The sequence below is a fragment of the Caulobacter sp. DWR2-3-1b2 genome, from assembly GCF_049896345.1.
In the GTDB taxonomy this organism is placed as follows: Bacteria; Pseudomonadota; Alphaproteobacteria; order Caulobacterales; family Caulobacteraceae; genus Caulobacter.
Genome location: NZ_JAFCUC010000001.1, coordinates 110,909 through 335,382, shown reverse-complemented (window position 1 = coordinate 335,382; position 224,474 = coordinate 110,909). Strand labels below are relative to the sequence as shown.

212 protein-coding genes, 1 tRNA gene, 5 pseudogenes and 1 riboswitch (1 of these 219 cut by a window edge) are annotated in these 224,474 nt (G+C 67.2%); of the genes and pseudogenes, 112 read left to right on the top strand and 106 right to left on the bottom strand.

The features are described from left to right. Positions 1-26 precede the first annotated feature (26 nt). Positions 27-2,135 (top strand): AmpG family muropeptide MFS transporter, encoded by a 2,109-nt coding sequence (locus ACP694_RS01620; protein WP_426009907.1) that lies wholly within the window; start codon positions 27-29, stop codon positions 2,133-2,135. On the opposite strand, the gene ACP694_RS01615 is transcribed toward ACP694_RS01620, so the two are convergent. The 4 genes from ACP694_RS01615 to rlmN all read right to left on the bottom strand — a co-directional run bounded on the left by ACP694_RS01615 (position 2,132) and on the right by rlmN (position 5,065). Further along, entirely contained in the window at positions 2,132-2,971 is an 840-nt protein-coding gene (locus ACP694_RS01615) for a S1 family peptidase (RefSeq protein ID WP_426009906.1), read from the bottom strand. The genes ACP694_RS01620 and ACP694_RS01615 overlap by 4 nt on opposite strands. Positions 2,972-2,996: 25 nt before the next feature. Then, positions 2,997-3,425: a DUF350 domain-containing protein gene (locus tag ACP694_RS01610; RefSeq protein WP_426009904.1), complete on the bottom strand. Its 429-nt coding sequence runs from the start codon at positions 3,423-3,425 to the stop codon at positions 2,997-2,999. 75 nt (positions 3,426-3,500) lie between these two features. After that, positions 3,501-3,836, bottom strand: coding sequence for a hypothetical protein (locus ACP694_RS01605; RefSeq protein WP_426009903.1), 336 nt, complete (start codon positions 3,834-3,836; stop codon positions 3,501-3,503). A gap of 29 nt (positions 3,837-3,865) precedes the next feature. Next, complete coding sequence (gene rlmN, locus ACP694_RS01600) at positions 3,866-5,065, bottom strand: 23S rRNA (adenine(2503)-C(2))-methyltransferase RlmN (RefSeq protein WP_426009901.1); 1,200 nt, start codon at positions 5,063-5,065, stop codon at positions 3,866-3,868. A 326-nt stretch (positions 5,066-5,391) separates the two neighbouring features. Here rlmN and ACP694_RS01595 point away from each other — a divergent pair, with 326 nt between their 5' ends. After that, positions 5,392-7,047, top strand: a complete 1,656-nt coding sequence (locus tag ACP694_RS01595) for a pilus assembly protein TadG-related protein (protein ID WP_426009900.1) — start codon at positions 5,392-5,394, stop codon at positions 7,045-7,047. 103 nt (positions 7,048-7,150) lie between these two features. On the opposite strand, the gene ACP694_RS01590 is transcribed toward ACP694_RS01595, so the two are convergent. Then, a complete protein-coding gene (locus ACP694_RS01590; RefSeq protein ID WP_426009899.1) occupies positions 7,151-8,086 on the bottom strand; it encodes an isopenicillin N synthase family dioxygenase in 936 nt (311 codons plus the stop codon). 219 nt (positions 8,087-8,305) lie between these two features. Here ACP694_RS01590 and ACP694_RS01585 point away from each other — a divergent pair, with 219 nt between their 5' ends. After that, the gene (locus ACP694_RS01585; RefSeq protein ID WP_426009898.1) at positions 8,306-8,983 is read left to right on the top strand and encodes an OmpA family protein; all 678 of its coding nucleotides are present in this window, start codon (positions 8,306-8,308) and stop codon (positions 8,981-8,983) included. 1 nt (position 8,984) lies between these two features. Here the strand turns inward: ACP694_RS01585 and ACP694_RS01580 are convergent, their stop codons facing one another. Continuing rightward, positions 8,985-10,883, bottom strand: a complete 1,899-nt coding sequence (locus ACP694_RS01580; RefSeq protein WP_426009896.1) for a monovalent cation:proton antiporter-2 (CPA2) family protein — start codon at positions 10,881-10,883, stop codon at positions 8,985-8,987. Positions 10,884-10,886: 3 nt separating this feature from the next. Continuing rightward, entirely contained in the window at positions 10,887-11,486 is a 600-nt protein-coding gene (locus ACP694_RS01575; protein WP_426011265.1) for an NAD(P)H-dependent oxidoreductase, read from the bottom strand. Between the two features lie 108 nt (positions 11,487-11,594). Between ACP694_RS01575 and ACP694_RS01570 the strand changes: the two genes are divergently transcribed. Both ACP694_RS01570 and ACP694_RS01565 read left to right on the top strand, forming a co-directional pair. Beyond that, positions 11,595-12,305, top strand: coding sequence for a CoA transferase subunit A (locus ACP694_RS01570; RefSeq protein WP_426009894.1), 711 nt, complete (start codon positions 11,595-11,597; stop codon positions 12,303-12,305). Then, positions 12,305-12,946, top strand: a complete 642-nt coding sequence (locus ACP694_RS01565) for a 3-oxoacid CoA-transferase subunit B (RefSeq protein ID WP_426009892.1) — start codon at positions 12,305-12,307, stop codon at positions 12,944-12,946. Before ACP694_RS01570 ends, ACP694_RS01565 begins: the two co-directional genes overlap by 1 nt. Before the next feature lie 106 nt (positions 12,947-13,052). Here ACP694_RS01565 and ACP694_RS01560 read toward each other — a convergent pair whose 3' ends face one another. Further along, entirely contained in the window at positions 13,053-14,633 is a 1,581-nt protein-coding gene (locus ACP694_RS01560; protein ID WP_426009891.1) for an ArnT family glycosyltransferase, read from the bottom strand. A gap of 195 nt (positions 14,634-14,828) precedes the next feature. On the opposite strand from ACP694_RS01560, the gene ACP694_RS01555 reads away from it, so the two are divergent. From ACP694_RS01555 to aguB, 3 genes are all read left to right on the top strand, one after another. Then, positions 14,829-17,306 (top strand): TonB-dependent receptor, encoded by a 2,478-nt coding sequence (locus ACP694_RS01555; protein WP_426011264.1) that lies wholly within the window; start codon positions 14,829-14,831, stop codon positions 17,304-17,306. A gap of 148 nt (positions 17,307-17,454) precedes the next feature. After that, positions 17,455-18,459 carry an agmatine deiminase family protein gene (locus tag ACP694_RS01550; RefSeq protein ID WP_426009890.1) on the top strand — a complete coding sequence of 335 codons (1,005 nt, stop codon included), beginning with the start codon at positions 17,455-17,457 and terminating at the stop codon, positions 18,457-18,459. Further along, complete coding sequence (aguB, locus tag ACP694_RS01545) at positions 18,459-19,337, top strand: N-carbamoylputrescine amidase (protein WP_426009889.1); 879 nt, start codon at positions 18,459-18,461, stop codon at positions 19,335-19,337. Before ACP694_RS01550 ends, aguB begins: the two co-directional genes overlap by 1 nt. A gap of 137 nt (positions 19,338-19,474) precedes the next feature. On the opposite strand, the gene ACP694_RS01540 is transcribed toward aguB, so the two are convergent. After that, positions 19,475-20,284 carry an acid phosphatase gene (locus tag ACP694_RS01540; protein WP_426009887.1) on the bottom strand — a complete coding sequence of 270 codons (810 nt, stop codon included), beginning with the start codon at positions 20,282-20,284 and terminating at the stop codon, positions 19,475-19,477. 139 nt (positions 20,285-20,423) lie between these two features. Between ACP694_RS01540 and ACP694_RS01535 the strand changes: the two genes are divergently transcribed. Both ACP694_RS01535 and ACP694_RS01530 read left to right on the top strand, forming a co-directional pair. Then, entirely contained in the window at positions 20,424-22,469 is a 2,046-nt protein-coding gene (locus ACP694_RS01535) for a TonB-dependent receptor (protein ID WP_426009885.1), read from the top strand. 160 nt (positions 22,470-22,629) lie between these two features. Further along, positions 22,630-23,418 carry a SapC family protein gene (locus tag ACP694_RS01530; protein ID WP_426009884.1) on the top strand — a complete coding sequence of 263 codons (789 nt, stop codon included), beginning with the start codon at positions 22,630-22,632 and terminating at the stop codon, positions 23,416-23,418. 61 nt (positions 23,419-23,479) lie between these two features. On the opposite strand, the gene ACP694_RS01525 is transcribed toward ACP694_RS01530, so the two are convergent. Next, positions 23,480-23,872: a MaoC family dehydratase gene (locus ACP694_RS01525; RefSeq protein WP_426009882.1), complete on the bottom strand. Its 393-nt coding sequence runs from the start codon at positions 23,870-23,872 to the stop codon at positions 23,480-23,482. A 133-nt stretch (positions 23,873-24,005) separates the two neighbouring features. On the opposite strand from ACP694_RS01525, the gene ACP694_RS01520 reads away from it, so the two are divergent. Further along, positions 24,006-26,174, top strand: a complete 2,169-nt coding sequence (locus ACP694_RS01520; RefSeq protein ID WP_426009881.1) for a protein-disulfide reductase DsbD family protein — start codon at positions 24,006-24,008, stop codon at positions 26,172-26,174. Positions 26,175-26,274: 100 nt separating this feature from the next. Here the strand turns inward: ACP694_RS01520 and ACP694_RS01515 are convergent, their stop codons facing one another. After that, positions 26,275-26,778, bottom strand: coding sequence for a hypothetical protein (locus tag ACP694_RS01515; RefSeq protein ID WP_426009879.1), 504 nt, complete (start codon positions 26,776-26,778; stop codon positions 26,275-26,277). 111 nt (positions 26,779-26,889) lie between these two features. Here ACP694_RS01515 and pgi point away from each other — a divergent pair, with 111 nt between their 5' ends. After that, on the top strand, positions 26,890-28,509 hold the full coding sequence (gene pgi / locus ACP694_RS01510; RefSeq protein WP_426009878.1) for a glucose-6-phosphate isomerase: 1,620 nt from the start codon (positions 26,890-26,892) through the stop codon (positions 28,507-28,509). Between the two features lie 146 nt (positions 28,510-28,655). Here the strand turns inward: pgi and ACP694_RS01505 are convergent, their stop codons facing one another. The 4 genes from ACP694_RS01505 to ACP694_RS01490 form a co-directional block, all read right to left on the bottom strand. Next, positions 28,656-28,868: a hypothetical protein gene (locus ACP694_RS01505; protein WP_426009876.1), complete on the bottom strand. Its 213-nt coding sequence runs from the start codon at positions 28,866-28,868 to the stop codon at positions 28,656-28,658. Positions 28,869-29,563: 695 nt separating this feature from the next. Beyond that, complete coding sequence (locus ACP694_RS01500; RefSeq protein ID WP_426009875.1) at positions 29,564-30,076, bottom strand: DUF4411 family protein; 513 nt, start codon at positions 30,074-30,076, stop codon at positions 29,564-29,566. Between the two features lies 1 nt (position 30,077). Then, a complete protein-coding gene (locus ACP694_RS01495; RefSeq protein ID WP_426009873.1) occupies positions 30,078-31,253 on the bottom strand; it encodes an ImmA/IrrE family metallo-endopeptidase in 1,176 nt (391 codons plus the stop codon). Between the two features lie 317 nt (positions 31,254-31,570). After that, entirely contained in the window at positions 31,571-33,622 is a 2,052-nt protein-coding gene (locus tag ACP694_RS01490) for a TonB-dependent receptor plug domain-containing protein (RefSeq protein WP_426009872.1), read from the bottom strand. 505 nt (positions 33,623-34,127) lie between these two features. Here ACP694_RS01490 and hisS point away from each other — a divergent pair. From hisS to hisG, 3 genes are read left to right on the top strand one after another with little or no spacing between them, the layout of a single operon-like run. Further along, positions 34,128-35,642 (top strand): histidine--tRNA ligase, encoded by a 1,515-nt coding sequence (gene hisS, locus ACP694_RS01485; RefSeq protein ID WP_426009870.1) that lies wholly within the window; start codon positions 34,128-34,130, stop codon positions 35,640-35,642. A 1-nt stretch (position 35,643) separates the two neighbouring features. Beyond that, a complete protein-coding gene (locus tag ACP694_RS01480; RefSeq protein ID WP_426009868.1) occupies positions 35,644-36,786 on the top strand; it encodes an ATP phosphoribosyltransferase regulatory subunit in 1,143 nt (380 codons plus the stop codon). Then, positions 36,783-37,742: an ATP phosphoribosyltransferase gene (hisG, locus tag ACP694_RS01475; RefSeq protein WP_426009867.1), complete on the top strand. Its 960-nt coding sequence runs from the start codon at positions 36,783-36,785 to the stop codon at positions 37,740-37,742. The genes ACP694_RS01480 and hisG overlap by 4 nt, the downstream gene beginning before the upstream one ends. A gap of 434 nt (positions 37,743-38,176) precedes the next feature. Here the strand turns inward: hisG and ACP694_RS01470 are convergent, their stop codons facing one another. From ACP694_RS01470 to ACP694_RS01455, 4 genes are all read right to left on the bottom strand, one after another. Continuing rightward, positions 38,177-38,683 carry a copper chaperone PCu(A)C gene (locus ACP694_RS01470; RefSeq protein WP_426009866.1) on the bottom strand — a complete coding sequence of 169 codons (507 nt, stop codon included), beginning with the start codon at positions 38,681-38,683 and terminating at the stop codon, positions 38,177-38,179. Between the two features lie 14 nt (positions 38,684-38,697). Continuing rightward, the gene (locus ACP694_RS01465) at positions 38,698-39,213 is read right to left on the bottom strand and encodes a YcnI family protein (protein ID WP_426009865.1); all 516 of its coding nucleotides are present in this window, start codon (positions 39,211-39,213) and stop codon (positions 38,698-38,700) included. A gap of 10 nt (positions 39,214-39,223) precedes the next feature. After that, the gene (locus ACP694_RS01460) at positions 39,224-41,317 is read right to left on the bottom strand and encodes a TonB-dependent receptor family protein (protein WP_426009864.1); all 2,094 of its coding nucleotides are present in this window, start codon (positions 41,315-41,317) and stop codon (positions 39,224-39,226) included. 71 nt (positions 41,318-41,388) lie between these two features. Then, a complete protein-coding gene (locus tag ACP694_RS01455) occupies positions 41,389-41,781 on the bottom strand; it encodes a DUF2946 family protein (RefSeq protein ID WP_426009863.1) in 393 nt (130 codons plus the stop codon). Between the two features lie 104 nt (positions 41,782-41,885). On the opposite strand from ACP694_RS01455, the gene ACP694_RS01450 reads away from it, so the two are divergent. From ACP694_RS01450 to ACP694_RS01420, 7 genes are all read left to right on the top strand, one after another. Continuing rightward, positions 41,886-42,308, top strand: a complete 423-nt coding sequence (locus tag ACP694_RS01450) for a hypothetical protein (protein WP_426009862.1) — start codon at positions 41,886-41,888, stop codon at positions 42,306-42,308. Beyond that, the gene (locus tag ACP694_RS01445; RefSeq protein ID WP_426009860.1) at positions 42,305-42,598 is read left to right on the top strand and encodes a hypothetical protein; all 294 of its coding nucleotides are present in this window, start codon (positions 42,305-42,307) and stop codon (positions 42,596-42,598) included. The genes ACP694_RS01450 and ACP694_RS01445 overlap by 4 nt, the downstream gene beginning before the upstream one ends. Positions 42,599-42,712: 114 nt before the next feature. Beyond that, entirely contained in the window at positions 42,713-44,488 is a 1,776-nt protein-coding gene (locus ACP694_RS01440) for a cation:proton antiporter (RefSeq protein WP_426011263.1), read from the top strand. Positions 44,489-45,435: 947 nt separating this feature from the next. Further along, positions 45,436-46,638 (top strand): OmpA family protein, encoded by a 1,203-nt coding sequence (locus ACP694_RS01435; protein WP_426009859.1) that lies wholly within the window; start codon positions 45,436-45,438, stop codon positions 46,636-46,638. A 424-nt stretch (positions 46,639-47,062) separates the two neighbouring features. Beyond that, a complete protein-coding gene (locus tag ACP694_RS01430; protein ID WP_426009858.1) occupies positions 47,063-48,943 on the top strand; it encodes a ribonucleoside-diphosphate reductase subunit alpha in 1,881 nt (626 codons plus the stop codon). A gap of 171 nt (positions 48,944-49,114) precedes the next feature. After that, on the top strand, positions 49,115-50,110 hold the full coding sequence (locus ACP694_RS01425; RefSeq protein ID WP_426009856.1) for a lipid A-modifier LpxR family protein: 996 nt from the start codon (positions 49,115-49,117) through the stop codon (positions 50,108-50,110). A 69-nt stretch (positions 50,111-50,179) separates the two neighbouring features. After that, positions 50,180-50,515: a hypothetical protein gene (locus ACP694_RS01420; RefSeq protein WP_426009854.1), complete on the top strand. Its 336-nt coding sequence runs from the start codon at positions 50,180-50,182 to the stop codon at positions 50,513-50,515. 64 nt (positions 50,516-50,579) lie between these two features. Here ACP694_RS01420 and ACP694_RS01415 read toward each other — a convergent pair whose 3' ends face one another. The 3 genes from ACP694_RS01415 to ACP694_RS01405 all read right to left on the bottom strand — a co-directional run bounded on the left by ACP694_RS01415 (position 50,580) and on the right by ACP694_RS01405 (position 53,469). Then, entirely contained in the window at positions 50,580-51,854 is a 1,275-nt protein-coding gene (locus ACP694_RS01415; protein ID WP_426009853.1) for a patatin-like phospholipase family protein, read from the bottom strand. A gap of 36 nt (positions 51,855-51,890) precedes the next feature. After that, entirely contained in the window at positions 51,891-52,616 is a 726-nt protein-coding gene (gene trhA, locus ACP694_RS01410; RefSeq protein ID WP_426009851.1) for a PAQR family membrane homeostasis protein TrhA, read from the bottom strand. Between the two features lie 82 nt (positions 52,617-52,698). Further along, complete coding sequence (locus ACP694_RS01405; RefSeq protein ID WP_426009850.1) at positions 52,699-53,469, bottom strand: sulfite exporter TauE/SafE family protein; 771 nt, start codon at positions 53,467-53,469, stop codon at positions 52,699-52,701. 463 nt (positions 53,470-53,932) lie between these two features. On the opposite strand from ACP694_RS01405, the gene ACP694_RS01400 reads away from it, so the two are divergent. Then, entirely contained in the window at positions 53,933-54,421 is a 489-nt protein-coding gene (locus ACP694_RS01400) for a hypothetical protein (protein ID WP_426009849.1), read from the top strand. Positions 54,422-54,425: 4 nt separating this feature from the next. Here ACP694_RS01400 and ACP694_RS01395 read toward each other — a convergent pair whose 3' ends face one another. Next, the gene (locus tag ACP694_RS01395) at positions 54,426-55,097 is read right to left on the bottom strand and encodes a glutathione S-transferase family protein (protein ID WP_426009847.1); all 672 of its coding nucleotides are present in this window, start codon (positions 55,095-55,097) and stop codon (positions 54,426-54,428) included. A gap of 138 nt (positions 55,098-55,235) precedes the next feature. On the opposite strand from ACP694_RS01395, the gene ACP694_RS01390 reads away from it, so the two are divergent. Then, positions 55,236-56,297, top strand: coding sequence for a ribonucleotide-diphosphate reductase subunit beta (locus tag ACP694_RS01390; protein ID WP_426009845.1), 1,062 nt, complete (start codon positions 55,236-55,238; stop codon positions 56,295-56,297). Positions 56,298-56,371: 74 nt separating this feature from the next. Next, positions 56,372-57,241 (top strand): 2-dehydropantoate 2-reductase, encoded by an 870-nt coding sequence (locus ACP694_RS01385; protein WP_426009843.1) that lies wholly within the window; start codon positions 56,372-56,374, stop codon positions 57,239-57,241. 82 nt (positions 57,242-57,323) lie between these two features. On the opposite strand, the gene ACP694_RS01380 is transcribed toward ACP694_RS01385, so the two are convergent. Both ACP694_RS01380 and ACP694_RS01375 read right to left on the bottom strand, forming a co-directional pair. Further along, a complete protein-coding gene (locus ACP694_RS01380; protein ID WP_426009842.1) occupies positions 57,324-57,740 on the bottom strand; it encodes a DUF6491 family protein in 417 nt (138 codons plus the stop codon). Between the two features lie 172 nt (positions 57,741-57,912). Then, positions 57,913-59,172, bottom strand: a complete 1,260-nt coding sequence (locus ACP694_RS01375; RefSeq protein WP_426009841.1) for a dicarboxylate/amino acid:cation symporter — start codon at positions 59,170-59,172, stop codon at positions 57,913-57,915. 213 nt (positions 59,173-59,385) lie between these two features. On the opposite strand from ACP694_RS01375, the gene ACP694_RS01370 reads away from it, so the two are divergent. Further along, positions 59,386-60,840, top strand: a complete 1,455-nt coding sequence (locus ACP694_RS01370; RefSeq protein WP_426009839.1) for an AMP nucleosidase — start codon at positions 59,386-59,388, stop codon at positions 60,838-60,840. Positions 60,841-60,967: 127 nt separating this feature from the next. Here the strand turns inward: ACP694_RS01370 and ACP694_RS01365 are convergent, their stop codons facing one another. Further along, entirely contained in the window at positions 60,968-61,717 is a 750-nt protein-coding gene (locus ACP694_RS01365; protein WP_426009838.1) for an alpha/beta fold hydrolase, read from the bottom strand. 74 nt (positions 61,718-61,791) lie between these two features. On the opposite strand from ACP694_RS01365, the gene ACP694_RS01360 reads away from it, so the two are divergent. From ACP694_RS01360 to ACP694_RS01345, 4 genes are all read left to right on the top strand, one after another. Further along, entirely contained in the window at positions 61,792-62,565 is a 774-nt protein-coding gene (locus ACP694_RS01360) for a tyrosine-protein phosphatase (protein WP_426009837.1), read from the top strand. Positions 62,566-62,659: 94 nt separating this feature from the next. Then, positions 62,660-64,099, top strand: a complete 1,440-nt coding sequence (locus ACP694_RS01355) for an MFS transporter (RefSeq protein ID WP_426009836.1) — start codon at positions 62,660-62,662, stop codon at positions 64,097-64,099. A gap of 220 nt (positions 64,100-64,319) precedes the next feature. Then, a complete protein-coding gene (gene pabB, locus ACP694_RS01350; RefSeq protein WP_426011262.1) occupies positions 64,320-65,687 on the top strand; it encodes an aminodeoxychorismate synthase, component I in 1,368 nt (455 codons plus the stop codon). Continuing rightward, positions 65,684-66,463: an aminotransferase class IV gene (locus ACP694_RS01345; protein WP_426009834.1), complete on the top strand. Its 780-nt coding sequence runs from the start codon at positions 65,684-65,686 to the stop codon at positions 66,461-66,463. Before pabB ends, ACP694_RS01345 begins: the two co-directional genes overlap by 4 nt. A gap of 100 nt (positions 66,464-66,563) precedes the next feature. Here the strand turns inward: ACP694_RS01345 and ACP694_RS01340 are convergent, their stop codons facing one another. From ACP694_RS01340 to ACP694_RS01330, 3 genes are all read right to left on the bottom strand, one after another. After that, the gene (locus tag ACP694_RS01340; protein WP_426009833.1) at positions 66,564-67,142 is read right to left on the bottom strand and encodes a TadE/TadG family type IV pilus assembly protein; all 579 of its coding nucleotides are present in this window, start codon (positions 67,140-67,142) and stop codon (positions 66,564-66,566) included. Continuing rightward, complete coding sequence (locus tag ACP694_RS01335; RefSeq protein ID WP_426009832.1) at positions 67,133-67,708, bottom strand: TadE/TadG family type IV pilus assembly protein; 576 nt, start codon at positions 67,706-67,708, stop codon at positions 67,133-67,135. Before ACP694_RS01335 ends, ACP694_RS01340 begins: the two co-directional genes overlap by 10 nt. A 116-nt stretch (positions 67,709-67,824) precedes the next feature. Beyond that, positions 67,825-68,229: a pilus assembly protein N-terminal domain-containing protein gene (locus ACP694_RS01330; protein ID WP_426009830.1), complete on the bottom strand. Its 405-nt coding sequence runs from the start codon at positions 68,227-68,229 to the stop codon at positions 67,825-67,827. A gap of 310 nt (positions 68,230-68,539) precedes the next feature. Between ACP694_RS01330 and ACP694_RS01325 the strand changes: the two genes are divergently transcribed. The 10 genes from ACP694_RS01325 to ACP694_RS01280 all read left to right on the top strand — a co-directional run bounded on the left by ACP694_RS01325 (position 68,540) and on the right by ACP694_RS01280 (position 78,635). Further along, positions 68,540-68,722 (top strand): Flp family type IVb pilin, encoded by a 183-nt coding sequence (locus ACP694_RS01325; RefSeq protein WP_426009828.1) that lies wholly within the window; start codon positions 68,540-68,542, stop codon positions 68,720-68,722. A gap of 185 nt (positions 68,723-68,907) precedes the next feature. After that, a complete protein-coding gene (locus tag ACP694_RS01320; RefSeq protein ID WP_426011261.1) occupies positions 68,908-69,423 on the top strand; it encodes an A24 family peptidase in 516 nt (171 codons plus the stop codon). 193 nt (positions 69,424-69,616) lie between these two features. Beyond that, positions 69,617-70,504, top strand: a complete 888-nt coding sequence (cpaB, locus tag ACP694_RS01315; RefSeq protein ID WP_426009827.1) for a Flp pilus assembly protein CpaB — start codon at positions 69,617-69,619, stop codon at positions 70,502-70,504. After that, positions 70,501-72,144 carry a type II and III secretion system protein family protein gene (locus ACP694_RS01310; protein WP_426009826.1) on the top strand — a complete coding sequence of 548 codons (1,644 nt, stop codon included), beginning with the start codon at positions 70,501-70,503 and terminating at the stop codon, positions 72,142-72,144. Before cpaB ends, ACP694_RS01310 begins: the two co-directional genes overlap by 4 nt. A gap of 10 nt (positions 72,145-72,154) precedes the next feature. Then, entirely contained in the window at positions 72,155-72,874 is a 720-nt protein-coding gene (locus tag ACP694_RS01305; protein WP_426009824.1) for a CpaD family pilus assembly protein, read from the top strand. Continuing rightward, entirely contained in the window at positions 72,874-74,445 is a 1,572-nt protein-coding gene (locus tag ACP694_RS01300; protein WP_426009822.1) for an AAA family ATPase, read from the top strand. The genes ACP694_RS01305 and ACP694_RS01300 overlap by 1 nt, the downstream gene beginning before the upstream one ends. Positions 74,446-74,448: 3 nt before the next feature. Then, positions 74,449-75,963: a CpaF family protein gene (locus ACP694_RS01295; RefSeq protein WP_426009821.1), complete on the top strand. Its 1,515-nt coding sequence runs from the start codon at positions 74,449-74,451 to the stop codon at positions 75,961-75,963. 5 nt (positions 75,964-75,968) lie between these two features. Further along, positions 75,969-76,946 carry a type II secretion system F family protein gene (locus ACP694_RS01290; protein WP_426009819.1) on the top strand — a complete coding sequence of 326 codons (978 nt, stop codon included), beginning with the start codon at positions 75,969-75,971 and terminating at the stop codon, positions 76,944-76,946. A gap of 11 nt (positions 76,947-76,957) precedes the next feature. Beyond that, positions 76,958-77,941, top strand: coding sequence for a type II secretion system F family protein (locus ACP694_RS01285; protein ID WP_426009818.1), 984 nt, complete (start codon positions 76,958-76,960; stop codon positions 77,939-77,941). Between the two features lie 139 nt (positions 77,942-78,080). Then, positions 78,081-78,635 (top strand): hypothetical protein, encoded by a 555-nt coding sequence (locus tag ACP694_RS01280; RefSeq protein ID WP_426009816.1) that lies wholly within the window; start codon positions 78,081-78,083, stop codon positions 78,633-78,635. Between the two features lie 55 nt (positions 78,636-78,690). On the opposite strand, the gene ACP694_RS01275 is transcribed toward ACP694_RS01280, so the two are convergent. From ACP694_RS01275 to ACP694_RS01250, 6 genes are all read right to left on the bottom strand, one after another. Next, complete coding sequence (locus ACP694_RS01275) at positions 78,691-79,452, bottom strand: ABC transporter permease (RefSeq protein WP_426009814.1); 762 nt, start codon at positions 79,450-79,452, stop codon at positions 78,691-78,693. Continuing rightward, complete coding sequence (locus ACP694_RS01270) at positions 79,449-80,372, bottom strand: ABC transporter ATP-binding protein (protein WP_426009813.1); 924 nt, start codon at positions 80,370-80,372, stop codon at positions 79,449-79,451. The genes ACP694_RS01275 and ACP694_RS01270 overlap by 4 nt, the downstream gene beginning before the upstream one ends. A 137-nt stretch (positions 80,373-80,509) precedes the next feature. Then, positions 80,510-80,941, bottom strand: coding sequence for a hypothetical protein (locus ACP694_RS01265; protein WP_426009812.1), 432 nt, complete (start codon positions 80,939-80,941; stop codon positions 80,510-80,512). Further along, positions 80,941-81,960, bottom strand: coding sequence for a phosphotransferase family protein (locus ACP694_RS01260; protein ID WP_426009811.1), 1,020 nt, complete (start codon positions 81,958-81,960; stop codon positions 80,941-80,943). Before ACP694_RS01260 ends, ACP694_RS01265 begins: the two co-directional genes overlap by 1 nt. Continuing rightward, positions 81,957-83,072, bottom strand: coding sequence for a hypothetical protein (locus ACP694_RS01255; protein ID WP_426009809.1), 1,116 nt, complete (start codon positions 83,070-83,072; stop codon positions 81,957-81,959). The genes ACP694_RS01260 and ACP694_RS01255 overlap by 4 nt, the downstream gene beginning before the upstream one ends. A 4-nt stretch (positions 83,073-83,076) precedes the next feature. Continuing rightward, a complete protein-coding gene (locus tag ACP694_RS01250) occupies positions 83,077-84,414 on the bottom strand; it encodes a cytochrome P450 (protein WP_426009808.1) in 1,338 nt (445 codons plus the stop codon). Positions 84,415-84,559: 145 nt separating this feature from the next. On the opposite strand from ACP694_RS01250, the gene ACP694_RS01245 reads away from it, so the two are divergent. Further along, entirely contained in the window at positions 84,560-85,177 is a 618-nt protein-coding gene (locus ACP694_RS01245; protein WP_426009806.1) for a TetR/AcrR family transcriptional regulator, read from the top strand. On the opposite strand, the gene ACP694_RS01240 is transcribed toward ACP694_RS01245, so the two are convergent. The 3 genes from ACP694_RS01240 to ftrA form a co-directional block, all read right to left on the bottom strand. Beyond that, on the bottom strand, positions 85,174-86,352 hold the full coding sequence (locus ACP694_RS01240) for a Gfo/Idh/MocA family protein (protein WP_426009804.1): 1,179 nt from the start codon (positions 86,350-86,352) through the stop codon (positions 85,174-85,176). The two genes, ACP694_RS01245 and ACP694_RS01240, sit on opposite strands and share 4 nt — an antisense overlap. A 32-nt stretch (positions 86,353-86,384) precedes the next feature. Continuing rightward, on the bottom strand, positions 86,385-87,299 hold the full coding sequence (locus ACP694_RS01235; RefSeq protein ID WP_426009802.1) for a VOC family protein: 915 nt from the start codon (positions 87,297-87,299) through the stop codon (positions 86,385-86,387). A gap of 313 nt (positions 87,300-87,612) precedes the next feature. Continuing rightward, the gene (gene ftrA, locus ACP694_RS01230; RefSeq protein ID WP_426009801.1) at positions 87,613-88,590 is read right to left on the bottom strand and encodes a transcriptional regulator FtrA; all 978 of its coding nucleotides are present in this window, start codon (positions 88,588-88,590) and stop codon (positions 87,613-87,615) included. Positions 88,591-88,676: 86 nt separating this feature from the next. On the opposite strand from ftrA, the gene ACP694_RS01225 reads away from it, so the two are divergent. Then, positions 88,677-89,099 (top strand): rhodanese-like domain-containing protein, encoded by a 423-nt coding sequence (locus ACP694_RS01225; protein ID WP_426009799.1) that lies wholly within the window; start codon positions 88,677-88,679, stop codon positions 89,097-89,099. Between the two features lie 128 nt (positions 89,100-89,227). Here ACP694_RS01225 and rnhA read toward each other — a convergent pair whose 3' ends face one another. After that, positions 89,228-89,683 (bottom strand): ribonuclease HI, encoded by a 456-nt coding sequence (rnhA, locus tag ACP694_RS01220; protein WP_426009797.1) that lies wholly within the window; start codon positions 89,681-89,683, stop codon positions 89,228-89,230. Next, the gene (thrB, locus tag ACP694_RS01215; protein ID WP_426009796.1) at positions 89,680-90,642 is read right to left on the bottom strand and encodes a homoserine kinase; all 963 of its coding nucleotides are present in this window, start codon (positions 90,640-90,642) and stop codon (positions 89,680-89,682) included. The genes rnhA and thrB overlap by 4 nt, the downstream gene beginning before the upstream one ends. A gap of 82 nt (positions 90,643-90,724) precedes the next feature. Between thrB and ACP694_RS01210 the strand changes: the two genes are divergently transcribed. Further along, positions 90,725-90,988: a hypothetical protein gene (locus ACP694_RS01210; RefSeq protein WP_426009795.1), complete on the top strand. Its 264-nt coding sequence runs from the start codon at positions 90,725-90,727 to the stop codon at positions 90,986-90,988. A gap of 392 nt (positions 90,989-91,380) precedes the next feature. On the opposite strand, the gene ispH is transcribed toward ACP694_RS01210, so the two are convergent. Further along, entirely contained in the window at positions 91,381-92,352 is a 972-nt protein-coding gene (gene ispH, locus ACP694_RS01205; protein WP_426009793.1) for a 4-hydroxy-3-methylbut-2-enyl diphosphate reductase, read from the bottom strand. Between the two features lie 138 nt (positions 92,353-92,490). Here ispH and ACP694_RS01200 point away from each other — a divergent pair, with 138 nt between their 5' ends. Both ACP694_RS01200 and ACP694_RS01195 read left to right on the top strand, forming a co-directional pair. Further along, on the top strand, positions 92,491-93,204 hold the full coding sequence (locus ACP694_RS01200) for a Tat pathway signal sequence domain protein (protein ID WP_426009791.1): 714 nt from the start codon (positions 92,491-92,493) through the stop codon (positions 93,202-93,204). Beyond that, positions 93,201-95,033, top strand: coding sequence for an arginine--tRNA ligase (locus tag ACP694_RS01195; RefSeq protein ID WP_426009790.1), 1,833 nt, complete (start codon positions 93,201-93,203; stop codon positions 95,031-95,033). Before ACP694_RS01200 ends, ACP694_RS01195 begins: the two co-directional genes overlap by 4 nt. 3 nt (positions 95,034-95,036) lie before the next feature. Here the strand turns inward: ACP694_RS01195 and ACP694_RS01190 are convergent. Further along, positions 95,037-95,186, bottom strand: a pseudogene (locus ACP694_RS01190) (ORF6N domain-containing protein); the annotation flags it as partial. Between the two features lie 102 nt (positions 95,187-95,288). After that, a riboswitch (glycine riboswitch) is annotated at positions 95,289-95,380 on the top strand. 169 nt (positions 95,381-95,549) lie between these two features. Between ACP694_RS01190 and gcvT the strand changes: the two are divergent. From gcvT to ACP694_RS01160, 6 genes are all read left to right on the top strand, one after another. Continuing rightward, on the top strand, positions 95,550-96,662 hold the full coding sequence (gcvT, locus tag ACP694_RS01185) for a glycine cleavage system aminomethyltransferase GcvT (RefSeq protein WP_426009789.1): 1,113 nt from the start codon (positions 95,550-95,552) through the stop codon (positions 96,660-96,662). Positions 96,663-96,677: 15 nt separating this feature from the next. Beyond that, positions 96,678-97,043, top strand: coding sequence for a glycine cleavage system protein GcvH (gene gcvH, locus ACP694_RS01180; protein WP_426009788.1), 366 nt, complete (start codon positions 96,678-96,680; stop codon positions 97,041-97,043). A gap of 83 nt (positions 97,044-97,126) precedes the next feature. Continuing rightward, a complete protein-coding gene (gene gcvPA, locus ACP694_RS01175) occupies positions 97,127-98,473 on the top strand; it encodes an aminomethyl-transferring glycine dehydrogenase subunit GcvPA (RefSeq protein WP_426009786.1) in 1,347 nt (448 codons plus the stop codon). Then, a complete protein-coding gene (gene gcvPB / locus ACP694_RS01170) occupies positions 98,470-100,047 on the top strand; it encodes an aminomethyl-transferring glycine dehydrogenase subunit GcvPB (RefSeq protein ID WP_426009784.1) in 1,578 nt (525 codons plus the stop codon). The genes gcvPA and gcvPB overlap by 4 nt, the downstream gene beginning before the upstream one ends. A gap of 133 nt (positions 100,048-100,180) precedes the next feature. Next, entirely contained in the window at positions 100,181-100,612 is a 432-nt protein-coding gene (locus tag ACP694_RS01165; RefSeq protein WP_426009783.1) for a hypothetical protein, read from the top strand. After that, on the top strand, positions 100,609-101,052 hold the full coding sequence (locus tag ACP694_RS01160; RefSeq protein ID WP_426009782.1) for a hypothetical protein: 444 nt from the start codon (positions 100,609-100,611) through the stop codon (positions 101,050-101,052). The genes ACP694_RS01165 and ACP694_RS01160 overlap by 4 nt, the downstream gene beginning before the upstream one ends. A 214-nt stretch (positions 101,053-101,266) precedes the next feature. Here the strand turns inward: ACP694_RS01160 and ACP694_RS01155 are convergent, their stop codons facing one another. From ACP694_RS01155 to ACP694_RS01135, 5 genes are all read right to left on the bottom strand, one after another. Next, entirely contained in the window at positions 101,267-101,782 is a 516-nt protein-coding gene (locus ACP694_RS01155) for a F0F1 ATP synthase subunit B (protein WP_426009780.1), read from the bottom strand. After that, positions 101,782-102,381 carry a hypothetical protein gene (locus ACP694_RS01150; protein ID WP_426009778.1) on the bottom strand — a complete coding sequence of 200 codons (600 nt, stop codon included), beginning with the start codon at positions 102,379-102,381 and terminating at the stop codon, positions 101,782-101,784. Before ACP694_RS01150 ends, ACP694_RS01155 begins: the two co-directional genes overlap by 1 nt. 70 nt (positions 102,382-102,451) lie before the next feature. After that, complete coding sequence (locus ACP694_RS01145) at positions 102,452-102,676, bottom strand: F0F1 ATP synthase subunit C (protein ID WP_012288375.1); 225 nt, start codon at positions 102,674-102,676, stop codon at positions 102,452-102,454. A gap of 58 nt (positions 102,677-102,734) precedes the next feature. Next, positions 102,735-103,508: a F0F1 ATP synthase subunit A gene (locus ACP694_RS01140; protein WP_426009776.1), complete on the bottom strand. Its 774-nt coding sequence runs from the start codon at positions 103,506-103,508 to the stop codon at positions 102,735-102,737. A 14-nt stretch (positions 103,509-103,522) separates the two neighbouring features. Beyond that, on the bottom strand, positions 103,523-103,873 hold the full coding sequence (locus ACP694_RS01135; RefSeq protein WP_426009774.1) for an AtpZ/AtpI family protein: 351 nt from the start codon (positions 103,871-103,873) through the stop codon (positions 103,523-103,525). 463 nt (positions 103,874-104,336) lie between these two features. Here ACP694_RS01135 and ACP694_RS01130 point away from each other — a divergent pair, with 463 nt between their 5' ends. The 3 genes from ACP694_RS01130 to ACP694_RS01120 all read left to right on the top strand — a co-directional run bounded on the left by ACP694_RS01130 (position 104,337) and on the right by ACP694_RS01120 (position 107,589). Next, positions 104,337-106,298, top strand: a complete 1,962-nt coding sequence (locus tag ACP694_RS01130; RefSeq protein ID WP_426009772.1) for a hypothetical protein — start codon at positions 104,337-104,339, stop codon at positions 106,296-106,298. 102 nt (positions 106,299-106,400) lie between these two features. Continuing rightward, positions 106,401-106,730, top strand: a complete 330-nt coding sequence (locus ACP694_RS01125; RefSeq protein ID WP_426009770.1) for a DUF6481 family protein — start codon at positions 106,401-106,403, stop codon at positions 106,728-106,730. Positions 106,731-106,797: 67 nt separating this feature from the next. Beyond that, positions 106,798-107,589 carry a TSUP family transporter gene (locus ACP694_RS01120; protein ID WP_426009769.1) on the top strand — a complete coding sequence of 264 codons (792 nt, stop codon included), beginning with the start codon at positions 106,798-106,800 and terminating at the stop codon, positions 107,587-107,589. A 35-nt stretch (positions 107,590-107,624) separates the two neighbouring features. Here ACP694_RS01120 and smc read toward each other — a convergent pair whose 3' ends face one another. The 5 genes from smc to ACP694_RS01095 form a co-directional block, all read right to left on the bottom strand. Continuing rightward, positions 107,625-111,071 carry a chromosome segregation protein SMC gene (smc, locus tag ACP694_RS01115; RefSeq protein WP_426009767.1) on the bottom strand — a complete coding sequence of 1,149 codons (3,447 nt, stop codon included), beginning with the start codon at positions 111,069-111,071 and terminating at the stop codon, positions 107,625-107,627. A 16-nt stretch (positions 111,072-111,087) separates the two neighbouring features. Then, positions 111,088-111,741 carry a DsbA family protein gene (locus tag ACP694_RS01110; protein WP_426009766.1) on the bottom strand — a complete coding sequence of 218 codons (654 nt, stop codon included), beginning with the start codon at positions 111,739-111,741 and terminating at the stop codon, positions 111,088-111,090. Next, positions 111,738-112,370: a DsbA family protein gene (locus tag ACP694_RS01105; protein WP_426009765.1), complete on the bottom strand. Its 633-nt coding sequence runs from the start codon at positions 112,368-112,370 to the stop codon at positions 111,738-111,740. The genes ACP694_RS01110 and ACP694_RS01105 overlap by 4 nt, the downstream gene beginning before the upstream one ends. Before the next feature lie 136 nt (positions 112,371-112,506). Then, entirely contained in the window at positions 112,507-112,911 is a 405-nt protein-coding gene (locus ACP694_RS01100; protein WP_426009763.1) for a hypothetical protein, read from the bottom strand. Positions 112,912-112,997: 86 nt separating this feature from the next. Beyond that, positions 112,998-113,543 carry a DUF721 domain-containing protein gene (locus ACP694_RS01095; protein WP_426009761.1) on the bottom strand — a complete coding sequence of 182 codons (546 nt, stop codon included), beginning with the start codon at positions 113,541-113,543 and terminating at the stop codon, positions 112,998-113,000. A gap of 53 nt (positions 113,544-113,596) precedes the next feature. Between ACP694_RS01095 and mutY the strand changes: the two genes are divergently transcribed. After that, positions 113,597-114,649: an A/G-specific adenine glycosylase gene (mutY, locus tag ACP694_RS01090; protein ID WP_426009760.1), complete on the top strand. Its 1,053-nt coding sequence runs from the start codon at positions 113,597-113,599 to the stop codon at positions 114,647-114,649. A gap of 32 nt (positions 114,650-114,681) precedes the next feature. On the opposite strand, the gene ACP694_RS01085 is transcribed toward mutY, so the two are convergent. Then, complete coding sequence (locus ACP694_RS01085; RefSeq protein ID WP_426009758.1) at positions 114,682-115,758, bottom strand: site-specific DNA-methyltransferase; 1,077 nt, start codon at positions 115,756-115,758, stop codon at positions 114,682-114,684. A 202-nt stretch (positions 115,759-115,960) separates the two neighbouring features. Here ACP694_RS01085 and ACP694_RS01080 point away from each other — a divergent pair, with 202 nt between their 5' ends. Further along, entirely contained in the window at positions 115,961-116,566 is a 606-nt protein-coding gene (locus ACP694_RS01080) for a dihydrofolate reductase family protein (protein WP_426009756.1), read from the top strand. Here the strand turns inward: ACP694_RS01080 and ACP694_RS01075 are convergent. The 4 genes from ACP694_RS01075 to ACP694_RS01060 form a co-directional block, all read right to left on the bottom strand. Then, on the bottom strand, positions 116,563-117,210 hold the full coding sequence (locus tag ACP694_RS01075) for a ribonuclease HII (protein WP_426011260.1): 648 nt from the start codon (positions 117,208-117,210) through the stop codon (positions 116,563-116,565). The two genes, ACP694_RS01080 and ACP694_RS01075, sit on opposite strands and share 4 nt — an antisense overlap. A 107-nt stretch (positions 117,211-117,317) precedes the next feature. Beyond that, complete coding sequence (locus ACP694_RS01070) at positions 117,318-117,827, bottom strand: hypothetical protein (RefSeq protein ID WP_426009754.1); 510 nt, start codon at positions 117,825-117,827, stop codon at positions 117,318-117,320. A gap of 34 nt (positions 117,828-117,861) precedes the next feature. Further along, complete coding sequence (locus tag ACP694_RS01065) at positions 117,862-118,449, bottom strand: DNA-3-methyladenine glycosylase I (protein WP_426009752.1); 588 nt, start codon at positions 118,447-118,449, stop codon at positions 117,862-117,864. A gap of 134 nt (positions 118,450-118,583) precedes the next feature. After that, positions 118,584-119,471, bottom strand: a complete 888-nt coding sequence (locus tag ACP694_RS01060; RefSeq protein ID WP_426009750.1) for a YgfZ/GcvT domain-containing protein — start codon at positions 119,469-119,471, stop codon at positions 118,584-118,586. 109 nt (positions 119,472-119,580) lie between these two features. Between ACP694_RS01060 and ACP694_RS01055 the strand changes: the two genes are divergently transcribed. From ACP694_RS01055 to ACP694_RS01040, 4 genes and pseudogenes are all read left to right on the top strand, one after another. Then, on the top strand, positions 119,581-120,753 hold the full coding sequence (locus tag ACP694_RS01055) for a glycosyltransferase family 9 protein (protein ID WP_426009749.1): 1,173 nt from the start codon (positions 119,581-119,583) through the stop codon (positions 120,751-120,753). A gap of 167 nt (positions 120,754-120,920) precedes the next feature. After that, positions 120,921-121,888 (top strand): annotated as a pseudogene (locus ACP694_RS01050) (amidohydrolase family protein); the annotation flags it as partial. Positions 121,889-121,961: 73 nt separating this feature from the next. After that, a complete protein-coding gene (locus ACP694_RS01045; RefSeq protein WP_426009747.1) occupies positions 121,962-123,758 on the top strand; it encodes a feruloyl-CoA synthase in 1,797 nt (598 codons plus the stop codon). A 134-nt stretch (positions 123,759-123,892) separates the two neighbouring features. After that, a complete protein-coding gene (locus ACP694_RS01040; RefSeq protein ID WP_426009745.1) occupies positions 123,893-125,434 on the top strand; it encodes an acetolactate synthase large subunit in 1,542 nt (513 codons plus the stop codon). 123 nt (positions 125,435-125,557) lie between these two features. Here the strand turns inward: ACP694_RS01040 and ACP694_RS01035 are convergent, their stop codons facing one another. The 3 genes from ACP694_RS01035 to ACP694_RS01025 all read right to left on the bottom strand — a co-directional run bounded on the left by ACP694_RS01035 (position 125,558) and on the right by ACP694_RS01025 (position 128,290). After that, on the bottom strand, positions 125,558-126,901 hold the full coding sequence (locus ACP694_RS01035) for an ATP-binding protein (protein WP_426009744.1): 1,344 nt from the start codon (positions 126,899-126,901) through the stop codon (positions 125,558-125,560). Between the two features lie 160 nt (positions 126,902-127,061). After that, positions 127,062-127,763, bottom strand: a complete 702-nt coding sequence (locus ACP694_RS01030) for a response regulator (protein ID WP_426009742.1) — start codon at positions 127,761-127,763, stop codon at positions 127,062-127,064. Beyond that, entirely contained in the window at positions 127,760-128,290 is a 531-nt protein-coding gene (locus ACP694_RS01025; RefSeq protein WP_426009740.1) for a MarR family winged helix-turn-helix transcriptional regulator, read from the bottom strand. Before ACP694_RS01025 ends, ACP694_RS01030 begins: the two co-directional genes overlap by 4 nt. An 80-nt stretch (positions 128,291-128,370) precedes the next feature. On the opposite strand from ACP694_RS01025, the gene ACP694_RS01020 reads away from it, so the two are divergent. After that, positions 128,371-129,258 carry a branched-chain amino acid aminotransferase gene (locus ACP694_RS01020; RefSeq protein WP_426009738.1) on the top strand — a complete coding sequence of 296 codons (888 nt, stop codon included), beginning with the start codon at positions 128,371-128,373 and terminating at the stop codon, positions 129,256-129,258. Between the two features lie 35 nt (positions 129,259-129,293). On the opposite strand, the gene ACP694_RS01015 is transcribed toward ACP694_RS01020, so the two are convergent. From ACP694_RS01015 to ACP694_RS00990, 6 genes are all read right to left on the bottom strand, one after another. Further along, positions 129,294-130,361, bottom strand: a complete 1,068-nt coding sequence (locus ACP694_RS01015) for a tetratricopeptide repeat protein (protein WP_426009736.1) — start codon at positions 130,359-130,361, stop codon at positions 129,294-129,296. A gap of 137 nt (positions 130,362-130,498) precedes the next feature. After that, positions 130,499-130,900, bottom strand: a complete 402-nt coding sequence (locus ACP694_RS01010) for a DUF4870 family protein (RefSeq protein WP_426009733.1) — start codon at positions 130,898-130,900, stop codon at positions 130,499-130,501. Positions 130,901-130,902: 2 nt separating this feature from the next. After that, entirely contained in the window at positions 130,903-131,268 is a 366-nt protein-coding gene (locus tag ACP694_RS01005) for a DUF4870 family protein (protein ID WP_426009731.1), read from the bottom strand. Between the two features lie 94 nt (positions 131,269-131,362). Further along, complete coding sequence (locus tag ACP694_RS01000) at positions 131,363-131,926, bottom strand: hypothetical protein (RefSeq protein WP_426009728.1); 564 nt, start codon at positions 131,924-131,926, stop codon at positions 131,363-131,365. Next, positions 131,923-132,321 carry a dihydroneopterin aldolase gene (gene folB, locus ACP694_RS00995; protein WP_426011259.1) on the bottom strand — a complete coding sequence of 133 codons (399 nt, stop codon included), beginning with the start codon at positions 132,319-132,321 and terminating at the stop codon, positions 131,923-131,925. Before folB ends, ACP694_RS01000 begins: the two co-directional genes overlap by 4 nt. Positions 132,322-132,346: 25 nt before the next feature. Then, positions 132,347-133,114: an SDR family oxidoreductase gene (locus ACP694_RS00990; protein ID WP_426009726.1), complete on the bottom strand. Its 768-nt coding sequence runs from the start codon at positions 133,112-133,114 to the stop codon at positions 132,347-132,349. Between the two features lie 343 nt (positions 133,115-133,457). Here ACP694_RS00990 and ACP694_RS00985 point away from each other — a divergent pair, with 343 nt between their 5' ends. From ACP694_RS00985 to ACP694_RS00975, 3 genes are all read left to right on the top strand, one after another. Beyond that, complete coding sequence (locus ACP694_RS00985; protein ID WP_426009723.1) at positions 133,458-133,928, top strand: NUDIX domain-containing protein; 471 nt, start codon at positions 133,458-133,460, stop codon at positions 133,926-133,928. Positions 133,929-134,037: 109 nt separating this feature from the next. Next, positions 134,038-135,477: an aldehyde dehydrogenase family protein gene (locus ACP694_RS00980; protein WP_426009721.1), complete on the top strand. Its 1,440-nt coding sequence runs from the start codon at positions 134,038-134,040 to the stop codon at positions 135,475-135,477. Positions 135,478-135,651: 174 nt separating this feature from the next. Then, positions 135,652-137,514: an AMP-binding protein gene (locus tag ACP694_RS00975; protein ID WP_426009719.1), complete on the top strand. Its 1,863-nt coding sequence runs from the start codon at positions 135,652-135,654 to the stop codon at positions 137,512-137,514. Positions 137,515-137,572: 58 nt separating this feature from the next. On the opposite strand, the gene ACP694_RS00970 is transcribed toward ACP694_RS00975, so the two are convergent. Together ACP694_RS00970 and ACP694_RS00965 are read right to left on the bottom strand one after the other, a co-directional pair. Next, positions 137,573-140,020, bottom strand: a complete 2,448-nt coding sequence (locus ACP694_RS00970; protein ID WP_426009717.1) for a M20/M25/M40 family metallo-hydrolase — start codon at positions 140,018-140,020, stop codon at positions 137,573-137,575. Between the two features lie 162 nt (positions 140,021-140,182). Continuing rightward, positions 140,183-142,699 carry a TonB-dependent receptor gene (locus tag ACP694_RS00965; RefSeq protein WP_426009714.1) on the bottom strand — a complete coding sequence of 839 codons (2,517 nt, stop codon included), beginning with the start codon at positions 142,697-142,699 and terminating at the stop codon, positions 140,183-140,185. Positions 142,700-142,965: 266 nt separating this feature from the next. Between ACP694_RS00965 and ACP694_RS00960 the strand changes: the two genes are divergently transcribed. Further along, positions 142,966-144,390 (top strand): protein adenylyltransferase SelO, encoded by a 1,425-nt coding sequence (locus tag ACP694_RS00960; RefSeq protein WP_426009712.1) that lies wholly within the window; start codon positions 142,966-142,968, stop codon positions 144,388-144,390. Between the two features lie 125 nt (positions 144,391-144,515). Continuing rightward, positions 144,516-144,641 carry a hypothetical protein gene (locus ACP694_RS00955; RefSeq protein ID WP_426009709.1) on the top strand — a complete coding sequence of 42 codons (126 nt, stop codon included), beginning with the start codon at positions 144,516-144,518 and terminating at the stop codon, positions 144,639-144,641. A gap of 159 nt (positions 144,642-144,800) precedes the next feature. Here the strand turns inward: ACP694_RS00955 and ACP694_RS00950 are convergent, their stop codons facing one another. Then, a complete protein-coding gene (locus ACP694_RS00950; protein WP_426009706.1) occupies positions 144,801-145,709 on the bottom strand; it encodes a LysR family transcriptional regulator in 909 nt (302 codons plus the stop codon). Between the two features lie 259 nt (positions 145,710-145,968). On the opposite strand from ACP694_RS00950, the gene ACP694_RS00945 reads away from it, so the two are divergent. Next, positions 145,969-146,667 (top strand): pirin family protein, encoded by a 699-nt coding sequence (locus tag ACP694_RS00945; protein WP_426009703.1) that lies wholly within the window; start codon positions 145,969-145,971, stop codon positions 146,665-146,667. Between the two features lie 63 nt (positions 146,668-146,730). Then, positions 146,731-147,330: an NAD(P)H:quinone oxidoreductase gene (wrbA, locus tag ACP694_RS00940; protein WP_426009701.1), complete on the top strand. Its 600-nt coding sequence runs from the start codon at positions 146,731-146,733 to the stop codon at positions 147,328-147,330. 378 nt (positions 147,331-147,708) lie between these two features. Here wrbA and ACP694_RS00935 read toward each other — a convergent pair. Beyond that, a pseudogene (locus ACP694_RS00935) lies at positions 147,709-147,867 on the bottom strand (aldehyde dehydrogenase family protein); the annotation flags it as partial. Positions 147,868-148,320: 453 nt separating this feature from the next. Here ACP694_RS00935 and ACP694_RS00930 point away from each other — a divergent pair. Next, a complete protein-coding gene (locus ACP694_RS00930; protein WP_426009699.1) occupies positions 148,321-149,454 on the top strand; it encodes a cell wall hydrolase in 1,134 nt (377 codons plus the stop codon). On the opposite strand, the gene ACP694_RS00925 is transcribed toward ACP694_RS00930, so the two are convergent. Both ACP694_RS00925 and ACP694_RS00920 read right to left on the bottom strand, forming a co-directional pair. Then, complete coding sequence (locus ACP694_RS00925) at positions 149,414-150,223, bottom strand: SDR family oxidoreductase (RefSeq protein ID WP_426009696.1); 810 nt, start codon at positions 150,221-150,223, stop codon at positions 149,414-149,416. The genes ACP694_RS00930 and ACP694_RS00925 overlap by 41 nt on opposite strands. A gap of 107 nt (positions 150,224-150,330) precedes the next feature. Next, positions 150,331-150,519 carry a YegP family protein gene (locus tag ACP694_RS00920; RefSeq protein WP_426009693.1) on the bottom strand — a complete coding sequence of 63 codons (189 nt, stop codon included), beginning with the start codon at positions 150,517-150,519 and terminating at the stop codon, positions 150,331-150,333. 141 nt (positions 150,520-150,660) lie between these two features. Between ACP694_RS00920 and ACP694_RS00915 the strand changes: the two genes are divergently transcribed. Next, positions 150,661-151,224, top strand: coding sequence for a DUF1003 domain-containing protein (locus tag ACP694_RS00915; protein WP_426009691.1), 564 nt, complete (start codon positions 150,661-150,663; stop codon positions 151,222-151,224). A 116-nt stretch (positions 151,225-151,340) separates the two neighbouring features. Here ACP694_RS00915 and ACP694_RS00910 read toward each other — a convergent pair whose 3' ends face one another. Together ACP694_RS00910 and ACP694_RS00905 are read right to left on the bottom strand one after the other, a co-directional pair. Next, complete coding sequence (locus tag ACP694_RS00910) at positions 151,341-151,988, bottom strand: outer membrane protein (RefSeq protein ID WP_426009688.1); 648 nt, start codon at positions 151,986-151,988, stop codon at positions 151,341-151,343. Between the two features lie 113 nt (positions 151,989-152,101). Further along, complete coding sequence (locus tag ACP694_RS00905; RefSeq protein ID WP_426009685.1) at positions 152,102-153,067, bottom strand: GlxA family transcriptional regulator; 966 nt, start codon at positions 153,065-153,067, stop codon at positions 152,102-152,104. A 79-nt stretch (positions 153,068-153,146) separates the two neighbouring features. Between ACP694_RS00905 and ACP694_RS00900 the strand changes: the two genes are divergently transcribed. Then, positions 153,147-153,860: a DJ-1/PfpI family protein gene (locus tag ACP694_RS00900; protein ID WP_426009682.1), complete on the top strand. Its 714-nt coding sequence runs from the start codon at positions 153,147-153,149 to the stop codon at positions 153,858-153,860. 41 nt (positions 153,861-153,901) lie between these two features. On the opposite strand, the gene ACP694_RS00895 is transcribed toward ACP694_RS00900, so the two are convergent. Beyond that, positions 153,902-155,272 carry a S41 family peptidase gene (locus ACP694_RS00895; RefSeq protein WP_426009679.1) on the bottom strand — a complete coding sequence of 457 codons (1,371 nt, stop codon included), beginning with the start codon at positions 155,270-155,272 and terminating at the stop codon, positions 153,902-153,904. A gap of 185 nt (positions 155,273-155,457) precedes the next feature. After that, complete coding sequence (gene ygiD, locus ACP694_RS00890) at positions 155,458-156,231, bottom strand: 4,5-DOPA dioxygenase extradiol (RefSeq protein WP_426009676.1); 774 nt, start codon at positions 156,229-156,231, stop codon at positions 155,458-155,460. 176 nt (positions 156,232-156,407) lie between these two features. Here ygiD and ACP694_RS00885 point away from each other — a divergent pair, with 176 nt between their 5' ends. Continuing rightward, on the top strand, positions 156,408-157,583 hold the full coding sequence (locus ACP694_RS00885; RefSeq protein WP_426009673.1) for an acyltransferase family protein: 1,176 nt from the start codon (positions 156,408-156,410) through the stop codon (positions 157,581-157,583). 6 nt (positions 157,584-157,589) lie between these two features. Here the strand turns inward: ACP694_RS00885 and ACP694_RS00880 are convergent, their stop codons facing one another. The 6 genes from ACP694_RS00880 to nadA form a co-directional block, all read right to left on the bottom strand. Then, positions 157,590-158,072, bottom strand: a complete 483-nt coding sequence (locus ACP694_RS00880; protein ID WP_426009670.1) for a hypothetical protein — start codon at positions 158,070-158,072, stop codon at positions 157,590-157,592. Further along, the gene (locus ACP694_RS00875) at positions 158,069-158,662 is read right to left on the bottom strand and encodes a response regulator (RefSeq protein ID WP_426009667.1); all 594 of its coding nucleotides are present in this window, start codon (positions 158,660-158,662) and stop codon (positions 158,069-158,071) included. The genes ACP694_RS00880 and ACP694_RS00875 overlap by 4 nt, the downstream gene beginning before the upstream one ends. Positions 158,663-158,846: 184 nt before the next feature. Beyond that, positions 158,847-159,698 (bottom strand): carboxylating nicotinate-nucleotide diphosphorylase, encoded by an 852-nt coding sequence (nadC, locus tag ACP694_RS00870; RefSeq protein ID WP_426009664.1) that lies wholly within the window; start codon positions 159,696-159,698, stop codon positions 158,847-158,849. After that, positions 159,695-160,291, bottom strand: coding sequence for a Uma2 family endonuclease (locus tag ACP694_RS00865; protein ID WP_426009661.1), 597 nt, complete (start codon positions 160,289-160,291; stop codon positions 159,695-159,697). Before ACP694_RS00865 ends, nadC begins: the two co-directional genes overlap by 4 nt. Positions 160,292-160,320: 29 nt before the next feature. After that, entirely contained in the window at positions 160,321-161,841 is a 1,521-nt protein-coding gene (locus tag ACP694_RS00860) for an L-aspartate oxidase (protein ID WP_426009658.1), read from the bottom strand. Between the two features lie 144 nt (positions 161,842-161,985). Continuing rightward, positions 161,986-163,071 (bottom strand): quinolinate synthase NadA, encoded by a 1,086-nt coding sequence (nadA, locus tag ACP694_RS00855; RefSeq protein ID WP_426009655.1) that lies wholly within the window; start codon positions 163,069-163,071, stop codon positions 161,986-161,988. A 567-nt stretch (positions 163,072-163,638) separates the two neighbouring features. On the opposite strand from nadA, the gene ACP694_RS00850 reads away from it, so the two are divergent. After that, positions 163,639-163,854 (top strand): hypothetical protein, encoded by a 216-nt coding sequence (locus tag ACP694_RS00850; RefSeq protein WP_426009653.1) that lies wholly within the window; start codon positions 163,639-163,641, stop codon positions 163,852-163,854. Between the two features lie 43 nt (positions 163,855-163,897). Here the strand turns inward: ACP694_RS00850 and ACP694_RS00845 are convergent, their stop codons facing one another. Next, the gene (locus ACP694_RS00845; protein ID WP_426009650.1) at positions 163,898-166,228 is read right to left on the bottom strand and encodes a PAS domain-containing protein; all 2,331 of its coding nucleotides are present in this window, start codon (positions 166,226-166,228) and stop codon (positions 163,898-163,900) included. A gap of 150 nt (positions 166,229-166,378) precedes the next feature. On the opposite strand from ACP694_RS00845, the gene ACP694_RS00840 reads away from it, so the two are divergent. Both ACP694_RS00840 and ACP694_RS00835 read left to right on the top strand, forming a co-directional pair. Beyond that, positions 166,379-166,858, top strand: a complete 480-nt coding sequence (locus ACP694_RS00840; protein WP_426009647.1) for a Dps family protein — start codon at positions 166,379-166,381, stop codon at positions 166,856-166,858. Positions 166,859-167,048: 190 nt separating this feature from the next. Next, complete coding sequence (locus ACP694_RS00835; RefSeq protein ID WP_426009644.1) at positions 167,049-168,110, top strand: cell wall hydrolase; 1,062 nt, start codon at positions 167,049-167,051, stop codon at positions 168,108-168,110. A gap of 424 nt (positions 168,111-168,534) precedes the next feature. On the opposite strand, the gene ACP694_RS00830 is transcribed toward ACP694_RS00835, so the two are convergent. From ACP694_RS00830 to ACP694_RS00820, 3 genes are all read right to left on the bottom strand, one after another. Then, positions 168,535-169,593: an efflux transporter outer membrane subunit gene (locus tag ACP694_RS00830; RefSeq protein WP_426009641.1), complete on the bottom strand. Its 1,059-nt coding sequence runs from the start codon at positions 169,591-169,593 to the stop codon at positions 168,535-168,537. A 491-nt stretch (positions 169,594-170,084) separates the two neighbouring features. Then, positions 170,085-170,525: a DUF4345 family protein gene (locus ACP694_RS00825; RefSeq protein WP_426011258.1), complete on the bottom strand. Its 441-nt coding sequence runs from the start codon at positions 170,523-170,525 to the stop codon at positions 170,085-170,087. A 103-nt stretch (positions 170,526-170,628) separates the two neighbouring features. Then, positions 170,629-171,015 (bottom strand): protease inhibitor I42 family protein, encoded by a 387-nt coding sequence (locus tag ACP694_RS00820; protein WP_426009638.1) that lies wholly within the window; start codon positions 171,013-171,015, stop codon positions 170,629-170,631. 208 nt (positions 171,016-171,223) lie between these two features. Here ACP694_RS00820 and groES point away from each other — a divergent pair, with 208 nt between their 5' ends. Together groES and groL are read left to right on the top strand one after the other, a co-directional pair. Further along, complete coding sequence (groES, locus tag ACP694_RS00815) at positions 171,224-171,514, top strand: co-chaperone GroES (RefSeq protein ID WP_007665932.1); 291 nt, start codon at positions 171,224-171,226, stop codon at positions 171,512-171,514. 60 nt (positions 171,515-171,574) lie between these two features. Next, positions 171,575-173,218 carry a chaperonin GroEL gene (gene groL / locus ACP694_RS00810; protein WP_426009635.1) on the top strand — a complete coding sequence of 548 codons (1,644 nt, stop codon included), beginning with the start codon at positions 171,575-171,577 and terminating at the stop codon, positions 173,216-173,218. 178 nt (positions 173,219-173,396) lie between these two features. Here the strand turns inward: groL and ACP694_RS00805 are convergent, their stop codons facing one another. Next, positions 173,397-173,762 carry a hypothetical protein gene (locus tag ACP694_RS00805; protein ID WP_426009632.1) on the bottom strand — a complete coding sequence of 122 codons (366 nt, stop codon included), beginning with the start codon at positions 173,760-173,762 and terminating at the stop codon, positions 173,397-173,399. A 528-nt stretch (positions 173,763-174,290) separates the two neighbouring features. Here ACP694_RS00805 and ACP694_RS00800 point away from each other — a divergent pair. The 3 genes from ACP694_RS00800 to ACP694_RS00790 all read left to right on the top strand — a co-directional run bounded on the left by ACP694_RS00800 (position 174,291) and on the right by ACP694_RS00790 (position 176,026). Next, positions 174,291-174,419 (top strand): hypothetical protein, encoded by a 129-nt coding sequence (locus tag ACP694_RS00800; RefSeq protein ID WP_426009630.1) that lies wholly within the window; start codon positions 174,291-174,293, stop codon positions 174,417-174,419. A 51-nt stretch (positions 174,420-174,470) separates the two neighbouring features. After that, on the top strand, positions 174,471-174,785 hold the full coding sequence (locus tag ACP694_RS00795; RefSeq protein ID WP_426009627.1) for a hypothetical protein: 315 nt from the start codon (positions 174,471-174,473) through the stop codon (positions 174,783-174,785). 74 nt (positions 174,786-174,859) lie between these two features. Further along, positions 174,860-176,026, top strand: coding sequence for a DUF3089 domain-containing protein (locus tag ACP694_RS00790; protein WP_426009625.1), 1,167 nt, complete (start codon positions 174,860-174,862; stop codon positions 176,024-176,026). A 57-nt stretch (positions 176,027-176,083) separates the two neighbouring features. Here the strand turns inward: ACP694_RS00790 and ACP694_RS00785 are convergent, their stop codons facing one another. Next, complete coding sequence (locus ACP694_RS00785; RefSeq protein WP_426009623.1) at positions 176,084-176,260, bottom strand: DUF1328 domain-containing protein; 177 nt, start codon at positions 176,258-176,260, stop codon at positions 176,084-176,086. Between the two features lie 121 nt (positions 176,261-176,381). Here ACP694_RS00785 and cobT point away from each other — a divergent pair, with 121 nt between their 5' ends. The 4 genes from cobT (at position 176,382) to ACP694_RS00765 (ending at position 180,594) form a co-directional block, all read left to right on the top strand. Further along, positions 176,382-178,310, top strand: coding sequence for a cobaltochelatase subunit CobT (gene cobT / locus ACP694_RS00780; protein ID WP_426009621.1), 1,929 nt, complete (start codon positions 176,382-176,384; stop codon positions 178,308-178,310). Continuing rightward, entirely contained in the window at positions 178,307-179,365 is a 1,059-nt protein-coding gene (locus ACP694_RS00775; RefSeq protein WP_426009618.1) for an esterase-like activity of phytase family protein, read from the top strand. Before cobT ends, ACP694_RS00775 begins: the two co-directional genes overlap by 4 nt. Before the next feature lie 303 nt (positions 179,366-179,668). Then, positions 179,669-179,965: a hypothetical protein gene (locus ACP694_RS00770; protein WP_426009616.1), complete on the top strand. Its 297-nt coding sequence runs from the start codon at positions 179,669-179,671 to the stop codon at positions 179,963-179,965. Between the two features lie 338 nt (positions 179,966-180,303). Then, on the top strand, positions 180,304-180,594 hold the full coding sequence (locus tag ACP694_RS00765; protein WP_426009614.1) for a hypothetical protein: 291 nt from the start codon (positions 180,304-180,306) through the stop codon (positions 180,592-180,594). A 507-nt stretch (positions 180,595-181,101) separates the two neighbouring features. Here ACP694_RS00765 and rpmB read toward each other — a convergent pair. After that, the gene (gene rpmB, locus ACP694_RS00760) at positions 181,102-181,410 is read right to left on the bottom strand and encodes a 50S ribosomal protein L28 (RefSeq protein WP_426009612.1); all 309 of its coding nucleotides are present in this window, start codon (positions 181,408-181,410) and stop codon (positions 181,102-181,104) included. A 221-nt stretch (positions 181,411-181,631) separates the two neighbouring features. Between rpmB and ACP694_RS00755 the strand changes: the two genes are divergently transcribed. Both ACP694_RS00755 and ACP694_RS00750 read left to right on the top strand, forming a co-directional pair. Beyond that, positions 181,632-182,090, top strand: coding sequence for a DUF3617 domain-containing protein (locus ACP694_RS00755; RefSeq protein WP_426009609.1), 459 nt, complete (start codon positions 181,632-181,634; stop codon positions 182,088-182,090). A gap of 78 nt (positions 182,091-182,168) precedes the next feature. Then, a complete protein-coding gene (locus ACP694_RS00750; protein ID WP_426009607.1) occupies positions 182,169-183,230 on the top strand; it encodes an SDR family oxidoreductase in 1,062 nt (353 codons plus the stop codon). A gap of 133 nt (positions 183,231-183,363) precedes the next feature. Here ACP694_RS00750 and ACP694_RS00745 read toward each other — a convergent pair whose 3' ends face one another. After that, positions 183,364-183,621 carry a hypothetical protein gene (locus ACP694_RS00745; RefSeq protein WP_426009605.1) on the bottom strand — a complete coding sequence of 86 codons (258 nt, stop codon included), beginning with the start codon at positions 183,619-183,621 and terminating at the stop codon, positions 183,364-183,366. Positions 183,622-183,699: 78 nt separating this feature from the next. Between ACP694_RS00745 and ACP694_RS00740 the strand changes: the two genes are divergently transcribed. Continuing rightward, positions 183,700-185,334, top strand: coding sequence for an amidohydrolase (locus tag ACP694_RS00740; RefSeq protein WP_426009603.1), 1,635 nt, complete (start codon positions 183,700-183,702; stop codon positions 185,332-185,334). 82 nt (positions 185,335-185,416) lie between these two features. Continuing rightward, positions 185,417-185,740 carry a hypothetical protein gene (locus tag ACP694_RS00735; protein ID WP_426009600.1) on the top strand — a complete coding sequence of 108 codons (324 nt, stop codon included), beginning with the start codon at positions 185,417-185,419 and terminating at the stop codon, positions 185,738-185,740. A gap of 82 nt (positions 185,741-185,822) precedes the next feature. Here the strand turns inward: ACP694_RS00735 and ACP694_RS00730 are convergent, their stop codons facing one another. Beyond that, a complete protein-coding gene (locus ACP694_RS00730) occupies positions 185,823-186,452 on the bottom strand; it encodes a glutathione S-transferase family protein (protein WP_426009598.1) in 630 nt (209 codons plus the stop codon). A gap of 98 nt (positions 186,453-186,550) precedes the next feature. On the opposite strand from ACP694_RS00730, the gene ACP694_RS00725 reads away from it, so the two are divergent. The 4 genes from ACP694_RS00725 (at position 186,551) to ACP694_RS00710 (ending at position 190,059) form a co-directional block, all read left to right on the top strand. Next, entirely contained in the window at positions 186,551-186,877 is a 327-nt protein-coding gene (locus ACP694_RS00725; RefSeq protein ID WP_426011257.1) for an Lrp/AsnC family transcriptional regulator, read from the top strand. Next, positions 186,781-187,011 (top strand): Lrp/AsnC ligand binding domain-containing protein, encoded by a 231-nt coding sequence (locus ACP694_RS00720; RefSeq protein WP_426011256.1) that lies wholly within the window; start codon positions 186,781-186,783, stop codon positions 187,009-187,011. The genes ACP694_RS00725 and ACP694_RS00720 overlap by 97 nt, the downstream gene beginning before the upstream one ends. A gap of 217 nt (positions 187,012-187,228) precedes the next feature. Then, positions 187,229-189,775, top strand: coding sequence for a helicase-related protein (locus tag ACP694_RS00715; RefSeq protein ID WP_426009596.1), 2,547 nt, complete (start codon positions 187,229-187,231; stop codon positions 189,773-189,775). Next, positions 189,772-190,059, top strand: coding sequence for an RNA-binding S4 domain-containing protein (locus ACP694_RS00710; RefSeq protein WP_426009594.1), 288 nt, complete (start codon positions 189,772-189,774; stop codon positions 190,057-190,059). The genes ACP694_RS00715 and ACP694_RS00710 overlap by 4 nt, the downstream gene beginning before the upstream one ends. A 221-nt stretch (positions 190,060-190,280) precedes the next feature. Here ACP694_RS00710 and ACP694_RS00705 read toward each other — a convergent pair whose 3' ends face one another. Next, on the bottom strand, positions 190,281-192,359 hold the full coding sequence (locus ACP694_RS00705) for a putative bifunctional diguanylate cyclase/phosphodiesterase (protein WP_426009591.1): 2,079 nt from the start codon (positions 192,357-192,359) through the stop codon (positions 190,281-190,283). Between the two features lie 243 nt (positions 192,360-192,602). On the opposite strand from ACP694_RS00705, the gene fdxA reads away from it, so the two are divergent. Together fdxA and ACP694_RS00695 are read left to right on the top strand one after the other, a co-directional pair. Beyond that, positions 192,603-192,944 (top strand): ferredoxin FdxA, encoded by a 342-nt coding sequence (gene fdxA, locus ACP694_RS00700; protein WP_426009589.1) that lies wholly within the window; start codon positions 192,603-192,605, stop codon positions 192,942-192,944. 378 nt (positions 192,945-193,322) lie between these two features. After that, a complete protein-coding gene (locus ACP694_RS00695; protein ID WP_426009586.1) occupies positions 193,323-193,844 on the top strand; it encodes a CarD family transcriptional regulator in 522 nt (173 codons plus the stop codon). A gap of 139 nt (positions 193,845-193,983) precedes the next feature. Here ACP694_RS00695 and ACP694_RS00690 read toward each other — a convergent pair whose 3' ends face one another. Further along, complete coding sequence (locus ACP694_RS00690) at positions 193,984-195,270, bottom strand: dicarboxylate/amino acid:cation symporter (RefSeq protein ID WP_426011255.1); 1,287 nt, start codon at positions 195,268-195,270, stop codon at positions 193,984-193,986. Positions 195,271-195,370: 100 nt separating this feature from the next. Between ACP694_RS00690 and ACP694_RS00685 the strand changes: the two genes are divergently transcribed. Beyond that, positions 195,371-195,447: transfer RNA gene (locus tag ACP694_RS00685), tRNA-Arg, on the top strand. Between the two features lie 363 nt (positions 195,448-195,810). Here ACP694_RS00685 and ACP694_RS00680 read toward each other — a convergent pair. Further along, complete coding sequence (locus ACP694_RS00680) at positions 195,811-196,893, bottom strand: recombinase family protein (RefSeq protein ID WP_426011254.1); 1,083 nt, start codon at positions 196,891-196,893, stop codon at positions 195,811-195,813. A 34-nt stretch (positions 196,894-196,927) separates the two neighbouring features. On the opposite strand from ACP694_RS00680, the gene ACP694_RS00675 reads away from it, so the two are divergent. The 3 genes and pseudogenes from ACP694_RS00675 (at position 196,928) to ACP694_RS00665 (ending at position 199,082) form a co-directional block, all read left to right on the top strand. Beyond that, positions 196,928-197,626: an IS6 family transposase gene (locus ACP694_RS00675; RefSeq protein ID WP_426009584.1), complete on the top strand. Its 699-nt coding sequence runs from the start codon at positions 196,928-196,930 to the stop codon at positions 197,624-197,626. A 64-nt stretch (positions 197,627-197,690) separates the two neighbouring features. Then, positions 197,691-198,132, top strand: a pseudogene (locus ACP694_RS00670) (transposase); the annotation flags it as partial. An 818-nt stretch (positions 198,133-198,950) separates the two neighbouring features. Further along, the gene (locus ACP694_RS00665) at positions 198,951-199,082 is read left to right on the top strand and encodes a hypothetical protein (RefSeq protein ID WP_426009581.1); all 132 of its coding nucleotides are present in this window, start codon (positions 198,951-198,953) and stop codon (positions 199,080-199,082) included. Between the two features lie 2 nt (positions 199,083-199,084). Here ACP694_RS00665 and ACP694_RS00660 read toward each other — a convergent pair whose 3' ends face one another. Continuing rightward, a complete protein-coding gene (locus ACP694_RS00660; protein WP_426009578.1) occupies positions 199,085-199,411 on the bottom strand; it encodes a hypothetical protein in 327 nt (108 codons plus the stop codon). 613 nt (positions 199,412-200,024) lie between these two features. Here ACP694_RS00660 and ACP694_RS00655 point away from each other — a divergent pair. The 3 genes from ACP694_RS00655 (at position 200,025) to ACP694_RS00645 (ending at position 202,630) form a co-directional block, all read left to right on the top strand. Next, entirely contained in the window at positions 200,025-200,681 is a 657-nt protein-coding gene (locus ACP694_RS00655; protein WP_426009576.1) for a PAS domain-containing protein, read from the top strand. Positions 200,682-200,934: 253 nt separating this feature from the next. Further along, positions 200,935-201,702 carry a bacteriorhodopsin-like gene (locus tag ACP694_RS00650; protein WP_426009573.1) on the top strand — a complete coding sequence of 256 codons (768 nt, stop codon included), beginning with the start codon at positions 200,935-200,937 and terminating at the stop codon, positions 201,700-201,702. Next, entirely contained in the window at positions 201,677-202,630 is a 954-nt protein-coding gene (locus ACP694_RS00645; RefSeq protein ID WP_426009570.1) for a Brp/Blh family beta-carotene 15,15'-dioxygenase, read from the top strand. Before ACP694_RS00650 ends, ACP694_RS00645 begins: the two co-directional genes overlap by 26 nt. A gap of 60 nt (positions 202,631-202,690) precedes the next feature. Here the strand turns inward: ACP694_RS00645 and ACP694_RS00640 are convergent, their stop codons facing one another. Further along, entirely contained in the window at positions 202,691-203,206 is a 516-nt protein-coding gene (locus tag ACP694_RS00640; RefSeq protein WP_426009567.1) for a CBS domain-containing protein, read from the bottom strand. 331 nt (positions 203,207-203,537) lie between these two features. Between ACP694_RS00640 and ACP694_RS00635 the strand changes: the two genes are divergently transcribed. After that, entirely contained in the window at positions 203,538-203,963 is a 426-nt protein-coding gene (locus ACP694_RS00635; RefSeq protein WP_426009564.1) for a fasciclin domain-containing protein, read from the top strand. Between the two features lie 619 nt (positions 203,964-204,582). Here the strand turns inward: ACP694_RS00635 and ACP694_RS00630 are convergent. Beyond that, positions 204,583-205,276 (bottom strand): annotated as a pseudogene (locus ACP694_RS00630) (IS6 family transposase). A 293-nt stretch (positions 205,277-205,569) separates the two neighbouring features. Between ACP694_RS00630 and ACP694_RS00625 the strand changes: the two are divergent. From ACP694_RS00625 to ACP694_RS00590, 8 genes are all read left to right on the top strand, one after another. Beyond that, positions 205,570-206,640, top strand: a complete 1,071-nt coding sequence (locus ACP694_RS00625) for a hypothetical protein (RefSeq protein ID WP_426009562.1) — start codon at positions 205,570-205,572, stop codon at positions 206,638-206,640. Between the two features lie 455 nt (positions 206,641-207,095). Beyond that, positions 207,096-207,188 (top strand): potassium-transporting ATPase subunit F, encoded by a 93-nt coding sequence (locus tag ACP694_RS00620; RefSeq protein ID WP_007667944.1) that lies wholly within the window; start codon positions 207,096-207,098, stop codon positions 207,186-207,188. Between the two features lie 13 nt (positions 207,189-207,201). Next, positions 207,202-208,914, top strand: coding sequence for a potassium-transporting ATPase subunit KdpA (kdpA, locus tag ACP694_RS00615; protein ID WP_426009558.1), 1,713 nt, complete (start codon positions 207,202-207,204; stop codon positions 208,912-208,914). Between the two features lie 30 nt (positions 208,915-208,944). Then, positions 208,945-211,026 (top strand): potassium-transporting ATPase subunit KdpB, encoded by a 2,082-nt coding sequence (gene kdpB, locus ACP694_RS00610; protein ID WP_426009555.1) that lies wholly within the window; start codon positions 208,945-208,947, stop codon positions 211,024-211,026. 120 nt (positions 211,027-211,146) lie between these two features. Next, positions 211,147-211,851 carry a TorF family putative porin gene (locus ACP694_RS00605; protein ID WP_426009551.1) on the top strand — a complete coding sequence of 235 codons (705 nt, stop codon included), beginning with the start codon at positions 211,147-211,149 and terminating at the stop codon, positions 211,849-211,851. Between the two features lie 14 nt (positions 211,852-211,865). Then, complete coding sequence (kdpC, locus tag ACP694_RS00600; RefSeq protein ID WP_426009548.1) at positions 211,866-212,429, top strand: potassium-transporting ATPase subunit KdpC; 564 nt, start codon at positions 211,866-211,868, stop codon at positions 212,427-212,429. A gap of 3 nt (positions 212,430-212,432) precedes the next feature. Continuing rightward, positions 212,433-215,132 carry a DUF4118 domain-containing protein gene (locus ACP694_RS00595; RefSeq protein ID WP_426009545.1) on the top strand — a complete coding sequence of 900 codons (2,700 nt, stop codon included), beginning with the start codon at positions 212,433-212,435 and terminating at the stop codon, positions 215,130-215,132. Between the two features lie 3 nt (positions 215,133-215,135). Beyond that, on the top strand, positions 215,136-215,816 hold the full coding sequence (locus ACP694_RS00590; RefSeq protein WP_426009543.1) for a winged helix-turn-helix domain-containing protein: 681 nt from the start codon (positions 215,136-215,138) through the stop codon (positions 215,814-215,816). 138 nt (positions 215,817-215,954) lie between these two features. Here ACP694_RS00590 and ACP694_RS00585 read toward each other — a convergent pair whose 3' ends face one another. Continuing rightward, complete coding sequence (locus tag ACP694_RS00585; RefSeq protein WP_426009540.1) at positions 215,955-216,338, bottom strand: helix-turn-helix domain-containing protein; 384 nt, start codon at positions 216,336-216,338, stop codon at positions 215,955-215,957. 254 nt (positions 216,339-216,592) lie between these two features. Further along, positions 216,593-217,189: a secretin and TonB N-terminal domain-containing protein gene (locus ACP694_RS00580; RefSeq protein ID WP_426009537.1), complete on the bottom strand. Its 597-nt coding sequence runs from the start codon at positions 217,187-217,189 to the stop codon at positions 216,593-216,595. A 152-nt stretch (positions 217,190-217,341) separates the two neighbouring features. Between ACP694_RS00580 and ACP694_RS00575 the strand changes: the two genes are divergently transcribed. Continuing rightward, a complete protein-coding gene (locus ACP694_RS00575) occupies positions 217,342-218,862 on the top strand; it encodes a sensor histidine kinase (RefSeq protein ID WP_426009535.1) in 1,521 nt (506 codons plus the stop codon). A gap of 63 nt (positions 218,863-218,925) precedes the next feature. Then, on the top strand, positions 218,926-219,300 hold the full coding sequence (locus ACP694_RS00570) for a PilZ domain-containing protein (RefSeq protein WP_426009532.1): 375 nt from the start codon (positions 218,926-218,928) through the stop codon (positions 219,298-219,300). Positions 219,301-219,400: 100 nt separating this feature from the next. On the opposite strand, the gene ACP694_RS00565 is transcribed toward ACP694_RS00570, so the two are convergent. The 7 genes from ACP694_RS00565 to ACP694_RS00535 all read right to left on the bottom strand — a co-directional run. After that, the gene (locus tag ACP694_RS00565; RefSeq protein ID WP_426009529.1) at positions 219,401-220,012 is read right to left on the bottom strand and encodes a flavin reductase family protein; all 612 of its coding nucleotides are present in this window, start codon (positions 220,010-220,012) and stop codon (positions 219,401-219,403) included. Positions 220,013-220,016: 4 nt separating this feature from the next. Beyond that, positions 220,017-220,895, bottom strand: a complete 879-nt coding sequence (locus ACP694_RS00560) for an LLM class flavin-dependent oxidoreductase (protein WP_426009526.1) — start codon at positions 220,893-220,895, stop codon at positions 220,017-220,019. Beyond that, positions 220,892-221,110, bottom strand: a complete 219-nt coding sequence (locus ACP694_RS00555; protein WP_426009523.1) for a hypothetical protein — start codon at positions 221,108-221,110, stop codon at positions 220,892-220,894. The genes ACP694_RS00560 and ACP694_RS00555 overlap by 4 nt, the downstream gene beginning before the upstream one ends. A gap of 91 nt (positions 221,111-221,201) precedes the next feature. Further along, positions 221,202-221,855 carry a glutathione S-transferase family protein gene (locus ACP694_RS00550; RefSeq protein ID WP_426009520.1) on the bottom strand — a complete coding sequence of 218 codons (654 nt, stop codon included), beginning with the start codon at positions 221,853-221,855 and terminating at the stop codon, positions 221,202-221,204. Positions 221,856-221,867: 12 nt separating this feature from the next. Next, positions 221,868-223,445 carry a rhodanese-like domain-containing protein gene (locus tag ACP694_RS00545; protein ID WP_426009518.1) on the bottom strand — a complete coding sequence of 526 codons (1,578 nt, stop codon included), beginning with the start codon at positions 223,443-223,445 and terminating at the stop codon, positions 221,868-221,870. Next, on the bottom strand, positions 223,442-224,050 hold the full coding sequence (locus ACP694_RS00540; protein ID WP_426009516.1) for a cysteine dioxygenase: 609 nt from the start codon (positions 224,048-224,050) through the stop codon (positions 223,442-223,444). Before ACP694_RS00540 ends, ACP694_RS00545 begins: the two co-directional genes overlap by 4 nt. A gap of 4 nt (positions 224,051-224,054) precedes the next feature. Continuing rightward, on the bottom strand, positions 224,055-224,474 hold the end of the coding sequence (locus tag ACP694_RS00535; RefSeq protein ID WP_426009513.1) for a TonB-dependent receptor. It continues 1,788 nt past the right edge of the window; 420 of the gene's 2,208 nt are visible here — the last part of the coding sequence; its start codon lies off the right edge, out of view — the gene reads right to left on this strand; the stop codon is at positions 224,055-224,057.

Here is a 224,474-nt window from a genome sequence, read left to right as displayed (position 1 = left end):
CTCCCGGCGGTTCAAAGGGGGCTTGGATGGCGACGCAGAAGGCTGAAACCCAGGGCGAGACGCCGCAAGCCCAGACCGCCCAGGCCCTTCTGACCTCGTTCCACGGCCGTGTCGGCCGCCTGCAGCTCTGGCTGGTTCAGGTGGCGGCCGGCGCCATCTTCGGCCTGTTCTGGGCGCTGGTGAACCTCAAGCCGCCTGTCGATCCGACGGCCCCGCCGCCGCCCCGTCCGCCGGGTTCGGAAATCCTCGACGCCCTGCCCTGGCTGATCGCGCTCGGCTTGATCTGGCCGCTTCTGGCCATCGGTGTGAAGCGCTGCCACGATCGCGGCAAGAGCGGGTGGTGGATGCTGGCCGCCCTCGTGCCCGTGCTGGGCTGGCTGTGGCTGCTCTATGATCTGGGCATCGTGAAAGGCCAGGACGACGCCAACCGCTTCGGCCCCCCGGCTTCGGCTCAGGGCGAAGGCACGCGGGACATTCGTAGCACCACGGTGATGTTCTTCCTCGGTTTCGCCGCCGGCCTGCCCGCCCTACTGGTGTTCGATACCCTGTCGATCTGGCTGCGCGACATCGGGCTAAAGCTGGAGGTCATCGCCTTCTTCAGCTTAGCCACTCTGTTCACCGCCCTGAAGTTCCTCTGGGCTCCGATCGTCGACCGCACCGCCGTGCCGTTCCTGACGAAGTGGCTGGGCCACCGTCGGTCATGGATGCTGGTTTCGCAGGCCGTGATCATCGTCGGCTTAACCCTGGTCTCGGGCACCAATCCCGCCACCCACCTGGGCCTGATGGCTCTGTTCGCGGTAATGGTCGGCTTCGCCTCGGCCAACCAGGACATCGTCATCGACGCTTGGCGGATCGAGGTGGCCGAGGACGCCAAGCAAGGCGCCATGGCCGCCGCCTATCAGTGGGGCTATCGCATCGCCATCATCGTGGCCGGCGCCGTGCCGCTGATTCTGGCCGAGGCCTTCACCTGGAGCGTCTCTTACGCGGCAATGGCGGCGCTGATGGGCGTGGGCATGCTGGCCGTGCTGGCCGCGCCGCGCGAAGCCCAGCACGCCGTGCGCGCCATCGACACCGGCGACCTGCCGCCTCGTCCCTTTCTGGAAGCGATCGAGACCGTGGTTCGCGTCTTAGTCCTGCTGCTCGGCGCGCTGATGCTCGGCGTCGGCCTGATCGGCGATCCGGCCCTGGCCTCGACCCTGCTGGGCGTCTTCGGCGCCGACAGCGCGGGCGCCAGCCTGATCGAGGCGTTCAAGTCCGACGCCAAGCCCTGGCTGCAACTGGCCGGCGTGATCGGCGGCTTCGCGGTGATCGCCTTGGCCGCCTGGCCGATCCCGCGCCGACCGACCCGTCCGGGCGTCTATCTGTCTTCGGCCCTCGGTCAGCCGCTGGTCGATTTCTTCAACCGCTACGCCAAGCTGGGCGGACTGATCCTGGCCCTGATCTGCCTCTATCGGGTCTCCGACTTCGTCATCAACATCAACGGGGCCTTCTATGTCGACCTGGGCTTCTCCAAGCTGGAGATCGCCGAGGTCCGCAAGGTGTTCGGGGCGGTGATGTCGATCCTCGGCGTGACGCTGGGCGGCTGGTCGGTGCTGCGCTTTGGCCTGATGCGCTCGCTGATCGCCGGCGCGTTCCTGGGCTCGCTGAGCAACCTGGCCTTCGCCTGGCTGGCCATGGCCGGTCACGACATCTCGGCCCTGATGCTGGCCATCGCCGCCGACAACATCGGCGGCGGCTTCGCCGGCACCTGCCTGATCGCCTACATGTCCAGCCTGACCAGCGCCGGCTTCACCGCCACGCAGTACGCGCTGTTCTCATCGCTGTACGCTCTGCTGGGCAAGCTGCTGGCCAGCCAGTCGGGCCGCATCGTCGAAAGCGTGGCCAAGGCGGCCGATGGCTCGGGCTTCATCGCCGGCCTTAAGACGCTGATGAGCCGCCTGCCGGCCGAGAGCTACGCCAAGGCCATGGCCAAGTCCGGGGTGAGTCCGGCGGCGCTAGGGACCGGCTATTTCGTGTTCTACGTCTACACGACCGTGATCGGCTTCGTGGCCATCGTGCTGGTGTTCTTCGTCGCGGCTCGCCAAGTCGATCCGACCACCGGCGACGCTCAAGCCAATGCCAAGGCTGAAGTCTAGGTCTCGCTCTTCAAACACACCACTTGGGCGACCCGCAGGTCGCGGCGCAGGCCGTCGGCGACGCGGCCGTAGTTTTCGGTGGTGATCTGTTCGCCGAGGGCGAAGCCGGCGGCGCGGCGGCGGCCTTGCAGCATGAGGTCGCGGACGGTCTCCGGGGCCGTCGTATAGATGCGGCCCCGGCGCGGCGACTCGGCCACGGTGACTCCGATCACCCGCCCGGCGCCGTCTAGGGCGGGAGCGCCCGACAGGCCCGACAGGGTGCCCTTCAGATTGTCGGTGCGGCCGACCTCGGCCCAGACCAGCACCGGCTCGGTGCGCGCTCCGCGTCCCCGCACGACCAGGTTTTCACGCCCCAGCAGGCGGGAGGTCACCTCGCCTGGATGCCCTTGAGGGAACCCCGGGTGATAGGCCCGCTCGCCCCGACGCGGCGGCTCGCCCATCCCGCGCATCGGCACGGCGGGGGCGCCGCCCTCGGTGGTCAGGATGGCGGCGTCGCCGGTGGGATCGAGCGTGATCCTGGCGGCCACGCCCCGGCCGTCGGCAACGACGATGGCGGCCTGTTTGCAACCATCCACGACATGGCGGGCGGTGAGCCAGGCGCCGCTGTCATCCACGGAAAAGGCCGTGCCGCTGCCGGGCTGGCCCTTTTCGGGCACCTGGACGACGATCGAGGGATCGAAAGGCGAGGCCGGTCCCAGCGGCAAGCCCTCGCCGCCAGGAACGGGCGGTGGCGGCGAGGGGGCGTCGGAGCGCTCCTGCCGACCGACGGCCACGACCAGCAGGGCGGCGACCACCGCCCCGTAGATCAGCCAGTCCGGAAGCCTTGGGAAATGCAACTGTGAGCCCCCGCGTCTCGGCGCGTCAGCCGGCCACGGCGGCGGCGAGGACCAGGGCGGTGGCCAGCTTGGCGCCGACCAGCAAGGCGGCGGCGGCGACCTCGCCCTCGTTGATCCGCTCCGGCAAGCCCTTGAGCAGCATGTCGGTGATCCGGAAGACCAGCAGTTGGACGAAGATCGTCGTCACGCCCCACAGCACGATCTCCAGCGGCGAGACCGAGGCCCGAAGCGAGGTGGCCAGCGGAATGGCCAGACCGACCATTACCCCGCCCAGCGACAGGGCGGCTGCGGCGTTGCCCTCGCGGATCAGCTTGATCTCCTTGTGCGGGGTCAACAGGGCATAGAGCGCCGTGCCCACCACCAGCATCACCAAAGTGATGGCGGCGTGCATCAGGGTCAGCGGCAGACCGCTGGCGAAGGCCTGGATCTCGGGCGACTGGAGCTGTGGCGGCATGAAGGCGATAAACCCCGAACTTGAGGGACGCATTGCTAGCACGGGTTCGAGGGCCGTGCGTAGGGGGCTCGCTCATCAGGCTTCCGCGCCGGTTTCACCCTCGGTTTCCGCCACGGCTTCGGTCCATTTCATCGGACCCTTGAAGGTCGCCCAGCAGTCCAAGCAGATCCACCAATACTCGGCCCCGTATTCGAAATCCTCGCAGGTCGTGAAGCCGTCATGCAGTACAGGCTCGTCAATCTGTTCGGAGACATCGCGCTCGGCGAAGGTGGCCCAGCAGCCTACGCAATGATCGTGATCCCAACCCTCGCGATAGGTGCGATGCCGCTTCCGCTGGAAGCGGACGCCGACGAGGTATTCCTTGTCGAGTAACTGTTCGGCGCGCCAGTCAGGCTCGGCGGTGGCGTCCAAGGCGATCAGCTCCACGGTGTTTTGAGAGATTAGGCCGCCGCCTCGTCCTCGTCGTCCAGCCGGCCCACCATGGCCTCGACCGACAACTTGCGGAGGGCCGATGCTCGCACCTTTTCGCTCTCGCTCTTCAACTGGCCACAGGCGGCGAGGATGTCGCGGCCCCGGGGCGTGCGGATCGGCGAGGAATAGCCGGCCTTGTTGAGGATCGACCCGAAGGCCTCGATCGCCGCCCAGTCGGAGCAGACATAGTCGGTGCCAGGCCAGGGATTGAACGGGATCAGATTGACCTTGGCCGGAATGCCCTTGATCAGCTTGACCAGGGCACGGGCCTCATCGGGGCTGTCATTGACGCCCTTCAACATCACATATTCGAAGGTCACGCGGCGGGCGTTGCTGATGCCCGGATAGGCGCGGACGCCGGCCATCAGCTGGTCCAGCGGATACTTCTTGTTCAGCGGCACCAGCTCGTCGCGCAGGGCGTCGTTGGTGGCGTGCAGGCTGATGGCCAGCATGGCCTGGGTCTTGTCGCCCAGGGCGTCGAGCTGGGGGACCACGCCCGAGGTCGAGACCGTGATCCGCCGACGCGAGATGGCGATGCCCTCGTTGTCGCTGATGATCTCGATGGCGTCGGCCACCTGGCCCAGATTGTACAGCGGCTCACCCATGCCCATGAACACGATGTTGCTGAGCAGGCGATCGTCCTTGTCCGACGGCCATTCTGCCAGGTCGTCCTTGGCGATCTGCACTTGGGCCACGATCTCGGCGGCGGTCAGGTTGCGCACCAAGGCCTGGGTGCCGGTGTGGCAGAAGCTGCAGTTCAGCGTGCAGCCGACCTGGCTGGAGACACACAGCGCGCCGCTGCGGCCGACCGAAGGGATGTAGACCGTCTCGACTTCAATGCCCGGACCCATGCGGATCAGCCACTTGCGGGTGCCGTCCTTGCTGACCTGACGCTCGACCACCTCGGGACGCGCCACAGTGAACTGTTCGGCCAGTCGGGCGCGGGTTTCCTTGGCGACATCGGTCATGGCCGAAAAATCGGTGACACCGCGATGATGCATCCAGCGAAACAGCTGGGTGGCGCGCATCTTGGCCTTGCCATGCTCGACGGCGCCGCTCTCGATCAAGGCGGCGACCAGCTGCGGCCGGGTCAGGCCCGACAGGTTGATCAACGGCTTTGGGGCGTCGGCTTTGAGAGTGATGCGCGACAGGTCGAGGGTGACGCTCAAGGGGCGGGCCAAAAAAAGGGGATGTGGGGGCAAGAGATTTCAGGATCGAGGGCAGTATATAGCAGAGGTCGCCCGTTTTTCCAAAAGTACGCGACGTCGCGGCCTCTCCGACTTGACGGGTGGCGGCGCCAGGCCTCCGGTGCGGCTCCACGATCCGAAGACTGGGGAGGCTTGCGATGAAGACCAACGCCTGGCTGGTCCAGCAGAACAAGGGCCAGTCCTGCGGCAGGTGATTTGCGCGGCCCGCGACGGCGATTCACCATCGTCGTTTGCAGGCTGTTCACCGTCCGGGGCGCATCATGACGCCCTCGAAGGGGAATTTCGCCTTGTTCAAGTCCATCTGGAACCGGCTGGCGTGGCGTTTCGCGGCGGCCCGCGCGGACGAGCGCGGCGCGATCGCCGTGCAGTTCGCCCTGCTGTTGCTGCCGATCGCCATCCTGACCTTCGGCCTTATCGACATCAGCCGGGCCAGCCTGCAGAAGCGCCAACTGCAGGACGCCCTGGACGCCGCCACCCTGATGGCCGCGCGTTCGACGGCCACCACGGACGATGGGCTCGACTCCATTGGCGACTCCGCCCTGGCCACGGAAATGGCCGGTCTTGGCGTCACCCTCACCGCCGCCAGCTCGACCTTTGCTTCGGGCGCCGGCAACACCGTGGTCGGCACGGTCAGCGCCACGATCAAGCCGATCATCTCCAACCTCTGGAGCAGCGGCGATTCCACCGTCGCCGCCACCTCCACCGTCATGCGCTCGGTCAACAAGCTGGAGGTCGCGCTGGTGCTCGACAACACCGGCTCGATGGCCAGCAATCTGGGATCGGGCGGCACCAAGATCAACGCCTTGATCAACGCTTCCAAGTCGCTGGTCGACGTGCTGGGCGCGGCCGCGGCCCGCGCCACCGAGACCGACGCGGTGAAGATCTCGGTCGTTCCCTTCTCGATGACGGTGAATGTCGGCTCCAACTTCGAAGGCCAGGGCTGGCTGCGCGGCGCGCTGCCGTCGCAATATGGCGACGACCTGTTCAATGACGGCGCGCGCCTGGATCGGTTCGCCCTGTTGACCGGCATGGGCCTGACCTGGAGCGGCTGCGTTGAAAGCCGGCCCGACCCTTATGACACCAATGACGAGGCGCCCTACGCGGCCAAGCCCGGGTCTTACTTCGTACCGTTCTTCGCGCCGGACGAGCCGGACACCTCGTACCAAATCTACCAGGACATGGGGAACACCAAGACCAAGAACTACACGGCCGCGCCCGCCAACGACTATGCCAAGGACTACCTGACCAGTCCCAACCCGTTCAAGTCGGAGTCCGACTTTCTGCGCCGCCAGGGGCTGATGACCAAATACACCGCGGCCAACCTGCGGGGCGGCGCCAGCAACGTGAACGGCGGACCCAATGCCGGTTGCGGGATCACCAGCGTCATGCGTCTCACCAATGTGCGCACGGCCTCGGGTGTCTCCACGCTCAAGGCCAAGCTCGACAAGATGATCGCCTCGGGCAACACCAATGTCGCCATGGGCGCGGCGTGGGGCTGGCATTCGGTGTCGCCCAACGCCCCCTTCGCCGACGGGAAGCCCTATGGCACGAAGAACACCACCAAGGTCTTGGTGCTGCTCACCGATGGCGACAACGTCATGAGCGAAAGCAACAACGTCAACAACTCGACCTACAGCGGCTACGGCTATGCCGGGCAGAAGCGGCTGAAGGACAAGAACGGCAACGCGCTCGACCAGAATTCCAGCGCTAGCGATCGCATGAACGCCATCGACAGCCGGCAGATCAAGGTCTGCACAGCGGCCAAGCTCAAGGGCGTCCAGATTTACGCCATCGGAGTGGGCGTATCGAGCCACTCTCGAGGCATCCTGCAGAGCTGCGCGACCAAGACCGACATGTATTACGACGTCACTGACGCGGCCCAGTTGACCTCGGTGTTCAACACCATCGCAGGCTCGATCCAGAACCTGCGGATCACCAAATAGCAAAGCCCCGGAGCGTCGCTCCGGGGCTTTCATTTTGGCTTTTGCGCCGCCTCGCCGTTGGCTCGTCCGGAGACTGATGGACGTCCCGGTTCGCGCCTGCCGGTCAGGCCAGCTTGATTTCTCGCAGACGCTGCTGAAGGAAGGCGTCGGCGGTGATCGGCTCGGGATAACGGTCGGGGTTTTCCGCCGTCACGCAGCTGGGCAGGGTCTGGATCAGATAGTCCGACGCGAAATGCAGGAAAAACGGCGTCGAATAGCGCGCCACGCCGCGACGTTCCGGCGGCGGATTGACCACGCGGTGGATAGTCGAGGGCAGGACGTGGTTGGTCAGGCGTTCCAGCATGTCGCCGATATTGCAGACTACGCAGCCAGGCGGCGGGTTGATCGGCAGCCAGTCGCCGTTGCGGTCCTGAAGCTCCAACCCGCCCTCCTCGGCGCCCATCAGCAGGGTGATGGTGTTGATATCGCCATGCGCCCCCGCCCGCACCCCGGTGGCGTCCTTGGCGATCGGCGGATAGTGCAGCAGGCGCAGCACGCTGTTGCCGTCCTTGACCGTGGGGTCGAAGAAGTCGCGGCCCAGATTCAGATAGGTGGCGATGGCCTTCAGCACCCGCGTGCCCAGGCTGTCGAGCGCGCCGTACATCCAGCCGACATTGTGGTGGAAGCCCGTGATCTCGGCTGGCCAGACATTGTCGGCCATGTTGGCGCGGAACGGGTGGCCCGGCGGCAGGTCGCGGCCGACGTGCCAGAATTCCTTCAGATCATAGTGGGTGGCACCCTTGGCCGTTTCGATGCCGAACGGGATATAGCCGCGCGAGCCGCCCGAGGCGCCAGCATATTGCTTCTTGATGTCCACCGGCAGGGCGAAGAAGGCCTTGGCGTCGGCCAAGGCCGCGTCCAGGCGGGCCTGGGCCATGTCGTGATCTGAGATCACGGCGAAGCCGTAGCGCTGGAACGACGCGCCCAGTTCCTGGGCGAACCTGTCGAAGTCCTTCGAATACAGGGTGAACGAGACGGGTTCGATGGCGGATGCGGACACGGGCTGGAGCCTCGGAAATTAGTAAGACGGGACTTACTACACCGCCGAACGCGGTGCGCGAAGGCCCTGTGCAATCCGCGCTGTTCATCGGAGCGTCATGTGCGTTAGTGGAACTTGACCATGGGACAGGCGTTCTGCCTGCCAGGGGATCACACGCCACCGCGTGAGATCAAGGCTGCTCCAGTGATTTCGGAGCGACCCATTAGGGAAAGACCGACCATGATGAACAAGACCGCGCCGTGGATCGCCCTGCTGGGCGTCGCCGCCCTGACCACCGCCTGCACTACCACAGACCCCTATACGGGTATGCCGACGCGCAACAATACCGGCACGGGCGCCTTGGCCGGCGCTGGCATCGGCGCCGCCCTAGGCTACCTCACCAACACCAACAAGGGCGAACAGGGCCGCAAGAACGCGCTGATCGGCGCGGGCATCGGCGCCCTGGCTGGCGGCGCGACCGGCAATTACATGGATCGCCAGCAGGCCGACTTCCGTCGCAGCCTGGAAGGTTCGGGCGTAATGATCCGCCGCAATGGCGACCAGATCGTGCTGGTCATGCCCAGCGACGTCACCTTCGCGGTCGACAGGTCCGAGGTGCAGCCGCAGTTCCTGCGCGTGCTCGACGATGTGGCCCGTACACTGAACGCCTATCCCCAGACCACGATCGACATCGTCGGCCACGCCGACAGCAGCGGTCCGGACGCCTATAACCAGACCCTGTCGGAGCGCCGCGCCAGTTCGGTGGCCAGTTATCTGGTGGGCAGCGGCCGGGTGATCAGCGACCGGGTCTTCGTAGCCGGCCAGGGCGAGCGCCAGCCGGTCGCCTCCAACGACACCCCCGAAGGCCGCGCTCAGAACCGCCGTGTCGAGATCATCCTGCGCCCGCTGACGCAGTAGGTTACTTGGCCGCCTCGCGCTCCGCTCGCTCTTTCAACTCCTCGTCCAGGCCGGCCGTATCCCAAGCCCCGCTGGCGTCGCCGGGGCGCAGGCGCGCCAGGTCGGCGCTGAGCAGCTTGTCCATGGTCTGGGCCGCGTCGCGCGAGGCGAGGATATAGGCCTCATCCTGGCCCCAGACCGGACGCAGATCCTCGAACGACTTGCGATCGTGACGGCGGAATATCGCGCCCGCCCGGTGGGCCCGGTGGGCGCGATAACCCAGCTTCTGCAGGGCCGTCGTGCCCAGCGCGAGGGCGGATTCGAAGGTCTCGCGTTCAACCGCGTCGGCGCCATTGGCCAGCAGGTCATAGGCGTGGCGGCGATCCCAGGCCCGCGCCAGGATCACCAGCTCCGGATAGGCCTTGCGAGCGGTCTCGACCAGTTCGACCGTCTTCTCCCGATCATCCAAGGCGACGATCAGCATCCGGGCCCGCTCGATGCCGGCGGCGCGCAGCAGATCCATCCGCGTGGCGTCGCCATAGTGCACCCGACGGCCGAAGCGGCGCAGCAGGTCGATCTGCCCGATATCGCTGTCCAGCACCGTCGAGCGGAAGCCATTGGCGGTCAGCAAGCGGCCGGTGATCTGCCCGAAACGTCCGAAGCCGGCGATGATGATGTCGGGCTCACTGTCGTCGAAGTCGCCGGTGTCGGGCACGACCTTGGGGATCGACGCCTGGAGCATGGCCGCGATCCGCTCGTAGAGGATCATCGCCACCGGGGTCAGGGCCATGGAAACGGCGACGGCGGCGGTCAGCAGAGCGGCCAGGGTGGCGCCGATGACGCCGGCCCCGACGGTGAAGGTCAGCAGCACGAAGGCGAACTCGCCGCCCTGGGCCAAGGCGGTGGCCACCGCCGCCGCGCCCCTCGCGGGGGCGCCGAACAGCCGCGCCAGACCAAACACCACCAGGAACTTCATCACCATCAGACCGAACACCAGGCCGATCAGGGTCAGGGGTTGGCGCGCCACCAGGCCCAGGTCGATCCCGGCCCCGACGGTGATGAAGAACAGGCCCAGCAGCAGACCCCGGAAGGGTTCGATGTCGCTCTCCAGCTCGCGGCGGAACTCGCTTTCGGCCAGCACGACCCCAGCGAGGAAGGCCCCGAGGGCGGGGGAGAGGCCGACCATCTGCATGATGTTGGCCACGCCCACCACGATCAGCAGGGCCGCAGCGGTGAAGATCTCGCGCAGCCGGGCCTCGGCGATGAAGCGGAAGATCGGTCGCACAAGGAAGCGGCCGCCACCGATCACCGTCCCCACGGCGACCAGCACGGCCAGGCCCTGGGCCCAGCGCGGCAGGTGCTCGACCAGGCTCTCGCCATGACCGCTAGTCGCCGCATGAGCGCTGGGGGCGATGGTCGCCAGGGTCGGCAGCAAGGCGAACATCGGGATCACGGCCAGGTCCTGCAGCAGCAGGATTCCAAAGGCGGCGCGTCCGACCGGCCCCTGTCTGAGGCCCTTCTCGTCGAGGGTCTGAAGCACGATGGCGGTGGACGACATGGCCAGCACCATGCCGACCGCCAGGGCCGTCTGCCAGGGCAGGCCCAGCAGCATCGAGACGCCGGCGATGGCGAGCGAGGTGCCCACGACCTGGGTCCCGCCGAACCCGAAGATCGCCTTGCGCATGTCCCACAGGGTCGAGGGCTGGACTTCCAGCCCGATCAGGAACAGCAGGATGACCACGCCGAATTCGGCGAATTTCATGATGTCGGTCTGCTCGCCAACCAAGGAGAGGGCGAAGGGGCCGATCACCACCCCGGCGATCAGATAGCCCAGCACCGAGCCCAGCCCCAACCGCTTGGCGATCGGCACGGAGATGACGGCGGCGCCGAGATAGACCAGGGCCTGGAGAAGAAACGACATCTGCTATGCCCCCAGTTCGGCGTCGGCGGGGGTGGTGATCAGCGAGGCGATGCGGGCGCGGTAGTTCGCGGCCTCCGCCTTGAGGTCCTCGTCATTCTTCACCGCCGCCCCATGCACCACGAAGGGCGTTTCCCAGACCATGCCGCACAGATAGGCCGTCTGTTCCAGCGGCCGCAGATACTCGTCCAGGGTGAAGCGGTTGTAGCCGTGGGCGTGATAGGCCTTGGCCGCGCCGCCCGTGGTGCAGGCGACGAACATCCGCTTGCCGGCCAGGGCGTTGCCGTCGATCCCGTAGGCGAAGCCGTGCAGCCATACGAGGTCGAGCCACTCCTTCAGCAGGGCCGGAGTCGAGTACCAGTAGAGCGGGAACTGCAGGGCGATGACGTCGTGGGCCAGCAGCTTTTCCTGCTCGGCCTCGATGTCGATCGCGAAGTCGGGATAGGTCTCGTACAGGTCGTGGAAGGTGACCCCGCCCAGCCCCTTGGCCGCCTTGGCCAGGGCGCGGTTGGCGCGAGAGCGTTCAAGCGCCGGATGAGCCAGAGTCAGCAACACGCCCGAGGTGGCGGCTGGCGCGGTCGAAGTGCTAGATTCCGCTGGGTCAATCCAATCCGTCACGCCGAAACTCCACACATCGAAATTGTATTCATCAAGGGTTGAATTTCTCCGGCCGGCGGCTCAGAGCAGTCGGCGAACGTCGCTCCGGGAGGAACCATGGTCGACAAGGTGAAGTCCACAGCCGCCGACGCGCTGGCGGGTGTTTTGTTCGATGGCATGACCATCATGGCCGGGGGCTTTGGCCTCTGTGGCATTCCCGAGAACCTGATCGCGGCGATCCGCGAGACGGGTGTCAAGGACCTCACGGTGGTCTCCAACAATTGCGGCGTCGATGGCTTTGGCCTGGGCATCCTGCTGGAGAACCGCCAGATCAAGAAGATGGTCTCGTCCTATGTGGGTGAGAACAAGTTGTTCGAACAGCTCTACCTCTCTGGTGAGCTGGAACTGGAGTTCAATCCGCAGGGCACCCTGGCCGAACGCATCCGCGCCGGCGGGGCGGGCATCCCCGCCTTCTTCACGCGCACAGGGGTCGGCACCCTGGTCGCCGAGGGCAAGGAAGTGCGCGACTTTGACGGCGAGCTCTATGTGATGGAGCGCGGCCTGGCGGCCGACCTGTCGATCGTCAAGGCCTGGAAGGCCGACGCCGAGGGTAATCTCGTCTACCGAAAGACCGCCCGCAACTTCAATCCGATGATGGCCACGGCCGGCAAGGTCACGATCGTCGAGGTCGAGGAGATCGTGGAGGTCGGCGCGCTGGACAAGGACAATATCCACACGCCCGGCATCTATGTGGATCGCTTGATCAAGGGCGCCAAGTTCGAGAAGCGCATCGAGCGCGTGACCACCCGCCAGAAGGAAACCGTCTGATGGCGTGGACGCGCGACGAAATGGCCGAACGGGCGGCCAAGGAGCTGAAAGACGGCTTCTACGTGAACCTGGGCATCGGCATCCCGACCCTGGTGGCCAACTATATCCCCGAGGGGATGTCGGTGACGCTGCAGAGCGAGAACGGCATGCTCGGCATGGGCCCCTTCCCCTATGAGGGCGAGGAGGACGCCGACCTGATCAACGCCGGCAAGCAGACGATCACCGAGCTGGACAGCAGCTCCTATTTCTCGTCGGCCGACAGCTTCGCGATGATCCGCGGCGGGCACATCGCCCTGTCGATCCTGGGCGGCATGCAGGTGTCGGAAACGGGTGACTTGGCCAACTGGATGGTGCCGGGCAAGATGGTCAAGGGCATGGGCGGGGCCATGGACCTGGTGGCCGGCGTCAAGCGCGTGGTGGTGGTCATGGACCACTGCGAGAAGTCCGGCGCGCCCAAGCTGCTGCACAGCTGTTCGTTGCCGCTGACAGGCGCGGGGGTGGTCGACTTGCTGATCACTGAGCTGGGCGTCTTCGAGATCAATCGCGGCAAGACGCCGGTGCGGCTGATCGAGCTGGCGCCGGGCGTGACCGTGGATGAGGTCAAGGCCAAGACCGAGGCCGCGTTCGATGTCGGGGTTTAAGCTCCTCTCCCTCTGGGGGCGGTGTCGGCGAAGCCGACGGAGGGGGGTGGCTAGGCGTCTGACGCCCCCCACCGGCCTTCGGCCGCCTCCCCCAGAGGGGGAGGAACTAGTTCGGCGCCGGATTCGAGGGCAGCCCGGTCACCGGATCGCGGGCTACGGGCTGGAAACCCTCGGCGACGAAAAGGTCGGTACGGCGTGAGTGCTTCTTGTCCAGACGCACACTGACGATCTGCAAATCCGAGGTGCGCGCGAAGTCCTGCTGGATCTTGGCGCGATAGACGCCGTCCAGGCTGGCGATCAGCGCCCGTTTGCCGAGCTGTGTGGTCATCGGCGCCTCGGCCTCGGCTTGGTTGCGGGGCGCGATCTCGTGGACCCACATTCTCAAGGGCGGCGCTTGCGGCGTGCCAAAATAGTCGCGGCCGTAATAGGCGGCGACGTTGAACAGGAACCGGTCGTCGACGGCCACGGCGGTCAGGCCGCCATGCAGCGCCTGCTCCTCGCGCGAGCGGTCGATGATCGTTCGCACCGTCTGGTCCCAGCCGCGGGCTCGCTTGAAGCTGTTGGCCATGCCCATGGCCTCGGCGGTGCGCGGGTTGATCACCCAGGTCAGGAACAGCGCGGCCAGCACCGCCTGCAGGGCCAGGCCGCCGATCAGCCAGCGGCGGGCCTCCCAGCGCAGCAGCCAGGCGGCGACCAGCACCGAGCCGGCGACATAGGCCGCGCCGGCCCAGTTGGCGTTGGCGCGCGACACGAAGGCCTGGGCGGCGACGGTGACCAGCGGCGGCAGGGCGAAGCATAGCAGCATCAGGTCGGGCGAGGTCAGGCGCTTGCGCCCGGCCAGCAGGATCGCGCCCCCCGCCAACACGCCGAAGGGCACGGGGCCGAACACCGCGAACTGCGACCCGATGAAGCTCAGCATCTCCATCGGATTGAACAGCTTGCCCGACTTCCAGTTGGCGTTGGCGGCCGTGTGCTCCAGCGTCGAGAAGTGGTGGTTGAGGTTCCACACCATGTTCGGCGCGAAGACCAGGAAGAGAGCGGCGAAGAACGCGACCGCCATGGCAGGGGTCCAGGCCCGCCGCGCCGCGCGCGAGATGAACAGGTGCCCGCCCAAGCTGGCCAAGGCGTAGATCGCCGCATACTTGCTGAGGAACGCCATGCCCAGCGCCGCGCCCATGCCGGCCGCCACCCAGATCCGGGTTCGGGGCGAGGCGGCGGGCAGGGCCACGCAAGCCCAGATCATCAGGGACAGGAAAAACAGCAGCGGGGTGTCGGTGGTGATCAAGACCGACGACAGCTGTATGCCGGGCATCAAGGCGAACACCGCCGCCGCCGCCAGGCCGATCCATCGCCCGCCGGGTTGGTCGCCATAGAGCCTCAGGGCGATGCGAGCGATCACCAAGGCCGTGCCCGCGTTGAGCAGCGGCGAGCCGACCCGTAGCCAGGCCTCGCCGTCGCCACCGACGTGCGTCGTGGCCCAGATCAGCCAGGCGATCATCGGCGGCTTGGAAAAATAGCCGAAATCCAGATGGCGCGACCAAAGCCAGTACTGAGCTTCGTCCGGGTACAACTCCAGGGGCGTGGTGAACAGCGCCACGACCCGCAGGATCGTCAGCACGCCCACCAAAACCAGCGTCAGCCGCCAGGCCCGCGCCTCGGCCGTCCGCGCCATTTCATCAAGGGCCACGCTGATTTCTCCCGCATAAGTAAGAAGACACTGACTAGATCTGTTGCAAGCGAGACACCCCGGCCCGGTTTATCCGCCATCGTGTCGTTTCCGTCACCAAACCTTCTAAATAGGTCGTTAAAGAGCCTCTTAACGATTGGTCAGTCGGGCTCCATGCGCCCCTTCGCGACCGGAATAAGGGGATAAATCAAGATGATGACGAAAAAGCTCGCCTGCCTGGCGTCGACCGCTTTGGTCGGTAGCCTGCTGAGCGCCACCGCCGCCATGGCCCAGTCGACCGGCACCGACGCCGTCGAACAGGTCGTGGTCACCGCCTCGACCTTGAAGAACCAGAACGGCGCAATCGTCGCCCAGACGGTGCCGAAGTCGCGTTCGACCGTTACCCAGGACTTCATCGCCCGCCAGGTTCCCGGCCAGACCATTCTGGACTCGCTGAACCTGCTGCCCGGCGTGAACTTCACCAACAACGACGCCTACGGCTCGGCCGGTGGCGACATCACCATTCGCGGCTTCGACTCGCAACGCGTCGCCCTGCTGCAAGACGGCATTCCGCTGAACGACAGCGGCAACTACGCCATCTATCCGAACCAGCAGATGGACTCGGAACTGATCTCCAAGGTCGACGTCAACCTGGGCACCACCGACGTTGACAGCCCCACGGCCGCGGCCGCCGGCGGCACCATCAACTACGTGACCCGCAAGCCCACTGGCGATTTCGGCGGCGTGTTCGAAGCCCAGGCCGGCGAAGGCAACTTCCGCCGCTTCTTCGGCGTGATCGACACTGGCAAGATCGGCCCCTTCGGCACCAGCGCCTGGTTCAGCGCCGCCGACGCCATCAACGACGTGTTCAACGGCCCCGGCAAGATTCACAAGCAACAGTACAATGCGCGGATTTATCAGCCGCTCGGCGACAATGGCGACTTCATCAGCCTGATCGCCAACTACAACGAAAACCGCAACAACTTCATCAACCGCATGTCGCTGGCCGCCTTCCAAGCCGGCACCGGCGTCGGATATAGCCGCGCCACCTCGGGCACCGCCTTGGCCGGTACCTGCAATCGCGCCACCCCGACGACCGGCGCGACCCCGCTCACTGGCGTGGACGTCGATGTCAACATCGGTACCTGCTACAAGTACAACATCAACCCGTCGAACACCGGCAACCTGCGCGGTCAATCGCTGTTCCACATCGGCGACAACTTCATCCTGACCGTCGATCCGTCGTTCCAATACACCCTGGCTAATGGCGGCGGTCGCGGCCTCTTCCGCGAAGCAGGCGTCCTTGCCGCCAACGGTCTGGTTCGCGGAAGCGCGGCCACGGGCGTTGATCTGAACGGCGACGGCGACCTGAAGGACACTGTCCTCCTCTATGCGCCGAACATAACGAACACCCGCCGCTATGGCGTCACCTCGTCGCTGATCTACAAGTTCGCCGACAACCAGAGCTTCCGCGTCGCCTATACCTATGACGAAGCTCACCACCGCCAGACCGGCCAGTTCACGACCTTCGACCTGGAAATGAACCCGAACGACGTTTTCGGCGGCAAAGACGGCTACGGCCAGGCGATCAAGCTGGCCGACGGCACCATCCTGCGCAAGCGCGACCGTGTCTCGGTCGCGACTCTGAACCAATTCTCGGTCGAGTATCGCGGCCGGATGATGGACGACAAGCTGTTGCTGAACGTTGGCCTGCGCGCCCCGTTCTTCAAGCGCCAGTTGCATAACTTCTGCTACCAGCAAGACACCTTCACCGCCTACTGCACCACCCAGACCCCGATCGCCGTCGCCGGCACGAATGACGGCAACGGTCAGACCCTGGTGACCTTCAACACTAACAATGCGAACGGCACGGTTACGCCCGGCACGACCCAGTACGGCCGTCCGCGCGAATTGACCCGCAAGTACGACAAGGTTCTGCCGAACCTGGGCGTCAGCTACGAAGTCGCCGACAATATGTCGGTCTATTTCAGCTACGCTGAGACCCTGTCGGCCCCGCGTACGGACGACCTCTACGACAAGAAGGCCACCAGCCCGGATCCAGAAATCGCCCACTCCTACGACCTGGGCTACCGCTTCCAGTCGCCGACCGTGCTGCTGGCCGCGTCGGTCTGGTATAACGACTTCACCAACCGCATCGAACGCGCCTTCAACGAACAGGACAACATCGCCTTCTCGGTCAATGTCGGCGACGTCAAGCTGAAGGGCTTTGACGCCCAACTGGGCTTCAAGCCGGTCGAGTATCTGAGCTTCTACAGCTCGTTCTCGTATGTGGACTCCGAGCTCCAGGAAAACATCCCCGGCACCTCGCTGGGAACGGTTCTTCCGACCAAGGGCAAGGAACTGTACGAGATTCCGAAGCTGCAAGGCTCGGTGCGGGTTGGCTGGGATATCACCGACGCGCTCAGCGTCGGTGTCCAGGCCAAGATGGTTGGCGAACGCTGGACCAACCTGACCAACACCGAAAAGGCTCCGCGCTACAGCCTGCTGGACCTGGACGCCCGCTACAAGCTGACCGACTTCGGCGGCATGAAGAACACGTACATCCAGTTAAACGTGAAGAACCTCGCCGACGAAAAGTACCTGGGCGACCTGGCGGTGAACCCGTCGGGCACGGGCGTTGGCCAGCCGGGCTATCCGCGCACGGCCAGCGTGACCCTGCACGCCGCGTTTTGAATCTCTAGAACCTCGTGAAAACAAAGAAGGGCGGTCCGGAAACGGGCCGCCCTTTTTCTTTTGTCGCAAGCCTTTGCTAGAAGCGACGCTTGACCCCGCGTCGGGTAAGGCCCATTTGCGCCTCCCGTTTCGATCCAGGTTTCCGTCCATGACCCCGACCGTTCCCGCCGAGTGGGCTCCGCACCGCGCCATGTGGGTGGGCTTTCCCAGCCATCCCGACGTCTGGCGCGAAGATCTCGACCAGGCCCAGGCCGAGGTCGCCGCCCTCGCGCGGGCGCTGGCCGGTCCGGGCGGCGAGCGTGTGCGCCTGATGGTGGTTGGCGATGAGGCCGAAGCCGCCGCCAAGGCCTTGCTGGGCGACGCCGCCGTCGAGATCGTCCGGGGCCAGTTCGGCGACATCTGGCTGCGCGACACCGGCCCGATCTTCACCGAAACCGCGGGCGGCGCCGTGGCGGCCGGCTTCCTGTTCAACGGCTGGGGCGGCAAGTACGAGATGGAGGGCGACGACATCGTCGCCGAGCAGATCGCCGCCGCCTCTGGCGCGCCCCTGACCCGCAACGCCTTCGTCCTCGAGGGCGGGTCGCTGGACCATGACGGCTCGGGCACGATCCTGACCACCCGCCAGTGCCTGCTGAACGCCAATCGCAACACCGACTGGGACGAGGCCACGGCTTCCGCCGCCCTGGCCGCCGCGCTCGGGGCCAAGAAGCTGTTGTGGCTGGGCGACGGCCTGCTGAACGACCACACCGACGGCCACGTCGACAACCTGGCCCGCTTTGTCGCGCCGGGCGTGGTGGCCTGCCCGATGGCCTTCGGGTCCGATGACCCCAATGCCGAGGTCTATGCCGAGACGGCCCGCACCCTGGCGGCCATGACCGACAGTCGGGGCTCGCCCCTGCAAGTGGTCCGCATCCCCTCGCCGGGCCGGATCCTCAACGCGGACGGCGACATCGTCCCGGCCTCGCACATGAACTTCCTGATCGCCAACGAGGCGGTGATCGTGCCGATCTATGCCGAGCAGTCGGGCGCCTTCGCCGTCGAGGTGATCGGTGGCCTGTTCCCCGAGCGCGAGGTCATCGGCCTGCCGTCCACCGCCATCCTGACCGGCGGCGGGTCGTTCCACTGCATCAGCCAGCAAGAACCGGAAGTCTAATGACCCGCACCCTGAGCGTCGCGGCCATCCAGACCTCGTACGGCATGGACCTGGCGGCCAACATCAAGAAGACCGAAGGCTTCATCCGCGAGGCCGCGGCGGGCGGCGCGCAGGTCATCCTGCCGTCCGAGCTGTTCCAGAGTCCTTATTTCTGCGTCACCCAGGAGGAGCGCTGGTTCGCGGAAGCTCACCCGTGGCGGGAGCATCCGGTGGTCAGGGCCATAGCGCCGCTGGCGGCCGAGCTGGGCGTGGTGATCCCGATCTCGATCTTCGAGCGCGAAGGCCCGCACTATTTCAACAGCCTGGTGATGGCCGACGCCGACGGGTCGATGCTGGGCGTCTATCGCAAGAGCCACATCCCCGATGGCCCCGGCTATCAGGAGAAGTACTATTTCCGTCCCGGCGACACCGGCTTCAAGGTCTGGGACACCCGATTTGGCCGCCTGGGCGTCGGCATCTGCTGGGACCAATGGTACCCCGAGGCCGCCCGCGCCATGGCCCTGCTGGGCGCGGAGGCCCTGTTCTACCCCACCGCCATCGGCAGCGAGCCGCATGATCCAAGCCTCAACACGACCCTGCCCTGGCAACGGGCGATGCAGGGTCACGCGGTGTCAAACGTGATCCCGGTGATCGGCGCCAATCGCATCGGCTTCGAGCCCTGGGAGAACTATCCCAACGGCGGCCAGACCTTCTACGGCTCCAGCTTCATCGCCGACCATCGCGGCGACCTGGTTAGCGAGCTGGGTCATGCCGAGGAGGGCCTGGTGGCCTCGACCTTCGACCTGGACTTCTTGCAGACTCACCGCGCGGCCTGGGGCTTCTTCCGCGACCGCCGGCCGGAGCTTTATGGGGCGTTGGCGGCGGCACGGCCGACCTAGGACAGCGGCTCACTCTCTTGCCCCCACCTGATGGCTTCGCCGTCTGTCCGCCCCCGTAGGGGGCGGAGCCTCGCCTACCTCTGAGCTCTTCCCCCATGGGGGAAGACGGTCGCGAAGCGACCCGCAGGGGGCAAGTGTCAGCCGGCAAGGCACCCCGTCGGCGCACCCATCGCCTGTGACGCCACCACCTCGGCCCGCGCCTCTTCCAGGTCGTTCATGAACTCGGCGTTCTGATGCAGCTTAGACACCATGGCCGAGCCCAAATAGCGCCCAGCCTCGACGTCGCTTTGATAGTGCACGCCGCAGATGATCCGGCTGTCGCCGAACGTCCGGCCGCGCGCCAGAATCGCGCTGGCACTGTCCGGCGCGACTTCGGAGATCACCAGTCCCCAGGACCAACCGATCAAGCCGTGCCCCGAGGGGTATGACCCGTCGGTCTCGATCCATTTCTCGCGCGGCACGCAGATCGGCTTGCTATTGCCCACCGGGGGCCTGGCGCGCTGGAACACCGCCTTGGTCGGCCGATAGATCGTCGCCGCGTCGGCCGTCATCCGCATCAACATTCGGGTCAGGGTCGGGGTCTTCTCTGGGCTGATCGTCACGCCGGCCGCGCAAGAGAAGCTTCGGAAACCGTACTTGCCGGATAGGTCAGCGTCGGCGATCGCCTGGGCCCAGGCGTGGGTGCCGGCGAATTTGCGGGTGTCGTTGAAGGTCATGCGGTCGGCCTTGCCGCGCGGCGAGGCTGGAGAGGGCGGCGGGCCGATGATGGTCGCGCCGTCCAGGCCCGTATCCGCGCCCAGATAGCCCTTGGGCGGCGCCGTCCAACTGGCCGAGGTCGCGGTCTGCGCGATCGGCGCGGCCTGTGGCGGGAACAGGTCTTGGAGCGAGGCGCAACTGGCCGTGAGCAGGCCGGCCAGGGTGACGGCGATCAGGGCGTTGCGGGTCACGGGCGGTATCCGTTCGTTCATCCGCCCACAGAACGGGGCGGATCGACCGCGTCAAGCACGAAGCGGCTTGACGAACAGATATGTTATTTCATAACGCTCCTTTTGACCGCTCCCCCGGTCAAGGTTCAGGATAGGTTTCATGCCCCGTCGGGTTCTTCTCTGCGCCGCGAGCCTTCTGGCGCTCGCTCTCGTCGCGCCTCTGGCCCACGCCGCCGATGTCCCAGCGCCTGTGATCGCCGACGCTCCTCGGCCGGATGTGGTCGATAGGGTCGTGGTCACCGCCGCGCCCTATGCGGTGTCGCTCGACACCATCACCAGCAGCGTCAACGTGGTGACCCGCGACCAGCTCGACGTCGCCGCGCCCGCCGGGATCGGCGACATGCTCAACGGCCTGCCGGGCTTGCGCTCCACATTCTATGGCCCCGGCGCCTCGCGGCCGGTAATCCGCGGCATGTCCGGACCCCGGGTGATGGTGCTGCAGAACGGGGTAGGCCAGGTGGACGCCAGCGCCCTGTCGCCCGACCACGCCGTGGCCAGCGATCCCGGAGAAGCCTCGCGCATCGAGGTGCTGCGCGGTCCCTCGACCCTGGCCTATGGTGGCTCCGGCATCGGCGGCGTGGTCAACATGATCGACGAGCGCGTGCCTTCGGCGCCGGCCACGACGGGTTTCGAGGGCCGGCTGTCGGCCTCGGCCTCGTCGGTGGACGACGGCTATGCCTACAGCACCGCGATCAAGGCGGGGAAGGGCCCGCTGGTGTTCGCCGCCGACCTCTCCAGCCGCCGCACCAAGGACTATGACGTGCCTGTCGCGCCCGTCTCCGACCGCCTGTCGGCCCGCGACGGCCTGACAGTCGATCCCGATCACGTGGTCAAGAACACCGACGTGGAGGTCGACGCCTACGGCGCCGGCGTCTCCTATGTCCATGAGCGGGGCTTCTTCGGCGCCTCGGTAAAGCGCACCGATACGACCTACGGCGTGCCCTACGAGCAGATTCTCGCCCCGATCGATCCCAACGCCGAAGGCCCGGTCTCCATCCACCTGCAGCAGACCCGCTACGACGTGCGCGGCGAACAGGCGCTGGACAACGCCTTGTTCGAGAAGATCCGCGTCTCGGTGGGCTATGCCGACTATCAGCACGCCGAGGTCAGCGTCGATACGGGCGCGGTTGGCACCCGCTTCCTGTCGGACGGCGTCGAGGGCCGCGTCGAACTGGTGCACCGCGAGCATGACGGCCACCAGGGCGCTATTGGCTTTCAGGGCCTGTCGCGCAATTTCGAGGCCATCGGCGACGAGGCCTTCGTGCCTTCGACCAAGATCAAGGAATATGGTGTTTTCACCCTGCAGCGCCTCGATCGCGGAACCTGGGGCGTCGACGCCGGCCTGCGCTTCGATACCCGGTCGCTGCAGACCCCGACCGAAAAGCGCGACTTCGACAATGTTTCCGGCTCGATCGGCCTGTTCCTGAAGCCGACCGACCAGTTGTTCTACGCCCTGACCCTGTCGCGCAACGGTCGGGCGCCGACCGAGTTTGAGCTGTTCGCCAACGGCCCGCACCCCGGCACCGGCGGCTTCGAGGTCGGCGACGACGACCTGAAGTCCGAGACCGTCACCTCGCTGGAAGCCACCGTCCGCTGGAAGGGCGACCGCCTGCGCGCCGAAGGTCACCTGTGGGCGGCCAGGTACGGCAGCTTCATCGAGGAGGCCCCGACCGGCGCGATCGAGGACGATCTGCCCGTCTATCAGTATTTCCAGACCAAGGCCGACTTCCACGGCGCCGAGTTCGAGGCTGGCTATGACGCCTGGCGCGGCGCGGCCCAGTCGATCCGGCTGGAAACCACGTTCGACTGGGTGCATGGGGCGACAGATGCAGGCACGCCCGCTCGGATCCCGCCCTGGTCGCTGGGCGGTTCGGTGATCTGGAGCGCGCCGCGTGTCGAGACCACGCTGGAGGTGCGCCGCGTCGCCGAGCAGGACCGGGTGGCGACCTTCGAGCTACCGACCGACGGCTACACGGTGGTCAATCTGAAGGCCACGTTCAAGCCGATCGCCGACTCGCCCTTGCGGCTGTTCGTTGACGGCCGAAACCTGACCAACGAAGAGATCCGCGAGCACGCCTCGTTCCTCAAGGACATCGCCCCGTCACCCGGGCGGTCGGTGCGGGCGGGGGTGGCCTGGAAGTTCTGAGCGGCGGCTTTTCCCGCTCAGGGTGAAATGAAGCCTGGCCTTGACCGTGAGGCGGAGGGGTCGATTGCGAGGCCTCTCCGGATCGGCTAGAAGCGCCGGACCTTCAAAGGCCGCCTGAGCGCAAGAGGCGTCCGTTCATTAGCCTTTTGTCGAGCTGTACATGGAAACGACCCAACCCGCCGGCGGCATCTCCGGCAACGTTCTGTTCTATTCTACGCCGGAGCCGCTGAACCGCGAGCAGCACGGCAAGCTCGGCCTCGTCCACAAGGACAAGCCCTACAGCTTCGCCGTGAATGGCACCGCCGTGCCGGTCGCCGTGACCGAGTTCGCGCCGTCGGCCCTGTCCTATCCGGTCATCTTCGCGGGCGAAGACCGCGTGCCTCTGGCCGTCATGGGCCTGAACACCGGCGAGAACCTGTTCATCAAGGCCGACGGCGGCTTCGAGGCGGGCGTCTATATCCCGGCCTATATTCGTCGCTATCCCTTCGTGCTGGCCAATGACGAGTCGCAGGACCGCCTGATCGTCTGCATCGACACCGCTTCGGACCTGCTGGCGGCCGGCGGCGACACCCCGCTGTTTGACGCTGCGGGCGAGCCGACCGAATACACCCAGAACTGCATCAAGTTCTGCGACGACTTCGAAATCGAGCGCCGTCGCACCGACTCGTTCGTGCAGTTGCTGAAGGATAACGACCTGTTCGAGCTGAAGAAGGCCTTCTTCACCCCGCAGGACGCCAACGGCGTGGCGGGCGAGCCGCAGGTCGTGGCCGAGTATTTCGGCGTCTCGGAAGAGAAGCTGAACGCCATGCCGGCCGACAAGATCAAGGAACTGCAGACCAGCGGCGCCTTGGCCCAGATCTACGCCCACCTGGTGTCGCTGATCGGCTGGGACCGCCTGGTCGCCCTGGCCATGACCCGCCAGCAGCAAGGCGCCGGCGTGCTGAACTAGGCTTCACGCCTTAAGGCGTCGGAAGGGCGGCGGATCCGGAAGGGTCCGCCGCCTTTTTCGTTCACCGGGCGAAGATGCTGCGGGTCAGGCACGAGAAGACTAGCCGTCCCGCCTCGTCGAGCAAGTCGTGCTGGGCGATGACGATGCCCTTGCCCTCGCCGACCGGGTCCTTGCCCATCACGGTCATCCGGCCGCGCAGCAGCTCGCCGGCCGGCGGGTTGCGCAGCCAGCGCAGGGCGTCGACGCCCACCCGCTTGGTTTGCGGCCACACTGCGGTGGCCTCGGCGTCGAGCTTGGACCAGATGGCGAAGACCATGGTGTCGGGCGCGCCGCTGGCCGCCGGCCAGCCGGGCTGGAAGGCGGCGCAGAACTGCTCCAGCGATTTGGCGTCGACGACGGTGGTCCCCAGCGAGACCACCTGACCGATCTCGATGTCGTCGAAGGCCGCGGGCATGGGCGAGTCACTCCTGGCAAGGCTGATCTTTGACCTGATCACGACGGCTTGACCATTGTCGAGAGCGCGCGGAGGGGTCATGTGTCATCCGCCCCCAATTGCCACCCCGTCTGGCCGCGCCCGGAACCCGTTCATGCGCCTTCAAAAGCTGCTCTCCGCTCTCCCCGTGCTGCTCGTCGCGATGCTCCTTGGCGCGCCCTTCCTGACAGGGCAGGCCGTCGCCCAGCCGGTGCAGTCGGGTCACATCGAGGTCGAGCTGGTTTCCCAGGAGGCCGGCGCCGCGCCGGGCGGGACTTTCTATGTGGCCCTGCGCCAGAAGATCATTCCCGGCTGGCACACCTATTGGCGCAATCCCGGCGACGCTGGAGACGCCACCAAGATCGTCTGGACCCTGCCGCCAGGCTGGACGGCGGGCGACATCGTCTGGCCCACGCCGGAGAAGAGCCGGGTCGGGCCGCTGCTCGACTATGCCTATACCGGCGAGGTGCTGCTGCCCGTGCCGATCACCGTGCCCGCCGACGCCCGCGTCGGCTCGGTCATCACCCTGAAGGCCGCCGTCGCCTTCCTGGTCTGCGAACAGGTCTGCGTGCCCGAGGACGCTGTCGTCACCCTGACCCTGCCGGTCGTGGCCGGCATGCCCGCCACGGATCCGAAATGGGGCGCCAAGGTCGCCGAGACCCTGGCCAAGGCGCCCAAGCCAGCCGGCCTGAAGGCGGTGTTCAGCCTGCAGGGCAAGCTCTTGAAACTGGCCGTGACCGGCGCGTCGCTCAAGGGCGCCGACGTCGCCGGGGCCTATTTCTATCCCTATTCCGGCAAGGTCATCGAGCACCCGCCAGAGCAGGGTATCGAGCGCGGCCCCGAGGGCCTGACCCTGTCGCTGACGCCCGGCTATGATTTCACCCAAGGCACGCCGCCAACCGAACTGGCCGGCGTGCTGGCCGTGGGCGGGGTCTCGTACGAGATCACCGCGACGCCCGGCGCGATCCCAGCCGACGCCGGCGGCCTGGGCGCGCCGGCCGCCGTCGCCAAGACCGGATCGCCGTCGGGCGCTAGCCTGGGCCTGCCTCTGGCCGTGGCCTTCGCCTTCCTGGGCGGGCTGATCCTCAACCTGATGCCGTGCGTCTTCCCGATCCTGTCGATGAAGGCCGCCAGCCTGACCGCCCATGCCCATGACGCCGGCAAGACCCGTGTCCAGGGCCTGGCCTTCCTGGCCGGGGTGGTCGTGACCTTCCTGGTCCTGGCCGGCGCCTTGATCGCGGTGCGGGCCGGCGGGGCGGTGGTGGGCTGGGGCTTCCAGCTGCAGTCGCCGGCCGTGGTCGCGGCCCTGTCGCTGCTGATGCTGCTGGTGGCGCTGAACATGTCGGGGGTGTTCGAGGTGGGCGCGTCCGTGCAAGGCGTGGCCTCGGGTTCCAGCGCCGACGGGATTGGCGGCTCGTTCCTGACCGGCGCCCTGGCCGTGGTCGTGGCCGCCCCCTGCACCGCGCCCTTCATGGCTGGGGCCCTGGGCTACGCCCTGACCCAGCCGCCGCTGCTGTCGCTGGCGGTGTTCCTGGGGCTGGCCCTGGGTTTCGCCGCGCCGTTCGTATTGCTGGCCTTCATCCCCGGCCTGCTGGCCCGCCTGCCGCGTCCGGGCCCCTGGATGGACGTGCTGAAGAAGGGCCTGGCCTTCCCGATGTACGCGACGGCCGCCTGGCTGGCCTGGGTGTTCAGCCAGCAGACGGGGTCGATCCCGCTAGCCTTGATCCTGGCCGCTGCCGTGCTCACCGCCTTCGCCGCCTGGCTGTATGGCCTGGCCCAAGGCCGCCGGATCGAGGGCAAGGGCGCGGTCGTCCCGTTCGGGATCGCGGCCCTGTCGCTGGTCGCGGTGGTTGCGCTGGTGATCGCCGCCGTCCGCGCCACCCCGGCCTCGGCGCCGGTGGCCGATGCGGCGAGCGCGCCGGCCGGTCCCGGCCTGGCCGCCGAGGTGTGGAGCCCCGAAAAGGTCGCCGCCCTACAAGCCGAGGGCAAGGTGGTGATGGTCGATTTCACCGCCGACTGGTGCGTGACCTGCAAGGTCAATGAGGGCACGGCCCTGAAGGGCCAGCGCGTCGTCGACGCCTTCAAGGCGGCGGACGCGGTCTATCTGAAGGCCGACTGGACCAAGCGCGACGCCGTCATCGCCGCCGCCTTGGCCGAGCACGGCCGAGCGGGCGTGCCGCTGTACCTGGTCTATCCCAAGAGCGGCGGGCCGCCGGTGGTGCTGCCGCAACTGCTGACCGAGGGGCTGGTCGTCGAGGCGATCGAGACGGCGGCGAAGGGCTAGAGCATTTTTCGAGCGAAGTGGTTCCGGTTCGCGTGAAGAAAAATGCGTCAAAACAAAAGATTAGAGCTCACGGCCTGGCGCAGTCAGGTCGGGAAATGCTCTAGGCCGCCGGCTGGGGCGGGGCGGTGATGACTTCGACATTGTCGTTGAGCAGATAGACCATGTCGCGCAGGGCTTGGTCCTGATCCTTGACGGTGGTGGCGGCGCCGACCGCCTGCAGCTTGCCGGGCAGGTCCTGGCTGATGCCGCGCAGGATGCATTTGAGGTCATCGACCGCGCCGCGTTCCTTCAGGGTGACGTGGCCCTTCATGTCCTGGGCCGATAGCTCGCCGATCGCGGCGCTGAACACGTCGAAGCCCTTCAGGGTTACAGCCGGCCCGGCGGCCTCGGTCGGCAAGGCCTTGCGGTAGGCCTCGGTCCGCGCCTTCAACCCGCCCGCACGCCGGATGATGTCGGCGAACAGCGGCTCGGCGGCCACCGAGGCCGGGGCGGGCGCCGGCTGGACCAGGGCTGGAACCGCCCCCGGCCCTGTGCTGACTTGGGCGTCGGGACTGAACGATGCCAACCACAACATTGCGGAAAAGGCGACGGCGTCACAGGACATGGCATGCTCCCCGCGAAAAACGTCATGGGTCTTCATGACGCGGCGGTATCGGTTTGATAAGCCCGGCCAGGTAAACGCCGATTTACCACGTTCACGAAAAAGGACCGCCGCATGGCCGATCTCGACGCCGCCTGGACCCGCCTGGAAGACGCAGCCCAGGCCGCCGGCGAAAAGCGTATCGTCCTGATGTTCGACGCCGAGCCCGGAAGGCTCGAGACCCTGACCCTGGACGTTGCCGGCCTGCACATCGACCTCTCCAAGCAAGCCTGGGACGAGGCCGGCCTCGAGGCGGCGCTCGACCTCGCCCATGCGGCCGATGTCGAGGGCGCCCGGGCCCGGATGTTTGGCGGCGAAGCGATCAACGGCTCCGAGGGCCGCGCGGTGCTGCACACCGCCCTGCGGGCCGACAAGGACGCGGCCTTCTCGGTCGCCGGCCAGTCGGTGATGGGCGAGGTCGAGGCCGTCCGCCAACGGATGAAGGCCTTCGCCGACGCCGTGCGGTCGGGCCAGATCAAGGGCGCGACCGGCAAGCCGTTCAAGGCCATACTGCACATCGGCATCGGCGGCAGCGACCTTGGCCCACGGCTGCTGTGGGACGCCCTGCGGCCCATCAAGCCCGCCATCGACCTGCGCTTCGTGGCCAATGTGGACGGCGCCGAGTTCGCCCTGACCACGGCCGACCTCGACCCCAGCGAGACCCTGGTGATCGTGGTCTCCAAGACCTTCACCACCCAGGAGACCCTGTCCAACGCCACCGCAGCGCGGGCCTGGCTGGCCGACGCGCTTGGGGAAAAGGGCGCCAACGCCCACCTGGCGGCGATCTCCACCGCCCTGGACAAGACCGCCGCCTTCGGGATCGCCGATGACCGGGTGTTCGGCTTCTGGGACTGGGTCGGCGGCCGCTATTCGCTGTGGTCGTCGGTCAGCCTGTCGGTGGCCGTGGCCTGCGGCTGGGAGGCCTTCGAGGGCTTTCTGGCCGGCGCCGCCGCCATGGACGCCCATTTCGCCAGCGCCCCCTTGGAGAAGAACGCCCCGGTGCTGATCGCCCTGGCCCAGATCTTCAACCGCAACGGCCTGGACCGCCGGGCCCGCTCGGTCGTGCCCTATTCGCACCGCCTGCGCCGCCTGGCCTCGTTCCTCCAGCAGCTGGAGATGGAGAGCAACGGCAAGTCGGTCGGTCCTGACGGCCTGCTGGTCAAGCGCGGCACGGCCACCGTGGTGTTCGGCGACGAGGGGACCAATGTCCAGCACGCCTATTTCCAGTGCATGCACCAGGGGACCGACATCACGCCGCTGGAATTCATCGGGATCGCCGCCTCCGACGAAGGCCCGGCGGGCATGCACGCCAAGCTGCTGTCCAACCTGCTGGCCCAGGCCGAATCCCTGATGGTGGGCCGCACCGAGGCCGACGTCCGGGCCGAGCTCGTGGCCAAGGGCGTGCCCGAGGCGCAGATCGCCACCCTGGCCCCGCAGCGCACCTTCGCCGGCAATCGCCCGTCCACCATGGTGGTGCTGGAGCGCCTGACGCCCCAGACCTTCGGCGCCCTGATCGCCCTCTATGAGCACAAGACCTTCGTCGAGGGGGTGATCTGGGGGATCAACAGCTTCGACCAGTGGGGCGTCGAGCTGGGCAAGGTGATGGCCGGCCGCATCCTGCCGGAGCTGGAGAGCGGGGCCGTCGGCAGCCACGATCCGTCGACGACGGCGCTGATCGCGCGGCTGAAGGGCTGAGCCCCGCCCCCTAGACCGCTCATCCCGGCGAATGCCGGGACCCAGATCCCAAAGCGGTGTGGCTGACGGGATGGGCGCCGCGCTCGTGGAACCCAGTCTGAGTTCTTCCACCTGGGTCCCGGCATTCGCCGGGATGAGCGGGATTTTTAGGGCTCCCCCTCCGCCTCCAGTTGGGCGTGAATCCGCGCCGCGTTCTGCTCGCTGAACCGCAGCAGCGCCAGCTTGAGGGCGCGGGCATGGGCGCTGTGAGCGGCGTCGAGGCGGGCCTTGAGTTGGGCGTCGGTGAGCTGGTCGTCGTCGACAGCGGCGAAGGCGGCCAGGTGATCATTGGCGGGCTTGGGCGGTTGAGGCTTGCTCATGGGGGATCTCCTTCAAGGGGTTGGGAAACGCGAGCGCGCAAGGGCGCCTTCCGCCGGGATGAGCCGGCGGGGCGGGGAGGCGGCGGAGCGTCCGGGCCATGCCCGGAAAGGATTTGTAGGAACACCGTTTCGGCCTGGGCCGGAGCGCTCCGCGCGGTCGGTGGACGAAAGCCTTCGGGTCGCGGATTTTTAACCCGCTCCGATAGAGGCCCCCGGCGGGCGGAGGGGCGGCAGCCCCGTCCGGACCGCGCGGGCGATTTCAGCCCGCGCCTGTGGCGACCGCCTGTCGGCTCCGAGGGGGTGTTCCCGGCGCCCGGTCCGGCCCGCCCGAAGCCCCATCCGAGGCCCCCACGTTCCGCCGACCAGGCCCTCCAGGCCCCCCGCAACCGGCCGACGGACACGCCCCGCTCGACCACCCCCACCCCCCGTCAGGTCGCCAGCTGGACGGCCTCCCCAGGGATGGGGCGACGGTGATTATGCGGGGGGTTTTGGGGGTGAAGGACGAGATTGTTGAAGCGCCCGTGTGAGCGGGGCGTAAGGGGTTGAAAGGGTTGGGGGCGGGGGTGGTCGATGCTCGTGGTGAAATGGGGATGGAGGGGGGCTTTGGGCTCCAAGCAGCTATCAGAACCACTTAGAAGCCGACATTCAGGACTTGGCCATCGCACCGGTAGGCACGACCTGCTCAAGCGCGCGGGTTAGGCCTTCCAGCCAGTGCGCCAGTCCAGTGCTCTTAGCATCGCGAAGGTATTGCAACAGGCCACGTCGAGGTCACGACAAGCATCGGGGATTTTCCTGCGGCCTCTCCGTTGCGTGTTTTTCGAGACCTCATTCGACACGACCGTCCTTGCCGCCGGCGCGGCCAAGCCATAAGCAATCAGGAACGGGTCGCGTCCAACTGTCTCTAGCTCGACGTCATCGAGATCTGCGGCGTACGCGGTTGCCAGAACCTGCTGAACCAGAGCCATGTCGGCCTCGCCTTCAAGTACCAGCGCGGCTTTGACGCCTTCGCCCTTCAGCCAGGCGAGAAGTTGGTCTTTCCCTTCATCGCCCGACCCTTCCATGACCTCTTCGAACACTTCAATGGGCATCTTGACCAAGCCGGCCTTGGCTTGGTGCAGCAACCACCCCCAGAACTCTGGAACCCGGTCGACTGGGTAGTAGGTGTTGTGGGCCGTGATCAGCACATTCGCGTCGATAAGATAGATCACGTTAGATCGCCGCTCCTGCGAACAGCGGCTCGACGTTTCTAGCCTTCACGCCGAGAATCTTTCCGGCTCGGGTCGGGGTCAGCGCGCCCTCGTCGAGATTTCGGCGAACCAACTGCAGCAGGGCGGTCCCCACCCGATGGCGCCGAACCACATAGTAGCTGGGACCATCTCCTCCACGCTCACGGGCTCGGCGCTCGTCACGGTCGCGAAGATATTCTTGCCGGAATACGCGGCTGATCTCTCGCCATCGCAACAGCCCCAGTCGGCCGATGAGCCGAAGCCGGTAGGCCACCATCTGTCGGCTGACGTTCCGCTGCACGGCGAATTCGCTGATGTCTCGCCGAAGGGCGGCATCGTCGACATCGACGGAGAAGAGTTCCAGTTCGATGCGCGGCAACAGGATCTCGCCGGCGACCTCGTTACAGAACGCCTCGATCACGACTTCGGGCGTACCTCCGCTGATGCCAGTGGCACCGATGGCGATATGGGCCAGCTCGTGCAGCAGTGTGAAAGCCCAGGCCACCTTGGCGTCCTGGTCGTTGATCACGATGAAAGGCGCGATGGGATCGGCCAGCGCAAAGCCGCGAAAAGCTTCGGGGTCGATGGCGCTGTGGTGAGAACCGAGGTTCCCCATAAGCAGGACGAAAGCGCCGGCACGTTCTGCGCTCGCGCGAAGATAGCTGAACGCGGCTTCGACGGTGCGTTCACGCCTGAACGCGGCCATGTCGAACTGCAGCCACTCAGTGAGACGCGCGGCGACCACGGCGGCACCCTCCTCACGACGGCTTGCGGCTACGGCGGCGATCTGTGGGGCCTCTTCTTCTTCAAGGAGCCCCCTCACCTCGCCTTGGCGCGCGCGGATGTCTCGGACGAGCGCATCTATCGCCGCTGCGCTGTCAATGCGTTGCTCCTCAGGCAGCGTGCGGAAGTCCTCGCCCCGCTCGGCCTGAATTGGAGGGTTGGGCAGATAAAAGCTCAGCAGCGGGCGACGATAGACGGTCGCCATCTTCAGAAGCACGGGACGGCTGGGTTCATCCTGCCCCCCCTCGAGTGCGGCCAATCGCTCTTCCGCCGTGCCGTTGCGGCCGTCGCGGAAACCCAGACGTGCGGCGGCGGCGGCGAGGTCCAGCCCCGACGTGGTCCGCGCCCAGCTCATGATTTCCGGATTAACCCGCATGCTTAAGCGTTGCCTGATAACTACGAACAAATCGAGAGCGTCGGTTTCGAGCGCGCCGCCTCCGAGAGCTGTCGATCGGTTTCATTAGATCACGTGGCGTAATGCGGCGCTGAACAAAGTCCCTCGCCTTCGCATTACCCGCTGACAAATTCCGTCGTGGCGCCCCTTCGGACCCGACAGTCCCGGCGCTCGAGCTATCGTAGCGACATCACCCTGCAGAACCCTCAGCGTACTTAGTCAACCATCGACAGTATCGATTTCGACCAAAATCGGGATCTCGACATCGGTTTCGATCCGCGTCTCGTTTCAACAGCCCCCTAAAACGTCTTCCGCGCCTTCAAGCTCACGAACGTCACCGGATCCACATCCCGGTCCTCGACCTCGCTCACCACCCGGGGGCTGCGGCTGCTGTAGCTGACATAGCGCTGGGTGAAGTCGTCCCAGAGGTTCAGTTGGGCGCGCAGCGACAGGGTCGGGGTCGGCTTGTATTCGACGAAGGTTTCGACATAGCCCGCGCCGCGCCAGGTGAAGGCCTGGTCCGGGTCGTAGGTCCCCCGGCCCAGCAGCGGCAGCCAGTTGACGCCCCACTGGGTCTTCCAGCGCACCAGGTCCTGGGTGAAGCCGATATTGGCCTGGGTGGGGCGGACGCCGGAGATCGGGCGGTCCTGGCCCGTGGTGGGGTCGGTGACGTGGGTCTCGTTCCAGTCGTTCTTGACGGTAAAGCGGCCGCCCTTGATCCCGAGCTTGTCGGTGGGGACCACGATATTGAGCGACAGGCGGTCCAGCGTGCCGTTGCCGATATTGCCCGTCGCCGACAGGTTGGCGCCGACCGGCAGGCGGTCGATGACGTCGATGATTTCGTCGTGGCGATAGCCGATGGTGACGATGCCCTCGCCCCAGAAGCGCCGCTCATAGGTCAGTTCCGAGATCCAGAGCTGTTCGGGGACCAGGTAGACATTGCCGCCATAGACGCTGTTGTTGTTGTCGAACGCGGCCGAGGCGGCGAAGTCGCTGAAGTCCAGCTGGCCCAGTTCGCGCTCGAAGCGCAGGCGCAGCTGGTTGTTGGCCACCGGGGTCCAGGTGGCCTGGAAGCGGGGCTTGGCGTAGAAGAAGCTGTTTTCCGACTGGGCGTCGCCCGACTGCTTGATGGTCGAGGTCTCCAGCCGCAGGCCGCCCTCCAGGGTCAGCTTGGCGTTGGCCCGCCAGGTGGCTTTGGCGAAGGCCTCGCCGCGCAGTTCCTCGACCTTGACCGAGGCGCTGGGCAGGGGGACCGCCGCGCCGCCGACCGTCAAGGCCTGGTGGGTGTCGAGCATGTTGTAGGCCATCTCGCCGCCGGCCTCGAGGGTCAGGGCGGTGGTCCGCTCGTTGCGCACCAAGGCGCGGAAGATCGATTCCGACGAGTCGCCCTTGGACGTGAAGCTGTAGCCGGGCTGGGCGAGCCCGCCCTTGGTCTCGTCGCCGGTCGCGACCTGGTCGAAATGCTCGAACTGGTGGATCAGCCGGGTTTCCAGGGTCCATCTGGGCTTGATGGGGCGGATCCAGGTCAGGCCCAGCTCGCCCGACCGGGTATCCTGGGCATAGTCGCTGCGCGCCAGGTCGGGGCCGCCCTCGGTCCCGATCGTCTGCCATTCCTGCCAGTCGTGAATGCCGTACTGGCCGGTGGCCTCCAGCTTGCCGCCGCCGACCGGGCCCGAATAGTTCAGACGCACGGAGTCGCCGCCGCCCCAGCCGTCATTGGCGTAGGGCCGGTCGCTGGTCAGGCCGCCGGCCGCGTCGTGGACGACGGCGCGGCCGGCGCCGTTGGAGTCGCTGCTGCTGGTCCCGTCGCTCAGTAGCACGCCCCAGGTGCGGTCGCCGTTGGTGGCGGTGAACTGGTAGCTGCCGCCAAAGACGTCGTGATTGCCGTCGAACAGCTGGGCGTTCCAGGTGGCGACCTGCTGGCGGCTGGCGCCCTTCTTCAGGATCACGTTCACGACCACGGCATAGCCCTGCATGTCGACGCCGGGCGCGCCGCCGCGGATCAGCTCGATGTGGTCGACCCGATCGGCCGGCGTGCGGGCCAGCACGTCGGTGCCGCCGTCGTTCTTCGAGGCCGGCCGGTTGCCGTTGATCAGGATATTGCCGACCGCGCCCTCGAAGCCGCGCGCGCCGCTGCCGTCGTCCGAGGTGAAGCCGGGCAAGCGGTCGACCATGTCGAGCGCGGTGTTGGGGCGCTGGGCGGCGAAATGGTCGGGCGTGAAGACCAGTACGCCGCGCTGGCCGGCCTCGGCGGTCGGGGGCGCCTGGGGCGCCTGGGGGGTCTGGGCGGCGTGGGCCGCGCTGGCGATGCAGACGGCGGCGGCGGTCGTCAACAGGATGGTCTTGGTCATTGGTGCTGTCCCCTCAAGCGAGGAGACAACTGCCGGTCTGGGACGTTCATCTCAAGTTACAAGACAGACAGGTAGATTACTTATCGGACAGCATTACATGGCGTTCATGTGGCGCTGTGGACAAGGACTGAAAGGTTTCGTTAAGACTCTCGTGAACCCTCAGTAACGCCGGGATTTCGAGAGCGTCGTGGGACTGTTGCTCTCGCCCCCCTAGCCTCCCGCGCCGCCCTGCGCTACAAGCCGCCGCGATGACCCGCCAGCCGCGCCCCCACAGCCGCCACCATCATCCGACCTCGCCTCGCGGGATCGGCCGGGTTCGCGCGCACTAGCGCTGCCTCGCCGCTGCCCCGCCGGAGCGCGTTCCGCGAAAGTGTGGGCGGTTTCGCGACTAGAACGCGCTCCATCTAAAAGATTCAGACGCCCTCCCGTAGGGAGGGCTATGGGCGGATGGGGCTCGCGAGCAGCACCATCCGTCGAGACCTCTTCCCAGGACGCGACGTAGCTCATGACCGACTCCACCAGCAAAGAGGGGCCCTTCCGCCCCGAGGCCCGCAACCCGCGCGGGTTCGCCGACAAGCGGGCCCGCGACCTGCGCGCCGAACGCGCCATCCTGGAAGCCGTCTCGGCCGTCTATGAGCGCTACGGGTTCGAGGCGCTGGACACCGGGGCCTTCGAATATGCCGACGCGCTTGGCAAGTTCCTGCCCGACAGCGACCGTCCCAACGAAGGCGTCTTCGCCTTGCAGGACGACGCGGATCTTGACGGGAAGAATGGGCAGTGGATGGCGCTGCGCTATGACCTGACGGCCCCCCTGGCCCGCTTCGCCGCCCAGAACTGGGAGACCCTGGCCAAGCCGTTCCGCCGCTATGCCTATGGCCCCGTCTGGCGCAACGAGAAGCCGGGTCCGGGACGGTTCCGCGAGTTCATCCAGTGCGACGCCGACACCGTCGGCTCGGCCCGCCCCGAGGCCGACGCCGAGATCATCGCCATGGCGGTCGAGGGCCTGCAGGCCGCCGGTCTGCCGCGCGGCGCGGCGGTGCTGAAGATCAACAATCGCAAGCTGCTCAACGGCCTGCTGACCGCCGCCGGGGTCGAGACCCAAGGCCAGAAGCTCTCCGTGCTGCGCGCGGTCGACAAGCTGGACCGCCTGGGCGTCGAGGGCGTGCGTTTGCTGCTGGGCGAAGGCCGGCTGGACGAGAGCGGCGCCTTCACCAAGGGCGCGGGCCTGGTCGGCAAGTCGATCGACGCGGTGTTGGACTTCGTTCAGGCCGGCTCGGGCGGTCGCACCGGGACGCTCGCGAACATCGCCAATGTCATCGGCGGTTCGGCCGAGGGCGACGAGGGGCTGGAGGAACTGGCCAAGATCGACGCGGCCCTGAAGAGCCTGGGCGTCGACGACGACCAGGCCGTGTTCGAGCCGTCGATCGTGCGCGGGCTTGAATATTACACCGGCGCGGTGTTCGAGGCCGAGCTGCTGCTCTCCACCCTCGACGAGAAGGGCCACAAAGTCAGCTTTGGTTCGATCGGCGGCGGCGGTCGCTATGATGACCTGGTCGCGCGGTTCACCGGGCAACAGACTCCCGCGACAGGCTTCTCGTTCGGCGTCTCTCGCTTGGCCGCCGCCTTGCGGGCGGCGGGGCGCGAAACGGGCGTTACGGCGCGGGGGCCAGTGGTGATCATCAATTTCGACCAGGCCCACATGGGCGAGTATTTCGCCGTGGCGGCCGAGTTGCGCCACGCGGGCATCCCGGCCGAGGTCTATCTCGGATCCTCGGGCATGCGGCCGCAGATGAAATATGCCGACCGCCGGATGGCCCCGGCCGCCATCATGCTGGGCGGCGACGAGATCGCGGCCGGCACGGTGACCATCAAGGACCTCGACCTGGGCCGTGAACTGGCCTCGGGCGTCGCCGACAACGCCGCCTGGAAGGCCGAGCGGCCGGGCCAGCAGACCATCCCGCGCGGGGAGTTGGTCGCGGCTGTTAAAACGATTATTGGCCGCAAGATCATCGGGGAATAGCATGAGGCTCGAGCGTTCCATTCCGACGGAGGCGCTCGACGCCATCCGCGCCCCGCTGCTGACCGCCGGCGCCGCCCCGACCGACGCGCCGGTGCTGCAGCCCCTCGGCCTGCTGCTCGATCTGGCCGGCGAGGCCATGCGCTCGCGATTGTTCGTGGTCTCGGGCGATGCGAGCGAGGAGCTTTGCCTGCGCCCCGACTTCACCGTCGCCATCGCTCGCGCCCACCTCGAACGGGGCTCTCTGGAAAAGAATGGAGGCGAGGGGCGCTACCTCTATGAAGGCAAGGCGTTCCGCGTCGCGCCGCGCGGCAGCGATCGGGCCGAGGAGTTCCTGCAGATCGGCGTCGAGGCCTTCGAGGCCGCCGATCCCTCCCAGGCCGACGCCGAGATCGCCGCCCTTGCCTGGGCCTCGGCCGTCGCCGGCGGTCGCGACGACCTGACCTTGCTGCTGGGCGATGTCGGCCTGTTCGGGGCCTTCGTCGATAGCCTGGGCCTGACCCCACCGCTGGGGGCGCGGCTGAAGCGCGCCTTCACCAAGCCGCGGCGGCTTAGGATCGAACTGGAAGGCGGCGCCGCTGTGACCGGCGACCAGAGCCGCATCGCCGCCCTGTTGGCCGGCCTGCCCGAGGCCGAGGCCTCGGCGGTGCTTCAGGAACTGTGGTCCCTGGCCGGCATCGAGCCGGTGGGCGGCCGCCGGCCCGCCGAGATCGCCCATCGCCTGGTCGAGCGCGCCGAGGCCGCCAGGGCTGGGTCTCTGTCCACGGACGAAGCCGACGCGGTGCGGGCCTTCCTGGCGGTCAGCGATCGTCCGGGCGCGGCGCTTGACGCCATCTCGGCCTTGGGTGGCCCGCAACGCGGGGCGCTGGACGCGGCGCTCGATGGCTGGCGCCAACGCCTGGCCGGCATGGCCGCGCGCGGCGCTCCCGAGGATCGCATGCGCCTGACCGCCGCCTTCGGCCGGGCGTTTGGCTATTATGACGGCTTCCTGTTCGAGGTGCGCAGCGACGCCTTGGGCGACGACCGGCCCGTGGCGGCGGGCGGGCGATATGACGGCCTGCTCGCGCGGCTGGGCGGCGCGACCAACACCGGCGCCGTGGGCTGCATGGTGCGCCCGGCGCGAGCCTATGCGGGAGGCGGCGAATGACTGCTCCGATGATCTTCGCCATCCCTTCCAAGGGTCGGCTAAAGGACCAGGTCGAAGACTGGCTGGCCGATTGCGGCTTCAGGCTGGAGATGTCGGGCGGTTCGCGCGGCTACAGCGCCGAACTTTCCGGCCTGCCGGGGGTTTCGGTGCGGTTGCTGTCGGCCGGCGACATCGCGGCTGGACTTGATAGCGGCGAGCTGCACCTGGGCGTTACCGGCGAGGACCTGCTGCGCGAGCGCGGCGAGGACATGGACAGCCGGGTCATGTTGCTGCGCGCCCTGGGCTTTGGCCGCGCCGACCTGGTGGTCACCGCCCCCAAAAGCTGGCTGGACGTCGATTCGATGGCGGATATCGACGAGGTCGGCCATGCGCATCTCGCAAAGACGGGCCGCCGGCTGCGTGTGGCCACCAAATACGTCACCCAGACCCGCGCCTTCTTCGCCCGCCATGGCGTGGCCGACTATCGCATCGTCGAGAGCAGCGGCGCCACCGAGGGCGCTCCCGCAGCAGGGGCGGCTGAACTGGTCGTCGACATCACCACGACAGGCGCCACCCTGGCGGCCAATGGCCTGAAGATCCTGGCCGACGGGGTAATCCTCAAGAGCCAGGCCCAACTGACCGCCTCGCTGATCACGCCTTGGACCCCCGGGCAGATGGACAGCCTGCGGCGACTGCTATCGGTGGTCGAGGCAAAGGGCCGGGCCCGCACCTTGGCCACCCTGGTCTGGCCCGCCGAGCAGGACGCCGCCGGTCAGGCCGCGGTCGCGCCCTTCGTTGGCCAAGGCGCGCGCCGGGCCAATGCTGCCTTGCTGGCGACCGCCGACCTGTTCGAAGCCGCCGCCGCCCTGGGCGCCGCTGGGGTCGAGCCGGTGACGGTGTCGCGGCCAGACTATGTCTTCGAGTCGCGCTCGGCGGTTCTAGATGCGCTCAAGTCACGACTAGCCGCGCATATTTAACATCGGCGTCAAAAATATCATATGAGAACAGTGGTAAGTTTGACTGGGTGGTCCAATCTATCGGGATTGTGTCAAAAATATTCCAACGCCTTGCGGATTCACGATCGTTACCGTTGACACCATCTCGGTTTTGCCGTTTCTAACCCTTGCAAGGAAGAAACGAGCCCAAAAGAGAGCTCCCTTCCTTCGGCGTTTCGGGGAGGAAACGCCCACCTAGATCGAATGATCAAGAAATAGCCAGACCCGCCGCGATTATCCCCCGCGGCGGGTTTGGTGTATCTGGACCCGCTTTCTATTTTTGACAGACTCGACAAAAAAGGTGGCTTCGCATGGAGCCGCCTTTTTTTCTTTCGGGGACATGCACTTGTGCGTGTCCCCAGATCTCGGGCGCGGATGGGGACACGCACAAGTGCATGTCCCCGACGGTAAGTCCCTCAATGCTCGTGCATCCCCGCCATCCCCGCCATCGGGTCGGCTGCAGCCTTCGGTGGCCCGGCCTCGACCGAAAGGTCGATCCTCATTCGGCGGCCGTCTTCGAACACCAGGGTCACCGGCGTCTTGCCGCCCGGCGCCTGGGCCTTGGTCAGGCCCATCAGCATCACGTGGTAGCCGCCGGGCGCGAACGCGACCTGGGCGCCCGGGACGACCGCAACGCCGCCGGTCACCGCGCGCATCGACGAAACGCCGTTCTTCATCAGGCTCTGGTGCAGGGTGATCGACCGCGCGGCGGAGCTTTCGATCGACACCAGCTTGATCGGCTTGGCGCCGACATTGGCCAGGGTGAAATAGCCGACGCCGTTCATGCCGGCGGCGGCGGAGCGAGTCCACGGGCGCTGCACCGCGATGCCGCCGAGGCGATAGTCGCCGGCGGCGGCCGGAGCGGCCTGGGCCAGGGTGGCAAGGGTCAGGGCGGCGAGGGCGGTCAGGGCAAGGCGACGCATGGGAGGTCTCTCGATCAAGGTTTCATGCCGGGCATGTCGACGGGCGTGGCGGGCGTGGCGGGGGTCAGGTGGACCACCGGCGCCGGACGGGTCAATTTTTCACCGGGGCGTTGCGAGTCGGGGACCTCGGTCCACTGGCTCTCGCCATGCTCGCACGTCTGGACGACGGGGAAGACCAAGTCGCCGGGCGTGGCCGGCAGCTTCATCAGCACGGCGAAGTCGTCGAACTGGTCGTCGGTCAGGCGGCCCGTCCAACTCACCGAGGTCGTGCGCCGCTTGGCGGGGTCGGCGTCTTCGGTCTTCTCGATGACGATCGTCCAGCCCGTCTTGGGTTGCGGTCGAGCCGAGGCCACGGCGTCGGGGATCTCGACCCGCAGGCTCAGTGTGGCGTCGCCTGCCGCGCACGCGTGGCCCACCCGGAAGGCGATGGCCGAATAGGACCCGGACTTGGCCTCGTTCGGCGCAGCGACCACGTGGGCGGCGGCGGGAAGCGGCGCCAGCAGGGCGGCGAGAAGGATGAGGTTGCGCATGTGAATCTCCCTAGAACTTGCCGGTGACGCCGACGAACACCCCGCGCCCGTCGCCGGGCCAGAAGGCGGCGGTGGAATTGTCGGGCGCGCCGGGCAGGGCGGTTGAGACGGTGGTGGCGGTCACCGACGGATTGACGGTCGAGACATAACGTTTGTCGGTCAAGTTCCGGGCGTCGAGGAACAGGGTGACCTTGTCGCGGGCGTAGCCGGCGCTCAGCGAGGCGATGGCGTAGTCGGGCGCGCAGACCTTGTTCTGATAGTCGACCAGCACGCCGCGCGGTGACCATTCCACCGATGGGGCCAAGAACCAGCCGGCCGGGTGGTCGTATTTCAGCTCGGCGCGGTAGAGGTGCACGGGCACGACGGGCAGGCGGCGGTCCTTGAACTGAGCATCGCTGTCGAACCGGAAGTCCGACCACGCATAGGTCTGGCGCAGCCGCAGGCGCGGGGCGATCCGCCAGTCAAGGCCGGCTTCCAGCCCCTGGTGATAGGTCTTGTCGGCGTTGAAGGTCGCGGCCGGGTGGGCCTGATCGACCACGAAGCTCAGCAGTTCGTGCGTCAACTGGGCGCGATACAGGGCCACGTCCCAGGCGAAGGCCCCGCGCCGGCCCCGCGCCCCGACCTCGCCGGTCCAGGCCGTTTGCGGGACCACCGGCGCGAAACCCGCCGCAGCGGTCGGCGAAAAAGCCCCGAAATTGGGCGGCTCCACCGAGCGGGTCAGGTTGGCGAACAACTGCGAGTCCTCATCGGCCTGGAACAGCATACCCAGGCGCGGAGCGAACCAGTCATAGTCGCGGCTTTCGGTCAGGTCGAAGCCGCCGGTCGGCAGCTTGTAGCTCTGATATTCGCGCGAGGCCGTGCCGTAGGTCCCGCCGGCCACCAGGGCCAGGCGCGGGGTCACGAACAGCCGGCCCTCGGCGAAGGCGTCAAGGGCTTTGGCGTTCTGCCGTGAATAGGCGGTGGGCGCGCCGTGCGAGCCGTGCAGATTGACCCACTGGCGGGCGTCCAGGTCGCCGATGCGATACGACAGGCCCGCGAACAGGTCGGCGGCCATGTCGCCGACTTGACCGGTCCAGTCCAAGCGACCGAAGGCCCCGAAATTTCGGCTCTCCTGATCCACGACCTGGAAGATCGGGTGGTCCAGGTCGCGCCAGGCCCCATAGACCCCGCCCTCGAACACCGTGGTCGGCGACAACCGCCATGTGGTCTGCAGGCTGGTCCGGGCGTTGCGCATGTTGCGCCCGTAATTGTTGGAGAGGTTGTTGACCGGGGCATAGTAGTTCGCCCGGGTGGGGTCGTGCAGGGCGTGGTTGAGGGTCAGGGCGCCGGCCAGTTGCTGGCGGAGATCGGCTCCGGACAGATAAAACCGCACCTCGCGATCCTCGCCGAAGCTGTGGCCGAGATTGACCGACAGCCGCGCAGCCGAGGCGTTGCTCTGCTGGCGATACCCGTCACTGTTCATCAAGGTGGCCCCGATGAAAACGTCGTCGTCGCCGAAGGTCCGCGCCACCTCGCCATGGATCCGCGCGGCGCCGAACGCCCCGCCCTCAACCCGCAGCAGGGTGTCGGCGCCGGCTGACTTGCCGGTGGGGGTGACGAAATTGATCGCCCCGCCCAGCAGCGCCCCGCCGAACCGCAGGGCGTTGCCGCCCTTGTAGACCTCGGTATAGCGCGCCAGCAGCGGGTCGATCAGCTGGTAGTCGCCAAAGCCGTCGGCCTCGTTCAGCGGCACGCCGTCCTGGGCCAGCATCGTGCCGCGATTGTGACTGCTGTTGCCGATCCCCGAGCCGCGGATCGACAGGCGGGTGTCCTCGCCGAACTTCTTCTGGGCGAAGACGCCGGGCACGTCGCGCACGACGTCGTTGAGGCCAACGGCGTAGCGGGCGGCATAGGCCTCGGACGAGACCACGGCCACGGCGCCGGGGGTTTCCGACAGGCGCTTGCGGGACTGGGCGACCACGGGCGGGTCCTCCGGATCGGGGCGGGCGGTGACCAGCACGGAATCGACGGTGTGCTGGTCGTCGGCCCAGGCGGCGCTGGTGATGGCGGAGAGCGCCCAGAGCGCGGCGCCGGCCGCGAGGGCCAGGCGTAAGGATTTCGGCATGAAAGACTTGAGCCCCAAGAACGTGACGGCGCGCACGCCGGCCTTCTCGGCCTGGCGCGCAGTGCGAAAAGTCAGGCGTTCTGGAGGTGGGGCGGACCTTGTCCGGGCGGACGCGGCGGGGCGCGGGCCGGGGCCAGGCCGCGACGGGCCAAGGGCGGGGCGATCTCGACGCGAGCGGCGTAGCGCACAGGCAGGGAGATCTGGGCGTTGGGCGTGATCGTGGTCGCCAGGCTAGCGACCACGCACTGGGCGCAGGGCAGGCCGGCGAAGCCTTTGTGCGCTGGCTTGGTGTCGTCGAGGATGACCGTCCGGGCGCCCTGGGCGGTGCAGATCACCACCGATTGGCCAGAACGCGCCTCATAGGCCATGGCCGCAGCCGGGACGAGCGCCTGGACGAGCAGGGCCAGCATCGCCAGCAGGGCGATGGACCAGGTCGACCGGGACTGTCCGCGACGGGGGCTCATGATGGGGCGTGGGTAGTCCTGGACGGGCGGCGGGTCAATGTTCTCCCTCCATCACTGACCTGGCATCCTCGACGCCTGCTGATCGAGGCGCTGGAGGCGGCGGGGTGGCGTTGATCCCGGCGGACGAAACCGGATTGGGCGTGCTTTCAAAATTGGCCAGCTGGCCGTCGCCCCAACACGCTTGCGATATCGCGGGCGACATCCATAATTGTCTCATGCGCTTGGTGCTCGGCACGGCGACAATGGCGACAATGGCGACAATGGTGGCGGCGATCCGCAGTCATGCGGGTGGGTCCAATCGGCTGCTGCTAGCGGGGCTAGAGCAACGTCTAACCTTGTTGGTTTCGACGCCTTTGTTGATCGAGCACGAAGCCGTGATGACGCGCGATGAACATCTCGCGGTGTCCGGCCTTTCTGTCTGCGACATAGGGGCCATCCTCGATGCTGTGGCCTCTATCGCCGAGCCCGCGCGGCTGTCCTTCCTTTGGCTGCCCGGCGAAGTGATGTTGAAATTGGAGACAGGATGATGAGGAAGAGCAATTTCGCGCTGCGGCTTCAGCCTTCTTTGCTCGACGAGGCTCGAAAGCCCGCCGAGGCCGAAGGCGTGGCTCTCGATCAACTGATCAATGTCGCGGTGGCCGAAAAGCTGTCGGCCTTGCGGACCGAAACCTATTTCGCTGAGCGAGCTGGACGCGCGGACCTTCCCAAGGTTATCGCGCTGCTGAAGACGGCGGGTGGCGACAATCCGCCCATGAAGAGCGACGAACGGCCGAGCGGTGAGAGCATTTTTCGAGCGAAGTGGTTCCGGTTCGCGTGAAGAAAAATGCGTCAAAACAGAAGATTAGAGCTCACGGCCTGACGCAGTCAGGTCGGGAAATGCTCTAGTCTGGCGAACGCGGAACAAAGGAGACGACACCCCGTGAGCCACGCGATGTCACCGGCGGACTACAAGGACCTGGTGCTGTTCCTGGCCACGGCGGGGATCGTGGCGCCGCTGTTCAAGCGGCTGAAGATCAATCCTATCCTCGGCTTCCTGCTGGCCGGCGTGATCCTGGGGCCGTTCGGCCTGGGCAGCCTGACCCATGTGCTGCCGTGGCTGGACTATGTCACCGTCGACAATCCCGACGAGATCGCCCAGCTGGCCGAGTTCGGCGTGGTTTTCCTGCTGTTCATGATCGGGCTGGAGCTGTCGTGGGAGCGGCTGCGGCTGATGCGCAAGCTGGTGTTCGGCCTCGGCGCGGCCCAGTTGATCGGCTGCTCCCTGGCCTTGGGCGGCGTGGCCTGGGCCCTGGGCCAGCCGCCGGTCTCGGCCTTGGTAATTGGCGCGGCGCTCACCTTGTCGTCCACCGCCATCGCCGTGCCGGTGCTGGTCGAGCGCAAGCGACTGCATTCCGAGGGCGGACGGGCGACCTTTTCGGTGCTGCTGTTCCAGGACCTGGCCGTGGCTCCGATCCTGATCACCCTGACGGTGCTGGGCCGCGGCGACGGGGTGTTCCGGCTGGCCGACCTGCTGGCCCTGGGGCCGGCGGCGTTGGGCCTGGGGGCCATCGTGCTGCTCGGACGCCTGGCGCTGCGGCCGATGATGCGCTCCGTCGCGAAAGCCAAGAGCGAAGAGATGTTCATGGCCGCCTGCCTGCTGGTGATCATTGGCGCGGGCCTGGTCAGCGCCCTGTCCGGCCTGTCGATGGCGCTGGGAGCCTTCGTGGCCGGCGTGCTGCTGGCCGAGACCGAGTACCGCCACGAGGTCGAGGTCAAGATCGAGCCGTTCAAGGGCCTGCTGCTCAGCCTGTTCTTCGTGTCGCTGGGCATCCGGCTGGACCTGTCGCTGCTGGTGGCTTCGCCGGTGCTGGTGCTGGGCGTCGCCGTGGGCCTGTTGGTCATCAAGGCGGTGATGGTCTTGGGGCTGGGAGGGCTGTTTGGCCTGTCGAGCCGCGGGGCGATCGAAGCGGCCTTGACCCTGGCGGCCGGCGGCGAGTTCGCCTTCGTGATCCTCGACAACGCCATAGGCGCCGACGTGGTCAGTGGGCGGATCGGCCAGGCGGTGCTGGTCGCTGCGACCCTGACCATGTTCCTGGTCCCCACCCTGTCGGCGATCGGCGGCCGGCTTGCCCGCAAGACGACCCTGGCCACGCCCGAGGCGCCGGAGGTTCCCGAGCACCAGGGCGAGGAGCCGGAGGGCCGGGTGCTGGTGGTCGGCTATGGCCGGGTCGGCCGGCTGGTGGGCGACATGCTCGACCGCCACGCGGTGCCGTGGATCGCCATCGATCGCGACACCAGTTTCGTGCAGAAGGGGCGGCGGGCCGGTCACAAGGTCTATTACGGCGACGCCTCGCGGGTGGAATTGCTGGAGCGATGCGGCCTCGACTACGCGCGAGCTGTCGTGGTGACCATGGATTCGCCGGACGCCGCCGAGGCGGTGGTGGCCGCCGCCCGCGGGCATCGGCCTGACTTGACCATCGTGGCGCGCGCGCGAGACGCCCGCCACGCCGCGCGGCTCTACGAACTGGGCGTCACCGACGCGGTGCCAGAGACCATTGAGGCGAGCTTGCAGTTGTCCGAAGCCGTGCTGGTGGATATCGGCGTCCCCATGGGCTTGGTCATCGCCTCGATCCACGAGCGGCGGGACGAGTACCGCCAGGTGCTGAACCGGCCGGATGCGCTGGGCGGCAAGCGGCGGCGGCTGCGCGACGCGGCGAAGCTGACCTAAGTCGCACCACCCTCTCCCAGAGGTGTTGAGATCGGGACATCGTGACGGGTGTTCGAAGATATCCGTGGTGGGCGCGGCGGGGGCTAGAGCATTTTTCGAGCGAAGTGGTTCCGGTTCGCGTCAAGAAAAATGCGTCAAAACAGGAGATTAGAGCTCACGGCCTGACGCAGTCAGGTCGGGAAATGCTCTAGGTCGATCGCGATCCGTTCGAGGGGGTGATTCACCCCCGTGACAATCCCGAGAGCATCACCGCCTACGATATCGCGCCCGGTCTGTCGGGCGTGATCCTGTCCATGACGCTGGTGATGACGACCACGCTGAGAGTCACGCGCGATCGGAGTGCGGCGCGACGGAAAGCCGGCTCGCCGCGCCGGCCAAGCCGATCGAGGTGGTGATCGGCAAGCTGGCGTCCTATGCGGTGGTCGGGCTGGTGCAGACCGTGGTGACCCTCATCCTGGCCAGGCCCTGTTCGCGGTTTGCGTGGGCGTGGCGGTCTTGGGGTTGGGGCGCCCTCATCCTGGGCGTCGTGTTCCCGGAGACTCGCGGGTCAGTTTTCTTGCCTCGGTTGCTTTGGCGATCGCGGGCTGGCGTGTCGCGATATCGGCGCACCCTGGGCTGAGGTAGCGGGCGCCCACCGCCCGACCCGTGGCCATCGCGCATGCATGCTAGGTTTTTACGCATTCGCGGCCGGCAAAACGCGCCCAAGGCCTTGCGCTACGCGGATTCACATGCGAACCGGTACCGTGCTGGCGCTTTTTCCGGGATAGTCAGCCGGTACGCTCGATAGTTGATTTTCGTGGGGCGATCATGTGTTGGCGTCGTCGTACTTCCGTAGGATGACGAAACCTGACGGGTGTTGCCCTGCTGACACTTTCGCGGATCGCGCGCCTTGGTATAACAATGCTCGGTCGGTCTCGGCCGGTGCTGGGCAATAGAGGGCTCTAGATATGAAACTTCAACTCCTGGCGGGAGTGGCTCTAGCCGCGGTGTTCGCCGCTGGCGCCGCTTCGGCCCAAGAGGCCGGCTGGTATGGCGCGGTCGACCTTGGCTACCACTGGCCTGAAGGCGTAAACGCCGAGTCCGATCGCAACGCTCTTGACGGCGCTCACTACCACTATACGTGGTCGGCTGACGATGACTGGGCCGGCTTCGTCCGTCTGGGCTATCAGTTCAACCCGAACTGGCGCGCCGAAGTCGAGGGCGGTTACCGCCCTGGCGACATCGCCAGCATCCGCGGGAACCCGGTCCGTCAGCAGCCTTACGCGCTCTGCACCCCCGGCGTGACGCGTACCGTCGGAGCCCCGAAGTGCGGCAGCCCATCGGGTTCGATGGACTCCTGGTCGCTGATGGTCAACGTCCTGTATGACTTCGCGCCAGACGCTTGGTTTAACCCCTTCGTTGGCGCCGGTATCGGCATCAACCGTCTGGACGTCAGCACGCTGGGCCAATTCAGCGGCACGATCGGTCCGATCACAGCCGCCAACCCCGCCATCCAGAACCTCAGCGTCGACGACGACGACATCGCCGTGGCCTGGCAAGCGATCGCCGGCGCCTCGATCAAGGCGACTGACAAGCTGAAGATCGACTTCACCTATCGCTACTTCGCGACCCAAGACCACGCGTGGCAGTCGACCGGCTCGGCTGCGGCTCTGCAGCCTGGCGCCTGGGAAGGCCAAGTGAAGGATCAATCCGTGACCGTTGGTCTGCGGTATTCCTTCGCGGCTCCGCCGCCCCCGCCGCCCCCGCCGCCTCCCCCGCCCCCGCCCCCGCCGCCTCCGCCCCCGCCGCCTCCCCCGCCGCCTCCGCCGGCGTATGAGGCTCGTGAGTTCATCGTCTACTTCCCGTTCGATCAGTACGTCCTGACGCCGGAAGCCTCGTCGGTGGTTTCGGAAGCCGCGAACTACGCGACCTCGGGTCACGCCACCAAGCTGGTGGTCGTCGGTCACACCGACACCTCGGGTTCGCCGAAGTACAACGCCAAGCTCTCCGAGCGTCGTGCGAAGGCCGTGGCTGACGCCCTGGTCGGCGCTGGTGTCGCCGCTGACGCCCTGGCCGTTGACTGGAAGGGCGAAAGCGCCCCCGCCGTCGCCACTGGCGATGGTGTGAAGGAACCGCTGAACCGCCGTTCCACGATCTCGATCAACTTCTAAAGATCGCGATCACGACTGAAGTTGAGGGCCCGGCGGCGACGCCGGGCCCTTTTCTTTTGGACTTTCCGGCTGACCAGCGGTCGGACCTCACGGCAATGGCCGCCGGCCGGGCGCATCGAAATGGCAAGGGGCTTTTGACGAAATCCGCTCCGCCGCCGGATCACTTATTTGTGGCCCGCGACAGGGGGTCGCAGCCGCGTTTGTTCTGGCCACGCAACCCGTTGATGATGCCCAGTATCTTCTCGCACACCGATGTTCCTCCACACCTTGTTAAGAAAAAACTCAGCCCCCGGGCGCATCTCGCCGTTGACGAGTCATTAGCCACTGTGGCCCCATATGTGGGCTGAGGGGGCTCCTCGGCCACTAGATGTAGCGGCTGGACGGGAAGTTTCCTTTTCCGGAACACGCTGATTGATTATGGATTTTGATCATGACCGGCAGTGAAGCGGCTAAGATGACGGCTCTCCCCCAGGCCCGCACCAGCGGGATGAAGGCCGAGCGTCCGAAACTGGCTTTGGTGCGCAAGGTGCAGGTCAACCGCGCCCGTGACGCCCTGCTGACCGATTTTGGCAAGACCACTCTGGAAGACCGCTACCTGCTGCCGGGCGAGTCGTACCAGGACATGTTCGCCCGCGTGTCGACGGCCTTCGCCGACGACGCCGACCACGCCCAGCGCGTCTACGACTATATGAGCCAGCTGTGGTTCATGCCCTCGACGCCGGTGCTCTCGAATGGCGGCGCCGAGCGCGGCCTGCCGATCTCCTGCTTCCTGAATTCGGTCTCCGACAGCCTGGACGGCATACTGAGCGTCTGGAACGAGAACGTCTGGCTGGCGGCCAATGGCGGCGGCATCGGCACCTATTGGGGCGGCGTCCGGTCGATCGGCGAAAAGGTCAAGGGCCAGGGCCAGACCAGCGGCATCATCCCCTTCATCCGCGTGATGGACAGCCTGACCCTGGCGATCAGCCAGGGCTCGCTGCGTCGCGGATCGGCCGCCGTCTATCTCGACATCTTTCATCCGGAAATCGAGGAGTTTCTGGAGATCCGCAAGGCCTCGGGCGACTTCAACCGCAAGTCGCTGAACCTGCACCACGGCATCTCGATCACCGACGAGTTCATGCACGCGGTGCGCGACGGCCACAAGTTCGGCCTGCGCTCGCCCAAGACCAACGAAGTCCTGCGCGAGGTCGACGCCCGTTCGCTCTGGCAGAAGGTGCTGGAGCTGCGCCTGCAGACCGGCGAACCCTATCTGATCTTCTCCGACACCGTAAACCGCGCCATGCCGCAGCATCAGCGCGAGCTGGGGCTGAAGGTGCGCCAGTCCAACCTGTGCAGCGAGATCATGCTGCACACCGGCGTTGATCATCTCGGCAATGACCGCACCGCCGTCTGCTGTCTGTCGAGCGTCAACGCCGAGACCTTCCTGGAATGGCGCGACCACCCGATGTTCATCGAGGACATCATGCGCTTCCTCGACAACGTGCTGCAGGACTTCATCGATCGCGCCCCGGACGCCGCCAAGACCGCCGCCTACGCCGCCATGCGCGAGCGTTCGGTGGGCCTGGGCCTGATGGGCTTCCACAGCTTCCTGCAGAGCCAGAACGTGCCGTTCGAGAGCGCCCTGGCCAAGAGCTGGAACATGCGGATGTTCAAGCACCTGCGCCGCGAAGCCGACAAGGCGTCGATCACCATCGGCGAAGAGAAGGGCCCGTGCCCCGACGCCGCCGACCGGGGTTCGATGGAGCGTTTCTCGCACAAGCTGGCGATCGCCCCGACGGCCTCGATCTCGATCATCTGCGGCGGCACCAGCGCCGGCATCGAGCCGATCCCGGCCAATATCTACACTCACAAGACGCTGTCGGGCTCGTTCGCGGTCAAGAACCCCTATCTGGAGCGCCTGCTCGAGGACAAGGGCCAGAACACCGACGCCGTCTGGGGCTCGATCCTGGAGAACGAGGGCTCGGTCCAGCATCTGGACTGCCTCAGCCAGGACGAAAAGGACGTCTACAAGACCGCCTTCGAGCTGGATCAGCGCTGGGTGGTCGAACTGGCCGCCGACCGCACGCCGGAGGTCTGCCAGAGCCAGTCGGTCAATATCTTCCTGCCCGGCGACGTCGACAAGTGGGACCTCCACATGCTGCATTGGCAGGCCTGGGAGCGCGGCGTGAAGTCGCTGTACTACCTGCGCTCCAAGTCGGTGCAGCGGGCCGCCTATGCGGGCTCAGACATCGCCCTGGCGGGTCCCGCCAACGGCTTCGACGCCCCCAACAAGACCGATTACGAAGAGTGCCTGGCCTGCCAATAGGTCCGGCGCCCGATCCCTCGAAAACCAACGGCGGCGCGGTCCCTCGCGCCGCCGTTTTGCGTTCGGAACCAAGCCGGTCGCGAAATGTTCATGCGTGTGGGATTTCGTCCCATGGACCTTGTCGCGATTGCGGTTAGGCTCATTGTGAGGACGAGGACTGAGGGGGCCGGCATGCGCGCCGCAACGGTGTTGATCGTGGGGATGGGGCTAGGCGCGCTCATTTGCGCCTCGGCCCAGGCGCGTCCCAATCCTGGCAGGGCGGCCAAGGCCGCCGCCGATACCTCGGATAGGTCGATCGGCGACGTCCGCAAGGGTCGGGCCACAAGCTTCACCGTCGATCTGCGCGCGGCCGAAGCGGCCGGTCTCAGCGTACGTGACGTGCGGCCCAGCACGGTGGGCTTCTCGGCCGCGCCCCAGTCGATGGCCGCCGGGTCCGAAGATCCAAGCTTTGGCCTGTCCCCGGCCGGCGCCTATGGCGACGCCAAGCTGCTGGACGCCAATCGCTATTACGAGGGCCACGGACCGGTGATCTGGCGCTCGAACGTCTTCGTGGTCGGTCAAAGCCATCGCGCCGTTGATTCGATGCGTGTGTCTGTGGCCAGAGTTTCGGAAACCGGCAACAGCCGTCCGCTGTCCCTGGTCCGTCCCGACGGCGAGGACAGCTTCGCGGACCGAGACGTCGACGTCTTGGTGACCCGCGGCTGGCCAGCTGCTGTGAAGCTCGACAATGGCAAGTACGCCCTGGATGTCACGCCGCACGCCGGCCTGGGCTTCGGCGGGGCCGGCGGTTCGGCTGAGGCTGGCGCCACCGTGCGGTTCGGCAAGAGCATGCAGGACAAGGTCAGCAATTCGCTGGGGGTCCGCGACGGCCGGGAAATGGGCAACCGCGGGCGCTGGTACGTGTTCGCCGCCGCCAGCGGCCAGGCCGTGGGCTTGAACGTGCTGCGCAGTTCGGACGGCGACTGGAGCCGGGCCGGGTTTACAACCGACAATTCCAGCAAGCTGCTCAGCGACGGCCAGGCGGGCGTGGCCTGGCGCAAGGGCGACATGCAGGCCTCGTTCGGCTATGTCCACCGCTCGATCAAGGCCCGGGACCAACTGATGGGAATGTCCAGCCAGAAGGACGAGATGGTGGCCCTCTCATTCAGTCTTAAGCCGCACTGGTAGCCGTCGGGCTTGAGTTTCTGGGCCAGATCATGCAGCTAGCGCCCCTACGCCACGAAGCCATCGACCGTCATGAGCGATAGCGAGCCTCCTCGCCGCAAGATTCTGAGCCTGAAGAGCGGTGTCGCGGCGCCGGGCGGCCCCAAGCCGCTGGAGCGCATCGCGCGCCCGGCTCAGCGCATCCGCACCTTCACGCCCGAACCGCCGCCCCCGCCGGCGCCCCCCGCGACCGGCGACTTCAAATGCAAGCCCTGCGGGACGCGCTTCGATCCGCCGACCGACCTTGCCGACGACGATTCCGTGCGTTGCCCGTCGTGCAACGCCCGCCTGGGCCTGGTCTCGGACTTCCGGGCCGACCCGCCCAATGTCGAGAAGCTACGGGCTCGGTATCTGAAGAAGCCGGGGTAGCCCTCAACTTCCACTCATCTCGGCTTTCGTCGGGATGCAGGGAGATTTTAGGGCCGGAACGCCCCTACGGCAGTTCCAGATCCGGCGATGGGTTCGGAACCAGGATCGGGTCCTGGTCGCCATGCCGCGTCGGCGGCTGGCGCTTGAACAGGCCGCGCCATAGCGGTTCGGGCGCGGCGGTCGGCGTCGACCACAGGCGGCCGGCGGTCGCCAGGGCCTCGGCGTCGTCGAAGGTGCGCTTCATCGCGGCGGTGTCGAACTTCATCATGTTGAAGTCCGAGAAGGTCGGCGGGATCGAAGCCACCCAGAGCGGCAGGTTGTGGCGCGCGCAGAACCCCGCCGCCACGCTCAGGGCCTGGCGGTAGGAGAACCTCAGCATGGTCTCGAAGCTGCGGCTCATGATAGAGGTCACCCCGATGGGCGTCGAGCGCGGTGACGGGTCGAGCACGGTGTTGAAGATCACATAGACCCGCCCGCGTCGCAGCCGCTGGCCCAGGTCGCGCCAACGCAGCAGGGCGTCGGGCATCAGGAACAGGGGCGCCGCCACGCCCCCGTCGACATGCATTTCCTGGTAGCGGACCATCCCGCCCTCGCCATCGGGAGCCTCGACATCGATCAGCTTGGGCGGGAACAGGCCGGGCAGGGTGGCCGAGGCCACCAGCACGTCGCGAAACAGCTTTACCGCCGCCTCGCCGCCCCGGGTGGCGATCGCCCCCATGTCCCAGATGGTGGCCTTCTGGCTGTCGAGATTGGTGGTGGCGATCAGCAGGCGCCGGCCCCGGGCGTGTTCGATCGCCACGGCCTCGATCATCGCCGCGTCGACGAACGGCGCGACCAGTCCGTCCAGCGAGTCGCCGCGAAAAAGGCTGGGTCCCAGGGCCGCGCCAAACCGCCTGAGGCTGAGCAGGTCGGCGGCGTGGCCGCCCAGATAGGCGTCGGCCAGGCGCGCGTCCCAGGCCGGGCCGAGGAAGGCGAAGGGCGCGATCAGGGCGCCGGTCGAGACGCCGGTGACGATGGCGAAGGTCGGCCGCCTGCCGGCCTTGCCGAGGCCGACCAGGGCCCCGGCCCCAAAGGCTCCGCCGGCCGCGCCGCCCGACAGGGCCAGGATGTTGAAGTCGTCGCGACCGATCAGCGGCCGCAGCGGGGCCAGGCGGTCGGCGGCGGATTTGAGGGTCTCGTCGGCCTCGTCGACGCTAAGCCGCACGCCGGGAAAGCCCACGGCCTCGGCCAGGGTCTCGTCGGGCGGCGCGGCCAGGCGCTTGCCCTTGTGGGGCGGCTGCGTCCCGCGATCCCGAAAGAAGGTCTGGACGGTCCTTTTGGGGTCTGTCGGCGTGCTCAACGCGAGGCTCGGGTCACAGGGTCAGGGCTTTTCAGTTCAAGGATGGCCGCTCGAGGCCAGGACCACCCCGATCAGGACGGCGGCATAGTGCAGGCCGGCGCCGCCGATCACATGACCGTGCCAGATCGCGCGCCGGAACTTCAGCCGCTTCATCAGGTAGAAGACCGTGCCGGTCGAATAGATCACCCCGCCGATCGCCAGGAGCATCAGGGCGACCCAGCCCATGCCGTCGATCATCGGCTTGATAGCGACCAAAACCAGCCAGCCCAGCGCCAGGTACAGCCCGACCCAGAAGCGTTTGTCCAAGCCCGGCAGCAGCAGCTTGGCCGCTACGCCGACGCCGGCCACGGTCCAAACCGCCGTGGTCATGCCGATCGCCCACCAGCCGTGCAGATTCTGGGTGGTGAAGGGGGTGTAGGAGGCGGCGATCATGATGAAGATGCCGGCATGGTCGAAGCGCCGCAGCAGAGGCCGCCAGCGGGCCTTGGCGAAGTTGTAGGCCGTCGACAGCGACAGCATGGTGATCAGGCCGATGGTATAGACGCTGACCGCCGCCACCTGGCTCAGATCGCCCAGGCCGAACGCCAGGCCCAACAGAATGCCGCCGCCCAGCAGGGCGCAGGCGAGGCCCGTCAGATGCACGATCAGGTCGGCGCACTTGGCGGCGGGCGTGGGATAGTGCGTCGCCGGAACGTCCGCGGGCGCGGTCGCCGGAACGGAGGCCGGCGAGGCAGCCGGCGAAGTGCTGGTGGTGTCTGACATGGCCCGCCCACTGTACGCGCAATCGATGACATATAAACGCAGGTCATCGTGTCCGGGATAGGGCTGATGACAGAGAAAACGCTCAGCCCAGCAGGCCGCTCGCGCCGTCCCAGACCAGCTTGCCGCCGACCGCGATCAGCAGGACATAGATGACCTTGTAGAAGCCCTCGGCCGGCACCCGGCGCACCAGCCAGACCCCGGCCCAGGTCGAGGCCAGGGCCAGGGGCAGCAGCACCGCCGCCGTGGTCAGGGTCTGGCGGGTGAATTGGCCGAGCGCCATATAGGCCGGCACCTTCATCCAGTTGACCGTGGCGAAGAAGATGGCGCTGGTGCCGATGAACACGTCGCGCGGCAGGCGGCGGGGCAGGGCGTAGATCTGGAACGGCGGGCCGCCGGCATGGGCGACCTGGCTGGTGAAGCCGGCGACCATGCCGCACAGGACGCCCAGCCATGGCCGGCCCGGTCCGGCCTCGATCGCCCCCGCGGCTGCGACCGCCCGCTCGGCCCACAGGCGCTGCAGCGAGAAGGCGATGGAGATCAGCCCGATCGCCAGCTCGACCGCCGCCACCGACACCCGCGCCGCCAGGGCCCAGCCCAGAAAGATGCCGACCGCCGCGCCCGGCAGCATCAGGATCAGCAGGCCCCTGTCCCAGGTCTTGCGGAAGCTCCAGACGCTGACGACGTCCTGGGCCAGCAGGATCGGCAAGGTGATCGCCGCCGCCAGCACCGGCGAGATCACCAGCGCCATCATCGGGACCGCCACCACCCCGATCCCCGCGAACCCGCCCTTGGCCAGGCCCAGCAGGATCACGGCGGGAATGGCGACGGCGTAGAAGAGGGGGTCGGTGAGCATGGGGGGGTGTTAGCAGGAAGGTGTGGGGTTGCCCAAGTCTTGGTCCCGTGGCTCACGCCCTTGCCCCCTACGGATCGCTTCGCGATCGTCTTCCCCCATAGGGGGAAGAGTTCAAGTGCGTGGGCTCCGCCCCCTCGCCGCGACAGACGGCGAAGCCGTCAGGTGGGGGCAAGTGGGTGTGATCCTACGCGGGAAGGGTCCAGCCCCTTCGTGATCCGCCCGCGTCGGCGAGACCGCGCCTTGAAACCTTGCTGGCGAGCTTGCTCTGGCGTCCGACCGCGTCAAGGACGGCCCGAAGGGCCGCCGCGGCGCGGCGACGCGAGAGCGTCGTCCTTGACTCGGTCAGACGCCAGAGCTCCCATCCACCAAGGCTTTAAGGCGTGGCGGCATCCGGGGCAGATGGGAACGCTGCAAACAAACACTAGCTTGTGGGCGCTTGCTAGCGCTGGGGTGCAGGTTTCATATGGCTCATCAGACGCGCAGTATCTACGGAGCGGCTATGGTCCGGAAAAGGCTTTTCGTTTTGGCGTCACTGGGAATGGCCTTTTGTGCCCAAGCTGCGGCGGCAGGCATCGTGGCCCAGTGTGGTCCTTCTGTTGGTAAGTCGTTTTACCTCACCGAAGAGAATGGGGGGTGGACCGACGACCGGATTTCGAAAGGCCAGTTCTTGTTTGATGTCGATAGCGACGGAAACTGGGACATCATTAGTCGGGATGCTTTCGGCAAAAACGTTAGTGCCGTCGCTGATGGTGCGGTTGTCGTAAAGGTGCAGGGCGCTGCGCCGTTCAAAACGTTCCTGTTGGTCTCTGCCTATCCCGGGTCCGGAGTTGCCGAGACTTATTCGGTCACTACAGAACTCACCGGGAAGCGCGTACTCCTATGGACCACCAACAAGCAGAACGACTTGCCATCAGGAAAGAAGATGGCTGCGTTTCTGTCTGTATGTGATTGACCGCTCATCCCGTCGCCCCCCGACTCTCCCACCCCTCCACGAACGGGAACCTCGCTTCCCAGAACGCCGCCAATCTCGGGTCGGCGTCCACGCGCCGCACGACCCCGCCCATCCTTGGCGCCACCGCGTAGAACCGCCGCCGCCGAGGGCCCCAGCGGCTAACCACGGCGACGTAGAGGTCGAGCACCGTCAGCGCGTCGCCCAGCAGATATCGCCCCGGCGTCAGCTGGCGCTCCATCACCGCCCAGCACTCGGCGATCCGCTCGGCGGTCGCCGCCTTGACCGCCGCCTGCTGCGCCGCGTCCGGCCCCACGAGCCGAGACGGATCATCCCGCACCCAGAACAGCGAATAGATCGCCGCCGGCACGAACACCATCCAGCGCAGGAACTGCGCCCTGAGTGGTGAATCGACCGCCGGCGCCAGGCCCGCCTCCGGATGGCGGTCGGCCAGCCAGATCAGGATCGCCGCGCTCTCGGTGATGGTGTCGCCGTCCGGGGTGACCAGCGCCGGGATCTGCTTGAGCGGATTGACGTCGACGACCTTGGCCTGCTCCGCCGCGCCCTCCCAGGTGGGCGCCTCGATCACGGTGTAGGGCTGCCCCAGAAGCAGCAAAGTCGCCTCGACCGGCACGGAACCCGAGCCAAGCGCCCCATAGAGGGTGTAAGCTCGATTCATCCTTTGTTACCCAATCTACCCACAACATGTTGTGTGCTGCGACGTTTCGGACACTAGATGCGCGGGTTGGTCCCGCGCTATCCCAGAAGCCTAGCGCGCCGTACGATTCTTGTCCGCTTGCCCCAGGAGCCGCTTTCGATGTCCGCCTCGTTGATCACCCCATCGACCGCCAAGCTGATCACCCCCGGCCTCCTGACCCCCTCCGGCGCCTATAAGCCCTTCCGCTATCCGTGGGCCCACGACTTCTGGAAGAAGCAGCAGCAGGTCCACTGGATGCCCGAAGAGGTGCCGCTGGGCGAGGACCTCAAGGACTGGGCCGTCAAGCTGAACGACAACGAGCGCAATCTGCTGACGCAGATTTTCCGCTTCTTCACCCAGTCGGACATTGAAGTGGCCGACAACTATATGGAGCGCTACGGCCGGGTGTTCAAACCCACCGAAGTGAAGATGATGCTGTCGTCGTTCGCCAATATGGAGACCATCCATATCGCGGCCTACGCCCTGCTGCTTGAAACCATCGGCATGCCGGAGAGCGAATTTGGCGCGTTCATGGAATACCAGGCCATGCGCGACAAGCACGACTTCATGCAGAAGTTCGGCGTCGAGACCAATGCCGATATCGCCCGGACGCTGGCGATGTTCGGCGGCTTCACCGAGGGGCTGCAGTTGTTCGCGTCGTTCGCCATGCTGATGAACTTCCCGCGCTTCAACAAGATGAAGGGCATGGGCCAGATCGTCTCGTGGTCGATCCGCGACGAGAGCCTGCACTGCGAAGGCATCATCAAGCTGTACCACGCCTTCAACGCCGAGACCGGCTGCGTGACCAAGGCCGTGGCCGACGACATCGTCGACTGCTGCAAGACCGTGGTGACGATGGAAGATAGTTTCATCGACCTGGCCTTCGAGGCCGGCGAAATCCAGGGCATGACCCCGGAAGACATCAAGAAGTACATCCGGTTCATCGCCGACTGGCGCCTGCGCCAGCTGCACCTGCCGGAGGTCTACGGTATCAAGGAAAACCCGCTGCCGTGGCTGCAGTCGCTGCTGTCGGGCGTGGAGCACGCCAACTTCTTCGAGGCCCGATCGACGGAATATTCCAAGGCCGCCACCACGGGCCAATGGCACGGCGCGGAGGGCGTGTGGTCGAGCTTCGACAACATGCTCAACAAGCGCTCCGAGAACACCCTGCCGGCTGAATAAGAGCAGGGGTATATTGGGGATACATGCCGCCGCCCTCGCAAGAGGGCGGCGCTTCTTTGTCAGGAGTATGGGTCATGCGGATTGCGGTCATCGGACCGGGCGCGGTGGGCGGCGTGATCGCCGCCTGGCTGGCCCAGAACCCGGCGCTGGACGTCGAGGTCTGCGCCCGCACACCCTTCGACCGGCTGGAGGTCGAGACCCCCGGCGGGTCGCTGGTCGCCACGCCGCGCGTGCTGACGGCGCCAGACCAGGCCGGCCCGGTGGACTGGGCGATCGTCGCCACCAAGACCTATGACGCCGTCGCCACCGGGGCCTGGCTGGCGCCGCTGGTGGGGCCGGAAACCCGCGTGGCGGTGCTGCAGAACGGCGTCGAGCATGTCGAGCGGTTCACGCCCTATGTTCCGGCCCAGCGGATCACCCCGGCTGTGGTCGATATCCCGGCCGAGCGGTCGGCCCCCGGCCGCGTGCGTCAACGCCGCGACGGTACGATCCTGGTTCCGTCCGGGGCGGCCGGAGAGGCCTTCGTCGCCCTGTTCGCCCACACGCCGATCGGGGTTTCGGTGACCGACGACTTCAGGACCGCCGCCTGGAAGAAGCTGGCTTTGAACTGCGCCGGGGCGGTCAACGCCCTGACCCTGATGCCGGCGGGCGTGGCGGCGCGCGAGCCGATCGCCCAGATCATGCGGGCCTTGGTCGGGGAGTGCGTGGCGGTGGGCCGGGCCGAGGGCGCGGTGTTGCCGGGCGACCTTGGCGACACCGTGGTCGCCGGATATCGCTCAGGGCCGGCTGACGGGATCAATTCCCTGCACGCCGACCGGGCGGCCGGTCGACCGATGGAGCTGGACGCCCGCAATGGTGTCATCATGCGGCTCGGCGCGAAGCATGGGATCGCCACGCCGGTCAATGCGATGGTGGTGGCGCTGATCGAGGCGGCTGCGGGGTAGGCGCGGGGATATGCCCTTTGGGCGTGTCCCCAACCGAGGCCGCGAGGTGGGGACACGCACAGGTGCATGTCCCCGTCCAACGCTAAGGCCGGTCCCTTTTCGGCAGGGCCGCGATTTCCTCGGGGGTCAGGCGGGTGATGGCCTTGGCCATGATCGGCATGGCCATGAAGCCGTCCGAGACCCGCAGGTCCAGGTCGATCGGCCGGCACACCTGGTCGCTGCCGCGCACCACCGAGACCAGGTGCACGCCCGGCGAGGTCAACTGGTTGGTGCCGTGCGCCAGGTCCACGCGATAGACGTCGCGGTGGCGCACCTTCATGTAGAGGGTGTCCTTGTTGGGCGCGCTCCAGCCGTCCCAATCAGCCAGGGCGAAGCACGACCGCGCCGGCCTTGGCTTGGCGGTCGGATCGGCCAGGGCGGGCGCCGAGACGGCCAGAAGCGCCATCGTCAGCAGACCGGCCCGGAGCAGGCCAAATCTCGGTTGGGTCGTGGCGTTCATGACCATCTTCCTTGTGAAGCGTCCTTCGGGAGAGAGATTGGGCCTCTCCCCCTCGAAGTCAATCTGACGCCTAGAGCAAGCCGCGCGATGTAGGAATCGCACGGCTTGCTCTAGACTTTTGTTTTCGCATCGCTTTTGCGGAAAACCGGTGGCCACTTTTCCGCGCGATGCTCTAGGCCTTGACGGCGGCTGCCTCGTTTGGCTCCGGATCGTCGAGTTCGCCCTCCCACTTGGCGACCACGGCGGCGGCGACGGAGTTGCCGACCACGTTGGTGGCGCTGCGGCCCATGTCCAGCAAGTGGTCCACCCCGAGGACGAGCGCGATCCAAGACTCGGGCAGGCCGAAATAGGTCAGGGTGGCCATGATCACCACAAGCGAGGCGCGGGGCACGCCGGCTATGCCCTTCGAGGTCACCATCAGCAGCAGCAGCATGAAGATCTGCTGCTGGACCGTCAGGTGCACGCCATGGGCCTGCAGGATGAACACCGTGGCGAAGGTGCAATAGAGCATCGAGCCGTCGAGATTGAACGAATAGCCCAAGGGAAGGACGAACGAGACGATGCGGCGGCGAATGCCGAGCTTGGGCAGGGCGTCGAGAATGCGGGGATAGGCCGCTTCCGACGAGGCGGTCGAGAAGGCCAGCAGGGCCGGCTCGCGGATCGCGCCGAACAGCGGAATCACCCGCTTGCCCAGCACGGCCCAGCCGGCGATGAACAGCAGCACCCACAGCGTGCCCATGGTGGCGTAGAAGCCCAGCACGAACTTGCCATAGACGGCCAACATCGAGATGCCCTGGGCGGCGATGGTCGAGGCCAGGGCGCAGAAGATCGCCAGTGGGGCCAGCTTCATCACAAAGCCGGTGACCTTTAGCATCACCTGGGCGCCCTGCTCGGCGAGCTCCAGAATGTGCGGCGCCTTTTTGTCCAGCGAGGCGACGGCCGTGCCGACGAACAGGCTGAACACCACGATCTGCAGGATCTCGTTCTTGGCCATGGCGTCGAAGATCGAGGCCGGCACCAGGTGGGTCAGGAAGCCCTGCAGGGTGAAGCTCTCGGTCGAGGCGGCCGGCGCGTTGGCGGCGGTGGTGACCTCGGCCAGGTTCAGGCCCGCGCCCGGGTGCAACAGGTGGACCATGCCCAGGCCCAGCAGCAGCGACACGGCCGAGGCGGTGATGAACCAGCCCATGGTCTTGGCGCCGATCCGGCCCACGGCGGCGGCGTCTTCCATGTGGGCGATGCCGGCGACCAGGGTCGTCAGGACCAACGGCGCGATGATCATCTTGATCAGCCGCAGGAACAGGTCGGTCCCCATCTTGAACCACTTGACCGCTTCGGCGGTCTGGGCTGCGTCGAGATATTGATTGCAGGCCCAGCCCACGGCTACGCCGAGAACCATGGAGGCGATAATCAGATAGGCGAAACGTTTGTTCATGGGCTCCCCCGTCGAGCGCGCGACGCCCGAACGTTCAGTCGGCGGCCTGGAGCGAAAGGATGGGGGCAAGCGCTTTCGCCCACGCCGGCCGCACCGGTCATTGCAACCCTTGTGGCCGACGAAAACGCCTTCGTCCATGCCCGCCAAGGGCGTCGTGCGCCCGCCGCCGCCGCTTGGTCTGGAAAATGCCTTGGAACGTTGATATAGGACGTCATGTCAAACCAAGAAAAAGCAATCGCCGTCGTTGAGCAGCTCAACGCAGAATACGAACGCGCCGTCGACGCCCTGCGGACCGCGTTACGCGCCTATCTCGAAACCGGAGCCCGCCCCGATCCGCAGACGCGGTTCGACGGTACGTTCGCCTATCCGGAACTTCGCCTGGTCTATGCCCCCGAGGCTTTGCCGCCCAAGCTGGCGCGCTCCTATGCCCGGGTCAGCCGGCCCGGCGTGTACGCCACCACGGTGACCAAGCCCAACCAGTTCAAGGACTATCTGGTCGAGCAGCTGACCCTGCTGTTGCAGGACTTCGATGTCGAGATCGAGATCGGCCGCTCCGAGCAGGAGATCCCCTATCCCTACGTGCTGGACTCCACGATCGACCTGAACCAGGCCGACGTGCGCAGCGAGGACATCGCCCGGTTTTTCCCGACCACGGATCTCGCCTTCATCGGCGACGAGATCGCCGACGGGGTGTGGAACCCGGCGATGGACGAGACCCGGCCGCTGGCCCTGTTCGACGGCCTGCGGACCGACTTCTCGCTGGCCCGCCTGCGCCACTATACCGGCGCTCCGGCCGAGCATGTGCAGCAGTTCATCCTGTTCACCAACTACCACCGCTATGTCGACGAGTTCGTGCGCTGGGGCATCGAGCAGTTGGGCCAGGAGGGCACGCGTTTCGAGGCGATGTCGTGCTCGGGCGGACTGACGATCACCGCCAACACCGTCAATCCCGAACTGGCGGTGGCAGAGTCGACCTGGCGCAAGCACCAGATGCCGGCCTATCACTTGATGGCGCCGGGCGGGACCGGCATCACCCTGGTCAATATCGGCGTCGGCCCGTCCAACGCCAAGACCATTTGCGACCACCTGGCCGTGCTGCGGCCCCAGGCCTGGCTGATGATCGGCCACTGCGGCGGCCTGCGCGACACCCAGACCATCGGCGACTATGTGCTGGCCCACGCCTATCTGCGCGACGACCACGTGCTGGACGCCGTCCTGCCGCCGGAGATCCCGGTGCCGTCGATCGCCGAGGTCCAGCGCGCCCTCTATGACGCCGCCAAGGCGATCAGCGGCGACTCGGGTGATCAGCTGAAGAAGCGCCTGCGCACCGGCACTGTGGTCACCACCGACGACCGCAACTGGGAACTGCGCCACAGCCTCTCGGCCCTGCGCTTCAACCAGAGCCGGGCCGTGGCCATCGACATGGAGTCGGCCACCATCGCCGCTCAGGGCTACCGTTTCCGGGTGCCATACGGGACGCTGCTGTGCGTGTCGGACAAGCCGCTGCACGGCGAGATCAAGCTGCCCGGCCAGGCCAACGCGTTCTACGAGCGGGCCATCAGCCAGCACCTGCAGATCGGCATCCTAACCTGCAAGCTGTTGTTGGAAGAGGGGCCGAACCTGCATTCGCGCAAGCTCCGGGCGTTCGATGAGCCGCCGTTTCGGTGATGGGGTAGAGGCGAGTGGCTCACCCTCTTGCCCCCACCTGACCGCTTCGCGGTCTGTCCGCCCCATAGGGGGCGGAGCCTCGCGCAAGGCGACGTAGTCGCCTGGAGGGGGCAAGTGCGCCGCCGCGCTATTCCCCCAAAAATCCCACCACGGCCTCCGCCAGCGCCGGCTCAATCACCGCGCTCAGGTGATCGCCCGGAACCCGCACCGCGCGCGCGTCCAGCATCATCGCCGCCAGCCCCTCGGCCGAGCCGTTGTCGTCGTCGCGCGCTCCCGCCACCACCAGGGTCGGAACCTCGATCGCGGCGATCGCCTCGGCCGAGGTTGCGACGAACGACGCCAGCACGCCCAGCATGGCCTCGGGCTTCAGCCCGCCGGCCGCCATCATCGCCTGCACCCGGCGGCCGGCCCGTGGGTCCTGGGCCAACTCACCGTGGCGGATGCTGTCTTCGAACATCGCCGCCCGCGCGCCGGCGGCCACCAGCCCACTGTCGCCCATGCCGCCCAGGACCAGCCTCCTCGGCCGCGCCCCGCGCGCCAGCATCCGCACCGCCGTCCGCGCGCCCAGCGAATAGCCGACCAAGTCGTAGTCGGTCAGGTGCAGGTGGGCGATCAGCGCCTCCTGGTCGCGGGCCAGCACGTCGCCGGGCCAGGCGGCCGGATCGGTGGGGGCGTCCGAGCGGCCGTGGCCGCGCAGGTCCGGGGCGATCACCTTGCGGCCGGCGGCGGCGATGGCGGCGGCGATGCCCGGCAGGAACCAGTTGCTCTCGGCGCTGGCCAGGAAACCGTGCAGCAGCAAGGTCGGCCAGCCTTCCCCGAGCGTGCGATAGCCGATGGAAACGCCGTCGAAACTCTGGAAGCGGTGGAGGTCGGTCATGCGGGCAGCTTAGCCCGCCCCATCCCGCCGTCCAGTGTCTCGCTTTCGGCACCTCCAGGCGCTAACACACCGCCATGACCCGTCACATCCCCCTGCAAGGCATCGAGAACTTCCGCGATTTCGGCGACTACGCCGCAGGCGTGGGCCGGCTGAAAAAGGGCTTGCTGTTCCGCGCCGCCCACCAGGCGGAGGCCACCGACGACGACCTCGCGGCCATGGCCGGCCTGGAGATCACCACCATCGTCGATCTGCGCCGCCCCAACGAGCGCCAGCGCGACCCCTCGCGGCGCTGGGACGGTTTCACCGCCCAGGTGATCGACAACGACCTGGGCGTGACGGGCGAAGATCCGTGGCACACCTTCCTGCGCGGCTCGGACCTGTCGGCCGGCTCGATCCGCGACTATCTGGTCGAATATTATCGTCGCGCGCCGTTCAAGGAACGCCACCTGGACCTGTTCCAGCGCTATTTCCAGGCCTTGGCCGCCGCGCGTGGCCCGGTGCTGATCCACTGCGCGGCCGGCAAGGACCGCACCGGCCTGCTCGCCGCCCTGACCCATCACGTGGCCGGGGTGTCCGACGACGACGTCATCGACGACTATCTGCTGACCAACAACGAGGAGCGCTTCGTCCGCCGAGGTCCGAAGTTCGCCACCATCCTCGAGGAGGCCACCGGCCGGCGTCCGTCCGACGCGGCGATCCGCACCGCCATGGGCGTCGAAGCCGACTATCTGGCCACGGCCATAGCGGAGATGAAGGCGCAATACGGTTCGATCGACGGCTATCTGGAACAGGCGCTCGGGCTCGACGCGGCGGGCCGCGAGGCCGTGCGGGCGCATATTCTGCTGTAGCGACAACGAAGGTGACAAACGCGCGTTTAACCGCCACGCTTCCGTCAAGTCGCCGCGCAAGAGGGTGACCGCTTCGACGAGGGTGTGATACCGCATGAGTGAGTTCTCGGCCGCCGCTGCGGTCCCCTCGGAAGGCGATCCGGTCGCGCCGCCGAACACCAAGCTGTCGCGCGGCGCCCTGGCCTGGATCCTCCAGCAGGGAGCGCGGGATCCCTATGTGATCCTGATCACCATCTACATCTTCTCGCCCTACTTCTCGCGGGTGCTGGTCGGCGATCCTGTCAAGGGCCAGGCCCTGGTGGCCAATATCTCGACGATCTATGGCTTGCTGACCGCCCTGACCTGCCCGTTCCTGGGGGCGATGATCGAGCAATATGGGCCGCGCAAGCCGATGCTGGGTGTCGTGCTGGCGGTGATGGTCCCGATGCTCTGCGCCCTGTGGTGGGCCATGCCGACCGGCGGCCTGCCGCTGATGGTCATCAGCGCCGTCCTGGTGGTGCTGGGGGTGGTCTATAATTGGGGCGATGTGCTGAGCAATTCGCTGCTGGGCCGGGCCGCCGCCGGGATCCCCGGTCGCGCCGCCCTGATCTCGGGCCTCGGTTACGCCATGGCCAACGGCCTGTCGGTGGCGCTGCTGGTGTTCATGCTGTGGGGCATGGTGCTGCCGGGCCAGGTGGACTGGCCGGGCGTGCCGCACGCGCCGCTGTTCGGGCTTGACCCCGCCAAGAACGAGCCCAGCCGGATCTCCGGCCCGATGGCGGCGGCGGTGATGCTGCTGGGCGCCATCCCGTTCTTCCTGTGGACCCCCGACGCCGCCCGCACCGGCCACAGCTGGACGGGCAGCATGAAGGCCGGCGTCGCCCTGCTGCGCGACACCTTCGGCAATCTGAAGGGCCACAAGGACATCGCCACCTATCTGGGCGGGCGGATGCTCTATTGCGACGGCATGACCGCACTGCTGATCTTCGGCGGGCTGTTCGCGGCGGGCCTGATGCGCTGGGGCGCGCTTGAGATGCTGGCCTACGGCATCTCGCTGAGCGTCTTCGCGGTGCTGGGCGGGCTGATCGCGCCGTGGCTGGACCGCACGCTCGGGCCGCGCAAGGCGGTGCAGGTCGAGATCGCCGGGGCCCTGATCATGCTGATCGCCACCCTCGGCATGGGGCGCGAAAAGATCCTGTTCTTCTGGACCTATGACCCGGCCGCCCATGCGCCGATCTGGAACGGACCATTCTTCCGCACCGCGCCGGAGCTAATATATCTGGCCCTGGGCCTGATGATCGCGGTGTTCGTCACCGCCCAATACGCCTCGAGCCGCACCTTGCTGATCCGCCTGTGCCCGCCCGACAAGACCGCCGCCTTTTTCGGCCTCTATGCCCTGTCGGGTACGGCCACGGCCTGGCTGGGCTCGCTGCTGGTCGCCCTGGTCACGGCGATCTTCCACAGCCAGGTGGCCGGCTTCCTGCCGATCGCCGTCCTGCTGCTGCTGGGTTTCCTGGTGCTGTTCCTGGTCAAGGGCGGCGAGCGGGAGGCGTGAGGGACTAGGTCTTGCCCGTCTCCCCGGCGCAGGCCGGGGCCCACATGAAAGGCGCTTGAGGCTGACGCCAAGAGCTCTGAGCGTCTCCAATCCTCCACACCGCCTGGGATCTGGGTCCAGACCGTCGTCGGGAAGACGAAAGCGGTGGCGGGGCTCGACCGAAGCCGTGCTTCCGTGCTGCCCCATGGCGTCGAACGCCGAGCGGCGGTATCACCCGCCGATGCGGCATGTCGTCCTTATCAGCGCTCCCTGGCGCGACCCGGTCTGGGCTGCGGCCCCGTGGCGCGACGAGCCCTTCGCCTGCGCGATGATCTCGGGCGGCCAGGGCGGGCGCTGGTCCTATCTGCTGCGCGACCCGGACGCCACGCTGGTGCTGGCGGGGGATGATCCGCGCGACCCGTTCAAGGCCCTGGCCGAGCTGATCGGTCCGCCCCAGGCGGTGGAGCCCGACGGCCCGCCGTTCCAGGGCGGCGTTGTCGGCCTGGCCAGCTACGAACTGGGCGACCGGGTCGAGCCCCTGGGCCTGAAGCGCACCGGCTGGCCCGACCTGGCCTGCGCCCGCTATCCGGCCCTGCTGGCCTTCGACCACCTGCAGCGGCGGGTGCTGGCGATCGGCCGGGGCGGCTCGCACGGCTTCGCCCGCGCCAAGGCCGAGGCGGCCCTGGGCTGGCTTGAAGCGCCGACGCCGGCTGAGCACGACGGCCCGCTGTGCGAGGCCCTGATCGAGAGCGACGGCGCGGCCTATGAGACGGCGGTGGCCCAGGTGGTCGAGCGCATCCACGGCGGGGAAATCTTCCAGGCCAATATCGCCCGCGCCTGGACCGGGCGGCTGGCGACGGGCGCAAATCCCTATGACCTGTTCACCCAGCTGCGATCAGTCAGCCCCGCGCCGTTCTCGGCCTATCTGCGTTTGCCGGGCCGGGCCATGGTCTCCAACTCGCCGGAGCGTTTCCTGAAGGTGAACGCCAGGGACGGCGGCGGCGACCTGACCATCGAGACTCGGCCGATCAAGGGCACCCGGCCGCGCGGCGCCGACCAGGCCGAGGACGCGCGACTGATCGCCGAGCTGTCGGCCAGCGCCAAGGATCGGGCCGAGAACCTGATGATCGTCGACCTGATGCGCAACGACCTGGCGCGGGTCAGCCCGCCCGGCAGCGTCGCCGTGCCGGAGCTGTTCAAGGTCGAGACCTTCGCCAATGTCCACCACCTGGTCTCGACGGTGACCGGCAAGCTGGCGACCGGATTGACCGCCGCCGACCTGCTGCGCGCGGCCTTTCCGCCGGGTTCGATCACCGGCGCGCCCAAGGTCCAGGCCATGCGCGTCATTTCAGAGCTGGAGGCCCCCCGCGGCCCCTATTGCGGCACGCTGTTCTGGGCGGGTGTCGATGGCGCCTTCGAGTCCAGCGTGCTGATCCGCACCGTCGGGCTGGAGCAGGACGCCCTTGGAGAAGGAGGTGAGGGCTGGAGCTTCGAGGCGCGGGCCGGGGCCGGCATCGTCGCCGACAGCGATCCCCACGCCGAACGCCTGGAGACCGAGGCCAAGTTCGCCGCCCTGCGTCGCGCCTTGCTGGAGGAGCCCCGTCGATGATCCCGCCTCCTCCTGTGCCTGGCGATGACCGTGGCCTGCTGCTGGGCGACGGTCTGTTCGAGACCCTGCTGTGGCTCGACGACGAGCTGCGCTGCCTCGACGCCCACCTCGACCGCTTGGCCACCGGCTGCGAGACCCTGGGCTTGCCGCCGCTGGACCGCGACGAGGCCGCGCGCCTGTGCCGAGCCGCGCCGGGGCAAGCGGGCGTCGAGGCCGGCCGGGCCGCCGTGCGCCTGACCCTGACCGCCGGTTCCGGCGGTCGCGGCCTGGACCGCCCGGACGCGCCGGAGGTCCGCCTGGTCGCCCGTGCCGCCGCGACGCAGCCGGTCTCGACGTCGGCGACGCTGATCCTGGCCAGGACCCGCCGCAACGAGGGCTCGCCCGCCTCGCGGCTGAAGACCCTGTCCTATCTCGACAACGTGCTGGCCCGGGCCGAGGCGCGGGCGGCGGGGGCCGACGAGGCGGTGATGCTCAACAATCGCGGCGACCTGGCCTGCGCCTCGGCCGCCAACCTGTTCTGGATCACCGGCGGCAAGCTGTTCACCCCCGCCCTGAGCTGCGGCGTGCTGAACGGGATCACGCGGGCCCGCGTGCTGAACCAGGCCGCCGCCCTGGGCGTCGAGACGGCGGTGGTCGCCGCCAGCGTCGAGGTCCTGGAAGACGCCGAAGCGGCCTTCCTCACCAACAGCCTGATCGGCGTCCGGCCGGTCAGCCGCTTCGAGGGCCGTCTCTACGCCCCGCACGATCTGGTCACGCGGCTGCGGGCCGGGGTCTAGAGCATTTCCCGACCTGACTGCGTCATGCCGTGGGCTCTAATCTTCTGTTTTGACACATTTTTCTTCACGCGAACCGGAACCACTTCGCTCGGAAAATGCTCTAGCTCTTGACGCGAACGACGCTCGCCGACAGCCTGGGCCGCAAATAGAAGGTCCGGCGGAAGGTGATGGTGTCGGGCGACACCAGCTTGATGGGCGAGTCGTAGTCGTAGCTGGACTTGCTCATGATGACGCTCTGATTGGCCGGCAGCACGCTGTCGGGAATATCGGTGAGCACCGTGCCCTTGGTCGGGCAGTTTACCGGGGCGTTGTAAGGCTCTGACCAGTCCACGGTGTCCTTGCCCTTGGTGTCGGACAGGACGCTGACCAGGCACATGCGCAGCGAGGTTGACGGAAACGGAGCTATCAGCACGCCGCCGACCTTGAAGACGTCGGTGCGCCGCGCGTCGGTCAGCTGGGTGTCGCGCGCCACGATGTCGCCGATCGACGATGCGACGAGGATGAGGCGACGCTGGGCCAGCATCGCCTCGGTCAGTTCGGCCATGCCGCAATAGAACAGCAGCAGCACGGGCGCGATGAAGGCGAACTCCACCGCCGAGGCGCCGCGACGGTCACGCCAGAAGGCGGTGAGGTTGGGGCGAGCGCGGGGCCGGGACGGGGGCTGGTTCACTACGGGCATTTGACGCTCGCGGCTGGGGTGTCCGAATAGGGCTCGTTGGTGAAGACCGCCGAATAGGTCACCATGCGATCGCCAGGATCGCCGGCTACGGCGTCTTGCAGCAGAGGGGTCATGATCGGCCATTTGTAATAGGCGCGCACCAGCACGATCGAGCCGGGGCCGCCCGGATCCCAGCAGGTCTTGGCCAGGTTGGGCGCCGTTGCGGCGCCCGTGGCGCCGAAGGACGGCAGGGCGCGAACATCCACGTGGAGCGCCGAGGCGCAGCCCGATCCGAGCCACGACATCTGCTCGCACACCTGCGCCTTGAAGGTCGCGGCGGTGCCGCCGGTGGACTGAAGTTCCCCGGTCCGGATCGTGCGGTCCATGTTGCTGAGGCCGGCTTCCAGGGTCAGGGACACCATGAAGGTGACGCCCAGTTCCAGGATGGCGAACACCAGCACCAGGAAAGGAATGGACACAAAGGCGAACTCGACCGCTGTCGCGCCGTCATGAGCCCGCGCGAAGCGGCGCAGCAGGCCCTTGGGGGCGCGCGGGGCAGGGCGGCTTTTTCGGTCGTGATCGGCCATGATGGCGTCCGCGTCAGCGCCTTCTCATCAGGAGAGGCGCGACACTCTAGGCTCGGCGTCCCTAATCACTGGTTTAGGGACCTGAAAAGGACTCAAGCGCGCCCGCGCGTGTATCCTTACGGGTGAGCGGGGGCGGCGGCGTCGCCCAACTTGGAGCAGCGGTCGCCGCAGGCATAGATCGACGCCACCACGCCGCGCTGGACGATGACGGCCTCGCTGGAGGCTTCGGTGACCATCACCTGGCGGTCGGCAAGGGTGTGGCCGCCGGCGTCGAAAGCCAGGAGGGTGGTCGCGCCCGGCTTCTTGCCCATCACCACCAGGGTGCGGTCGTTGACCAAGCTGACATCGGCCACCTGGGGATCGCCGACCACGATGTCGCGCACCGGACCCGACAGGGTGATGCGGACGGCCTCGCCGTCGCCGATCGACAAGGTTCGGGATTGTCCGGCCAGGGGCTGGGCGCTGGCGACGCCCGCCAGCAGGCTGAGACAGACGCAAAAGGCGAGGGGTAGGCGGCGCATGGTCATTCTTTCCAGGATGGTGCGATCTCTAAAATGGTCCGGAATGGTCAATAAAGACCTAAGAACAGTACTTCCGTAATCTTCCCGATATTCCAGAAACCGTTGCCAGATAAGGAGTTTTCGCCCTCGCGGATATCGTATAGTTAAGAGTTGATAATGGTAAACCTAAATAAACCATCAGAAATATCTGGGAAACTATCTGATGTTTACTGACTATTAAGCGGGGTGCGGCAAATTGATCGTGTTTTCAGGGGTTAGCAAGTCGACACGGCTTGGAGAGCCCAGATCCTTACTGACCAGGAGAACCACCATGTCGAAGTTTGTCACCCGCTTTGTCGCCGATGAATCCGGCGCGACCGCCATCGAATACGGCCTGATCGTTGCTCTGATCGCCGTCGTCATCGCCAGCGTCGTCACCTCGCTCGGCGGCACCCTGAAGGCCACCTTCACCAAGATGAACACCACGGTGACCTCGGCCAACGCCGCGAAGTAAGACGCGTCTCTCGAAAAAAGAGGGCCTCGGCGGAAACGCCGGGGCCCTTTTTTCATGTCCGCGACCCAGGTCGGCGGCCACCTCGCCCGACGAAAGCGTGGGGCGGAAACCATTGCTTCACGGGATCGGGGCAGATTGTCGTTTGATCGAGCGTTCCAGAACACCGGATGACACAGGCCGCCGCCATGCAAACCTTCCAGTTCGCCCTGTTACTGATCTTTCCCGCCCTGGTCGTCGTGGCCGCGCTGAAGGACGCCACCAGCTTCACCATTCCCAACTGGATTTCGCTGGCCCTGATCGTGGCCTTCGCGCCGGCGGCGTTCGCCAGCGGCGCGTCCCTGGCGACTATCGGCCTGTGCGCGGCGGCGGGAGTCGCGGCGCTGGCGGCCGGCATGGGAATGTTCGCGGCCGGCTGGATCGGCGGCGGCGACGCCAAGCTGTTCGCGGCCGCCACCCTGTGGCTGGGCTGGCCCGCAGCGCTGCCCTTCATGCTGATCACCGGCATGGCCGGCGGGGTGCTGACCCTGGGCCTGCTGAGCCTGCGCTCGGGCTGGTTCGAACCGGTGCTGGCCGGCAGCCCGCCCTGGGTGCGCAAGCTGGGCGCGCAGGGCGGCGACATTCCCTATGGCGTGGCCATAGCGGTGGGCGCCCTGGTGACCTTCCCGCAGGGCGCGCTTGCCCAGGCCGTGGGCGCAGGATGATCCGACGGCCAGATCCGCCCCGCGTCAGCCTGTCGCGCCGCCCGTCGGGCCTTTCGCCCCTCCCCCTTTAGTCGCTGTTAACCATGGCCGCGCGAGCATGGAGCGTGGCCAGAAAGGCCGTTCGACGATTCGTGCGTGATCGCCTGAAGGCGGCTCGCCCCGACCTGTACCCCCGTCGCCAGAGCCGCCTCGCATGAATCCTCTTCGCGTCATGATCGTTCTGATCGCCGCCGTGTCGGCCATCGGCCTGGCTGTGGTCCTGCAGAAGGCGATGGGCGGCAAGAAGGACGTCGCGCCCGTGGCCCAGGCCGCGCCGACGCTGGACCGCGCCATGACCCAGGTGCTGGTGGCCAAGCGCGACCTGGCGATCGGTGACCGCCTGACCGCCGCCGACGTCACCTGGCAGGCCTGGCCGACCGGAGCCATCAACGCCGCCTTCATCACCAACGGCGCGGCCCCGCCGCCCGTGACCAAGGTTTCCGACAAGGCCGCCAAGGCCATGGACACCGTGGCCCAGGGCATGATCGGCGGCGTCACGCCCGAAAAGGCCATCGAGGGCGCGATCGTGCGCGACCCGATCCTGGCCGGCGAACCCATCACCCCCCGCAAGATCGTGCGCGGCGGCGAAGGCGGCTACCTCTCGGTGGTCCTGTCGCCCGGCAAGCGGGCCATGTCGGTGCCGATCACCTCCGAGACCGCGGTCGCCGGCTTTGTCCTGCCGGGCGACCGGGTGGACGTCCTGCAGATCCGCGACGCCCGCAGCACGGGCGAGGGCGGCGCCAGCGGCAAGCAGACGATCGCCGAAACCGTTCTCCAGAACGTCCGCGTGCTCGCCCTCGACCAGAGCACGACGGCCGAGAAGGACGCCAAGACCATCGTGGCCTCCACCGCCACCCTCGAGGTCGGCCCGTTCGACGCCGAGGCCCTGACCAAGGCCAAGGCCGCCGGTCCAGTCACCCTGGTCCTGCGCGCCTATACCGACCTGGGCGGTCCCTCCGGGATCGCCGCCCGCTCCGAAGAGTCGAACGTCGTCCGCATCAATCGCGGCGGCGAGACCTCCAACATCTCGGTCCGCCCATGATCCGCCGGTTCCTCTCCGCCTCCCTCGTCGCCGCCCTGGCCCTGGGGCCGGTGACCGGGGCCTTGGCCGACGGCCCGGTGGGCGGCACCCACACCTACCGGACTCCCGCCCGCGCCGCGCCGTCGGCTCCGATCATGACGCCGCCCGCTGACCGGGTGCTGCGCATCGACCTCACCGCCGGACCAGGCAGCCAGAACCTGACCTTGCCCCGGGGCAAGTCGGCGATCGTCGAACTGCCGGTCGATGTGCGCGACATGCTGGTGACCAATCCGCTGGTGGCCGACGCCGTGCTGCGCAGCCCGCGCCGCATCTATGTGCTGGGCATGACCGAGGGCACGACCGACGCGGTATTCTTCGATGCCGCCGGCCGCCGGATCCTGGCGCTGAACATCACCATCAGCCAGGACGCCGGCGCGCTCGAAGCCACCCTGCGCCGCGTGCTGCCCGCCGCCGACATCCGAGTCGAGCCGATCCGCGACAGCGTGATCCTGACCGGCATGGTCGCCAACGCCAGCGAGGCGAGCATGGCCTCGCAGATCGCGACCCAGTTCGTGGCCAAGCCCGAAAACGTGCTGAACATGCTGACCATCGCCGGCAAGGACCAGGTGATGCTCAAGGTCCGCATCGTCGAGGTTCAGCGCAACATCATCAAGCAGCTGGGCTTTAACGCCAATGCGCTGCTCGGCCAGTTGGGCCAGACCCAGTACAGCATGGGCTTTTCGCCGACCTACGGCGTTAATGGCGGCCTGATGGGCGGTCTGACCGGCGGCTACAGCGCCGACACCACCAAGACGCCGGTGATCAGCCGCGACACCCTGGTGACCACGCCGGTCTTCGACGCGGCGACGGGCCTGTATCACAATGAATATTCCTACAAGCCCTACGACTTTGTGGACAAAAACGACCCACTGTCGTCGATCAAAAACTTGGTCGGCGACACCGGCCTGAACAAGGCCGCGGCCATGATCCAGGCGTTCGAGCGCGTGGGCCTGGTGCGCACCATGGCCGAGCCCAACCTGACCGTCGTGTCGGGCGAGGCCGGCAAGTTCCTGGTCGGCGGCGAGTTTCCCGTGCCAACCGGGCAGGACACCACCGGCAAGGTGACCATCGAGTTCAAACCCTATGGCGTGGGCCTGGGCTATACCCCGATCGTGCTGTCGGGCGGCCGCATCTCGCTGAAGCTGTCCACCGAGGTCTCGGAGCTCAGCAGCCTGGGCGCCTACACCCTGACCTCGACCAACGGCAACGCGGCGCTTGTGGTGCCGGGCCTGACCGTGCGCCGGGCCGAGACCACGGTCGAACTGCCCTCGGGCGGTTCGCTGATGATCGCCGGCCTGCTGCAACAGCAGACCAAGCAGAACATCGACGCCCTGCCGGGCATGACCAACCTGCCGATCCTCGGCTCGTTGTTCCGCTCGCGCGACTATCTGAACGGTGAGACCGAACTGGTGATCATCGTCACCCCCTACATCGTCGATCCAATTAAGCCCCAGAACCTGCAGACCCCGGCCGACGGCCTGCAGACGGCGAGTGACATGAGCACGGTCCTGCTGGGCCGGCTCAACAAGGTGGTCAAGGCGCCGGCCGGCGCCAATGCGGGGCGCGCCTATCAGGGCCCCGTCGGCTATGTGATCGAGTGAGAACGCGGACATGACGCGACCCCATCTTCATCGGCTAACGCCTCCGACGCTCGGCAATCTCGCCGCGACTGGCCTGGTCCTGGCGCTGCTAAGCGCCTGCGCCGCGCCGGGCGACAAGCCTGACCTGGCGCAGGCCCCGCGCACCGACACCGAGCAGTGGGCCAGCCGCGTGCAGGTCGATTCCCGGCCCGACGAGGTGCTGTTGGTCCCTCACGCCGACGGCCTGTCGCCCAACCAGGCCCTGGCCGTCGATGGACTGTTGGCCCGCTGGCGCGAGGCCGAGGGCCGCGAAATCGTGGTCAGCGCCCCGGTGGGCGGTCCAGACTCTGGCGTCGCCGGTAACATGGCCTTCGCCGCTCGCCAGCGGCTGGTAGCGATGGGCGCCCCCGCGACTGCGGTGCGTATCGTCGGCTACGACGCCGGCGCGACGCCAGGCGCGCCGCTGAAGGTCGGGTTCCTGCGCTATCACGCCTCGGTTCCGCAATGCGGCGAATGGAACAACGTCACCGCCACCAAGGACAACAAGCCCTACGAGAACTTCGGCTGCGCCGTGACAGCCAACATGGCGGCCCAGTTGGCCAATCCCGAGGACCTGCTGCGGCCGCGCGACAGCACGCCGGCCAGCGCCCAGCGCCGGGACGACGTGTTCGGCAAGTATCGCAAGGGCGAGGTCACCTCGTCGGCCAAGGACGACCAGGCCACCGGCGTCGTTTCGAAAGCGGTCAACTGATGACCTCGCGCGACGATCCTTTCGACCTGGGCTTCGAGGCCGACGACGAGTTCGCCGCGCCGGGCGCCGACCCCTGGCGCGTCGCGCCGGCCCCGCGTTCGACCAGCGACGACCCGTTCGCCGACTTCCCGCCAGCCCGCCCTGGCACAAGCGCGAGCGCGAGCGAGCCCGCGGCCTCGCCGTTCCTCGACCTGCCGCCGCCCGCCGCGCCCAACACGCCCGCCGCCCCGGCGGCGTCGCCCGTCGCCCTCGCCGAGCCGATCGCGGAGTCCAGCCCACCGCCGATCGCCCCCCCGGCCATGCCCACGCCCGCGCCGTCCCTGACCGCCCGCGATCTGGCCCACGAGGTCGTCGCCGTGACCGAGGCCGACATGGGCGAGGCGGCCGTGCCGCGCATCACCATCCACGCCTTCTGCGCCCGCCCCGAGACCGCCGCCCTGGTGGAGGCCGCCTCGGCCGACCGCCGCATGGCTCGCGCCTCGACCATCGCCCATCCCGGCGGACTGGAAGCGGCCGTCGACTATTATCAGAACCAGTCCACGCCCTCGCTGGTGCTGGTCGAGAGCCTGGACGCCGCGCCACGCATGCTGGCCCTGCTCGATGGCCTGGCCCAGGTTTGCGACCCGGGCACCAAGGTCGTGGTGATCGGCCAGACCAACGACATCGCTCTGTATCGCGAGCTGATGCGCCGCGGGGTCAGCGAATATCTGACCCAGCCGCAGGGGCCGCTGCAGATCATCCGGGCGGTGTCCAACCTGTATGCCGACCCGTCCGCGCCCTTCGTCGGCCGGCAGATCGCCTTCGTCGGCGCCAAGGGCGGCGTCGGGTCCTCGACCCTGGCCCACAACTTCGCCTGGTCGATGGCCGAGCGCATGCAGGCCGCCACGGTGCTGGTCGATCTGGACCTGCCGTTCGGCACCGCCGGGCTGGACTTCAATCAGGACCCGTTGCAGGGCGTCATCGACGCCCTGGGCCAGCCCGACCGCCTGGACGCCGTGCTGATGGACCGGATGATGGTTCGCTGCGGCGACCGTCTGTCGCTGTTCGCCGCGCCGGCCACCCTGGACCAGGACTACGAGATCAGCGCCGACGTCTTCGAGGAGGTCACCCAGAAAATCCGCAGCGCCGCGCCCTTCGTGGCGCTGGACCTGCCGCACAGCTGGTCGGCCTGGACCCGCCGGGTGCTGATCGCCAGCGACGACCTGGTGGTGGTGGCCACGCCTGATCTCGCCAGCCTGCGCAACGCCAAGAACATCATCGACCTGGTCCGCCAGGCCCGCCCTAATGACGCCCCGCCGCGCCTGGTGCTCAACCAGGTCGGCGTGCCAGGCCGTCCCGAAATCCCGGTCAAGGATTTCGGCGAGGCCCTGGGCCTGACGCCGTCGCTGGTTCTGCCCTTCGACCCCAAGTCGTTCGGCCTGGCCGCCAACAATGGTCAGATGGTGGGCGAGGTGGCCCCGAAGTCCAAGGCCGCCGAGGGCATCGATCATCTGGCGCGCCTCATCAGCCGCCGCGAGCCGCCGGTGGCCCAGAAGGCCTCCGTGCTCTCCGGCCTGTTCAAGAAGAAGTAGGGCATGTTCGGCAAGCGCGACCAAGCCGCCGTTCGGGAAGATCACGCGCCGCCGCCGCCCGTCTCGGCGGACGGACCGGCCATCGCCACGCGCCCCCAGCGCGTCGAGCCGATCGTCATCGAGGAACGCGTCCACGCGCCGACGCCCGCGCCGGCCAAGGCCGCTGGCCCCAAGGCGACAAACGGCTTGGAACAGCTTCGCGCCGCCCAGGGCGCGCCGCCCACCACCCAGGTGGTCCGCGAGCAGAGCGACTATTACCACGCCACCAAGACCACGATCTTCAACGCCCTGCTCAACACCATCGACCTGAGCCAGCTGGCGCAGCTGGACCTGAAGGCGGCGGCCGAAGAGATCCGCGACATCGTCGCCGAGCTGGTGGCGATCAAGAATGTCTCGATGTCGGTCTCCGAGCAGGAGCACCTGGTCCAGGACATCATCAACGACGTCCTCGGCTATGGCCCGCTGGAGCCCCTGCTGGCCCGCGACGACATCGCCGACATCATGGTCAATGGCGCCCACCGGGTGTTCATCGAGGTCGGCGGCAAGGTCCAGCTGACCAATGTGCGCTTCCGCGACAACATGCAGCTGATGAACATCTGCCAGCGGATCGTCAGCCAGGTCGGCCGCCGGGTCGACGAGAGCAGCCCGATCTGCGACGCCCGCCTGCCCGACGGCAGCCGCGTCAACGTCATCGCGCCCCCGCTTGCGCTGGATGGTCCCACCCTGACCATCCGGAAGTTCAAGAAGGACAAGCTGACGATGAAGAACCTGGTCGACTACGCGTCGATCAGCCCGGAAGGGGCGCGGGTTCTGGGCGTCATCGGCGCCTGTCGCTGCAACATCGTCATCTCGGGCGGTACGGGCTCGGGCAAGACGACCCTGCTCAACACCCTGACCGCCTTCATCGACCCGACCGAGCGGGTGGTGACCTGCGAGGACGCCGCCGAGCTGCAGCTACAGCAGCCGCACGTGGTGCGCCTGGAAACCCGGCCGCCCAACCTGGAAGGCTCGGGCGCGGTGACCATGCGCGACCTGGTCAAGAACTGTCTGCGGATGCGTCCCGAGCGGATCATCGTCGGCGAAGTCCGCGGACCGGAAGCGTTCGACCTGCTGCAGGCCATGAACACCGGCCACGACGGCTCGATGGGCACGCTGCACGCCAACAGCCCGCGCGAGGCGATCAGCCGGATCGAGAGCATGATCACCATGGGCGGCTACGGCCTGCCGTCGAAGACCATCAAGGAGATGATCGTCGGCTCGATCGACGTCATCGTCCAGGCCGCCCGCCTGCGCGACGGCTCGCGCCGCATCACCCACATCACCGAGGTGGTTGGTCTTGAAGGCGACGTGATCGTCACCCAGGACCTGTTCGTCTACGAGATCAGCGGCGAGGACGCCGACGGCAACGTCATCGGCAAGCACCGCTCCACAGGTATCGGCAGGCCCCGCTTCTGGGACCGCGCCCGCTATTACGGCCTGGAGCGCGAGCTGGCCGAAGCCCTCGACGCGGCGGAGTAGGGCCGATGCTGTTCATCCTGGCCGGCGTTCTGGGCTTCATCACCATCGCGGGCCTTGGCTTCGTGTTCGCCGGCGGCGACAACAGCTCAGCCAAGGCCGTCAAGCGCGCCCAGATCATCGCCGGTGGCGAGCGGCAGACGGCCGCAGCCCGCGCCAAGGTCATGGCCAACACGCCCGAGGCGCGCCGCAGGGCGATCCTCAAGACGCTGAAGGAACAGGACCAGCAAAAGAAGAAGGCGTCGCTGAGCATAGCGGCCCGTCTGCGCGCTGCGGGTCTGGGCGACAATCCGCGCAATTTCTACATCATCAGCGGCGTGGTTGGCCTGTTCGCCGGCCTGACCTTGATCCTGCTTCGCCAGATGCCCCTGATCGCCCTGGGCGCCGCCTTCGCCGCCGGCTTTGGCCTGCCGCGCTGGGTGCTCGGCACGATGGGCAAGATGCGGACCAAGAAGTTCACCGGGGCTTTTCCCGACGCCATCGACATCATCGTGCGCGGCATCAAGTCCGGCTTGCCCGTCCATGACTGCCTGAAGGTCATCGGCAAGGAATGCACCGAGCCCCTGGCCGGCGAGTTCCGCGCCCTGACCGAGAATGTCGGCATGGGCATGAGCATGGATCAGGCGCTGGAGCGCATGCACGAGCGCATGCCGACCAACGAGCTGCGGTTCTTCACCATCGTGCTGGCGATCCAGTCCAAGACCGGCGGCAACCTGGCCGAGGCCCTGGGCAATCTGTCGACCGTGCTGCGGGCGCGAAAGCTGATGGGCGAAAAGATCAAGGCCCTGTCGGCCGAAGCCGTGGCCTCGGCCGTGATCATCGGCTGCCTGCCGCCCGGTGTGGTGGCCCTGATCTCGATTACGGCGCCCAGCTACATGGCCCCGATGTTCACTGACCCGCGCGGGCATCTGATGCTGCTGGTGGCGGGCGTGGTGATGGCCATCGGCATCTTGGTGATGCGCAAGATGATCAATTTCAAGTTCTAGGGGAGGCCACCATGATCGAGATGCTGACCAACCCCTCGAATATCCTGAGCGCGTTCATCGCGATCGTGGTGTTCGCCACCGTCGTCACCCTGACTGCGCCGATGCTCAGCAACAACGGCCTCGAGAGCCGACTGAAGTCGGTGGCCAATCGCCGCGAGGAGCTGCGCCGCCGTTCGCGCGAGGCCCTGTCCCAGAAGGGCGGCGGCTCCACCCTGCGTCACACCGACGAGGGCATGTACAAGAACGTCGTCGACCGCCTGCAGCTGTCGCGGCTGCTGGAAGACCCCAAGGTTGTCGACAAGCTGGCCCAGGCCGGCTTTCGCGGCCCAAAGCCGGTCTCGACCTTCTACTTCTTCCGCTTCGTGATGCCGTTCGCCTTCGCGGTGGTGACGGCCTTCTATCTCTATGTGATCAACGATTTCGACCTGCTGCCGGTCCAGAAGATCGCCGCCTGTTTCGCCGCCCTGACGGCGGGTTACTACGCCCCCAACCTCTACATCCAGAACATCGCCCAGAAGCGCCGCGAATCGATCGTGGGGGCCTTTCCGGACGCGCTCGACCTGATGCTGATCTGCGTCGAAAGCGGGATGTCCATCGAGGCGGCCATCGCCAAGGTCGGCTCGGAGGTCGGCGGCGCCTCGATCGAGCTGGCCGAGGAACTGGGCCTGCTGACTGCCGAGCTCAGCTATCTGCCCGAACGGCGCCTGGCCTATGAGGGCCTGGCGCGGCGGACCAATCACCCGGGCATCCGCTCGGTGGTCACGGCGATGATCCAGGCCGAGCGCTACGGCACCCCGCTGGGCACCGCCCTGCGCGTGATGGCCAAGGAAAACCGCGACCTGCGGCTTTCGGCGGCCGAGAAGAAGGCCTCGGCCTTGCCGGCCAAGCTGACCGTGCCGATGATCCTGTTCTTCCTGCCCGTGCTGTTCATCGTGATCATGGGCCCCGCAGCGATGAACATCATGGACGCCATGGCCAAGAGCAAGGTCAGCTAGAGCATTTTTCGAGCGAAGTGGTTCCGGTTCGCATGAAGAAAAATGTGTTAAAACAGAAGATTAGAGCTCGCGGCATGACGCAGTCAGGTCGGGAAATGCTCTAGCCGAGCGGGCGTCTCTTCTCCCCCTGCAGGAGAAGGTGGCGGCGAAGCCGTCGGATGAGCAACGGTGTTCAGCTGACGTCTTGCGGGTCCCAGGTCTAGCCTGTTCGCAGCAAGGCGATGAGGATGCCGAGCATGCGGCGGGCGACGGCGATGATGGCGACCTTGGGGCTTTTTCCGGCGGCGACGGGTCAGCGGGTGATGGTGGTCGGGATCGACGGGTCGGTGCTGACGGTGCGGTGACGATGCGTGGGTTGCGGACCTGGACACTCGGGGCGCTGATGATGACTGGCCTTTGTATGCCGATGCTGACAAGGGCGGATAACAGTCAGTTAGATCCTCGTCTTCGGATCATCTCCGTCCGCGAGATCGATCCTGAAATGGGGTCGTTTATCACCACGCCTGGCGTCGACTGCACCAAGTCGGCGAACGCCAATATTCTAAACTCGCAGACTTCGTTGAACCGGTCGCGAGCGATGGAGCAGATTGCTGCATACCGCAGGCTGAACCGTTCGATGGTGCTACATCATCCCAAGGAATTTCTAGGGATTTGCGTTGCCACCAATGCATTGCAAGACGGCGCCTTGAAGTAGTCGGGCGCGCCTGGGGACACGCACATGTGCGTGTCCCCATTCGGTTTCCGGCCCCTTACGTCTTCAGCCGGTACCCCGTCTTGAACACCCACCACACCGCCGCCAGGCAGACGCCCATGAAGCACAGGGTCGCGCCGAAGCTGACGCCCACGCCGATGTCCGACACGCCGTAGAAGCTCCAGCGGAAGCCGCTGACCAGATAGACCACCGGGTTGAACAGGGTGATCTTCTGCCAGATCGGGGGCAGCATGCTGATCGAATAGAAGCTGCCGCCCAGGAAGGTCAGGGGGGTGACGACCAGGGCCGGAACGATCTGCAGCTTCTGGAAGTCGTCGGCCCAGACCCCGATCACAAAGCCGAACAGGCTGAAGGTGATGGCGGTCAGGATCAGGAATCCCAGCATCCAGAACGGGTGAAGGATCTCGTAGGGCACGAAGATCCGCGCCGTGGCCAGGATCAGCAAACCGAGGCACACCGACTTGGTCGCCGCCGCCCCGACATAGCCGGTGACGGTCTCGATCCACGACACCGGGGCCGACAGCAGCTCATAGATCGTGCCCGCCCATTTTGGCATGTAGATGCCGAACGAGGCGTTGGAGATGCTTTCGCCCAGCAGCGACAGCATGATCAGGCCGGGCACGATGAAGGCCGCGTAGCTGACCCCGTCGATGGCCTGCATCCGCGAGCCGATCGCCGAGCCGAACACCACGAAATACAGCGAGGTCGAAAGCACCGGCGAGATCACGCTCTGGGCCAGGGTGCGGAACCAGCGGGCCATCTCGAAGCGGTAGATGGACTTGACGGCGTGAATGTTCATTGGCCGTCCCTCACCAGGCTGACGAAGATGTCTTCCAGCGAGCTCTGGCTGGTGTGCAGGTCCTTGAAGTCGACGCCCTCCTCGGAGAGGCGGCGCAGCAGGCCGGCGATGCCGGTCTCCTCGGCCTGGGCGTCGAAGGTGTAGATCAGCTCGTGGCCGTCGGCCGCCAGCTCCAGGGCGTAGTCCGACAGCTTGGCGGGGAGGGCCTCCAGCGGGCTTTGCAACTGAAGCGTCAGCTGCTTCTTGCCCAGCTTGCGCATCAGCACATTCTTGTCCTCGACCAGGATGATCTCGCCCTTGCTGATCACCCCGATCCGGTCGGCCATCTCCTCGGCCTCCTCGATATAATGAGTGGTCAGGATGATGGTGACGCCGCTCTCGCGCAGCTTTCTCACCATCACCCACATGTCGCGCCGCAGTTCGACGTCGACCCCGGCGGTGGGCTCGTCGAGGAACAGGATGGTCGGCTCGTGGCTCAGGGCTTTGGCGATCATCACCCGCCGCTTCATGCCGCCCGACAGCGTCATGATCTTGGCGTCCTTCTTGTCCCACAGAGACAGGTCGCGCAGCACCTTCTCGATATGGGCGTCGTTGGGCGCCTTGCCGAACAGGCCCCGGCTGAACCGGGTGGTGGCCCAGACGGTCTCGAAGGCGTCGGTGTTCAACTCCTGCGGCACCAGGCCGATCTTGGCGCGGGCCGCGCGATAGTCCTTCACCACGTCGTGGCCGTCGGCCAGCACCGTGCCGGTGCTGGGATTGACGATGCCGCAGATGATGCTGATCAGTGTGGTCTTGCCGGCCCCGTTGGGTCCGAGCAGGGCGAAGATCTCGCCCTGGCGAATCTCGAGATCGATGGTCTTCAGGGCCTGATGCCCCGACTTGTAGGTCTTGGTCAGACCGGAAACGGATATGATTGGCATGAGGCCCCTGGGCTGCGGCCGTCCCGCCCTGGAACCTGGACCGCCCGAGCCAGATGGGGCAGGGCGGGCAGCTTGGCTAGAGCTCATGGGGGATATGAGCGGAAGTTTCTTCTCCCCCGCATGGCAAGGCGGTGGCTCTATCGGGCCGGCAAGGGCGGCAGGTCCAGCCTCCGGCGCTCGGCCATCTCGCCGTACAGCGCCACGATCGTCCGATGCCGCGCCAGGTCGCCGGCGTTCTCCACCGCCTCGTGCAGGGCGATCAGGCCCCGGCGCAGCGCGGCGTTGGCGCGGTCGAGGGCTTCCAACGAAGGGTCGACGGGGCCGATCGCCGCGACTTCGGCATATTGGACGCCATAGACCTCACCGGCCTCGGCCAGCACCGCCGCGATGGCGTTATTTTCCCAGACCCTGGCCTGGGTTCCCCGCTCGACCTCCTGGGCGGCCAGCAGCGACAGCAAGGCGATCACCCCGACCCGGCCGGTCATGAACTCGCCCTGGGACTCGGGCGGGGCGGGGATCGCCAGGCACATGAAATTGCCGCGCAGGATGTCGGGCAGGGCGGGGGTCATCAGAAGCCCTCCAATGCGGCCAGCCGCTCGGCCAGGATCAGGTCATGGCGCCGGGCGGTGTACCAGCCGGAAATGGCCAGGATCGGATCGACGAAGCCGCCGTCGCTATACTCCTTGGCCGCCGAGGTCCAGATCGCCTGGCCCTTGACGGCGTTGAACAACGACCACCAGGCCAGGGCGGCGGGATCGACCGTCAGCCCGCTTGCCGCTTCCCACAGGGCGATCGCCTCGGCCTGCGAGATCAGCCCGCTGACCCGCGTCTCGTCGAAGTGGTTCCAAAGCGGGTCGAAGGCCCAGCCCAGATCCTCGATCGGGTCGCCTAGATGGGCCATCTCCCAGTCGAGGATCGCCAGGATCTGACCCGCCCCGTCGTGCATGAAGTTGCCGGTCCGGTAATCGCCATGGACGATGGTGATCCGCTGGGCCGGTGGCGGCGGATTGCGGCGCAGGTGGCGGATTGCGGCGCGGACGATTGGCTGCGGATGCTGCTCGTCGGCCTCGATGACGGTGGACCACTGGTCGAGCGCGATGCGCCAACAATCCTCGGACGCCGGCAGTTCGGCCGCCTCGCGGATCGGCGCGTTTTCGTGATCCAGCGCGGCCAGTTTGCCCAGGGTGGTGAAGAACTGCTCGCCCAGCCCCTTGGCGTGAGCGCCATAGGGATCTCCGGCGAAGGGCGAGGCGACGATGCCCCCGTCGATCCGCTCCATCAGGAAGAACGGCCGCTCCAACACGCCGCCATCCTCTTCCAGGACGATCGCCTCGGGAACGGGCACATGGCCGTGGACGGTGCGGTAGGCCAGGAACTCCAGCCGCCGGTCGGTGTCGATCAGGCTGCCGGTCGGATCGCGGCGCAGGATCAGGCCGCGCGTGGCGCCGCCCGTCTCCCCAGCAATTTGGGCGTCCAGCCGGTAGGTCTCGCGGCTGGCCCCGCCGGGGATGCGCGACAGGTTCGTCACCGTGGTCGGGGCGCCCCACAGGTCGGTGAGGTAGGTTTCCAACTGGTCAGCCAGGCTCATGGAGCCATGTCCAGGATGCTCTTGAACCCCGATGGCGCGTGCGGTCCCAGCGCCAACTGTTCGAACACGCCGCGCCCGACCCGGGTGGCGCCATCGGCGCTGGTGTAGGTCACTTTCGAAAGGGCCTGGACGTGCAGGTGATAGGGCAGGGCGCGGTCCAGATCGGCCAGCACGAAGTCCTCGCGCTCGATCTTCAGCTTGCCGTGGTTCAGGCCGTGGCCCCAGACGGGATGGCCATAGCCCAGGCCCAGCATGAAGAACTCGGCCAGCGGCTCGATCGTGACTTCGCCGCCGCCCTCGAGTTTCAGCGTGCCACGCGCTGCATGTCGCGAGCCGGATCGCCAGTCGACATCGTAACCCACCGCGTGGAAGTCGAGCGCCTCGCCGCGTCCCGACCTCAGGGGCGCCCAGACCGCCCGGCGGTTCCAGGGGCGGCCGAGCTCGTCGTCATTGGTGTGGAAGAACAGGTCGCCGTCGGGAAAGACGCATGGCGTCCACAGCCAGAAGAACTGCGGTGGGACGGCCGGGGCCAGCTCCTGCGGATCGCGGGCGCCGATCGGCCGCACGCCCCACGAGCGATCGCGAGTACCGACGAAGCCGTCCAGGTCATGCCGCTGGCCATCCACCTCGATCCAGCCGCTATAGCGGCCGTTCTGGGTCAGGCGGGTATAGTCCAGCAGGGTGCGCGGCCCGATCCGGCGCGTGAAGCGCGGTTCCTCGATCGGGAACGAGCGACCCTCGAAGGTGAGCTCGGCCCGCACGCCCTGGTCCGGCGCCTCGACGCTGATCCGCAGGCGGCGCAGCGGCTCCAGCACCTGGATGGTGATCGGACCGACGTTGAGGTCCATCCGCTCCATCTCCAGCCAGCGGCTGGCGTGCAGGTTCACCTGCCGGCCGTCCTTCATCCAGCAGAAGGCGGCGTCGGCGATGTTGAGGTGCGGATAGACCCCGAAGGCGGCGGCGAAGAAGCTGTCGCCGTCGCCCCCCTCCCCACTATTGGCCGCCTCATAGCCGTTGAAGAAATACCGGTCGTAGAAATTGCGGTCCGTCCCCGCAAAGGCCACCGGCTCGGCCGTCTGGTGGATCGGGTAGTCGTCGCCCCGGGTCAGCATGACCCTAGGCCCGCCCGCCCGGCGTGAAGGCGACCTCCAGCTTGCTGATGGCGTGGACGAAGTTGTTGGGGGCGATGGTCATCTCGCCGGTGGCGTGGATGTCGGGGAAGCGGGCCAGGATCTGGCGGTAGGCCTCTTCCAGCTGGATCTGCGCCACCCGCTTGCCGATGCAGGTGTGGGGGCCGTAGCCGAAGGCGATGTGCTTGTCGGCGTTGGGCCGGGTGATGTCGAGCCGGTCAGGATCGGGGAACACCGTCTCGTCGCGGTTGGCCGCGCCGTAGTACATCACCACCTTCTCGCCCTCGCGGATGGTTTGGCCGGCGATCTCGGCGTCCCGCGTCGCCGTGCGGCGCATGTAGATCACCGGGCTGACCATGCGGATAAATTCATTCACCGCCCCACCCATCAGCGACGGGTCGGCGATTAGCCGGGCCTTCTGATCCGGAAACTCGGTCAGCAGCTTCATCGCCCCCGACAGGGTGTTGCGGGTGGTGTCGTTGCCGGCGAAGACGATCAGCAGCCACGAGCCGTCCAGATACTCATCGCTCAGCAACTGGCCATCGACCTGAGCGCGGGCGATGGCGCTCATCAGGTCCTGCTGCGGATCCAGCCGGCGCTTGTGAAGCATGGTGCGGCCGTAGTCGAACATCTCCTCGACATTGATGTTGAAGTCCTGGACGAACTGCATCAGCTCCAAGGTCGGGGTGATCGGGGCGGTGGCCTGTTTCAGCGCCAGGTCTTGGGCCATCTCCAGATAGTGCATCCACTTGAGGAACTTGCCGCGGTCCTCAGCCGGCACACCGAGGATCTCGCACAGGGTGAACAGCGGCAGGTGCGACGAGAAGTTTTCAACCAGGTCGCAGCGACCCAAGGGCGCCATCTTGTCCAGCAGCCGGCCGACCTCGGCCCGCACCGCCTCGGTGACGCCTCGCAGATAGGAGGGGGTGAAATAGGGCATGTGCTCGCGGCGCAGCTGCAGGTGCTCTGGCGCGTCGAGATTGATCATGGTGTCCATCGAGGCGCGATAGAGCAGGGCGTGGCGCTTCTGCGGGTCGCCGTGCGCCATCAGTATGCCGCCCTTGCGCGACGAGAAGGTGGTCGGGTCGCCGTTGACCGCCATGACGTCGGCATGGCGGGTGATCGCCCAGAAACCGGGGCCGCCATAGGGCTCGGCGTGCCACATCACCGGGGCCTGGGCCCGCATCCGGGCGTAGTCGCCGTAAGGCTGGCCCTGGGTGAACTGGGCGATGTCCGACAGATCGACGCCGTCCAGAATGGGGAAGATCGTGGGCGCGCCGGGTCCGGCTATGCCGTCGGTCGCGGTCTCGCTGACAAGCTGCATGGCCTGCGTTCCTTCCCATCTGGACCCGCGAACTGCGCCGCGTGGCTAAGCGCGAAGTAGTTCAGACGACAGGTGTCGTGTCAATCGACTGGCGTTGTGAAGGAGGGCGTGGCACATCTGTTGGAGCAAACAGCGGAGAACCGATTTGGCGCGAACGGCGACGGAGCGGATGGGCGGCGGTCTGCGCGAAGCCCAACGCCTGCTGACTCGCGAGCGGCTAGTCGACGCCGCCGTCGCCCTGTTCGGGCAGCGTGGCTTCCGAGCCGTGACCATTGAGCAGATCGCCGTGGCGGCCGGCGCCAATCGCGCCACCTTCTATCTGCATTTCCGCAGCAAGGAGGACGTCGCCAACGCCATCGGCGAGCGTCTGGCGCCCAACATCCAGGTCACCTTCGCGGCCCTCGACGCCCTGGTCGATCCCAGTGTCTCGCAGGTCCGCGCTTGGCTGGCGGCCGGCATGACCGATCAGACCGAGGAGCGCCGCAACCTGCTGGCCGTCGCCACTGAGGCCAATGTCGCCGATCCCGACCTGGCCGATGACTATCTGCGTTTCATCAACCTGTTCATCGACAGCATGCCGAATTATCTGGCGCGGTTCTCCGACCTCGAACGCCCGGCGGCGCGGATGCGACTGCTGATGCAGATGGTCCAGCTGGAACGGTTGTCCTACGTGATGGTCGTGCAGCGCGCCTCGGCCCCGCTCGACCCGCTGCTCGACGTCATGGCCGAGAGCTGGTGGCGGTTGCTGCGCGGCATTTTTTAGGCGCTTCGCGGCAAGTCGACCACCACCGCCGGGTCATAGGCGCGCCGGTAGCCCCAGTCCGTCGCGATCGTCGCCCCGTCCCGGGCGACGGAGTCCAGGATCGCCTTCATCAGCTTCATGTCCTGCAGCCCTTCCTCGCCCGGCGAGACCATGGGCGCCTTGCCGCGCACGACATCGGCCATCCAGTCCATCTCGCGCGCGAACTGGTCGTTCGGCGGCAGGCTCAGCGGCGGCTGGGCCTGGCCGCCCTGGACGACGGTCAGGCGATTGCCGCCGTAGAAGGCGGCCGGATCGGCTACCAGGCGACCGCGTTCGCAGATCACTTCATAGCCCATGGTCGGGGCGTAGTTGAACGAGGTCGAGCCGTTGGCGATCACCCCTGAAGGGAAGCGGAACTGCCAGTCGATCAGGTCCTCGGTCGTCTTGAAGCGCGGATCGGTCCTGTCGGTCTGGGCCCAGGCGCGGACCGACACCGGCTCTTCGTTCAGTAGATAGCGCGCGGCGTTGACGCCATAGATCCCCATGTCGGCCAAGGCCCCGCCGCCGGACATCAGCCCGTCCAGCCGCCACGCGTCGGACGGCTCGGCCAGGTCGGCCTGCCGGCCCATGGTGGTGTTCACCAGCCGGGTCTTGCCCAGCGACCGGTCGCGCAGGCGGCGCATGATGTCCAGGTTCAGCGGCTCATAGTGGCATCGATAGGCGATCATCAGCTGGCGCTTGGCGGCCTTGGCGGCGGCGATCATCGCCTCGGCGTCGGCGACGCTGGTGGCCATCGGCTTTTCGCAGAGCACGTGCTTGCCGGCCTTGAAGGCGCGGATCGTGTGGTCGGCGTGCAGGGCATTGGGCAGAACGATGTAGACGACCTGGATGCGCGGATCCTTGGCCATGCGGTCGTAGTCGTCATAGCCATAGACGGCGTCGGCCGGCAGGCCGTTCTCGGCGGCGACGCGCCGGGCCTTGTCGGGATGACCGCTGACCACGGCCGCGAGCTTGGCGCCCTTCGCGACCTTGAGGCCCGGAATGATCTGGCCCAGGGACAGCTTGCCCAGGCCGACAACGGCGAAGCCGACCTTATCGGCGTCAGGCGTCGCGATCGCGGGGGCTTTCGCGGCCGCCAGCGCCGTCGAGGCGCCGACCACGCCGATCAGGCCGCGCCTGGAAATACGGTTCGACATCGGGGTCTCCTCGGGCTTCAAAACGGGGTCGGCTAATATTGCGGATCGGTCGCCGTGAACGGCGAGCAGCAAGGCTTGCCCACAGCGTGGAATTCCATCAACTCGGCGCGCGTGCCGTCCGGGTCGAGCAGGTTCAGCTGCCACTTGGCGTCGCGGCCAATCTTGGGCAGACCGTCCTGGCCCGCCAGCCGATCGCCGTTCCACAACAGGGTGTAGGCCAGGCGCGTGTCCTCCACGCCCAACGAGAAGTGGTCGAGCACGCCCTGGGTGGCCTGGCTCATGCCGGGCGGAGCGCCCCGGCCCTCGGGCGGGCTGACGATCATGTATTCCAGCCAGTCCGTACCATCCGGGACCTGCAGCGAGACCCAGCTCTGCGCATCGTCCGTCATACCGCCGAACCAGTAGGGCCGGAATCCCATGATCTGGCGGTAGAAGGCGTCCTGGCGCGCGCGGTCGTGGATGATGAAGCCCACATGGATGATCCGGCTGGACAGCGGATTGACCGGTATGGCGGGCGGCGTAGCCGGAGGCTGGGTGAACTGAAGCTTCACGCCTTCGGGGTCGACGATGTCGAACCACCGACCGCCGTCATTGCCTGTTTCGACGCGCGCGGGAACGGCCACGCCGCGTGACGCCAGATAGGTTCGCAAGGCCTCGGCGTCGGGCGTGTTGAAGGCGGCGTGGTCCAACCGGTTGGTCGAGGGCGCGCCCGGTGGCAGGGGCAGCACCTCGATGAATTGCATCGGGCTGAAATAGTAGCGCGCGCCGTTCGGGTTCTCCGGGTTGGGCCCTTTCACGCCGCCAAGGTCGTGGACGTAGAACGCCTCGCTCTTGGCCGGGTCGGCCGCGTAGACCGCCAGGTGCGACACCGAGACGATCGGCGGGCGCGCGGGGGCCGCGGCGTGGGCGTGGCCGCAGCCGGCCAGCATCATCAAGGCGAAAGCCATTGCCCGTTTCATCGCGTCGCTCCCCACTCCGCTCTCGATCGGCGAGTTGTCGGGTCGCAGGATAGCGAGGACTGTTAGCGTTACCAGAACAATGTTCGTCGCGCGGGCAGAGTCCCGGAACGCGAACAGCGTCCGCGCCTGGGGGAGAGGCGCGGACGCTGCTTTACTGGACGCTGGGGCCGGCGGGGGGGGCCGGGTTGTCCGCGTCGGAATATAAATTGGGGGGCGAACGGGGCTTTGCAACGGCGTGACCAAGGTCATTTCGCGGCAAGATCGTTACAGGCGTGCGACCGTGTTTCCCGCGACGGTGGTGTTATCCGGCGAACCGCGCACGATAGGCCTGGGGCGTGGTCGCCAAGGACTTGCGAAAGTGGTGGCGCAAGGCCGCCGCGCCGAAGCCCACGGACTGGGCGATCTGTTCGACGCCTGCCGGGCTGGTCTTAAGCAGGTCGCGGGCCCGAGCCAGGCGCTCGGCCAGCAACCAGCGGGCTGGGGTCGTGCCGGTGGCGGCCTCGAAGCGACGCAGAAAGGTGCGAGGGCTCATGCCGGCCGCGTCGGCCAGGGCCTTGACCGTGTGCTCGCCAGCCAGGTCGGCGCGCATCCGCTCCAGGGCGGGACCCAGGCGCGCGCCCTCGTGGACGATCGGCACCGGTCGCTGGATGAACTGTGCCTGGCCGCCATCACGGTGGGGCGGCACGACCAGCCGCCGCGCCACGGTGTTGGCCGCCTCGGGACCATGGTCTCGGCGGATCAGGTGCAGGCCGAGATCCAGGCCGGCGGCGCTGCCGGCTGAGGTCAACACGTCGCCAGCGTCGACATAGAGCACGTCGGGCTGCACATCGATGTCGGGATAGAGGGTCCGCAGCCGATCCACATAGCGCCAGTGGGTAGTGGCCCGCTTCCCGGCCAGCAATCCCGCCGCCGCCAGCACGAAGACACCCGAGCAGATCGACATCACCCGCGCGCCTCGCCGATGGGCGACCTGCAGCGCATCGATAAGATCCTGAGGGACCGGTGCGTCAGCCCCGCGCCAGCCAGGGGCGATGATCGTACCGGCCTGCTCGACCAACTCCAGTCCGCCATCGGCGACCACCTGCACCCCACCCAGACCTCGCAGGGGACCGCCCTCGATGGCGGCGGTCGCGAACTGGTACCAGTCCGGCCCCATCTCCGGCCGGGGCAGGCCAAACAGCTCGACCGTCACCCCGAACTCGAAGGTGCACAGACCGTCATAGGCCAAGGCGACGACCCGACGATTGGCGGGTCCGAGTCTCTGCAACGATTTTGGCATGATTTTTACGGACTATGGCAATCATGACATCTAACGCCCCGCGCCCTGAAGAGGCAAGTCTGCTGTCGCCAACAGAGGAGGCCGCCATGAGCTTTGTGTCCGACATCCCCGCCGCGCCGTCGCAAGAGGCCGTGACCCACTTTGCCCGCCGCCTAGCCCTGGAAACCGACTGCGCCGATGTCGACGCTTCGATGAAGGCTAGAGAGGTGGACTTCGTCCTGCTGCACGTGGTCGGAACGCCGCAGGCCTATGCCCTTCGTCATGTGCCCGGCGCCCTGCATCTGCGCCACGGCGAGATCAGCGCCGAGCGAATTGCGGCCTGGCCAGCCGACACCCTGTTCGTGGTCTATTGCGCCGGCCCCCATTGCAACGGCGCTGACCGCGCGGCGCTGAAGCTGGCCGCCCTGGGCCGTCCGGTGAAGCTGATGATCGGCGGGGTGGCCGGTTGGGAGGATGAAGGCTTGCCTTTCGCGACAGGCCCTGAGCCGGGCGCGTTCGTCCCGGCCTGATGGCTTTGGGCCGTCCGGTCAGGCGCCGGTCTGGGAGTCGGGAGGCTGGTCAGCGCCACGGCGACCATCAAGGTCGGCTGGGCCAGCAGCTTAGCGATGATGGAAGTTGGGTCGTGAAGCGTTATGGCCTAACGGACGCTTTGCTCGCCCAGGGTCTTCAGCATTCCGAGACGCGCCAGCACGTCAGCGCGCTCGTTGTGGACGTGGCCGGCATGGCCCTTGACCCAACGCCAGTCAACGTCGTGGCGGGCCCGGGCGGCGTCGAGGCGTTGCCACAGATCGACGTTCTTGACCGGGCTCTTGTCGGCGGTCTTCCAGCCCTTGGCCTTCCAGCCGTGGATCCACTGGGTGACGCCCTTCATCACATACTGGCTATCAGTATGCAGCTCGGCCTTGGTGGGCTTGTTGAGCGCCTCCAGGGCCTGGATCGCGCCCATCAGCTCCATGCGGTTGTTGGTGGTCGCCAGGTCGCCGCCGCACAGCTCCTTTTTCTTGTCGCCGTACATGAGCAAGGCGCCCCAGCCGCCCGGGCCGGGATTCCCGCGACAGGCGCCGTCGGTATAGATGATCAGCTTGGGCGTCATGCGCCGGCTCCGAACAGGCTGAGTCCCTCGCGGTGAACCGCCAGCTTGCGCTCGTATTCCAGCGGGTCCTTCGGCTTGACCAGCGCCCCGGCCGGGGTCGCGCCCCAGTCGGCCAGGCGGGTCAGGAAGAAACGCATGGCCGCGCCGCGCGCCAGGATCGGGATCGCCTCGCGCTCGGCCGGGCTCAGCGGACGCCGGCGCTCATAGCCGGCGATCAGGGCGCGGGCGGCGGTGATGTTGAAGCTGCCGTCGGCCTCGAAACACCAGGCGTTGAGCGTCACCGCCACGTCATAGGCGAAAGCGTCGTCGCAGGCGAAATAGAAGTCGATGGCGGCGGCGAACTTGCCGTCGGGTTTGAAGAACACGTTGTCGGGGAAATAGTCGGCATGGATCACCCCTGACGGCAGGCCGCGAGGCCAGGCCAAGGCCAGCTGCGCCAAATCCTGGTCGATGGTCTTGGCCAGGCCCGGCTTCAGGCCCTCGGCGTCCTGGCGGTGTTTGGCGAACAATGGCCCCCAGTGGGGCTGGCCCAGGTCATTGGCGCGGCGGGCTGGATAGCCCTCGCCGGCCAGATGCAGCCAGGCCAGGCCCTCGCCGGCCTCGCGGCAGTGGGCGATGGTCGGGCGGCGGGCCGACAGGCCCGGCAGGAACTCGACCAGGGCGGCGGGCTTGCCGCGGATGGCCTTCAGGGTCGCGCCCGCGCGGTCGGCGATCGGCTTGGCGCTGGGATAGCCATGCTCGGCCAGCCAGGTCAGCAGGTCGAGGAAGTAGGGCAGGTCCTCAGGCTTGGCCCGCCGCTCATAGACCGTGAGAATGAACCGGCCGGTCGTGGTCTCAAGCAGGAAGTTGGAATTTTCCACCCCCTCGGCGATGCCCTTGAACGCCACGGCCTGCCCCAGGTCGTAGTCGCCCAGGAAGACGGCGAGTTCGTCGTCGGTAATGTCGGTGTAGACGGCCATGGCGCGGGGATGGGGGAGCGGGCGCTGGCGGTCAAGAGGGGCATGGGAATTGTGCTAGGATGGCGGTGGAAGGAGACGATCGATGACTGGTGAACCAGACGGCGATGAGCCGGTGGTCTCGAAGGATCAAGATCAGTTCGGGCGGACGCCCGGGGCGCTTGCCGATGAACGGTTCGCGCGCGGAGAAGCCTCTATAAGCCGCTACCAGACGACTTTCGAAGCGCCTGCGAAGCAGGACGGCGCAGCCGATTTGGAAATCACCCGCCAGATCGAGTTGGGCGGCGAGATCATGGATGAGTACGATGAAACGTTCAGCGCTCTGGCTAAGCCATCTTGGCCAGCCTGATGTTGGGCGGCTAACCATGGAACACGTGGATCAGGCCTTAGCTTTACCAGTCCCAGGGTCCTCCTGCGGGCGATGGCGGCCAGAAGATGTTGATCACTACCCAACCCGCTGCAAACAGCCCGGAGGTCATAGCCAATAGATAGAGCTTTCTAGAACCCCGACGTAAAGCCAGCAGGGCAAGAAGCCAGACTGGGAATGAAATAGTCGCCACCCACATAGCGATGGCAAAGGGTCGCTCGGCCCGAAACAGGAGCGAGGCGAACGTCAGGCCTCCTACCACCCGCCACAGGCGATCAAAACCGCTGGCGCCAACAAGACCATCAGGGATTTGCGAGTGAGGGACTCATGGTTCATGGGTCATTCTTTCGCGCAGATCGAACGTCGCCAGCGGCCTAGCTCGTCAGCAGCCTCGGCAGCTTGAAGATCACCGTCTCGCGGGCCTCGATCAGTTCCTCGATCGTCACGTCATAGCGCGTGGCGATGGCGTCGAGAACGCCTTGCACCAGGTCTTCCGGAGCCGAGGCGCCAGCGGTGACGCCGACCCGCTCCACGCCCTCGAACCAGCTCCAGTCGATGCCGCGCGCGTCATCGAGCAGCCGGGCGTCGCGGGCGCCGGCCCGCTTGCCGACCTCCATCAGCCGCACCGAGTTGGAAGAGTTCTTTGAGCCGACGACCAGGATCAGCTCGGAGACCTCGGCCAGCATCTTCACCGCCTCCTGGCGGTTGGTGGTGGCGTAGCAGATGTCTTCCTTGTGCGGCGCGGCGATGCCGGGGAAGCGTTCTTTCAGCAGATTGACCATCTCGGCGGTGTCATCGACCGACAGGGTGGTCTGGGTCAGGAAGGCCACGTTGCCGGCGTTCTTTGGGATCCAACTGCGGGCGCCGTCGATATCCTCGATCAGGGTGACCGTACCCTCCGGAAGTTGGCCCATGGTGCCAACGACCTCGGGGTGACCTGCGTGGCCAATCAGCACGATCTCGCGCCCAGCGTCGAAATGCTTCTGGGCCTCGACATGGACCTTGGAGACCAGCGGGCAGGTGGCGTCCAGATAGACCATCTCGCGCGCCTTGGCCGCGGCCGGCACGGTCTTGGGCACGCCGTGGGCCGAGAACACTACCGGGCGGTCCTCGGGAACCTCGTCCAGCTCCTCGACGAACACCGCGCCCAGGGCTTTCAGCCGGTCGACGACGTGACGGTTGTGGACGATCTCGTGGCGCACATAGACCGGCGCGCCGAACTTCTCGATCGTCCGCTCGACGATCTGGATCGCCCGATCAACCCCCGCGCAGAAGCCGCGCGGACTGGCCAGAACAACGCTGAGCGAGCGGCGGCCGAGGGGCGGAATGGGCGAATGGGCGTTCATGGCCGCGAACCTAAGGGTTCCACGTCGCGCGCGCTAGCGTCGCCGGCGCATTGCGACGTCACGCATATGCCTTTATCAGGCTCCATGACGCCGACGGGGAATTCCCGAACAGGCTCTTCATCTCGAACCGGACGTTTCATGCGCCCCACGCTCTCCGTCGCCCTCAGCGCCTTGATGGCCCTCTCGATCGCCGCCACCGCGACGAGCGTCCACGCGCAGCAACGTGGCGGCGGTCGCAACGCCGACGGCGGGTCCGGTGACGAAGAACAGGCCGGCAAGAAGAAGAAGCGTGACGACGAGTGGAACCAGCCCAAGGCGCCGCTCGCCCAGCTGCGTAACGCCGGCCCGTGCCCCTATGTGAAGGTGCTGTACGACGCCAGCCGCTATGTCGAGTTCAAGGACGCCAAGGAATCGGCGGCCCAGAGCTCCTATACGGGCGAGATCCAGGGCCTGTCCTCGGGCTGCGCCTACAAGAGCAATGACCCCATCAAGATGCAGGTCGAAATCCTGTTCGAGCTGGGGCGCGGCCCGCAGGCGACGGACACCCACAAGACCTATCGCTATTGGGTGGCGGTGACCGAGCGCAACAAGGACGTCCTGGCCAAGGAATATTTCAACCTGCCGGTAACCTTCCCGCAGGGCCAGGATCGCGTCTATGCCAGCGAGACCCTGAAGACCATCACCATTCCGCGCGCCGACGAAAAGGTCAGCGGCGGCAATTTTGAAGTGCTGATCGGCTTCGACGTGACCCCCGAAATGGCCGCCTTCAACCGTGACGGCAAGCGCTTCCGCGTCAATGCCGGCCAGACCCAGCAAGCCCTGACCCAGCCCGGAAACGTCGCCAAGCCATGAGTGATTTGAAGCGGTCCCTGAGCGAGGCGGCCGCGGCCGCCTTCCAGGCCGCCGGGCTGTCCCCCGACTTCGGTCGCGTCACCGCGTCCGATCGCCCCGACCTGGCCGATTTCCAGTGCAATGGCGCTCTCGCGGCGGCGAAAAGCGCTAAGCGCAATCCCCGCGAGATCGCCGTCCAGGTGGTCGATATCCTCAAGACCGACCCGCGGCTGGCCTCCGTCGAGATCGCGGGCGTCGGCTTCATCAACATGCGGGTCAGCGCCGCCGCCCTGGCGACCCGCGCCAACGAGATCGCCGCCGATCCGCGCGCCGGGGCCGAGCCCGTGGCCAGCCCGCGCCGCGTGCTGATCGACTATGCCGGCCCCAATGTCGCCAAGCCGATGCATGTGGGCCACCTGCGCGCCTCGATCATCGGCGAGTCGGTCAAGCGCCTGTACCGCTTCCGCGGCGACGACGTGGTGGGCGACGCCCACTTCGGCGACTGGGGCTTCCAGATGGGCCTGCTGATCAGCGCCCTGAGGGAAGAGGACGCCTTCATCGGCGCCCTGCTCGAACGTCTGGTCGAGGCGCCGCGCGGCTTCTCGCCGGCCGACGAAGCCAAGCTGATGGCCGAGTTCGCCTCGCGCGTTTCGCTGGCCGATCTGGACCGAATTTATCCGGTAGCCGCCAACCGCGCCAAGGCCGAGAAGGACGGCAAGCCAAATCCCGCCTTCGACGCAGACTTCCTCGCCCGGGCCCGCAAGGCCACCGCCGAGCTGCAGGTTGGCCGTTTCGGCTATCGTCTGCTGTGGCAGCATTTCGTCCGCGTCAGCCGCGTGGCCTTGGAGCGCGAGTTCCATGCCCTGGGCGTCGACTTCGACCTTTGGAAGGGCGAGAGCGACGTTCAGGACCTGATCGCCCCGATGGTCAGCCAGCTGGAGGCCAAGGGCCTGCTGGTCGATGACCAAGGAGCCCGCATCATCCGAGTGGCCCAAGAGGGCGACAAACGCGAGCTGCCGCCGCTGCTGGTGGTGTCGTCCGAAGGCTCGGCCATGTACGGCACGACCGACCTGGCCACCATCCTGGACCGCCGCAAATCGTTCGACCCACACCTGATCCTCTACTGCGTCGACCAGCGCCAGGCCGACCACTTCGAGCAGGTGTTTCGCGCCTCGTACCTGGCCGGCTACGCCGAGCCGGGCGGGCTGGAGCACATCGGCTTTGGCACTATGAACGGGGCCGATGGCAAGCCGTTCAAGACCCGGGCAGGTGGCGTTTTGAAGCTGCACGACCTGATCGAGATGGCCCGCGAGAAGGCCCGCGAGCGCCTGCGGGAGGCCGGCCTCGGCGCCGAGCTGTCGGAAGAGGCCTTCGAGGAAACCGCCCACAAGGTGGGAATCGCGGCCCTGAAGTTCGCCGACCTGCAGAACTTCCGCGGCACCTCCTACGTCTTCGACCTCGACCGCTTCACCAGCTTCGAGGGCAAGACGGGGCCGTACCTGCTGTACCAGTCGGTGCGGATCAAGAGCATTTTGCGCAAGGCGGCCGAGCAGAACGTCGCGTCTGGTCCGATCACCGTGGCCGAGCCGGCCGAGCGTGACCTGACCCTTCTGCTGGACGGCTTCGAGGGCGCGCTGGGCGAAGCCTACGACAAGAAGGCTCCCAACTTCGTGGCCGAGCACGCCTACAAGCTGGCCCAGACCTTCTCGAAGTTCTACGCCGCCTGCCCGATCCTCGGCGCCGACGAGCCGGCGATCCGGGCCTCGCGCCTGGCCTTGGCCGAGACCACGCTGAAGCAACTGGAGCTGGCGCTGGACCTGCTGGGCATCGAAGCACCGGAGCGGATGTAGGCGCTAGGGACGCTCAAGATCCTTGAGCGTCGCCAGCAGGCCTTCTACCCCGCCGGTCTCTAGGTATTGCTGGGCGACCAGCACCAACCGAAGCTGCTTGGCCAGCAGGGCCAGCTGACGATGCTGGTTCTCGGTGCGCTTCTGGGCGGTCTCCAAGTTTGAAGACAAGATGGCAAAAATGCAATCTATGAGAGCTTTCTTGCCGGCTCTTTTCTTCGCCCGTTGACTCCGCTCGCCCCCTCGCTCAAACACGGTGCGACCCTCGCGGGAGACGTCGGGATTCTGGTCCCGAGGCCGAAGGCGCAACCGCCCCGGAAACGCTCAGGCAAACGGACCGCGCGGGTTTAGGAACGCTGGAAAGAGGCGGCGCGAAAGCGTTGCCCGCCGAAGGAGCAAGGGTCCCCCTTCCCAACTTGAGGGCTGGATCCGGAATCTCTCAGGTCAAAGGGACAGCGGGGGCGCTTATCGTCTGGTGAAAGCCGGGCTTGCAGCGCTGTCCCCGTTTGGAGCCCCCGCGTGTCCGACCCAGATCTCAAGAAGACCCCGCTCTACGATGCGCACGTCGCCGCCGGCGCCCGCATGGTTCCGTTCGCCGGCTACCACATGCCTGTGCAATACAAGGACGGGGTGCTGAAGGAGCATCTTTGGACCCGCGAGCACGCAGGATTGTTCGACGTCTCGCACATGGGCCAAGCCCGGCTGCGCGGCGACAACCCGGCCAAGAGCTTCGAAAAGCTGGTTTCGGCCGACTACCAGGGCCTCAAGCCCGGCAAGCAGCGCTATGCCGTACTGCTCAATGCCGAGGGCGGGGTGATCGACGATCTGATGACGGCGCGGCCCGACGACGACGGCCTGTTCATCGTCGTCAACGGCGCCTGCAAGGACAATGACTACGCCATCATCGCCAAGGCGCTGGAAGGCGAGGCGACCGTCGAGCGCCTGGAAGACCGCGCCTTGTTGGCCTTGCAAGGCCCAAAGGCCGCCGCGGTGCTGGCCGCCCACGTGCCGCAAGCCGCCGGCATGGTGTTCATGGACACCGCCGCCCTGACCGCCTTCGGGACCGACGCGATCATCTCCCGCTCGGGTTATACCGGCGAGGACGGCTACGAAATCTCGGTCCCCGCGATCGAAGCCGCGCGCATCTGGAACACGCTGTTGGAAGACGAACGCGTCAAGGCCATCGGCCTGGGCGCCCGCGACAGCCTGCGCCTGGAGGCCGGCCTGCCGCTCTATGGCCATGACATGGACGAGACGATCTCGCCGATCGAGGCGGGCATGCCGTTTGCCGTGGGCAAGAGCCGCCGCGAGGCCGGCGACTATCTGGGCGCAGAGCGCATCGCCAAGGAACTGGCGGGTGACCTCAAGCGCGTCCGGGTCAATCTGAAAGTGCTGGAAGGCGCGCCGGCCCGTGAAGGCGCGCAGATCGCCGACGAGACCGGCGCCGTGGTCGGCGTGGTCACCAGCGGCGGCTTTGGTCCCAGCTACGGCGGCGCCATCGCCATTGGCTTCGCGCCCCCCGCCCTGTCAGCGATCGGGACCAAGCTGAAAGTCATCGTTCGCGGTAAGCCGCAGGCGGTCGAGGTTGTGGCCTCGCCGTTCGTCCCGACCCGCTACGTGCGCAAGATTTAGAAAAGGTCCCAGACCATGAAGTTCACCAAGGATCACGAGTGGGTTGAAGTCGAGGGCGACGTCGCCACCGTCGGCATCTCCGGCTACGCCGCTGAGCAACTGGGCGACGTGGTGTTCGTCGAGACGCCCGAAGTCGGCAAAGTCGTCAAACAGGGCGAAGGCCTGGCGGTGGTCGAAAGCGTCAAGGCCGCCTCCGACGTCTACGCCCCGGTGTCGGGCGAGGTGGTCGAGGCCAACGGCCAGCTGTCGGACGCCCCCGAGACCGTCAACGCCGTGCCCGAAGCCGGCGGCTGGTTCGCCAAGATCAAGCTGAGCAATCCGTCCGAGGTCGACGCCCTGATGGACCGCGTGGCCTACGAAGCGTTCCTCTCGACCCTCTAAGATCGGTGGGGGTGACCCCGCCGCCGCAAACACCCCCATCCCCGACCCTTCCTCCGTCAAGGGGAAGGGAGAAGGAACTCTCAATGCGCTACCTCCCCCTGACCCCTCAAGATCGCGCCGACATGCTCGGCGTCATCGGCGCGGAGACCATCGACGAGCTGTTCGTCGATGTGCCCGCCGTCGCCTATCGCAAGACGCCGGTGGACCTGCCATTCCACGCCGGCGAGCTGGAGGTCGAGCGCGAGATGCTGGCCCTGTCGCGCCGCAATCGCTCGGCCTCCGAAGGGCCGTTCTTCGTGGGGGCGGGGGCCTATCGCCACCATGTGCCGGCCACGGTGGACCACATCATCCAACGGTCGGAGTTCCTCACCAGCTACACGCCCTACCAGCCCGAGATCGCTCAGGGCACGCTGCAGGTGCTGTTCGAGTTCCAGACCCAGGTCGCCGCCCTGACGGGCATGGAAGTGGCCAACGCCTCGCTCTATGACGGCTCCACCGCCGCCGCCGAGGCGGTGATGATGGCCACCCGCGTCACCCGCCGGGGCAAGGCCGTGCTGTCGGGCGGCCTGCACCCGCACTATGTCGGCACGGTCGAGACCCTGGCCCACGCCGCCGGCGTCGCCACCGACCGCCTGGCCGCCGCGATCGACGCCGAGGACGCGGTGGTGGCGGCTATCGACGCCGACACCGCCTGCGTCGTCGTCCAGACCCCCAATGTGTTCGGCACCGCCACCGACGTGACCAAGATCGCCGCCGCCGCCCAGGCGGCCGGGGCCCTGCTGATCGTGGTGACCACCGAGGCGGTGTCCTTTGGCCTGCTGAAGTCGCCCGGCGAGATGGGCGCCGACATCGTGGTGGCCGAGGGCCAGTCGATCGGCAACGGCCTGAACTTCGGCGGCCCCTATGTCGGCCTGTTCGCCTGCAAGGAAAAATACGTCCGCCAGGCCCCCGGCCGGCTGTGCGGCGAGACCGTCGACGCCGACGGCCGTCGCGGCTTCGTCCTCACCCTGTCGACCCGCGAGCAGCACATCCGCCGCGACAAGGCCACCTCCAACATCTGCACCAACAGCGGCCTCTGCGCCCTGGCCTTCAGCATCCATATGAGCTTGCTGGGCGAGACGGGCCTGCGCCGGCTGGCCCTGATCAACCACCAGAAGGCCGTGGCTCTGCGCGACGCCCTGGCGGCCGTGCCGGGCGTCGAGATCCTGACCCCCCGGTTCTTCAACGAGTTCGCGGTGAAGCTATCCCGCAACGCCGCCGAAGTGGTCGAGACCCTGGCCGCCAACGGCGTCATCGCCGGCGTGCCCTTCTCGCGCCTCGACCCGGCCGCCGGCCTCGACGACGTCCTGCTGGTCGCCATCACCGAGACCACGCCCGATAGCGATATCCTTCTCTTCTCCAAGGCCCTGACCAAGGTGCTGGCCCAATGAGCATGAACAACGTTGGACGGCCGACCCGTCCCGAAGCCTCGCCTGACGCCGTGAACGATTATCTTCACCCCACCCTGACCGGCGCTCGCGGGCTCCTTCAGGACGAGGCCCTGATCTTCGAACTGAACGCCTGGGACAAGACCGGCGTCGATCTGCCGGATGCTCCCCCGGCCGATGACCTTGGCGACCTGCTCCGCACCGCGCCGATCGGCCTGCCGGGCCTGTCGGAGCCGGAAGCGGTGCGCCACTATGTGCGCCTGTCCCAGAAGAACCACGCCATCGACCTGGCGCTGTATCCGCTGGGCTCGTGCACGATGAAGCACAATCCTCGCCTCAACGAGAAGATGGCCCGCCTGCCGGGCTTCTCCGACATCCATCCGCTGCAGCCGCAGTCGACGGTGCAAGGCGCGCTGGAGCTGATGGACCGCCTGGCGCACTGGCTGAAGACGCTGACGGGGATGCCGGCGGTGGCGCTGAGCCCCAAGGCCGGCGCCCATGGCGAGATGTGCGGCATGCTGGCCATCCGCGCGGCCCACGAGGCCAATGGCCAGGGCCACCGCAAGACCGTGCTAGCCCCGACCAGCGCCCACGGCACCAACCCGGCCACGGCGGCCTTTGTCGGCTACACCGTGGTCGAGATCGCCCAGACCGACGACGGAAGAGTCGACTTGGCCGACCTGGAGTCCAAGCTAGGCGATCATGTGGCCGCCATCATGGTCACCAACCCCAACACCTGCGGCCTGTTCGAGCGCGACGTGGTCGAGATTGCTCGGCTGACCCATGCGGCCGGGGCCTATTTCTACTGTGACGGGGCCAATTTCAACGCCATCGTCGGCCGGGTCCGCCCGGGCGACCTGGGCGTCGACGCCATGCACATCAACCTGCACAAGACCTTCTCCACTCCGCACGGTGGCGGCGGTCCGGGCGCGGGTCCGGTGGTGCTGAGCGCCGCCCTGGCGCCGTTCGCCCCCACCCCGTGGATCGTCAATCACGAACACCGCTTCACGCTTGTCGAGGAGGCGAGGGGCCCCGCCGCCCAGGCCTTTGGGCGGATGAGCGCCTTCCATGGCCAGATGGGCATGTTCGTGCGGGCCTATGCCTACATGCTCAGCCACGGGGCCGACGGCCTACGGCAGGTGGCCGAGGACGCGGTGCTGAACGCCAACTACATCAAGGCCCGCCTCAGCGACCTGATGAGCCCGGCCTTCCCGAATGGCCCCTGCATGCATGAGGCCCTGTTCGACGACACCTGGCTGGACGGAACCGGCGTCACCACCCTCGACTTCGCCAAGGCGATGATCGACGAGGGCTTCCACCCGATGACCATGTACTTCCCGCTGGTAGTTCACGGCGCCATGCTGATCGAGCCGACCGAGACCGAGAGCAAACAGGAGCTCGACCGCTTCATCTACGCCCTCCGCGCGCTCGCGGGGGCTGCGAAGGGGGGCGACGTGGAGCGCTTCAAGGGCGCGCCCTATCACGCGCCGCTCAAGCGCCTGGACGAGACTCTAGCGGCCCGAAAGCCACGCTTGAGGTGGAAACCTGTGGCCGCCGCGCCACTGGCTGCGGAATAGAGGCCACAGTCGGGTTAAGCGACAACGGGACGCCTTTACGGAGAGGCGCCCCAATCTCATATCGGGTCATGTGAGCCGAGAGGCCGGCCTGTCGCCGGGATCAAGCGGACCACGGAACCCGTTTCTTCCCGTCATGAACCTCGTCCTCGCCATGCCTTCCGTGCGTTTCTCCGCCGCCGACGAACTCGCCCGCGAGCTTCTCGGGCGGATTTCGCGCGTGGTCTTGGTGACGCTGGGCTTGATCCTGGTGGTGGCGGGCTTTCTGATCGCGCCTCTGCCCGGTCCGCTGGGCGTGCCGTTGACGGTCGGCGGGCTGATGCTGGTGCTGCGCAACTCGTTCCGGGCGCGCAAGCAGTTCGTGCGCTTCCAGCATGCCCATCCCAAGCTGCTGTTCCCGCTGCGCCGTCTGCTGCGCCGCGAGCCCGAGGTGCTGCCGGTGGCGTGGCAGCAGTTGCTGCGTATGGAGCGCCTGATCGTGCCGCATCGCTGGCGCGTGGCCAAGCGCTGGCGCCGGTCGCTCAAGCGCCGGTCTTCCGCGCACCTCGCGCACAAGCGGCGGCCGTGAGCGGCGCCGCCGAAACGCTCGCCAGGTTGCCTTCGAGGCTCTATCGCCGCCGTCGCCGTCTGGCCCTTGTCCTGCGTGAAACCGCGGGGCGCGTGGCCCGCTGGGCGGCGCTGGCCTTTGGCGTGCTCGTGCTGTTGGCCGGGGTGATCCTGACGCCACTACCGGGCCACCTGGGCCTGCCGCTGCTGGTTGTCGGCCTGATGATCGTGCTGCGTAACTCGTTCCAGGCCAAGCGCCGCTTCCTGCGCTGGCAACGCCGGCATCCGAAGCTCATCTTCCCGATCCGCCGGCTGATGCGCCGCGAGCCGGAGATCATGCTGGTCGCCTGGCAGCAGTTGTTGCGGTCCGAGAAGCTGTTCCTGCGCAAGGCGTCCTGGCGGGTGCTGAAGCGTGGGCGCAAGCACATCAAGCGCCGGTGGCTGAAGAAGCAGCCGGTCTAGCGGCGGGACCCGAACTCCTCCCCCTGTGGGGGAGGTGTCGGCGACGCCGACGGAGAGGGGAGTGAACGGGCAGCCAATCACAGCCCTGATCGACGACCCTAAAACTCCCCCCACCGATCGCTGCGCGATCGCCTCGTCCATAGGGGGAGGACAATACAAAAAGGGCGCGCCCCTTGCGGAGCGCGCCCTCGATGATTTCGCGAACCTGAAACCGCTATTGCAGCTTCGTGCCGATCTGGCCGATGGCCGCGTCGACCAGGTTGTCCGAGGTTCCCGCCGCCAGGCGGGCGACCAGGACCTGTTCGGCGATCTGGGTGGCGAGGTCGACGGCGGCGGCCTTGACCTCGGACTGGGCCTGGGTCTCGGCCTGGGCGATCTTGCGTTCGGCCATTTCGGCCCGGCGCTTGATCTGTTCCTCGAGCTTGGCCTTGGCTTCGATCGCCATCTGCTCGACGTCGGCCTTGGCGGCCGCCAGCATGGCGACGGCCTGGCGCTCGGACTCTTCGCGTTCGGCGCGGATGGTCGCCAGCATCGCTTCGGCTTCGGTGCGGATGCGAGCGGCCTCGTCGAGGTCGGATTGAATCTTGTTGGCGGTTTCGTCCAGCTTGCCGGCGATCATGCCCGGAGCCTTGGCCCAGATGACGATCGCCAGGAACAGGATCAGGCCGACCCCCACCCAGAATTCGGGATTGGCGATCTGCCAGAATTCGCCTTCAAAAAACGCGGGCATCAGGCGGCTCCTCCGCGCGCGGCCGAGGCGGCCTTCAGGTCGGCGTCCGAGGCGGACTTGCCGGTCAGCTTCTGGATGATGGCCATGGCCGTGTCGTTGGCCACGGCGCCGATCTGGGCCATGGCCGAGTCGCGCATGCCGGCGATCCGGGTTTCGGCTTCAGCCAGTTGCGCGGCCAGCTTTGCTTCTTCGATAGCGGAGCGTTCGGCGGCCTCGGCGGCGGCCTTGGCCCGGGCGTCGAAGGCCAGGGCTTGCGAGCGGGCGCGAGCTTCGGCCAGATCGGCGGCTGCGGCTCTGGATTGCTCCAGGGCCTCGGCCTGAACCTGACGCGCGGCCTCGAGCGCTCCGGCGATCGTGCTGGCCCGCTCGTCGATCACGCGCCGCATGCGGGGCGTGAAGACGCGGGCGATCAGCACATAGAGAATGGCGAACAGCACCAGCAGGTAGGCGATCTGCCCGCCCCAATGCTGGAACTCGAACTGCGGCAGACCGCCCGAGCCGTGCTCGGCGCCCGCCGCTTCATGGGTTGCGTCCGGCGCGGGAGAGGCCCCGGCGCCGTGGGTCGAGACCGCCGGAGCGGACTGTGTGGGATCAGCCATTACCTAAAATCGTCCGGTAGAGGGGTCGCGGCGGCGCCGGTAGCGGCGCCGCCGTCAATCAGGTCCGGCGTTAGGCCGAGTAGATCAGGATGCCCAGCACGAAGGCCAGGATGCCCAGGGCTTCGGCCAAGGCGGCGCCCACGAACAGGTTGCCGATCTGGCTGGCGGCGGCCGACGGATTGCGCAGGGCGCCCGTCAGGAAGCTGCCGAAGATGTTGCCCACGCCGATGCCGGCGCCGATCATTCCGAGGGTGGCGAGGCCGGCACCGATGAGCTTGGCGGCTGCTGCGTCCATTGTTGTCTTGTCCTAGTTGGTAAGAGGTTGGGTGGTGATGAAGAGCTTGGTCCGACCCTTAGTGGCCATGACCCAAATTGACCACATCATTGAGATAGATGCAGGTCAGAACGGCGAAGACGAAGGCCTGGAGGAAGGCCACCAGGAATTCCAGAGCGGTCAGGGCCGTGACCATGCCGATCGAGAGGGGGCCGACGAGAAGGCCGAGCAGGCCAATCTTGCCGATCACGGCCGCCGCCACGAAGCCAGCGAACACCTTGAGCGCCACGTGGCCGCCCATCATGTTGCCAAACAGACGCAGGGTGAGGGTGACGGGACGCAGCAGGAACGAGGCGAACTCGATCAGGATGATCACCGGCAGCAGCACCCACGGCACGCCCGACGGCACGAACAGCTTAAAGAAGCCCAGGCCGTGCTTGGCGAAACCGATGATCAGCACCAGGCCGATGGTCAGCACGCCAAAGGTCGCGGTGACCGCGATCTGCGAGGTGGCGGTGAAGGCCAGCATCAGACCCAGGAAGTTCATGCCCAGGATCAGTGTGAAGACCGTGAACACGAACGGGAACAGCTTGCGGCCCTCGTGGCCGATGATCGAGTCCGTCAGGTTGTCGATCAGGCCGAACACGCCCTCGCCGACCGTCTGAAGACGGCCCGGCACGACTTGCGCGTTGGAGGTCACGGCGGTCAGGAACAGGACGATCGCCGCGAAGGCGACGGTCATGGCGACGTGCGAGTTGGTGATCGCGAGATCGACCTGGCCCACCACCGGCAAGGTGATGTCCGGAAGATCGACGATCTTCTCGATCTTGAACTGATGCAACGGATCGGCCATTGGGCCTTTCGCTCCTAGTCTACTCTGGGCTTGGAGGCTTGCGATCGCGCAGCCTCTTCCGCCCTAGCCAGCGCCATCAGCCGATTGGCCGTGCGACGCGCCATGAACAACGACAAGGCAAAGCCCAGAAGGACTCCGCCGATCAAACCCCAGGGTCCGGTCTTGGCGAACCGATCGACGATCGCTCCCAGGGCCAGCCCGATGAGCACACCGCCCAGCAATTCAGCCAGGATCTTATAGGCCTGACTCGAGGCGGCCATCTCGCCGCTATGCGATTCAGGTCGGACCGCGCTGGCCTTAAGCGCTTCTGCCCGCTCGTCGAGGCGGCGTAGCGCCTCTGCGCGCGGATCGTCAACCTTGGACATTGGGGTTGTAGGGTCCTGCGATGGCCGAGAGAGCCGTCCCCCAGACCCAGCTTGATCGCGGCGGAACCTATAGATCGCACCGCAGTGCGTCAAGTTGGAGAGAATATCCTTCAAGTGGCAGTTTTATAACGGCTTTTGGCGATATCCGCGCCGACTGCGGCAAGTCGGTCCTCGAAGTCCGGATCGGCGCCGCAACGTCAACCGCGATTTCCCCGGATTTCAATGCTGGCGCTGGAATTGGCCCTGCCCTAGCGCGGCGGAGCGGTCGATTGCAAGGCTTAGGGCGTGTTTTGGGGCTTGAATTCATTTCCCTTAAGGGCGCGAAACTTGGGAGGCCGGAAGGCGGAAAATGACGGCGCTTCGAAAGTTTCGCTCGCAACGTTCGTCATACCATTCCAATGTTACCGCAACCATGATCGGCATGCGAAGCGCCGGCGCGAGTCCATCGAGGGAAGAACACGCCATGATCCGCCTTACCCGCACTCTGCTCGGCGCCGTGGCGCTGTGCGCGCTTGGCGCGCCCGTCCAGGCCCAGACGGTCAAGCCGCAGCCGCTGCCCGCCTACAAGAACTTCCACGCCGCGATCTACATCGCCGTCAACGACGCCAAGTCGCTGTCAGACCGAGCAACCTTCGACCGCGAGTTCGAGCGGGCCAGTCGCCAGTTGCACTTCGACAAGGTCTATCTGGAGGTCTACCGCAGCAACAACTTCTCCACTGACGAACAGATCGAGCGGGTCAAGGGCTGGTTCGAGGAACGTGGGATCAAGGTCGCCGGCGGGATCACCCTGGCGGCCGGCGGCGAGGGCGGCCAGTTTGGCACCTTCGACTACGAGAAGCCCGCCGACCGCGCCGAGTGCGAAAAGGCCGTGCGCCTGGCGGCCAAGCATTTCGACGAGGTGATCCTCGACGACTTCTTCTTCTACACTTCGAAAAGCCCCGCCGACATCGCCGCCAAGGGCGACCGGTCCTGGACCCAGTACCGGCTGGAGACCATGCGCAAGGTCAGCCAGGACCTGGTGCTCGGCCCCGCCAAGGCGGTCAATCCCAAGGTGCGGATGATCATCAAATACCCCAACTGGTACGAACACTTCCAGGGCACGGGCTACGACCTGGAAAAGCAGTCGCAGATGTTCGACGGCATCTATACCGGCACCGAGACCCGCGATCCGGTGGTCACTGATCAGTTGCTGCAACAGTACGAGAGCTATTCGATCATCCGCTATTTCGACAACATCCGCCCCGCCGGCTCTAACGGTGGCAAGGGCAATGGCGGCGGCTGGGTCGATACGTTCTCCACCCTCTATGTCGACCGCTACGCCGAGCAGTTGTGGGACACCCTGCTGGCCAAGGCCCCTGAGATCACCCTGTTCAACTGGCGGCCGATGAACGAGGCCGAGGCCGTCGCGCCCGGCGCGCGTCCGTGGAAGGACAAGGCCACCAGCTTCGACTGGAAGGCCATGACGGCCAGCTACAAGAGCTCGGGCCAGGCCAATGATCCAGGTCCTGGCTGGGGCCGCGCGGCCGGCTATTCGCTGGAGAAGATCGACAAGGACCTGGGCCTGCTGGGCAAGCCGATTGGCATAGCAAGCTACAAGCCCTACCAATCGTCGGGCGAGGATTTCCTCCACAACTATCTGGGCAATGTCGGCATCCCGATCGAGCTGTCGCCCAACTTCCCGACCAATGCCGATGTCGCCCTGCTGACTCAGGCGGCGGCCAAGGACCCGAAGATCGTCGACAAGATCAAGGGTAACCTGCTGGCCGGCAAGACGGTGTTCATCACCTCGGGCCTGCTGGGCGCCCTGCAGGGCAAGGGGATCGAGGACATTCTCGAGGTGCGCGACACCGGCCGGAAGGTGGCCCTGCACGACTTCCTCAACGGCTATGGCGCGGGCAATGGCGAGAGCCTGAACGATCCCAAGCGCGAGACGCCGCCGGTGCTGTTTCCAGAGCTGGCCTTCTACACCAATGACAGCTGGGGGATCATTCGCGGGGTCGCCAACGCCAAGGGATTCCCGATCCTGCTGATGAACCGCTACGGCGGCGGGGTGCTCTATGTGCTGACCATGCCGGAGAACCCGGGCGACTTCTACAACCTGCCCCAGGGGGTGACGACCGAGATCAAGCGCTACCTTCAGCGTGACTTCCCGGTGCGGCTGGACGCCGCCGACCGTGTCAGCCTGTTCGCCTACGACAACGGGGCCTTCGTGGTGCAGTCGTTCCGCGACGACGATACGGCCGTGAACCTGTCGCTGCTGGGCGAGGGCGTGAAGCTGCGCGACATGACGACCGGCAAGCTGATCGAGGCCAAGCCCGCTGACGGCAGGGCCGACGCTTGGCGTCGTCAGGGCGTTCCGGTTCGCACCGAATTCGCTGCGGCCGTGGCCCCGCACAGCTACAGGGTCTACAAAATCGAGAAGTAGAGCTTCGAATGATCCCGGCGCGTCCATTTGCGCCGGGATCGTCATTGCTTTTCGCGGCGTTTTGGGGTCTTAGAAGCGCACTTTCCACCAACCAGAAGATTCATGTCGCAACTGAAAAACACCGGCTTCGCCGATCGCATCACCGCCGCCGCTGACGCCAAGAAGGCGATGCTGGCCAAGATGAAGCCGAAGCCCACCGTCACCGACCCCAACTTCGAGCAGCGTCACGTCGAGCGTGAAGCCGAGCTGGAAGCGGTCCGCGCCGCCCGCGCCGCCGTCAAGGAAGCCGCCCGCCAGGACGTTCTGGCGCGCGAGGAAGCCGCCTTGGCCGAGAAGCGCGCCGACCGCAAGGAGCGCAAGGCGCTGTCGGCCTCCGAGCAGAAGATCGCTCGCGACGCCAAGTACGCCGCCCGCAAGGCACGCCAGAAATAATTGACTGAACGGGCCTGGTCGCGTGGTCCTGGCCCCGTCGCGGGCGGACCTCGCGAGGGCCTTAGCCATGCATGTCGATCTGGGTCTGCTGGCGACGATGTTCGCCGTGGCGGCGATCGCCGGCGCTTTCGACGCTATCGCTGGCGGCGGCGGCCTTCTGACCGTCCCGGCCTTGCTGCTGACCGGCATGAGCCCAGTCATGGCGCTGGGCACCAACAAGCTGCAGGGCGCCGTCAGCGCCATCTCCTCGACCAGCGCCTTCGCCCGGCGCGGCCTGATCGACTGGAAGACAGCCCTGCCGGTCGCCGCCTGCGCCGCTGTCGCCGGCCTGGCCGGGGCCCTGTGCGTCAGCCTGCTGTCGCCCCGCGCGTTGGCGGCCTTGGTCCCGATCCTGCTGATCGTTATCGCCCTCTATTTCGGCCTGTCGCGTGGCCTGAAGGGCGAGGACGCCCATCCGCGCGTCACCGTGCCGGTCTTCGCCTTCTGCGTGGCGCCGCTGATCGGCTTCTATGACGGGATTTTCGGACCTGGAGCGGGGGCCTTCTACATGGCGGCTATCGTCACCCTGCTGGGCTACGGCGCGCTGAAGGCCACGGCCCACACCAAGCTGGCCAATGCAGCCTCGAACCTGGGCAGCCTGAGCCTGTTCATCTGGAAGGGCGCGGTGGTGTGGCCCATCGGCCTGACCATGGCGGTCGGGGCGTTCATCGGGGCGCAGATCGGCTCGCGGCTCGCCATGAGGTTCGGCGCCAAGCTTATCCGGCCGCTGCTGGTGGTGATGTCGTGCGCCATGGCGGTGAAGCTGCTGAGCGATCCGGGGAACCCGCTGCGGCATGCGGTGCTGGGGCTGCTTCACTAATATAAGGTCCTCCTCCTGTGGGGGAGGAATTGCCCCTACTGCGCCGCCACCAACTGCTCGGCCGTGCTCAAGTCCACGCTCACCAGCTGGCTCACCCCCCGCTCGGCCATGGTCACCCCGAACAGCCGGTCCATGCGGCTCATCGTCACCGGATTGTGCGTAATCGCGATGAACCGGGTCTTCGTCCGCCGCCGCATCTCGTCGAGCATGTTGCAATAGCGGTCGACATTGGCGTCATCCAGCGGCGCGTCGACCTCGTCGAGCACGCAGATCGGCGCCGGGTTGGCCAGGAAGACGCCGAAGATCAGGGCGCTGGCGGTCAGGGCCTGCTCGCCGCCGCTCATCAGGCTCATGCTGGCCATGCGCTTGCCGGGCGGGCAGGCGAAGATTTCCAGGCCGGCCTCCAGCGGATCGTCGTTCTCGACCAGCCGCAGCTCGGCCTGACCACCGCCGAACAGGGCCTGGAAGAGGGTCTGGAAGTGGCCGTTGATCACCTCGAAGGCGGCCAGCAGCCGCTCGCGGCCCTCGGCGTTCAGCTCTTCGATGCCGGCCCGCAGCTTGCTCACCGCGCCCGACAGGTCGGCGCGCTCGGTGCGCATGGTCTCTAAGCGGGCGGCATATTCGTTGGCTTCCTCCTCAGCCCGCAGATTGACGGGCCCGATGGCGTCGCGCTCGCGTTCAAGGGCGAAGAGATGGGCCTCGACCCCGGCGGCGTCCTTGGGCACAGCGATGGCCTCGCCCGACAGTTGACGGCCCAGCTCCTCGGGCTCCATGCGGGCCTGGTCGCGGATGTGGCCAGCGACCTCGGCAAAGCGCTCGCGGGCCCCGTCCAGGCGGGCGACCAGGGCGGCGCGCTTTTCGCGCGCGTCGCTGGCGGCCTGCTCAGCGGCGCGGGCCGCGCGGTCGGCGGTCAGTCGGTCGGTCTCGGCGGTCTCCAAGGCGTCGGAAGCCCTTGCCCGGCGATCCTCGGCGGCGGCGAACTGCTCGACGATCACCACCAGCTTCTCGGCCAGCACGGTCGGCGCCTCGCGGGCGGCCTCCAGCGCGACGACGGCCTTCAGGCGGTCGGCGTCCAGGCTTTGCTCGCGCCGGCTCGAGGCCTCGCGGCGCTTGGTCCAGTCGCCGTGGTCGCGTTCCAGGGTCTCCAGGCGGCGCTGGCGGCCGGCGGTCTCGCGGGTCTCCTGGTCGCGGGCCGAGCGAGCGGCGGCGGCGGCCTCGCGGGCGGCGCTCGCGGCGTGGCGGGCGGCGGCCAACTGCGGGGCCAGGTCGGCGACGGCCTCGGCGGCGGCGCTTTCGGCGCGGACGGCGGCCAGGGCGGTGTCTGCCTCGACGCGCTCGGCCTCGAAGCGGACGATGGTGTCGTCCAGCGACTGGGCCCGGGCTTCGCGCTGGGCGGCCTCGCGTTCGTATCGGGTCACGATCTCGCGAGCGCCCGTCAACAGGCGCTCGGCGTCGGGCGGACCGCGGCGTTTATCGCGTAAAGCCTCTTCCACCGTGCGCAGGGCGTCGGCTGCGGTCTTCAAGACAGCGGTCGTGGCCTCGGCGCGCGGGGCGACCTGGTCGATCTCGGCCTCGACCTCGGCCAGGCGGGTGCGCTGCTCCAGGCGGACGGCGGCGGGCTTGGGCGCGTTGGCGCGGGCCACGAAACCGTCCCAGCGCCACAGGTCGCCGTCCTTGGACACCAGCCGCGCCCCGACCGGCAGGCCCTTGGCCAGGCGGTCGCCATCGGTCCGCGCCACCACCGCCACATATGACAGACGGGCGGCCAGTTCGGGCGGGGCCTTGATCAGTGGGGCCAGGGGCGTGGCGCCTTCGGGCCAGGCGACGGCGGAAGCTTCGCCGCCAGCCCAGAATGACGGCGCGCGGGAATCGAGGGCGGCTTCCAGGTCGTCGCCAAGCGCGGCCGCTAGGGCGGCGCCATAGCCCTTGTCGGGCGTCACGGCGTCCAAGGCTGGCGAGAAGCCGCTCTTGGCGCGGGGCGCGGTCAGTTGGGCCAGGCCTCGGGCCTCGGTGCGCAAGCGGCCCAGTTGGTCCTCGACCTTGCGCGCCAGATCGCGGGCCTGGGCCTCGGCGGCGGCGGTCTTTCCGCGGGCAGTCTCTGCCTCCTCCAGCGCAGCGCGGGCGGCGGCGAGACCCGCCTCTGCGTTGGCGAAGCGCTGACGGGCCTCGGCGGCGGCGGGATCGACCTCGGGACCGACAGCGGCGCGCTCGGCCTTGGCCTGGTCGAGGGCGCGAACCGTGCGGGCCAGCCGGCTCTCGGCCTCGGCCAGGCGCTGGGCGGCGGCGCGCGCGCGGGCGTCTTCGGCGGCGGCGCGGGCCGCTAGCTGCTCGACCTCGGCGTCAGCCTTGGCGCGAGCCTCTTCGGCGGCCTGGGCGGCGGCGGCCAGTTCGGGGCCTCGGGCGGGCGCGGCGGCGATCTCCTCCCGTAGTTGGGTCAGGTCAGCGTCGAGGCGCGCCAACGCCTGGACGGCGTCCTGCAGGCCCTGCGCCTCACGGGTCCGGTCGTCGTCGATGCGCGCCAGGTCGGCCGACAACCGCTCGAATTCGGCGGCGGCGGCTTGCGCCTCGCGCTCGGCCCGGTCCTTCTGGATCGCCAGTTGGCCGAGGATCGCCTGGGCGATCGAGGCTTCCTCGCGCAGCGGCGGCATGGCCGTCTCGGCGTTCAGGATCGCGGTCTGGGCCGTGGCGGCCGCGCGGGCGGTGTCTTCGACGCTGCGCGCGGCGTCGGTGGCGTCGCTCTGGGTGCGGTTGAGGTTGTCGCGCGCCTCGGTCCAGCGGGCATAGAGCACGGCGCCCTGCACGGCGCGAATCTCTGACGACAGGCGCTTGTACTTCTCGGCCTGCCTCGCTTCCCGACGAAGCCGGTTCAGGGCGACCTCCAACTCTCGCGCCACGTCATCGAGGCGCGTCAGATTGGTCTCGGCGGCGCGCAGCCGCAACTCCGCCTCATGCCGGCGGGTGTGCAGGCCCGAAACCCCGGCCGCCTCTTCCAGAATGCGGCGACGGTTCTGCGGCTTGGCGCCGATCAGTTCGCTGATCTGGCCCTGGCGGACCAAGGCCGGCGAATTGGCCCCGGTCGAGGCGTCGGCGAACAGCAGCTGGACGTCCCGCGCCCGCACCTCGCGGCCATTGATGCGGTAGGTCGAGCCCTCGCCGCGGTCGATGCGGCGCACCACTTCCAGGGTCGGATCATCATTGAACTGGGCCGGCGCGGTGCGGTCGCTGTTGTCGATGGTCAGGGTGACGTCGGCGTGGTTACGGGCCGGGCGACCGCCGCTGCCGGCGAAAATCACGTCGTCCATGCCGCCCGCGCGCATGGCCTTGGCCGAATTGGCCCCCATCACCCAGCGCAGGGCTTCCAACAGGTTGGACTTGCCGCAGCCATTGGGTCCGACAACGCCCGTCAGACCCGGTTCGATCCGGAATTCGGTCGGTTCGACGAAGGACTTGAATCCCGAAAGGCGCAGGCGCTGGAACTGCACGGCCCGCGCCCTCCCCTCAGGCCTTGGCTGTCTTGCCGGCCGCCTTGTCGATGGCGGTCGCCAGGTCCTCGATCGATTGGCCGCCTTCGAAGCGCTGGCCATTGACGAAGAAGGTCGGGGTTACCTGCACCTGGTCGCGCTCGGCGGCTTTCTCGACCCGACCATTGATGGCGGCCAGCGCGGCCTTGTCCTGCAAGGCGGCGGTGAACTGGGCCTCGGTGAGGCCAAAGCTCTTGCCGATCTTCAGCAGTCCGCCCCACAGGTCTTCGCTCTTGTAGATGGCGTCCTGCTGGTGGAACACCGCGTCGAGAACCTGGAAATACCGGGCCGGACCCACGCGCCGGGCCAGTAGATAGCCGGCGGCGGCGAACTGGAAGGGCTCGGTCAGGAATTCCCGGAACACATAGCGCACCTTGCCCGTGTCGATGAACCGCGCCTTGAGGACCGGGAACACCTCGTTGTTCCAACGGGCGCAGTGGGTGCAGGACAGCGAGGCATATTCCACCACCTGCACCTTGGCCTTGGCGTCCCCGAGGGCCATGTCGCCGTCGGCCGGCGGCAAGGGCGCGGCGCGCGCGATCGTCGGGATGGCGATCACCGCCACGCCCGAGGCCGACCAGCCCAAGGCAGGCAGGCCCGTACCGATCAGCGCGCGCCGGTCGAGGATCATTTCGCGGCGGCCTCGGCGATGGCCGCGTCCAGTTCGACCAGCGAAGCCTCGCCGCCGTCGTCGCCATGGATCTTCTTGCCATTGACCACGAAGGTCGGGGTGCCGGTGATGTTGGCGTCCTTGCCGTATTTCTCGACGCGGGCGTTCAGGGCCTTCAGCGCCTTCTCGTCGTTGACGCAGGCGTTGAACTGCGCCTCGTTCATGCCCGACGACTGGGCGATGCGCAGCAGGCTGCCGCGATAGTCGCCCGTGGTGAACATCTCTTCCTGCGAGCGGTAGATCGAGTCCAGCACCTGGAAATACTTGTCCTTGCCGGCGCAGCGGGCCAGCAGGAAGCCGGCGGCGGCCAGTTGCGGCGGGTTGGTCAGGAACTCGCGATAGACGTAGTTGATCTTGCCGGTGTCGATATATTTCGACTTGAAGGCCGGGAACACCTCGTTGTTCCAGCGACCGCAGTGGATGCACGAGGCCGAGGCATATTCCACGACCGTCACCTTGGCCTTCGGATTGCCCAGGGTCATGTCGTCGGCGTTGCTCGTCTCGGCCTTGTTGCCACAGCCCGAAAGCGCGACGGCCACGGAGGCGGAGAGGGCGACGACGGTCAGGAGCCGGCGGGTCAGCGGACGCATGGTCGATCTTCCTTGAACAGGCTGGAACAGCAGAGTTAAGCGCGATTCTTTAGGCGCGTGAAAAGGGCGCGGATAAGGCCTTGGCAGAAGCGCAATCAGGGCCGGGTTGTCAATCTCGGGATCGGTTCAGGCCTACTCACCAGGCGCCCATCGGCGTTCCGCGCGCCCGCCAAGCCTCGAGTTCATTGTCGGGCAGGGCAGTCACTGCCTTGATCCCATCATCGGTGTCGCTGAGGAGATAGACATGCTCCCAAGCAATGATCGTCTGGCCTTCCGCGTCCAGGATCTGGTCGGCGGTGCGGACACATGCCGTGCTCGGGGTTAGGGGCGTGAAGTCCAGCACGCGCTTGGTCGCCTTGGCCATCCCCTGATATTTGTAGAAGGCGCACAGGCCCGCAGTGTTGAGTCGGAACTGCTCGGCGTCGAGGGCCGCGCGCTTGCCGCGCCCGACGATGTGGGCCGGATAGGCCCAGAGGTCATTCACGGCATCAACGTCGAAGCGACTGAACGCGGCTGCATATTCCTGAAAAAAGGTATTCACCTGAGCCGCCGTCATCCAAATTCCCCCTGCCTTGGTATCTGCGGGACAGGAGACATCCAGGTCACGGAAAAGGCAAACGACCCAGCTTAAGACGGCTCGTTGCGCAGCACGCCACGCCCCAGCTTCAGCAGGGCGTCCTTCAGCCCGCCTTCGGGCTGGCCGGCCAGGCTGTCGGCCAGGTCGCGCTCTTGGGCGGCGTCGAGCGGCGGCTTGCGGCGCGGACGCTGCGGGGCGGCGCTGGCCTGGACCTTCACCGGCCCCTGGACGATGCGCAGCCTGGTCACCGCGCCCTTGCCCAGCAGCAGGTCCAGCCTCTGGGTGATCTGCGGGGCCTGGTGCTGGATCAACGAGGCCACGGGGCCGTCGACCCGCAACTCCAGCGTGCCGCCTTCTCCCGGCGTGCGGCTCTTGATCACCCGCACGGGCTCGGTGCGCCGGGCCAGGGTCTCGCCGACGATCTCGCGCCAGCGGGTCTGCAGCAGGGCCGGCCCCTGGCCGAACTTGGCGTCGAGTTCCTTGATCAGCGGCGCCAGCGACTTGCCGGCCGGCGGGGGGCTGCGAAACTGCGGCCGCGTGCGACGGCGCTTGAGGATCGCCAGGGCTTCTTCCGCAGTGGGCAGGGGACGGCGCATGGGGGAGGATAGCAGGCCCTCCCATTCCACCCAAGGATTTGCCATAGGAAACGATGCTCGACATCCCCGCCCTCCGCGCCGCCCTGCTGGCCTGGTACGACGCCCAGGCGCGGGACCTGCCTTGGCGCACAGGGCCGGCCGCCGGCAAGGCTGGACAGCGGTCCGACCCCTATCGCGTCTGGCTGTCGGAGGTGATGCTGCAGCAGACCACCGTGCCGCACGCCACGCCCTATTTCCTCGGCTTCATCCAGCGTTGGCCCACCGTGTCGGACTTGGCGGCGGTGGATGACGGCGACCTGATGGCCGCCTGGGCCGGGCTGGGTTACTACGCCCGGGCCCGCAACCTGCTGGCTTGCGCCCGCGCGGTCGCCAACGACCACGGCGGGGTGTTTCCTGATACCGAGGAGGCCCTGCGGGCCCTGCCAGGCGTCGGCGCCTATACCGCCGCAGCGGTGGCGGCGATCGCCTTCGATCGCGAGGCCAATGTGGTCGACGGCAATGTCGAGCGGGTGATGGCGCGGCTGTTGGCGGTCGAGACGCCCGTGCCCGACGCCAAGCCCGAACTCAAGCGCCTGGCCGGCGATCTGGTCACGGGCGAGCGCCCCGGCGACTGGGCCCAGGCCCTGATGGACCTGGGCGCGACGGTCTGCCGGCCCAAGAGCCCGCTCTGCGCGCTTTGCCCGGTATCGGCTTGGTGCGAGGGCTTGAAGACCGGCTTGCCGGAGACCTTCCCCCGCAAGCTGAAAAAGCCCGCGCGGCCGCATCGGCACGGCGTGGCCTATGTGCTGACGCGCGGCGACCAGACGGCCTTGGTCCGCCGGCCGCCCAAGGGCCTGCTCGGCGGTATGCTCGGCCTGCCGACCAGCGACTGGCGCTCGGAGCCCTGGCTGGACGAAGAAGCCGCCGCCGCCGCACCGGCCGCCGGCGCCTGGCTCGAGTTCGGCACGGTGGATCACGTCTTCACCCACTTCTCCCTGACCCTGCGGGTGCTGCGCGCCGAGACCAACGCCGACGGTGATTTCGTCTGGACCGAGCCGGCGGGGCTGAGCGGCTTGCCGAGCGTGTTCCTCAAAGCGGTGAAAGCGGGGCGCGAGCGGCTGGTCTGATTTCCTTCTCCCGCAGGGGGAGAAGGAAAAACTCAGTTCATCCCCGCCCGGACCTGCGAACGCAGCACGTCGATCGGCGCCAGGCCAGCGTCGGTCTTGAAGTGCCAGTAGGTCCAGCCGTTGCAGGCCGGGGCCGATTGCACCAGGGCGCCGACCTTGTGGATCGAGCCCGACAGGTCGCCCACGGTGATCGAGCCGTCGGCGCGGACCTTGGCGGCGTGCGAGCCCTTGGCGCAGTAGAGGGTGTCGCCCGGATTGAGCAGGCCAGCCTCGACAATATTGCCGAACGGCACGCGGGGCTCGGAGCGCTTGCTGCCCATGACGTCCAGGTCGCCGGGGGCGATCGGCACGACCTTGGCGATGCGGGTCCTGGCGTGTTCGATATAGTCGGTCTCGCGCTCGATGCCGATGAAGCGACGACCCAGGCGCTTGGCGGCCGCGCCGGTGGTCCCCATGCCGAAGAACGGATCCAGGATCACGTCGCCCGGCTTGGTGGTCGACAGGATCACCCGGTAGAGCAGGGCCTCGGGCTTCTGGGTCGGATGCGCTTTATGACCATCAGCCCCCTTGATCCGCTCCTCGCCGGTGCACAGCGGAAGGGTCCAGTCCGAGCGCATCTGCACCTCGTCATTGGCCATCTTCAGGGCGTCGTAATTGAAGGTGTAGCGCTTGGCGCCCTGGCTCTTGGAGGCCCAGATCAGGGTCTCGTGGGCGTTGGCGAAGCGGGTGCCCTTGAAGTTGGGCATCGGGTTGGACTTGCGCCAGATCACGTCGTTGAGAATCCAGAAGCCCAGGTCCTGCACGGCCACGCCGACCCGGAAGATGTTGTGATAACTGCCGATCACCCAGATCGCGCCGTCGTCCTTCAGCACCCGGCGGGCGGCCGTCAGCCAGTCGCGGGTGAACTTGTCATAGGCGGCGAAGCTTTCGAACTGGTCCCAGTGGTCGTCGACCGCGTCGACCTTGGAATTGTCGGGCCGCAGCAGGTCGCCTCCCAGCTGCAGATTATAGGGTGGATCGGCGAAGATCAGGTCCACGGACTTCTCGGGCAGGGCGTTCATCGCCTCGATGCAGTCGCCTTGGATGATGGTTTCGGGTCCGAAGGACATGGCCGCTTTCCGTCAAAAACACTGAGCGGAATCATGAGTCTTGATGGTTACGCGTCGGTGAACGGGCATGGTTACCCGCCTGTTAACCCCGACCGAAACCTGTGAACGAGTCCAATTAGACTCAAAATCCATCGGTTCGACGGGCGAGCGCTTGATGTTCTTGTATTGTTCTGAAATGATTTCGGGGCACAGCGAGGATGCGATGGCGCTCATTCGAGGATATGTCGCCGCCAGCCTGGACGGCTTCGTGGCGGACGCGGCGGGCGATGTCGACTGGCTGGCGCCCTACGCGGCGGCGGACGGCGGTCATCGTGATTTCCTGGGACAGGTCGGCACGGTGGTGATGGGTCGGCGCACCCATGACCAGCTTTCGAGCCTCGGCGTCGGCTGGCCCTATCCCGACAAGCGCGGTCTTGTGGTGACGTCCGGGCGCGGGGCCAGCGTCCATCATGGCGTGCGGTTCTGGACCGCAGGGCTGCCAGCCTTGATCGCCTATCTACGGGTCCTCGACGACGGCGACGCCTGGGTGGTGGGCGGCGCCACGCTGTTGGCGGCGATGATCGAGGCGCGGGCTTTGGACCGGTTGGAACTGCTGGTCGCGCCGCTGTTGCTGGGTGAGGGTCTGCGGCTGTTTCCGGCGAAGGCGCCTGGGCTGAAGAACATGACACTGAACCGCGTCGAGGCCTTGGGCCGCGGCATGGTGCGACTGGACTATGGGTTGAACTACAAGCCGGTCCGGAAGCCCTTCGCCCGACCCCAACGTCCGCCCATCCCGGCTTTCGCGGAGAGCAGCGGAGTTCTGGGCTAAGTTTCCAGCCCGTCGTCGAAAGCCTCGTTGAACGGGACACCGCCGAAATCCAGTTCTCGCGCCAGGGCCAACTTGACCGGCGCCCAGGCCATGCGGTGGATCGGCGAGGGGCCCAGCCTGCGCAGGCCCTCGACATGGCAGGCGGCGTGATAGCCCTTGTGGCCGGCGAAGCCGTAGCCGGGGTGCAAGGCGTCCATCTCGATCATGATCTTGTCTCGAGCTTGTTTGGCCAGGATCGAGGCGGCGGCGATCGAGCAGGACAGGCTGTCGCCCTTGACCACGGTCTTGATCGGGCAGGGCAGCTTGAAACGGTAATTGCCGTCGACCAGGGCGATGTCGGGCTTGACCGCCATGCCCTCGATGGCCCGGCACATGGCCAGGCCGGCGGCGTGCAGGATGTTGAGCTCGGCGATCTCCTCGATGCTGGCCAGGCCCACGCACCAGGCGATGGCGACCTGCTTGATCTCGATCTCCAGCGTGGCGCGTTGCTTGGCGCTCAGCTTCTTGGAATCGTTGAGGCCCTTGGGCACCCGCTTGGGATCGAGGATCACCGCCGCCGCGCTGACCGGACCGGCCCACGGACCACGCCCGGCCTCGTCCACACCGCACACCAGGCCGGGGCCGCAGGCGGCCTCCAGCATCATGTCGGGGCCTGTCAGGGCCTTGGCGGCGGACTTGGGCGGCTTGATCACGACGGCGGTCTTAGGGGGTTTCGCCGCGCGAGGGAATCCCGGAGCGACGAGTCTGAGCCCTATTGAACGGCCAGCAGCAAGATTGGCAAGACCGTGCCCAGCACCGCGAGCACCGCAGAAACCTTGCGCAGTCGGCCCTGGGTCAGGCCGATCCACAGTCCCAGCAGCGCCGCGAGCGTCAGCCCCAGCGCCGTGCCCAGGAAGAAGATCTGGACGGCCAGGGTCGAGGGCTCTTTCGCCTCCGCCTTCGGGGCGGCGCTGCTGGCCGCCGCCGCCGGGCCCGCCCCCTCGGGCGGCTTGGCCGCCGGCTCCGCGTTGGGACGGCCCGGCTTGAGCGCGTAGTGCTGATGGATGTGGACCTCGGAGAGTTTCGCGATCACCGACGGCGGCCGGTAGTCGGCGCCGTGCGCCTCGTGCAGGCCAAACAGCTGCAGCGCGCCGGTCAGGGCGAAGAACAGGATCGACGGCGCGAAGAACACCGCCAGATAGAGGTGCAGGTCGCGCAGGGTCCGGGGCGTGGGCCAAGGGCGCGCGGGCGCGCGGTCCGCTGGGGTCTTTGAGTCGCTCAAGGGAGTCTCCACCGCATGGAAGGTCGCGCCATGGCTAACGCGCCAGCTTGCGACATGCCTCATGCCGAAAGCAGGTCGTGAAGTGGTCGTTGACCAGCCCCGTGGCCTGCAGGAAGGCGTAGACGATCACCGGGCCGCAATATTTGTAGCCCTTGGCTTTGAGCATCTTGGCCATGTCGACCGCCAGGGGCGTCTGTGTGGGAAGGCCGGTGGCGGCGGTCCACTGGCCTTGGATCGGGGCGCCGCCGACCATGTCCCAGAGCAGGGTCCCCAGGTCCTCGCCGCGATCGCGCATGTCGCAATAGATCTTGGCGCCGGAGATCGCCGCGTCGATCTTGCCGTTCGAGCGGATGATGCCGGCGTCGCTCATCAGCCGAGCGCGGTCGGAGTCGCCGAACCGGGCCACCGTATCGGGGTCGAAGTTGGCGAAGGCGGCGCGGAAGGCCTCGCGCTTGCGCAGGATGGTGATCCACGACAGCCCAGCCTGGAAGCCGTCCAGCACCAGCTTCTCCCACAGGGCGCGGGAATCGTACTCCGGCACGCCCCATTCCTCGTCGTGATAGGCCTCGTAGAACGGGTCGCCGTTCATGCCGCGCCAAGTGCAGCGTTGGATCTCGCTCATGGGCCGTAGCTTGGCCGAACTCACAGGCGATTTCCAGAACTTTTCAGGAACAGCCCCGCGAGCCGCGCGATCCAAACTGGACCTCATCCTGAACCTGTTGAAGAACGGGGCTTCGCGTTCCGTGCTGAAGTCTTTTAGAGGGCCGGCGTCGATCCCGGAACCCAATCTGGCCGATCCACCGCCACCGCTCGTCCCTCAACCGTCAGCGCGGCGCCCTCGATGCGGTCCAGGCGCAGCAGGGCCATGGCGCGGCCGTCGCGGCCCGACAGCACCTCGCCGGCCCGCAGGGTCCCGGACAGAACCTCAGTCCCGAAGGCGGGCGGCGGGCCGTCGAAGGTTATCGGCAGCATCCGGGTCTTGATCACCCCCCGCCGCTTCATGCGGCTGGTCGTCTCCTGGCCGACGAAACAGCCCTTCTTGAAGTCGATGCCGTTCAGCAGGTCGAAATCGGCCTCGATCGGGTAGGTCTTGTCGGTCGCCCAGTCGGCCGGGCCAGGGACGCCGAGGGCCAGGCGGTGGGCGTCGTAATCGTCCTCGGCGGCGGTGTGTGGAAGGTTGTTCGCATAAGACCTGGCGCCAAGCGACGGCAGGCGCGGGTCCTGGAACCAGCCCCCTGCCGCTCCTCCCGGCGAATGCCGGGACCCAGATTCATCCTGGGTCTCTTGCACCTCATGATCTGGACCCCGGCGTTCACCGGGCTGAGCGGAGAACTGTGCAAAGACCGAAAGCTCGCTCGCCGCCAGATCCACCTTGGCCCGCAGCCTGTACATCGTCAGCCGCGTCAAGATGGCGTCGCGATGCTCGGCGGCGACGTCCAGCAGCACCCCGTCCGCCGTCCCGGCCACGAACAGGTCGTACAGCAGGCGGCCCTGCGGCGTCAGCAGGCCAGTGAAGCGCAGTTCGCCCACGCCCAGGGTCTCGATCTCCTGGCTCAGCAGGCCGTTCAGGAAGCTTTTGGCGTCGATGCCCGAAACGGCGATCACGGCGCGGCTGGGGAGGGGGGCGATGACGGTCTGGCTCATGGCCCACATGTGGCCCGCCGGACGCGGTCGCGCCAGTCCCTGTCGGCGCGGAAAGCTGAGCCGTTATCGAGGGATGCGCCGACTCGCCTGTGGCCCTATACATGCACCGATGACACAGCGGGCCTTCCCGATTCTCTTCATCACCGCCACGCGGATCGGCGACGCCGTGCTTTCGTCTGGCCTGATCCGGATGCTGGCCGACCAGGTTCCCAACGCCCGCTTCACTATCGTCGCCGGACCGCTCGCCGCCCCCCTGTTCGCCCATGTTCCCGGTCTGGACCGGGTGATCGTCATGGAAAAGAGCAAGGGCAAGGGCCACTGGTTCAAGCTGTGGAACCAGGTGCGCCACAAGAAGTGGGGCCTGATCGTCGACCTGCGCGGGTCCGGCACGGCGCTCTTCCTGCGCCGCGACAAGCGGGCGATCTGGAAGAAGTCGCCCGGCGAGCCGGTGCACAAGGTGATCGACGCCGCCCGGGTGCTGAAGCTGGAAGGCGATCCGCCGCCGCCGCACCTCTACATCACCCCCGAGGTCCAGGCCCTGGCCGATCAGATGCTCAGCCCGCGCGCCGGCGACCCGACGGGCCCGCTCCTGGCGGTCGGCCCGGCCGCCAATTGGGTGGGCAAGATCTGGCCGATCGAACGCTTCGCCCAGACCGCCCAGCAACTTCTGGGTCCGCAGGGGCCGCTGGCCGGCGGCCGGCTGCTGATCATGGGCGGCCCCGGCGACAGCCGCATGGTCGAGGAACTGCGCATGGCCTCGGCGCGCGGTCGCTATGTGGACCTGACGGGCAAGGTTGATTTGCTGACCGCCTATGCCGCCCTCAAGCGCGCCGACCTGTTCATCGGCAATGACAGCGGCCTGATGCACATCGCCGCCGCCGCCGGCATCCCCACCATCGGCCTGTTCGGCCCCTCCGACGAGCGCCGCTACGCCCCCTGGGGCGTCAACACCCGGGCGGTGCGCGGACCGCGCTCGCTGGACCAGTTCCTGGCGGTCGACCCAGACCTGTCCCAAGCCATCCGCCACATGAGCGACCTGCCGGTGGCCACGGTGGTGCGGGCCGCCAAGGCGCTGATGGCCCAGGTGAAGGCCGGGGCGCTGGCCGAGGCCCAGGCGGCTTTGAGCGTTGAAGGCGACGCCGAGGAGTTGGCCGTAGAGGACGCGGCGGTGACGCCAGAGCTTTACCCGGTGGTCGAGGATGTCGCGCCGGAACTCGACACGGTTCTCGACGAGGCTTCCGCTCTCTCCGCTCATTCCGACGAAAGTCGGGACCCAAGCTGAGTTTCACGGTGGGCACCGCGCCCGCAACCGCCGACGCCGCTTGGGTCCCGGCTTTCGTCGGAATCAGCGGAATGAATATTGGTCTTGCGAGCCTGGGCCCCCGGACCTAGACCGCCCCAAACCCCCGCAGTAGCGCGCGCCATGACCCAGACCTTCGACCTGATCGCCAGGCCTCGGCGGGAGAGATCTTCGACGCGACCGGCCTGACGCTGCTGCCGGGCGTCATCGACAGCCAGGTCGACTTCCGCGAACCGGACCTGGAGTGGAAGGAAGACCTCGAGAGCGGTTCGCGCGGCGCGGCCCTAGGCGGCGTGGTCGCGGTGTTCGAAATGCCCAACACCGAGCCGACCACCACCGACCACGACGCCCTGGCCGACAAGCTGGCCCGCGCCAAGGGCCGCATGCAAACCGATCACGCCTTCTATGTGGGGGCGACCACGAGAACGCGACCTTCCTAGGCGAGTTGGAGCGCCTGCCCGGCTGCTGCGGGATCAAGGTATTTATGGGCGCCTCGACCGGCTCGCTGCTGGTCCAGGACGACGAGGGCGTCGAGAACGTCGCGGTCACGCCCCAGCACCTGACCCTGGTCGCCCCCGAGGCCTATGGGTGGCTGAAGGGTTTCGCCCAGATGAACCCGCCGATCCGCTCGGCCGAGCACGTGGCCGGCGTTTGGCGCGGCATCGAGACCGGTATGGCCGACGTCCTGGGCAGCGACCACGCGCTCCACACCCGCGAGGAGAAGGCCCGGCCCTATCCGGCCTCGCCCTCCGGCATGCCGGGCGTGCAGACGCTCGTTCCCATCGTGCTGACCCATGTTGTCAATGGCCGGTTGAGCCTGGAGCGCTTCGTCGATCTGACCAGCCATGGCGTCAACCGCATCTTCGGCCTGGCCGACAAGGGCCGCATCGCCGAGGGCTTCGATGCTGACTTCACCATCGTCGACATGAAGGCCCGGCGCACGATCACCTACGACTGGATGGCCACCCGCTCGGGCTGGACGCCGTTCGACGGTTTCGAAGCCAAGGCCTGGCCGGTGGCGACCATCGCGCGCGGCACGGTAGTGATGCGGGACGACGAGATCGTCGCCGAGGGGACTGGGGCGCCGGTTCGGTTCCTGGAGACCCTGGCGGGGTAAAGGTCCTCCCCCTGTGGGCCCCCTGTGGCGGAGGAACGGTTGCGCCGGCCTAGACTTGCGCTAACCTCCCTCCATGGATGGGACATCAGAAACCCAGGCGCGGTTCCGCGACGCCCGCTATGCGCCTCGGGCGCTGGAGGTGGAGCAGCGCGGCGACGTGCTGATCCTGCGCAATCCGACGCCCTATTCCTCGACAATCCAGACCGTGATCGCGCCGCTCGCCCGCTGGGCGGGGCAGGCGCCGCATCGCGTCTGGCTGGCCGAGCGAGACGGCGAAGGCTGGCGGACCGTGACCTATGGCGAGGCGGCGCGGCAAGTCGCCGCCCTGGCCGGCGGACTTTCGACCCTGGGCCTTAAGCGCGGCGACTGCCTGCTGATCCTGGCCCGTAATGGCGTCGACCACGCCCTGATCGGCTACGCAGCCATGAGCCTGGGCGCGGCGATCGCGCCGGTCTCTCCGCAATACGGCCTGAAGGGCGCGGACCTGACCCGTCTGGCCTTCGCCGTTGAACGCCTGAGGCCGGCCATGGTCTATGCCGACGACGCCGAGGCCTTCTCCAACGCCCTGGCGGCGCCGTTCCTGGCGGACCTGCCGGTGATCGCCAGCCGCAACGCCCGGCCTGGCGATGTCGGGTTCGAGAGCCTCTTGAACGCCCAACCCGCCGCGCCGGCTTGCCGCCCCGACGGCGCCGCCAAGCTACTGCTGACCTCCGGCTCGACCGGCCAGCCCAAGGCGGTGATCTGCACCCACGCCAACATCGCCCTGAACGCCGCCCAGATCGCCGCCTGCTACGACGATCCCGAGCCGCCGGTGCTGGTCAATTCCGCGCCCTGGAGCCACAGCCTGGGCGCCAACGCCATCCTGCACATGGTGCTGCACCGGGGTGGGACTCTCTATATCGACGCGGGCCAGCCGGTGGCGGGCAGGTTCGACGAGACCGTCCGCAACCTGCGCGAGGTCGCCACCACCTATCACAACATGGTGCCGGCCGGCTGGGGCCTGCTGGTCGGCGAACTGGAGCGCGATGCGGCCTTGGCGGCCAGGTTCTTCGAGAAGGTCCGGGTGCTGCAATATGGCGGCGCGTCGATGGCCCAGAGCATTCTGGACCGCGTCCAGGCCGTGGCGGTGCGCACCATCGGCGAGCGGGTGACCTTCGCGGCCGGCTATGGCGCCACCGAGACGGGCCCGACGGCCTGCAACATCCATTGGCTCAACGCCCGCTCCGGCATGGTCGGCCTGCCCACGCCGGGCACGGCGGTGAAGCTGGTCCCAGCTCCCGGCGGGCCGGCCGACAAGTTCGAGATCCGGGTCAAGGGCCCGCAGGTCTCGCCCGGCTATCTGGACCAGCCGGAGGCCTCGCGCGACGCCTTTGACGAAGAGGGCTTCTACCGGCTGGGTGACGCCGCGCGGCTGGCTGATCCCTATGACCCTTCGGCCGGCCTGGTGTTCGATGGCCGGCTGGTCGAGAACTTCAAGCTGGCTAGTGGGACCTTCGTGGCGGCCGGAGCGCTGCGAGTGGCGGCGGTGTCAGCGATCGGCGGGGTGGTCTCTGACGCGGTGGTCTGCGGCGAGGGACAGGACGGCGTCGGACTGATGCTGTTCCTGGATCCCAGGGCCTGCGAGCGGCTGGGCGATGCGGCGGCGATGCGCGACGCGGTCCGCATCGGCCTGGAGGGCCTCAACGCCACGGCCAAGGGCGGCGGCAGGGTCGCCCGCGCCCTGATCCTCGACGGCGGGCCGGACGCGGGCTCGGGAGAGCTGACCGACAAGGGCTATATCAACCAGGCCCTGGCGCGCGACCGACGGCCGGCGGAGCTGGCCCGGCTGTTCGCGAGCGAACCGGACGACGGGGTTTTCGTATTCTCTTGAATTGTCATCCCGGACAAGGCCCGAAAGGGCCGCCGATCCGGACCGCCGGAAGCGCGGCGCTCACGCGTCGGTCTCGGAGCTGCGCGCTGGGCGCTTGTCCGGGATCACAGAACTCATGAAGTGAGAACCAAGGCATGAACGGCGCGGACGCCCTGATCACCACCCTGGCCGACAACGGCGTCACCGCCTGTTTCGCCAATCCCGGCACCAGCGAGATGCAGTTCGTCGCGGCCCTGGACCGCGAGCCCCGCATGCGCTCTATCCTGTGCCTGTTCGAGGGGGTGGCGACCGGGGCGGCCGACGGCTATGGGCGGATGACCGGGACGCCGGCCTGCACCCTGCTGCACCTGGGACCGGGCTATGCCAATGGCGCGGCCAATCTGCATAATGCGCGACGGGCGTTCACCCCAATCGTCAATATCATCGGCGACCACGCGACCGGCCATCGCCAGTACGACGCGCCGCTCAATTCCGACATCGCCGCCCTGGCCGCGCCCAACTCGCTGTGGGTCAAGTCGGCCGACAGCGCCGACGCCGTGGGGCCGCTGGCCGCCGAGGCGGTGGCCGCCAGCTTCGGCGCCCCAGGCGGGAACGCCTGCCTGATCCTGCCCGCCGACAGCGCCTGGAACGAGACCAAGGTGGCCGGCCCGGTGACGAAACATCCGAGGCCCAAGACGCCAGACCTGGCGCAGGTAGAACGGGTCGCCGAGGCGCTGAAGGCCGCCGCCAAGCCCGTGCTGCTACTGGGGAGCGTGGCCTGCGGCGAGGGGGGCGTGGCCGCCGCCGGACGGATCGCCGCCACCGGCGTGCGCGTGCTGACCGACACCTTCACCGCCCGCCAGGCGCGCGGCGAAGGACGCTTCCGCCCCGACAAGCTGCCCTATTTCGGCGAGGCGGCGCTGAAGGACCTCGACGGCGTCGATCTGATGATCCTGGTCGGGACCCTCGAGCCGGTAGCCTTTTTCGCCTATCCCGACCGGCCCAGCGTGCTGGTTCCGCAGGGCTGCGCCACCCTGACCCTAAGCGACCGGGGAACCGACGCGGCGGCCGCGCTCGAGGCCCTGGCCGACGCCTTGAACGCCCCGGCCAGGGGGGCGGTCGAGCCCTACGCGCCGCCGACCCCAACGGCCGGAAAGTTCGACGCCTGGGCCATGGGCGCCTCGATCGCCCGCCACATGCCGACCGGCGCGATCATCTCCGACGACGCGGTGACCGCTGGCCTGCCGATCTTCACCCAGACCCGGAACGCGCGCGCTCACGACTGGCTGTCCCTGACCGGCGGCGCGATCGGCCAGGGCGTTCCGCTGGCGATCGGCGCGGCCGTGGCCTGTCCCGACCGCAAGGTCCTGGCGTTGAGCGGCGACGGGGCGGGGATGTACACGGTGCAGGGCTTGTGGACGATCGCCCGCGAGAAGCTGGATGTGACCGTGGTGGTGTTCGCCAATCACGCCTATCGCATCCTCGGCATCGAGATGGGCCGCACGGGCGGCGGGGAGCCTGGTCCGGCCGCGTCACGATTGTTGGACCTTTCCGACCCGCGCATCGACTGGGTGGCCTTGGCCAGCGGTCTGGGCCTGCCGGCTGAGCGGGTGGAGACGGCCGAGGCTTTTGACGAGGCCATGGCCAGGGCCATGCGCGAGCCGGGGCCGCGATTCATCGAGGCGGCGATGCGGTAGGCAAGCGCCGCAGGACGCCCCCTCCGTCGGCTTCGCCGCCACCTCGCCCGTTTCACGGGTGAGGAGAAAGAACCCGCCTCCTCCTCACCCGCATCGCGACGGAGGGGGCGTCTTGGCGCCGCCCTAAGGCAACCGCAACACCGCCCGCAGTCCCCCCATCGGGGAGCGCTCGAGCGTCAGATCCCCGCCCAGTCCCCGCGCCATGTCGCGGGCGATGGCCAGGCCCAGGCCGACGCCCTTTTCGTTCTGGTTGCGCGACTCGTCGAGGCGGTTGAACGGTCGGAAAGCCTCCTCGTGCAGATCGTCGGGAATACCAGGGCCGTCGTCATCGACGAAGACCCACACTCCGCCGCTGGGCCGGGCGGTGGATGACACCCGCACGGTGTCGCCATGGGCGGCGGCGTTGTCGATCAGGTTGGCCAGGGCGCGCTTGAAGGCGTTGGGCCGAAGGATGGCCGACAGGTCGTCGCCCATCTGGGTCTCGATACGGGTTCCGGCCCGGGCCGCGCCGTCGCAGACGCCCTCGATCAGCGGCTTGAGCAGCACCTCCCGCGTCGCCTCGCCGCCCTCGCCGCGGGCGAACGACAGGTACTCGTCGATCATGTGCTCCATCTCGGACAGATCGCCCTGCATGGCCTGGATCTGGCCGCTGGGCTCGGCCAAGGCCAGTTCCAGCTTCAGCCGGGTCAGGGGCGTGCGCAGGTCGTGGCTGACCGAGGCCAGCAGGGCCGTGCGCTGCTCGATATGGCGTTGGATGCGGGCCTTCATGGCCAGGAAGGCCTGGGCCGCCATCCTCACCTCGCGCGCCCCATGCGGCTTGAAGGCCTCCTGGTCGATGCCGCGCCCGAAGGCGTCGGCGGCGTGGGCCAGGCGCTCGATGGCGCGCACCTGGTTGCGGATGAACAGGATCGCCACCGCAGTCAGCAACAGGGTCGCCACCACCATCCACAGGATGAAGATATGGCCCTGGGTGGCGAAGGCGCGATCGCGCGGAGCGATGATCCGCAGCACCCCCTCATGCACCTGCACCCGGATGTCGACATGGCCAGGATAGCGCGTGGTGTCGAACCAGAACGGGTCGTCCAGCCGGTCGTCGAGGGCGGTGCGCAGCGAGCGGTCCAGCGAGGCGAAGATCGACGGGCGCTGGCTGGTCGGCAGCTTGCGGCCCTTTTGCAGGGCGATCGACAGCGACATCGAGTCCTCGGCCCGCGCGGCCATCCTGTCGAGGGCGGCGGGCGAGGGGTCGTCCTTGTAGGTCTCCACCGCCCACGCTACGTCGCCGGCCAGGCCCTCGGACAGGCGGCTGGTCACGGTCTCCCAGTGAGCGTCGAAGAACGCCCAGGTGACGGCGATCTGCATCACCGCCACGGGCAGAACGATGATCAGCAACGACCGCCCGAACAGCGAGGTCGGCAGCCAGCGTTTGATCTGGCGCGGGATGAAGAGCTTGGTGCGCAGACGGGTCATTAAATCCTCCCCCTGTGGGGGAGGTGGCGCGAAGCGCCGGTGGGGGGAGGGTTGGGGTCGTCGATCCTGGATGAGGTGATCCTCCGATCACTCCCCCCTCCGTCGCCTTCGGCGACACCTCCCCCACAGGGGTAGGATTTCTGAATTGCGGTCGCCATCATCAATCCGGCGTCAACCGATACCCAATGCCCCGCACCGTCTGCAGGTACCGCGGGTTCTTTGGATCCGGTTCGATCTTGCGGCGCAGGCGGGTGACCTGGACGTCCACCGCGCGGCCGGTGGCGTCGACGGTGTCGGCGGCCAGTTCTAGGCGATCGACGGGCTCGTGCGCCACCCGGGCCAGGCGGCGCAGCAGGGTGACCTCGGCCTCGGTCAGGCGGATCGGCTCGCCGTCGCGCGTCAGCTCGCCGCGCTCGGGCTCGAAGGCGCAGCGGCCCAGGGAAAGCTCGCGCGGGCCCGACGGCTTGGGGGTGGAGCGGCGCAGTATGGCCTCGATGCGCAGCAGCAGCTCACGCGGCTCGAAGGGCTTGGCCAGGTAGTCGTCGGCGCCGTGGGTAAGGCCCTCGATGCGGTCGCCGGTCTGGTCGCGGGCGGTCAGCATCAGGATCGGCGTCTTGCCGACCTCACCGCCCTTGGCCCGCAGGCGCTTGGTGAAGGAAAAGCCGTCCTCGCCGGGCATCATCACGTCCAGCACCAGCAGGTCGAAGTCCATCGATCCGGTCAGCCGGTCGGCATGGGCGGCGTCGGCGGCGGCGCTGACCCGGAAGCCGGCGCGGGTCAGGAATTCCTTCAGCAGGACGCGGATGCGGTCGTCGTCATCGACCACCAGCAGGTGGCGCTCGGCGCGCTCTTCGGGGCTCAAAGGACGTCCCTCCGGTTCAACCCGACACCTTGGCGCGGACCAGCCAAGGCCGCCAGGATGCGGCGGGTTCCGGCCACCCCGTCCAGGCCGCCGGTGCGGTAGGCCCGCCCCAGCAAGCCGCGTAACCGCTCCGACACCCGTGTTTCGAAGGCCGCGCCCTCGGGGGTCAGCAGGGTAGGCCTGCGCCGGGCGTCCAGGTCCCCGGCCGCCTTCTGGACCAGGCCCAGGCGCTGCAGGTCGGTCAGGGTCTTGCTGGCCGCCTGCTTGGACAGGCTGGTCAGTTTCGACAGGTCCTGTACCCCGATGCCAGGCCGCCGGCGCAGCAGGAAGGCGGCGCGCCAGTGCGAACGGCCCAGGCCGGGACCCTCGGCTTCCAACGCCGCGTCGACTGCCGCCCACAGGGCCGCCTCGGCCAGCAGCAGCAGTTCCAGCCCGCTGTCCAGCTGCTCTTCGCCCAGGATCAGGCGCGGGTCGGTGGACCCCGCCGAGAGGCCCGAGGAGAGGCCCGAGGAGAGGGGCGTGACCACTAGCTTGCGTCCATTTTATTTGACCTGCCGCCCCCCGGGGCGTCTAAGAACCGGATTCCAAATAAGGAGGTCTTGGACCGATGTCTCTCGTTCCCTTCGACGATCGCGATGGTTGGATCTGGCTGGATGGCCAGTTCGTTGCCTGGCGCGAGGCGAAGGTGCACGTATTGACCCATGGCCTCCACTACGCCTCCTCGGTGTTCGAGGGCGAGCGGATGTATGGCGGCGAGATCTTCAAGCTGACCGAGCATACCGAGCGCCTGTTCAAATCGGCCGAAATCCTCGATTTCAAGATCCCCTACACGGTGGAGCAGATCGATGAAGCGTGCAAGGCGACCGCCGCCAAGAACGGCCTGACCGACTGCTATGTCCGCCCGATCGCCTGGCGCGGCAGCGAGATGATCGGTGTTTCGGCCCAGCAGACCAAGATCCACGTGGCCATCGCCGTTTGGGAATGGCCCAGCTATTTCGACCCGGCGACCAAGGCCAAGGGCATCCGCCTGACCTGGGCCAAGTACGACCGTCCCGCGCCCAACACCGCGCCGACCGCCGCCAAGGCCGCCGGCCTCTACATGATCTGCACCGTCTCCAAGCACGCCGCCGAGAAGGAAGGCTATGCCGACGCGATGATGCTCGACTACCGCGGCTATGTGGCCGAAGCGACGGGCGCCAACGTGTTCTTCATCAAGGATGGCGTGATCCACACCCCCACGCCCGACTGTTTCCTCGACGGCATCACCCGCCGCACGGTGATCGACATCGCCAAGCAGCGCGGGATTGAGGTGGTCGAGCGCCATATCGAGAAGCAGGAACTGGCCAGCTTCACCGAGTGCTTCATCGTCGGCACCGCCGCTGAGGTGACGCCCGTGTCGCAGATCGGCGAGTTCACTTTCAAGCCGGCCGCGATCTCGCTGTCGCTGATGGACGAGTACGCCCGGCTGGTGCGGCGCGAGCTGGTGGACGCCTAGGCCTGTAATTCCTCCACCACAGTGGGAGGACTATCTTAACCCGCCACCTTCGCTTCCAGCTCCGCCAACCGCGCCCGCGTCGACGCCAGGTCAGCCCCAAACCGCGCCGGATCGGCCGCCGCCAGCCGCGCGGCGACATCGTAGCTTTCGCGGTAGAGATCCAAGGCCCGCATCCGGTGACCGCGGTCCTCGCGCAGGTCGGCCAGGCGTTCCAGCGACACCGACAAGGCCCGCCGCGCGCCCGGATCGGCCGCCTCGCGGCCGCCGTGCGAGCGGCGCAGGGCCAGGGCTTCCTCGAAGGCCGACAGGGCCTCGTTGAGGCGGCCTTCCATCTCGGCCACGTCGCCGACCCCCGACAGGGCGCCGGCCAGCAGGTCGTCGGCGGTGAAGTCGTCTGGCCGAGCGGCGCGGGCTGAGCGGGCGAAGCTGACGGCTTCCTCATAGGCCTCGGCGGCCTCGTCCAGGCGGCCCTGACCGCGAGCGAAGTCGCCGAGATCGCAGTTGGCCTGGGCCTTTTCACGGTCGTTGCTCGCCACCCGGAGCATGCGGCTGAGCACCCTTGCCGCCTCCGGCCAGGTCTCGGTGCGGCTCAGGGCGATCAGCTTGGCGCGCAGTTCGGCGAAGGTCTCGACGGGGGCGACCTTGGTCGGTGCGTCGGCGGCCGTCATGACCACGGCCGTGACCGTGGGCGCGGGGGCAGTCTCGGATTTTGACAGGGTCAGCTTGGGCTGGCCGGGCGGATCGATCGCGATGATGGACGGCGGTTCGACCCGTTCAACCGGCTCCGGGGTGACCTCGGCCGGGGCATCGACGGCGGCAATCGGCTCGACGGCCAAGATCGGCGCGAGAACAGGCTCTCGGCCGCCCAGATCGACCGGCGCGACCCTGGGCCGCGATTTCGGTTTCGGTCGCGGGGTCAGGGCGGCGACGAGCAGCAAAGCCCCCGTGATCGCCGCCGCCCAGCCCACGAACGGCCGGTGTGGCTCGAACGGCCCGAGATCGAGGTGTTGCGCCCAGTCCCCCAGGACGCCCCAACCGCCGATAACATACCCCGATGTCGCCAGGATCACCCCGAGGATGATCCCTACGAGCCGAGCCATCATGTCGCCCCCTCAATGACCGCGTTCGTAAGGAGCGGCACGTCACAGCAGCCGAGGGGCGCCGTCGAGCGGTCACAACCGCCAGGGGAAGCCCCCGGCGCAAGCGCTGCCTTATCGGGCGCCATGCGGGCGAGGCGCCTTCAAATCAGCCAGGTGCGGGGGCGGGGATAGGCTTCGCCCTTCAGGAGATAGACCAGGCCCATGATGGTCCTGACCACGAACCAGACGCTGATGGCCCCCATGATCGTGCCGCCGACGATCATGATCGGGATGCCGATCAGCAGCACCAGCAGCGCCAACCCCACGAAGATCAAGGCCAGGCCGATCAGGAACCACCAGATCGACAGCCAGAAGGTGCGGATGGCGAAGATGTAGTGGCTGGCGTTGATCGGCCCGGCTGTGTCGCGATTGAGATAGGCGACGATCAGCCCGACCAGGAAGGTCAGGCCGTTGGTGAAACCCAGCAGATACAAGGCGTAGACGACGATCGGCAGGACCTTGTCCTCCTCGACGCGGTCGGGAGCGGGGGCGATGTCGGTCATGGTCAGATCATCCAGTTGCGAGGCGTGGGATAGGCCTGGCCCTTCAACAGCCAGGACAGACCAAGGATGCACCGCACGGCGGCCCAGATGCCGACGGCCGCCAGGATGACCAGGCCGATCCCGGCGATCACCAGCACGCCGCCGATGCACGAGAACAGCAGCCACAGCCAAAAGGTGCGGATCTGGAAGACGTAATGGCTCTGCATCCATTCGGGCGCGGCGGCCTTGCTGACATAGGCCAGGATCGCGCCAATCACCGCCGTGAAGCCGTTGAACGGTCCCAGCGCCAGCAGAATATAGATGATCACCGGCAAGGTCTTGTCGTCCTGCAGGGCGGGCGGCACGGCGGGGTCTTTGATCGGGCTCATGGGACGATGCTCGTCGAAGACGCGGCGGAAGGCAAATGAAGGTCGTGTAAGGCGGCGTCTAGCTTCCTTCTCCCGCAAGTGGAGAGGGATTCCGTCAGACGCTCGGCAGCAGGTCTTCCGGCAGCGCCTGCGGATCGAGCCCCTCGCCGCGGCCCAGCCAGGGTAGCGCCGCCGCCAACAGGATCAGCACGAAGGCCATGCGGGCGGCGATCTCCAGCGCCAGGCCGGTCATGCCGGGGCTGAAGGCCATCAGCAGCATGGCGACCGTGCCGACCGCCAGCAGGCCCATCACCCAGGTCAGCCCCTCGCGCGGGGCCAGCACGCTGGCCATTTCAAAGCGGGCGCGCGGCGCCAGATCGGCGGCCACCCCGGCGACGGCGCGGACCAGCAGCGCGAAGCTGGCCAACCGATCCTCGAACCGGCCGGGGCCGACATAGCTGTGAGCCGCCAGCACAGTCTTGCGACGGCCAAACACCAAGGTCAGCACCCGCCGGCGGCCGCCCTCGCGCGGCCGGGCCAGGCGAAAGATGGTCAGGGTCGATAGGGGAAAGCGCTGCTCGCGCGGGCCGCGACGCTCGACCAGCTCCGCGCCTTCCAGTGTCCAGACCGTTTCCGGCTGGAAGGGGGCGAGGCGGACGCTGTGCGAAAGCGGGCTCACCCCCGGACGGCGGTGATTTCCACCCCGGCCGCGGCGGCGTGGGGGGCCAGGGCCAGGGGCTTTTCGACCCGCACGCGGGCGCGGGTCACGCGGCTGTCGGCGAAACAGGCCTGGGCCAGGCGCTCGGCGAAGGTCTCGACCAGATCGATATGGCCCTCGGCGGCGATGGACAGGGCGGCCTGCAGGATGGTCTCGTAATTGACGGTGTCGCCCAGCTGCTCGCAGTGGCTGGCGGCGACGTCGAGCTCGACATCGATGACCAGGGGCTGTTGGCGGTCGTGCTCATGGTCATAGACGCCGATCCAGGCCTCGACCTTCAGCCCGCGCACGAACACCTTGGTGACGATGATCCGCGCCGGGCTGGGCTGGGTCGCGTCGTTCGGGGCGGTGGGCAGGGGTTGGGCGGCCACGGCGAGACTCTCAGGAACCGATGATGTCCGGCGTGCGCCAGCCCAGATGCTGACCCGCGTCGACCGCGATCATCTGGCCCGTGACCGCCCTTGCGTCAATGAGGTAGCGCAGGGCGGCGGCGATCTCGCCTGGGTTGGCGTGGCGTTGCAACAGGGTTCCGGCCGCCTCGGCCTCGAACTCGCCGGGGGCCTGATGCACCGACCGCAGCACGGGACCGGGGCCTATGGCGTTGACCCGGATGCGCGGCGCCAGGTCCTGGGCCAGGGTCTGGGTCACCCACCACAGTCCGGCCTTCGAGAGGGAATAGCTGAAAAACTGCGGATTGGGACGCAGCACGCGTTGATCGACGATGTTGACGATCTGGCCCTCCAACCCATTGGCGGCGTCGGCGGGCAAGGCGGCCGCGAAGGCCTGGGCCAGCACGACGGGGGCGCGCAGGTTGGCGTCCAGATGGGCGTCCCAGCTGGCGCGGGTGGCGCTGACCAGGCGGTCGTCCTCAAAGGTCGAGGCGCTGTTGATCAGCAGGGTGACGGGGCCGAGCGCGGCCTGGGCGCGGGCGATCAGGCCGGCGGTCTGGTCCTCGTCGGCCAGTTCGGCGTCGAGAATGACGGCGCGCTGGCCCAGGGCCGCGATCTCGTCGGCGACGGCCTGGGCTTCGTCGCGGGCCGTGCGGTAGTGGACGGCGACGTCGAAGCCGGCCCGCGCGGCCTCCAGGGCCAGGGCGCGACCGATCCGGCGGCCGGCGCCGGTGACCAGGGCCGCGCCGCGCGAGGTCATCGGTTTAGTCGAAACGACCGAATTCATACATGTTGAGGCCGAGGAGGACGGCCAGGAAGATGACGATGACGCCGATGGCGAGCATGGTGCGGGTCCGTTGTTCAGACTGAAGATGATGCGGCTTTAGCGGTGCGCGTGGCCGGCCGCAAGCATGGGGCGGGCTTCAAGTCGATGTTTCCCTTCGGAGCTCCAAATCTCCGTCTACCCGGCGAAGGCCGGGGCCCAGGTGAAACCCACGAGCGGCCCGGGATGAATCTGGGTCCCGGCCTTCGCCGGGAAGCCGGAGGTGGGAGGAGATCGGTGTGGACTGACCTGTGCGAGAAGAAAGGCTAAGCTGCCCCCCATGCTCTGGCGCCGCCACGTCGAACCCTTCACCCGCCCAATGGTCTTCGCGTGGTTTCGCCTCAGGCGCGGCCTGACGCTCGGCGTGCGCGGGGTGGTCACCGATGACGAGGGCCGGGTGCTGATGGTGCAGCACACCTATGTCCATGGCTGGCACCTGCCCGGCGGCGGGGTGGAGCGCGGCGAGACGGCCGAGACGGCGGTGATCCGGGAACTGCAGGAGGAGGCCGGCGTCCGGGTGATCGGGCCGGTGACCCTGGTCTCGGTGCATAGCAATGAGCGCCACCATCCCGGCGACCACGTGCTGGTCTATCGCGTCCAGGCCTGGGAGCCCTGCCCTTCCAGCGCCCAGGGCGAGATCAGCGAGGTCGGCTGGTTCGCGCCCGACGCCCTGCCAGGCGACGTCACGCCGGGCAATCGCAAGCGCATCGCCGAGGGCTTCCACGGGGCGGAACCCGACCCAATGTGGTGAGATCGAAAGATCAGCCCTTCCCCAGTGATCAACGATCATTAAAATGAGTGTTTGAACGAGGTCCGCCGTCTCCCCAGATGAGAGCGGCCCCAGCCCGGAGGAGCACAGCATGCGCGACTATCTGAAGTTCTATATCGATGGCCAGTGGGTGCAGCCCAAGGGCTCCCAGACGGTGGACGTGATCAATCCCGCCACCGAGGCCGTCGCTGGCCGGGTGACCCTGGGCACGGCCGAGGACGTCGACTTGGCGGTCCGCGCCGCCCGCAAGGCCTTCGCCACCTTCTCGGTCACTAGCCGCGAAGAGCGCGTCGACCTGCTTGAGCGGATCATCGCCGAATACCAGAAGCGCTTCGAGGACATGGCGAAAGCCATCACCGAGGAGATGGGCGCCCCGTCGTGGTTGGCCCAGCGCGCCCAGGCCGCCATGGGCATCGCCCACGTCCAGACGGCGCTGCAGGTGCTGAAGGACTACAAGTTCGAGGAAGACCGCGGCACGACCCATCTGGTCAAGGAGCCGATCGGCGTCTGCGCCTTCATCACCCCGTGGAATTGGCCGGTCAACCAGATCGCCTGCAAGGTGGCGCCCGCCCTGGCCGTCGGCTGCACCATGGTGCTCAAGCCCTCGGAAGTGGCGCCGTTCTCGGCCCAGATCTGGACCGAGATCCTGGCCGCCGCCGGCGTGCCGGCCGGGGTGTTCAACCTGGTCAATGGCGACGGCCCGGTGGTCGGCGCGGCGCTCAGCTCGCACCCGGAAGTCGACATGGTGTCGTTCACCGGCTCGACCCGCGCGGGCATCGAGGTGGCCAAGAACGCCGCCCCGACCGTCAAGCGCGTGCACCAGGAGCTGGGCGGCAAAAGCCCCAACATCATCCTCGACAACGCCGACTATGAGCGCGCGGTCGGCGGCGGCGTGGCCTCGGTGATGATGAACTCGGGCCAGTCGTGCAACGCGCCGACCCGGATGCTGGTCCCGCAAAAGCGTATGGACGAGGTGATCGCCATCGCCAAGGCCGCCGCCGACGCTCACACGGTGGGTGACCCGAACGGCAATTCCAAGCTGGGCCCGGTGGTCTCTGAGGTGCAGTGGAACAAGATCCAGGGCCTGATCCAGAAGGGCGTCGACGAGGGCGCCACCCTGGTCTCGGGCGGCCCTGGCAAGCCGGAAGGGCTGGAGGTCGGCTACTATGTCAAGCCAACCGTCTTCGCCAATGTCACCCCCGACATGACCATCGCCAAGGAAGAGATCTTCGGCCCGGTGCTGGCCATCCTCGGCTATGATGGGGTCGACCAGGCCGTGGCGATCGGCAACGACACCGAATACGGCCTGGCCGCCTACATCTCCGGCAACGACCCGGCCGAGGTGCGGGCCGTGGCCTCCAAGCTGCGGGCCGGCCAGGTGATCCTCAACGGCGCGGGGACCGACCTGATGGCCCCGTTCGGCGGCTACAAGATGAGCGGCAACGGCCGCGAATGGGGTGACCACGCCTTCGGCGAGTTCCTCGAAACCAAGGCCGTGCTGGGTTACTCGCCGAACGTGGCGGCAGAGTAACGAGATTGGGGACAGGCGCATGCGCCTGTCCCCTTTCAAACTCCGCTCATCCCGGCCTTCGCCGGGATGAGCGGATTGATACAGCAGGTCTTGTTGACGCTTGGGCAGCCTTTACCCTCACGTCAGGCGGCGTTACCTCCCGCCCAACAACGATAATCGACCGGGAGAGAAACGATGGACGGCGGCGATAGCCTCGCGAGCGCGCGCGACCCCAGCACCGCGCCGTTCAAGCCGCTGGCGATGAAGGGCCCGGAGATCACTGTCGATCGGCGGGCTGACGGCAGCATCGTCATCACCTCCAACCATCCGCCCGGCGACAGCCCACGCACCATCAGCCACCTGCTGGCTGAAAAGGCCGCGCTGCATCCCGACCGGCCCTATCTGAGACAGCGCGAGCCTGGCCACGGCCCGTGGCGGCAAATGACCTACGGCCAGGCCCAGCGGGCGGCGGAGGGGGTCGCCCAGTGGCTGCTGGACCAGGGCGTCACCGCCGACGACAGCGTGATGATCCTGTCGGGCAATTCCATCGAGCATGCCCTGATGACGCTCGGGGCCTATGGGGCCGGGGTCCCTGCCGCCCCGATCAGCCCGGCCTACAGCCTGATGTCGGCCGACCACGGCAAGCTCAAGCACTGCTTCGACAAGGTCGCCCCGCGCGTGGTCTTCGCCCAGTCCGGGGTGGTGTTCGACAAGGCCATCGCCGCCTTGCGAGCGATCAATCCCGATCTGCTGCTGGTCACCGCCGACGGGACCGGAGAAGGCGCGATCGCCTTCGACACGGTCGCCGCCACGCAGCCCAGGGATGTGGCCGCCCAACGCGAGACGCTTACCCCCGCCACCGTCGCCAAGTACCTGTTCACCTCTGGCTCGACCGGCATGCCCAAGGGCGTGCCCCAGACCCACGCCATGATGGCGGGCGTCATCGCCGGCCAGGAAGGCCTGCGCACCGACGAGCGCACCGATGAGCTCGCTGACAGCCTGGAATGGATGCCCTGGAGCCATATCTCGGCCGGCAATATCGGCTTCAACGCCGTGATCTGGAACGGCGGCACCTTGTGGATCGACGAGGGCAAGCCGCTGCCGGGGATGTTCGAGACCACGATCAAGAACCTCTACGAGGTCTCGCCCATCGTCTTCGGCTCGGCCCCGATCGCCTTCTCGATGCTGGCCGGGGCCATGGAAGCCGATCCGGTGCTACGCGCCGCGTTCTTCAAGAACCTGCGCTACATGGCCTATGGCGGGGCGACGCTGTCGGACGACGTCTACACGCGGATGCAGGCCCTGGCCGTGGCCGAGACCGGTCATCGCGTGCCGCTGGCCACGATGTATGGGGCGACGGAGACGCAAGGCATCACCCTGACCCACTGGATCACCGAGCGGGTCGGGCTGGTCGGCCTGCCACTGCCGGGCATCGCCCTGAAGCTAGCGCCATCGGGTTCGAAATACGAGGTGCGGGTCAAGGGGCCGACGGTGGCCAGCGGCTATCACAAGGACCCGGAGAAGACGGCGGCGGCCTTCGACGAGGAAGGCTTCTACAAACTTGGGGATGCGGCGCGGTTCGTCGATCCGGACGACCCGTCCAAGGGCCTGGTGTTTGACGGCCGAGTGACCGAGGACTTCAAGCTCGACAGCGGCACCTGGGTCAGCGTCGGCGTGCTGCGCCCCGACTTGGTGGCCGCCTGTAGCCCCTATGTTCATGACGCGGTGATCGTCGGCCAGGACAGGCCGTTCGTCGGGGCCATGGTCTGGCCGTCACCCGCCGGCCTGGCGGCGCTGGTCGCCGATCCGGGGCCGGGCACGCCACTGGACAAGCTGACGGTGATCCTGCGCGCGCGGATCGGGGCGTTCAACGCGGCGGCCGGCGGCTCGTCGCGGCGGGTGAGCCGGGTGGTGATCCTCACCGAACCGCCGTCCATCGACGCCGGTGAGATCACCGATAAGGGCTATGTGAACCAGCGCGCGACCCTGGAGCGCCGGGCGGGGCTGGCGGCGGCGTTGTATGCGAGCGCGCCGGTGGAAGGGGTGATCGTCGTCTGAGGTTCAGGGACGTGCTGGGGGCACGCGCAAGTGCATGTCCCCAGTCCGTTCACCGCCTCTATCGTTCGCCATCTCCCTCCACGGACGCCTCCCAACTCAGCGCCCCGCGATCCAGCACGATCGTCTTGTCGGAATAGCCCGTCGCCATCAGACCCGCCGGCTTGGCGGGGATGGCCGAGGCGCCACGCGGCCAGCCGTCGTGGATCTCGACGACCGCCACCTCGACCTTGCCGGCAGCCTTGGCGGTGAAGCTGAGGGTGACGCCGTTGGGGTCAGGGGCGTGGTAGGACAGGCTGCTCCATTCGCCGGCCGTGGTGGGCAGCACGAGGGGCCGGCCGTTCAGGCGCGGCTCGCTCAAGGCCAGGCTGGGGCGCAGACGCAGGGTCAGCACCTCGGCGCCCGGGCTGGGCAACGCGCGGATCAGCAACCGGTCGCCGGAGCGGTTGATGGTCAACACCGGACGCTCGACCGACAGCACGGCGGTCGGCGCCATCCACACCGGCTCGCGATAGAGCGGCGGATAGGCCTTGAGCGCCGCCGCCGCGCCGCCGTCGGACAGCACCACTTTCGACCACGGGTCCAGGCGCGGCTGAGGCGAGACGCGCCAGGCCGTGCCCATCGACAGGTCGGCCAGGTGGCTGGCCTCGGCCAGGCGCGGGCGGGTGGGTCCGCTGTCGCCGATTCCGGCATGGATCAGCAAGCCGGCGCCCGCCACGGCCGCGACGCCGGCGAAGATCGGCGACCAGCGATAGGCGGCGAAATCGAAGGCCAGCGGGATCAGGGCTGGGGCGGCCAGGATCGCGAATACCGCCAGCACAGCGGGCTCCATCAGGCCCACACCGGCGAAGGTCCAAGCCCCCCACGAGCCCAGCTGGGCCACGACAGCGGTGGCCACCAGGCAGACGACCAGGGTCATCAGCCAGGCCACCCGTCGATCGCGCGTGCCGCCGACGGCGGTGACCAAGGCCGCCACCAGGCTGGCGGCCAGCAACGGCCAGGCCAGCATCACCGAGCCTCCGGGCAGCAGGGCCTGGGTCGTGATCGTCAGGGCCAACAGCACCAGCAGCGCGCCCAGCCAGGCGCCCCAGACCCCGACCGCCCGGCCCAGGCTCAGCCATGCCAGGACGATCACCGCGCCGGCCATGCCCAGGCCGACGGGATCGAACCCGCCGACCAGGCTGCAGGCCCCGCCGAGAAGGGCGGCGATGACGGTGATCCACATCCGGCCCGTGCCGCGCGCCTGCAGGATCAGCACGCTCAGGCACACCCCGATCAGCAGGATCCCCGCTCCAGGGAGCAGGACGTTGAACTGGCCGAGCACGGCGTAATAGCGCTGCTGGTCGGCGATGCCGATCAGGCGTCCAGCCAGGTGGAGGGCCAGGACGGCGCTGGTGGCCAGCAGTAGAAAGCCGGCGATGCCGCGCAGGATCTCCAGCGGCTTGACCCCGAAGGTGGTCAGGGCGCGAAAGCCGGTGAAGACGATCAGCGCCCCCGCCAGGCCCAGGATCACCCAGCCGCCCCAGACGGGATAGGCCACGAGCCCCAGGGCCAGGACGTCGGAATAGATCAGGTCCGGCGCCTTGGCCGGCAAGGCGGCGCCATTGGCTAGGGCGCGGACCACCGGCAGGGCCTGGTCGCCCAGGTTCTGCAGGCTGCCCTGGTTGAGGTGGTCGGGGGTGGCCAGCGGCGTGTGATAGGCCAGCTGGTCGTCGATGAAGGCGAAGTTCAGGCCCGGCAGACCGGCGCGAAGGGCGTGGGTGAAGTCGGTGTCGTTGGGCATGCGCTGATAGACGGCGGCGGCCAGGGAGTTGGCGGTCGGCTGGTGTGCGGTCCCGGCATAGAGACGCAGCAGGTCGCCGCTGTCGGTTCCGGTCTGGAACATGGCCGCGCGGCCGGCGTCGCCCCGGGCCTCCATATTGATCACCACGCCCACATGCTCGCGCAGCGGATCGCGGGCGAAGAAGGCCTCGGCGCCCAGCAGGCCGGGCTCCTCGCCGTCGGTGAACAGGAAGATCACGTCGCGGGCCGGCGGCGGGCCGGCCTTCAGGGCGCGAGCGATCTCCAGGGCGGCGGCGACCCCGGCCGAGTCGTCGGCCGCGCCGGGCGAGTTATGGACGGTGTCATAGTGGCTCATCACCAGCACGGCGGGCGCTTGCGGGTCTGTTCCGGCCAGGGTGGCGACGATGTTCTGCACCGCGCCGACGGCGGTGGCGCGGGGCGACCACTTGGCGGCGTCGCGCACGCCTTCGCCGGCCCGCACGAAAACGTCCAGCCCGAGGCCGCTGGCTCGGCCCATCAGGTGGTCGCGCACCCGGACGATCTCGGCCGAGCCGATGGGGTGAGGTTTGGCGCCAATGGCGCGGACATCGACCATGGCGCGGCCGGCCGAGAACTGGTCGGCGGGGGCGTTGGCGGGGAGGGGAGCGGGCGTGCGCAGCGCCAGGTTGGCGATCGCCAGGCCCAGCAGCAGGCAGATCCAGACGCCAAGCAGCCTGATGGTCTTCATGCGAGCGCCTCCGCAGCGAATACCCCAGGGGCAAGGTGGGACTGTTCGGGATTCGATAAAAGCCGCGCGCAACGAAAAGGGCGACCCGGTTTCCCGGATCGCCCTTCGTTTGTCATGCTGGAAGCGGACGACGGTGAGCCGTCGACCCTTTTCCGGGTCGTCCTAGAACTTCGACCGCAGAGTCACGCCGTAGGTGCGGGGCGCGCCGAGGAAGGCGTCATAGGTGATGGTGTCAACGGCCGGACGGTAGGTGGGATTGGCCGCGTTGACGCCCGACGAGCCTTGCAGGAAGCCGTTGAAGGCCACTTGCTTGTACTCTTCGTCGAACAGATTCTGACCCCACAGCTCGACGGTCCAATGATCGTCAGCTGCGCCTAGGGCGACGCGAGCGTTCACCAGGGTGTAGGCCTCCTGCATCTTCGGTGGGAACAGGTCGGAGCCGGTGTTGTAGTCTGACGAGTACTTGGCGCCGACGTTGAAGCGGGCCTTCATGTTGTCGCCGACCGGATGCTCATAGCTGAGCGAGCCCGACAGCGAATATTTGGGGGCCAGCGACAGCCGGCTGCCCGGCAGTAGGGACAGCGCGCCGCCCGGATCGTTGGGGACCTTCTGGTCGCCATATTCGGTCTTGGCGTAGGTGAAGCCGCTCTGAACAGAGAGGCCGCGCACCGGTGTGAACCACAGGAAGTCGGCGTCGACGCCCCTTGAAGTCACTTCGGGAACCGGCCGCACCACGAACGAGGTGCCCAGGAAGGTGTTCAGCTGGAAGTCGCTGAACTTTTGATAGAAGCCGGTGACGTTCAGCAAGACCGTACGGTTGAAGAGGGTGTTCTTCATGCCGATTTCGTAGCTATCGACGAATTCGGCCGGGAACGAGGTGTTGCTGATCGGCTTGATCGGCAGGCCGGGCGTCAGGCCAGCGACGGTGCCGTCGCTCGACTGCGAGCGGTCGAGATTGAAGCCGCCACCCTTGTAGCCGCGGGCGTACGAGGCATAGGTGAACACTTCCGGCGAGATGCGGTACGCGGCCTTCAGCGTGCCGCTCCACTCCTTGTCCGAACGCTTCTGGGTATAGCCGCGGTTGTTGAACGCGGGGTTGGCCCAAGGCAGGCAGAGATTGGCCAGCACGGGGCCGACATTGGCCGCGCCGACGATCCCGGCGATGGCTCCGGCGCGGCTGAGGGCCGTTCCGCAACCCACACCGCCGTCACTCAAGGTCTGGTAGGTGTCGACGGTCTTTTCGTCGATGCTGTAGCGCAGGCCGGCCGTGAGTTCGAAGGCGTCGGTGACATGCCAGGTGTCGTTGGTGAACAGCGCGATGGTCGTGGCGCGTTGCTTGTAGCTGTCATAGAGGCCTTGGCCCGGCGTGAAGCTGGTATTGGGCGCTCGTCCCGTCAGCAGCGCCACGAAGTTGGGCACGCCGCCCGGCGTCACGGCCGCCGACAGCAGGCGACCCAGATACTGTTCGTAGTTGCGGCCGTAGAGGAAGTTGGCCTTGTTTTCCAACCGCTCGTCGGCCAGGAATGCGCCAACCAGCCAGTCGAACTTGGCGGTCTTGCCGGCCAGTCGCAGTTCCTGGGTGTAGGTCGTGAACTCGGCGTAGTTGGTGCCGTCCTTGTTGCGATAGGCCAGGTCGGCGTCGGTGAAGTCGGAATCCTGACCGTTGTCGGTGCGCCAGTTGCGGATCGCCGAGATCGAGGTCAGATCGCCGAACGGGGTCTCGATATTGCCTTCCAGCGAGACGCCCTTGTCTTCGACCGACGAGGGCGCGCCGCGGTTCTGGTATTCGACGCGGGCATAGGGGTCGGCTGGGTTGGCCAAGGCTGGCCCGCCGTTGACGATAGCCAGGACGCCCGCGGTCGGGCCGGTGCGGATCTGCACGGCGCCGCAGCAGTTCTCGTCGCGCTTGGTATAGTCACCGATCAGCTTGAAGGTGGCGTTGTCGTCCGGCACGAACAGCAGTTGGCCGCGGACGGTGTAGAAGCCTTGGTCGCCGTCCTGCTTGCGGTCGCTCGGGCCCTTGCCGTTGACGACTTCGTTGTAGCCATTGCGCTCGCGGGCCGCGACATAGAGCCGGCCGGCCAGGGTCTCTGTGCCAAACAGCGGACCGGTGACCGAGGCCGAGACGCCATGGGCGTTATAATTGCCGGCGGTCAGTTCGGCGCTGGCGCCAAAGCCGAACTCGGGCTCCTTGGTGATGATGTTGATGACGCCGGCCGAGGTGCTCTTGCCAAACAGCGTGCCTTGCGGGCCCTTCAGGACCTCGATGCGTTCCATCTCGCCCAGGTCGCCGAACGACACGCCGTTACGCGGGCGATAGACGCCGTCGATCACGACGCCGACCGAGCTTTCCAGGCCGGGATTGTCGCCGACGGTGCCGACGCCGCGGATGCGGGCGGTGGTCGAGGCTTCCGAGGTGGTCGAGGTGACGGTCAGGCCGGGGGTCAGGATCGTCAGATCCTTGATGTCCTTGATGCCGGTGTCTTGCAGAAGCTTGGCGCCAATGGCGGTGACCACGACCGGCACGTCCTGCAGGTTCTGTTCACGCTTCTGGGCGGTGACGACAATGCTGTCGACGGTGGGAGTGTCTGTCGTGGACTGGGCCTGAGCCGCCAGCGGGGTCAGACCGGCGAGCACGACGGCTGACGCCGTGCCGCAAAGCACCTTCGTAAAGCGCATTTCCTACCTCGGTTTTGTTTTATGACGTGAGCGCTTGCATCGCCCCCGCCTTTTGATTTGGTCCAGCCCGAACGATTGTTCGAATTGACACGAAACGGTTACGGCCGCGCTGGACGCCGGGCAAGGAGAAACCCTGTGGATTAAAGGTTTCCGGCCCGCTGTTGCGCGGATGCGACAGCGCATGGCGACCATCCTAGACTTTCCGTTGGCCGGAAACGGCGGCTTGCCAGCTTGCGTCGGCGGGCGGGGCGGCTCATCTCCTGGGCATGCCGATCTCCCCCGCCTATCGCCCTGATCCAGTGTTCATGCGTTTGGGACCAGACTTCGCCGATCCAGTCGGACCCGCCGACTTCCCCCAAACCATGCTACGCTTCCGCAACGACCGCGCGGCTGCGAGCGTGGGCCTCGACGTCCTGACCGATTCCGAGTGGCTGGACCATTTCGCGCGGTTCAGTCCCTTGCCTGACAACCAGCCGGGGCCGCTGGCCATGCGCTATCACGGCCACCAATTTCGCAGTTACAACCCCGACCTGGGCGACGGGCGCGGCTTCCTGTTCGCCCAACAGCGCGAGATCGGCGGCGACCGGTTGCTCGACCTGGCCACCAAGGGCTCGGGCCAGACGCCGTGGTCGCGTTCGGGCGATGGGCGGCTGACCCTGAAGGGCGGGCTGCGCGAGATCTTGGCCGCGACGATGCTGGAGGCCTTGGGCGCGCCGACCTCGCGGGCCTTCTCACTGGTCGAGACCGGCGAGGACCTGGTGCGCGGCGACGAGCCCAGCCCGACCCGCTCGGCGGTGCTGACGCGGCTGTCGCACAGCCATGTCCGGTTCGGCAGCTTTCAGCGCCACGCCTTCGCCGAGCGGCCGGACCTGGTCACCGTGCTGGTCGATCACGCGGTCGAGACCTACTACCCGCAGGTCGCCGACCAGCCCGACCGGCCCAAGGTGTTGCTGGAACAGGTGGTCGTGGCCAGCGCCAAACTGCTGGCCCGGTGGATGGCGGCCGGTTTTGTGCACGGGGTGCTCAACACCGATAACATGGTGGTCACGGGCGAAAGCTTCGACTACGGCCCCTGGCGGTTCCTGCCGAAGAACGATCCGAATTTTACGGCGGCCTATTTCGACCATCAGGGCCTGTACAGTTTCGGCCGCCAGCCCGAGGCGGTGTTCTGGAACCTGCAACAGCTGGCCGGCTGCCTGGCCCAGGTCACCGACCAGGCGGGGCTCGTCGCCGCGCTCAACAGGTTTTCCGATCTCTATCGCGACGCGCTCCGCGCGGCGATGCTCGACCGCATGGGCGTAAAGAGCCGCTCGACCCAGGACGATATCGATCTGGTGCAGGCGGCGTTTGGAGCCTTGGCCGCAGGCGGCGACGCGCTGCGCTGGGAGCCGTTCTTCTTCGACTGGTTCGGGGGAGAGGCGTCGCAAGCCCGCGCCTTGGCCGGGCCGCGCGGCGACCTCTACGGCCAGGAGGCGTTCGTGGATTTGCGTCGCCGGCTGTCGAGCTTCGAGGCCGACCGCCCCGAGCGGCTGGACAGCCCCGTCTTCGCGCGCGCCGAGCCGGAGGAAATGCTGATCGACGAGGTCGAGGCCCTCTGGGCGCCGATCGCCGAGGCCGACGACTGGTCGCCTCTGTACGCCAAGCTGGCCAGGCTGGAGGAGAGCCGTGTCGCCTACGCGTTAGGAGACTGACATACGGGTGAGACAAATCTGCCGCATGCTGACTTTTCCGGCATAAGGCGGGAACAAACGTCAAGCTTCAGCCTTACACTGACTGGAGCACGCCCGGCGGGTGATTGGCTGGTGGAGAATTTCGCATGCGTTTCTTCCAACCCGTAATGCTGGTCTGCGCGGTGGCCATGTCGTTCATCGGCGCCCTGGGCCTTCCCGGCTGCGCCCGCGCCATCGGCGAGTGTCTGCAAGACAAGCACAAGCTGGCTTAGCAGCCTTCCTGCTCCCCTTGCGGGAGAAGATGGCGGCCGAAGGCCGACGGCTGAGCGGTCTAGCTGGCCCATCGCCGTTCGCGGTTGATCTCGCCATCGACCCCTCATCCGACCGGCTTCGCAGGCCACCTTCTCCCGCAAGGGCAGAAGGAATTCCAATCACCCCAACCACGGCGCCGATCCCATGGCCTTGGCCAGGAACGCGATCAGCACCTCCACCCGCGCCGGGCGGATCGTGCTGGGCGGGGTGACCAGGTGCAGGGCGATGGGCGGCGGCGCCCAGTCGGCCAGGACTTCTTCCAGCAAGCCGTCCCGCACATCGCGCCACACCAGGAAGTCCGGCTGCATGGCCAGGCCCAGGCCCGCCAACAGCGACGGCCGCAGGATATCGGCGTTGTTGACCCGCAAGGGGCTGTGCAGGCTGACGGCATATTGTCCGTGTTCCGCATGCTCGAACCGCCAGACGTCCTTGGACTTGCTGTTGGTGTAGAACATGCCGCTCATCGCGCTCAGGTCCTTGGGATGGCCGGGCCGGCCGTGCTGGTTGAAATAGGCCGGCGCGCCGACCAGCATCACCCGAACCGGGCACAGACGACGCGCCAGCAGGCTGGAATCCTCCAGGGCCGAGATGCGCAGCGCCAGATCAAAGCCGTCCTCGACGATGTCGACCAGTTGGTCCGATAGGGACAGTTCGATCGACACCTCGGGATACAGGGCGAAGAACGCCGGCAAGGCCGGTCCCAGATGGGCGATGCCGAACGACATCGGCGCGGCCACCCGTACCAGGCCGCGTGGCGTGGCCGACTGGGCCGAGGCCTCGGCCTCCAGCGCCTCGCCCTCATGCAGCATGTGGGTCGCCCGATGCAGCGAAGCCCGCCCGGCCTCGGTCAGCGACAGCCGGCGCGAAGTGCGGTGAAACAGGGTGGCGCCCAGCCGCTGCTCCAGCCGGCCGACGGCCTTTGAGACCGTGGCCTTCGACAGGTTCAATTGCTCGGAAGCGCCGACGAAGGAGCCGGTCTCGGCCACCTTGGCGAACACGGCCCAGGCCTCGAAGTCAGGAAGTTTCATCTCGATCTCCGTTTTCCCGGCGAGGCCGGGACCCAGATGGCAAGGCTAAGATGGGCTCCAGCAGACTCAGAGTTTTTCCAATCATCCCCACCGCTTGGATCGGGGTCCCGGCCTTCGCCGAGAAGCTGCATGGAAGCAAAAATAGAAACGGTTTGTTTCGATCATTTCCATTTCGGATCGCGGTGCAAGAGATCATCTTCTCCGCACCGGAGAGGGCCACACGGTCTTTTCCCCAACAACCTTCTGAGGAGATTTCGAAATGATCGATGTCAGAACATTCGATAGCCTCGGCGGCGCCAACCACGGCTGGCTCGACGCCAAGCATCACTTCTCGTTCGCCGACTATCACGACCCCTCGCGCGCCCATCATGGCGCCCTGCGGGTTTGGAACGACGACACCATCGCTGCGGGCACGGGGTTCCCGCCCCATCCGCACGCCGACATGGAAATCATCACCTATGTTCGGGAGGGCGCGATCACCCACCAGGACAACATGGGCAATTCGGGCCGCACCGAGGCCGGCGACGTTCAGGTGATGAGCGCCGGCACCGGTATCCGGCACTCGGAATATAATCTGGAAGGCGACACGACCAAGATCTTCCAGATCTGGATCATCCCGAACAAGCGCGGCGAAGGTCCCGCCTGGGGCGCCAAGCCTTTCCCCAAGGGCGACCGCTCCGGCAAGTTCGTGGCCCTGGCCAGCGGGTTCGAAGCCGATAATGACGCGCTGCCGATCCGGGCCGACGCCCGGGTGCTCGGCGCGACGCTGAAGGCCGGCGAGACCACCGAGTACGCGCTCGGCGCGGACCGCAAGGGGTATCTGGTGCCTTCGACCGGCAAGGTCGAGGTCAATGGCGTAACCCTCAACACCCGCGACGGCGCGGCCATCCAAGACGTGGCGGTTCTGATCATCAAGGCTGTCGAGGACGCTGAACTCGTGCTCGTCGACGCCGCCTAGATGTCCGGCCGCTTCTTCTAACCGAAATCCAAACGCCAACCCGACGTTTCCAAGGAGGCTTTCATGCCCAAGGTTCTCGTTCTCTACTATTCCGCCTACGGCCACATCGAGACCATGGCCAACGCCGTCGCCGAGGGCGCCCGCGCCGCCGGCGCCACCGTCGACATCAAGCGCGTGCCGGAACTGGTGCCCGAAGAGGTCGCGATCAAGTCCCATTACAAGATGGATCAGGCCGCCCCGATCGCCACGATCGCCGACCTGGAAAACTACGACGCGATCATCGTCGGCACGGGCACCCGCTTTGGCCGCATGGCCTCGCAGATGGCCAGCTTCCTCGATCAGGCCGGCGGCCTCTGGGCGCGCGGCGCGCTGAACGGCAAGGTCGGCGCGGCCTTCACCTCGTCGGCCACCCAGCACGGCGGTAACGAGACTACGCTGTTCTCGATCATCACCAACCTGCTGCACTTCGGGATGACCATCGTCGGCTTGCCCTATAGCCACCAAGGCCAGATGACCCTGGAGGAAATCGCCGGCGGCGCGCCCTACGGCGCCACCACCATCGCCGGCGCCGACGGCTCGCGTCAGCCCAGCCAGATCGAGCTGGACGGCGCCCGCCACCAGGGCGAGCTGGTCGCCAAGACCGCAGCGAAACTGTTCAGCTAAGCCAAGCCAAGCGCGGATCGTTCAAGAAAGGCGATCCGCGCCAGGGTCTGGAGCATTTTTCGAGCGAAGTGGTTGCGGTTCGCGTGAAGAAAAATGCGTTAAAACAGAAGATTAGAGCTCACGGCCTGGCGCAGTCAGGTCGGGAAATGCTCTAGCCCTCCCCCGCAACCGATCGCCAAGGCCGGCTGGCTCTCCCCCAGGAGCCAGCCGGTTTTTCCTTCACCGCCCATCTCCATCCCTCAACCCAAAGGAGTAGGCCCATGCGTCGTCGCCAAGACAGCCTGCTGGAAAACCTCTGGAAGCTGGCGATATTGCTGTTCACCGTTCGTCTGCTGGCCCGCCGCTACCGCCGCGCCTGAGGCGCGCCCCGAACCCGCCCTAGACTTCGAAGGTGACGCCCTGCGCCAGTGGCAGGGTGGTCCCATAGCTCACGGTGTTGGTGGCGCGGCGCATGTAGGCCTTCCAACTGTCGGAGCCAGCCTCGCGGTCGCCGCCGGTCTCCTTTTCGCCGCCGAACGCCCCGCCGACCCGTCCACCCAGGTCCGAAAACCGCCAGAAAAAAAGCGGCCGCCAGAGCGACAGAAAACGGCCAATGAGCAGACCTCATGTCCTCCGGGACATTTTCAGCCTCGCGCTAGAGTAACGACGGTGTACGGCTCGGGTCGCATCGAGAGCGACGCAACGGAAGTCTATCTCGGGCGGTGAATATTCGTCCATTTGCGGAAGCTCGGGACTGTCGCGTTTTTTCGTTAGAATCAAAGAATTAACCACTCCATCTGTCGCATAGGGTCCCTGAATTCAGGGTGCGGCGCCGGCCGCGCTTGCGACTCCGTGACAGATGCGTCATAAGGCGGCTCACAAGTAGGATTTCGGCCACCATCGTGAACCGGCCGAGCCTCCGCTTTTAGAGCCGCCCGACAGTAATTTTCCGGGTTTCTAGGGGCGTTTTTGTCGGGGGGCGGTTCGCCCTCGCCGCGCAGGACACGAGTTTTGTTTACCAAGTCGCAGACGTGCGCGGATACGCGCGCGCTGGTCGGCGCCGTATTGGTCGGATCCGCCACGGGTCTGGCGCTCGGCGGCGTTTACCTCGCGGGGGGCATGGCCCAAGCCGCGAGCCAGCACGCTCAAGTCTCTCGCCTGGCCGACGGCGCCGAGGGGAATTTCTCCGACGCGGCGCTGTACCAGGCTGCGTCTCGGATGGATGCCGGCGCGCTCGCCATCGCCCGCCGTCACGATCCCTACACCGTTTCCGGCGGCGCCCAGCGCGACCGCCAGTCGGCCCTGCTGGTCGAGCGCCTGGAGCAGCGCCGAGCCAGTGACGACGATCGTCAGCCCCTGTTGCTGCGCGCCAGCTTCGGCGGCCCGTTCAACCCGGCCGTCACGCCGTTTCGCCTGACCAACGCCTTGGAAAGCTCGCGTGAACTCGAGTGCCTTTCCGAGGCGGTCTATTACGAGGCCCGCGGCGAGACTCCCAGCGGCCAGGCGGCCGTGGCCCAGGTGGTGCTCAACCGCGTGCGCCACCCCTCGTTCCCCAAGTCGATCTGCGGCGTGGTGTTCCAGGGCGCCTACACCCACACCGGCTGCCAGTTCAGCTTCGCCTGCGACGGCTCGATGCGCCGGGGCCGCGAAGTCGGCGCCTGGAACCGCGCCCAGAAGATCGCCGCGCGGGCCTTGTCGGGCGCCGTGATGAGCGAAGTCGGCGCGGCCACCCACTTCCACACCACCGGCGTCGCGCCGGGCTGGGGTCCGCGCCTGCTGCGCGTCGCCCAGGTGGGCATGCACGTGTTCTACCGCTTCGGCGGTCGGGCCGGCGCGCCGGACGCCTTCAGCCGCACGCCGCGTCCGTCGACGGCCGACGATCTGCCGAGCGTCACCCTGGCCAGTCTGGCCACCACCACGACCGCTGACGGCAAGTCGTCGGCGCCGGCCATCCAGATGGCCAGCGCCCTCGTGCTGCCCTCCGTCCAAGCTCCGGCCACCGCGCCGGGCGGCATGGGCGGACCCCTGGGTCCGGTGTCCGAGCCCGCCTCGGCCCCCGCCATGCACCCGACCAAGACCTCGTCGGCGACGGCGGGCGACGCAGTCAAGGTGTCATCGGCGGCCGCGACCGGAGCTGCTTCCTAAGCGCGCCGGGCATGTGGCTGCTGGCGAAGCGCATCTGCTTGGCCCGCTTGCCGACGAAATAATGCAGGTCCCTGCCGTGAACGGCGCGCCAGATCACCTCGGCGGCGTCCTCCACGGGATAGACCGGCAGGCCGCCGGCCTTCAGCACGTCCGACATGTTGGCGTTGCTGCCAGGCTGGCTGGCGTTGAGGATCGGTGTCTCGACGAACCACGGCATGACGCAGGCCACGCCAACGCCGTGGGCCTTCCATTCGATGTCCAACGCCTCCGACAGGCCTCGAACCGCGAACTTGGTGGCCGAATAGACCGCCAGGCTGGGCGAGCCGTACAGGCCCGCGCAGGACGAGATGTTGATCAGACGCGAGCCCGGCGTGGCTTTCAGGAACGGCAGGGCGGCGCGGGCGCCGTTGACCACGCCCTTGATGTTGATGTCCAACTGCAGGTCGATATCGGCGTCGTCGTGACTCTCGAATGGGCCAAAGCGCGCGACGCCGGCATTGTTGAGCAGAACATCTACCCGGTTTTCGGTCAGGGCGGCGAAGTTCGTGAGGGCGGTGGTCCAGGCGGCGCGGTCGCGGACGTCCAGCTTGAAAATCGCGCCATGGGCCGGGCCGATTGCGACCAGGGCGGCTTTCAACCCGACCGCGTCGATATCCGACAGCCCGACGAACCAGCCCTCGGCGACGAAGCGCTTGGCGCAGGCCAGGCCGATGCCGCTGGCGGCGCCGGTGATAAAGACGGCCTTGCGGCCTTCCGCTATGGCGCTCACGTGTTCCCCTCCCTTTTCTTTGTTATCACTGATCAGACGCCCGGGAGGGCAGTTTGGTCAAGTCGGGGATGGCAGTGGGGACATGCACTTGTGCGTGTCCCCAAACGTCAGCCCGCCAAGGTCTCGTCCACCACCTCGGCTGTAGGGCCGTTCTTGAGAATGGACTCGATCGCGTTCTTGGCCGAGGCCTTAGAGGCGTAGCCCTCGGTCGAGAACATCGTCTCGCCGTTGGAAGCGACGAAATTCACGCGGAACTCGTCCTTCTTGTCCTTCTTGATCACGAACTTGTAAGCCATGGGGGGCGCTCCACTGGTACCGTGCCTTGTCGATGAACCGACGCGGCAACCTCGCCTTGGTGGCGAGAGGCGTCAATCTCCGGCGCTTGCGTCCGGCGCCGGGAGGCGCAACTTTTAGAAATCCTCACCCCGCGAGCGCCCATGACCCCCAACGACCGCCTCGACCAGCTGTCCCGCGACCTGCTGGCCACGCCCTATGTCGATCTGAAGGACGTCCAGAAAAGCGTTATCGACCTGATCGCGGCTGAGGCGCCGACGGGGCTGAACCAGGCCCTGCTGGCCGACGACCGCAGCTTCTGGGACCGTCTGGCCGACAAGGTCGCGGCGATCGGCGGCTCCTGGGCCTTCATCGGCGGCTTCTGCGCCGCCTTGCTGCTGTGGATCGGGCTGAACGTGGGGCTGAGGCCCTTCCACCTGTCATTCGACCCCTATCCCTTCATCTTCCTCAACCTGATCCTGTCGACCGTGGCGGCGATCCAGGCGCCGGTGATCATGATGAGCCAGAACCGCCAGGCCACGAAGGACAGGCTGAACGCCGAGCACGACTATGTGGTCAATCTGCGCGCCGAGCTGGAGATCATGCGTCTGAACGGCAAGCTGGACGCCCTGCGCGAACAGGAGATGGTCGAGATCCTGCGCGGCAACACCGAGGCGCTGGATATCCTAAAGGCCCAGGTGGCCAAGATGACGGAAGACCGTGGCTGATCGGATTGGGGACATGCACATGTGCATGTCCCCACCTTCATCAGGCGCTCTTCGCCGTCCGCCGCAACGCCTGAGGCGGCTGGCGGAAGGCGCGCACGAAGGCGCGCCTTCCCGTCCTAGAAGCCGAAGCGGACGCCGACCAGGGCGCTGGGACCCGACATGTCGATCGACGACTTGGTCTTGGTCGCGCCGGCGGTGACCTCGACCTTCATCGAGCCGACGCGTTCGTAACGGCCTTCGGCGAACAGCGACATGGCCGGCGTGATCGCGACGCTGGCGCCGGCCATGGCGCGCAGGGCCAGGCCGGAGCCCCTGTCATCCAGCAGGCCGTCGTCGAACTTGACCGACGCCGCGCCGAACCCGACGCCCACATAGGGCTTCACCGGACCTTTGACCGGCAAGTCGTAATAGGCGTTCATGTCTAGGGTCAGGGTCTTGACCGAGCCGGTCGATTTCACGTTGATGTTCGGCACGACCACGGCCTCGACGTCCTGGCTGTGATAGCCGAGCGCCAATTCAACGCGCCAGTTGCCCTCAAGCTGGGTTCCCCAGGCCAAGACGCCCTGGGCGGCAGTGTCGGCATCGGCCTTGAGCTTGTAGCCCGGCAGCAGGGTGTAGTCGTAGTCGCTCTTGCCGACAAAGCCGCCGGCCACCGAGATGTACTGACCCTTCGCGGCCGAAGCCTTGGCGGGCTTAGCGTCCTGCGCCGAGGCTGCGCCGGCGATCGCCAGGGCAGCGACGGTGGTGGTGATGAACAAACGCATGGAAAAAATTATCCCCCGATATTGACGCGTCCGATAGCGGACGGGACGTCCGGTAGGCGGTCGCGGCAAGCGAGTAAATCTTCGGTTGCTCAAGCTTGACCTTTTGTTGCGAACTATGGCGTCGATGCAACATTCGGTTGCGTCGCGCGCGTCAGCCGCCTCATCGCCTGAGGCGGGTGGCCGAACGCCCTGACGAAAGCTCGGCGCATGCGTTCGGAGTCGCCAAAGCCGGTTTCGAGGGCCACGTCCTCGATCTGTAGCGGCTGGCTGTCGAGCAGGGCGCGGGCGGCCTCGACGCGCAGGCGTTCGACCGCCTTGGCGGGCGTGGCGCCGGTCTCGCTGGTGAACAGCCGCGCGAAGTTGCGGGGGCTCATGGAGGCTTGGGCGGCCAGCTGATCGACGGTCAGCGGCTGGGCCAGGTTCTCGCGGGCCCAGGCCAACAAGCCGTCGAACCGGCCGCCCTGCATCTCCAGCAGGGCCGAGAACTGCGACTGGCCGCCGGGGCGCCGGTGATAGACCACCAACTGCTGGGCGGTCTTTCGCGCGATGTCCTCGCCGAGATCGGCGCCGATCATCGCCAGGGCCATGTCGATGCCGGCGGTGATGCCGGCCGAGCTCCACAGCGAACCGTCCTGGACGAAGATCCGGTCCGGCTCCAACCGCACGGCGGGATAGCGGCGCTGGAAGTCCTGCGATCTTTGCCAGTGGGTGGTGGCGCGTCGACTGTCCAGCAGGCCGGCGGCGGCCAGGACGTAGGTTCCCGAGCAGACGCTGGCGGTGCGGCGGGCCTTGGCGGCCACGTCGCGCACGAAGGCCAGGGTGGTCTCGCAGATGGCCGGCGTGCGCGTGCCCTCACCGCCGGAGACGATCAGGGTGTCCAGGGCGGGCGCGTCCGCGAAGGCGGATGCGGTCATCGCCAACCCCGAAGAGCTGGCCACCGGGCCAGCGTCTCGGGCCAACAGCGCCAGACGGTAGGCGCCCGGCGCGAGACGTCCGGCGATCTCGAACGCCGCGATCGGCCCAGCAGCGTCCAGCAGTTGGAAGTCTTTGAAGATCAAGAAGCCAATTGTGCGGAGCATGGCTGTTTCCGAGGGAATTATGTCATTTAAGCCAGACGCTAGGCCTGCGATGTTGCGGCGTCAATCGGAGGTCTCACCCATGCCCCAGAACGCGCCAAAGAAGCCCGCGCCGTTTCACATCGTATTCGCCCTGTTTCCGGACGTCACCCACCTGGACTTCACCGGGCCGCACCAGATCCTCAGCCGCCTGCCCGGCGCACAGGTCGTGATCGCCAGCGAGGCGGGCGGCGACGTCGAGGCGGAGGGCTTGGTGTTCGCCCGCGTGGCCAGGCTGGCCGACATCGAGCACTGCGACCTGCTTTGCGTGCCCGGCGGGTTCGGCACGACCCAGGCCATGGCCGACGCGGCTTTCCTGACCCAGTTGCGCCGGCTGGCGGCCGGGGCGCGCTACGTGACCTCGGTCTGCACCGGGTCGCTGTTGCTGGGCGCGGCTGGTCTTCTAGTGGGCAGGCGCGCGGCCTGCCACTGGGCCTGGCGCGACCAGCTGACCCTGTTCGGCGCGATCCCCGACCCGGCTCGGGTGGTTCGCGACGGCAATGTGTTCACCGGCGGCGGGGTGACGGCCGGCATCGACTTCGCCCTGACTATCGCCGCCGAGATCGCCGGAGACGACGTGGCTCAGGCGATCCAGCTGGCCGTCGAATACGCCCCCGCCCCACCGTTCAACGCCGGCCGCCCCGAGACCGCCCCTCCGGCGGTTCTGGAGCGCATCCAGGCGGTCTATGGCAAGGGCATGGACGAGCGGTGGGCGGCGGCGCGGCTGGCGGGCGCGAAGCTGGGGCGGATGGCTTAGGGCGGCAAGAGGCGGCGGAGGTTAGGCGGCGTTGGCCTGCCCTAGCTCCGAGCCACCGGCTGCGGCGCATCGCCCCGCTCGATCTCCTGCATCAAGGCACGGATCATTCGGGCGTGGCCCTCGGCCAGGTCGTCGGCGAACACCGCGCGGGGGGCGTCCGGCGAGATGCCCACGGCCTCATACCGCGCGCCTTGCGGGTCGCGGTAGATTTCGGCTGGCAGGGTCAGCATCCAGCCGTTCGGCAGGGGCTTGTTGAGCTGGTCCGACAGGCCGCCACGGGTGCGCTCGCCCACCTGGACCACGTTGGCCAGGGCGCGCATGGCCAGGGTGAAGGTTTCGCCGGCGCTGACCGTGACATCGCTGGTCACCAGATAGACCGGCCCCAGATAGCGACGCGCCCGCGACGGCTGGACGTGAAAAGCCTGGGGCGTCACATCGCGCGCGCCGACGGCAAACTTGCTCCAGGCCAGGCGCGAGTGGTCGGCGAAGCGTCCGGCGATCCGCAGGCCGATGGCGTCATAGCCGCCGCGATTGTTGCTGACATCGACGATCACCGCCTTGGCGCCGTCAAAGGCTTGCAGCGCGTCGTCCAGCGCGGCGTCGAGCGCGGCGGGGTCGCCCGGCGCGGCCTCCTTGTCGAAGCCGCCCATGGTGACGATGTTCAGATAGCCGACCTCGCCAACCCGGCCCCAGATCACCCGGTTATTGGCGGCCTGGTGGCCACGCCCTTTCAGAACGTCGTCCAGGACGCCGCGCTTGTAGGTCTGGAGCCAAGCCTTCTCGGAGGCGGCGGGATCGGCCTGCCGGGAGTTCGAGCGCACGCGGATCAGGGTGGCGGCCTCGCCGCTCTCGAAGTCGCGGGCCTCGTCGCCCAGGGTGGCCTGCAAGCCGACATGCGGATCGTCAAGACCGACCATCAAGCCGTTCAGCGCGTCGAATAGCGCAGCGCCATTGGTGGCCTTGGCGGCGGCCTTGTCGGCGATGCGGGCCCTCGCGGTCCAATCGACATGGCGCTGGCTGGTCGAGGGATAGAAGGCCGCGAAGGTGTCGGCCGCCAGGGCGGTGATCTTGCGCGGCGTCCAGGCTGTCTTGGCCAGGCAGGCCGCGGGCAGGGCCGGCAAGCGGTCGAACAGATAGCTGGTGTCGGCAGGGCCGGATGACGTCGCCAGGACGTTTGGGCCGGCCAGGTGGCGCACCGCCAGCACACCATCGGGATCGGCCTCAGGGCGCGGATCGGCGTAGCAGGCCGCGCCGACGGCGTGGAACAGCTTGGTCTCGCTGGCGTCGATCCGCACGATGTAGCCATAGCCGCGCGAACGCCAGACGCCCTGGGTCGGGTCAACGGCCTGGGCGTTGGCGGCCGCGCCGGTGACGGCGACCAGGATGGCGAGGACGGCGCTGCGGCGCTTCATGGACAATCCCCTGCGTTGCATGGGCGGACCTTCGACGGTGTCGGGCGGCGATGGCAAGCGGGAGTGTGGGTTTTGACGGTGGCCGACGCCCCCTCCGTCACGATGCGTATTCGCATCGCGCCTCCTCCCGCGCTTCGCGGGTGAGGAGGAGACGGCGAAGCCGACGGAGGGGGCGGTCGGCCCCTTCACCCCACACGAACACTCGTCATCGAGATCGCCGCGAACAGGTCATCGGTGAAGAACGACACCTCATCCCCGGCCTGCTGGGCGCCCAGCACATAGAGCAGGGGCAGGTAGTGCTCGGCGCTGTTGATCGAGGCCTCGGCGTCGGGGCCCAGGCCGCGCCAGTCGATCAGCGGGTCGTGATCGCCGGCCGCGATCAACGCCTTGGCGGTGTCGTTGAAGCGCGGCGCCCAGTCGGGGATCTCGCCGGTGCGAAAGTTCACGGCGCGCAGGTTGTGGACGATGTCGCCGCTGCCGATGATCAGCACGCCCTCGTCGCGCAGGGCGGCCAAGCGTCGGCCGGCCTCATAGTGCCAGCGGTCGGAGCGGCCGCGATCCAGGCTCAGCTGCACCACCGGCACATCGGCGTGCGGATACATCGGACGCAGCACGCCCCAGGCGCCGTGGTCCAGGCCTCGGGTCGGATGCTGCACGACGGGATCGGGCGAAAGTAGCTCCGCTACCCGCGACGCCAGGGCCGGATCGCCCGGCGCGTCGTAGCGCACGTCAAACAGCGCCTGGGGGAAGCCGCCAAAGTCGTGGATGGTCTCGGGGCGCTCGGACGCACCGACCGCGCTGGCCCCCATCGTCTCCCAGTGCGCGCTGATCATCAGCACCGCCTTGGGGCGGGGCAGGGCGGCGCCCAGGGCGGCCCAGGCCTGGCTCCAGGCGTTGTCAGCGATGGCGTTCATCGGCGAGCCGTGGCCGAGGAACAGGACGGGCAGGCGGGCGGTCATGGGCGCGAGGTCCGATCAGCTACTCTATGAGTTACAGATAGGTCGCCGCCGGCGTCTTTCAATACGCACCCGGGAAGGCGCGAGGGCGACCATTTGGCCACATCGTGGCCGTCGCGGGGCCGCTTTTGCGACGCGTGCTTTCCCGGCGCGCCCGGCTTTGTTAAGGCGGAGGCGTTGTGAACGTACCCGTCCTTCCCCCCACGGCTTCCGGCGATGCGACGCCGCCTTCGGACCCGCCGGCCACCCCGGTCGCCGCGCGCCCACTGCGGGCCTCAACCCGGGGCGGCGCGCTGGACCTGCTGCGGCTCGTGGCCTCGTTGCTGATCGTGCTCTATCACTACGGGGCCGAGGGGCCGATGCGCATCGAGCGCTTCTCCCAAATGTTCTCGCGCGGCTTCCTGGCCACCGATTTCTTCCTGATGCTGTCGGGCTATGTGCTGGGCCGGGCCTATGGAGCCTCGACCCTGACGGGGCGCATCAGCCATGGCCGGTTCTGGGTGCGCCGGGTGGGCAGGGTCTGGCCGGGGCACCTGATCGTGCTGGCGACGATGGCGGTCTTGGTGCTGGTGCTCAACAGCCTGGGCACCGACGCCCACAAGCCCTCGCGCTTTGCCTGGGACCAACTGCCGGTCCAGGCCCTGCTGGTCCATGCCTGGGGGTTCAACAGCGACGGCTGGAACCTGCCCAGTTGGTCGCTGTCGGCGCTGGTAGTCTGTTATGCGGTGTTTCCCTGGCTGTGGCGGGCCGCCGACAAGGTGCGCCATCCGTGGCTGCTGCCTTTGGCCGGGGCCCTGGCCTTCGCGCTGTGCGAGGTCGTCGCCCGTCAGGCCTTTCACCACGCCCTGTCGGACCTGCAGTTCCGCTATGGCGTGCTACGGGCCTTGCCGTTGTTCATCCTGGGCGTCTGCCTGGCGCGGGCGGTCGAGATGGACTGGCCGTCGGAAAAGGCCGCCAAGGCCCTGCTGGTCGGCGGTTGCGGGCTGCTGGCGGCGATGCAGCCGCTGGACCGCTACGCCCTCCCCGACGAGCTGATTTTCGACATCCCCTGCCTGATCGCCATCGCCGCGATCGTGCTGGGGGCGGGTCGCCTGCCGGTGCGCCATCCCAAGGCCTGGATTGAGGAAGGCGCCAAGCTGTCCTTCGCCCTGTTCATCACCCACATTCTCGTGGGGGTGATCTATTGGAGCGCGGTGCACGAGTTGATTGAGACCGTGCCGATCGGCATCGCCTGGCAGTGGCTGATGTGGCTGGCCTCGTTCCCGATCGCCCTTGGCGCGGCCTTCCTGTTCCACACCTATCTCGATCAGCCGCTGCAAAATCGCATGGCACCATGGCTACGGGGGCGGCGGTAAGCCCCCTTAAGCCGCGGAGTTCTTCTCGGCGGTTTCGCCGCGCTGCTTTTCCAGCACGCTGGCCAGGCCCTGCAGGATGATGTCTTGCATGGCGGAATTGGCGTCGGCGCGGTGCAGCAGCTTGATCGAGGCGACGTGCACCTTGACGCCGGCCTGCACCGTGGGCGTCAGCGCGCCGGCCTCGTCCAGCAGGTCGCACAGCGAGCGGGCGGCGATCTCGACAGCCTCGTTGCGCTCAGCTCCGCACAAGCTGACGATGTCGGCGGCGCGGGCATAGAGCCCCTCGATCCGCGCGGGCCCGTCGGCGCTGGAGGCCAGCATGGCCTCCAGCGCCGCGATGTGGTGGCCGATGCCGACCAAAGACGGCTCGCGCAGGGTTTCCAAGGTGGCGTCGGCGCGTTTCAGCGCTTCGCCAACGTATATGCCGCCCTTTTGCGCCATCAGCTGGCCGAGACGCGGCCGCATGCGGCTCTTTTTGACTTCGCTCATGCCAAGGATCTTTGTGGTTTGATGAGCAGGTCCAACTCGTCCTGGCTCATGTTCTGGCCTGAGCCGTCGCTCAATTCAGTGGACTGATCGTCGCGGCGCCGGCCGTCGGGGAATTCGACCGGCGGGCCAGCGTTGCGCCAGCGGCGGTCGGGGCCGATGTAGGTGTCGCACTCTATGAACATGCGATCGCCTTTGGCGACCCAGAGGATTCGCTCCAGCATCACGGTCGGTGAAATCGGCTTGGTGACGATGAAGTTGGCGCCGCAGTCGCGGGCCTTCTCGACGTGGGCGCGACGGGTGTGGGCGGTGACGATGATGGCGGGGGTCATGCGGTTGGCTTCGTCGGACTCGCGGCGCAGCCAGCGGATCAGGTCGTAGCCGTCCATCTCCGGCAGCAGGGCGTTGGTCAGGATCAGATCGACCTGATGATATTTCAGCTCGTTCTGGGCTTCCTGGGCGGTGGTTTTGCGCACGACATTGCGCAGGCCAAAGCTCATCAGCACCCCGACCAGGATGTCGAGCGACTGCGGATTGTCATCAACAATCAGCGCCCGAGCCTTGTCCAGATTGATGTGCTGACTTGGTTGCAACCCAGAGCGCCCCGGTCATCCCGACGAACTGCTGGGACCGTTACTCAATGCGCCCATACGGTTAAGAAACCGCTGTCGCCACGCTGATGGGGCGGATTGTCGCGGAGCAGCTTCACCAGGCTCGCCATGCCCTCGTTCCGCTCCTCCAGGCATTCGCCGGGATGAGCGGCAAGAGGAGTGGGTCTCACACGGCGTCCAGGCCAATATCCATCACCAGGGCCGAGTGGGTCAGGGCGCCGACGCTGATCACGTCCACGCCGGCCTCGGCGATGGCCCGGACGGTGGTCAGGTTGACGCCGCCGGAGGCTTCCAGCACTGCACGGCCCTTGGCCAGGGCGACGGCGGTCTTCAGGTCTTCGAGGCTGAAATTGTCGAGCATGACCACGTCGGGGCGGTGCTTCAGCGCGTCTTCCAACTGGTCAAGTCCATCCACCTCGACCTCGACCTTGACCAGGTGGCCGGCGAAGGCGCGGGCCCGGCGGACGGCCTCGCCCACGCCGCCGCAGGCCGCGACGTGGTTGTCCTTGATCAGGATCGCGTCATCCAGGCCAAAGCGGTGGTTGACGCCGCCGCCGCAGCGCACGGCGTATTTCTCCAGGGCCCGCAGGCCGGGCGTGGTCTTGCGGGTGTCGACGATGACGGCGCCCGTGCCCTCGACCAGGCGCACATAGGCCCGCGTCAGGGTGGCGATGCCCGACAGCTTGCCCAGCAAATTCAGCCCTGTGCGCTCGGCGGCCAGCACCGCGCGGGCGTTGCCCTCGGCCCGGGCCAGGACGGCGCCGGGCGCGGCGTCGGCGCCGTCCTGCGTCAAGACCTCGAACGACGCGGTCGAATCCAGGGCGGCCAGGGACAGGCGTGCGCAGGACAGGCCGGCGATCCGGCCCTCCTGCCGCGCGGCCCACACCACCGACAGCCGAGCGTCGGCGTCGATACAGGCCTGGGCGGTGATGTCGCCGGCCCGGCCAAGGTCCTCGGCAAGGGCCAGGTCGATGATGGGGCGGATCAGCAGGTCGGGGAGGGGGGACGGAACGCTCAAAACAACTCCGACAGCGCGATGCTGATCTGCGGGGCGAACAGGGGCGAGACGGTTGCGGCGTTGCCTTCAAAAACGGCAGTCGAAGCCCAGGTCCCGTCGGCTTGCGGTTCGCGGCAGACGCTGACCTTGCGAGCGTTGGGCTCGACCACCCAGTATTCCGGCACGCCGGCCCGCGCGTAGAGGCGGCTCTTGACCGTCAGGTCGTTGCCGCGTGTCGAGATCGAAATCTCCACCACTAAGACGGCTTGCTCGGCCTGGGCGTATTTTTCGCCCTCGGCCCTTCGCATGACAAAGACGTCTGGCAGCGGTGCGCTGCGTTGGCCAATCTGCAAGGTCGCGTTGACGATGACCTTCAAGGCTGGTCGGGGCGAGAGCGCGCGCAAGGCGCTTTCGATCGCGAATACGACGTCGGCGTTGGCGCCGCCATGATCGGTCGAAGCGGGCGCCATCTGGATGATCTTCCCTTCGATCAGTTCGACGCGCCCCTGGACGCCGGAGAACACGCCCGCCTGGTCCATCAGTTCAAACTGATCGAAGTCGAACAGGAACTCGCTGTCGCCGCGCTCTTCGAAACCCGCATCCGTCGCCGTCATGGCAGAGCCTCCGTTCCTGAAACGTACTCCTATTCCGCCGCGTATCGCAAGCCGGCGGCGGCGCTGTCCAGGGTGATGAAAGTGCGCTCGGCCAAGGTTGCGGCGGGGAAATCGCGGCGGAAATGGCCGCCTCGGCTTTCCTCGCGGGCCAGGGCGGCGCGAGCGATCAGGCCGGCGGCGACCAGGGTTGGGGCCAGGCCGTGCGCCGTTTGCGAGGCGTCGATCACGGTCACGAGGCGGGAAAGGCCCTCGGCGTCGCGGATCACGCCGGCGTCGCGGCTCATCGCCCGGCGCAGGATCTGGAGAGCGGCGTCGGGCAGGTCGGGCGTGGGCTCGGCCGGCAGAGGTTCGCCGCCCATCGCCAGGTCGCGCGCCACGCGCCCGGCCCGGGCGCCGAACACGGCCGCCTCCAGCAGGCTGTTGGAGGCCAGGCGGTTGGCGCCGTGCACGCCCGTGCTGGCGCACTCGCCGGCCGCCAGCAGGCCCGGCAGGCTGGCGCGGCCGTCGAGGTCCGTCGCCACGCCGCCCATGTGATAGTGCACCGCCGGGGTCACCGGGATCGGCTGGATGCGCGGGTCGATCCCCGCGCTCATGCAGGCGGCGAACACGGCCGGGAACTCCTGCGGGAAGTGGGCGCCCACCGCCGTGGTGGCGTCCAGGAGAGCGCCGCGTCCGGCCGAGCGCTCGGCGTGGATGGCGCGGGCCACCACGTCGCGCGGCGCCAGCTCGCGAGCCGTGTGATAGTCGGCCATGAAGGCGCGGCCATCCGTATTGCGCAGGATGGCCCCTTCGCCGCGCAGGGCCTCGGTGGCCAGGGGCGCGGGGTCGCGGCCGATGTCGATGGCCGTGGGATGGAACTGCACGAACTCCGGATCGGCGATTTCTGCCCCGGCCAAGGCGGCCAGGCCCAGGCCCTCGCCGCGCACTTCGGCCGGGGTGGTTGTGACCGCGTAGAGGCCGCCGACCCCGCCGGTCGCCAGGATGACGCTGGCGGCGTGGATCTCGACAAGCTCGCCGCCGACTTCGGCCAACACGCCGACCACGCGACCGGTCGCGTCCTGGAGCAACCGGCGGGCGCGAGCGTTCTCACGGACCTCGATGGAGGGCGCGGCGCGGACAGCGGCGATGACGGCCGCCATGATCGCCGCGCCGGCCCCGTCGCCGCCGACCCGGGCAACCCGGGCCTTGGCGTGAGCGGCTTCCAGGCTGAGCACGAAGTCGCCATTGGCTTGCCGGTCGAACGGGGCTCCGAGGGCGGCGAGGGCGCGAACCGCGTCCGGGCCTTCGGTGGTCAATAGCGCGACGGCCGCCGGATCGCATAGACCCGCGCCGGCCGCCATGGTGTCTGCGGCATGCAGGGCGGGAGCGTCCTCGTCCGACAGGGCCGCAGCCATGCCGCCCTGCGCCCAGGCGCTGGAGCAGCCGGTCGCCAGCGGCGTCGGCGACAGCACGAGCGCCCGGCGCGGCGCGGCCGCAAGGGCGGCTGTGAGACCCGCCAGGCCCGCCCCGAGGATCACGGGGCCATCGAAGGTAATGCGGTGCTCAATCATCTCAAGCTCACTCCGAAGCCCCTCCCCCTTGCGGGGAGGGATTGGGGTGGGGGTGTCGGCGCTGATTTGGACGTCTGCGCCGACACCCCCCATCCGACCGCTTCGCGGCCACCTTCCCCCGCAAGGGGCGAAGGGAAGGGTTTTCTAGATCATCTCCACATCCACATGATGCTTGGCCTTCACCAGGTCATACCGCGCCGGAACCAGCGGCGGCGGCAGGTCGATCATCCGCTGCACGGCCAGGCGGGCGCGGACGGCGATGGCCGGATCGACGGTCACTTCGTAGCGGTCGTGGACCAGCGCGTCGTGGATGTTCTGGAGGCTAATCCGCTTCATGTGCGGACACAGGTTGCAGGGGCCGATGAACTGGGTGCCGGGCGACTCCGCCTGGACGTTGGAGGCCATCGAGCACTCGGTGATCAGCACCACCTGCCTGGGCTTGCGCACAGCGACATAGTCGTTCATCGCCGCCGTCGAGCCGGCGAAATCGACGGCTTCCAGGATCTCGGTCGGGCATTCGGGGTGAGCCAGGATCTCGGCCCCCGGATAAGCTGCGCGCATGTCGGCGATGTCCTGGGCGTTGAAGCGCTCGTGCACCTCGCAGCGGCCGGCCCAGGCGATGATCTTCACCGAGGTCTGGCGCGCCACGTTGCGGGCCAGGAACTCGTCGGGGATCAGGATCACCTTGTCGACGCCCCATTCGCGGGCCGCCCACTCCACCACCTGCACGGCGTTGGCGCTGGTGCAGCAGATGTCGGTCTCGGCCTTCACGTCGGCGGTGGTGTTGACATAGGTGACGACTGGGACGCCCGGATGACGCGCCTTGATCAGCCGAACATCGGCGCCCGTGATCGAGGAGGCCAGAGAGCAGCCGGCCCGCAGGTCGGGGATCAGCACGCGCTTGTCGGGCGCCAGCACCTTGCTGGTCTCGGCCATGAAGTGGACGCCGGCCTGGACGATGACGGCCGCGTCGCACTGGGCGGCCTCGCGGGCCAGGGCCAGGCTGTCGCCGACGAAGTCGCCCACGCCGTGGAAGATCTCTGGCGTCATGTAGTTATGGGCCAGGATGACGGCGTTTTTCTCGCGCTTCAACCGGTTGATCTCGCTGATCAAGGGCGCGTGAATCTGCCATTCCAGCGGCGTGACATGGTGCTTGACCTTGTTCCATGCGGCGGCGGTTTCGGCTTCGACATCGGCATTGAAAGCGAGGGGCGCAAAACCGTCGGCCATCTGATCCTCTCTTATGCTCAAACTGAGCATTTCCAGGGTCTCAAAAAACGCCGGAGGACGGAGAGCCCATCGGCGTCACGGCTTTTGCTGAAATTGAGCAAAACCCACGGATCAGATATAGACCTTCCGTCGCCGATTGCAAATCGTCCTGTAAGATTCGCCCGACCGCCCTGCCGGTGATGCGTTGTGACCGTCTCTGACTTTCAGGCGGTTTCGAGCCGAGCAACACCAGGCGACAGTCGTTCGACCGAGGATCCTAGGGCGGCGTCTACAGCGGCCCTATGGGCGGTTCACGGGTGGGCGCGGCGCGCGGCGGTGGCCGACGCCAGCGCAGAGCTGCGGCGAACCCGTTGGAGCCGTGTCGAGGGCATCGCGGGCGCTCGACCGCCCTTTCGAACCCCCAAGGCCCGCGACGGGGTGGCCTGGACGGGCTGGCCAGGATAACACCCGTACATGGCACGAACCAAGCAAAGCCCTGACCTTGAGATCGAAGTTGGCGGACAGCCTTTTGTCTGGCGACTTCACCGCCTGCCCGGATGGTCCAGCGACACCGCGTCACGGCATGGCATGGCGATCGCCGCACGTCACAAGGAAGGGCAGCGCGAAGCCGTGATGGAGTTTCCGCCTGGCCCCGAGCCTCGGTACGGGGCGCCCGTTCTCAAGGCCTCTCAAATCGCTCCGGACCTCGTTGCGAAGGCCATCGCATCCGCCATCGAGGCGGGGTGGGACCCGCTTTCTCGAGGCAAGACGGTGGCTATCGTCGTGGACGCCACCGGCGCCTGATGCGCGCCGGGCAAGCCGGCGAACGGCTGACCTGGGCTGACCCTCACCCCACCGCCTGGTTCGGTGGGCGCCTGTCCCAGGCGTCGGCCATGGCCCGGGCGAGGGCGTCGAGGGCATAGGGCTTGCGTAGCAGGGGCCAGGAAGTCTCGTGGGCGCGGACCAATTCCTGGCCGGCATAGCCCGAACTGAGCAGGATCGGCAGATCCGGACGCTCGTGCGACAGGGCGATGGCCAGATCGACCCCGCTCTTGCCCCCAGGCATCATCACGTCGGTGATCACCAGGGCCAGGGTGGGATCGGCGCGCGTGATGGCCAGGGCCTGATCGGCGCTGGCCGCCCGGCTGACCATGTGGCCCAGCTCGTCGAGCATGGCCTCGATCAGGTCGCCGACCTCGACGTCGTCCTCGACCAGCAGCACATGGGCGGTGGCGCGGGTGGCCGGCGGCGCCACGCTCAGGACCTCAACGCTCGAGAAGGCCTCGCGCACCGGCAGCGTCATGGCCACGGTCGTACCTTCGCCGACAGTGGAGTCGATCGTCACCTCGCCGCCGCTCTGCCGGGCGAAGCCATAGACCTGCGACAGGCCCAGCCCCGTGCCCTTGCCGACCGGCTTGGTAGTGTAGAACGGCTCGAAGGCCCGCTCCATGGTTTTGGCGTCCATGCCGGCTCCGGTGTCGCGCACGGCGACGCGCAGATAGCGGCCGGCCGGCAGCTCACCCCGGGGCTCGGCCAGGTCCACCGCTTCGGACAGGATGGTGATTGCGCCGCCAGGCGGTGTGGCGTCGCGGGCGTTGACCACCATGTTCAGCAGGGCGGCCTCGAACTGGCCGGAATCGGTCAGGGTCGTGCGCTCGCCCGCCTGAAGGTCGAGGCTGAGCGTCAGGCCCTCGCCGATGGCGCGGCGCAGCAGGCTCTCGCTATCGACGATCATCGCGTCGATGCGGCAGATTTCGGGATGTAACGGCTGGCGGCGAGCGAAGGCGAGCAGATGCTGGGTCAGCTTTTCGCCGCGCCGCGCTGCGGCCTGGGCGGCGCTCACCATCCGCTCACGCCGCGTTTCATCTTGCGGATTGCGCTGCAGCACGTCCAGCGCGCCGATGATCACCGTCAGCAGGTTGTTGAAGTCATGAGCCACCCCGCCGGTCAGCTGGCCGATGGCCTCCAGCTTCTGGGATTGGGTCAGGGCGGCCTGGGCGACATCGCGCTCGGACAGGGCTTCCTGCACGCGGTCGGCCAGCAGCTCATTGAGGTTGGTCAGCTTGGCCTCGGCCTCCTTGGTGTCCGTGAAGTCGAAGGCGATGCCGATGAAGCCGTTGAACACCTGGCCTGGCCCGTGGCGCGGCTGGGAGAACGATTTCAGCCAGCGCATCTCGCCGTCGAACCGCCGGTAGCGACCCTCCAGGCTGAAGGGCTTGCGCGACGCCTCGCCGGAAATCTGGGCCTTGAGAATGACCTGCAGGTCGTCGGCGTGCAGCCGCGAGCGCCAGTCCAGGATCAAGGCGTCTTCAAAGGTCACTCCGGCGAAGTCCACATAGGCGGCGTTGACAAAGATCCGCACGCCATCCTCGCCGCTGATCCACATCAAGGCCGGGGCGCTGTCGGCCAGGGAGCGGAAACGCGCTTCGCTCTCGCGCAGGCTCTCCTCGGCCTGGCGGCGCGTGGTGACGTCGAAATTGACGCCGAGAACCTTAGTGGCGCGGCCTTCCGCGTCGCGATACACCTCGCCGCGTCCGTGGATCCAGCGCTCGCCGCCGGGCGCGCCGATCAGCCGATATTCGACCTCATAGAGCGGCCCGGTCTTCACGGCTTCGCGGATACGGGCCGCCATCATGACGCGATCGTCGGGATGGACCAAATCCAGCAGGCCGGCCAGGTCGAGCGGACTCGCCGTGGTGACGCCCAGGTTCTTGCGCGCGGCGGGCGACAGCTGCAGCTCGTTGTTCAGCAAGTCCCATTCCCAGGGACCGACGCCGGCTGCGGTCTGTGTCATCTCTAGGCGAAGCTCGGCCTTGATCTGGAGGCGGCGGGCCAGGGCGAGGCTGACGAGGGCGATGCGCAGCCCCTCGGCCACGACGATGGTGATCGCCCCCGAAACCACGAACAGCATCAGGGTGGCGATCTCGCTCTCGTCAAGGCCCTCGCCTTGCCCTCCGCCCCACAGCCACCAGGCAAAAACCGCCCCGGCGACCAGTGGCGCGACGCCCCAACGCCAGCCGGTATAGAGCGTGACCAGAATCATCGCCGGGAAAAAGGCCTGGGTGACGCCGATACTGCCGCTCAGGCCCAGCAAGGCGATGCGCAGCCCCATCGCGACGGCGATGGCGGCCACCGTGGCCAGGGTCGCCCGCCAAAGGGGCGGCGGCGCCTTGGGCACCAACCACGCGCTCAGCACATCAGGCGAAAAGCGCCCTTGCTGCGTTGCGAGTGGTTCTTGTGACTTCATGGGGCCCTGGCGCACGTACGTCTTGCCAAGAGCATGGACACGCTTACCTAAGACACGCAACACGCAACACGGGAGATGACGATGGCTGCGAACCTGAACACCGGCTTCACGACGAAACAACGCAGCGACATTGTCGCCGGCCTGAACAAGGTCCTGGCTGACAGCTATGCTTTGTATCTCAAGACCCACGGCTATCACTGGAACGTGCGCGGCCCCAATTTCCAGGCGCTGCACGTGCTGCTCGAAGGCCAATACACCGAGGAATGGACGGCGCTTGACGCGATCGCCGAGCGCATTCGCGCGCTGGGCGAACTGGCCCCCATGGGCTACGGCGCGTTCGGAAACCTCTCGAGCATCAAGGATGGCGACGCCGAGAAGGAGTGGGAAGGCATGTTCAAGGAACTCCAGGCCGACAACGAGACCGTGATCGCCACCCTGCGCGACGCTTTCGGAGCGGCCGAGGAAGCTGGCGACGAGGCCACCGCCGATCTCTATACCCAGCGCCTGGCCGCCCACGAAAAGCATGCCTGGATGATCCGCTCCACGCTGGGCGGGAAATAGTCTGCCAAGCTCTAGTCAAACCCATGCCGTCAAGGCCGCCGCGGCGCTCGTCGCCTCCGGCGGCCTTTCCGCGTGCGCGACAACCTATTATCTCCCGGCCGGATCCGGCCGGCCCAAGGCCATCGTCACCATCGCCGGCTCTCTGTCCGACGCCGGCCTGGCCCGCTACACCGCCAATATGGATCTGGCGATGCTGGCCTTGGCCCGGCGGCACGACCCGCAGCCGCACAAGAACTATTGGGGCCGCGTCGCGGGCTGGGAGAAGCTGGATATCCACCTGATCCCCCGCCTGGGCGACCGCGATGCGGATTTCGAGGAAGCCCGGCTGATCAACAGCTTCAAGCAGGCGTCGCCCCTGACGATGGAGGCGGCCAGGCCCTTCAAGATCAGCGGGCCGCCGCTGGAGCGGGACAAGGCCCTGCGTTGCCTGACCCAGGCGGTCTATTTCGAGGCCGGGTTCGAGCCGGTGGACGGTCAGCAGGCCGTGGCCCAGACCGTGCTCAACCGGATGCGCCATCCGGGCTATCCCAAGTCGGTCTGCGGCGTGGTCTACGAGGGCGCGGCGCGGGGCACGGGCTGCCAGTTCAGCTTCACCTGCGACGGCTCGCTGGAGCGGGCGATCAGCCCGACCGTGTGGGACAACGCCCAGATCATCGCCAAGCGGGCCCTGGCGGGCTTCGTGATGAAGGGCGTCGGCACCGCCACCCACTACCACGCCAACTACGTCTATCCGTATTGGGCGCCGACCCTGGTCAAACTGCGCACCGTGGGCGCTCATATCTTCTACCGCTGGACCGGACCGTCGGGCCAGGTGACGGCGTTCCGCAGCAAGTATTCGGCTCATGAGGACGTTTCGGCCGAGATCATGATGGGCGCCGATCCGCGCACCCTGGAGGCCGCGCCGCCTGAGATTCTGGCGCAGGAACAGGCCGAAACCCGGGCGGCGACGTTCGCCGCCGCCCAGGCCTCCGGCGCCGCGCCAATGCCGTCCGGCGACCCGGCCACGATCGTTGGTCATGATGGCGTGGTCGAAACCCTCGCGCCCCTGGCGGGCGATCCGGCCATGGCCATGCGCGGCGGTCGCCGCGTGCCGACCGCCGAAGAGGTGGCCAAGATCAACAAGTCACTCGAAGGCCTGTCGGAGTCCGCCGCCGAACCCGCCAAGCCGGCCGAACCTCCGCCGCCTCCGCCGCCTAAGAAAAAGCCCAGCTATTTTGGCTCGGACAAACCCAGGCCGGACCTGCCGATGTAGTCCCTGTTCCCGTCGTCACCCGCAGGGGGTGTCAGCGAGAGCCAAGGAAAGAATATGACCTCGACGCTAAGCAAGGATCAATCCCAGCTGCCCTGACCTACCCGTCACGCCTGGCCGGCGGATGGTGAAACAAGTTGGCGGGCAGTTCGCTCACCGACTTGAGACCGGCGATCGGCATGAATCGGCGCCAAGGACGGCGACGGGACGCAGGGTCCAGGCGTCTTGCAGGGGGAGCGAGGCGGGCATGGCGGGCCAGCCTAGGCGCGAGGTGTGGACGGGCCATCGGGCAAAACCCACCGTGCGCGAGGGGTTTTCACCGGGTGAGGCGAAGGTTCAAGCTCGACAAGCTCGACAAGCTCGGAGCCGTTCAGCAAGGTTCAGCCTCAGGGCGTGCAGTGGAGAGCGGCTGGGTCCCGCCTCGCCCTTAAGTCGCCGCTTTCCACCCTCCGCCCAGGGCTTGGATCAGGGTCACAGCCGTGGTCTGGCGCTGGACGGCCGCAGTCAGCAGCGCGCGCCGGGCCGAGAGGGCCGAAGCTTTGGCCTGGACGACGTCGGTATAGGCGACCTGGCCGGCCTTGTACTGGTTGAGGATCATCTGCTCGGCCTGGTCGGCGGCGCTGGAGCTGGTCTGCAGCAGAGCGTAGCGGCGCGCGAGTACGCGGGTGTCGGTGAGCTGGTTCTCGACATCCTCGAAGGCGGTCAGCACGGTCTGGCGATAGTCGGCGACCGAGGCGTCGTAAGCGACGCGAGCCTGCTCAACCCGAGCCTTGCGGGCCCCGGCGTCGAACAGGGTCTGGGCGGCGGAGAGGCCCAGCGACCAGGTGTTGGCCGAGGCGCTGAACAGGTTCCCCAGGCTTGAACTGCTGGAATTGCCCGAGCCCGAAAGGTTCAGGGTTGGGAAGAAGGCGGCGCGGGCCACGCCGATGTCGGCGTTGGCGGCGGCCACCCTGCGCTCGGCGCCGGCGATGTCGGGGCGACGTTCCAGTAGCTCGGAGGGCACGCCGGTTGGGACGTCGGTCAGATGCGTGGTCCAGGCGGGATCGGCGGCCAGCTTGAAGGCGCTGGCCGGTTCGCCGACCAGGGTGGCGATGGCGTTTTCGTAGGTGGCGCGGTTCTGAGTTAGGCTTTCCAGATCAGCCTGGGCGTTGGCCAGCTGGGTCTGGGCCTGTAGCACGTCGGACTTGGGCGCGATGCCGGCGGCGTAGCGGTTCTGGGTGATGGTCAGGCCGCGCTGGGAGCCCTCGACCGTGCGATGCACCAAGGCGATCTCGGCGTCGGCCTGGCGCAGGCCCAGATAGTTCACCGCCAGCTCGCCCTGCATCGACAGCCGCGCGCCGGCCAGGTCGGCGGCGCTGGCCTGCTCGCTGGCACGGGCGCCGGTGACGCCGTTGCGGATGCGACCCCAGAGGTCGGGCTCCCAGCCCGCGCCGAGGCCGACTTGGTAGCGCGTACCGCTGGACGAACCATTCGTCGCCGAGCCCAAGCCGCCCCCGCCGCTCCGCCCGACAGGTCGATGGTCGGGAACAGGCTGGCGCGCTGCTCGCGGACGATGGCGCGGGCCTGGCGGTAGCTGGGCTCGGCGGCGGCGATCGTCTGGTTCGAGACATTGACCCGGGCGATCAGCATGCCGAGTTGCGGATCGCCCAGCAGGGTCCACCAGTCGCCGCGATCGGCCAGGTCGCCCGGCGTGGCGACCTTCCAGCCATCCAGCGCCTTGAAACCCCCGGGCAGAGGCGTGGCGGTGGCCAGGCCCGGCGTTTGATAGGCCGGGCCGACCGTGCAGGCCGACAGCAGCGCCAGGGCGGAAACGGCCAGGAGGGTGCGGGGAAACATCAGGCGGGCTCCGGATCGGACGGCCTGTGGGCCAGATGGCGCTCGTCGCGCTTCCGGGACCTACGTCGATCGGGGACATGACCAAGGGCATGTCCCCGCGCCTAAGCCGCCTCGATGTCCGGCAGGGCCGGCCGAACCGCTTTAGACCAGTTTCCCGCCCATGATCACCAGCCGCCCTGGATTGAAGAACGGCAGGCTCAGGGTCACGGCGATCATCACCTCGAAGGCCAGGCTGCCGAAATTGACGCGGGTGCGGGCCCGGTCGACCAGGGCCGAGACGGCCCGGCCGAGCGCGGCGCCGAACCAGGCCATGGCCAGGGCGAAGGCCATGGCCGCGCCGACGCTGGGCTGGTAGCCGAGGAAGAGCGCCGTCGTGGCGTGCGACAGGATCAGCAGGCCGCCGAACGCCCGGCCCTGGGTCAGGGCGTCGACCGACGGAGCCGCGCCCTCGGCCAGGTCGAGACTGGCCCATCCCGCCAAGCCTCGCGCGGCGCCAGGGCGGGTCAGGGTCAGCCCTCCCAGCACGCCGCCGATCACGCAGGCGATCACCGCCAGGACCAGCGAAAGACCGTAACTCGACATCATGACTCCAAGTCCGTCACGCGGGCGCCCGGCAGGCTGCCTCGCGGTTTGAACGCCGTCGAGCGCGCGAAGTCGCTGATCTCTAAGGCGATGTGATCGATCATCAGCGCACCTTGATGTGGAACACGACCTTGCGGTCGCTCGGGCTGTCTGGCCGCCACGGCTGCTTGAGGGTGAAGGCCAGGTCGGCCTTGCCCATGCCCACCGCCTGGTAGCGGTAGATCGTCTGGACCGGCGCGCCGGGCATCTTGGCGTCGGTGATCTGGCTGGAGCCGCCGCCGAGGATCAGGATCGGCGCCTCCTCATCCAGCCGCCAGGCGTAGCCCGTGCCGGAATTCAGCGGCAGGGCGATCTCCAGCCCCTGGCCGCGCGCCAGGGTGATCGCGCCCGCATCGGCGTCGGTGACCGTGCGTACGGGCGGCGGCGGGGCGCTGGCGCAACCGGCGACGAGGAGGGCGGTGGCCAGGGCCAGGGCGGGAAGCGTCTTCATGGCGTCTTTTTCTGTCCCTATGATCTTTCATCGAACCGGCTTTGGCGCGCTTTGCCCACAGCTAATCGGCGGCCCTCGTCCTTGACTTGCGCCACCCCCAGCCTTAACTCCTGCCCGGCGTTGGCACTCGGTGGGAGTGACTGCTAACAGCACCGCTCCCCGCCTGCCTTCGAACCGTAATTCTAACCGTCCCGACGGAGAAGACCCTATGAAGTTTCGTCCTCTTGGCGACCGCGTCCTCGTGAAGCGAGTCGAAGAAGAAACCAAAACCAAGGGCGGGATCATCATCCCCGACACCGCCAAGGAAAAGCCGCAAGAAGGCGAAGTCGTCGCTGTCGGCCCCGGCGCCCGCAATGACAAGGGCGACGTCGTCGCTCTCGACCTGAAGGCCGGCGACAAGATCCTGTTCGGCAAGTGGTCGGGCAGCGAAGTGAAGGTCGACGGTGAAGACCTGCTGATCATGAAGGAAAGCGACGTCCTGGGCGTGATCGAGGCCTAACGGCTTCTCTCGTTCGAACCGCTCTCCACTCCAGTTTCTCATTTAGAAGGGCTCATACACATGGCCGCTAAAGACGTTTATTTCTCCTCGGACGCTCGCGACAAGATGCTGCGCGGCGTCAACATCCTCGCCAATGCGGTGAAGGTGACCCTCGGCCCCAAGGGCCGCAATGTCGTGATCGAAAAGTCCTTCGGCGCCCCGCGCTCGACCAAGGACGGCGTCTCGGTCGCCAAGGAAATCGAACTGGCTGACCGCTTCGAGAACCTCGGCGCGCAGATGATCCGCGAAGTCGCTTCGAAGACCAATGACAAGGCCGGCGACGGCACCACCACCGCGACCGTCCTGGCCCAGGCCATCGTGCAGGAAGGCCTCAAGTCGGTCGCCGCCGGCATGAACCCGATGGACCTGAAGCGCGGCATCGACAAGGCCGTCGCCATCGTCGTCGCCGACATCAAGGCGTCGTCGAAGAAGGTCACGACCAACACCGAAATCGCTCAGGTCGGCACCATCTCGGCCAATGGCGACAAGGACGTCGGCGAGATGATCGCCAAGGCCATGGACAAGGTCGGCAACGAAGGCGTCATCACCGTCGAGGAAGCCAAGACCGCCGAGACCGAACTCGACGTCGTCGAGGGCATGCAGTTCGACCGCGGCTATCTGTCGCCCTACTTCATCACCAACGCCGACAAGATGGAAGTTCAGCTCGAAGAGCCGCTCATCCTGCTGTTCGAAAAGAAGCTCTCGTCGCTGCAGCCGCTGCTGCCGGTGCTGGAAGCCGTCGTCCAGTCGGGCCGTCCCTTGGTGATCATCGCCGAAGACGTCGAGGGCGAAGCCCTGGCCACCCTGGTGGTCAACAAGCTGCGGGGCGGCCTGCGCGTCGCCGCCGTCAAGGCCCCGGGCTTTGGTGATCGTCGCAAGGCGATGCTGGAAGACCTGGCCATCCTGACCGGCGCTCAAGTCGTGTCGGAAGACCTGGGCATCAAGCTCGAGAACGTGTCGCTCGACATGCTCGGCAAGGCCAAGAAGGTCACCATCACCAAGGACGACACCACCATCGTGGACGGCGTCGGCGAGAAGACCGCGATCGAAGCGCGCATCACCCAGATCAAGCGCCAGATCGAAGACACCACGTCGGACTACGACAAGGAAAAGCTGCAAGAACGTCTGGCCAAGCTGGCCGGCGGCGTTGCCGTGATCCGCGTCGGCGGCTCGACCGAAGTCGAGGTGAAGGAAAAGAAGGACCGCGTCGACGACGCCCTCAACGCCACCCGCGCGGCCGTTGAAGAAGGCATCGTCCCCGGCGGCGGCGTCGCCCTGCTGAAGGCCTCCAAGGCCCTGGCCGGCCTGACCGGCGAAAACGCCGACCAGACCGCCGGCATCGCGATCATCCGTCGCGCCCTGCAGGCCCCGATCCGCCAGATCGCCGAAAACGCCGGCGTTGAAGGGTCGATCGTGGTCGGCAAGGTTCTGGAAAGCGACTCGCCGACCTTCGGCTTCAACGCCCAGACCGAAATGTATGTCGACCTGATCGTGGACGGCGTCATCGACCCGGCCAAGGTTGTCCGCACCGCTCTGCAGGACGCCGCCTCGGTGGCCGGCCTGCTGATCACCACGGAAGCCGCGATCGTCGAGTCACCCAAGAAGGGCGGCGCCGGCGGCGCTCCCGGCGGCGGCATGGGCGGCATGGGCGACATGGACTTCTAGTCCACGCGCTCAGCTGCTTGCTGAATGTTAAGGAATGGGGCGGGGCCGAAAGGTCCCGCCCTTTTTCTTTTTGGGGTGATGGAGGGGTGCTGGTCGCGGATAGGCCGCGTGTCCTTCGGGTAATCCGACCCTCGCTTTCTAGCTTCTGACTCATTGCGGCCGCTAGGAACGGAGCCAATTATCTTGGGAGAAGCGTACCCTTACGGACCTGTTTCTCACAGTCCCAAGCAAGCATTCCGTTGTCGGTAGACCATTGCGCACTGAGCACTTGGCCATTGGCAACGACCGCCGACACCCAAACATCTCGCCGCTCAACCTTTTTGTTAAGCGTATCGACCAAACCACAAGTGTAATAGCCGTCACGCCCAGCAACCAGTTGATATGGCCATTTGAACGTCACAGAGTTCGGGTCTTTCATTTTGCTCGCGAGCGCCGCATCGGCCATCGCGCTAAATTCCTCCAAATTCGGCTGAGGGCCAATGCTGCCCGACGCGGGTGAAGTAGCGACCAATAAAATAATCGCTGCGGACGCAATCATCGACACGGTCCCTCCTTTTTGTCGGGTTGTAAATATCAGACTCGGACACAGCTTAAGCTGCATCGCGCGTGGCGTAACTAGCATCTACGACCGCAAACCACGCTTCTCCGTGGTTCCAAACGTCCGCTCCCCGGCGAACGCCCGCATCCGCCCCGGATGCGGCCACGCCTTAAAGCCTTGGTGGATCGGAGCTCTGGCGTCTGGCCGAGTCAAGGACGACGCGCTCGCGTCGCCGCGCCGCGGCGGCCCTTCGGGCCGTCCTTGACTCGGCCAGACGCCAGAGCAAGCTCGCCATCAAGGTTTCAAGGCGCGGCCTCGCCGTTGCGGGCGGGTCGGGAAGGGGCTGGGCGTGATAACATTTAACACCGTCATTCCCGCCACAAGGGCGGGAATGACGGTGGAAATAAAAAGGGCGGGCTGCGTCGGAGCCATCTGTTAACAAATGATCACGACGTCGTTAACACGTGCAGCCAAATCGCGGCGAAGCCCGTTGCTAATTCCGTGAACGCACAATGCGTTCGTGGAGAGCTGGCCATGGCGCGACACGAAATACAGGGCTTCCGCGACCGCCGCCGGCCGCGCATGGCCTTCGTGGCGCTCGGCGTCGGCGTCTGGGTGCTGCTGGGCCTGGTCAGCCAGGCGGCGTTCCAGGTTCTGGGCTGATACTTAACGCGCCGCCGTGACGGCGCGAGGAAACCTGCTACATCGGCGCTCATGTTCCGCCAGCGCCCCGACTCCGATCTGCTCGTCGAAGGCTGGGTTGTCGCCGTGATGGTCGAGATCGTCGGCGAGCGCCTGCCGGTCCGGCACTATTTCGCGGTGGGCAAGGCCGATCGCGCCCAGGCCGAGTGGGCCGCCGTGGACTTGGCCATGCAGGCCGGCCCCGTGGCCTCCAGCCCCTCCGGTGGCCGCGAACCGGTCGAGGCCTTGCGCGAGATCGTGGCCTTCAAGATGCGCGAGCTGGGCCTGAAGGCCGGCGAGGCGCGGGCGCTTGGGGACAAGTTCCCACGGCGGTGGTTGCCGGCTTAACGCGTCGCCGCCTCTTCCCTTTCACCGCATCCCAAGCCATCCTCCGCTCCAAACAAGCGTTGGAGGGGGTTGAGATGTCACGCAAGCTTTGGACGGCCTTGGGCCTGATCGCGGGCCTGGGCCTGGGCACGGCGGCCTGCGCCCAGCCGGCGCCCGCTGCGCCGGCGACGCCGAACGACTACACGAAGGAGGACGCCTGGCTGTGCCGGCCCGGCCGCCAGGACGCCTGCGCCGCCGATCAGACGGCCACGGTCATCCAGGCCGATGGCAAGACCAGCGTCGAGACCTTCAACGCTGATCCCAACGCGCCGATCGACTGTTTCTACGTCTATCCGACGGTGTCCAGCGACCCGGGCGGCAACAGCGACATGACGCCGGACCTGCCGGAAAAGGCCGTGGCCGACCAGCAGTTCGCGCGCTTTGGCCAGGTCTGCAAACTCTACGCCCCCAACTACCGCCAGGTGACCATCGCCGCCTTGCGCCGCGTGATGATGGGCCAGGCTTCGACCGGCGACAGCGCCCTGGCCTATAACGACGTCCGCGACGCCTGGAACGACTACCTCGCCCGCGACAACCACGGTCGGGGCGTGGTGCTGATCGGCCATTCCCAGGGTTCGCGCATCCTGCTGTCGCTGATCGCCAAGGAAATTGACGGCAAGCCAGTGCAGAAGCGACTCGTTTCGGCCCTGATCCTGGGCATGAACACGCCCGTGGATCCGGCCAAGGACAGCTATGGCTCGCTGCCGCTGTGCCGCAAGGCCGGCCAGATCGGCTGCCTGATCTCCTATGTGTCGTTCCGCGCCGACAGCCCGCCGCCGGCCGGCAGCAAGTTCTTTGGCAAGGTCGCCGAACCCGGCATGAAGGCCGCCTGCGTCAATCCCGCAGCCCTGGCGGGAGGCTCGGCCGATCTGAAGAGCTATTTCAGCGACCGCACGATCATGGGCACGGCCATGCGCCCGGCCACCGCCTGGGCCAAGGGCCTTGATGCGAAGACGCCCTATGTGGAACTGCCGGGCCTGGTCTCGGCGCAGTGCGTCAGCCAGGGGGGCTTCGACTATCTGGCGGTGACTGTGCATCCGGACAAGGCCGACCCTCGGGCCGACAACATTCCCGGCGACCTGCTGGTGTTGGGCCAGCCGTTGAAGGACTGGGGCCTGCACCTGGTGGACGTCAACCTGACCATGGGCAATCTGGTCGAGGTGGTCGGGGCGCAGGCCAAGGTCTATTCTGCGGTGAAGTAGCGACCGCTGGGCGCGATTGGGGACAGGCGCATGCGCCTGTCCCCAATCGTAGCCTGGCTATTTCGAGACGGTCTTGAACACCGTCACGCCCAGTACGGCGAAGATGATGAAGCCGATCAGGAACAGGAAGAACAGGATCTTGGCGATGCCGGCGGCCGCGCCGGCGATGCCGGTGAAGCCCAGGGCGCCGGCGATCAGGGCGATGACCGCCAGGATGATGGCCCACTTCAACATGGTCGTTTCCTCAAGCGCTGGCCCGCCCATCGCGAGCTTGGATCACGCAAACGCGGCTTTGGCGCTCATGTTCCCTTTTGGCCGTCTTGTGTTCGCCGCGTTCGCTCGGTAACCCATTCCCATGGCCTCCAAGCCCGAAAGCCCGACCGAACCGTTCAAGCGCGCCCTGGCCCACGCCGCGCGCTCGCTCTCCCAGACGCCCGACCTCGAGGTGGTGTTCTCCGGCGAGGGTCCCAGCCTGGTCGGCAACCGGGCGGTGCTGCCTCATCCGCCGCGCGACCTGAATCCCAAGGAGGCCAGCCGCATCCGCGGCCTGGCCGACCAGATGGCCTTGCGCCTGGCCCACCATGACGCCGTCGCCCACGCCCGCGCCCGCCCCAGCTCGCCTGACGGCCAGGCGGCCTTCGAGGCCATCGAGCAGGCGCGGCTGGAAGCGATCGGCAGCAACGCCCTGGGCGGGGTCCGCCTCAACCTGACCGCCGCGCTGGAGGCTCGCCTCGAAAAGCAGGGCCTGACCCGCGCCGTCGCCACCGACCGCCAGTCGGCGCCCATGGCCGAGATCCTGTCGCTGCTGGTCCGCGAGCGCCTGACCGGCGACGCCCCGCCCGATGGCGCCAAGGCCCTGGTCGACATCCTGCGCGCCAATATCGAGAACCGGGCAGGCAAGGACCTGGACCGCCTGGCCGCCGCCATCGACGACCAGGCCGCTTTCGCCCGCGTCACCCGCGAGATCCTCCGCGATCTCGATCTCGGCGAGGAGATGTCCGACGTCAGCGAGAGCCCGGACGAGGACGCCGGCGACGAGGACCAGAACACCGAGACCTCCGAGAACGACCAGGGCGAAGGCGAGGGCGAGCAGTCCGACGGCGCCGCGCCCGAGGAGACCGAGAGCTCCGACCGCGAGAGCGAGGCCGGCGAGGAGGAGATGGTCCAGTCCGAACAGGACGGCGAGGCCGAGGACACCGAGGAAGCGCCCGAGATGGGCGACGGCGCCAAGCCGTCGCGGCCTGACACGGGTCAAGGCGGGGCTTTCGAGCCGCCCTACAAGGTGTTCACTACGCAATATGACGAGGTCGTGCCGGCCGAGGAGCTGTGCGACGCCGACGAGCTGACACGCCTTAGGGCCTATCTGGACCAGCAGCTGGCGGCCTTTTCCAGCGTGGTCTCTCGTCTGGCCAACAAGCTGCAGCGCCGGCTGCTGGCCCAGCAGAACCGCTCCTGGACCTTCGACCTGGAGGAGGGGATGCTCGACGTCTCCCGCCTCACCCGGGTGATCATCGATCCCACCGCCCCGCTGTCGTTCAAGCAGGAGACGGATGTCGAGTTTCGCGACACCGTCGTCACCCTGCTGATCGACAACAGCGGCTCGATGCGCGGCCGGCCGATCATGGTGGCGGCGGTCTGCGCCGATATCTTGGCCCGCACCTTGGAGCGCTGCGCGGTCAAGGTTGAGGTGCTGGGCTTCACCACCCGCGCCTGGAAGGGCGGCACGGCGCGCGACGAGTGGATCAAGGCGGGCAAGCCGCCGGCGCCCGGCCGCCTCAACGACCTTCGCCACATCATCTACAAGAGCGCCGACGCCCCCTGGCGCCGGGCCCGCAAGAATCTCGGCCTGATGATGCGCGAGGGCCTGCTGAAGGAAAACATCGACGGCGAAGCCCTGATGTGGGCCCACCAGCGGCTGATCGGCCGCTCGGAGGCGCGCCGCATCCTGATGGTGATCTCGGATGGCGCGCCGGTGGACGACAGCACCCTCAGCGTCAATTCGGGCCACTATCTGGAGCGCCACCTGCGCCAGGTGATCGCCGAGATCGAGACCAAGAGCCCGATCGAGCTGATCGCCGTCGGCATCGGCCATGACGTCACCCGCTACTATCGCCGCGCCGTGACCATCGTCGATGTGGAGCAACTGGGCGGAGCGCTGGTCGATCAGCTGGCCGACCTGTTCGACGAGGAGCCCAAGGCCGTGAAGCGGGCCCGGGGCCTGCTGGCCGCCCCGCCCACCGTCCAGCCGTCCGCGCCCAAGCCGGCCCGCAAGGTTCCGGTGTGATCGGGCTTCGGGCGCTTTTGGTGCTGGGCTTCGTCGCCGTGCTGGCCGGTCAGTGCGCCAAGGCCCCACCGCAGCCCGCCATCCTGCCGGTCGCGCCGGTCAAGGCGGGGGCGGGGATCAGCCTGGTCACCACGCCCGTGCCGCTCAGCTCGGCCAAGCCACCGCCGGTCTCGATTGGCCGCTTCGTCTATGCCGGCGGGATCGACATCACCAGCCCCGACACCACGCGCCTGCACGGCCTGTCGGACCTGAAGATCGGCGCCAATGGCGCGCTGCTGGCGATCAGCGACGACGGCGACCTGTTCGAGGCGCGGCTGAAGCTGGACGAGGCGGGACGCTTGGTCGGCCTGACCGACGGCAAGCTGTCGGGACTCAAGGGCCTCGACGGCCAGCCCCTGCCGAGCAAGGACTGGGCCGACGCCGAGGGGCTGGCGGTGCTGACCAATGGCGACTGGCTGGTCAGCTTCGAGCGCAATCACCGCGTCTGGCTCTATCCGGCCCTGCCGAACGGGGGCCTTGGCCTGCCGCGCGCGGTCAACAAGCCGGCCACGACCTTCCCTGACAACGAGGGCATGGAAGCCCTGACCGCCTATCCGATCGCCGGCCCCGACGCCTATCTGGTGGGCGGCGAGGAGGGCGAGGTGTGGCTGTGCAAGGTCTCGGCGCCCTGTGTGGGCCTGGCCCCGCAATCGCCGCCAGACTTCACCTGGGGCCTGACCGGTTTCGCATCCTTCGACGGCCAGGCGATCGCCGCCCTCTACCGCAGTTTCGACCCGGTGCGCGGCTGGCGGGGCCAGGTGCGTTTCGTGGTCGATCCGCGCGCCCCGTCTGCCAAGCAGGTGGTCGCCGCCAACCTGACCCTGGACAGGGCGACGACGCGCGACAACTTCGAGGGGGTGGCCCTGGCCAAGACGCCGTCCGGGGCGACGCGGGTCTATCTGCTGTCGGACGACAACGACTTCTCGCTGGAGCGCACCCTGCTGCTGGCCTTCGACTGGACCCCGCCACCGCCGGCCCCGCCGGCGCCGGCGGTGGTGAAGAAGCGGCGGCGCTAGAGCATCGCGCGGAAAAGTGGCTACCGGTTTTCCGCAAAAGCGATGCGAAAACAAAAGCCTAGAGCAAGCCGTGCGATTCCTACATCGCGCAACTTGCTCTAGGCGCTGCAGTTCTGGACGGGGACAGCCACATGTGGCTGTCCCCAATCCAATCCTGGTTTCCTTTGAAACTCGATATTTTACTTGACTGACAACGTTGTCATGTTACCGCTATCTCCGAGGTTTGAGCGGGCGAGATTCCAACGGCCTCAGAGGAACGCGTCGGGAGGTGGTTGAACCCCAACCCCCTTCGGATTTGAAATCATGAAATCGATGTTTGTCCTGGCCGCCTCGGCCATGGTTCTGATGACCACCACCTCGGCCTTCGCCGCCGAGCAACATGTCAAGGTCCGCGGTCGCACCGACGCCGCCATCCATGCCGACATCGTGGCCGCCGCCAATTCGGTCTGCCGCGAAGAACTGGGGATCCACGCCGGCGACCTGATGATCTTCTGCGTGCAGGACGTCACCTATGACGCCATCAAGCGGGTCGGCAGCCCCGCCCTGACCGCCTATTCCAAGGCCCAGCGCCGCACCTTGTTGGTCAAGGCGAGCTACTAGAGCATTTTTCGAGCGAAGTGGTTCCGGTTCGCGTGAAGAAAAGTGCGTCAAAACAAAAGATTAGAGCTCACGGCCTGACGCAGTCAGGTCGGGAAATGCTCTAAGGTCTCTCTTCCGGCGCGCTCTCGCGACGTTTCGGCGGCGCGGGAGCGACTCCTGCCAGCACATTTCATGTCAACGGGAATTTATCCTGCACTGCAACATAACCATTGATAAGTAACCACCGGAAAGCTATAAATTTTGAAGAGCGACAGAGCGGGCGAGATCCTGGACCAGTCGCTGGGGGAAACGGATCGGGATGGGGTTGAAATTCAACCGCTGACCAGGAAATTCGTCCCATGATCCGCTCCTTCGTCCTGGCCGCTTCGGCCATCGCCCTGTTCGCCGCTGCGCCCGCCGGCGCCGCCGAAATCCGCATCAAGACCGCTGGCAAAGTCCCGGCCGAGCTGCGCGCCGAGATCGTCAAGGCCGCCTCGACCGTCTGCTGGCAGTCCGTGCGCGGCGAGTCGCTGGCCACCTACCTGTACCCGTCGTGCGTGCGCGCCTCGGTCAATGACGCGGTCGGCAAGATGAACAACCCGGAACTGGTCGCCTACAACGCCGCCAACCCGGCCGTCTATTCGCGCTAAGGCCCATTCTCTACGGCCTGTAGAGGGGGCGGCGTACCGGCCCTCTCCGCCTGATCGTCGAATGCAGAAAGCCCTTCCCGGAAACGGGGAGGGCTTTTTCGTGGGCGCTGGGAGGCGATAGATCAGAACGGGTGTGGTCGGCGGTTTTGGAGCTCGACCCGAGCGATTTCCCCATTGAAGCCCATCACGACTTGGACCTCGCACACGATCCGCCCAGGTCCTTCCGGAAGGATCTCAAGCCGATAGGATTTCCAGCTCGAGTTTTGTTGCGGAAACCTGACGAGTTGACCCGTTGGTGGCCGGCGGCGAGGCGACGAGGCGGGGAGGGCGCGGAGCGCGGCGGGGGAGGCTTGCAAGGCCCTGGCGAGGGCGAGCGCAAACATGAGTCAAACTAGACCCTACAACCGCCGTCTACGACAGTTGAGCGGGACACCAGGCTCCAGACGCGAAAAGGCCCGCGAGGCGAACCACGCGGGCCTTTTCTTCAGCCGCGAGGCCGAGAATGTCTTAGGCGGCGACGGCGGTCAGGGCGGCGGCCTTGGCCTTGGCCTTGACCTGGGTCTTGATCTTCAGGGCGCGCGGCGACAGCTGCTCGTCCTTCGCGCCCAGCAGGAACACGTCCAGGCCACCGCGGAAGTCCAGGGTGCGCAGGGCGGCGTTGCTGATCCGCAGCTTGAAGGTCTGGCCCAGCGAGTCGGACTGCAGGGAGGCGGGCGACAGGGCCGGCAGGAAGCGGCGCTTGGTCTTGATGTTCGAGTGGCTCACATTGTGGCCGACCATCGGACCGATCCCGGTGAGTTCGCAACGGCGCGACATGGCGGATACCTTGGGCTTGGGCGAAGCCAAAAGGCTCCGCAACATGAATTCGGGCGCGCCGTGGACGGACCACCGCGCGAGAGCGGGCGATATAGGCGAAGGGGCCTTCCCGAGTCAAGCCGCCCGAACCGATCCAAGCTGCGAACACCGCCCAAAGATCGCCTTCAAACGTGGTTCATCTGCGCCCCTATATATAGACGGCGTTGATGGAGACCGACCGCATGCGCTTGCTGGCCCCGTTCGTGAAGATTTCCGGCCTTGCCGTCGCCGCTCTGACCTTAGGGGGCGTGGTCGCCTTGGCCGCGCCGCAGAACGCCTCCCATGCGGGAGCCAAGACCACGATCCTCACCGGACAGTGGGAATACAACACGCGCATTGGCCCGATTCCCGTCGGTTCCGATCAGCACTGCCTCAAGCCGTCCGATGTCGAGAACTTCAATCGCGGCATCTGCCTGAAGCGCTACACCTGCAATTACGACACGCGGGTGGTCCAGGATGGCCGGATCGAACTGAAGGGCGCCTGGACCGACAAGAAGGGCCGTGTGGCCCCGGTCACCGCCAAAGGCTCCTACACCCCCGAGAGCTTCCGCCTGAACGTCAACGGCAAGACCGTCAACGGCATCCCGATGACCGCCACCCTCAACGCCAAGCGGCTCAGCGCCACCTGCACGGCCGGCTAGGCGTTTTGGTGTCGCCGCGAGGCTAGAAGGCCTCGAGCGCGTTGAGTGTTGGCGTCGCAGTCACACCGGGAGAAGATCATGAGCCACAGCGCTTTGGTAGTGGGCGCGACAGGGATTGTCGGCCAGGCCACGGTCGAGGTCCTGACGGGGGCCGGATGGCCGGTGTCGGCGCTGTCGCGTAACCCCAAGGCCGCGCCCGGCGTCACGGCAATGGCCGCCGACCTGCATGACCCGGCGGCCCTGGCCGAGGCCTTGAAGGACGCCAGACCCAGCCACGTCTTCATCACCACATGGTCACGCCAGGACAGCGAGGCGGAGAACATCCGTGTCAACGCCGCCATGGTCCGCAACCTGCTCGACGCCTTACGTCCCGGTGGTTCGGTGCGGCACGTGGCCCTGGTCACCGGCCTCAAACACTATCTTGGCCCGTTCGAGGCCTATGGGCAGGGCGTGCTGCCCCAGACCCCCTTCCGCGAGGAGCAGGGCCGGCTGGACGTGGCCAATTTCTACTATGCCCAGGAGGACGAGGTGTTCGCAGCAGCCGCGCGCGACGGTTTCGCCTGGAGCGTCCATCGGCCCCACACCGTGATCGGCCACGCGGTCGGCAACGCCATGAACATGGGCCAGACCTTGGCGGTTTATGCCAGCCTGTGCCGCGAGACCGGCCGGCCCTTTCGCTTCCCGGGTTCGGCCGCTCAATGGCACGGCCTCACCGACATGACCGATGCGGGGCAACTGGCGCGTCACCTGCTGTGGGCCTCGACGACGCCGGCCGCCGCCAACCAGGCCTTCAATGTGGTCAATGGTGACGTCTTTCGATGGAGCTGGATGTGGGGACGGATCGCCGACTGGTTCGGCCTTGAGCCCGCGCCGTTCGACGGGGAAGTGATGCCGCTGGAGGTTCAGATGGCGGCTGACGCCCCACTATGGCGGGACGTCGCCCTGCGCGACGGCCTGGCCGAGCCCGACCTGGATCGCCTGGCTTCGCCCTGGCACACCGACGCCGACCTAGGTCGCCCCATCGAGGTCATCGCCGATATGTCCAAGAGCCGCCGCCTGGGCTTCACCGCCTACCAACAGACCGACGAGGCCTTCTTCGCGCTGTTCGAGCGGCTCCGCGCGGACAGGTTCATTCCATAGGACTGTTTGTGGTTAATGCAGCTTAAGCTACAATGGGTAGTAGGGAACAAACACTGAATCCGGCCAAGTCGCTGATTCGGTCATGATTCGTTTCGCTCATGTTCGGCGAATGGTGAAGCGGCGTTAACCCGTCCTAACGACGCCACGGCGCCACCGAGAAGGCCATGTCGAACAGTGTCGGAGCGCTGCTGACGCGCGCCCGCTCGATCGTCCGCTGCACGGCTGGCGGCGGGGGCGAGGCCTCGACGGCGTCCGGATAGCGGCGGCGCAGACGGGTCCAGTTTACGCCGGGCGCGGCCTCCGGAAGTTGCGCGCCGATAAGGCCCCGATCGTTCCAGGTCAGGCCGCACAGCCCGATCGGCGTTTCGAAGAGGGTGAAGCCCTGTTCCATGCGTCAAACATAGCATCGCTGTTGCGCGGATCGAGCGGCGCCCTACGATTTCCGCTTCTTGCTATTCCGGAGATCGCCGTGCGCCGCATCCTCACCCTCGCCGCCCTGTTGGCGACCTCCAGTCTCGGCCAGGCGCTCGCCGGCGACATGCTGATCCATGGCGGTCCGATCCACACCGGCGTCGCGGCGACGCCCAGCGCCGAGGCGGTGTTGATCCGCGGCGACCGCATCCTGTTCGTCGGCGACCTGGCCGCCGCCAAGGCCAAGGCCGCCAAGGGCGCGCGCGACATCGACCTGAAGGGGGCCGCCGCCTTTCCCGGCTTCGTGGACGCCCACGCCCACCTGACCGGCGTCGGCCTGCGTGAGCTGACCCTTAATCTCGACCGGACCGACTCGGTCGAGAGCCTGGTCTCCGCAGTGAAAGCCTATGCCGCCGCCCATCCCGACGGCCCGATCTTCGGCCGGGGTTGGATCGAGACCCACTGGCCCGAGAAGCGTTTCCCCAGCCGCGTTGATCTCGACCGCGCCGCGCCCGGCCGCGTCGTGGTGCTGGAGCGGGCCGACGGCCACGCCGTGGTCGCCAGCAGCGCCGCCCTGGCCAAGGCCGGCGTGACGAGGGACACCGCCGCGCCGACGGGCGGCCAGATCCTCAAGGGCGACGACGGCGCGCCCAGCGGCATGCTGATCGACCACGCCCAGAGCCTGGTCGAGGGGGTGATCCCGCCGCCGTCCGACGCCCTCAAGCGCCTGGCCCTGGAAAAGGCCGGCGCCCTCTACGCCTCGCGCGGCTGGACGGGCCTGGGAAACATGAGCGTCGCGGGACCCGACCTGACGATCCTGCGGTCCCTGGCCGCCGAGCGGAAGTTCAGCCTGCGGGTCGACAACTACATGGACCCCAGCGGCGCCGCCGAGGTGCTGGCCAAGGGTCCGACAAGCGACCCCACCGGCCTGATCCGGGTGCGGGGGATCAAGCTGTACATGGACGGCGCCCTGGGCTCGCGTGGCGCGGCCCTGTTGGCGCCCTATAGCGACGCCGAGGGGCTGGGCCTGCAACTGACCCCCTACGACAAGGGTCTGGCGCTGATGAAGGCCGCCAAGGCGGTGAAGGCCCAGGTCGCCATGCACGCCATCGGCGATCGCGGCAACCGCATGGCCCTGGACTGGTTCGGCGAGGCGCTGTCCGGCGACACAACGGCCCGCTGGCGGATCGAGCACGCCCAGATCGTCGCCGACGAGGACGTGCCGCGCTTCGCGAAGATGGGCGTCATCGCCTCGATGCAGCCCAGCCACGCGATCGGCGACCTCTATTTCGCGCCGGCCCGCCTCGGCAAGGACCGCTTGCACGAGGGCTATCGCTGGAAGGACTTCCTGGACAGCGGCACGATCGTCGCCGCCGGCTCGGACGCCCCGGTCGAGGTCGGCGACCCGCGCATCGAGTTCTACGCCGCCGTCTATCGCCACAGCCTGGACGGCTTCGCCAATGCCGACTGGCATCTGGACGAGGCGGTCAGCCGCGACCAGGCCCTGCGCATGCTGACCTGGGCCCCGGCCTACGCCGCCTTCGCCGAAAAGGACCGCGGCACACTGGAGGCCGGCAAGAAGGCTGACGTGACGGTGTTTTCCAAGGACCTGATGACCGTCGAGCCGGCGCAGATCCTGAAGGCGCAGACGGTGCTGACCGTGGTGGACGGCAAGCTGGTGTTCGAGAAGTAGGAGCGGCTGTCCTCCCCCTGTCCAGGGGGCGCCGCCACGGGCGCGGTCTCGGTAGGGTTGGTTATCTCAATAGGAACGACCCATGGAAAAGCCAGCCTATTCGCTCGTCGTCGGCTTCTCGTCGGCCGAGTTGCTCGAACGCTTCCAAGCCTACGCTGCCGAGTTCTGGAGCGATTTGGACGCCGAGGAACCCGAGCGCCATCGCGACTGCTACGACTCCGGCGACACCCTGATGGACAGCAGTTCGGAAGCCCGAATGGTTAAGACCGACCATTTCGGCAACGAGTACTGGGAAGTAACCATCACCGAGATCTGGGGCCGCACGGTCATCTGTCCGCCGCAGGCGCCTGTGGATAAGCGCTGGACCCGCCGTTACAAGGGCGACAGCTATTGGACGGCGCCCTGACCAAGGGCCGGCCGCACGAGGGCTGTCGCTGGAAGGACTTCCTCGGCAGCGGCGCGGTGTTCGCCGCCCCCTATGCGTTACCTCATTTCGTCAAGCCGTCCACGGTCTGGCCCTCATAGGCCGTCGCCGACATGGACGGCCGCCGCGTAAAGCCGTCCAGCCAGTCCGCCAGCCTTGGCCGGCCGCTGCGGAAGTCGGGCAGGGCGCGGAAGGCCAGCCAGTCCAGGGCGGTGGCGACCGCGATACGGCCCAGGTCCGGCGGGCCGGTCAGGTCGCTCTCGCGCTCCAGGACATCATAGGCGGCCAGCAGCTTGGCGGCCTGGCCCTCGGCCAGGGGCGGGTAGCGCAGGGCGGCGAGCCGGCGCTCAGTCTCCCAGCGCAGGGCGATCCCGGCGTCGCACAGGCCCTGGGCCAAGGCTTGCAGCCGCAGGACCTTCCAGCGTTCGGAGCCCTCGGCGGGGATCAACGCCGGACCGCCGTGCAGGCCGTCCAGATACTCGCAGATCACGCTGGAATCGAACAAGGCCAGGCCGTCGTCGGTGATCAGCACCGGCGCCTTGCCCAGCGGGTTGGCGGCGAACACCATGTCATTGCGCTGGGTCGGACTGGTCTCGTGGTGGCTCACCTCCACGCGGCCAGCCAGCCCCATCTCGTGGGCCGCGACCAGCACCTTGCGGGCGTAGGGCGAGTGAGTCTGGTAGAGCAGCTTCATGATCCGCCTTCGACGTAGACTGGGTCGCGAAGCAATATTGCTTGACGCGCGAAAAAAGGGGCTTGGGTTCGCGCCTTTGAACGCAAGTTTGTTTCGTTATGACCCTCGAAAGCTTCGATCTCGCGATCCTCGGCCTCCTGCAACGCGACAACACCACGTCGCAGCGGGTGATCGGCGAGGCGATGAACCTGTCCGCCCCGGCCGTCCAACAGCGGATCAAGAAGCCGGAGGCGGCCGGCGTCATCGCCGCCCATGTCGCGGTCATCGATCCGGCCAAGGTCGGCCTGCCATCACCCTGCTGGTCGAGGTCCACGTCGAAAGCGAGCGCATCGACCTGCTGGACGCGGTCAAGGCCCGGCTGGCGGCTGGACCAGAGGTGCAGCAGTGCTACTACGTCACAGGCGAGGCCGATTTCATGCTGGTGATCATCGTGCAGACCATGGCCGATTACGAGGCCCTGACCCTGCGCCTGTTCTTCGACGCAGGCAATGTGAAGCGGTTCCGGACCCTGGTGGTGATGGACCGCGTCAAGGTGGGACTGGGCGTGCCGCTCCTCTAGGTCCTCCCCCTATGGGCCCCCTATGGGCCCCTTTTGGGGGAGGTGTCGGCGAACCCGACGGAGGGGGAGTATCTGACCGCGACCCTGTTCAGGACTTGCCATCCCACCACTCCCCCCCACCGGCCTTCGGCCGCCTCCCCCAAAGGGGTCCAAAGGGGGAGGATTTAAGGCCACACCCCCGCTTGCTTCCCCCCGATTCCCATCCCACCTTGAATCCATGAGCGACCGTTCCGCCGGATTGGCCCCTTCCAAGCTGACGGCCGTGCTGGGCCCGACCAACACCGGCAAGACCCACCTGGCCGTGGAGCGGATGCTCGGCCATGCCTCGGGGATGATCGGCCTGCCGCTGCGGCTGCTGGCCCGCGAGATCTACGACCGGATCGTCAAGCTGCGCGGCAAGGCCTCGGTGGCCCTGATCACCGGCGAGGAAAAGATCGTCCCGCCGCGCGCCGCCTATTTCGTCTGCACCGTCGAGGCCATGCCCCTGACCCGCGAGGTCGAGTTCCTGGCCATCGACGAGATCCAGCTGTGCGCCGATCCCGAGCGCGGCCATATCTTCACCCACCGGCTGCTGCACGCCCGGGGCAAGTACGAGACCATGCTGCTGGGGGCAGGGACCATGGCCCCGCTGATCCGCCGGCTGCTGCCCGACGCCGAGATCGTCAGCCGCGAACGCTTTTCGAACCTGACCTATGCCGGCTCCAAGAAGCTGACCCGCCTGCCGCGCCGCTCGGCGGTGGTGGCCTTCTCCACCGACGCCGTCTACGCCATCGCCGAGCTGATCCGCCGCCAGCGCGGCGGGGCGGCGGTGGTGATGGGCTCCTTGAGCCCCCGCACTCGCAACGCCCAGGTCGCGCTCTACCAGTCTGGCGAGGTCGATTTTCTGGTGGCCACCGACGCCATCGGCATGGGGCTGAACATGGACGTAGACCATGTGGCCTTCGCCGGCCTGCGCAAGTTCGACGGCACGCGCACCCGCTGGCTGCACCCTCAAGAGGTGGCTCAGATCGCCGGCCGGGCAGGGCGCCATACCCGCGACGGCACGTTCGGGGTGACCGGCGACTGCGAGGAGATGGACGAGGACCTGGTCGAGAGCGTCGTCAATCACCAGTTCGAGCCGGTGATGGGGGCCGAGTGGCGAAATGCTCGGCTGGACTTCGGCAACCTGCCCAGCCTGTTGCGGTCGCTGGCCGAGCCGCCGCACCGCAACGGCCTGTCGCTGTCGGCCGAGGCCCTGGACGAGCGCACGCTGCGCAAGCTGGCCCAGCAGGAGGACGTGGTCGCCCGCTGCAAGGCCGACCGCTCGGCTTTGCTGCGGCTGTGGGACGTGTGCCAGACGCCGGATTTCCGCAAGACCACCGACGACGATCACCAGCGCATGGTCCGCACCCTGTTCGACGACCTGACCACCGGCCGCAAGCGTCTGCCGGAAGACTGGATCGCCGGCCAGTTCAAGGCCTTGGACCGAAACGACGGCGAGATCGACAGCCTGGCCGCCCGCCTCTCGGGGGTCCGCACCCTGAGCTACATCGCCAACCGTGGCGACTGGCTGCACAATCCGCAGCACTGGCAGGGCGTGACGCGGCAGCTGGAGGACCGGCTGTCCGACACCTTGCACGAGAAGCTGATGGCCCGGTTCATCGACCGGCGCACCAGCGTCCTGATGCGCTCGCTGGGCGATCGCGAGACCATGCTGGCCGGGGTCGGCGCCGATGGGGCGGTGACCGTCGAGGGCCATGTGGTCGGGCGACTGACCGGCGTGACGTTCGTCCAGGAAAAGGGCGGCAGCGCGCTCGAGGAAAAGGCGCTGCGCAACACGGCTCAGCGCGCCGTGACGCCGGAGATCGCCCGGCGCCTGGGCAAGCTGGCCAGCGAGCCGGACGAGGCCTTCACCCTGACGCCCGACGGCGCGGTGTTGTGGAACGGCGAGGCGGCCGGGGCGGTGCGCGGTGGAGGCCCGCTGTTGTCCCCCCGCGCGAGACTGCTGGGCGAGCTGGGCGAGGCCTCGGCCCGCGAACGCGCCGAGCGGCGACTGGACGCTTTCCTGGCCGTCGAGATCGACCGCAAGCTGCCGGGCCTGCGCAAGCTGCAACGGGCCCTGTCGGGCGGCGCGCTTCGTGGCCTGCCGCGCGGTCTGGCCCATCGGCTGCTGGAGGCGGGCGGCGTGCTCGACAAGCAAGCCGTCGAGACCGACTTGAAAGCCTTGAGCCAGGCCGAGCGCCGGACCTTGAAGGCGTTGGGCGCGCGGATCGGGGCGTTCAGCCTGTTCCTGCCCTCGGTGCTGCGTCCCGAGGCCGCCGCCTGCGCGCGCGCCCTGACGCCGGGCGTGTGGCAAGGGCAGAGCGAGCGGCTGGCCCTGGCGCCGTCCCCGACGCCGGACGCCCGCGCCCTGGCCGCCAACGGTCTGAGGCTGGTGGGCAAGTTCGTGGTCCCCGTCGAGATGCTGGAGCGGCTCGACGCCCTGCTGCGCGAGGGCCAGAAGCCCGGCGGCGTGGTGCTGACCGACACGGCCCGCGATACCCTGGGCTGGGCGCCCGCCGAGGCCGCCGCCGTGCTGCGGTTCCTGGACTACACGCCCGCCCTGCGCCCCAAGGACGGCGACCCGATCCTGTGGAAACGGCGCGGCGCCGTGCGGCGACCCGAGCCCACGGTTGCGGCTCGTCCGGACTCGCCCTTCGCCGCCCTGGCCAAGCTCACGGAGCCGCCGCCGCGCCGCAAGAAGCCGCGCCGTCGCACGCCCGCCCCGAAAGCCGTCGCCTCGTGATCGAGGAAGACGCCGGCTGCTGCCGCGCCGACCTCTGGCTGTGGCACGCCCGGTTCTTCAAGACCCGCTCGATGGCCGGCCGCTTCGTCGAGGAAGGCCGCATCCGCCTGACGCGGGCCGGCGCGGAGAGCCGCATAGACAAGCCCTCGCGGGGCTTGCGGGTCGGCGACGTGCTGGTGTTCGCGATCGGTGGCCGGCTGATCAACATCCGCGTCATCGGCTTCGGCGAACGACGCGGACCGACGACCGAGGCGCGGGCGCTGTATGAAGTGGTGGAAGGATAGAGATCCTCACCCGGTGGGGGGAGTTTTAGGGTCGGTCGTGGGATGGGCTGGCGGCTAGAGCATTTTTCGAGCGAAGTGGCTCCGGTTCGCGTGAAGAAAAATGCGTCAAAACAGAAAATTAGAGCTCATGGCCTGACGCAGTCAGGTCGGGAAATGCTCTAGTCACCCCCCTCCGTCGGCTCCGCCGACACCTCCCCCACGGGCCCCCACGGGGGGAGGATTTACGTCCCAAACCGCTCCAGATAGCCCGGCGCCATCTCCGCCGGCATCGGCCGCGAGAAGTGGTAGCCCTGGATCTGGTCGCAGCCGTAGCCGGCCAAGGCGTCCAGTTGGGCCTGATCCTCGACGCCCTCGGCGACCACCTTCATGCCCATGCTGGAGCCCAGGGTGATCACCGCCTTGACGATCGCGGCGTCCTCGATGTTCTGGACGAAGGACTTGTCGATCTTCAGCCGATCGATCGGGAAGTGGCGCAGGTTGGCCAGACTGGCGTAGCCGGTGCCGAAATCGTCGAGCGCGATCATCACGCCGGCCTTGTGCAGGGCGCGAACGGTGTCGGCGACCATCTCCGCGCCCCAGCCCATATAGACGTTCTCGGTCACCTCGATGGTCAGGCGACTGCAGGGCACGTTCCAGCGGGCCAGGCGCTCCTGCACCTCCTCGGCCAGCCGGCCGGAGCGGAACTGGGCGGCCGAGATATTGACCGCCACCCGGCCAAATTCGACGCCTTGGTCCATCCAGTCGCGCATCTGCTTCAGCGCGCTTTCAAACGCCAGGTCGCCCAGCTTCAGCGACAGGTCCTGGTCCTCGAAGGCGGCCATGAAGCGGTCGGGCGTGAGAATGCCTTGCTCGGGATGGTCCCAACGCATCAGGGCCTCAAAGCCGGCCACGCTGTTGGAGGCGAGGTCGATCACCGGTTGGTAATAGAGCACGAACTCCTTGGCGGTGATCGCCGCGCGCACGTCGCGCAACAGCTCGATCCGCTGTTCGAGCGACGAGCGCATGGCCGGGGTGAAGACCACGCTGCGGTTGCGGCCCTCGTCCTTGGCCCGGTAGAGCGCGATGTCGGCGTTCTTGATCATGTGGCTGGGGTCGGCGTCGAGGTCGCCGTGCAGGGCCGCCCCGATGCTGGCGCTGACCGAGAAGCTGCGGCCCGCGTGCTCGATGGGCCGACGCAGCAGTTCCTGCAGGGCCGCCACCGGCCGCATCATGTCGGCCTCGGAATGCAGGCCGCGCAGGATCACCGCGAACTCGTCGCCGCCCAACCGGGCCACGGTGTCGCCGGCCCGGAAGGCCGCGTGCAGCATTTCTGACAATCGCTTGAGCAGGGCGTCGCCGGCGTCGTGGCCGAGGGTGTCGTTGATGTCCTTGAAGTGATCGACGTCGATCATGATCAGGCCGAACAACTCGCCCACCAGCTCCGAGGCGTCGACGGCCTCCTGGAACTTACGCTGGAAATACGCTCTATTCGGCAGGCCGGTCAGCGGGTCCTTGAAGGCCAGGGTCTCGACCGCCTCGGTCGCGCGGCGGCGGTCGGTGATGTCCTTGAACAGATTGACCAGTCGCTCGGGCTTGCCGTCGGCGCCGAGGAACTTCTTCCCCACCGACCGGACCCAGGTCTCGACCCCGTCGTCGCGATTGAGGCGGAACTCGAAGACCTGCGCCTCGCCGTCCTTGCGATTGCGCACCAACTCGGCGACCCGCTCGAGGTCATCGGGGTGAACGATCTCCAGGGGGTCGATCTTGAAGGTGCACCACCTCTCCAGCTCGGGAGAGGTGTTGGAGCAATAGACCTCGCCGGTCTTCAGGTCGTATTCGCGGACCATCAGGTCGTCCAGCTCCAGCGCCATCTTCAGGCGTTGCTGATCGCGTTCGGCCTTGAGGGCAGTTGCGGCGAAGCCGCTGACGTCGCGCGCTGTGATCACTACAGCCTGGGTGCGACCGCCCTCCAGCCGGGTGGCGGCGAATTCGGTACGCCAGATGCGCGGTTCGCCGCCGTTCACCGCGATGGAGCGATAGCGCGAGAACGGCTCGCCGAACGCCACGCAGCGCTCCAGGCTCCCGACATCCTCGGGGCTGAGCAGGGCGCGGCGGAAGTCGTCACCGATGCCCATGTCCTGCGGCGTCAGGGCGTGGTCTGTCCAGCCGGCGCTGACGGCGGTCAGGCGAAAGGCGTCATCGAGCAGCGCCGCGGCGAAGGGCGCGTGGCGGACGAAGGTCTCGAAGGCCTCCATCTGGAAGCCGGGGCTTTGGTCGCCGCGTCCGGCCGAAACCGGATGGCGAACCGCTGTGCTCGTCATGTGTCGGGTTCCCGACTTATTGTTTATTTTCCTCTGCTTGGTTGTGACAGAGCTTCGATAATAAAGGGTAACGTAACAGCGATATGCGGCGATCCATCGCGCTCGAAAGGCTCGGGTATGAGATTTCCTCGCCTCGCCAGCAGCCAAGCCGCATTGACAAGCGCCCCCGCGACTTCGAAAACGCGGCCTCCGCGCCCAAGCCGCCCAAGCCGCCCAAGCCGCCCGAGAAACTCCGAGCCCTCGATGACCTACATCGTTACCGACGCCTGCATCAAATGTAAGTTCATGGACTGCGTCGAGGTGTGCCCGGTCGATTGCTTCTATGAGGGCGAGAATTTCCTGGCCATCAACCCGGACGAATGCATCGACTGCGGCGTCTGCGAGCCCGAATGTCCGATCGACGCTATCAAGCCCGACACCGAGGACGACCCCGACGGCAAGTGGCTGCGGATCAATTCTGACTACGCCAAGATCTGGCCGAACATCACCGTCAAGGGCACGCCGCCGGCCGACCGCGAGGACTTCGAGCGCGAGACTGGCAAGTTTGAAAAGTACTTCAGCGAAAAACCCGGCAAGGGCTCCTAGGCGCGCTGGCGTCCCTGGCGCCTAGAGCTTAACCATTTTCCCCTCGCGGCTCGGCTCACTCCCCGCCGAACCAGCGCGGGCGGCTAAACAGGCCGCAAGCCTTTCATCAAGCTGAATTTTATGATATTGTAGGTTTCGACGTAAAGGTCGCGATGACTCGCGCCTGCCCGTCTTGTGAACGATGTCAGCCGGGAAACCGGCGCGCCCGATCGAAGGCGAAGGGTGACTTAAGAACTATTCCAAATCCCAACCGGTCTTGGCCCCGCATCCCTTTCGCGGTCGGGTCCCTATCGGCGTTCGGACACTTGATTTGGAAACCCTGTAAGCCCGAGTGGAACGGCGTTTTGGGCCTGGCCCGAACTTATTGAGGACGAACGAATGAGCAAGAGCGGTCTGGAATTCTCGGTCGGCGATCACGTCGTTTATCCCGCGCATGGCGTGGGCACCATCCGGGGTGTCGAGACCCAGGAAGTGGCCGGGATGTCGCTCGAGGTCTATATCATCACCTTCGACCACGAAAAAATGACCCTGCGCGTGCCGACCAAGAAGGCCAAGACCGCCGGTTTGCGCCCGCTGGCCGAAGGCAACACCGTCAGCCAGGCCCTGACCACCCTGAAGGGCCGCGCCCGCGTCAAGCGCACCATGTGGTCGCGTCGCGCCCAGGAATACGAAGCCAAGATCAATTCGGGCGACCTGATCTCGATCGCCGAAGTGGTGCGTGACCTGCACCGCGCCGAGAACCAGCCGGAACAGTCCTATTCGGAGCGCCAGCTGTACGAATCGGCGCTGGACCGCATGGCCCGCGAAGTGGCCGCGATCGAGCGCATCGACCGTGAAGCCGCCATCGGCATCCTGACCAAGTCGCTGGTCAAGGCCCCGGTGGCCGCCGCAGCGGCCTGAGTCTGATCTGCTGAACTCCAGGAAACGCCCTCGGACCCTGGTCCGGGGGCGTTTCCATGTCACCTTGCGGACGGACCCGGGCGCGCTGTCGGCACGCCCGCTTTGGGCTCTGTCTTCAAGCAAGGCTTACCGAGGAAGCTCAGGTCGCCGGCAGTTCCTCTGGGAGCTCGTCGATGGGCGCATTGGGTCCCCGGGCCAGCTCGCGCTCCAGCCGGTCGCGGTCGAGCGCGCCCTCCCAGCGCGCCACCACCAGGGTGGCCACGCCGTTGCCGACCAGATTGGTCAGGGCCCGGCACTCGCTCATGAACCGGTCGACCCCGACCAGCACCGCCAGGGCGGCGATGGGGATATCGGGCACGACGGCCAGGGTGGCGGCCAGGGTGATGAAGCCCGCGCCGGTCACGCCGCTGGCTCCCTTGGAGGTCAGCATGGCCACGCCCAGCAGGGCGCCCATCTGGTAGACGCTCAGATGGGTGTTGGTCGCCTGGGCCAGGAACAGGGTGGCCAGGGTCATGTAGATGTTGGTGCCGTCGAGATTGAAACTGTAGCCGGTGGGGATCACCAGCCCGACCACCGACTTGCGGGCCCCCAGCCGCTCCAGCTTCTCGATCATCTGGGGCAGCACCGATTCCGAGGAACTGGTGCCCAGCACGATCAGCAGCTCCTCGCGGATATAGGCCAGGAACTTGAGGATCGAAAAACCACTCAGCCAGGCGATGGTCCCCAGCACAACCAGCACGAACAGGATGGCCGTGACGTAGAAGGTCGCCACCAGCGCGCCCAACTGCACCAGGCTGCCGATCCCGTACTTGCCGATCGTGAAGCCCATGGCCCCGAACGCCCCCAGGGGCGCCAGCTTGACCACCACGTGGATGATGCCGAAGAACAGCTTGGCCAGATCCTCCATGACCCCGGCCGCCCGGTCGCCGAACTCACCCAGGCGCGTGCAGGCAAAGCCCGTCAGGATCGCCACGACCAGCACCTGTAGCAGGTTGCCGTCGGCGAAGGCTCCGAAGAAGGTGTCGGGGATCAGGTGCAGCAGATAATCGACCAGCCCCTCGCCGTGATGGGCCTTTTCCAGATAGCCGGCGGCGATCTTCGGATCGAGGTCAGCGGGGTTGATGTTGAAGCCCGCGCCGGGATGCAGCAGGTGGCCGACCATCAGGCCGATCGCCAGGGCCAGGGTCGAGACCACCTCGAAATAGAGCAGGGCCTTTACGCCCACCCGCCCGAACGCCTTGATGTCGCCCATCCGGGCGATGCCGCCGGCCACGGTCAGGAAGATCACCGGGGCGATCACCAGCTTGATCAGCTTGATGAAGCCGTCGCCCAGCGGCTTCAGCTCGATCCCGACCTTGGGCCAGATCGCCCCGACCAACACCCCCAGGGCGATGGCGATCAGAACCTGCACGTACAGTGTCTTCAACGGCCGAAACACGCCCATGCCAGTCCCTCTGCCGCGCTTTTCAACCCCGGGGTTCGCACGCCCGGAAACTTGCGCTATTGACCCGGACGTCGCGCGACGCGGCCCGGTAGCTCAGCAGGATAGAGCAGCGCTTTCCTAAAGCGAAGGTCAGGGGTTCGAGTCCCTTCCGGGCCGCCATGCGACCCCGCCAAGCCAGGCTCTCCACCGCCAGGAGCCGGCAAGCCCCCGAAGCGCGGGACTATTCCCCAGGCAAACCGGCAGGCTTGAGCCCGGAATCCGTCAGCTGAGCCGCTTTCGACGGCAGGTAGGCGCGCCATTCTCCGCAGCGCTAAACGCCACTCCTGTTTCCCTGTTTAACAGGGAATAAGAGGGAATTTTTTGATTGGCTGATCCGGTCAGCACGCGGCTGTCGCGGGATTTCTGCTGTAGCGACGATGACTTATGCGTGGAAGACAATCACTCGCCCGCAAGAGACCGACACGGAACTGGGAATTTTCAAACCTATATCAGGGAAAGAAATGGAGCGACGCGTGCGCCCGCTTAGAGCGCAAAAAGCTGTCGCTGATCGGCCCAGGCCAACGGGATGTGCTGGTCGGCCAAAGCCCGCGCCGTAAGCCCGGCGGGTTGGCGGCCATCCAAGATCGCCCTCTGGATGTCCGGCGCCAGGAAGGCCAGGCGTGCAAGCCGACGCATATAGGAATCGCGCAGACCTTCGGTTTGACGCCAGTGCTCAGGCGACTGCGTCGGCCCCGCGTTGATCTTGGTCAGCCCATTATGGGCCTGAGCCAAGGCTTTGGGAAGCTGCTTGTCCGGCCGCCCGACAGCCGCCGCACCCGCCGGCTTCACCATCCAAGTCCGCCCGCCGCGAAACACCGGCCGCACGCCGATGATGAGCTCGATTGTCTGTCCACTTCGTTTGCCCACGGCAATTTGATCATCGGCCTCCAGACGGGCGGCGATGCGGCTGACTGCGGCAGCGGCGTCACCGTCGCCCAGGACCGCCTGGCGATCGAGCGTCAACCGCACGCTGTTGGCCTCGACATCAACGCGGCGAAGGATCGGCAAGAGGGCTTCAAGCGCGGTGTCGGTGGCCGGTTGATCCAAACAGCGGCTCACCCGATCGAGCACCAGAGCCTCCATCGGTAAAGCGGAGATCCGGCCGATGACACCCGCGGGCAGGGCCTCGCCGCGCTGGAGGGGCACGGAGACATAATAACAATGGCGGCCGCCGTTTTTGCCATAGGCGAAGCTTGGACCCATCCGATTGCCCAGCGCGTCGAACACCAAACCCTTGAGGGGCAGCGAACCAGCCAAGGTGCCTTTGACTCGGCGCTTAGCGGCGTTGACCGCTAGCTGCTGTTGGACGGCCTTGAAGAGCTCGGCGGGGACAATGGCGGGATGAGCCCCCGGATGGATCCGATCGCCATGCACGATTTGACCCAGATAAACTCGGCTTTGCAGCAGGTGGAACAGCGAGCCTCGCGAGAGGGGTTGCCTCCCCTTGTCAACGCCGGCTTTGGTTTTCCAGCCTTTGGACAGCACGCCTGAGCGGGCCAGCTCGTCACGCAACGCGTTGACGGATTTGAGCTCCAGGTAGCGCGTGAAGGCTCTGTCAGAGCAAATTGCCGTCGCCGCCTGCGCCCGTTAGCCTGCCGGAATGAAGAACCCGTTCCGCTACTTCAACAGCTCGCCCGAGGTGATCCGCCTCGTGGTGATGATGTACGTCAAATACCCGCTGTCTCTGCGCAACGTCGAGGATCTGCTGGCCGAGCGTGGGATCGACATTTGCCATGAGACGGTGCGGTTTTGGTGGAACAGGTTCGGGCCGATGTTCGCGGCCGAGATCAGGAGCAAGCGTGTCCAGCGGATGAAGGCCTTCACTCACTGGCGGTGGCATCTCGACGAGATCTACGTGAAGATCAACGGCGAGATGCACTACCTTTGGTGTGCGGTTGACCACGAAGGCGAGGTGCTGGAGTCCTTCGCCAGCAAGACACGTGACAAGCCTGCGGCTCTGAAGTTCATGAAGAAACTCATGAAGCGACACGGCTCCGCCAGAGTAGTCACGACCGATGGGCTGCGCTCCTACAAGGCGTCGATGAAGGAGATCGGCAACGCCCAGAAGCAGCAGATCGGCCGCTGGGCCAACAACCGATGTGAGAACTCACACCTGCCATTCCGACGACGAGAGCGCGCCATGCTGCGGTTTCGACAGATGAAGACCCTGCAGAAATTCAGTTCGGTCCACGCCGCCTTCCATAACCATTTTAACCAGGAGCGCCATCTCGGTAGCCGGGGGATTTACAAGGAAAGACGCTCGGCCGCCTTGGCCGAGTGGCGCTCGGTCATGGCGTAAAGGCTGGCTTGGGTTGGGCTTCGTGCGCCTACCGGAGACAAGTTGTCGTTAGACTGACAGCACCGTCCTGGCCTATCTGGCCCGCTACACCCACCGCGTCGCCATCTCCAGCAGCCGCCTGGCCGCCCTGGACGACAGGGGGCACCTTTCGCTGGAAGGACTACCGCCAGAACGGTCAGGCCCGGCGCAAGGAGATGACCCTGGCGCCCGGCGAGTTCATCCGCCGCTTCCTGATCCACGTCCCGCCCAGCGGATTCCATCGCATCCGCCACTACGGCCTTTTCGCCAACACCGGCCGCGCCGCCAACCTGGCCAAGGCCCGCGCCTTGCTCCAGACGCCGCCGCCATCTCCGGTCGCCTCCAACCCCGAGCCCCAGACCGACGCCAAGCCGCCGATCGCCTGCCCTTGCTGCGGCGGACGCATGATCCTCGTCGAGATCTTCGAGCGCGCAGGCCCGCCACGCAGCGCGCCGCCAAGACCCGTGTTCAGGATCGACTCGTCATGAGGCTCACAGACAACGCCACCCAAAATCGCAGCGCTACAGCAACGGCCAAGGGCCGCGTGAGCGGCCTTGCGCACCAACGCCAAAAAGCGGCCCTGAGCGCCCAAGAACACCCCGACCCGCACATCATCAGGGGCATCGTAACGGACCAAACCGGCCGCCTTGCAGCAGCGACAACGGCCAACAGCGCATCGCCCGCGACCCCATGGGACCAGCGCGCCCCTCAAATCCCCATAGGCTGCTACCGCCATCCCGCGGGTCAGACTTCGAGCTTTCTCAAACACCCGCTCTCGGGGTCAGCCCCGTCGCCGCGCCTGGCGGGCGTCCAAGAAACCTAAACAGATGCTGACGTTGAGGTGGCTCCAGCAAGTGGACTTTCGCGGCGCCGCTCAACGGCTTAGTGACCACCTCCACGCCAGGCGCTCCGGCAGCTCTAAACGCGTCGGCGAGGGCTGGCTCGAGCTCCAAGGACTCCCACTGTCGCATGGAATTGAGGTGCTCGGTCAGGTCGGGGACCAGCCGTACGCCAAACCGTTTGGCCGCGCCGCTAGCCCTGTAGCCGTTCTTGTGCTGATCAAAGCGCAGGTCGGGGTCGCGCGAAGTCTGGCCGACGTACACCCCCCATGGATCGGCCTTCCGAGCATCGTGGAGCAAAATCACATAGACCGAGTGTCGCGCCTTGCTGGCACCCCGGCTTATCGCCTTCAGCGAGCGAGAAGCGCGCTCAGCTCTGGGCCACCACGAAGGTCCGCTGACCTGAACCATCCGAGAAGCCTAGCCGGTGGCGGCAACCAACGCCATCAGCGGGCTGCAGCTAAGCGATGACGAAGCTCAACGTGTTGACGGCGCCGACCGCCAACGCAAGCCTGGCGGCGATCGGCACCCGCCTGATCGGCGCGCTAATCTTGGCGCTGATGCTGGCGTACGGTCTGGCCACTACCTCAGCTGCCTAGCGTCAGGTGGCTTCGGGGCCGGTTTCGCCATCGCGCAATTCATCAGCTCCAACGAAGGATGCACCCTCTTCGTCCAAGACCCAGGCCCCGAGGAAAGCGGTGTGGGACGGATCGATGTCCTCGTCGATCAGGTCGCCGTCGTAGAGGCCCACGGTGCTAAAATCGAAATCCAGAGCCAGTTGGTGGGCCATGCCCACCATTTCTTCGGCCATGCGGCGCGAATAGCCCAAGGCTTCGCTGTCGTTGGTGAAATCGTCGCTCAGTGTGCTCACCTCCACCGCATCGCTGCCGTGGGTCGCGCTGGTGGTGACGATTGTGAAGGCGGGCATGGGAGTCTCTCGCAGGTGGGGCGCTCACCTAGCCCCGTTCGTTCAAGAACGGGGCTAGATTCTGCAAAAGCCCCTAGCGACCGAGGTGAGCCCGCCGCACCTCTCTGCGCCAGAAGCGGGCTCGGAAATCGCTCCTTAAACCGGACACCTGGCCGACCTACGCGGCGGTCAGGTGAGACCATAAACGGCAAGGTCCGGGCTGAATGCCAGAACACCGGCTGGTTCATGCCGTTCGATGAAGCCCGGGAACATACGGGGCTTGGAGCAAGGACTCAAATGCATCCCCAAAACGCGATCGGCGACAAGTGTCCGGTTCAGCTGATGAACTGCGCCAAGCCATATGGTGCGCCGGGCGCATAACCGGCGAGAAATCCCGGCCCGCGATGGTCCAAGTTTTGGGGGCAAGGTCACGAGATAAACGGCCGCCCGGACATCTTTATCCGGCAGACTTCCCGACATCTCCGACCGACCTACGCAGCAATTAAGGCTATGAATTCATTGAACTATATTTGATACGATATGCCTGTCGTACTGCAATGGGGCTCCGATAGAAGCGACAAGGACAAGATTTGGGCCTGGCATTAAACGGGTGTAAGAGAGTTCTGCATCTGGCATGGTCTTCTGGATGGACAGTGCAGGCACTGATATTGCGATAGACGCCACTGTCTGTAACGCTGAAGCCCGCCATCTGCGGCTTGTGACGGATAGCCCGATCCCTTCGGTGATCAGCGATCCGCGATTGCCCGACAATCCGATCATTGCCTGCAACGATGCCTTTTGCGAGCTCACGGGCTATCCGCCCGAGGAGGTGGTGGGGCGCAACTGCCGTTTCCTGTCGGGACCGGCTACCGAGCCGTGGCTGACTGAGGAAATCCGTCGCGGGGTGCGTGAACATCGTCCCGTGCTCGTCGAGATCCTGAACTACAAGCGCAATGGCCAACCCTTTCGCAACGCCGTCCTTGTCGCGCCGATCTACGACGAGGAAGACGCATTGCTGTATTTCCTCGGCTCTCAGGTCGAAATCGATGCCGATGCGGCGGCGCCCTCGAGCATGCGCCGGATCCGGGCTGCGGAAATGGTGAAGTCGCTGTCGCTGCGCCAAGGTCAGGTGCTCAAGCTGGTCGCCAACGGGCTCTTGAACAAGCAGATCGCGGCGCACCTGAATCTGGCCGAGAAGACCGTCAAGATGCACCGCGCCATCCTGATGAACCGGCTTGGGCTGCATACGACAGCCGACCTGATCCGCCTCGCCGTCGAGGCCGGCCTGTAACCCGTCGTTGTTTCGGATACGGCAGAAGGTCCGTATCGTCGAAAACTTGACCGCAGCCTACGCCGGTTAGGTTGTCACGGCTGCATGGCTGCGCGCTCCAAATGGTCGGTGCGCAGTCGGTTATTCACCTACCTAGTAATGCCGCTGTGGTGACGCTTCGGGGGCCCGAAGATCGTCTCACTATGATCGTGCGACCTCCGCAACACCCCTGCCCAGCGCACTCGCGCTGCGGACAACTGCGACGGAGACTTAGATGGACACCGTTACACCGTTCCAATACCAGCTGATCTATAATGCGTTCTCATTCACTTTTGCGGCGATGTCCGCCGCGTCGATTTTCTTGTGGCTTAGTCGGTCGCAAGTCGCGCCGGCCTACCGCACGGCCCTGACAATATCGGGCATCGTCACCGCCATCGCGGCCTATCACTATTTCCGCATCTTTGAGAGCTGGCACGAAGCCTACACGTTCAAGGACAGCTTGGTGACGGCGACTGGCGTCGCCTTCAACGACGCCTATCGCTATGTCGACTGGCTTCTGACGGTCCCCCTGCTGCTCATCGAACTGATCCTTGTCATGCGCTTGTCGCGGGCGGAAACGACGTCGAAGTCGGTCACCCTCGGGCTGGCCGCAGCGCTGATGATCGTGCTGGGCTATCCTGGTGAAATCGCCACCGATCTGGCGACACGCGCCCTGTGGGGCTCGTTGTCCATGGTGCCGTTCCTCTACATCATCTTCGAGCTGTTCGTTGGGCTGGGCAAGTCGATCAAGGAGCAACCTGTCGCCGCCCAAGGTCTGGTACGTACGGCACGCTTAGTGACTGTCGCGTCCTGGGGCTTTTACCCGATCGTCTTTTTCACCCCGTTCTTCGGCCTGACCGGCGGCGCAGTCGAGACGACCATCCAGGTCGGCTACACGATCGCTGACCTGGTCGCCAAGGCCGGCATCGGCATCCTCGTCTTCCTGATCGCGGTCCGGAAGTCGGAGTCCGACGCCGATGGCCGCAAGGGCTACGCCGCGTGATCCCATGAAAGGGATTGGGCTAGCCCCAACTGCACCCGGTTGCCTCGCGCCCTTGGGACGTTGCAACCGGGTGCTTCCGGCATTCTGGCCAGTAGCAATCGCACTGCTGCTGGCCACATTGCTGGGCGCTCCGATGGGACAGTCGATGGCGGTTACAGCCGCCACAGTCCTGTTTCTCGGGGGCGGCCTGCCACACGGCGCCTATGATATCGCTCTGCTGCGCAGAGCCGTCGCACCGGGTCGGGGGGTACTAGTCCTCGTGATCGGCGGCTACGTCGCGATCGCCGTCGCAATGGCACTGCTGTGGATGACGCTTCCCCTGTTGGCGCTCGTCCTGTTCCTGTCGATCGCGGCTGTGCATTTCGGCGAGGATTGGCAGATGCTCGAAGAACCGCTGCTGCGCATCGCGGCAGGGGCAGCGGTCATCACCGTGCCGACCATCAGCCATCCGACGGAGGTGGCGGCGCTGTTTGCCGCGATGAGCGATGATCGATCGACGCTATTGGTCCGCATCATTTCCGCAGCCGCGCCCATGACATTGCTTGTCACCGCCGTCGGCATCGCGGCAGCCTGGCTAAATGGGAGCCGGACGTGGGCTGCAGCGATGACGCTCTGCCTCGTTGTTCTGTTGGTTGTCCCCCCCGTGATCGGATTCGCCCTGTTTTTTGTCCTCCTGCATTCGCCGCTACACCTTGATCGGGCGAATAGTGTGCTGCGCGAAATGTCGCGGCCGCGCTGGATCGCGACGGGCGGTTTGCTGTCGGGCGCTACGATCCTGGGGTGGATGGCGCTGCAGGTGCTGTTCCCGTTTCGGATCAACGCTAACTTCACGTCGCAAGCCTTTCAGTTGCTCGCCGCAGTCGCCGTTCCGCACCTGCTATTGTCGCATTGGCTGGAGCGAAGGGTGCATGCTGCGGCCGGGCGCTGATCAAGACAGGCGTAGGGCCTAAGGAGTGGCAGGCAGGTGCTGCTCCAATCGTCCCGTCAATCAGCGTAACTGCGCAAAGATCGTGACGGACCAAGCCGCGAAGACGGCGATACAGGCGACAATCATCACGAGCGAGGGGCTGACGTCGAACGTGGCCTTTGCCTGTTCTGTCAGTCGTCCCAATAGTTCTGGCCAAGTGTAGCTGACGAAGTCGCCCTGGCTCATCATACTGATGATCACGCCCTCGTCGTCGACCACCGGCAGGTGGCGAAATCTCTCGTTGGACATAATGCGCAGCCAATCGAGAAGGTCGTCGTCGGCCCTGGCCACTTTCAGATCCGTCGTCATGATCTGAGAGAGCGTCGTCTCGTCCGGATTCATCCGCTTGTTGAGCAGACGTCTCATGAAATCGCGTTCCGTCACGATGCCAAGCGGTTTGCGGTCGGGGCCGACAATGACAGCGGCCCCGTAATTCCGCTCGCTCATCACAGAGACCGCTTCGGTGACCAGCACACCGGGTCCGAAAGTCAGTACGGCGGCTTTGCTTCGAAACTCCGGCCTGTCCTTGATCTTCACGACAATCTCTCCTTGGCGATGACGGGGTCAGGACGACTAAAGCTACCAAGCGCCGGCCCCATCGCATCTGGCGCTGGCCGGTTTGCCCACGGGGCGAGATGGTTCACATCTTCGTAAGAGGCTACTTCTTGGAGGCGGATTGCCGCGGATACCAGATGACCCAAAGCCCGTATGTGCTGCTGCGGGGATCTGTGGGACACGCGCTCTGCGGTGGCGACAGGCTCGCACCGCATCGATGCACGCGCTTCCCTACCCCCGATCTGTGGCGCGCGTCGTGTCGATGAAGATCTTTTCTGCCTCCCCAATGTCGATCGTTCCAAAGGAACCAAACATGACTGATCAGACGCACGATATCGTCGATACCGCCGTGGCTGCCGGCGCCTTCACGACGCTGGTCGCCGCGGTCACGGCCGCCGGTCTGGTCGATACGCTGAAGGGCGCGGGCCCGTTCACGGTCTTCGCCCCGTCGGATGAGGCGTTTGCTGCGCTGCCGGCCGGCACTGTCGAAGACCTCGTCAAGCCCGAGAACAAGGAAAAGCTGACGGCGATCCTGCTGCTCCACGTCGTGCCGGGCAAGGTGATGGCTGCGGACGTCACGGGCAAGGTGATGGATGCGGCAACCGCCGGCGGCGCAACCGTGCACGTCGACGGCACCCACGGCGTGACCGTCGATGGCGCCAAGGTGGTGACGGCAGATATCGCCTGCACCAATGGCGTCATCCACGTGATCGACGCCGTGCTCTTGCCCAAGGCCTAATGGTCCTGCCGCGGCAATCGGGGGTCCTCCCCTCGGTTGCCGTGAGCACCACGGATGATCTCAGAAATGGCGCGAACACGCGGAGGAGATGTGGCTTGTGGAAAACTCCGCCTTCTTCTTGCTCCAGGCTCCAAACTCATTGCGCCCATCAAGTGATGATGGCGGCGAGCTTGTCGTATCGTGTCGCTAGGCGTAGCGAGGTCGATGCGCTCTTTGTGATCGAGCGCGAGGTCAACTGACAGCTCCCTGAGGCGCGCCGCGCCGTCCGTCAGGTGTTGAGCAGGCCGATCGTCGAGACGCTGCGAGCCTATCTCGGGAGGATCATCTGGACTTCTCCCGGATCCACGACCTCTGCAAAGCGCTGAGATCCATGCTCAAGCGCTGGGCAGATTGTTCAGAGCCGCGCCGTTGTCGCCCTGCACCTCCGTGACGTGGTTGTTGGTCCCGGAATTGACGGCGAACTGCTAGGCCACCACCCCGCCGGTGTCGGTGCGGAAGTCGGTCCGGTTAGGGCCGCCGCCCACAAGCAGACCTTCGCAAGGTCAGAGAACTCGCACCGATCACCTCAGCACTGTCAACTTGATGCCGTCGGCTGAAGCTTTCTCTGGCCGAGGTCTCGTCAGGCGGCGGCGCTCGCCTCGCGCCAGGCGTCGTGAGCCGCGGCGCGAAAGGCGCGCAGAGTTGACCGGCCGATGAGGTGACGTTGGGTGTAAGGTGTTGTAGACGCTGGCGTGGGTGGTGAGAAAACGTTGAGCTGAAGGCTGAGACTTGAAGAGCTGCATCTTGCGCTCCCGTCGGCGGATCGGCAGGTGAGAGTTCTCTGCTCTGTTGTTTTCCCGAAGGCGGCCGGGCCGGTGAAGGCCCTCTAGGCCCAGTTCCTTGAGCGCCGCGCCGTAGGACCTCAGTCCGTCCGTGGTGATCGCTTCTGGCTCCACGGGCTGGTTGCGCAGCAGGCGTCTTAGAAGTTTCAGCGCGGCCTCGGTGTCGCGCCGCTTCTGAACGACCACGTCGAGCACCTCGCCCTCGTCATCGACGGCGCGCCAGACATACATCCGCTTGCCCCCGATGGAGCAGACGGCCTCGTCCAGATGCCATCGTGGCGACGGGGCAGGGCGTTCGCGCTTGAGATTCCTGGCGATCTGCGGACCAAACTTGATCGTCCAGCAGCGGATGGTCTCATAGCTGACGTCGACGCCCCGCTGGGCCATCATCTCCTCGACGTCGCGAAAGCTCAGGGTGGAGCGGAAATACAGCCAAACGGCGTGTCTTATGATCTCCGCTGGAAACCGGTGGCGCTTGAATGATAGCTGCACGAATCATCTCCGAACTGGAGCCCCTTTAGACCGGAAGCGGAGACAAGTTAGCGTTAGACTGACAGCACCGCCAAAAAATTGATGCAACCAGCCACCGCCAACTTCGAGTTCTTGCGCCCGCACGGGCCGCAAGCGGTTCGATTGGCGGCCCAGGCGGAGCACTACTTCCGCACCGACCCCAAATACCTCGCTGATCAAGCTGCGCCAGTTCGCCGAACTGCTGGCCAAGGAGGTCGCGGCGCGAACGGGCTTCGCTGAAGTCGCCCGGCGAATCCTTCTCCGATGTCCTCGGCGTGCTTGGCCGCGCCAACTACGCCTCCCGACAGGCGCTCGACCTGTTCCACTACCTGCGCAAGGCCGGCAATGACGCCGTTCACGGCGACCTCGACGACTTCGCCGCCGACCTCGCTGGCCTGAAGATGGCGCGAGAGCTCGGCGCGTGGTTTGTTCGCAGCTACGGCGGAACGCCCAAGCTCGCCTTGGGCCCGTTCGTGCCACCGCCCGCGCCAGCGGACCCTACCGCCAGCCTGAGGGTCGAGCTGGATCAGCTCAGGGCCGAGGTCGAAGGTCACCGCAGCGCCGCCGAGATCGCCCAGGCTCGCGCCGAGGCGCTTGCCCTCGACAACCTCGAAGCCGCCGAACGCCTGCGCCAGGAAGCGGAGGAACGCCAAGTCTGGCAGAAGCTGGCGGAAGACGCCGGGGCGGCGGGGGAGGTCAGAGCCGCTTTGGAGGCCACCCAGCGGCAGGCCGAGAAGGCCGCCCCGGCCGAGCTTGCCAAGCTCGAAAAGGCCGCCGAAGCCGCCGACAACGCCATCAACTTGGGCGAGGCAGCGACCAGGGCCATCATCGACCAACAGCTTCCGAACGCCGGCTGGGAAGCCGACACTCGCGAGTTGCGCTACGCCAAGGGCGCGCGGCCGACCAAGGGGCGTGATCTGGCCATCGCCGAGTGGCCCACCGCCAGCGGCCCGGCTGACTGCGCCCTGTTCGCGGGCCTGACCCTGGTCGGTGTCGTCGAGGCCAAGCGCCGCAATCGCAACGTGATGAGCGTCCTGCCCCACACCGAGCGCTATGCCGCCGGGATCGACCCAGGCGCGCATCTGCATGGGCGAGGGCCGTGGGGCGAGTTCAAGGCCCCTCTGCCTTCTCGACCAAGGGCCGACCCTACCTCAAGCAGTTGGAGACCGCTTCCGGCATCTGGCGTCGGGACCTGCGGCGGCCGACCAAAGCGGGGAGGGGTGGATCTGTACCCGCCGCCACAGCACGGCGGCGGTTGTTACGGCGAGCGCCAGGAGGGCCACCCTGGACTGTCCGGCCGTAAGGGCTCCATTCGCGAAGTTCGGGACGTCATAAGCGTCACATAAGCGGGCGCCATTACGCGACGCTTATGAAGATCAAGGTCAAAGGCCGCTTTTGCGTACGGAGCGCTTATGGCCTTTGGAGGGATGCTGCGGTCGGGACCTCGCGTCGGCCGAGGTTCGACGTCTGAGACGGTGCCGGGAGACCGGCGACGGACACCGCCTGCTGACCAAGGTGCGCTGGCTGGCCGCCCATCCCGCACCGCGCGTCGCCCTCGGAGGCTGAGGCGCACGGCGCGGATCAAGGCGTGGCCGGGGTCTGGGCGCATGCCGATCACCACCGCCGATCCTTATACAGCGCTTATATCGGCCCTCGACTTCGGAATGGAGCCCTTACGCCCGTCCGTGGTCCTGTCCCCCCACTGAACAGGAGGGCTAGAGATGGCCGATGTTGCTTTTCTCGCGCTGGGGGCGGGGCTGTTTGTGGCCTTCGCCGCCTTTGCCACTGCATTGAGGCGCCTATGACCATGCTGGTGAGCGCGCTTTGGGGAGCCGGGGCGATCGTCGTCGCGGCCTATATGGTCGTCGCCTTGCTGCGACCCGACAAGTTCTGACGGATCACATTCCATGAATTGGCAAGGTTGGGCGGAAATCGCCCTGACGCTGGGCTTGGCGGTCGCGATCGGCTGGCCGCTCGGCACGTACATGTCGCGGGTCTGGAACGGCGAGCGCACCTGGCTTGACCCGGTGCTGCGCCCGGTCGAGACCCTGTTCTACAAGGCCGGCGGCATCGACGCCCAGAAGAGCCAGAGCTGGTTCGGCTATGCCAGCGCCCTGCTGGCCTTCAACTTCATCGGCTTCTTGCTGGTGTATGGCGTCCTGCGCCTGCAGGGCGTGCTGCCGATGAACCCGCAGGGCTTTGCGGGCCTGTCGGGTCACCTGTCGTTCAACACCGCCATCAGCTTCGTGACCAACACCAACTGGCAGAGCTATGCGGGCGAGACGACGATGTCGACGCTTAGCCAGATGCTGGTGCTGACCACCCAGAACTTCGTCTCGGCCGCCACCGGCGCGACCATCGCCGCCGCCCTGTCCAGGGCGTTCATCGCCAATCGCGGTGAAAGCGTCGGCAATTTCTGGGCCGACCTGGTGCGCACCACCCTCTATGTGCTGCTGCCGCTGTCGCTCATTGTCGCCATCGTGCTGGTCGCCCTGGGCATCCCCCAGACCCTGGCCGCCGGCGTCACCGCCCACACGTTGGAAGGCGCCGACCAGAAGATCTCGCTCTATGCCGTGGCCTCGCAGGAAGCCATCAAGATGCTGGGCATCAACGGCGGCGGCGTCTTCAACGCTAACTCGGCCCACCCGTTTGAAAACCCCACCCCCCTGACCAACCTGATCACGGCCGTTTCTATCAACGTGCTGGGCTGGGCCGCCTTCTTCGCCTTCGGCCGCAGCGTCCTGGCCAAGAAGGACATCCGCGCCCTGGTCATGGCCGCCAGCATCCTGCTGACGGCCGGCGCGGGCATTGTCTACTTTACCGAGACCCAGGTTCCGCCCGCCCAGATGGCGGCCGGCGTCGACACCTCGGTCAATATGGAAGGCAAGGAGACCCGCTTCGGCGCCCCGGCCACCGCGGCCTGGGTGGCGATGACCACGGGCGCCTCCAACGGCTCGGTCAACGGCATGCATTCCAGCCTCATGCCCCTGGGCGGCGGCGTGGCGATGTTCCTGATGCACCTGGGCGAGATCCTGCCCGGCGGCATCGGCTCGGGCATCGCGATCATGGTCGTCATGGCCATGCTGTCGGTGTTCGTCGCCGGCCTGATGGTGGGCCGCACCCCGGAATATCTCGGCAAGAAGATCGAGGCCCGCGAGGTGCAGTTGTCGATCCTAGCGGTGTTGGCCATTCCGGTGGCCACCCTGGGCTTCTCGGCCACCGCCGCGATCCTGCCCCAGGCGCTCGCCGGACTGATGCACAGCGGACCGCACGGGCTGTCGGAGATCCTCTATGCCTACACCTCGGCGACGGCCAACAATGGTTCGGCCTTCGCCGGCCTGACCGCCAACGCGCCCTGGTGGGACGCCACGCTCGGCGTCGCCATGGCCCTGGGCCGCTTCCTGCCCATCGTGGCGGTGCTGGCCATGGCCGGCTCCCTGGCCGCCAAGCCCAAGCTGGCGCCCTCGGCCGGCACGCTGCCGACCGACAGCGGCCAGTTCGTCGGCCTGGTCGTCGGGGTGATCCTGATCCTGGCTGGCCTGCAATTCTTCCCCGCATTGGCGCTGGGGCCGATCGTCGAGCACTTCCAGGTGCTCAACGTCGTCGCCCAAGCCCATTGATCCCACGACTGATCGCAAAGGCGATTTGAGATGACGACCATTGAAACCCCCTTGGGGAGCCCGCAGGGCGGGGAGGGCCGGCGCAAGGCCGGCGCCCTGGGCGGCGGGATGTCTCCCGCCATCCTGACACGGGCGACCAAGGACGCCTTCGTCAAGCTGGATCCGCGCAAGCTGGCCGGCAACCCGGTGATCTTCGCCACCTGGATCGTGGCCCTGCTGTCGACGGTCTCGGCCGTCGCGGCGGTGGCCAGCCACCAGCCCGCCGGCTTCGCGATCCAGATCGCCGGCTGGCTGTGGGCCACGGTGCTGTTCGCCAACCTGGCCGAGAGCGTGGCCGAAGGCCGCGGCAAGGCCGCCGCCGACAGCCTGCGCGCCACCCGCGTCACCACCAACGCCAAGCTGCTCGACGAGCAGACCGGGGCGGTGGTGATGACTGCGGCCCACAAGCTGGTCGTTGGGTCGCTGATCCTGGTCGAGGCCGGCGACGTGGTGCCGACCGACGGCGAGATCGTCGAGGGCATGGCCAGCGTCAACGAGGCGGCCATCACCGGTGAGAGCGCGCCCGTCATCCGGGAAAGCGGCGGCGACCGCTCGGCCGTCACCGGCGGCACCACGGTCGTTTCCGACTGGCTCAAAGTGCGGGTCACCTCGTCGCCGGGCTCGACCTTCCTGGACCGCATGATCGCCATGGTCGAGGGCGCCAACCGCCGCAAGACCCCCAACGAGGTCGCCCTGGCCGTGCTGCTGGCTGGCCTGACCCTGATCTTCCTGATCGCGGTCGTGACCCTGCTGGGGCTTGGCAAGTTCTCGGGCATCGCCCTGGATCCGCTGGTGCTGGGCGCGCTGTTCATCACGCTCATTCCGACGACCATCGGCGGGCTGCTGTCGGCTGTCGGCATCGCCGGCATGGACCGGCTGATGAAGCACAATGTGCTGGCCACCTCGGGCCGCGCCGTGGAAGCGGCGGGCGACGTCGACACCCTGCTTCTGGACAAGACCGGCACCATCACCTTTGGCAACCGCATGGCCACCGAGGTGATCGCCGCCCCCGGCGTGCGCCCCGAAGCCGCGATGCGCGCGGCGATCAACGCCTCGCTGGCCGACGAGACCCCGGAAGGCCGTTCGATCATCGAGCTGGGCCGCAGCCAGGGCATCGTCATCGACGCCCCGGCCGGCGCCACCTCGATCGCCTTCAGCGCCACGACCCGTCAATCGGGCCTGGACGCTGGCGGCATGTCCTGGCGCAAGGGCGCCGTCGACGCGGTCTACAAGTCGCTCGCCCTGGATCCGAAGATGATCCCGGCCGAGGTCAGCGCTGCGGTTGACCGGATCGCCCGCTCGGGCGGCACGCCCCTGGCGGTCAGCGAGAACGGCGTCCTGGTCGGGGTGATCCACCTCAAGGACGTGGTCAAACCCAACGTCAAGGAGCGCTTCGCCGACCTGCGCCGCATGGGCATCCGCACCGTGATGATCACCGGCGACAACCCGGTGACCGCCGCCGCCATCGCCTCGGAGGCCGGTGTCGACGACTTCCTGGCCGAGGCTACGCCGGAGGACAAGCTGCGGCTGATCCGCGCCGAACAGGCCAAGGGCCGCCTGGTCGCCATGTGCGGCGACGGCGCCAACGACGCCCCCGCCCTGGCTCAAGCCGACGTCGGGGTGGCCATGCAGACCGGCGCCCAGGCCGCCCGTGAGGCCGGCAACATGGTCGATCTCGACAGCGACCCGACCAAGGTCATCGAGATCGTCGAGGTCGGCAAGCAGATGCTGATCACCCGCGGCGCCCTGACCACCTTCTCGATCGCCAACGACGTGGCCAAGTATTTCGCCATCATCCCGGCGATGTTCGTGGTCGCCCTGCCGGCCTTGGGCGCCCTGAACGTCATGCGCCTGCACAGCCCGCAGAGCGCCATCCTGTCGGCGGTGATCTTCAACGCCCTGGTGATCGTGGCGCTGATCCCGCTGGCGCTGAAGGGCGTCAAGTACCAGGCCATTGGGGCCGGCAAGCTGCTGTCGCGCAACCTGCTGATCTATGGCCTGGGCGGCCTGATCGCCCCGTTCATCGGCATCAAGCTGATCGACCTGATCGTCTCCGGCCTGGGTTGGGCCTGATGCTCGGCCCGATCGCCAGGAACCTGATCTTTGGCTTCCTGGCGATCGGGTTCGTCTTCCTGGTGGCTTACGCCGCCCACCTCTGAAACCACGACTTCCTGTTCTGAAAGAACGACCGTCATGACCAAGGTTGCTTTCCCCGCCCTGATCGCCGCCGCCAGCGCCCTGGCCCTCACGGCCGGCGCCGCCTCGGCCCAGGGCGCCGCCGCCAAGCCCTTTACCCTCAGCTACAATGTCGGCGTCGCCTCCGACTGCGCCTTCCGGGGCGTCAGTCAGACCGACGAGAACCCGCAGGTGTTCGGCGGCGTCGATCTGTCCGCTGGCAAGTTCTACGCCGGGACCTGGGCCTCGAACGTCAACTTCGGCGACGACACCGACGCCGAGATCGATCTCCATACCGGCATCAAGCCGACCCTGGGCCCGGCGACCCTGGACCCGGGCGTGATCTATTACGGCTATGTCAACGCGCCCTCGGGCGCCGACCACGCCAATACCGAGTTCAAGGTCGCCACCTCGATCCCGGCCGGCAAGGGTTCGCTGGGCGGCGCGGTGTTCTACAGCCCCGACAGCTTCGGCGCCGCCGACAAGGCGACCCATTACGAGGTCAACGGCAGTTACCCCGTGGCCGAGAAATGGAGCGTCTCAGGCGCGCTGGGTCGCCAGAGCTACAAGGGCTCGGGAGACTACACGACCTGGAATCTAGGCGCGGCCTACGCCATAAACGACAAGCTCGCCCTCGACCTGCGTTACATCGACACCGACCAGCACGACTTCGGCAAGCTCTATGACAGCCGCGCCGTCGCCACGCCCAAAGCCGCCTCGTAGGAAGGAAGACCGTCATGCTTTCGCATCTTCGTCCGGCCATCGTCTCGTCGATTCTGTTCCTTGGCCTCTTGGGCCTGGCCTATCCGCTGGCGGTGACAGGGGTCGCCCAAGCAGCGTTTCCCGCCCAGGCCAACGGCAGCCTGGTCAAGGACGCCAAGGGAACCGTGGTGGGCTCGTGCCTGATCGCCCAGGCCTTCACCAAGCCTGAATACCTGCACCCCCGCCCGTCGGCCGCCGGCTATGACGCCTCGGCCTCCAGCGGCTCGAACATGGGTCCGCTGAACGACAAGCTGATCGCGCGCGAGAAAACCGACGCCGACGCCCTGCGCGCCGAAAACCCCGGCGTGGCCATTCCCGCCGACGCGGTGACCACCTCGGGTTCGGGCCTGGATCCGGACATTTCACCGGCCAATGCCCGCTTCCAGGCCCCGCGCGTGGCCAAGGCGCGGGGCCTGAGCGTCGCCCAGGTCCAGGCCGTGATCGACGGTCACACCCAGGGCCGGCTGCTGGGCTTTGTCGGCCAGCCACGGGTCAATGTCCTGGCGGTCAATCGGGCGCTCGACGCGAAAGGCGGCTAGTCCTTGCCGACTGAGGATCCTAGACACGCCGAGGATAACCGGCCCGATCCAGAGGCGCTCCTGGCCGCCGCCAACAAGGCGAGCCGGGGGCGCCTCAAGGTGTTTCTTGGCATGGCCCCCGGCGTGGGCAAGACCTACGAAATGCTCAAGGCGGCCCGCCGCCGCAAGGCCGAGGGCCAGGACGTACTGATCGGCCTGGTCGAAACCCATGGCCGCCGTGAGACCGAAAGCCTGCTGCGTGGCATGGAGGTCATGGCGAGGCGCCCCCTGGAGCACAAGGGGCGGACCCATCTAGAGTTCGATCTCGACACGGCCCTGGCGCGCAAGCCCAAGCTGCTGTTGGTCGATGAATACGCCCACTCCAACGCGCCGGGATCGCGCCATCCCAAGCGTTGGCAGGATGTCGAGGAGCTGCTGGCCGCCGGCATCGATATCTGGACCACCCTGAACGTCCAGCACCTGGAAAGCCTGGTCGATGTCGTCCAGCGCATCACCGGCGTGCGCCAGCGCGAGACGGTGCCCGACAGCGCCCTGTCGCGGGCCGACGATATCGAGGTTGTCGACATCACCCCCGACGAACTGCGCGAGCGGATGGGGGCGGGCAAGGTCTATGTGCCAGAGACCGCGCGCCTGGCCTCGGAGAACTTCTTCAAGGTCGAGAACCTGACGGCCCTGCGTGAGTTGGCGCTGCGGCGCGCGGCCCAGACGGTGGACGATCAGCTGGTCGCCGCCATGCGCGAGAAGGGCGTCGAGGGCCCCTGGGCGGCGGGCGAGCGGATCCTGGTCCTGGTCGGCGGCGACGCCATGTCCAGCGCGCTGGTCAGGGCCGGCCGGCGGCTGTCGGACATGATGATGGACGCCCCGTGGACCGTCACCCACGTCGAGCGCAGCGACCGTTCCGGTCCCTCGCCCCTGGCGGTCACCCGCCTACGCGACGCCCTGAAGCTGGCCGAGCAACTGGGCGGATCGACCGTCGTCATGACCGGCGTCGACATCGTCTCCACGGTGATGGCCTATGCTCGCCGCAACAACGTCACCCAGATCGTCATCGGCAAGTCGGTCGGCAGTCGGCTGAGCGAGCTGCTCGGCCGGTCCTTGGCGGCGGCTCTGCTGCGCGAGGCGCGCGGCGCGGCGATCCATGTCGTCACCGAGGCGGCCCATGGCCATGGCGAAGCCGCCGTCGAGAGACCGGCCAAGCGCCGGCTCGACGCGATGGCCTATCTGACCGGCGCGGGTTTCGTCGGCCTCGCGACGCTCGTGGCCTGGGGTCTGGACACCGCTTTTGACCGCGTAGATCTGGGCATGATCTTCCTGGCCGCGGTCCTGGCCGCCGGCGTCATGCACGGCTTGCGGCCTGCCCTGGCGGCGGCCACGGTCGCCTTCCTAGTCTACAACTATCTTTTCCTGGCCCCCCGCTACAGCCTGACCATCGGCTCGCCGACGGATTTCCTGACCCTGGTGGTGTTTTGGGCAGTGGCCCTGGCGACCGGTGGCCTGGCGGGCCGGGTGCGCGACCAGGCGCGCGGCTCCCAACGCCGTGCCGCCGCCATAGCCACCCTGCTGGCGGCGGCCCGGACCCTGTCTGGCGCGACGGGACGTCAGCTCGTCGCCCAGGCCATCGCCGACCAGGTGGCGGCCACGGCCGGCGCCAAGGCCGTCGTGTTCTATCCCAAGGATGGCGACCTGTTCCCCGCCGCCGGCGCGCCGTCCTTGGAGCCACTGGGCGCCGCCCCGATGGCGGCGGCGCGCTGGGCCTGGGAGCGTGGCGAGGTCGCGGGTTTTGGCACCTCGACCCTGCCGCACGCCGAATGGACCTTCTGGGCGCTGGACGGAATGCGCGGCCGCGCGGGCGTGGCCGGTGTGGAGGCCGGGGCCATGGCCTTGGGGTCCGATGACGAGCGCCTGCTGCTGGGCCTGCTGGACCAAGGCGCGGTCGCGCTTGAGCGTGCGGATCTCGCCGCCGAAGCCGTGGAGGCCGAGACCCTGCGGCGCGCCGATCGTTTTCGCTCAGCCCTGCTCAATTCCATCAGCCACGATCTGCGAACGCCGTTGTCGACGGTGCTGGGCGCTTCGAGCACCCTGACCGACTATGGCGACAAGCTGGAGCCTGAGGTCCGCGCCGACCTGATGATCAGCATTCGCGAAGAGGCCGAGCGGCTCAACCGCTATGTCGCCAACCTGCTGGACATGACCCGGCTGGAGGGCGGCGCGCTTCGCCTGCGCAACGACTGGATCGACGTGCGCGACGTTCTGGGCGCGGCGGCCGAGCGGGTTACCCGCCGCCTGGGCGGCCGGCCCCTGACCCGCGACTTTCCGGCCGAGCTCAGCCTGGTCCGCGCCGACGCCAGCCTGCTCGAACAGGTCGTGGTCAACATCCTCGAGAACGCCATCGCCTATAGCCCGGCCGGAGCTCAGATCGAGATGGCTGCTTACGAGGACCGAGGCAATGTCGTCATCAGCATCGAAGACGAGGGCCGCGGAATTCCGCCGGGCGAGCTGGAGCGGGTGTTCGAGAAGTTCCGCCGCATGGAGGAGCCGACCGATCGAACCGGCGGGGTCGGTCTGGGCCTGTCGATCGCCAAGGGCTTCGTTGACGCCATGAATGGGCGTATCGCCGCGGCCAGTCCCATCCACGACGGCAAGGGCACGCGTATCCTGATCAGCCTGCCCAAGGCGATCCATACGCCCAAGGACCTTCTGTAAACCATGCGCCAACGCATCCTGGTCATCGACGACGAACCCCAGATTCACCGCTTCCTCGGACCCGCCCTGATGGCGGCCGGCTATGACCCTTTGCGCGCCGACGACGGCAATTCCGGCCTGCGCGCCATCGCCGTGCTGTCGCCCGACGCCGTGGTGCTCGATCTTGGCCTGCCCGACATGGATGGCAAGGAGGTCTTGCTGCGCGCGCGGGCCTTTTATGAGGGGCCGATCCTGATCCTGTCGGCCCGGGACCGCGAGATCGAGAAGATCGCCGCCCTTGACGGCGGGGCCAATGACTATGTCGAAAAGCCGTTCGGCATCGGCGAGTTCCTGGCCCGCCTGCGCGTGGCGCTGCGCCAACGCGGCTCGGCCGGGCACGGCGGCCTCTATCGAGCCGGAGATGTCGAGATCGACCTCGACAAGCGGCTGGTCAAGAAGGCGGGCGACGTGGTCAAGCTGTCACCGCGAGAGTACGAGGTCCTGGCCCGCCTGGCCCAGGGACAGGGCAAGGTCTTGACCCACAAGGAACTGCTGGTCTCGGTGTGGGGGCCGGCCCACATGCATGACACCCAGTACCTGCGGGTCTTCGTCGGCCAGGTCCGCCAGAAGCTGGAGGCCGATCCCGCCCACCCCCGGATCATCCTCACCGAGGCCGGCATCGGCTACCGGTTCATGGGCGAATAGCTGTTCGTCGAAGGCTGGAGCGCCGCTCGCCCGCCGCTCCAGATGCGGATCATGACTGCAGCGGTCCGAGCTAGAGCATTTCCCGACCTGACTGCGTCAGGCCGTGAGCTCTAATCTTCTGTTTTGACGCATTTTCCTTCACGCGAACCGGAAGCACTTCGCTCGAAAAATGCTCCAGGGCGCAGGATTTGAGACGTCCTGGCGTCGCCACCGGGCGGGTGTCGTGTCGAGCACCGCGCGGAAGGCGCGTGGCATGTGGGATTGGTCGCAGAAGCTGCTGGCCAAGGCGATCTCGCACAATGGACAGCGGGTCCGGCGCACAAGGGTCTTGGCGTATTCCAGGCGACTTGGCATCACGTACTCTCGCGGCCCCACGCCGAAGCTGGCCCGGAAGCGACGCGAAAAATGCCCGACGCTGAGGCCGGTTAGTCCCGCCAGGGCTCGATTGCTGATCGGCCTGCCAAGCTGGGCGCCTACATGATGCAGGACCTTGCGTTCCTGCCAAGGCGAAAGCCCTGCCATGCCCGCTCCCAGCGCCTTTGCTGGCGGCTGGCTGGCCCATGGAGGCGTGGGGCCTGGCCGAGCGAGGCGCGCGCCGGTCGTGGGTTGGCGCCGATCGCGGCATCGGCGCGGCTCAGCACGGTGAGCCGCTCGGCGGCGGAGTAGGAAGCGGACAGCATCACATCCGTGCGCCCATGGTCGGGCGTGAAGCCCAGACGGGCTTCGAGGCGCGTGTGGCCGTGGATGCCGCCGGCCGTTGCGGTCAGGGTCTCGATCTACTCGAGCGCGCCGAGCGGGATGGCGTTGACGTCGCTCTGTTCCAATCCGGTCATCTGGGTCGGCAGGTTGGGCAGGCGACGCCCGTCGACCAGCACCAGGGTTCTCTGCAGGCCGACGCCGCGCAGGTCGATCGCCGAGTTTGGCGCACCGGTGTTGTTCACCATCTGACCCGGCGAAAACACCCGGCCGTTGGCCGGCAGCCGCTCGCGCAGGTACTGGTCGACATTGTCCTGCGCCGCGACCGCCAGTTCGCGCGGTCCCGCGACCGTGTACGGTTGAATGTCATTCTGGGTGCGCCGGATGTCGGCGTTCTGGCTGCGTCGGCCAAGCACCAGCACTTCCGAGATCGCGCCGTCGCCCGGGTCTGCGATGTCTCGCCTGGGCAGTTCGAAAAGCACGAAGACGCCGTCTGCGGCGCCCCGGTAGCCGACGCCAGACCCCTTGAGCAGGAGCGCGACCGCCTGTTTGGTGGAGAGCCGCCCCTTGACGGCCGGGGCTCGCCGGCCTCGGACCAGATCCGCCGAGTAGAGGATATCCGAGCGGTTCTCGCGCGCCACCTTCAGGTTGGATCGGCCATCACGGGCCGGTCTCAAGGTGGGCGCCCACCTTCGCAAAATGCGCGGTCGAGGGATTTCAGCGCCCTAACTCGTCCGCGTGGAATTGGCCCCCCCCAGCGACTACGAGCGCCTTGGCATGACATTGTGCGACGCTGGGCTTTGCCGCGCCAAAGATCTATGGGTGCTCGATGAACTCGCTCGCCGATCTCCAGAACCCGGGCTGGCGCGAAGCCGATCGCCTCGCGGCGCTCGCCAGCTACGCGATCATGGACACCCCCGCCGAGGGGGAGTTCGATGACTTGATCAAGGTCGCGGCTCAGATCTGCGATGTCCCTATGGCCTTGATCAGCCTGGTCGATGATCGCCGCCAGTGGTTTAAGTCGGCCATCGGGCTCGACGCCGCCGAGATCCCCCGTGAGGTCGCCTTCTGCGCCCACGCCATCGAACAGCGTGAGGTGTTCGTCGTTGAAGACGCCACGTCAGATCAGCGGTTCGCCAACAACCCCTTGGTGACCGGCGCGCCCAACCTGCGCTTCTATGCCGGCGCGCCCCTGGAGACGCCCGAGGGCCTGCCGTTGGGCACGCTCTGCGTTCTGGACGACCAGCCGCGCCAGCTCGACGACAAGCAGATTTTCGCCCTGAAAACCCTGGCGCGCCAAGTCATGGCCCAATTGGAACTGCGCAAGGCGCTGGCCCAGAAGCGGTTGAGCGACGAACGTCACAGGCAGATCCTGGAAAGCGCGCTCGACTACGGCATCATCACCATGGACCTCCAGGGCTGGGTAACGAGCTGGAACGCCGGCGCCGCCAACATTCTCGGTTGGAGCGAAGAGGAGATGTGCGGGCGGCCGTGCGATGACTTCTTCACGCCCGAGGACCGCGCGGCGCATGTCCCCGAGCGCGAGATGGGCGACGCGCTAGCCCATGGTCGAGGGTCCGACGAGCGTTGGCACCTGCGCAAGGACGGCTCGAGGTTCTTTGCCAGCGGCGAAATGATGCCGCTGCGCGGAGACGCGGACGTCGCCGTTGGATTTCTCAAGATCCTGCGGGACCGGACAGAATACCGCTTGGCCCAGGAGGCGTTGGAAATCAGCGAGACCTCCGCCGAACACGATCGCCAAATGTTGACCCGTGAGCTTGAGCATCGCGTCAAGAACACGCTTTCGCTGGTACAGGCCATCGTTCGCCAGTCCTTGCGCACCGTAACAACGCCGCTCGAAGCCCAGCGCACAATCGAGGACCGGCTGGTGTCGTTGGGCCGCGCGCACAACATCCTGACCAGCAGCAATTGGGCGGCCGCGCCGATCTCCGCGATCGTGGAGGCCGCGACCTGCGTGCATGACTCGGCGGAGGGGCAAATCCATGCAGGGGGCCCCGACATGCTCATCTCGGCGCGGGCTGCGGTGGGGCTTTCGATGGCGCTCCACGAGCTTTGCACCAATGCGGCCAAGTACGGGGCGCTGTCCACCGCGACGGGATATGTCGATATTGTTTGGTCGATCATGGGCGAGGGGACGGAGGCGCAGTTCGTTCTGAAATGGAAGGAGCACGGCGGGCCGCCCGTTCAGGCGCCGACCCGACGCGGCTTTGGTTCGCGACTGATCGAGACAAGCATCTCTGGCGCCGCGTCCGTCGGCAACACGACACGTTTTGAACCTGATGGCTTGGCTTGGGTGACGACCTCTCGGCTGGCCGCGATCCAGGAGTAGTCCTCGCCACGAAGCGCCACGACGGCAGCGAGCCATTAACCTTGAGACGTTAGGCTCCGGGTCATGCAGAGCACCAGCGGCCCCGGTTTCAGCGACCAGCGCGGCTATCCGCGCAGTCCCACGACGCGGAAGGTTTACCTTGCCGACGGCAAGGCGGCTTGGAAGTGCAATCTCATCGACGTGGCGGCAGGCGGCGCCCGGGTAGCGCTGGCGAGCGGCGTGCCCAGCCAGGATGGGCTGTTCATGGTGGATCCCGGCACGCGCCTGGCCCATCTGACGCGGCAGGTCTGGCGGTCGGACCGCGAGATCGGTCTGCAGTTCATCGAGAGCACTGGTTTTCGCCCGCCCCTGGGCGGTCCGATGGGCGCGGTCGGGGTCATCGACGGGTTTATCCGGCAGCTCACGCGAGCCGGCAAGCTGCAGCGGGCGGGCGACTAGAGCATTTCCCGACCTGACTGCGTCAGGCCGTGAGCTCTAATCTTTTGTTTTGACGCATTTTTCTTCACGCGAACCGGAACCATTTTTCTCGAAAAATGCTCTACAGGCCCTTTGGGGACGAGGCGGCGAGGCCCAGGCGCTGAAATGTCCGGGCGTGGACGATCAATGGCCGCCCCGGCGTCGATCGGACGGCGATCGCCGACACGATGAACACCGTATGGGTTCCGGTCTCGATCCTGTGGTCGATGACGCAGGCCGTCGTCGACAGCCCGCCCTGGTAGGCGGGCGCCGCGTCGGGCGTGAGGTCCCAGCGGCCCGGCTCAAACCGCTCCTGGCTCAGGCCTGGCGTCGAGAAGCGCAGGGCCTCGGCCTCGTCGTCTTCCGCCAGCACCGCCACGCCGCAGCATCTCGCCCGGAGCAGGGCGTCGTGGCTGGAGGCTTGCTTGCGCAGGCAGAACAGAAAGCGCGGCGGATCCACCGACAGGCCGGTGATCGAGCTGACCAGCAGGCCGCGCGGGGCGCTTCCATCCCAGCACGAGACGATCGCGACGCCGCTGGCCAGTTGGGCCAAGGCGTCCTTGAACGCCGCCGGGCAAACCGGCGGCGCGTGAAGGCTGTAAGGCGGTTCCGCGCCGGGCGATGCATCAATCGGCCAAGCGTGAGCCGGCCAAGCGGCGTCGCCCAGCCAGCGCGGATCCGCGTCGAACGCCATCGTCCTAGCCCGCCGCGGCGGCCGGCTGGGCGTCACGCTCGGCGACCAGCCCGCGGACCAGAGGGATCAGGTCGCGGCCATAGGCGACGGCGTCGTTCAGAGGATCGAAGCCGCGGATCAGGAAGGTGGTGACCCCCAGGTCGTAATAGTCGAGCAGGGCCTCGGCCACTTGCTCGGGCGTTCCGACCAGGCCGGTGGAGTTGCCGGCCGCGCCTGTGACGGCGGCGACTCCGGTCCACAGGCGCTTGTCCAGGCGCGTGCCCTGCTTGGCGGCGTCGAGCAGGCGTTGGGAGCCGGCGTTGGGCGGCGTATGGCCCGAGGTTGGCAGGCCGGCCTTTTCGCGCAGGGCCTTGGCCTGGGCGGCGATGTCGTCGGCCTTGGCCCAGGCGGCCTCTTCCGTCTCGGCGATCACCGGGCGCAGCGACAGCGAGAACTTCACCTGGCGGCCATGCTTGGCGGCGGCGTGGCGCACGCGGGCGATGGTCTCGGCGACCTGGGCTTGCGTTTCGCCCCACAGGGCGAAGATGTCGGCGTGCTTGCCGGCCACCGGGATGGCGGCGTCGGACGAGCCGCCGAAATAGACCGGGATGTGCGGCTTTTGCAGCGGCTTCACCGCGCCGAACGCCTGGACGACATTGTAGTAGTCGCCCTTGTAGTCGAACGGCTTTTCGCTGGTCCATTCCTGGCGGACGATGTCGAGATATTCGCTGGTGCGGGCGTAGCGCTCGTCCTTGGTCAGGTGGTCGCCGTCCTTGGCCAGCTCGTCGTCCGAGCCACCGGTGATGATGTGCACGGCGACGCGACCGCCGGTGAACTGGTCCAGGGTGGCCAACTGGCGGGCGGCGACGGTGGGGGCGGTGAAACCGGGGCGGTGGGCGATCATGAAGCCCAGCGCTTGGTGACCGAGGCGGCGTGGGCGACAACCAGCTGGCTTTCCGGCGAGGTGGAACCGAAGGCGACCAGGGCGCGGTCAAAGCCGCCTTCGTCATGGGCGCGGGCGACGGCCTCGACATAGTCGCGGTCGATGACCGGGCCGCTGGCCGGGTGGATCTCGGACTGATGCTGGGTGCCGATATAGCCGATGAATTCGACGGGCATGGGGAGGCTCCGGTTTTGTGTGGTGAAACTGTAGGGAAGGGCGTGGGCTAGAAAAGCGAGGCTTTCTCAAGGGTTGGATCAGGGGTGCTCATCAGGCGGCGACCTTGGCGGCGGCTTCGCGCTGCAGGGCGCGCTTGACCGACGGGCGGGCCAGGGCGCGGGCGGCCTTGGCGCTCCAGGCGGGATAGGCGGACGTGTCGATCGACCGCCGCTGGGCCCAGCGCCAGATCACCAGGGCGTAGGCGTCGACGGCGCTGAAGCTGTCGCCCAGCAGCCACGGGCCGGGGCCCTGGGCCAGACGCTCGATATCGCTCAGGGTGCGGTGGAAGCGGGCCTCGCCGGGGGTGGCCAGGGCGGCCTTGACGGTCTCGTCGTCGGCAAAGCGCTCGGGGCGGGTCGTCTGGGCGAAGGCGACGTGCACGGTGCTGGCGAACCAGCTCATCACCTCATAGGCGTGGGCCAGTTTCAGCGGGTCGGCCAGGGGCAGCAGCTCGCTGTGGGGATAGGCCTGGGCCAGGTAGGTGAGGATGGCCAGCACTTCGGTGACCGGCTCGCCATCGACCGCCAGGGTCGGCACCCGGCCGCGCGGATTGACCTTCAGATAGGCCGGCTGGCGCTGTTCGCCGGTCGCCAGATCGACGCGATGGGCGTGATAGGCGACGCCGATCTCCTCCAGCGCGATCAGCGGCGCGAAGGCCGAGGAGCCAGGGGCGAAATAGAGCTTGAGGGAGGTCTTGGAGGGCATGGGATCTCGGCCTCAGATCACGAAGAAGCCGTGCGAGCCGTCGCGGGCCAGCTGATCGACCAGGCCATATTCCCAGTCGAGATAGGCCTGCATGGCTTCGAGAGCATGATCGGCGCCCTCATAGGGGCGCTTGTAGACGTCCTCCGGATCCGAGGCGGCGCGCACCAGGCCGGTGTCGAGGCGGCGGCCAGAGGCGGCCCAGGCCTGGGTTCCGCCCTCCAGCACCCGCACCGGGCGGTCGGAGATCTCCTCGACCTCGGCCGCCGCCAGGGTCGCCAGGCGGCCGTCGGGCGAGGTCAGGACGATGGGCAGGCCCTCCGGGATACGCTCGAAGGCCTCGGCCAGCCGGGCGCGGATGGCGAACCAGGCGCCAGGCACGTGGCCCTTGCGATGCAGGGGGCTAGGCGCGAGGTCCAGCACCACGACAGCGGCGTCGCCCAGCGCCACGGCCAGGTCGTCGGGGCTGAGGGTCTCGACGATCGGCAGGGTCGGCGAGGTCGGCGCCCAAACTCCGGTCTCCAGCGCGCCGTCGAAACCGCCGTCCAGCACATAGACGTCCCAGCCCAGCTGAGAGAGCCAGGAAGCGCTCATGTCGGCGCGGGGGCCCAGGTCGTCGGCCAGCACGATGCGGGCGCCTCGGACGGGCGCGAAGACGTCGGTCTCCTGCACCAGCTGACCGCCTGGCGCGCTGCGGTATCCGGGCAGGTGGCCTGCGGCATATTCCTCGGGCGTGCGGACGTCGAAGCGGTAAAGGGTGCGCTTGCGTTCGGTGGCCAAATCGATCAGCCCCTCGGCGTCGATGCGGCGCACGCCGGCCCGGTAGGCGACGTCGCGGGCCTTGGCGCGGGCCTCGTCCAGGGTCTGATCAGTGACGGGCGGGAACTTGCGGCTCTGGCCGTGCTCCAGGGTCTGCTGGGCCACGGTCCAGCCGATGGTGCCGTTGCGCAGGGCGAAGACCGGGTTGGGCACGCCGGCGTTGACCAGAGACTGGGCGCCGATCAGGCTGCGGGTGCGGCCCGCGCAATTGACGATGATGGTGGTGGCGGGATCCGGCGCGATCTGCCGGGCGCGCAGCACCAGCTCGGCGCCGGGCGTGCTGATCCCGCCGGGGATGCTCATGGTGGCGTATTCCTCGAAGCGGCGGCTATCGAGGATCACGTGGTCGGCCTTGGCGTCGATCAGCTTCTGGACGTCGGGGGCGGGCAGGGACGGGGTGTGCCGCCGCGCCTCGACCAGTTCGCCGAACGCCTTGCTGTAGGAATTGACGTCCTGGAACAGCTCGTAGCCGGCCGCCTTCCAGCCTTCGAGCCCACCCGCCAGCGCGCGAACCTGGGTGTAGCCCAGCGCCGCCAGTCGCTTGCCAGCCGGCGAGACCAGGCCTTTGCCATTGTCGTAGAGGACGATCTTGGTGTCCTTCCTCGGCACGCGGTCGAGGATCTCCAGCTCCAGCCGGCTCAAGGGCAGCTGCGAGGCGAACAGCGGATGGCTGCGGGCGAAGGGGTCTTCCTCGCGCAGATCCAGCAGGGCGATCTCGCGGCGGGCGATCCAGTCCTGGCGGACCTCGCGCGGGGTGACGGTGGGCAGGGTCATGACGCGGCCTCGGTCAGCAGCTTGGAGCGGTCCCAGAGGTTGGGCAGGGTGTCGTTGGCGTAGCCGGAGACGAACCGCTTGGGTCGCCCGTCGGTGTCGTAGGTGGCGCGCTGCACGGCGCCGATATTGGCCCCATAGACGTGGATGCTGATCGACACCCGGTCGTCAAAGGCGTTGGTCACCTGGTGGACGTCGCCCACCTTCGGCGACACGGCCTCGACCTCGCCGCGCCCCAGGCGGTGGACCGGTCCGGTCGACGCGAAGGCCCCGCCCCGGTGCTCAAAGCGCTGCGACAGCTCGGCCCCGCGCAGCACCCCGACCAGGCCCCAGACGGTGTGGTCGTGGACCGGCGTGGCCTGGCCCGGACCCCAGACGAAGCTGACCACGCTGAACCGCTCGCGGCTGTCGCAATGCAGTAGATACTGCTGGTAGCGGGCCGGATGCGGCTGCGCATAGGCGTCGGGCAGCCAGTCGTCGCGAGCGATCAGCCCCGCCAGCAGCCGTCCGCCCCCGGCGACGATCAGCTCTTCGTCCGTGGTCTGATCGACCAGGGTTCCCAGGGCGCCGATGAAGTCAGCAAGACGGTGCAGGCGGGGCGCGCTCATCGGATCACAGCGCGTATTTCAGCGTGATCAGGAAGGTCCGCGGGTCGGGATAGTTCTTGTAGAAGACGCCCGTCGAGGGCGTGTAGGTGACGCTGACCGGCTCGTCGGTATCCAGCAGGTTGCGGCCCGACAGCTGCAGGCTCCAGCGCGGGTCGGGCGACTGCCAGGTCACCGTGCCGTTCAGGAAGGTCTGGGCCGGGGCCTCGTCCTGTGGGCGCTGCAGGGCGCTGAAATAGGTCTTGGTCTGGTACTGGGCGTTGAGGCCGACGCGGATGCTGCCGGGAATCGAGCCCAAGGCTTTTGGCGGCACGTCATAGGTCAGGCCGCCCGAAAGGCTCCAGCGCGGCGAGTTCAGCAGGCGGTGACCATCGGCGTTGACGCCCAGGCCGCCGGCGTTCTTGTAGGTGTCATAGACCCCGAACAG

Bases quoted from the DNA above. Each gene is read 5' to 3' on its own strand.
- ACP694_RS01620 (WP_426009907.1), top strand. From the start codon at position 27: ATGGCGACGCAGAAGGCTGAAACCCAGGGCGAGACGCCGCAAGCCCAG.
- ACP694_RS01610 (WP_426009904.1), bottom strand. From the start codon at position 3,425: ATGCCGCCACAGCTCCAGTCGCCCGAGATCCAGGCCTTCGCCAGCGGT.
- ACP694_RS01585 (WP_426009898.1), top strand. From the start codon at position 8,306: ATGATGAACAAGACCGCGCCGTGGATCGCCCTGCTGGGCGTCGCCGCC.
- ACP694_RS01580 (WP_426009896.1), bottom strand. From the start codon at position 10,883: ATGTCGTTTCTTCTCCAGGCCCTGGTCTATCTCGGCGCCGCCGTCATC.
- ACP694_RS01570 (WP_426009894.1), top strand. From the start codon at position 11,595: ATGGTCGACAAGGTGAAGTCCACAGCCGCCGACGCGCTGGCGGGTGTT.
- ACP694_RS01565 (WP_426009892.1), top strand. From the start codon at position 12,305: ATGGCGTGGACGCGCGACGAAATGGCCGAACGGGCGGCCAAGGAGCTG.
- ACP694_RS01555 (WP_426011264.1), top strand. From the start codon at position 14,829: ATGACGAAAAAGCTCGCCTGCCTGGCGTCGACCGCTTTGGTCGGTAGC.
- ACP694_RS01550 (WP_426009890.1), top strand. From the start codon at position 17,455: ATGACCCCGACCGTTCCCGCCGAGTGGGCTCCGCACCGCGCCATGTGG.
- aguB (WP_426009889.1), top strand. From the start codon at position 18,459: ATGACCCGCACCCTGAGCGTCGCGGCCATCCAGACCTCGTACGGCATG.
- ACP694_RS01535 (WP_426009885.1), top strand. From the start codon at position 20,424: ATGCCCCGTCGGGTTCTTCTCTGCGCCGCGAGCCTTCTGGCGCTCGCT.
- ACP694_RS01530 (WP_426009884.1), top strand. From the start codon at position 22,630: ATGGAAACGACCCAACCCGCCGGCGGCATCTCCGGCAACGTTCTGTTC.
- ACP694_RS01525 (WP_426009882.1), bottom strand. From the start codon at position 23,872: ATGCCCGCGGCCTTCGACGACATCGAGATCGGTCAGGTGGTCTCGCTG.
- ACP694_RS01520 (WP_426009881.1), top strand. From the start codon at position 24,006: ATGCGCCTTCAAAAGCTGCTCTCCGCTCTCCCCGTGCTGCTCGTCGCG.
- ACP694_RS01515 (WP_426009879.1), bottom strand. From the start codon at position 26,778: ATGTCCTGTGACGCCGTCGCCTTTTCCGCAATGTTGTGGTTGGCATCG.
- pgi (WP_426009878.1), top strand. From the start codon at position 26,890: ATGGCCGATCTCGACGCCGCCTGGACCCGCCTGGAAGACGCAGCCCAG.
- ACP694_RS01505 (WP_426009876.1), bottom strand. From the start codon at position 28,868: ATGAGCAAGCCTCAACCGCCCAAGCCCGCCAATGATCACCTGGCCGCC.
- ACP694_RS01495 (WP_426009873.1), bottom strand. From the start codon at position 31,253: ATGCGGGTTAATCCGGAAATCATGAGCTGGGCGCGGACCACGTCGGGG.
- ACP694_RS01490 (WP_426009872.1), bottom strand. From the start codon at position 33,622: ATGACCAAGACCATCCTGTTGACGACCGCCGCCGCCGTCTGCATCGCC.
- hisS (WP_426009870.1), top strand. From the start codon at position 34,128: ATGACCGACTCCACCAGCAAAGAGGGGCCCTTCCGCCCCGAGGCCCGC.
- ACP694_RS01480 (WP_426009868.1), top strand. From the start codon at position 35,644: ATGAGGCTCGAGCGTTCCATTCCGACGGAGGCGCTCGACGCCATCCGC.
- hisG (WP_426009867.1), top strand. From the start codon at position 36,783: ATGACTGCTCCGATGATCTTCGCCATCCCTTCCAAGGGTCGGCTAAAG.
- ACP694_RS01470 (WP_426009866.1), bottom strand. From the start codon at position 38,683: ATGCGTCGCCTTGCCCTGACCGCCCTCGCCGCCCTGACCCTTGCCACC.
- ACP694_RS01465 (WP_426009865.1), bottom strand. From the start codon at position 39,213: ATGCGCAACCTCATCCTTCTCGCCGCCCTGCTGGCGCCGCTTCCCGCC.
- ACP694_RS01460 (WP_426009864.1), bottom strand. From the start codon at position 41,317: ATGCCGAAATCCTTACGCCTGGCCCTCGCGGCCGGCGCCGCGCTCTGG.
- ACP694_RS01455 (WP_426009863.1), bottom strand. From the start codon at position 41,781: ATGAGCCCCCGTCGCGGACAGTCCCGGTCGACCTGGTCCATCGCCCTG.
- ACP694_RS01445 (WP_426009860.1), top strand. From the start codon at position 42,305: ATGATGAGGAAGAGCAATTTCGCGCTGCGGCTTCAGCCTTCTTTGCTC.
- ACP694_RS01440 (WP_426011263.1), top strand. From the start codon at position 42,713: ATGTCACCGGCGGACTACAAGGACCTGGTGCTGTTCCTGGCCACGGCG.
- ACP694_RS01435 (WP_426009859.1), top strand. From the start codon at position 45,436: ATGAAACTTCAACTCCTGGCGGGAGTGGCTCTAGCCGCGGTGTTCGCC.
- ACP694_RS01425 (WP_426009856.1), top strand. From the start codon at position 49,115: ATGCGCGCCGCAACGGTGTTGATCGTGGGGATGGGGCTAGGCGCGCTC.
- ACP694_RS01420 (WP_426009854.1), top strand. From the start codon at position 50,180: ATGAGCGATAGCGAGCCTCCTCGCCGCAAGATTCTGAGCCTGAAGAGC.
- trhA (WP_426009851.1), bottom strand. From the start codon at position 52,616: ATGTCAGACACCACCAGCACTTCGCCGGCTGCCTCGCCGGCCTCCGTT.
- ACP694_RS01405 (WP_426009850.1), bottom strand. From the start codon at position 53,469: ATGCTCACCGACCCCCTCTTCTACGCCGTCGCCATTCCCGCCGTGATC.
- ACP694_RS01400 (WP_426009849.1), top strand. From the start codon at position 53,933: ATGGCTCATCAGACGCGCAGTATCTACGGAGCGGCTATGGTCCGGAAA.
- ACP694_RS01395 (WP_426009847.1), bottom strand. From the start codon at position 55,097: ATGAATCGAGCTTACACCCTCTATGGGGCGCTTGGCTCGGGTTCCGTG.
- ACP694_RS01390 (WP_426009845.1), top strand. From the start codon at position 55,236: ATGTCCGCCTCGTTGATCACCCCATCGACCGCCAAGCTGATCACCCCC.
- ACP694_RS01385 (WP_426009843.1), top strand. From the start codon at position 56,372: ATGCGGATTGCGGTCATCGGACCGGGCGCGGTGGGCGGCGTGATCGCC.
- ACP694_RS01380 (WP_426009842.1), bottom strand. From the start codon at position 57,740: ATGAACGCCACGACCCAACCGAGATTTGGCCTGCTCCGGGCCGGTCTG.
- ACP694_RS01375 (WP_426009841.1), bottom strand. From the start codon at position 59,172: ATGAACAAACGTTTCGCCTATCTGATTATCGCCTCCATGGTTCTCGGC.
- ACP694_RS01370 (WP_426009839.1), top strand. From the start codon at position 59,386: ATGTCAAACCAAGAAAAAGCAATCGCCGTCGTTGAGCAGCTCAACGCA.
- ACP694_RS01365 (WP_426009838.1), bottom strand. From the start codon at position 61,717: ATGACCGACCTCCACCGCTTCCAGAGTTTCGACGGCGTTTCCATCGGC.
- ACP694_RS01360 (WP_426009837.1), top strand. From the start codon at position 61,792: ATGACCCGTCACATCCCCCTGCAAGGCATCGAGAACTTCCGCGATTTC.
- ACP694_RS01355 (WP_426009836.1), top strand. From the start codon at position 62,660: ATGAGTGAGTTCTCGGCCGCCGCTGCGGTCCCCTCGGAAGGCGATCCG.
- pabB (WP_426011262.1), top strand. From the start codon at position 64,320: ATGCGGCATGTCGTCCTTATCAGCGCTCCCTGGCGCGACCCGGTCTGG.
- ACP694_RS01345 (WP_426009834.1), top strand. From the start codon at position 65,684: ATGATCCCGCCTCCTCCTGTGCCTGGCGATGACCGTGGCCTGCTGCTG.
- ACP694_RS01340 (WP_426009833.1), bottom strand. From the start codon at position 67,142: ATGCCCGTAGTGAACCAGCCCCCGTCCCGGCCCCGCGCTCGCCCCAAC.
- ACP694_RS01335 (WP_426009832.1), bottom strand. From the start codon at position 67,708: ATGGCCGATCACGACCGAAAAAGCCGCCCTGCCCCGCGCGCCCCCAAG.
- ACP694_RS01330 (WP_426009830.1), bottom strand. From the start codon at position 68,229: ATGCGCCGCCTACCCCTCGCCTTTTGCGTCTGTCTCAGCCTGCTGGCG.
- ACP694_RS01325 (WP_426009828.1), top strand. From the start codon at position 68,540: ATGTCGAAGTTTGTCACCCGCTTTGTCGCCGATGAATCCGGCGCGACC.
- ACP694_RS01320 (WP_426011261.1), top strand. From the start codon at position 68,908: ATGCAAACCTTCCAGTTCGCCCTGTTACTGATCTTTCCCGCCCTGGTC.
- cpaB (WP_426009827.1), top strand. From the start codon at position 69,617: ATGAATCCTCTTCGCGTCATGATCGTTCTGATCGCCGCCGTGTCGGCC.
- ACP694_RS01310 (WP_426009826.1), top strand. From the start codon at position 70,501: ATGATCCGCCGGTTCCTCTCCGCCTCCCTCGTCGCCGCCCTGGCCCTG.
- ACP694_RS01305 (WP_426009824.1), top strand. From the start codon at position 72,155: ATGACGCGACCCCATCTTCATCGGCTAACGCCTCCGACGCTCGGCAAT.
- ACP694_RS01300 (WP_426009822.1), top strand. From the start codon at position 72,874: ATGACCTCGCGCGACGATCCTTTCGACCTGGGCTTCGAGGCCGACGAC.
- ACP694_RS01295 (WP_426009821.1), top strand. From the start codon at position 74,449: ATGTTCGGCAAGCGCGACCAAGCCGCCGTTCGGGAAGATCACGCGCCG.
- ACP694_RS01290 (WP_426009819.1), top strand. From the start codon at position 75,969: ATGCTGTTCATCCTGGCCGGCGTTCTGGGCTTCATCACCATCGCGGGC.
- ACP694_RS01285 (WP_426009818.1), top strand. From the start codon at position 76,958: ATGATCGAGATGCTGACCAACCCCTCGAATATCCTGAGCGCGTTCATC.
- ACP694_RS01275 (WP_426009814.1), bottom strand. From the start codon at position 79,452: ATGAACATTCACGCCGTCAAGTCCATCTACCGCTTCGAGATGGCCCGC.
- ACP694_RS01270 (WP_426009813.1), bottom strand. From the start codon at position 80,372: ATGCCAATCATATCCGTTTCCGGTCTGACCAAGACCTACAAGTCGGGG.
- ACP694_RS01265 (WP_426009812.1), bottom strand. From the start codon at position 80,941: ATGACCCCCGCCCTGCCCGACATCCTGCGCGGCAATTTCATGTGCCTG.
- ACP694_RS01260 (WP_426009811.1), bottom strand. From the start codon at position 81,960: ATGAGCCTGGCTGACCAGTTGGAAACCTACCTCACCGACCTGTGGGGC.
- ACP694_RS01255 (WP_426009809.1), bottom strand. From the start codon at position 83,072: ATGCTGACCCGGGGCGACGACTACCCGATCCACCAGACGGCCGAGCCG.
- ACP694_RS01250 (WP_426009808.1), bottom strand. From the start codon at position 84,414: ATGCAGCTTGTCAGCGAGACCGCGACCGACGGCATAGCCGGACCCGGC.
- ACP694_RS01240 (WP_426009804.1), bottom strand. From the start codon at position 86,352: ATGTCGAACCGTATTTCCAGGCGCGGCCTGATCGGCGTGGTCGGCGCC.
- ACP694_RS01235 (WP_426009802.1), bottom strand. From the start codon at position 87,299: ATGGCTTTCGCCTTGATGATGCTGGCCGGCTGCGGCCACGCCCACGCC.
- ftrA (WP_426009801.1), bottom strand. From the start codon at position 88,590: ATGCCAAAATCGTTGCAGAGACTCGGACCCGCCAATCGTCGGGTCGTC.
- ACP694_RS01225 (WP_426009799.1), top strand. From the start codon at position 88,677: ATGAGCTTTGTGTCCGACATCCCCGCCGCGCCGTCGCAAGAGGCCGTG.
- rnhA (WP_426009797.1), bottom strand. From the start codon at position 89,683: ATGACGCCCAAGCTGATCATCTATACCGACGGCGCCTGTCGCGGGAAT.
- thrB (WP_426009796.1), bottom strand. From the start codon at position 90,642: ATGGCCGTCTACACCGACATTACCGACGACGAACTCGCCGTCTTCCTG.
- ACP694_RS01210 (WP_426009795.1), top strand. From the start codon at position 90,725: ATGACTGGTGAACCAGACGGCGATGAGCCGGTGGTCTCGAAGGATCAA.
- ispH (WP_426009793.1), bottom strand. From the start codon at position 92,352: ATGAACGCCCATTCGCCCATTCCGCCCCTCGGCCGCCGCTCGCTCAGC.
- ACP694_RS01200 (WP_426009791.1), top strand. From the start codon at position 92,491: ATGCGCCCCACGCTCTCCGTCGCCCTCAGCGCCTTGATGGCCCTCTCG.
- ACP694_RS01195 (WP_426009790.1), top strand. From the start codon at position 93,201: ATGAGTGATTTGAAGCGGTCCCTGAGCGAGGCGGCCGCGGCCGCCTTC.
- gcvH (WP_426009788.1), top strand. From the start codon at position 96,678: ATGAAGTTCACCAAGGATCACGAGTGGGTTGAAGTCGAGGGCGACGTC.
- gcvPA (WP_426009786.1), top strand. From the start codon at position 97,127: ATGCGCTACCTCCCCCTGACCCCTCAAGATCGCGCCGACATGCTCGGC.
- gcvPB (WP_426009784.1), top strand. From the start codon at position 98,470: ATGAGCATGAACAACGTTGGACGGCCGACCCGTCCCGAAGCCTCGCCT.
- ACP694_RS01165 (WP_426009783.1), top strand. From the start codon at position 100,181: ATGAACCTCGTCCTCGCCATGCCTTCCGTGCGTTTCTCCGCCGCCGAC.
- ACP694_RS01155 (WP_426009780.1), bottom strand. From the start codon at position 101,782: ATGCCCGCGTTTTTTGAAGGCGAATTCTGGCAGATCGCCAATCCCGAA.
- ACP694_RS01150 (WP_426009778.1), bottom strand. From the start codon at position 102,381: ATGGCTGATCCCACACAGTCCGCTCCGGCGGTCTCGACCCACGGCGCC.
- ACP694_RS01145 (WP_012288375.1), bottom strand. From the start codon at position 102,676: ATGGACGCAGCAGCCGCCAAGCTCATCGGTGCCGGCCTCGCCACCCTC.
- ACP694_RS01140 (WP_426009776.1), bottom strand. From the start codon at position 103,508: ATGGCCGATCCGTTGCATCAGTTCAAGATCGAGAAGATCGTCGATCTT.
- ACP694_RS01135 (WP_426009774.1), bottom strand. From the start codon at position 103,873: ATGTCCAAGGTTGACGATCCGCGCGCAGAGGCGCTACGCCGCCTCGAC.
- ACP694_RS01130 (WP_426009772.1), top strand. From the start codon at position 104,337: ATGATCCGCCTTACCCGCACTCTGCTCGGCGCCGTGGCGCTGTGCGCG.
- ACP694_RS01125 (WP_426009770.1), top strand. From the start codon at position 106,401: ATGTCGCAACTGAAAAACACCGGCTTCGCCGATCGCATCACCGCCGCC.
- ACP694_RS01120 (WP_426009769.1), top strand. From the start codon at position 106,798: ATGCATGTCGATCTGGGTCTGCTGGCGACGATGTTCGCCGTGGCGGCG.
- ACP694_RS01110 (WP_426009766.1), bottom strand. From the start codon at position 111,741: ATGATCCTCGACCGGCGCGCGCTGATCGGTACGGGCCTGCCTGCCTTG.
- ACP694_RS01105 (WP_426009765.1), bottom strand. From the start codon at position 112,370: ATGCGTCCGCTGACCCGCCGGCTCCTGACCGTCGTCGCCCTCTCCGCC.
- ACP694_RS01095 (WP_426009761.1), bottom strand. From the start codon at position 113,543: ATGCGCCGTCCCCTGCCCACTGCGGAAGAAGCCCTGGCGATCCTCAAG.
- mutY (WP_426009760.1), top strand. From the start codon at position 113,597: ATGCTCGACATCCCCGCCCTCCGCGCCGCCCTGCTGGCCTGGTACGAC.
- ACP694_RS01085 (WP_426009758.1), bottom strand. From the start codon at position 115,758: ATGTCCTTCGGACCCGAAACCATCATCCAAGGCGACTGCATCGAGGCG.
- ACP694_RS01080 (WP_426009756.1), top strand. From the start codon at position 115,961: ATGGCGCTCATTCGAGGATATGTCGCCGCCAGCCTGGACGGCTTCGTG.
- ACP694_RS01075 (WP_426011260.1), bottom strand. From the start codon at position 117,210: ATGATGCTGGAGGCCGCCTGCGGCCCCGGCCTGGTGTGCGGTGTGGAC.
- ACP694_RS01065 (WP_426009752.1), bottom strand. From the start codon at position 118,449: ATGAGCGAGATCCAACGCTGCACTTGGCGCGGCATGAACGGCGACCCG.
- ACP694_RS01060 (WP_426009750.1), bottom strand. From the start codon at position 119,471: ATGAGCCAGACCGTCATCGCCCCCCTCCCCAGCCGCGCCGTGATCGCC.
- ACP694_RS01055 (WP_426009749.1), top strand. From the start codon at position 119,581: ATGACACAGCGGGCCTTCCCGATTCTCTTCATCACCGCCACGCGGATC.
- ACP694_RS01045 (WP_426009747.1), top strand. From the start codon at position 121,962: ATGGATGGGACATCAGAAACCCAGGCGCGGTTCCGCGACGCCCGCTAT.
- ACP694_RS01040 (WP_426009745.1), top strand. From the start codon at position 123,893: ATGAACGGCGCGGACGCCCTGATCACCACCCTGGCCGACAACGGCGTC.
- ACP694_RS01035 (WP_426009744.1), bottom strand. From the start codon at position 126,901: ATGACCCGTCTGCGCACCAAGCTCTTCATCCCGCGCCAGATCAAACGC.
- ACP694_RS01020 (WP_426009738.1), top strand. From the start codon at position 128,371: ATGTCTCTCGTTCCCTTCGACGATCGCGATGGTTGGATCTGGCTGGAT.
- ACP694_RS01015 (WP_426009736.1), bottom strand. From the start codon at position 130,361: ATGATGGCTCGGCTCGTAGGGATCATCCTCGGGGTGATCCTGGCGACA.
- ACP694_RS01010 (WP_426009733.1), bottom strand. From the start codon at position 130,900: ATGACCGACATCGCCCCCGCTCCCGACCGCGTCGAGGAGGACAAGGTC.
- ACP694_RS01005 (WP_426009731.1), bottom strand. From the start codon at position 131,268: ATGAGCCCGATCAAAGACCCCGCCGTGCCGCCCGCCCTGCAGGACGAC.
- ACP694_RS00990 (WP_426009726.1), bottom strand. From the start codon at position 133,114: ATGACCTCGCGCGGCGCGGCCCTGGTCACCGGCGCCGGCCGCCGGATC.
- ACP694_RS00985 (WP_426009723.1), top strand. From the start codon at position 133,458: ATGCTCTGGCGCCGCCACGTCGAACCCTTCACCCGCCCAATGGTCTTC.
- ACP694_RS00980 (WP_426009721.1), top strand. From the start codon at position 134,038: ATGCGCGACTATCTGAAGTTCTATATCGATGGCCAGTGGGTGCAGCCC.
- ACP694_RS00975 (WP_426009719.1), top strand. From the start codon at position 135,652: ATGGACGGCGGCGATAGCCTCGCGAGCGCGCGCGACCCCAGCACCGCG.
- ACP694_RS00970 (WP_426009717.1), bottom strand. From the start codon at position 140,020: ATGAAGACCATCAGGCTGCTTGGCGTCTGGATCTGCCTGCTGCTGGGC.
- ACP694_RS00965 (WP_426009714.1), bottom strand. From the start codon at position 142,699: ATGCGCTTTACGAAGGTGCTTTGCGGCACGGCGTCAGCCGTCGTGCTC.
- ACP694_RS00960 (WP_426009712.1), top strand. From the start codon at position 142,966: ATGCCGATCTCCCCCGCCTATCGCCCTGATCCAGTGTTCATGCGTTTG.
- ACP694_RS00955 (WP_426009709.1), top strand. From the start codon at position 144,516: ATGCGTTTCTTCCAACCCGTAATGCTGGTCTGCGCGGTGGCCATGTCG.
- ACP694_RS00950 (WP_426009706.1), bottom strand. From the start codon at position 145,709: ATGAAACTTCCTGACTTCGAGGCCTGGGCCGTGTTCGCCAAGGTGGCC.
- ACP694_RS00945 (WP_426009703.1), top strand. From the start codon at position 145,969: ATGATCGATGTCAGAACATTCGATAGCCTCGGCGGCGCCAACCACGGC.
- wrbA (WP_426009701.1), top strand. From the start codon at position 146,731: ATGCCCAAGGTTCTCGTTCTCTACTATTCCGCCTACGGCCACATCGAG.
- ACP694_RS00920 (WP_426009693.1), bottom strand. From the start codon at position 150,519: ATGGCTTACAAGTTCGTGATCAAGAAGGACAAGAAGGACGAGTTCCGC.
- ACP694_RS00915 (WP_426009691.1), top strand. From the start codon at position 150,661: ATGACCCCCAACGACCGCCTCGACCAGCTGTCCCGCGACCTGCTGGCC.
- ACP694_RS00910 (WP_426009688.1), bottom strand. From the start codon at position 151,988: ATGCGTTTGTTCATCACCACCACCGTCGCTGCCCTGGCGATCGCCGGC.
- ACP694_RS00905 (WP_426009685.1), bottom strand. From the start codon at position 153,067: ATGCTCCGCACAATTGGCTTCTTGATCTTCAAAGACTTCCAACTGCTG.
- ACP694_RS00900 (WP_426009682.1), top strand. From the start codon at position 153,147: ATGCCCCAGAACGCGCCAAAGAAGCCCGCGCCGTTTCACATCGTATTC.
- ACP694_RS00895 (WP_426009679.1), bottom strand. From the start codon at position 155,272: ATGAAGCGCCGCAGCGCCGTCCTCGCCATCCTGGTCGCCGTCACCGGC.
- ygiD (WP_426009676.1), bottom strand. From the start codon at position 156,231: ATGACCGCCCGCCTGCCCGTCCTGTTCCTCGGCCACGGCTCGCCGATG.
- ACP694_RS00880 (WP_426009670.1), bottom strand. From the start codon at position 158,072: ATGAGCGAAGTCAAAAAGAGCCGCATGCGGCCGCGTCTCGGCCAGCTG.
- ACP694_RS00865 (WP_426009661.1), bottom strand. From the start codon at position 160,291: ATGACGGCGACGGATGCGGGTTTCGAAGAGCGCGGCGACAGCGAGTTC.
- ACP694_RS00860 (WP_426009658.1), bottom strand. From the start codon at position 161,841: ATGATTGAGCACCGCATTACCTTCGATGGCCCCGTGATCCTCGGGGCG.
- nadA (WP_426009655.1), bottom strand. From the start codon at position 163,071: ATGGCCGACGGTTTTGCGCCCCTCGCTTTCAATGCCGATGTCGAAGCC.
- ACP694_RS00850 (WP_426009653.1), top strand. From the start codon at position 163,639: ATGGCGATCGCCGCACGTCACAAGGAAGGGCAGCGCGAAGCCGTGATG.
- ACP694_RS00840 (WP_426009647.1), top strand. From the start codon at position 166,379: ATGGCTGCGAACCTGAACACCGGCTTCACGACGAAACAACGCAGCGAC.
- ACP694_RS00835 (WP_426009644.1), top strand. From the start codon at position 167,049: ATGCTGGCCTTGGCCCGGCGGCACGACCCGCAGCCGCACAAGAACTAT.
- ACP694_RS00825 (WP_426011258.1), bottom strand. From the start codon at position 170,525: ATGTCGAGTTACGGTCTTTCGCTGGTCCTGGCGGTGATCGCCTGCGTG.
- ACP694_RS00820 (WP_426009638.1), bottom strand. From the start codon at position 171,015: ATGAAGACGCTTCCCGCCCTGGCCCTGGCCACCGCCCTCCTCGTCGCC.
- groES (WP_007665932.1), top strand. From the start codon at position 171,224: ATGAAGTTTCGTCCTCTTGGCGACCGCGTCCTCGTGAAGCGAGTCGAA.
- groL (WP_426009635.1), top strand. From the start codon at position 171,575: ATGGCCGCTAAAGACGTTTATTTCTCCTCGGACGCTCGCGACAAGATG.
- ACP694_RS00800 (WP_426009630.1), top strand. From the start codon at position 174,291: ATGGCGCGACACGAAATACAGGGCTTCCGCGACCGCCGCCGGCCGCGC.
- ACP694_RS00795 (WP_426009627.1), top strand. From the start codon at position 174,471: ATGTTCCGCCAGCGCCCCGACTCCGATCTGCTCGTCGAAGGCTGGGTT.
- ACP694_RS00790 (WP_426009625.1), top strand. From the start codon at position 174,860: ATGTCACGCAAGCTTTGGACGGCCTTGGGCCTGATCGCGGGCCTGGGC.
- ACP694_RS00785 (WP_426009623.1), bottom strand. From the start codon at position 176,260: ATGTTGAAGTGGGCCATCATCCTGGCGGTCATCGCCCTGATCGCCGGC.
- cobT (WP_426009621.1), top strand. From the start codon at position 176,382: ATGGCCTCCAAGCCCGAAAGCCCGACCGAACCGTTCAAGCGCGCCCTG.
- ACP694_RS00770 (WP_426009616.1), top strand. From the start codon at position 179,669: ATGAAATCGATGTTTGTCCTGGCCGCCTCGGCCATGGTTCTGATGACC.
- ACP694_RS00765 (WP_426009614.1), top strand. From the start codon at position 180,304: ATGATCCGCTCCTTCGTCCTGGCCGCTTCGGCCATCGCCCTGTTCGCC.
- rpmB (WP_426009612.1), bottom strand. From the start codon at position 181,410: ATGTCGCGCCGTTGCGAACTCACCGGGATCGGTCCGATGGTCGGCCAC.
- ACP694_RS00755 (WP_426009609.1), top strand. From the start codon at position 181,632: ATGCGCTTGCTGGCCCCGTTCGTGAAGATTTCCGGCCTTGCCGTCGCC.
- ACP694_RS00750 (WP_426009607.1), top strand. From the start codon at position 182,169: ATGAGCCACAGCGCTTTGGTAGTGGGCGCGACAGGGATTGTCGGCCAG.
- ACP694_RS00745 (WP_426009605.1), bottom strand. From the start codon at position 183,621: ATGGAACAGGGCTTCACCCTCTTCGAAACGCCGATCGGGCTGTGCGGC.
- ACP694_RS00735 (WP_426009600.1), top strand. From the start codon at position 185,417: ATGGAAAAGCCAGCCTATTCGCTCGTCGTCGGCTTCTCGTCGGCCGAG.
- ACP694_RS00730 (WP_426009598.1), bottom strand. From the start codon at position 186,452: ATGAAGCTGCTCTACCAGACTCACTCGCCCTACGCCCGCAAGGTGCTG.
- ACP694_RS00725 (WP_426011257.1), top strand. From the start codon at position 186,551: ATGACCCTCGAAAGCTTCGATCTCGCGATCCTCGGCCTCCTGCAACGC.
- ACP694_RS00715 (WP_426009596.1), top strand. From the start codon at position 187,229: ATGAGCGACCGTTCCGCCGGATTGGCCCCTTCCAAGCTGACGGCCGTG.
- ACP694_RS00705 (WP_426009591.1), bottom strand. From the start codon at position 192,359: ATGACGAGCACAGCGGTTCGCCATCCGGTTTCGGCCGGACGCGGCGAC.
- fdxA (WP_426009589.1), top strand. From the start codon at position 192,603: ATGACCTACATCGTTACCGACGCCTGCATCAAATGTAAGTTCATGGAC.
- ACP694_RS00695 (WP_426009586.1), top strand. From the start codon at position 193,323: ATGAGCAAGAGCGGTCTGGAATTCTCGGTCGGCGATCACGTCGTTTAT.
- ACP694_RS00675 (WP_426009584.1), top strand. From the start codon at position 196,928: ATGAAGAACCCGTTCCGCTACTTCAACAGCTCGCCCGAGGTGATCCGC.
- ACP694_RS00665 (WP_426009581.1), top strand. From the start codon at position 198,951: ATGACGAAGCTCAACGTGTTGACGGCGCCGACCGCCAACGCAAGCCTG.
- ACP694_RS00660 (WP_426009578.1), bottom strand. From the start codon at position 199,411: ATGCCCGCCTTCACAATCGTCACCACCAGCGCGACCCACGGCAGCGAT.
- ACP694_RS00655 (WP_426009576.1), top strand. From the start codon at position 200,025: ATGGTCTTCTGGATGGACAGTGCAGGCACTGATATTGCGATAGACGCC.
- ACP694_RS00650 (WP_426009573.1), top strand. From the start codon at position 200,935: ATGGACACCGTTACACCGTTCCAATACCAGCTGATCTATAATGCGTTC.
- ACP694_RS00645 (WP_426009570.1), top strand. From the start codon at position 201,677: ATGGCCGCAAGGGCTACGCCGCGTGATCCCATGAAAGGGATTGGGCTA.
- ACP694_RS00635 (WP_426009564.1), top strand. From the start codon at position 203,538: ATGACTGATCAGACGCACGATATCGTCGATACCGCCGTGGCTGCCGGC.
- ACP694_RS00620 (WP_007667944.1), top strand. From the start codon at position 207,096: ATGACCATGCTGGTGAGCGCGCTTTGGGGAGCCGGGGCGATCGTCGTC.
- kdpA (WP_426009558.1), top strand. From the start codon at position 207,202: ATGAATTGGCAAGGTTGGGCGGAAATCGCCCTGACGCTGGGCTTGGCG.
- kdpB (WP_426009555.1), top strand. From the start codon at position 208,945: ATGACGACCATTGAAACCCCCTTGGGGAGCCCGCAGGGCGGGGAGGGC.
- ACP694_RS00605 (WP_426009551.1), top strand. From the start codon at position 211,147: ATGACCAAGGTTGCTTTCCCCGCCCTGATCGCCGCCGCCAGCGCCCTG.
- kdpC (WP_426009548.1), top strand. From the start codon at position 211,866: ATGCTTTCGCATCTTCGTCCGGCCATCGTCTCGTCGATTCTGTTCCTT.
- ACP694_RS00590 (WP_426009543.1), top strand. From the start codon at position 215,136: ATGCGCCAACGCATCCTGGTCATCGACGACGAACCCCAGATTCACCGC.
- ACP694_RS00585 (WP_426009540.1), bottom strand. From the start codon at position 216,338: ATGGCAGGGCTTTCGCCTTGGCAGGAACGCAAGGTCCTGCATCATGTA.
- ACP694_RS00575 (WP_426009535.1), top strand. From the start codon at position 217,342: ATGAACTCGCTCGCCGATCTCCAGAACCCGGGCTGGCGCGAAGCCGAT.
- ACP694_RS00570 (WP_426009532.1), top strand. From the start codon at position 218,926: ATGCAGAGCACCAGCGGCCCCGGTTTCAGCGACCAGCGCGGCTATCCG.
- ACP694_RS00565 (WP_426009529.1), bottom strand. From the start codon at position 220,012: ATGGCGTTCGACGCGGATCCGCGCTGGCTGGGCGACGCCGCTTGGCCG.
- ACP694_RS00560 (WP_426009526.1), bottom strand. From the start codon at position 220,895: ATGATCGCCCACCGCCCCGGTTTCACCGCCCCCACCGTCGCCGCCCGC.
- ACP694_RS00555 (WP_426009523.1), bottom strand. From the start codon at position 221,110: ATGCCCGTCGAATTCATCGGCTATATCGGCACCCAGCATCAGTCCGAG.
- ACP694_RS00550 (WP_426009520.1), bottom strand. From the start codon at position 221,855: ATGCCCTCCAAGACCTCCCTCAAGCTCTATTTCGCCCCTGGCTCCTCG.
- ACP694_RS00545 (WP_426009518.1), bottom strand. From the start codon at position 223,445: ATGACCCTGCCCACCGTCACCCCGCGCGAGGTCCGCCAGGACTGGATC.
- ACP694_RS00540 (WP_426009516.1), bottom strand. From the start codon at position 224,050: ATGAGCGCGCCCCGCCTGCACCGTCTTGCTGACTTCATCGGCGCCCTG.